The organism is Treponema sp. Marseille-Q4130 (assembly GCF_014334325.1).
Classification (GTDB): domain Bacteria; phylum Spirochaetota; class Spirochaetia; order Treponematales; family Treponemataceae; genus Treponema_D.
The window spans coordinates 57,672-254,907 of the sequence record NZ_JACSET010000004.1 but is presented as its reverse complement, the minus strand read 5'-3'; the positions used below and the strand labels follow the sequence as shown (position 1 = coordinate 254,907).

At 49.1% G+C, this 197,236-nt stretch carries 171 protein-coding genes, 4 tRNA genes, 2 rRNA genes and 3 pseudogenes; 87 read left to right on the top strand and 93 right to left on the bottom strand.

Features of this window, described 5'->3' with window-relative positions:
- The first annotated feature begins 155 nt into the window (after positions 1 to 155).
- The 3 genes from H9I36_RS06330 to rrf all read left to right on the top strand — a co-directional run bounded on the left by H9I36_RS06330 (position 156) and on the right by rrf (position 3,556).
- Positions 156 to 229: transfer RNA gene (locus H9I36_RS06330), tRNA-Ile, on the top strand.
- 145 nt (positions 230 to 374) lie between these two features.
- Positions 375 to 3,316: ribosomal RNA gene (locus H9I36_RS06325) — 23S ribosomal RNA — on the top strand.
- A 128-nt stretch (positions 3,317 to 3,444) separates the two neighbouring features.
- Positions 3,445 to 3,556, top strand: a 5S ribosomal RNA gene (rrf, locus tag H9I36_RS06320).
- Between the two features lie 116 nt (positions 3,557 to 3,672).
- On the opposite strand, the gene H9I36_RS13055 is transcribed toward rrf, so the two are convergent.
- Positions 3,673 to 3,750 carry a DUF1963 domain-containing protein gene (locus H9I36_RS13055; protein ID WP_187384535.1) on the bottom strand — a complete coding sequence of 26 codons (78 nt, stop codon included), beginning with the start codon at positions 3,748 to 3,750 and terminating at the stop codon, positions 3,673 to 3,675.
- 32 nt (positions 3,751 to 3,782) lie between these two features.
- Here H9I36_RS13055 and H9I36_RS06310 point away from each other — a divergent pair, with 32 nt between their 5' ends.
- Entirely contained in the window at positions 3,783 to 4,259 is a 477-nt protein-coding gene (locus H9I36_RS06310) for an L-2-amino-thiazoline-4-carboxylic acid hydrolase (protein WP_255422681.1), read from the top strand.
- On the opposite strand, the gene H9I36_RS06305 is transcribed toward H9I36_RS06310, so the two are convergent.
- The 4 genes from H9I36_RS06305 to uvrC all read right to left on the bottom strand — a co-directional run bounded on the left by H9I36_RS06305 (position 4,233) and on the right by uvrC (position 8,283).
- On the bottom strand, positions 4,233 to 4,943 hold the full coding sequence (locus H9I36_RS06305) for a hypothetical protein (RefSeq protein ID WP_187384524.1): 711 nt from the start codon (positions 4,941 to 4,943) through the stop codon (positions 4,233 to 4,235). The two genes, H9I36_RS06310 and H9I36_RS06305, sit on opposite strands and share 27 nt — an antisense overlap.
- A 39-nt stretch (positions 4,944 to 4,982) precedes the next feature.
- A complete protein-coding gene (locus tag H9I36_RS06300; RefSeq protein ID WP_187384523.1) occupies positions 4,983 to 5,528 on the bottom strand; it encodes a hypothetical protein in 546 nt (181 codons plus the stop codon).
- 222 nt (positions 5,529 to 5,750) lie between these two features.
- The gene (locus H9I36_RS06295) at positions 5,751 to 6,053 is read right to left on the bottom strand and encodes a 4-fold beta flower protein (protein WP_187384522.1); all 303 of its coding nucleotides are present in this window, start codon (positions 6,051 to 6,053) and stop codon (positions 5,751 to 5,753) included.
- Positions 6,054 to 6,210: 157 nt separating this feature from the next.
- On the bottom strand, positions 6,211 to 8,283 hold the full coding sequence (gene uvrC, locus H9I36_RS06290; RefSeq protein WP_187384521.1) for an excinuclease ABC subunit UvrC: 2,073 nt from the start codon (positions 8,281 to 8,283) through the stop codon (positions 6,211 to 6,213).
- Between the two features lie 7 nt (positions 8,284 to 8,290).
- Between uvrC and H9I36_RS06285 the strand changes: the two genes are divergently transcribed.
- Entirely contained in the window at positions 8,291 to 9,985 is a 1,695-nt protein-coding gene (locus H9I36_RS06285; RefSeq protein WP_187384520.1) for a fibronectin type III domain-containing protein, read from the top strand.
- On the top strand, positions 9,975 to 12,995 hold the full coding sequence (locus H9I36_RS06280; RefSeq protein WP_187384519.1) for a tetratricopeptide repeat protein: 3,021 nt from the start codon (positions 9,975 to 9,977) through the stop codon (positions 12,993 to 12,995). The genes H9I36_RS06285 and H9I36_RS06280 overlap by 11 nt, the downstream gene beginning before the upstream one ends.
- Before the next feature lie 34 nt (positions 12,996 to 13,029).
- Here the strand turns inward: H9I36_RS06280 and H9I36_RS06275 are convergent, their stop codons facing one another.
- Positions 13,030 to 14,175: a M24 family metallopeptidase gene (locus H9I36_RS06275; protein ID WP_187384518.1), complete on the bottom strand. Its 1,146-nt coding sequence runs from the start codon at positions 14,173 to 14,175 to the stop codon at positions 13,030 to 13,032.
- Between the two features lie 148 nt (positions 14,176 to 14,323).
- Here H9I36_RS06275 and H9I36_RS06270 point away from each other — a divergent pair.
- The 4 genes from H9I36_RS06270 to H9I36_RS06255 all read left to right on the top strand — a co-directional run bounded on the left by H9I36_RS06270 (position 14,324) and on the right by H9I36_RS06255 (position 18,070).
- A tRNA-Leu gene (locus H9I36_RS06270) sits at positions 14,324 to 14,405 on the top strand.
- 193 nt (positions 14,406 to 14,598) lie between these two features.
- Positions 14,599 to 16,542: an IdeS/Mac family cysteine endopeptidase gene (locus H9I36_RS06265; RefSeq protein WP_187384517.1), complete on the top strand. Its 1,944-nt coding sequence runs from the start codon at positions 14,599 to 14,601 to the stop codon at positions 16,540 to 16,542.
- 48 nt (positions 16,543 to 16,590) lie between these two features.
- Positions 16,591 to 17,718, top strand: a complete 1,128-nt coding sequence (locus H9I36_RS06260; RefSeq protein WP_187384516.1) for a lipoprotein 17-related variable surface protein — start codon at positions 16,591 to 16,593, stop codon at positions 17,716 to 17,718.
- 19 nt (positions 17,719 to 17,737) lie between these two features.
- Positions 17,738 to 18,070 carry a hypothetical protein gene (locus H9I36_RS06255; RefSeq protein ID WP_187384515.1) on the top strand — a complete coding sequence of 111 codons (333 nt, stop codon included), beginning with the start codon at positions 17,738 to 17,740 and terminating at the stop codon, positions 18,068 to 18,070.
- Between the two features lie 153 nt (positions 18,071 to 18,223).
- On the opposite strand, the gene H9I36_RS06250 is transcribed toward H9I36_RS06255, so the two are convergent.
- Both H9I36_RS06250 and H9I36_RS06245 read right to left on the bottom strand, forming a co-directional pair.
- Positions 18,224 to 19,465: a galactokinase gene (locus H9I36_RS06250; protein ID WP_187384514.1), complete on the bottom strand. Its 1,242-nt coding sequence runs from the start codon at positions 19,463 to 19,465 to the stop codon at positions 18,224 to 18,226.
- Positions 19,466 to 19,577: 112 nt separating this feature from the next.
- Positions 19,578 to 20,432: an Rpn family recombination-promoting nuclease/putative transposase gene (locus tag H9I36_RS06245; protein ID WP_187384513.1), complete on the bottom strand. Its 855-nt coding sequence runs from the start codon at positions 20,430 to 20,432 to the stop codon at positions 19,578 to 19,580.
- Between the two features lie 605 nt (positions 20,433 to 21,037).
- Here H9I36_RS06245 and H9I36_RS06240 point away from each other — a divergent pair.
- The 4 genes from H9I36_RS06240 to H9I36_RS06225 all read left to right on the top strand — a co-directional run bounded on the left by H9I36_RS06240 (position 21,038) and on the right by H9I36_RS06225 (position 26,111).
- Positions 21,038 to 22,693, top strand: a complete 1,656-nt coding sequence (locus tag H9I36_RS06240; protein ID WP_187384512.1) for a putative manganese-dependent inorganic diphosphatase — start codon at positions 21,038 to 21,040, stop codon at positions 22,691 to 22,693.
- 283 nt (positions 22,694 to 22,976) lie between these two features.
- The gene (lysS, locus tag H9I36_RS06235; RefSeq protein WP_187384511.1) at positions 22,977 to 24,572 is read left to right on the top strand and encodes a lysine--tRNA ligase; all 1,596 of its coding nucleotides are present in this window, start codon (positions 22,977 to 22,979) and stop codon (positions 24,570 to 24,572) included.
- 100 nt (positions 24,573 to 24,672) lie between these two features.
- On the top strand, positions 24,673 to 25,092 hold the full coding sequence (locus H9I36_RS06230; RefSeq protein ID WP_187384510.1) for a hypothetical protein: 420 nt from the start codon (positions 24,673 to 24,675) through the stop codon (positions 25,090 to 25,092).
- Positions 25,077 to 26,111: an SAM-dependent methyltransferase gene (locus H9I36_RS06225; RefSeq protein ID WP_187384509.1), complete on the top strand. Its 1,035-nt coding sequence runs from the start codon at positions 25,077 to 25,079 to the stop codon at positions 26,109 to 26,111. The genes H9I36_RS06230 and H9I36_RS06225 overlap by 16 nt, the downstream gene beginning before the upstream one ends.
- Here the strand turns inward: H9I36_RS06225 and prmC are convergent.
- Together prmC and prfA are read right to left on the bottom strand one after the other, a co-directional pair.
- Positions 26,069 to 27,109: a peptide chain release factor N(5)-glutamine methyltransferase gene (gene prmC, locus H9I36_RS06220; RefSeq protein WP_187384508.1), complete on the bottom strand. Its 1,041-nt coding sequence runs from the start codon at positions 27,107 to 27,109 to the stop codon at positions 26,069 to 26,071. The genes H9I36_RS06225 and prmC overlap by 43 nt on opposite strands.
- 32 nt (positions 27,110 to 27,141) lie before the next feature.
- On the bottom strand, positions 27,142 to 28,233 hold the full coding sequence (gene prfA, locus H9I36_RS06215; protein WP_187384507.1) for a peptide chain release factor 1: 1,092 nt from the start codon (positions 28,231 to 28,233) through the stop codon (positions 27,142 to 27,144).
- Between the two features lie 184 nt (positions 28,234 to 28,417).
- Between prfA and H9I36_RS06210 the strand changes: the two genes are divergently transcribed.
- Positions 28,418 to 29,848: a prolyl oligopeptidase family serine peptidase gene (locus H9I36_RS06210; RefSeq protein ID WP_187384506.1), complete on the top strand. Its 1,431-nt coding sequence runs from the start codon at positions 28,418 to 28,420 to the stop codon at positions 29,846 to 29,848.
- A gap of 21 nt (positions 29,849 to 29,869) precedes the next feature.
- On the opposite strand, the gene H9I36_RS06205 is transcribed toward H9I36_RS06210, so the two are convergent.
- The gene (locus tag H9I36_RS06205) at positions 29,870 to 30,826 is read right to left on the bottom strand and encodes a helix-turn-helix transcriptional regulator (protein WP_187384505.1); all 957 of its coding nucleotides are present in this window, start codon (positions 30,824 to 30,826) and stop codon (positions 29,870 to 29,872) included.
- A 102-nt stretch (positions 30,827 to 30,928) separates the two neighbouring features.
- On the opposite strand from H9I36_RS06205, the gene H9I36_RS06200 reads away from it, so the two are divergent.
- Complete coding sequence (locus tag H9I36_RS06200) at positions 30,929 to 31,552, top strand: peptidase E (protein ID WP_187384504.1); 624 nt, start codon at positions 30,929 to 30,931, stop codon at positions 31,550 to 31,552.
- A 20-nt stretch (positions 31,553 to 31,572) separates the two neighbouring features.
- On the opposite strand, the gene mgtE is transcribed toward H9I36_RS06200, so the two are convergent.
- Complete coding sequence (gene mgtE / locus H9I36_RS06195) at positions 31,573 to 32,952, bottom strand: magnesium transporter (protein ID WP_187384503.1); 1,380 nt, start codon at positions 32,950 to 32,952, stop codon at positions 31,573 to 31,575.
- Positions 32,953 to 33,388: 436 nt separating this feature from the next.
- On the opposite strand from mgtE, the gene H9I36_RS06190 reads away from it, so the two are divergent.
- The 12 genes from H9I36_RS06190 (at position 33,389) to H9I36_RS06135 (ending at position 46,997) form a co-directional block, all read left to right on the top strand.
- A complete protein-coding gene (locus tag H9I36_RS06190; protein ID WP_187384502.1) occupies positions 33,389 to 34,279 on the top strand; it encodes an Rpn family recombination-promoting nuclease/putative transposase in 891 nt (296 codons plus the stop codon).
- Between the two features lie 134 nt (positions 34,280 to 34,413).
- Positions 34,414 to 34,623 (top strand): hypothetical protein, encoded by a 210-nt coding sequence (locus H9I36_RS13050; protein WP_370586953.1) that lies wholly within the window; start codon positions 34,414 to 34,416, stop codon positions 34,621 to 34,623.
- 515 nt (positions 34,624 to 35,138) lie between these two features.
- Entirely contained in the window at positions 35,139 to 35,849 is a 711-nt protein-coding gene (locus H9I36_RS06180) for a DNA-binding domain-containing protein (protein ID WP_187384501.1), read from the top strand.
- A gap of 117 nt (positions 35,850 to 35,966) precedes the next feature.
- Complete coding sequence (locus H9I36_RS12905) at positions 35,967 to 39,158, top strand: fibronectin type III domain-containing protein (RefSeq protein ID WP_255422679.1); 3,192 nt, start codon at positions 35,967 to 35,969, stop codon at positions 39,156 to 39,158.
- Positions 39,159 to 39,243: 85 nt separating this feature from the next.
- The gene (locus H9I36_RS06170; protein ID WP_187384500.1) at positions 39,244 to 39,579 is read left to right on the top strand and encodes a hypothetical protein; all 336 of its coding nucleotides are present in this window, start codon (positions 39,244 to 39,246) and stop codon (positions 39,577 to 39,579) included.
- A gap of 6 nt (positions 39,580 to 39,585) precedes the next feature.
- Positions 39,586 to 39,753 (top strand): four helix bundle protein, encoded by a 168-nt coding sequence (locus H9I36_RS06165; RefSeq protein ID WP_187384499.1) that lies wholly within the window; start codon positions 39,586 to 39,588, stop codon positions 39,751 to 39,753.
- Positions 39,754 to 39,937: 184 nt separating this feature from the next.
- The gene (locus H9I36_RS06160; protein ID WP_187384498.1) at positions 39,938 to 41,263 is read left to right on the top strand and encodes an aspartate kinase; all 1,326 of its coding nucleotides are present in this window, start codon (positions 39,938 to 39,940) and stop codon (positions 41,261 to 41,263) included.
- Between the two features lie 63 nt (positions 41,264 to 41,326).
- Positions 41,327 to 42,100, top strand: coding sequence for a 4-hydroxy-tetrahydrodipicolinate reductase (gene dapB, locus H9I36_RS06155; RefSeq protein ID WP_187384497.1), 774 nt, complete (start codon positions 41,327 to 41,329; stop codon positions 42,098 to 42,100).
- Between the two features lie 148 nt (positions 42,101 to 42,248).
- Positions 42,249 to 42,482: an OadG family protein gene (locus H9I36_RS06150; protein WP_187384496.1), complete on the top strand. Its 234-nt coding sequence runs from the start codon at positions 42,249 to 42,251 to the stop codon at positions 42,480 to 42,482.
- Positions 42,483 to 42,500: 18 nt separating this feature from the next.
- The gene (gene oadA, locus H9I36_RS06145; protein WP_187384495.1) at positions 42,501 to 44,579 is read left to right on the top strand and encodes a sodium-extruding oxaloacetate decarboxylase subunit alpha; all 2,079 of its coding nucleotides are present in this window, start codon (positions 42,501 to 42,503) and stop codon (positions 44,577 to 44,579) included.
- An 11-nt stretch (positions 44,580 to 44,590) separates the two neighbouring features.
- Entirely contained in the window at positions 44,591 to 46,021 is a 1,431-nt protein-coding gene (locus H9I36_RS06140; RefSeq protein ID WP_187384494.1) for a sodium ion-translocating decarboxylase subunit beta, read from the top strand.
- A gap of 151 nt (positions 46,022 to 46,172) precedes the next feature.
- Positions 46,173 to 46,997, top strand: a complete 825-nt coding sequence (locus H9I36_RS06135) for an ankyrin repeat domain-containing protein (protein WP_187384493.1) — start codon at positions 46,173 to 46,175, stop codon at positions 46,995 to 46,997.
- 292 nt (positions 46,998 to 47,289) lie between these two features.
- On the opposite strand, the gene H9I36_RS06130 is transcribed toward H9I36_RS06135, so the two are convergent.
- The 7 genes from H9I36_RS06130 to H9I36_RS06100 are packed head-to-tail and all read right to left on the bottom strand — an operon-like array spanning position 47,290 to position 55,281.
- On the bottom strand, positions 47,290 to 48,654 hold the full coding sequence (locus H9I36_RS06130) for a transglutaminase-like domain-containing protein (protein ID WP_187384492.1): 1,365 nt from the start codon (positions 48,652 to 48,654) through the stop codon (positions 47,290 to 47,292).
- 57 nt (positions 48,655 to 48,711) lie between these two features.
- Positions 48,712 to 49,785 (bottom strand): mandelate racemase/muconate lactonizing enzyme family protein, encoded by a 1,074-nt coding sequence (locus H9I36_RS06125; RefSeq protein WP_187384491.1) that lies wholly within the window; start codon positions 49,783 to 49,785, stop codon positions 48,712 to 48,714.
- Positions 49,786 to 49,836: 51 nt separating this feature from the next.
- Complete coding sequence (locus H9I36_RS06120) at positions 49,837 to 50,820, bottom strand: ABC transporter ATP-binding protein (protein ID WP_187384490.1); 984 nt, start codon at positions 50,818 to 50,820, stop codon at positions 49,837 to 49,839.
- The gene (locus H9I36_RS06115; protein WP_187384489.1) at positions 50,810 to 51,805 is read right to left on the bottom strand and encodes an ABC transporter ATP-binding protein; all 996 of its coding nucleotides are present in this window, start codon (positions 51,803 to 51,805) and stop codon (positions 50,810 to 50,812) included. The genes H9I36_RS06120 and H9I36_RS06115 overlap by 11 nt, the downstream gene beginning before the upstream one ends.
- 9 nt (positions 51,806 to 51,814) lie before the next feature.
- The gene (locus tag H9I36_RS06110) at positions 51,815 to 52,729 is read right to left on the bottom strand and encodes an ABC transporter permease (protein ID WP_187384488.1); all 915 of its coding nucleotides are present in this window, start codon (positions 52,727 to 52,729) and stop codon (positions 51,815 to 51,817) included.
- On the bottom strand, positions 52,729 to 53,661 hold the full coding sequence (locus H9I36_RS06105) for an ABC transporter permease (RefSeq protein WP_187384487.1): 933 nt from the start codon (positions 53,659 to 53,661) through the stop codon (positions 52,729 to 52,731). The genes H9I36_RS06110 and H9I36_RS06105 overlap by 1 nt, the downstream gene beginning before the upstream one ends.
- A gap of 54 nt (positions 53,662 to 53,715) precedes the next feature.
- Positions 53,716 to 55,281: an ABC transporter substrate-binding protein gene (locus H9I36_RS06100; RefSeq protein WP_187384486.1), complete on the bottom strand. Its 1,566-nt coding sequence runs from the start codon at positions 55,279 to 55,281 to the stop codon at positions 53,716 to 53,718.
- 204 nt (positions 55,282 to 55,485) lie between these two features.
- Between H9I36_RS06100 and H9I36_RS06095 the strand changes: the two genes are divergently transcribed.
- Complete coding sequence (locus tag H9I36_RS06095) at positions 55,486 to 56,442, top strand: alpha/beta hydrolase (RefSeq protein WP_187384485.1); 957 nt, start codon at positions 55,486 to 55,488, stop codon at positions 56,440 to 56,442.
- Positions 56,439 to 56,993 carry a TIGR01440 family protein gene (locus H9I36_RS06090; RefSeq protein ID WP_370586955.1) on the top strand — a complete coding sequence of 185 codons (555 nt, stop codon included), beginning with the start codon at positions 56,439 to 56,441 and terminating at the stop codon, positions 56,991 to 56,993. The genes H9I36_RS06095 and H9I36_RS06090 overlap by 4 nt, the downstream gene beginning before the upstream one ends.
- Positions 56,994 to 57,012: 19 nt before the next feature.
- Here H9I36_RS06090 and rd read toward each other — a convergent pair whose 3' ends face one another.
- From rd to H9I36_RS06060, 6 genes are all read right to left on the bottom strand, one after another.
- The gene (gene rd / locus H9I36_RS06085) at positions 57,013 to 57,171 is read right to left on the bottom strand and encodes a rubredoxin (RefSeq protein ID WP_021330089.1); all 159 of its coding nucleotides are present in this window, start codon (positions 57,169 to 57,171) and stop codon (positions 57,013 to 57,015) included.
- 260 nt (positions 57,172 to 57,431) lie between these two features.
- Positions 57,432 to 57,505: transfer RNA gene (locus H9I36_RS06080), tRNA-Pro, on the bottom strand.
- 302 nt (positions 57,506 to 57,807) lie between these two features.
- On the bottom strand, positions 57,808 to 59,178 hold the full coding sequence (locus H9I36_RS06075; RefSeq protein WP_187384483.1) for a GntP family permease: 1,371 nt from the start codon (positions 59,176 to 59,178) through the stop codon (positions 57,808 to 57,810).
- Between the two features lie 52 nt (positions 59,179 to 59,230).
- Positions 59,231 to 60,232: a 4-hydroxythreonine-4-phosphate dehydrogenase PdxA gene (gene pdxA / locus H9I36_RS06070; RefSeq protein ID WP_187384482.1), complete on the bottom strand. Its 1,002-nt coding sequence runs from the start codon at positions 60,230 to 60,232 to the stop codon at positions 59,231 to 59,233.
- Between the two features lie 111 nt (positions 60,233 to 60,343).
- Positions 60,344 to 61,639, bottom strand: a complete 1,296-nt coding sequence (locus H9I36_RS06065) for a four-carbon acid sugar kinase family protein (protein ID WP_187384481.1) — start codon at positions 61,637 to 61,639, stop codon at positions 60,344 to 60,346.
- A 152-nt stretch (positions 61,640 to 61,791) separates the two neighbouring features.
- Complete coding sequence (locus H9I36_RS06060; protein WP_187384480.1) at positions 61,792 to 62,547, bottom strand: DeoR/GlpR family DNA-binding transcription regulator; 756 nt, start codon at positions 62,545 to 62,547, stop codon at positions 61,792 to 61,794.
- Between the two features lie 225 nt (positions 62,548 to 62,772).
- On the opposite strand from H9I36_RS06060, the gene H9I36_RS06055 reads away from it, so the two are divergent.
- Both H9I36_RS06055 and H9I36_RS06050 read left to right on the top strand, forming a co-directional pair.
- Positions 62,773 to 63,024: a GlsB/YeaQ/YmgE family stress response membrane protein gene (locus H9I36_RS06055; protein ID WP_187384479.1), complete on the top strand. Its 252-nt coding sequence runs from the start codon at positions 62,773 to 62,775 to the stop codon at positions 63,022 to 63,024.
- 90 nt (positions 63,025 to 63,114) lie between these two features.
- Positions 63,115 to 64,101, top strand: a complete 987-nt coding sequence (locus H9I36_RS06050; protein ID WP_222864650.1) for a Gfo/Idh/MocA family protein — start codon at positions 63,115 to 63,117, stop codon at positions 64,099 to 64,101.
- 16 nt (positions 64,102 to 64,117) lie between these two features.
- On the opposite strand, the gene H9I36_RS06045 is transcribed toward H9I36_RS06050, so the two are convergent.
- Positions 64,118 to 64,191, bottom strand: a tRNA-Val gene (locus H9I36_RS06045).
- 380 nt (positions 64,192 to 64,571) lie between these two features.
- Between H9I36_RS06045 and H9I36_RS06040 the strand changes: the two genes are divergently transcribed.
- The gene (locus H9I36_RS06040) at positions 64,572 to 64,964 is read left to right on the top strand and encodes a hypothetical protein (RefSeq protein ID WP_187384478.1); all 393 of its coding nucleotides are present in this window, start codon (positions 64,572 to 64,574) and stop codon (positions 64,962 to 64,964) included.
- Positions 64,965 to 65,393: 429 nt separating this feature from the next.
- Here H9I36_RS06040 and dinB read toward each other — a convergent pair whose 3' ends face one another.
- Complete coding sequence (dinB, locus tag H9I36_RS06035) at positions 65,394 to 66,596, bottom strand: DNA polymerase IV (RefSeq protein WP_187384477.1); 1,203 nt, start codon at positions 66,594 to 66,596, stop codon at positions 65,394 to 65,396.
- Complete coding sequence (locus tag H9I36_RS06030) at positions 66,593 to 68,584, bottom strand: hypothetical protein (protein WP_187384476.1); 1,992 nt, start codon at positions 68,582 to 68,584, stop codon at positions 66,593 to 66,595. Before H9I36_RS06030 ends, dinB begins: the two co-directional genes overlap by 4 nt.
- Before the next feature lie 91 nt (positions 68,585 to 68,675).
- On the opposite strand from H9I36_RS06030, the gene H9I36_RS06025 reads away from it, so the two are divergent.
- The 5 genes from H9I36_RS06025 (at position 68,676) to H9I36_RS06005 (ending at position 73,828) form a co-directional block, all read left to right on the top strand.
- Positions 68,676 to 69,842: a DUF8084 family protein gene (locus H9I36_RS06025; protein WP_187384475.1), complete on the top strand. Its 1,167-nt coding sequence runs from the start codon at positions 68,676 to 68,678 to the stop codon at positions 69,840 to 69,842.
- Positions 69,843 to 69,919: 77 nt separating this feature from the next.
- A complete protein-coding gene (locus H9I36_RS06020) occupies positions 69,920 to 70,498 on the top strand; it encodes a hypothetical protein (protein ID WP_187384474.1) in 579 nt (192 codons plus the stop codon).
- 5 nt (positions 70,499 to 70,503) lie between these two features.
- Positions 70,504 to 71,205 carry a tRNA (guanosine(46)-N7)-methyltransferase TrmB gene (gene trmB / locus H9I36_RS06015; RefSeq protein ID WP_187384473.1) on the top strand — a complete coding sequence of 234 codons (702 nt, stop codon included), beginning with the start codon at positions 70,504 to 70,506 and terminating at the stop codon, positions 71,203 to 71,205.
- Positions 71,206 to 71,221: 16 nt separating this feature from the next.
- Positions 71,222 to 73,192: an NAD-dependent DNA ligase LigA gene (ligA, locus tag H9I36_RS06010; RefSeq protein ID WP_187384472.1), complete on the top strand. Its 1,971-nt coding sequence runs from the start codon at positions 71,222 to 71,224 to the stop codon at positions 73,190 to 73,192.
- Positions 73,193 to 73,204: 12 nt separating this feature from the next.
- Positions 73,205 to 73,828 carry a hypothetical protein gene (locus H9I36_RS06005; protein WP_187384471.1) on the top strand — a complete coding sequence of 208 codons (624 nt, stop codon included), beginning with the start codon at positions 73,205 to 73,207 and terminating at the stop codon, positions 73,826 to 73,828.
- A 28-nt stretch (positions 73,829 to 73,856) separates the two neighbouring features.
- Here H9I36_RS06005 and H9I36_RS06000 read toward each other — a convergent pair whose 3' ends face one another.
- From H9I36_RS06000 to H9I36_RS13045, 22 genes and pseudogenes are all read right to left on the bottom strand, one after another.
- Entirely contained in the window at positions 73,857 to 74,879 is a 1,023-nt protein-coding gene (locus tag H9I36_RS06000; protein WP_187384470.1) for a M23 family metallopeptidase, read from the bottom strand.
- A complete protein-coding gene (recJ, locus tag H9I36_RS05995; RefSeq protein WP_370586952.1) occupies positions 74,872 to 77,025 on the bottom strand; it encodes a single-stranded-DNA-specific exonuclease RecJ in 2,154 nt (717 codons plus the stop codon). Before recJ ends, H9I36_RS06000 begins: the two co-directional genes overlap by 8 nt.
- A gap of 18 nt (positions 77,026 to 77,043) precedes the next feature.
- Positions 77,044 to 78,396 (bottom strand): thymidine phosphorylase, encoded by a 1,353-nt coding sequence (locus H9I36_RS05990; RefSeq protein ID WP_187384469.1) that lies wholly within the window; start codon positions 78,394 to 78,396, stop codon positions 77,044 to 77,046.
- A complete protein-coding gene (recO, locus tag H9I36_RS05985; RefSeq protein ID WP_187384468.1) occupies positions 78,393 to 79,172 on the bottom strand; it encodes a DNA repair protein RecO in 780 nt (259 codons plus the stop codon). The genes H9I36_RS05990 and recO overlap by 4 nt, the downstream gene beginning before the upstream one ends.
- Before the next feature lie 106 nt (positions 79,173 to 79,278).
- Positions 79,279 to 79,695: a hypothetical protein gene (locus H9I36_RS05980; RefSeq protein WP_187384467.1), complete on the bottom strand. Its 417-nt coding sequence runs from the start codon at positions 79,693 to 79,695 to the stop codon at positions 79,279 to 79,281.
- 411 nt (positions 79,696 to 80,106) lie between these two features.
- Complete coding sequence (locus H9I36_RS12900) at positions 80,107 to 80,313, bottom strand: HepT-like ribonuclease domain-containing protein (protein WP_255422678.1); 207 nt, start codon at positions 80,311 to 80,313, stop codon at positions 80,107 to 80,109.
- Positions 80,314 to 80,427: 114 nt separating this feature from the next.
- Entirely contained in the window at positions 80,428 to 80,754 is a 327-nt protein-coding gene (locus H9I36_RS05970; protein ID WP_187384466.1) for a nucleotidyltransferase family protein, read from the bottom strand.
- A 95-nt stretch (positions 80,755 to 80,849) separates the two neighbouring features.
- Complete coding sequence (locus tag H9I36_RS05965; RefSeq protein ID WP_187384465.1) at positions 80,850 to 81,503, bottom strand: YARHG domain-containing protein; 654 nt, start codon at positions 81,501 to 81,503, stop codon at positions 80,850 to 80,852.
- A gap of 50 nt (positions 81,504 to 81,553) precedes the next feature.
- The gene (locus H9I36_RS05960) at positions 81,554 to 82,060 is read right to left on the bottom strand and encodes a hypothetical protein (protein WP_187384464.1); all 507 of its coding nucleotides are present in this window, start codon (positions 82,058 to 82,060) and stop codon (positions 81,554 to 81,556) included.
- A gap of 10 nt (positions 82,061 to 82,070) precedes the next feature.
- Positions 82,071 to 84,851: an ankyrin repeat domain-containing protein gene (locus H9I36_RS05955; protein ID WP_187384463.1), complete on the bottom strand. Its 2,781-nt coding sequence runs from the start codon at positions 84,849 to 84,851 to the stop codon at positions 82,071 to 82,073.
- A gap of 70 nt (positions 84,852 to 84,921) precedes the next feature.
- A complete protein-coding gene (locus tag H9I36_RS05950) occupies positions 84,922 to 85,347 on the bottom strand; it encodes a Fur family transcriptional regulator (protein ID WP_187384462.1) in 426 nt (141 codons plus the stop codon).
- Positions 85,348 to 85,844: 497 nt separating this feature from the next.
- Entirely contained in the window at positions 85,845 to 86,492 is a 648-nt protein-coding gene (locus H9I36_RS05945) for a Vat family streptogramin A O-acetyltransferase (protein WP_187384461.1), read from the bottom strand.
- A 310-nt stretch (positions 86,493 to 86,802) separates the two neighbouring features.
- Positions 86,803 to 87,207, bottom strand: coding sequence for a type II toxin-antitoxin system HicB family antitoxin (locus H9I36_RS05940; protein WP_187384460.1), 405 nt, complete (start codon positions 87,205 to 87,207; stop codon positions 86,803 to 86,805).
- 20 nt (positions 87,208 to 87,227) lie between these two features.
- A pseudogene (locus H9I36_RS05935) lies at positions 87,228 to 87,338 on the bottom strand (type II toxin-antitoxin system HicA family toxin); the annotation flags it as partial.
- A gap of 225 nt (positions 87,339 to 87,563) precedes the next feature.
- Positions 87,564 to 87,989: a hypothetical protein gene (locus H9I36_RS05930; protein ID WP_187384459.1), complete on the bottom strand. Its 426-nt coding sequence runs from the start codon at positions 87,987 to 87,989 to the stop codon at positions 87,564 to 87,566.
- A 107-nt stretch (positions 87,990 to 88,096) separates the two neighbouring features.
- On the bottom strand, positions 88,097 to 89,008 hold the full coding sequence (locus tag H9I36_RS05925) for a Bpu10I family restriction endonuclease (protein WP_187384458.1): 912 nt from the start codon (positions 89,006 to 89,008) through the stop codon (positions 88,097 to 88,099).
- Entirely contained in the window at positions 89,001 to 90,158 is a 1,158-nt protein-coding gene (locus H9I36_RS05920) for a DNA methyltransferase (RefSeq protein WP_187384457.1), read from the bottom strand. The genes H9I36_RS05925 and H9I36_RS05920 overlap by 8 nt, the downstream gene beginning before the upstream one ends.
- Positions 90,159 to 90,260: 102 nt before the next feature.
- Positions 90,261 to 90,995: a coiled-coil domain-containing protein gene (locus H9I36_RS05915; RefSeq protein ID WP_187384456.1), complete on the bottom strand. Its 735-nt coding sequence runs from the start codon at positions 90,993 to 90,995 to the stop codon at positions 90,261 to 90,263.
- A 177-nt stretch (positions 90,996 to 91,172) separates the two neighbouring features.
- A complete protein-coding gene (locus H9I36_RS05910) occupies positions 91,173 to 91,655 on the bottom strand; it encodes a hypothetical protein (RefSeq protein WP_187384455.1) in 483 nt (160 codons plus the stop codon).
- Positions 91,652 to 91,912: a hypothetical protein gene (locus tag H9I36_RS05905; protein ID WP_187384454.1), complete on the bottom strand. Its 261-nt coding sequence runs from the start codon at positions 91,910 to 91,912 to the stop codon at positions 91,652 to 91,654. Before H9I36_RS05905 ends, H9I36_RS05910 begins: the two co-directional genes overlap by 4 nt.
- A 286-nt stretch (positions 91,913 to 92,198) precedes the next feature.
- On the bottom strand, positions 92,199 to 92,576 hold the full coding sequence (locus H9I36_RS05900) for a hypothetical protein (protein ID WP_187384453.1): 378 nt from the start codon (positions 92,574 to 92,576) through the stop codon (positions 92,199 to 92,201).
- A 227-nt stretch (positions 92,577 to 92,803) separates the two neighbouring features.
- A pseudogene (locus H9I36_RS13045) lies at positions 92,804 to 94,070 on the bottom strand (integron integrase).
- Positions 94,071 to 94,321: 251 nt separating this feature from the next.
- On the opposite strand from H9I36_RS13045, the gene thrA reads away from it, so the two are divergent.
- The 7 genes from thrA to queA are packed head-to-tail and all read left to right on the top strand — an operon-like array spanning position 94,322 to position 102,622.
- On the top strand, positions 94,322 to 96,817 hold the full coding sequence (thrA, locus tag H9I36_RS05890; RefSeq protein ID WP_187384452.1) for a bifunctional aspartate kinase/homoserine dehydrogenase I: 2,496 nt from the start codon (positions 94,322 to 94,324) through the stop codon (positions 96,815 to 96,817).
- A 33-nt stretch (positions 96,818 to 96,850) separates the two neighbouring features.
- Positions 96,851 to 98,824, top strand: coding sequence for a 3-deoxy-7-phosphoheptulonate synthase (gene aroF, locus H9I36_RS05885; RefSeq protein ID WP_187384451.1), 1,974 nt, complete (start codon positions 96,851 to 96,853; stop codon positions 98,822 to 98,824).
- Positions 98,825 to 98,843: 19 nt separating this feature from the next.
- The gene (gene ilvN / locus H9I36_RS05880) at positions 98,844 to 99,335 is read left to right on the top strand and encodes an acetolactate synthase small subunit (RefSeq protein ID WP_187384450.1); all 492 of its coding nucleotides are present in this window, start codon (positions 98,844 to 98,846) and stop codon (positions 99,333 to 99,335) included.
- Positions 99,336 to 99,337: 2 nt separating this feature from the next.
- On the top strand, positions 99,338 to 99,880 hold the full coding sequence (ruvC, locus tag H9I36_RS05875; protein ID WP_187384449.1) for a crossover junction endodeoxyribonuclease RuvC: 543 nt from the start codon (positions 99,338 to 99,340) through the stop codon (positions 99,878 to 99,880).
- Positions 99,881 to 99,892: 12 nt separating this feature from the next.
- A complete protein-coding gene (ruvA, locus tag H9I36_RS05870) occupies positions 99,893 to 100,507 on the top strand; it encodes a Holliday junction branch migration protein RuvA (RefSeq protein WP_187384448.1) in 615 nt (204 codons plus the stop codon).
- 32 nt (positions 100,508 to 100,539) lie between these two features.
- A complete protein-coding gene (gene ruvB, locus H9I36_RS05865; RefSeq protein WP_187384530.1) occupies positions 100,540 to 101,613 on the top strand; it encodes a Holliday junction branch migration DNA helicase RuvB in 1,074 nt (357 codons plus the stop codon).
- On the top strand, positions 101,588 to 102,622 hold the full coding sequence (gene queA, locus H9I36_RS05860; RefSeq protein ID WP_187384447.1) for a tRNA preQ1(34) S-adenosylmethionine ribosyltransferase-isomerase QueA: 1,035 nt from the start codon (positions 101,588 to 101,590) through the stop codon (positions 102,620 to 102,622). The genes ruvB and queA overlap by 26 nt, the downstream gene beginning before the upstream one ends.
- Positions 102,623 to 102,626: 4 nt before the next feature.
- Here queA and H9I36_RS05855 read toward each other — a convergent pair whose 3' ends face one another.
- The 6 genes from H9I36_RS05855 to H9I36_RS05830 form a co-directional block, all read right to left on the bottom strand.
- A complete protein-coding gene (locus H9I36_RS05855; RefSeq protein WP_187384446.1) occupies positions 102,627 to 102,977 on the bottom strand; it encodes a DUF1622 domain-containing protein in 351 nt (116 codons plus the stop codon).
- A 120-nt stretch (positions 102,978 to 103,097) separates the two neighbouring features.
- Positions 103,098 to 103,904, bottom strand: a complete 807-nt coding sequence (locus H9I36_RS05850) for an FAD binding domain-containing protein (protein WP_187384445.1) — start codon at positions 103,902 to 103,904, stop codon at positions 103,098 to 103,100.
- Positions 103,894 to 104,382 (bottom strand): (2Fe-2S)-binding protein, encoded by a 489-nt coding sequence (locus H9I36_RS05845; RefSeq protein WP_187384444.1) that lies wholly within the window; start codon positions 104,380 to 104,382, stop codon positions 103,894 to 103,896. The genes H9I36_RS05850 and H9I36_RS05845 overlap by 11 nt, the downstream gene beginning before the upstream one ends.
- Positions 104,379 to 106,703: a xanthine dehydrogenase family protein molybdopterin-binding subunit gene (locus tag H9I36_RS05840; RefSeq protein WP_187384443.1), complete on the bottom strand. Its 2,325-nt coding sequence runs from the start codon at positions 106,701 to 106,703 to the stop codon at positions 104,379 to 104,381. Before H9I36_RS05840 ends, H9I36_RS05845 begins: the two co-directional genes overlap by 4 nt.
- Complete coding sequence (locus H9I36_RS05835; RefSeq protein WP_187384442.1) at positions 106,696 to 107,922, bottom strand: DegT/DnrJ/EryC1/StrS family aminotransferase; 1,227 nt, start codon at positions 107,920 to 107,922, stop codon at positions 106,696 to 106,698. Before H9I36_RS05835 ends, H9I36_RS05840 begins: the two co-directional genes overlap by 8 nt.
- Positions 107,915 to 109,402 (bottom strand): polysaccharide biosynthesis protein, encoded by a 1,488-nt coding sequence (locus H9I36_RS05830; RefSeq protein ID WP_187384441.1) that lies wholly within the window; start codon positions 109,400 to 109,402, stop codon positions 107,915 to 107,917. The genes H9I36_RS05835 and H9I36_RS05830 overlap by 8 nt, the downstream gene beginning before the upstream one ends.
- 293 nt (positions 109,403 to 109,695) lie before the next feature.
- Here H9I36_RS05830 and H9I36_RS05825 point away from each other — a divergent pair, with 293 nt between their 5' ends.
- From H9I36_RS05825 to H9I36_RS05815, 3 genes are all read left to right on the top strand, one after another.
- Complete coding sequence (locus H9I36_RS05825; RefSeq protein ID WP_187384440.1) at positions 109,696 to 110,223, top strand: hypothetical protein; 528 nt, start codon at positions 109,696 to 109,698, stop codon at positions 110,221 to 110,223.
- A gap of 20 nt (positions 110,224 to 110,243) precedes the next feature.
- Complete coding sequence (locus H9I36_RS05820) at positions 110,244 to 111,866, top strand: SPOR domain-containing protein (RefSeq protein ID WP_187384439.1); 1,623 nt, start codon at positions 110,244 to 110,246, stop codon at positions 111,864 to 111,866.
- Positions 111,867 to 112,120: 254 nt separating this feature from the next.
- Entirely contained in the window at positions 112,121 to 113,239 is a 1,119-nt protein-coding gene (locus H9I36_RS05815; RefSeq protein WP_187384438.1) for an N-acetylneuraminate synthase family protein, read from the top strand.
- Positions 113,240 to 113,306: 67 nt separating this feature from the next.
- Here the strand turns inward: H9I36_RS05815 and H9I36_RS05810 are convergent, their stop codons facing one another.
- A complete protein-coding gene (locus tag H9I36_RS05810) occupies positions 113,307 to 113,516 on the bottom strand; it encodes a hypothetical protein (protein WP_187384437.1) in 210 nt (69 codons plus the stop codon).
- 162 nt (positions 113,517 to 113,678) lie between these two features.
- On the bottom strand, positions 113,679 to 116,489 hold the full coding sequence (secA, locus tag H9I36_RS05805; RefSeq protein WP_187384436.1) for a preprotein translocase subunit SecA: 2,811 nt from the start codon (positions 116,487 to 116,489) through the stop codon (positions 113,679 to 113,681).
- A 65-nt stretch (positions 116,490 to 116,554) separates the two neighbouring features.
- Here secA and H9I36_RS05800 point away from each other — a divergent pair, with 65 nt between their 5' ends.
- From H9I36_RS05800 to H9I36_RS05785, 4 genes are all read left to right on the top strand, one after another.
- Complete coding sequence (locus tag H9I36_RS05800; protein ID WP_187384435.1) at positions 116,555 to 117,763, top strand: LIC_12708 family protein; 1,209 nt, start codon at positions 116,555 to 116,557, stop codon at positions 117,761 to 117,763.
- Positions 117,764 to 117,820: 57 nt separating this feature from the next.
- Complete coding sequence (locus tag H9I36_RS05795; RefSeq protein ID WP_187384434.1) at positions 117,821 to 118,384, top strand: hypothetical protein; 564 nt, start codon at positions 117,821 to 117,823, stop codon at positions 118,382 to 118,384.
- A 154-nt stretch (positions 118,385 to 118,538) separates the two neighbouring features.
- Positions 118,539 to 118,970, top strand: a complete 432-nt coding sequence (locus tag H9I36_RS05790; RefSeq protein WP_187384433.1) for a hypothetical protein — start codon at positions 118,539 to 118,541, stop codon at positions 118,968 to 118,970.
- 8 nt (positions 118,971 to 118,978) lie between these two features.
- Complete coding sequence (locus H9I36_RS05785) at positions 118,979 to 119,332, top strand: hypothetical protein (RefSeq protein WP_187384432.1); 354 nt, start codon at positions 118,979 to 118,981, stop codon at positions 119,330 to 119,332.
- 17 nt (positions 119,333 to 119,349) lie between these two features.
- On the opposite strand, the gene hisS is transcribed toward H9I36_RS05785, so the two are convergent.
- Positions 119,350 to 120,657, bottom strand: a complete 1,308-nt coding sequence (gene hisS / locus H9I36_RS05780) for a histidine--tRNA ligase (protein ID WP_187384431.1) — start codon at positions 120,655 to 120,657, stop codon at positions 119,350 to 119,352.
- 34 nt (positions 120,658 to 120,691) lie between these two features.
- Between hisS and H9I36_RS05775 the strand changes: the two genes are divergently transcribed.
- On the top strand, positions 120,692 to 121,486 hold the full coding sequence (locus H9I36_RS05775; protein WP_187384430.1) for a type III pantothenate kinase: 795 nt from the start codon (positions 120,692 to 120,694) through the stop codon (positions 121,484 to 121,486).
- Positions 121,487 to 121,602: 116 nt separating this feature from the next.
- On the opposite strand, the gene lepB is transcribed toward H9I36_RS05775, so the two are convergent.
- Complete coding sequence (gene lepB, locus H9I36_RS05770) at positions 121,603 to 123,348, bottom strand: signal peptidase I (RefSeq protein WP_187384429.1); 1,746 nt, start codon at positions 123,346 to 123,348, stop codon at positions 121,603 to 121,605.
- A 469-nt stretch (positions 123,349 to 123,817) separates the two neighbouring features.
- Between lepB and H9I36_RS05765 the strand changes: the two genes are divergently transcribed.
- Positions 123,818 to 124,168: an Hpt domain-containing protein gene (locus H9I36_RS05765; protein WP_187384428.1), complete on the top strand. Its 351-nt coding sequence runs from the start codon at positions 123,818 to 123,820 to the stop codon at positions 124,166 to 124,168.
- Here H9I36_RS05765 and H9I36_RS05760 read toward each other — a convergent pair.
- Positions 124,143 to 124,946, bottom strand: a complete 804-nt coding sequence (locus tag H9I36_RS05760; protein WP_187384427.1) for a TatD family hydrolase — start codon at positions 124,944 to 124,946, stop codon at positions 124,143 to 124,145. The genes H9I36_RS05765 and H9I36_RS05760 overlap by 26 nt on opposite strands.
- 55 nt (positions 124,947 to 125,001) lie before the next feature.
- Between H9I36_RS05760 and H9I36_RS05755 the strand changes: the two genes are divergently transcribed.
- Positions 125,002 to 125,220, top strand: a complete 219-nt coding sequence (locus H9I36_RS05755; protein WP_021331480.1) for a hypothetical protein — start codon at positions 125,002 to 125,004, stop codon at positions 125,218 to 125,220.
- Between the two features lie 71 nt (positions 125,221 to 125,291).
- Here H9I36_RS05755 and miaA read toward each other — a convergent pair whose 3' ends face one another.
- The 3 genes from miaA to H9I36_RS05740 all read right to left on the bottom strand — a co-directional run bounded on the left by miaA (position 125,292) and on the right by H9I36_RS05740 (position 128,681).
- A complete protein-coding gene (miaA, locus tag H9I36_RS05750; protein WP_187384426.1) occupies positions 125,292 to 126,269 on the bottom strand; it encodes a tRNA (adenosine(37)-N6)-dimethylallyltransferase MiaA in 978 nt (325 codons plus the stop codon).
- Positions 126,270 to 127,526, bottom strand: a complete 1,257-nt coding sequence (locus H9I36_RS05745) for a class I SAM-dependent rRNA methyltransferase (protein ID WP_187384425.1) — start codon at positions 127,524 to 127,526, stop codon at positions 126,270 to 126,272. It lies immediately after the preceding gene.
- A gap of 528 nt (positions 127,527 to 128,054) precedes the next feature.
- The gene (locus tag H9I36_RS05740; protein WP_187384424.1) at positions 128,055 to 128,681 is read right to left on the bottom strand and encodes an HAD-IA family hydrolase; all 627 of its coding nucleotides are present in this window, start codon (positions 128,679 to 128,681) and stop codon (positions 128,055 to 128,057) included.
- A 195-nt stretch (positions 128,682 to 128,876) separates the two neighbouring features.
- Here H9I36_RS05740 and H9I36_RS05735 point away from each other — a divergent pair, with 195 nt between their 5' ends.
- The 17 genes from H9I36_RS05735 to H9I36_RS05655 all read left to right on the top strand — a co-directional run bounded on the left by H9I36_RS05735 (position 128,877) and on the right by H9I36_RS05655 (position 148,845).
- Positions 128,877 to 129,335 carry an LSm family protein gene (locus H9I36_RS05735; protein WP_187384423.1) on the top strand — a complete coding sequence of 153 codons (459 nt, stop codon included), beginning with the start codon at positions 128,877 to 128,879 and terminating at the stop codon, positions 129,333 to 129,335.
- 59 nt (positions 129,336 to 129,394) lie between these two features.
- Complete coding sequence (gene nusA, locus H9I36_RS05730; protein ID WP_187384422.1) at positions 129,395 to 130,867, top strand: transcription termination factor NusA; 1,473 nt, start codon at positions 129,395 to 129,397, stop codon at positions 130,865 to 130,867.
- Positions 130,868 to 130,875: 8 nt separating this feature from the next.
- Positions 130,876 to 133,506 (top strand): translation initiation factor IF-2, encoded by a 2,631-nt coding sequence (gene infB / locus H9I36_RS05725; protein ID WP_187384421.1) that lies wholly within the window; start codon positions 130,876 to 130,878, stop codon positions 133,504 to 133,506.
- Positions 133,503 to 133,889 (top strand): 30S ribosome-binding factor RbfA, encoded by a 387-nt coding sequence (gene rbfA, locus H9I36_RS05720; protein WP_187384420.1) that lies wholly within the window; start codon positions 133,503 to 133,505, stop codon positions 133,887 to 133,889. Before infB ends, rbfA begins: the two co-directional genes overlap by 4 nt.
- A 62-nt stretch (positions 133,890 to 133,951) precedes the next feature.
- Positions 133,952 to 134,278, top strand: a complete 327-nt coding sequence (locus tag H9I36_RS05715; protein WP_187384419.1) for a DUF6922 domain-containing protein — start codon at positions 133,952 to 133,954, stop codon at positions 134,276 to 134,278.
- Positions 134,230 to 134,883 carry a nucleotidyl transferase AbiEii/AbiGii toxin family protein gene (locus tag H9I36_RS05710; RefSeq protein ID WP_187384418.1) on the top strand — a complete coding sequence of 218 codons (654 nt, stop codon included), beginning with the start codon at positions 134,230 to 134,232 and terminating at the stop codon, positions 134,881 to 134,883. Before H9I36_RS05715 ends, H9I36_RS05710 begins: the two co-directional genes overlap by 49 nt.
- A gap of 27 nt (positions 134,884 to 134,910) precedes the next feature.
- On the top strand, positions 134,911 to 136,026 hold the full coding sequence (truB, locus tag H9I36_RS05705; RefSeq protein WP_187384417.1) for a tRNA pseudouridine(55) synthase TruB: 1,116 nt from the start codon (positions 134,911 to 134,913) through the stop codon (positions 136,024 to 136,026).
- 112 nt (positions 136,027 to 136,138) lie between these two features.
- A complete protein-coding gene (locus tag H9I36_RS05700; protein ID WP_187384416.1) occupies positions 136,139 to 136,621 on the top strand; it encodes a divergent PAP2 family protein in 483 nt (160 codons plus the stop codon).
- A 5-nt stretch (positions 136,622 to 136,626) separates the two neighbouring features.
- Positions 136,627 to 138,024, top strand: a complete 1,398-nt coding sequence (locus H9I36_RS05695; protein WP_187384415.1) for a hypothetical protein — start codon at positions 136,627 to 136,629, stop codon at positions 138,022 to 138,024.
- The gene (locus H9I36_RS05690) at positions 138,021 to 139,427 is read left to right on the top strand and encodes a 4Fe-4S dicluster domain-containing protein (protein ID WP_187384414.1); all 1,407 of its coding nucleotides are present in this window, start codon (positions 138,021 to 138,023) and stop codon (positions 139,425 to 139,427) included. The genes H9I36_RS05695 and H9I36_RS05690 overlap by 4 nt, the downstream gene beginning before the upstream one ends.
- Positions 139,424 to 140,500, top strand: coding sequence for an RnfABCDGE type electron transport complex subunit D (locus H9I36_RS05685; protein WP_187384413.1), 1,077 nt, complete (start codon positions 139,424 to 139,426; stop codon positions 140,498 to 140,500). Before H9I36_RS05690 ends, H9I36_RS05685 begins: the two co-directional genes overlap by 4 nt.
- Entirely contained in the window at positions 140,497 to 140,964 is a 468-nt protein-coding gene (locus H9I36_RS05680; protein ID WP_187384412.1) for a hypothetical protein, read from the top strand. The genes H9I36_RS05685 and H9I36_RS05680 overlap by 4 nt, the downstream gene beginning before the upstream one ends.
- Positions 140,964 to 141,581 carry a hypothetical protein gene (locus H9I36_RS05675; RefSeq protein ID WP_187384411.1) on the top strand — a complete coding sequence of 206 codons (618 nt, stop codon included), beginning with the start codon at positions 140,964 to 140,966 and terminating at the stop codon, positions 141,579 to 141,581. The genes H9I36_RS05680 and H9I36_RS05675 overlap by 1 nt, the downstream gene beginning before the upstream one ends.
- Positions 141,574 to 142,137 (top strand): hypothetical protein, encoded by a 564-nt coding sequence (locus tag H9I36_RS05670; RefSeq protein ID WP_187384410.1) that lies wholly within the window; start codon positions 141,574 to 141,576, stop codon positions 142,135 to 142,137. The genes H9I36_RS05675 and H9I36_RS05670 overlap by 8 nt, the downstream gene beginning before the upstream one ends.
- Before the next feature lie 145 nt (positions 142,138 to 142,282).
- Positions 142,283 to 144,304, top strand: a complete 2,022-nt coding sequence (locus H9I36_RS05665; RefSeq protein WP_187384409.1) for an alpha-amylase/4-alpha-glucanotransferase domain-containing protein — start codon at positions 142,283 to 142,285, stop codon at positions 144,302 to 144,304.
- 269 nt (positions 144,305 to 144,573) lie between these two features.
- Positions 144,574 to 146,706 (top strand): methyl-accepting chemotaxis protein, encoded by a 2,133-nt coding sequence (locus tag H9I36_RS05660; RefSeq protein ID WP_187384408.1) that lies wholly within the window; start codon positions 144,574 to 144,576, stop codon positions 146,704 to 146,706.
- Between the two features lie 144 nt (positions 146,707 to 146,850).
- Complete coding sequence (locus H9I36_RS05655; RefSeq protein WP_187384407.1) at positions 146,851 to 148,845, top strand: AMP-dependent synthetase/ligase; 1,995 nt, start codon at positions 146,851 to 146,853, stop codon at positions 148,843 to 148,845.
- A gap of 12 nt (positions 148,846 to 148,857) precedes the next feature.
- On the opposite strand, the gene H9I36_RS05650 is transcribed toward H9I36_RS05655, so the two are convergent.
- Complete coding sequence (locus H9I36_RS05650) at positions 148,858 to 149,781, bottom strand: AraC family transcriptional regulator (protein ID WP_187384406.1); 924 nt, start codon at positions 149,779 to 149,781, stop codon at positions 148,858 to 148,860.
- A gap of 193 nt (positions 149,782 to 149,974) precedes the next feature.
- Here H9I36_RS05650 and H9I36_RS05645 point away from each other — a divergent pair, with 193 nt between their 5' ends.
- The 5 genes from H9I36_RS05645 (at position 149,975) to H9I36_RS05625 (ending at position 156,596) form a co-directional block, all read left to right on the top strand.
- Positions 149,975 to 151,213: an ABC transporter substrate-binding protein gene (locus tag H9I36_RS05645; RefSeq protein ID WP_187384405.1), complete on the top strand. Its 1,239-nt coding sequence runs from the start codon at positions 149,975 to 149,977 to the stop codon at positions 151,211 to 151,213.
- A gap of 95 nt (positions 151,214 to 151,308) precedes the next feature.
- The gene (locus H9I36_RS05640; protein WP_370586951.1) at positions 151,309 to 152,328 is read left to right on the top strand and encodes a carbohydrate ABC transporter permease; all 1,020 of its coding nucleotides are present in this window, start codon (positions 151,309 to 151,311) and stop codon (positions 152,326 to 152,328) included.
- Positions 152,329 to 152,341: 13 nt separating this feature from the next.
- Positions 152,342 to 153,214: a carbohydrate ABC transporter permease gene (locus H9I36_RS05635; protein WP_187384404.1), complete on the top strand. Its 873-nt coding sequence runs from the start codon at positions 152,342 to 152,344 to the stop codon at positions 153,212 to 153,214.
- A gap of 14 nt (positions 153,215 to 153,228) precedes the next feature.
- On the top strand, positions 153,229 to 155,262 hold the full coding sequence (locus H9I36_RS05630) for a DUF5107 domain-containing protein (protein WP_187384403.1): 2,034 nt from the start codon (positions 153,229 to 153,231) through the stop codon (positions 155,260 to 155,262).
- A gap of 212 nt (positions 155,263 to 155,474) precedes the next feature.
- Positions 155,475 to 156,596, top strand: a complete 1,122-nt coding sequence (locus H9I36_RS05625) for a phosphotransferase enzyme family protein (RefSeq protein ID WP_187384402.1) — start codon at positions 155,475 to 155,477, stop codon at positions 156,594 to 156,596.
- On the opposite strand, the gene H9I36_RS05620 is transcribed toward H9I36_RS05625, so the two are convergent.
- The gene (locus H9I36_RS05620; RefSeq protein WP_187384401.1) at positions 156,597 to 157,847 is read right to left on the bottom strand and encodes a CDP-glycerol glycerophosphotransferase family protein; all 1,251 of its coding nucleotides are present in this window, start codon (positions 157,845 to 157,847) and stop codon (positions 156,597 to 156,599) included.
- Positions 157,848 to 157,985: 138 nt separating this feature from the next.
- Here H9I36_RS05620 and H9I36_RS05615 point away from each other — a divergent pair, with 138 nt between their 5' ends.
- Both H9I36_RS05615 and H9I36_RS05610 read left to right on the top strand, forming a co-directional pair.
- The gene (locus H9I36_RS05615; protein WP_187384400.1) at positions 157,986 to 159,485 is read left to right on the top strand and encodes a DUF3943 domain-containing protein; all 1,500 of its coding nucleotides are present in this window, start codon (positions 157,986 to 157,988) and stop codon (positions 159,483 to 159,485) included.
- A 112-nt stretch (positions 159,486 to 159,597) separates the two neighbouring features.
- Positions 159,598 to 161,364, top strand: a complete 1,767-nt coding sequence (locus H9I36_RS05610; RefSeq protein WP_187384399.1) for a hypothetical protein — start codon at positions 159,598 to 159,600, stop codon at positions 161,362 to 161,364.
- A 28-nt stretch (positions 161,365 to 161,392) separates the two neighbouring features.
- On the opposite strand, the gene H9I36_RS05605 is transcribed toward H9I36_RS05610, so the two are convergent.
- The 3 genes from H9I36_RS05605 to H9I36_RS05595 form a co-directional block, all read right to left on the bottom strand.
- On the bottom strand, positions 161,393 to 164,098 hold the full coding sequence (locus tag H9I36_RS05605) for a YidC/Oxa1 family membrane protein insertase (RefSeq protein WP_187384398.1): 2,706 nt from the start codon (positions 164,096 to 164,098) through the stop codon (positions 161,393 to 161,395).
- A 122-nt stretch (positions 164,099 to 164,220) separates the two neighbouring features.
- Complete coding sequence (locus H9I36_RS05600; protein ID WP_187384397.1) at positions 164,221 to 165,285, bottom strand: glycosyltransferase family 4 protein; 1,065 nt, start codon at positions 165,283 to 165,285, stop codon at positions 164,221 to 164,223.
- Between the two features lie 52 nt (positions 165,286 to 165,337).
- Positions 165,338 to 166,375, bottom strand: a complete 1,038-nt coding sequence (locus H9I36_RS05595) for an MraY family glycosyltransferase (protein ID WP_187384396.1) — start codon at positions 166,373 to 166,375, stop codon at positions 165,338 to 165,340.
- Between the two features lie 294 nt (positions 166,376 to 166,669).
- Here H9I36_RS05595 and H9I36_RS05590 point away from each other — a divergent pair, with 294 nt between their 5' ends.
- The gene (locus tag H9I36_RS05590; RefSeq protein WP_187384395.1) at positions 166,670 to 168,103 is read left to right on the top strand and encodes an LTA synthase family protein; all 1,434 of its coding nucleotides are present in this window, start codon (positions 166,670 to 166,672) and stop codon (positions 168,101 to 168,103) included.
- 88 nt (positions 168,104 to 168,191) lie between these two features.
- On the opposite strand, the gene H9I36_RS05585 is transcribed toward H9I36_RS05590, so the two are convergent.
- From H9I36_RS05585 to H9I36_RS13040, 5 genes are all read right to left on the bottom strand, one after another.
- Complete coding sequence (locus H9I36_RS05585) at positions 168,192 to 169,073, bottom strand: carbohydrate ABC transporter permease (protein WP_187384394.1); 882 nt, start codon at positions 169,071 to 169,073, stop codon at positions 168,192 to 168,194.
- Positions 169,074 to 169,097: 24 nt separating this feature from the next.
- The gene (locus H9I36_RS05580; protein ID WP_187384393.1) at positions 169,098 to 170,024 is read right to left on the bottom strand and encodes a carbohydrate ABC transporter permease; all 927 of its coding nucleotides are present in this window, start codon (positions 170,022 to 170,024) and stop codon (positions 169,098 to 169,100) included.
- A gap of 96 nt (positions 170,025 to 170,120) precedes the next feature.
- On the bottom strand, positions 170,121 to 170,948 hold the full coding sequence (locus H9I36_RS05575) for a PHP domain-containing protein (RefSeq protein ID WP_187384392.1): 828 nt from the start codon (positions 170,946 to 170,948) through the stop codon (positions 170,121 to 170,123).
- Between the two features lie 192 nt (positions 170,949 to 171,140).
- The gene (locus H9I36_RS05570; protein ID WP_187384391.1) at positions 171,141 to 172,421 is read right to left on the bottom strand and encodes an extracellular solute-binding protein; all 1,281 of its coding nucleotides are present in this window, start codon (positions 172,419 to 172,421) and stop codon (positions 171,141 to 171,143) included.
- A 217-nt stretch (positions 172,422 to 172,638) separates the two neighbouring features.
- The gene (locus tag H9I36_RS13040) at positions 172,639 to 173,802 is read right to left on the bottom strand and encodes a GGDEF domain-containing protein (RefSeq protein ID WP_187384390.1); all 1,164 of its coding nucleotides are present in this window, start codon (positions 173,800 to 173,802) and stop codon (positions 172,639 to 172,641) included.
- 289 nt (positions 173,803 to 174,091) lie between these two features.
- On the opposite strand from H9I36_RS13040, the gene H9I36_RS05560 reads away from it, so the two are divergent.
- The gene (locus H9I36_RS05560) at positions 174,092 to 174,469 is read left to right on the top strand and encodes a magnesium and cobalt transport protein CorA (RefSeq protein WP_187384389.1); all 378 of its coding nucleotides are present in this window, start codon (positions 174,092 to 174,094) and stop codon (positions 174,467 to 174,469) included.
- A gap of 132 nt (positions 174,470 to 174,601) precedes the next feature.
- Here H9I36_RS05560 and H9I36_RS05555 read toward each other — a convergent pair whose 3' ends face one another.
- The 4 genes from H9I36_RS05555 to H9I36_RS05540 all read right to left on the bottom strand — a co-directional run bounded on the left by H9I36_RS05555 (position 174,602) and on the right by H9I36_RS05540 (position 180,149).
- Complete coding sequence (locus tag H9I36_RS05555) at positions 174,602 to 176,737, bottom strand: methyl-accepting chemotaxis protein (protein WP_187384388.1); 2,136 nt, start codon at positions 176,735 to 176,737, stop codon at positions 174,602 to 174,604.
- A gap of 124 nt (positions 176,738 to 176,861) precedes the next feature.
- A complete protein-coding gene (locus H9I36_RS05550) occupies positions 176,862 to 178,181 on the bottom strand; it encodes an ABC transporter substrate-binding protein (RefSeq protein WP_187384387.1) in 1,320 nt (439 codons plus the stop codon).
- A 255-nt stretch (positions 178,182 to 178,436) separates the two neighbouring features.
- A complete protein-coding gene (locus H9I36_RS05545; RefSeq protein WP_187384386.1) occupies positions 178,437 to 179,552 on the bottom strand; it encodes a hypothetical protein in 1,116 nt (371 codons plus the stop codon).
- A 9-nt stretch (positions 179,553 to 179,561) separates the two neighbouring features.
- Positions 179,562 to 180,149 carry a TP0733 family outer membrane beta-barrel protein gene (locus H9I36_RS05540; RefSeq protein ID WP_187384385.1) on the bottom strand — a complete coding sequence of 196 codons (588 nt, stop codon included), beginning with the start codon at positions 180,147 to 180,149 and terminating at the stop codon, positions 179,562 to 179,564.
- Between the two features lie 112 nt (positions 180,150 to 180,261).
- Here H9I36_RS05540 and folD point away from each other — a divergent pair, with 112 nt between their 5' ends.
- The 5 genes from folD to H9I36_RS05515 all read left to right on the top strand — a co-directional run bounded on the left by folD (position 180,262) and on the right by H9I36_RS05515 (position 185,170).
- Positions 180,262 to 181,140, top strand: a complete 879-nt coding sequence (folD, locus tag H9I36_RS05535) for a bifunctional methylenetetrahydrofolate dehydrogenase/methenyltetrahydrofolate cyclohydrolase FolD (RefSeq protein ID WP_187384384.1) — start codon at positions 180,262 to 180,264, stop codon at positions 181,138 to 181,140.
- Positions 181,130 to 181,963 carry a GTP cyclohydrolase FolE2 gene (gene folE2 / locus H9I36_RS05530; protein WP_486389539.1) on the top strand — a complete coding sequence of 278 codons (834 nt, stop codon included), beginning with the start codon at positions 181,130 to 181,132 and terminating at the stop codon, positions 181,961 to 181,963. Before folD ends, folE2 begins: the two co-directional genes overlap by 11 nt.
- 249 nt (positions 181,964 to 182,212) lie before the next feature.
- Positions 182,213 to 183,583 (top strand): tRNA (N6-isopentenyl adenosine(37)-C2)-methylthiotransferase MiaB, encoded by a 1,371-nt coding sequence (gene miaB, locus H9I36_RS05525; protein WP_187384383.1) that lies wholly within the window; start codon positions 182,213 to 182,215, stop codon positions 183,581 to 183,583.
- Between the two features lie 139 nt (positions 183,584 to 183,722).
- On the top strand, positions 183,723 to 184,034 hold the full coding sequence (locus H9I36_RS05520) for a LapA family protein (protein ID WP_187384382.1): 312 nt from the start codon (positions 183,723 to 183,725) through the stop codon (positions 184,032 to 184,034).
- A complete protein-coding gene (locus H9I36_RS05515; RefSeq protein ID WP_187384381.1) occupies positions 184,031 to 185,170 on the top strand; it encodes an SPOR domain-containing protein in 1,140 nt (379 codons plus the stop codon). The genes H9I36_RS05520 and H9I36_RS05515 overlap by 4 nt, the downstream gene beginning before the upstream one ends.
- Before the next feature lie 13 nt (positions 185,171 to 185,183).
- Here the strand turns inward: H9I36_RS05515 and H9I36_RS05510 are convergent, their stop codons facing one another.
- The 8 genes and pseudogenes from H9I36_RS05510 to H9I36_RS05480 all read right to left on the bottom strand — a co-directional run bounded on the left by H9I36_RS05510 (position 185,184) and on the right by H9I36_RS05480 (position 188,922).
- Complete coding sequence (locus H9I36_RS05510) at positions 185,184 to 185,648, bottom strand: hypothetical protein (RefSeq protein WP_187384380.1); 465 nt, start codon at positions 185,646 to 185,648, stop codon at positions 185,184 to 185,186.
- Positions 185,632 to 186,282 (bottom strand): sister chromatid cohesion protein PDS5, encoded by a 651-nt coding sequence (locus H9I36_RS05505; protein WP_187384379.1) that lies wholly within the window; start codon positions 186,280 to 186,282, stop codon positions 185,632 to 185,634. The genes H9I36_RS05510 and H9I36_RS05505 overlap by 17 nt, the downstream gene beginning before the upstream one ends.
- Before the next feature lie 88 nt (positions 186,283 to 186,370).
- Positions 186,371 to 186,583: a hypothetical protein gene (locus tag H9I36_RS05500; RefSeq protein ID WP_187384378.1), complete on the bottom strand. Its 213-nt coding sequence runs from the start codon at positions 186,581 to 186,583 to the stop codon at positions 186,371 to 186,373.
- Between the two features lie 67 nt (positions 186,584 to 186,650).
- Positions 186,651 to 186,950 (bottom strand): hypothetical protein, encoded by a 300-nt coding sequence (locus H9I36_RS05495; RefSeq protein ID WP_187384377.1) that lies wholly within the window; start codon positions 186,948 to 186,950, stop codon positions 186,651 to 186,653.
- Between the two features lie 5 nt (positions 186,951 to 186,955).
- Positions 186,956 to 187,735, bottom strand: coding sequence for an SDR family NAD(P)-dependent oxidoreductase (locus H9I36_RS05490; RefSeq protein WP_187384376.1), 780 nt, complete (start codon positions 187,733 to 187,735; stop codon positions 186,956 to 186,958).
- A 4-nt stretch (positions 187,736 to 187,739) separates the two neighbouring features.
- On the bottom strand, positions 187,740 to 187,961 hold the full coding sequence (locus H9I36_RS12880) for a MerR family DNA-binding protein (protein ID WP_255422683.1): 222 nt from the start codon (positions 187,959 to 187,961) through the stop codon (positions 187,740 to 187,742).
- Positions 187,962 to 188,099: pseudogene (locus tag H9I36_RS12875) on the bottom strand (MerR family DNA-binding transcriptional regulator); the annotation flags it as partial.
- The gene (locus H9I36_RS05480; RefSeq protein WP_187384375.1) at positions 188,089 to 188,922 is read right to left on the bottom strand and encodes a hypothetical protein; all 834 of its coding nucleotides are present in this window, start codon (positions 188,920 to 188,922) and stop codon (positions 188,089 to 188,091) included. The pseudogene H9I36_RS12875 and the gene H9I36_RS05480, both read right to left, overlap by 11 nt.
- 1,051 nt (positions 188,923 to 189,973) lie before the next feature.
- Between H9I36_RS05480 and tyrS the strand changes: the two genes are divergently transcribed.
- Positions 189,974 to 191,218 (top strand): tyrosine--tRNA ligase, encoded by a 1,245-nt coding sequence (gene tyrS, locus H9I36_RS05475; protein ID WP_187384374.1) that lies wholly within the window; start codon positions 189,974 to 189,976, stop codon positions 191,216 to 191,218.
- A gap of 37 nt (positions 191,219 to 191,255) precedes the next feature.
- Here the strand turns inward: tyrS and H9I36_RS05470 are convergent, their stop codons facing one another.
- From H9I36_RS05470 to H9I36_RS05440, 7 genes are all read right to left on the bottom strand, one after another.
- Positions 191,256 to 192,125: an SPL family radical SAM protein gene (locus H9I36_RS05470; protein ID WP_187384373.1), complete on the bottom strand. Its 870-nt coding sequence runs from the start codon at positions 192,123 to 192,125 to the stop codon at positions 191,256 to 191,258.
- 33 nt (positions 192,126 to 192,158) lie between these two features.
- On the bottom strand, positions 192,159 to 192,671 hold the full coding sequence (locus tag H9I36_RS05465) for a ClbS/DfsB family four-helix bundle protein (protein WP_187384372.1): 513 nt from the start codon (positions 192,669 to 192,671) through the stop codon (positions 192,159 to 192,161).
- Between the two features lie 3 nt (positions 192,672 to 192,674).
- On the bottom strand, positions 192,675 to 192,980 hold the full coding sequence (locus tag H9I36_RS05460) for a hypothetical protein (RefSeq protein WP_187384371.1): 306 nt from the start codon (positions 192,978 to 192,980) through the stop codon (positions 192,675 to 192,677).
- A gap of 18 nt (positions 192,981 to 192,998) precedes the next feature.
- The gene (locus H9I36_RS05455; RefSeq protein ID WP_187384370.1) at positions 192,999 to 195,266 is read right to left on the bottom strand and encodes an AAA family ATPase; all 2,268 of its coding nucleotides are present in this window, start codon (positions 195,264 to 195,266) and stop codon (positions 192,999 to 193,001) included.
- Positions 195,267 to 195,465: 199 nt separating this feature from the next.
- Positions 195,466 to 195,561 carry an HTH domain-containing protein gene (locus tag H9I36_RS12870; protein WP_370586950.1) on the bottom strand — a complete coding sequence of 32 codons (96 nt, stop codon included), beginning with the start codon at positions 195,559 to 195,561 and terminating at the stop codon, positions 195,466 to 195,468.
- Positions 195,562 to 195,699: 138 nt separating this feature from the next.
- Complete coding sequence (locus H9I36_RS05445; RefSeq protein ID WP_187384369.1) at positions 195,700 to 196,338, bottom strand: GNAT family N-acetyltransferase; 639 nt, start codon at positions 196,336 to 196,338, stop codon at positions 195,700 to 195,702.
- Between the two features lie 38 nt (positions 196,339 to 196,376).
- Positions 196,377 to 197,165 carry an SDR family NAD(P)-dependent oxidoreductase gene (locus tag H9I36_RS05440; protein WP_187384368.1) on the bottom strand — a complete coding sequence of 263 codons (789 nt, stop codon included), beginning with the start codon at positions 197,163 to 197,165 and terminating at the stop codon, positions 196,377 to 196,379.
- Positions 197,166 to 197,236: the final 71 nt, after the last annotated feature.

Below are 197,236 nucleotides of genomic sequence, written 5' to 3'. Positions count from 1 at the left end.
CTGGATCACCTCCTTTTCCAAGGGAAGAGGGACGCGCAGTGTACGCGCGTAAACCGTATGCGTCGGAGGATGCTGTCCGCACGAGCGTGTGTTCAGACGGCCTCCGCTTTCTTTCTTTCCCTGTGCCCTCGGGCAGTGCGGCTATTATCAAATACGGGACAGTAGCTCAGTTGGTTAGAGCACCGCTCTGATAAGGCGGGGGTCAATAGTTCAACTCTATTCTGTCCCAGATTCAAAAAAAGGACAGAAGTGAGGGGGCTGTTTCAAAAGTCGGTTACTTTTTCGACAGCCTCATGTTCTTTGAAAATATAGGGAAGGGAAGAAGGTTTGAGCGCATGAGCGGTTGGAAGCTTAGAGCGCGGGAAAGAGAATATGGTCAAGCAAGTATAGGTTTGCGGCGGATGCCTAGGAGCTGTCCGGCGAAGAAGGCCGCGGTAAGCTGCGAAAAGCTGCGGGGAGGAGCAAACATCCTTAGATCCGCAGATAGCCGAATGGGGTAACCCGTATGTCGCAAGGCATACACCGCGCGCGGGAAGAAGATACTGCGGCGGAGCGATACTGCGTGAAGTGAACCATCTAAGTAACGCGGGAAGAGAAATCAACAGAGATTGCGCAAGTAGCGGCGAGCGAACGCGCAGGAGCCTAAACCCTTATATAGGGTGTTGCAGGGCCGCACGGGGATGACCCGTGGAGTTTGGAAAAAACCGATTTTTAGCGGAAGCGTCTGGAAAGGCGCGCGAGACAGCGTGAAAGCCGCGTAGGCGAAAAGGATCGGACTCCATGGTGCGGTACCTAAGTAGAGCGGGGCACGAGAAACCCTGTTTGAATCCGGGTCGACCACGATCCAAGGCTAAATACGAGACAGCTACCGACAGCGAAGAGTACCGTGAGGGAAAGGCGAAAAGAACCCCGGTGAGGGGAGTGAAAGAGAACCTGAAACCACAGACCGACAAGATGTCACGGCGCGAGAGCGTTGTGGCGTGTCTTTTGTAGAATAAACCTGCGAGTTGCGATGCGCGGCGAGGCTAAGGGTTGGGAGATCCGGAGCCGGAGCGAAAGCGAGTGTGAAAAGTGCGAAAAGTCGCGTGTCGCAGACCCGAAGCCAAGGTGATCTAATTATGGGCAGGCTGAAGGCAGGGTGAAACCTGTTGGAGGGCCGAACAGTAATCTGTTAAAAAAGGTAGTGATGACCTGTGATTAGGAGTGAAAGGCTAAACAAACCTGGAAATAGCTGGCTCTCCCCGAAATGCCTTTAGGGACAGCCTCATGCAAAGCGGAAGGAGGTAAAGCACCGGATGGGATAGGGGGCGTCACAGTCTACCGACACCAATCGAACTCAGAATGCCATCCGCCAACGCATGGGAGTGAGACTGTGTGCTCCAAGGTTCATAGTCGAGAGGGAAACAGCCCGGACCGCCGGCAAAGGTCCCAAAATAACGCTCAGTGTGAAATGAGGTGCGTTTGCACAGACAGCCAGGAGGTTGGCTCAGAAGCAGCCATTCCTTAAAAGAGTGCGTAACAGCTCACTGGTCGAGCAGGCGTGCGCAGACAATGTAACGGGGCTAAGCGTTATACCGAAGCCGCGGGTCCGCATCTTGTGATGCGGGCGGTAGGGGAGCATTGCGCTAACCGAAGAAGGCGTACCTGCGAGGGGCGCTGGAGGAAGCGGAAGAGAGAATGCAGGCACAAGTAACGAAAAGACGGGTGAGATTCCCGTCCGCCGAAAGCCTGAGGATTCCCGGGTAAAGGCAATCTGCCCGGGGTAAGTCGGCCCCTAAGGCGAGGACGAAAGTCGTAGTCGATGGGAAATCGGTTCACAATCCGATACCCGATTCGGTTTTGAAGGCAGGACGCATGAGGTGAAATCCGGCAGAAGAACGGTAGTTTCTGTCCAAGCGGTAAGGTGTTGAGAGGGCGGTTAAAAGAGCCCTTGAGCTGAGCCGTTACGGGGAGCGGAGCGCAGGCGAAGCGAAGCGGACGTAATCAGGGTGCCGGGAAATACTGTCTAAAGATAGGCTGAGTTGGACCGTACCGGAAACGGACACACGCAGGCAGGATGAGTAATCTAAGGCGCACGAGCGACCCCGCGTTAAGGAACTCGGCAAAAAGCACACGTAACTTCGGAAGAAGTGTGGCTCACGCTGATAAGGATGTGAGCGGCAGAAAGCAGGCCCAGGCGACTGTTTATCAAAAACACAGCCATCTGCGAACCAGTAATGGGACGTATAGGTGGTGACACCTGCCCGGTACCGGAAGGTTAAGGGGAGGGGTTAGCAGCAATGCGAAGCTCCGAACCGAAGCCCCGGCAAACGGCGGCCGTAACTATAACGGTCCTAAGGTAGCGAAATTCCTTGTCGGGTAAGTTCCGACCCGCACGAATGGTGTAACGATTCTGGGCGCTGTCTCAACGCGGGACTCGGTGAAACTTATATTCCGGTAAAGAAGCCGGATACCCGTAATTAGACGGAAAGACCCCGTGAACCTTCACCGCAGCTTATCACTGGGATTCTATCCGCCATGTGTAGGATAGCCGGGAGGCGAAGAAGCGTGCGCGTCAGCGTGCGTGGAGCCGATGGTGAAATACCGGCCCTGGCGGATGGGATTTCTAACTCCGGTCCGTGAAGCCGGAAGGGGGACAGTGATTGGCGGGCGGTTTGACTGGGGCGGTCGCCTCCTAAAGGGTAACGGAGGCGCGCGAAGGTCTCCTCGCGGTGGTTGGAAATCATCGTACGAGTGTAAAGGCACAAGGAGGCTTGACTGCGAGTGAGACATCACGAGCAGGTGCGAAAGCAGGTCTTAGTGATCTGGCGGTTGCAAGTGGAAGCGCCGTCACTTAACGGACAAAAGGTACTCCGGGGATAACAGGCTGATTTTCCCCAAGAGTTCACATCGACGGGAAAGTTTGGCACCTCGATGTCGGCTCATCGCATCCTGGGGCTGGAGCAGGTCCCAAGGGTTTGGCTGTTCGCCAATTAAAGCGGTACGTGAGCTGGGTTCAGAACGTCGCGAGACAGTTCGGTCCCTATCTGTTACGGGCGGAGGATGTTTGAGAGGAGCTGCTTTTAGTACGAGAGGACCGAAGCGGACGAACCTCTGGTATACCGGTTATCCTGCCAAGGGTAAGTGCCGGGTGGCTACGTTCGGAAGGGATAACCGCTGAAAGCATCTAAGCGGGAAGCCCGCCTCAAGATGAGACATCCCTGAGGGTATAACCCTCCTAAAGACCCCGGAGACACTATCCGGTTGATAGGCTGCAGGTGCAGGCACGGCGACGTGCACAGCCGAGCAGTACTAATAGGTCGTGAGGCTTGACCATATTATCGTTCCCGTGCTATAGCGCGAGACACTACGTATACGAGCTTTTATGTGCTTGTATGAAATGACGGCAGGCGCTTTATTGTATATCTGCCCCTTCTTCCTTTTCTTTTTGTACGGCAATTATTGCCCGGTGGCCATAGCGGGGAGGAAATACCCGTTCCCATTCCGAACACGGAAGTCAAGCTCCCTTGCGCCGATGATACTGCTCTAAATGCGGGAAAGTAGGCAGCTGCCGGGCTTTTTTTTCTTTATGATAATTGCGGCGCATATACGGTGAGTTTGCAAAGCAAACTCGGTAGCGAGGCTAAGCCGAGAGCACAGCGTTATAGGTTGATACTTTCTAAACTCGACCTATTAATAACAATCCCAAGTATACAGGACATTTGAAAAATCTCTGTTTTTCAATGCATTGGAATTGATTAAAATCCGCAATACTTCCGCCCGTTGCTATAAGGAGACCTACCATGAAATCCCAATCCGTCTTCCCCATCCCCGAAATGTCCGACGACTGGATCAAAAACGAACTGCATAAAAAATTTCCGCCTGACAAAGCCGAAAAAATGTATTGCCGCGTTATCGCGACATACGAAAAATTTGTGCGCGATGCGCCGATCATCGGCGGAAAAGCCAATCCAATGGCGAAGAACTTTTACGGTGCGCTATCTGTCTTTGCGTACTACGAATGTATGAAGCGCGCTATGCCGCCGGAAGATATTACCGCTATGTGTTACGGCATGATGCTGGGTGATAAAAAGGGCGGCGAGCTTTCACGATTCGATCTCAACAACAAGCTGGTGCAAAAAATTTTTCACGGACTCTTCGCGCCCCGAGCACGCAAACTGAACAAGCACAAAAAAGACGGCTCTTGGAACAATACGCGGGGTATGAAAGTAAACGGCATTCCCGATAATTTTTTATTTTTCATATCCCGACAAAGTTAATAATTGAGACAGATATTTCCAATAATTATCAGCGCTTTTTTTATACTTTGCTATATTTTTTTTCGATAAATCGAATGTATACGATTTGTTAAAAATCAAATAATTGAAAAACTTATATATTAATTTATCCGTTTCATTCAGATTTGCATAGTTTATTTTTTCGATTTCGGTTTTATCTTCCAAAAATATATACGATTGAATACCCCTGTCCAAATCCATGATGTAGTAGTAAAATCTTTCATCAAAACTTGTCGGATCTTCTCTCGTATTACCCCAAACCAACCAAGGCCATATATCGACTTTAAATTTATTTATAGGTTCGCTGTATGAACCGTAATTAAACGAGCCTTTATTCCAATCATTTGTAACAAGGTTTCCTTCTTTATCGAACACGGCTTCTTCGCCGCTTTCCTTTGTATACACCTTATTGTCTTCTTCTCCTCGCATTTTATGAATATTGTTTTCGTAGGTATGTTTTAAAATATAATGTATAGCGGAAAGATTTTCTTCCGGAATTTCTTCATCTAAGTTTACTTCGAGTTTTATCAATCCGTTTTTTAAACACGACGATAAATCGGTTTCTTTTTTTGAATCTTGAAAAATGGATACAATATTTTCATGCGCATAAACGGATACAATAAAAAATATCGTCAAAATACAAATTGAAAAGCGCTTTTTATTCATTTTTTCCTGCCTTAATAACCTGTGTGTCTGCCCTATGCATTAGTGCGTGAGCGCGGTTCTTTGTTTGCCTGCCTTTCCTTTCATATGTCTTTTATCGATTGTCAGGCTGCGTAAATCCGTTATCCGCAATACTATTCTAAAATATTCCCGTAATAACGTAAATATATCTTGCCCGTTTTCTCCCGTATTTGCATGAATATCGTCAAAATATTCCACTATATACTCATACGGTTTTAATGCATCCAGTGTATCGATAGTGATTTTAGAATTATACATAAAGCCTTTTTCATCCAAAAATGTTTTAATTTCGAAAAGCTCTTTGTGTACGGTATCATCATTTGTCGATGATGATATCCAATATATAAAAATTCCGTTTGTTTTCCTTTTCAGCGTTATCGTTTCATTTTTGCCTTTTCCGCATATATGGATTTGTGATTCATTTTTAGAGAGCAGCAATTCACGGATCGCGTTTTGAATGATTATGTCTGGATTTTCTTTGCATTTTACGATTTTCTTTTTTCTTGTAAAAGATTGAAAGAGTATTATTAAAATTAAAATAAAAATATTAATTATTAATTTAATCACTTTTATTGTCCAAGCGCAAGTTTTTGAACTTACATTCGATTAATATCTCCGTTACTTTTTTCTGATTATAGCATAAAACAACAGACCTTGCATTATGAGTTGTCACAGCTGAGTATTTCAAAATCAAAGAAAACTTATATTCTTCCAATCTTTTATCACATACTTGAATTTACCGCTTCATAATGCGCGAACGCTATCTTACGGATGCCGTCGGACGTCGCCTTACAGTCCATCGTCAAATAATCTTTCCCACGCGTCTTCGAATACGGTGCGCACCGGAGGTCGCGGAGAGTGTGACATGGGATGCATACCCTTTCCCGGATTTTCGGCATAGCCTGCGTTTCCGAGGTTGCCTTTGTGCATATCCAAAATCATGCCGTCTTTGAGTTCTCCGACATAGCCTCCGCTCAGTTTATGGACGTGTTCGCCCTTGAGCTGTCCGACGGGATTTCCTTCCATGTCGCGGATGTATGCGCCTTGTACGACGCCGAGCGGGTTTCCCTCTTTATCGAAAATGTATTCCATGTGTGATTTCCTTAATAATTTTTATGCGACCGTATACATTATAGGGAAAATCGCATTTTCTACAATCGGGCGGTACGGCAAGGGCGGCTGAAATTATATTTGCGGAAAACAATGCGTACTGTAAAAAATCGGCTGCACTTTCGGCGATAGCCTGCCTTTATTCGGTATCGCTTCCGTCGAGGGCGGCGCGGGCAAGGCTGTCGATGTAGTGCGCTGCTGCGGCTTTTTGCGCGGTCGTACCGGAGCTTTCGAGCGATTCGATTTGTTTCGCTTTTTTTTCTTTCCGTGTATCGTTGAGCTTTTTCGCTTCCCGCGCAATGTTTTCCGCTTCGTCCGTACTCATGCCGAGCACTTTTGCGACGCTTTCCGTATCCGCGCCTGCGAGGTTTTCGAGCGTCGTAAAGGTTTTTATCAATGTGCGTGCCCGCTTTTCGCCGACGCCGGGAAGTTCGAGAAAGATGCTTACGGTATTTTCTTTGGTGCGGAGGCGCTGGTTTTTGCTCGTCGCAAAGCGGTGCGTTTCATCTCTTACGCGCTGGAGCAGGCGGAGCGCGTCGCTTCTGCGCGGGAGCACGATGGGCGCACTGTTGCCGGGCCGGTAGATTTCTTCGTTTTTTTCGGCAAGTCCCGCGATCGGGATGTCGATGCCGAGCGATGTGAGTACGCTCTGCACTGCGTTCACCTGTCCGATGCCGCCGTCTATGAGCAGGAGATCGGGCAGCTCCCGTCCTTCGTTCAAAAGTCTCGTATAGCGTCTGCTCGTCGCTTCCCGCATGGATGCGAAGTCGTCGATGATGCCGTCGGTCGTTTTGAGACGGAAATAACGGTAGTTTTTTTTGTCGGGGTTGCCGTTGTAAAAGCTGATTAAACTTGCGACGGGGAATTTTCCGCCGATATGCGCGATGTCGAATCCTTCGATGCGCACGGGAAGCGTGTCGAGGGCGAGGAGCGTTTTGAGTTCTTCGAGCGCGGGTATGTCACCCCGTTCGCGCAGGCGCCGCACGATATCTTCATGCGCGTTTTGCTTTGCCATATTGATGGCTGCCGTGTGGTATTTTGCGTTTTCGCCTGCGTCGGAAAGGGGAACGACTTCGGTTTCGGCGCCGAGCGTTTCGGAAAACCACCTTGCAAGCTCATCCGGCGAGAGAAAAGCGACGCTTCGATCGGGGAGTTGCGGGGTGCCCCCGCTGGAGGGGGAGCGAGCAACCGTGTGCGAGCGCGGGGGAGAGCTCTTCCCCGTATCGGTATGAGAATTTTCAATGTCGGATAAATTATTAATTAATAAATCCGGTACGTAGATGTGCGGGGGTACTTCGGCTTTGTCGGTGTAGTATGCGTTGAAAAATTCTCCGATGAGTTCCGCGTCTTCGTTCAAGCTTACGGTGCGGTAGTTGCCGCGTCCTTCGATTTTTCCTCCGCGGAGTTTCAAGACGGTAAAACTTACGAGTTCTCCTTCCCTCCAATAGGCGATATAGTCGCGGTCGTCTCCGTCGAAAGTTTGGACGATGTTCTGTTTTTGCATGATCGAAAGAGCTGAAAGTCCGTCTCTCAGTCGCGCGGCTTTTTCGAAGTTGAGATTTTCCGATGCCTTTTGCATTTCCGCCTTTATTTTTTTTAGGGTGTCGTCTCCTTTTCCCTCAAGAAGGCTTGCGATTTCGCCGATGTATTCGGTATAGGCGTCGTGCGAAATTTTTTTGCAGCAGGGAGCCTCGCATCGGCCGATGTGGTAGTAGAGGCAGGGGGCATCGCGTTTTTTGAGCGTTTTGCACCGACGCACGGGGTAGATGCGATAGAGCGTGTCGATAAACGTGTCGAGTGCGCCCGCATCGGGGTAGGGGCCGAAATAGGTCGATCCGTCTTCGAGGACGCGCCGCGTTTTGATGACGCGCGGAAATTCTTCGTTCGTGATCCGCAGAACGGGATAGGATTTGCCGTCTTTCAAATCGATGTTGTAGCGCGGATTGTGTTTTTTAATAAGATTGTTTTCGAGCAGAAAGGCTTCGTATTCGTTTGCCGTTGTGATATACTCGATCGAATCGGCGTGCGCGACGAGCAGTTTCGTTTTGATGTCTTTGCTGCCGGAAAAATACGAGGTGAGGCGGTTTTTCAGATTTTTCGCTTTGCCGACATAGATGACATCTCCCTGCCGGTTCCGCCACAGGTAGACGCCGCTTGAAGAGGGGGCTTGTAATGCCGTTTCGTGTAGTATTTCCCGTACCGCTTTTGCCATAGTGCCTATGTGTATTCCGTATAATAAAAAAATAACGATTTTATCCGCGCTTCGTCCAGTACGTGCATTTGCCGCTTTCGTTCTTCGTCCGGTGCGCACGCTTGCCGCTTCGCGGGCGCTTCATACGGTGCGCGCTTTCGCTTTATCGGGCGCTCTTCGTCCGGCGTATGCATTTGCCTTTTCGAGGACGCTTCGCTTGCGCGCGTGCGTTTTATTGTACGCGCTTTCGGCTTCTTTGTGTATCCGTTCCGCTTTTGCCGATTCGATGACGATCGGCGGAAGCGAAGGCTGGTCGAAGCTTTCGGTACGCAGAGGTGTCGCGGAGGGGACCGGGCGCTTCGGTTATCCGTGTATCGAGCTTGCCACCGACAGCCGTGTTCAGGACGCGATGACGGACACTCTTTTTGATTTCGATGCTCTGCCGTTTTCGGATAGGACGGGACATTACACTGTGAGCAAAAACGCGCTTTTGCTTTCGGGAAAATCGGCTATGGGCAAGGGAGCGGCTCTCGCTCGCGGTACGGGCGGCATATCGATTCGCGGAAATGCGGGCTCGCTTTTCGGTACGGAAGGACCCGCTCCGTCGTTTTACATAGAGTTTTGGCTTTTGCCCTCAGTCGCGGAAAACGGTGAAGTCGTCTTTAATTGGAGATCATCGCGCAGCATCGGGCGGAACGTCGTATACCAGATGATTACGGCATCTTTTTATCAAAATCATCTTTCGTGGACGTTTTCGAATCTCTTCGACGGATACGATAAAGGAGATGTAACGCTTTCGGGTATTACGACGCTGATCCCCGGAACCTGGGCGCACCACTCGATCGCTTTCGATGAAGAAAGCGGACACATCGAATACCGCGTGAACGGCATGCTCGAAGCGATCGCCTACGTTACGTCGACCGGCCGCGCATCGGGTTCGGTGTATCCGGCGTATTTCGGAGTGCCTGCGGATATCGAACTGTGCCGAAAGTTTACGGGAAGCATCGACGACTTTCGCATACAAAAGGGAACTTACGACGAGGCGATGCGGCAAAAATCGGAAAACGCGTCGGCCCTCGGATATACGAAGTACCGCGTATCGGGGGGGCGGATAGAAACGCAGCCGCTTTTGACGTCGGTCGGCTCTTCCCTCAATTCCGTGACGGCGGTGACGAGCGAGCCCGAGCAAACGGCAGTTCGTCTCTATGTGCGAAGCGGCGACAATATTTTCGGCTGGACGGATTCGTATCCCGCGTGGCGTCCCGTGCAAAGCGGAGAAGCGATTTCGGACGTAAACGGTTTGTATTTTCAAATAGCCGCAGATCTTTATCCCGACGGAAACGGATCCCGCACGCCGTCGCTTACGCAGATCGATATCGATTATACGGTGCCTCCTTCGCCGCTTCCTCCTTTTACCGTAAAAGCGGCTTCCGGTGACGGGAGCGTAACGCTTTCGTGGTCGCATTCCGTCGATGAAAGCGCAGGAGGTTATTACGTCTACTACGGCACGAGGCCCGGCGAATACCTCGGACGCATCGCCCGGGAAGGCGCATCTCCGGTCGATGCGGGATTTATGAAATCGATGACCCTCACGAATCTCAAAAACGGAACGATTTATTATTTTGCGGTCGCATCTTATTCGAAAATCGATAAGCGGATAGTCGGTACGCTTTCGCGCGAAACGTATGCGCGGCCGGAATCGGGCGGCGGTTATGGCAAGTGAACGAGGCGAGGAAAATAAACTCGTTTTGCGCCGTGCGGCGGCCGCTCTCGCTTCCCGCGATTTCGACCTTGCCGTGCGCTTGTATAAGGGATTGTTAAAGGACGACCCCGAAAACCGCGACGTGCTTTTTGCGCTCGGCGATGTATATGTCAAATCGGGCGAGGATAAAAACGCGCTCGTTTATTACGAAAAAATTAATAAAATCGATCCGAACGATGCGGCCTCTCTCAACGTGACCGGCGGCATTTACCGCAGACTCGGACGCTATGAGGATGCCCTTCGCGTTCTTCACGCTTCTCTTTCACTCGGCGGAAAAAAAGCCGATGTGAATTATAATTTGGGATTTACGTATCGATCGATGGGAGATTACGACAAGGCGATCGAGTGTTTCGAATCCGTTATCGCTTCGGATCCCGGCGATACCCTTGCGTACAATCATTTGGGCGTCATCTATGCGCTTCGTAAAGAATATCAGAAAGCGGCGACGGCGTATAAGCGCGGTTTGCAAGTCGATCCGAATCATCCGGTGCTGCAGCTGAACCTTGCCGAAACGTATGAAGCGCTACACTCGGACGGAGAAGCGGAGACCGCATACGAAGCCGCTCTTCGCGCAAAACCGGGCTGGATGGAAGCCGTGCGGAAGTATACGGCGCTTTTGCTGCGCCGCCGCAAAACGACAGCTGCCGCATCCGTCGTTCAAAAAGCGATCGCGCTCCATCCCTCCGATGCGCATCTTTTTGCGCTGCTCGGCCGCGTGGAGTTTAAGCGCTTCGATTATGAAGCTGCACTTCGGGCGTTCAAAAAATCTTTGATGCTCGATCCGAAAAACACGAGCGTTATCTCGTGCCTTGCCGACGCGTATGAAAAAAAAGGTGCGCTTGAAAGAGGCGCCGCGCTCATGCGTCAGGCGGAAAAAGATTTTCCGTCGGATGCCGCCGTCGGGGCGCAGTATGTGCGCACTCTTCTTTCGGCTCGAGATTATGTCCCTGCGCTTGCAAAGCTGAAAGCGCTTTATGCGAAAAATCAAAACGACATAGAAATTCTCGACCTCTACGCGCAGTATTGCATTTGCAGGGGAGAGGATGAAAAGGCCGCCTCCTGTTATAAAAAAGTAAATTCGATCGACGCGCAGTATTTTGCCTATGAAAAATCCGCAGCGCTCCGTTTCATGCAAGCCGGACGATCCGATAAGGCCCGGAATTTTATCGCACGGTATCTTTCAAAATATCCGCACGACGAAGAAGCCCTTGTGCTCTCGGCACAGCTCGATACGTCCGAAAAGAAATTCTCGTCCGCACTCGATACCTACCGAGCAGTTCTCGCTCTGAACGACGGCAATGTTTTGGCAAAACGCGAAGTAAAGCGCATCGCGGAATTGCTCGTCGAAGCGGAAGGTGCGAAAGCCGATCTCACTGCGGACGGAAACGATGAGACGGCCGGTGCGGAAATCGTTATGGATTCTCCTGAAACGAAGGCGCTCGAAGCCGGCGTGTACGAAGTGCCCCCGTCACAAGAGGAGCCGTTCGACTTCGATTTGATGGGCGAAAGTCTTTTAAAAGCCGACGATGAAATCGATCCGTTTACGATAGAGGATAGAGAAGACGAAGAAGAGGATCCTGAAGCGGATGGATTGGATCTGCTCGTGCCGTTCGATCGGCCGATCGACAGAGAAGAAAATGCCCGTTCCTTAAAGGATGACGATCTCTTGGACGGGCGAACGGGACCTGCTGCGGGGATCGATGAAAGTCTTCCCGGAAATATCGACGACGGCTTCAGCACGGGAGCCGTCGATGTGGGATTTGAAACGCCTGTCGTTTTGCCGCGAAGCAGTCCCAAACGTATGAATTATGAAGGCGAACCCATTTCGATAACCGAAGACGCGCCGGCTGCCCGCCGTTTTTCCGACGCGTTGTCTCCTTTGTCCGAATCGCTGTCAAAGGTGCCGTCCTCTTTGCCGAAAGCTGCCGAAAAAGAAGTGCGCGAGGAACCTGCGATCGCGTCGAGAGAGCGGGCGATGTCGGGAGAGCCGTCTCGTGCGGAGGATGCGGGCGGCGGCGCGCGTGTGTTGCCGGAGTCTTTTTCCCGCGGATACGATGCTGATGCCGTGAATGCCGAACGAGCGAACGAACTTGCCGCTTTGCGCCGTTCCTGTGATGAAGCGCACCGGACGAGCAAAGCCGCGCGAGATGCTGCCGAGGACGCGATGCGCATTATCGGTACGGTAAAGCAAAGCGCCGAACGGATACGGACGGATGCCGCCCTCGCGGAGACGAGCGTAAAAGATGCGGTTGACGCGGCGATGAAAAAAATACGGGAAGCGGCCGAAAGAGCGATTTCCGAAGTGGACGGAAAAAGCGGCGAACTCATCGAGCATGCGGCGCAGAAAAAATATTTGCTCAGGGAAAACGCGATCGTGCGAAATAAACCGACGGTGCGAAAAGAAGCAAGCGGAAGCGGAAATGTTTCGGAGCGTGCCGACGACGAAAGAGGCGGCATACAAGTGCCGCAAAAAGAATCGGTTCCCGTTTTCGGCGGAATCGGACGGAACAATGCACGGGCGGCAGCCGAGTTGACCGCCGCGCTCGAAAAAGCCGCGCGTGCGCTTCCCGACATAGCCGCCGCTTTGCAGAATAAAAAAAGCGCGGATCAATTTGCGATCGAGTTGAAACTGTTTAAAAAGCTCCGCTCGATGTGCGACTTTTTGCCTTCGCTGCAAAAGGAAAAGTTTATGGCGAGCAGGACGCGGCTTTTGCTCGATTACGTGATCGCGCGTCTTTCCGGAAAGCCGGGATTGCTTGCGACGGCTGAAGTGCTCAGGAAAATAAAACTGCCGGCAGGACTTCTTGAAACAAACGGTACATCGCCGTTCACTTCGCTCACCGATGAGCAGCTTGTGCCGCTTGTCATCCACGATATGCGCACAAAACTTACCGATTTACCCGACGCGTCCCTTGCGGCCGCACTTGACGCTGCCGCATCGGAAGCTCTCGAAAACGCGCGCGGGCGGTAAGTCCGGCAGTCCGCAATGGGAATCCGCAAATCGATTATAATTTAATAATTCTCGAATGCGTTATAACTTCGTTGCCGCTTTCGGTGATGAGTACGTCGTTTTCAAGGCGGCAGCCGCCGAGCTCTTCGTCGTAGAGTCCCGGTTCAAGCGTTACGATCATGCCCGGTTTAAAAACGAGGGTTTCGGATGCTTTGAGATTGACGCGAGGAGGCTCGTGTATTTCAAGACCGATCGCGTGTCCGAGACCGTGAGGCATTTTCCGTTTTCCCGCCGCAAACACTTCGTCCGCTTTGAGCGCCGCATCTCTGATTGAAAGACCCGGCTTATAAAGTTTGAGACATTCGTCGTACGCTTTTTGTACGAGATCGACGAGCTTTTCCTGCGCGGCAGAAAGTTTGCCGCGTGCAATCGTGACCGTCGTATCGCTCGTATAGCCGTTGACGACGACACCGAAATCGAGGATCGACAGTCCCGCGTTTGCCCATTTTCCCGCAGTGTAATTCGGAAAACAGTGAATGCCCCAGCTGCGATCCGGTCCCGCGGCAAGCGTGTCGAAGCCCGTACGTTCGCAGCCGTGTGCGCGGCACTCCTTTTCGATAAGCAATGCGACATCCGTTTCGGTTGCGATCTTTTTCGATTTGATGCCTTCTTCGACCGTATCGATTATCAAATCGCCGATGCGTGCGGCTTCTTTCGTACACGCGATTTCGTAGGCGTCTTTTATCATGCGGAGTTCTGTGACATAGTGGTGCACGCTGTTTTCGCGGCAGTGGACGTCGCAGCCTTCGAGCGCGTCGATATATTTTAAAAATTCGGGATATGTCGTCGTCGGCGGCAATTCGACTTTTTTCGTTTTAAAGTGATCGCTTTCTCTCAGCACCGCTTTTACCGCATCGATCGCGGTATTTTTGTATTTCGTGTAGGGCACGACCTTATCCGCGTATGCGTATCGCTTTGCCATGATTTCATCCCACGGAACCAGAACGGAATACGCGTCGTCGAATACGATCAAAACCGCATCGCTTATGTGTCCCGAAAGGTAGCGCACGGCACTTTCGCGTTTTTCTTCGCTGTCGATAAACACTGCCGCTCCGATACCGTTTTGTTTCATAAACCGTGCGACGCGCGAACGTCGCTCCGCATACATTTTTTTACATTCATCCGCTGTCGGCATTTTCATATACGTCCTCACTGCTGAAATTACTCTACGATGCAATTTTGCTGATGCTTTCAAAATTCATCAGTCGATTTATACAATATAGCGATTTTTTATCGTTTCGAAAAGCGCTTGACATGCTTAGCCTCTTGTGATAATCTTCTCTTTACACGCGGGGATGGTGGAATTGGTAGACACGCTAGCTTGAGGTGCTAGTGGCGCGAGCCGTGCCTGTTCAAGTCAGGTTCTCCGCAATAAGGATTATCGGTTTTCCGGTAATCCTTTTTTTATGCCCGAATGTCTGTATGTGACTTTAAGGAATATTTTTACCGCAATATTTTTTACGGCGATATCACGATATTGACGGTTGTTTGACTTATTAGAGTTATTTAATTTATTTGATTTATTGGCTTGAAAAGAAATAAAAAAAATTGTATAATATACAGTATGATATACAACATAAAATATTTATTTAAAAACAAGAATAAAACGATTTTGTTTGCGGCGATCATTGCTTTGCTGTTTTTATCTTGTGCGAACGATTTATCGAAGCCTGATACGGCAGCACATATACCCGTTACAGGTATTTCGCTTGAACCCGATGAAAGCACTCTTTCGATGGTAAATGGCAATACGCGACAAATCAATGCCCAAGTTCAACCGGAAAATGCAACGGATAAAAAGCTTACCTATACTTCGGATAATGAAGGGGTTGCATCCGTAACTGCCGGAGGACTGATTACGGCAAAAGCGGTTGGAAGTGCAAACATTACGATAAAAGCTTCAAACGGTATTTCAAAGACAATCAATGTTACCGTTACGGCAGCGCATATTCCTGTTACTTCTATTATATTCAATCCGCCGCTTTCTGCACAGCCGATCGAGTTGGTTATCGGTCAAGTATATAAGTTCGGTGCAAAAGCAATGCCTGAGGAAGCTACCAATAAAAAGCTGACATTCATCACATCCAATAGCTCAATAGCATGGCTATGCGGTGAAGGGAACAGTGAAGTAAAAGCTGCCGGACTTGGAGAAGCGACAGTAACCATAACCTCCGATGATAATCCCTCTGTTCGCGAAACGGTTCATTTTAAGATGAAGCCAAAACCTGAAATTAAAATAAAAACAAGCCCTGCAGAATGTGGAAGTAATGGCGGAGAGGCAACGTTTACGATAGAAACACTCAACGGAAAACTTGACTATACGCCTGAAGTCGTAGAAGGAGGCGCAAAATGGCTGAGCGTAGCCGGTAAAGATCACACAGATGAAAGTACAGATACGGTACGCTTAACTGTTCAGACAAACAAAACCGTATGGGATAGAACTGCATGTATCAGATTTAAGGATAATATTACGAATGAATACATCAAAATTTCAAGTAAAAAATATTTGGAAGTGAAGCTTACTCAAAAAAAGAATGAGAATCCGAACGTAACGGTACGGTGGGTACATGGAATAACGCCGCCTAAAGAAGAAAAGGAAAAAATTGAGGTTATCAAGAATAAGATTCCTACCGGGACATACTATGATACCAATTACGTTTTTTACTGGCCGGAAACACAGACTACCACATTTTTTAATACGCGGAAAGTCGATTATCTACATACCCCGAATAGTGGCGATACCGACAGTAACCAATGTTGGGCTAAAACCAATTCTAATATGCTGCACTGGTGGTTTGAACAGAACAAAGAAAATGTAAAAAAATACATAGAAAAGAAACATATAACCGGCGAAGCTGCAAAAGCGTATGAACCTTTTTATAAACGCGGACTTGAAGATAATCAGGAGGAGCAAAAAAGTTCCATCGCAAATCTCTTTCGCGAAAAGTGCATCAATAAGGGGGGGGATCCTGCTAACGGACTACAGTGGTATCTCTTCGGATTAAATGGTTTTCAAAATGCAAAAAATAAAAGCTATTCTCCGGCATTATTTCCGGATGTCTTTAATAAAGGGAATACTCCTATCGAGAGAGCAGCCATTTATACAAAAAAAGAGTTCGAGGCTACGCTTAAAGCTGCACTTGAATCTCAAAAAGCGGTTGGGCTGAATAGATATGGGGCTGACGGTTCCCAACATGCTATAACGCTGTGGGGCGCTGCCTTTGATGAGGACGATAATATCATCGCCATATATGTTGGTGATAATAACGATGTATCCAATAAAATAGTCCCTTACGGTATATGGTATAAAAATAAAGTAGATATCTATGCCGAAACTGAGCCTGAACCAGACCCAGATGATCCGCACTATAATGATTCGCACTATTTTAATCCGTATTTCTTTAATTATAGTAATAATAGTTACAACGATAATCATTATATCGGTCAAATAATTACCCTAGATAAAGGAGAAGCACAGTGGCAAGCATGGCTTGATAAAAATAAATAAACCGAAAATAAATATTTTTAGGAAATAGTATCTATAAAAAAGACATATATGTTTATACTTTTACCGGCGCTGCTTTTTGCGCTGTTGATAACCGGCTGCCGGCATGCAAGCTCATCTTCCGATGTGGAAAATCCGGGGACAAATCCTGCCGTTCCGCAAAATCCGTATGAATTGACCGAAGCGGACGTGCTTGCGGCGTTCGGTTTACAACGAGGAAACATTACCGCTTCGGCAGCGGCTAAAAAGATTGCAAACGGCATGCCGGCGGGAAGCGGAATTACGTTTACCGAAAGAAACTTTGTAGCCTATGACGACGAAGCGGGAACGTTTACCGTAAAAGTAAAAGGCACGAATAAAGGTAAAAATTTTTCTCAAAAGATTTCCGTAGCAGGCTTTACGCACCCGCTTGCAGGCAAAACGATACAATCGCTTGCCGACTGCGAGCTTAATTTGGACGACGCGATAGAACACAATTATTCGCTTACAAAATATATTGAGGAAGTAAATAAAGATCCGAGCGGCGCAAAGCTTGTAAAAAAATTGTCGTTTTTGCTGAGTGATTTTGTAACAACGATAGAATTAGGTGAACACGATACTTATACCCTTGCGGCAAAGGCTCAAGCAGCAGGTACGCAAGTATGGGTACGGCCGAGCGTCGTGTTCCGAAAACTTGCTGAAGGCGGAACGGAGGAACTTGTCAACAATACAGCATTTTCATTTACTCATTTAACGACACTACTGAAAAAGGACTGTTTTAAAGCAAAGGATGTATTCCAATATATTTTGAATAAAACCGCCGATAGCGCTATAAAAGTTGATTCAACCGAATTTGCTTCATCCTTTTATGCCACTGCAAAAAGTACAGGACAAGCGCCGATAAATCTTTTTACCGATACATTTAAAACGAAAATTCAAGCCTATGCCGATCTTTATCGTACTAAAGATACGGATGAACACATTGCTCTTGATATTTCGTACGGTGCCGTTCAGCCTAAAAACGGCGGAATCGATGCCGACGATTACGCGGGTACGGTTAAAATAAATTTTTGTATTGCGACCAATCAAGAGATTGTAAATCAGAGCGGTATTACGGCGATTAAAAACATAGAAAAATCGGGATTTGCAAAGATTCCCAATGATGCGGCACTTGCGGAAAAAAAAACACCTATTCTTTAATCTTATACCGAAAATTCCGTTGACCGATGAGTTAAAAACGCAGTGGGAACAAAAAACTTTCATCGTTTCACCCTATCCTTTACTGCGTGTAGATGAAAATGGGGCTGCTGCAGTAAACAATCCTTTTGTTGCAACGGATATTCCGTTTCACCTGTGTGTAAACAGTGAAAATACCGATCCTTCAGCACATTTAGGCTGTGCGATTTTCGGAGCGTCAAAAATCAGAAACGAAAAGATAATCTTTATTGAAAATATACAGCTTAAAAAAGAGACCGGTTCAAAGATTATGGAAGTTCAAGTGAAGCTCAAAGGTTCCGGTGCCGTGTTAAAGGTTACAAGCGTACCGTATTGATCGCACAAGGTCGATCCGGGCTATTGATAAAACAAAGAGCCGCGGCTGCTCGTCGGTTTAAGCCCGCGTTCGTTTGAATGCGGGCTGCCGCATTGCGCTGTGCCGCATATCATCGCACACACAGCATTTTGCCGCTCCGGTATTTTGTCCGTCTTATCGCCGCACCGTTTCGATTTCCCGTACTCCGTCCGCAGTCGAGCATGTAAAAAAAGCCGCTTCGTAACCGATCGCTTTTACGTATGCGCGTTGTACGTTGTCGATAAATTCTTCCGTGCCGTCGTTTTTTACGAGCGCGATCGCGCAGCCTCCGAAGCCCGCTCCCGTCATTCGAGCTCCGATGCACGAGCGCTCGGCATTTGCCGCGTCTGCGAGCGTATCGAGTTCGATGCCGGTCACTTCGTAATCGTCTTTGAGCGACGCATGCGATTCTCTTAATAATGTTCCGAGTGATGAAAGGTTTCCGGCTTTGAGAGCGCAGGCGGCTTTTGCAACGCGTTCGTTTTCGGTGACGCAGTGGCGGGCGCGTCTGAAAATCGTTTCGTCCGAGAAAACGTTTTTACACTCGTCGAGCTGATTCTGCGTCAAGGCGCACAGGTCGGGAATATCTTTTGTATTCGTATATCTACCGGCGGATGTGAGCTGAATTTTTGCCGCTTGTAAAATTGCGAGCGCCTGTTCGCACTCGGCTCTCCGTTCGTTGTACTTCGAATCGGCGAGTCGGCGTTTTTTTTGCGTGTTCATAACGACGAAACGGCAGCCGTCGAGCGCAAGCGGCACATATTCGTGATCGAGCGTTGCGCAGTCGAGCAGTTCCGCCGTATCTTTTTTTGCCGTCGCGATGATGAATTGATCCATGATGCCGCAGTTGACGTTCATGAATTCGTGTTCGCTTTGCTGCCCTGCGAGCGCGATATCTTTGCGCGAAATGCCGAAGCCGAAAACTTCCGAAAGCGCGTACGCGAAACCGCATTCGAGTGCGGACGACGATGAAATGCCGCCTGCGGGCGGGATATCGCTTGCGATGAGTGCGTCGAAGCCGCCTGAAAAGACGCAGCCTCTTCGTTTTAAAATCGTTACGATGCCGTTGAGATAATTTGCGTAGCCGTTTTCTTTTTTGTATGCGAACTCGCCGCGTATGTCGAAGTCGTAGACGCCCGGAAATTTCAGGTCGCGGTACGTGATGCGCGAATCGTCCCGCTTTCTGACGGCGGCGTAGAGGTAGCGGTCGATTGCCGCGGGAAACACTTTTCCGCCGTTATAGTCGATGTGCTCGCCGATGATATTGATGCGTGCGGGAGACGCGAAAACGCGCACGGCGTCTTTGCCGCTTCCGTAGATTTTATTAAATTCGTCGGAAAGTTTTTCCGGTGCGATTAAATTTGAAAGGGTATCCATAGCGGAGATTTTAACACGAAAAAGGATGGACGGCAATCGAATCCGACGGTTTGTAGACGGAAATCAATTTTTACCTAAAAAGGCCGGATGTCGAGCTTTACAGCAAATACCGTTACAGTTTTTCGATTTCCGCTTCCGAGAGACCGGTCATCCGCTGTATAAAATCGACAGAACAGCTTTCTCGCTGCATCAGCTTTGCCGTTTCCCGTGCTTTTTGATACGATCCCGCGGCAATACCGTCGCGTCGACCTCTGCGTATTCCCGCAGCAACGCCCCGCTCAAAGCCGATCTTTTCACCCAGCTGTGAACCCTCTCTTAGTAAATCATCTTTCCAAATATTCAACGACATATACCAGCTCCTGAACTTTTCGTTCCGTTTCGCTTTTTCGACAAGCTCATCGATGTGCTGTGTAAAACCGCTCGTCGCCCGCCTTTCGCAAAGATACTCCAACAGAGCGCTCAATTCAGGTTCATCTTCTTTACCGTAGGCACCCACATTATAAAATACTTTATACGATTTGTCATCAAGAAAAAGAGTACCATCTTCACTGCATACGTTGCGGAATGTATAAACGGGTAACCCCTTGCCGAAGGGATCCTGCGTACAGATAAAGATGACGTAGCTCTCTTTCAATTCCGCGTAACTTTGACCGCACAAGAGATTATCGACATCCATAAGGCTTTGGTAATAACGCGTGCGTTTGGGAAGAGAGGGCGGGATCGACGTTTGTATTTCTATATCGAAAATACGCTCGGGGTCTGAGACATAGACGTCGAGACGGATGCCCTTGCTTTCGTAAAAGGGTGCTATCGTTTTTTGCAGGGAGGGATATTCTATTTTACCGACTTTGATATGCAAAAGCCGTTCGATGACACCCTTGCAGATCATTTTATTTTTCATGACCGTGCCGAACATAAAGTCGTCGGTAAAGGTGAGTTCGTCGACGGGTTTATGGGTATATTCCATAGGGATATCCTTGATTATTGAGATAGTGCGACAAGGAAGCCGCTGATCTATATATCGCCGATAAAGTGATAAATTACGCGGTTTTTTGTAAAAATCAACACCCCCCGACGCAAGCGTCGGGATATGTTGTTCTCATAAGGTGGTTGCAGTCGGCTTTAATACCCTTTGTTACGACGCAAGCGTCAGGGTATTAAACCCTCCGCACGAATAAACGGGAACATCGTTTCCTGCGCGGGGAACTTCGCACTTCGCGCTCGTTGCAAGGTTGCGCGGGGAACTTCGCACTTCGTGCTCGTTGCAAGTGGCGCGGGGGACTTCGCGCTTACGCGCTCGTTGCAAGGTTGCGCGGGGAACTTCGCTCAATGTACGGCACATGCCGTATCCTGTTTCCGTATGAAATGGAAAAATCAATACCGCTTCATTACCGAAATTATCCATTACACATTAACAATTACCCATTACATTACACATTAACAATTACTCATTAGAAAATACCCATTACCCATTAAAAATGGATTTCCGTGACGCTTGTATCCGACGCTTGATGGATTTCCGTCCCGTTATAATTATTTGACAAAGGGCGCGATTTGCACGAAAATATTGTTATGAAAGAGAAAACCGTTTACATTATCGGACATAAAAATCCCGACACCGACTGTGGCGTTGCGGCGGTTGCGTATGCGCGCTTAAAAGAGCTGCTCGGTCAAAAAAATTATGTTGCGTGCCGTGCCGGGCATTTTTCTCCGCAGACGGAATACGTGTTCAATCGCTTCAAAGTGCCCTATCCGAAATATATCCCCAATGTCGTTCCGAAAGTCGCCTACTTTATGAGCGGTTCGTGCGATGCCGTCGGGGAAGACGAATCGGTGTGGGATGCCATCAGCGCAATGGACAGGCTCGAAAGCCGCGTGCTGCCGGTCGTCGATGAAAACGGCGCGTATATGGCGATGCTGCATTACAATATATTTGCGCAAAACGTGCTCGCCGTTTTGAATCCCGAACACAAAACGGCATTTCCGGCGAGCATCGCACTCATCGCGCGTACGATACATGCGCAGCCTGTCATCGCCAAAAACGAAAACGATGTGTTTAAAGCGTCGGTGATCGTCGGTGCTGGATCGCTTGAAACCTTTACCGAAACGCTTTCGGAGCACAACAGCGAAAACGCCGTCGTCATTACCGGAGACCGTGAAGACATACAGAGCGCGGCGATCGACGCGGGAGTCAAGCTCCTCATCATCACGCTCGGAAATCCGCTGACAAAAGAACTGCGCGAAAAGGCCGAAGAGCGGGGAGTGTCGGTTATCATCAGTCCCTATGCGACGTCTGCGACGGCGATGCTTATCCCCTATGCGACTCCCGTTTCGGTGATGGCGGACGTCGACGTTCCGGCCGTGCATCCGGAAGATACGGTAGCGAAGATACGTCCGCTCATTCAGGAATCTCCGTGCCGCTGCCTCCCTGTCATCGACGACGACAAAAAACTCGTCGGTCTCATTTCCGAACACGATCTCTTGCAGGAGCCGGGCATCGAATTGATATTGGTGGATCACAACGAAGCTTCTCAGGCGGTCGACGGTATCGAACACTACCGCATACGCGAAGTGATCGATCATCATCGGCTCGGCACGCTTTCGACCGATTATCCGATTACGTTTATTTCAAAGCCGATCGGATCGACATCGACTCTGATAACGAATCTCTACCGCGAAAACAAAGTACCGATCCCGCGCGAAATCGCGAGCATTTTGTTGTGCGGCATTCTCTCCGATACGCTTATACTGCAGTCAGCGACGGCGACGGACGAAGATCGGGAAACGGCAGCATACCTTTCTGACATCACCGGTCTCGACGTCAAGCAGCTCGGCAAAGACGTGATCGCCGCCGGCAGCCGCATCAAAGGGCGGAGCACGCACGACCTCGTCGCTCAGGATATGAAAGAGTATGTGCAGGGTAAAGTGAATTATACGGTGAGTCAAATCGAAGTCGACGATACGAAAGAAATTTTCGACCGCAAAAAAGAATTCATCGAAGAGCTTGAAATCGAGCAGCGTTCGCGAAAAGCGCTTTTTTCGGCGCTCCTTGTTACGGACATCACGCAGTTGTCGAGTATGCTGTTTTTGGTCGGGGATGAAAAATTTTTATCCCTCGTCACCTTTCCGCGCCTCGAAGAGCATATCTACTATTTGAAAGACGTCGTTTCGCGCAAAAAGCAGCTCATCCCGCTTATGACGGAGCAGCTGCACGCATACGAAGCGTGACGAGAGATTTGGCGCGAGAGGCTTGCTTAGACTCTGTGCGACAGCTTCGTGTGTGCGATAAGCTTCGTGCGGGCGGTTGTTTTTCTTCCGGTCACGTGCTATTATAACAAAATATCCGTGCCGTCGATCGGTCGGAATAGTAATTAATCAACAACCCCGACGCGAGCGTCGGGGTATGTTGCTCTCATAAGGTGGTTGCAGTCGGCTTTAATACCCTTTGTTACGACGCAGAGCGTCGGGGTATTAAAGCCTCAGCACGAATATTTTTTAATAAGGAAATGTTATGAGCGTCGATAAAAAACTTTTGTGCCATTGGGCGGACCGCGTCGCGGACAATATCGTTTCGGAGCGAGGCGAGCGCGATTTGTATACCTGCGCTTCGGGTATAACGCCGTCGGGTACCGTGCATATCGGGAACTTCCGTGAAATCATCACGGTCGATTTGGTTGTGCGTGCGCTGCGCGACCGCGGTAAAAACGTGCGATTTATCTATTCGTGGGACGATTACGATGTATTCCGCAAAGTGCCCGCGAACATGCCGAATCAGGACGAACTGAAAAAATACCTTCGCTTTCCGATTACGATGGTGCCCGATACGACAGGGCGCGATGAAAACTACGCGCGCCATCACGAAGTCGATATCGAGCGGGAGCTCCCGAGAGTCGGCATTCATCCCGAATTTTTATATCAGGCTCAACGCTACCGCGAAAATCGCTACGCCGAAGGCATGAAAAAGGCGATGCAAAATCGCGAGCTTATTAAATCGTGTCTGAACGAATATCGCGACGACGCGCACAAGATGAAAGCCGACGAAGCGTATTGGCCTGTTTCGGTGTTCTGTTCGAAGTGCAATCGCGACACGACGGAGATCACCGGTTACGACGGCGAATACGGCGTATCGTACAAGTGCGAATGCGGACACGAAGCGGCGGAAGATCTCCGTACGTCGAAGGGCTTTAAGCTCGGCTGGAGAGTCGACTGGCCGATGAGATGGAACGAAGAAAAGGTGGTGTTCGAGCCGGGCGGAAAAGATCACGTGAGTCCCGGCGGTTCTTACGATACGGCAAAACTCGTTTCGAAAAAAGTGTACGGCTGGGATGCGCCCGTTACGATGAAGTACGATTTTGTCGGCTTAAAGGGGATCCCCGGAAAGATGTCGTCGTCGAAGGGTAAAGTCATCGCGCTCCCCGACGCGCTTTGCGTGTACCAGCCGGAAGTGCTGCGCTATATTTTTGCCGTCAACAAAGTCGATCACGAATTTGCGATCAGCTTCGACCTCGACGTCATCACGGTGTACGAAGCTTACGACCGCACCGAGCGCATCGCGTGGGGGCTCGAACAGGCGAAAAACGACGATGTCGCAAATCACGAAAAGCGCGTCTATTTGCTTGCTCAAGTGGAGCCCGAGCTGCCGCGTGTCATGCCCTATCAAATCGGCTTCAGAATGCTCACGACGCTTTTACAGACGTATTCCGGCGACATCGACGCGGTCATCGCATCTTTGGGCGACGTGCGGGACGAACAAAAAGAATGCCTCAAGAGGAGATGCGAGTGCGCGTGGTATTGGGTTACCGAATGCGCGCCGGAAGATTTTAAATTTGCGCTACGGCTCGGAAGCGGGGCGGTCGCGTTAAGCGACGTGGAAAAAGCGGTCGTCGAAAAGATGAAAAGCGATGTGCTGCCCTTTGTCGAAGAAAGCGGAGAGCAGGAGCTTTCGCAAAAGATCTACGACGCGGCCGTCGGATGCGGCATTAAGCCGAAAGAGCTTTTCGGCATTATGTATCGCGTGCTCATCGGTAAAGAGCAGGGACCGCGCCTTGCAAGCTTTATGAAGATCATCGGAAAAGAAAAGCTCGAAAGGATATTCGCGGAATATTGAGCGGAAGCGAGGTTTGCGATTTCACCGCGCGGAACTTCGCGCTTCGTGCTCGTTGCAAGTCGCGCGGGGAATTTCGCGCTTCGATGAGCGTGTTGACTATATGCAAAAAAACGGACATACTGTCCTTATGTGTGCCGCCGCTCGAAAATCGATTCGATACGACGATATCGGCAGAATAGACGCTCCGCAAATCTGCGCCCTGCCCGGCGTGCTCGACAACATAAGCAGGGAAGGCTGCAAAGTGCATTATCCTTTTCCCGTCGTCATAGACCTCGACAGCGATTATGAGATAAGGGTGATGCCCTCGCACATTTCGGGCGAAATGCACAAAACCGCTTTTACGCTGCTCTGTCATCCGCGCTGGGTAAAAGAAGACAGAGGCGCGACGGAAATCGGCTTCAGTATTCTCCGCTCTCCCGATTCCGTATACCTTTCCGAATATGTCGCAGGCCTTTCCGACGCTGCCGATGAACAAAGGGTCGAAAATCAAATCGTCGGCTCCGTATGCCAAGTAGTGTAAAAAAATTACCGGGCGCCGCATTTTTATCGTTTCCCGATATGTACGATATGCTCGTCTCCGAACTTCGCGAACGTTTTTTTTGCGATTTACGCGATTCCGTGCGATACGGAGATTTGCTCTATGTTCCGCATATCGATAATTTATTAATTAATAATTTTAAAGGCGATGCGAAAGAAAACGGAAATACGCTTTCGGAAAACGGCGATTCGAGTCTTTGCACGCCGTATTGGTGCCGCACGGCTATGCTTTCGCCTCTTGTGATCGGTTTCGATTCGATAGGGGATGCGGCGCACGCTCTTACCGATATGCAGCGCTCTTGGGCTCCGTATCAGTATCGTTTTTTTAGGCGCGCTTCGCTTATTCAGGAAAAACTTCCGTATGTCAATCTCAAAGAGCGCACCTTTCCCGCACGCATACCCGCGTCTCCCATCGGGTTGTATACGCTCATCGGAGAACATGAGATGCTTGCATCGGAAGCGACGACGAGTTTTTTGCCTGCCGGTGCGATCCGGTTTGCGGAAAATCACGAAGATCCGCCGAGCCGCGCATATTTGAAACTCTATGAAGCGTTGACGTTTATGCGGATTTTTTTCGGCTGTGAAGCGCCGTGTGCCGGAGAGCGCTGTTTCGATGCGGGTGCAAGCCCCGGCGGTTGGACGTGGGTGCTTGCAGGTTTAGACTGCACGGTGTTTTCGGTAGACCGCGCGGAGTTGGCGCCGGGTCTTATGACGCATCCCCGCGTCGAATTTTTAAAGCACGATGCCTTTACGCTCAAGCCCGAGGATGTCGGAGCGTGCGATTGGGTTTTCAGCGATGTGATATGCTATCCTTCGAGGCTTTACGATTGGATCGGCACATGGCTTTCAAGCGGGCTTTGCCGGAATATGATCTGTACGATAAAAATGCAGGGCGATATCGATTGGCAGCTTGTAGAAAAATTTGCAGTCATTCCCGACAGCCGTGTCATACATTTGAATTATAATAAGCACGAACTCACGTGGCTGCACTGCGGCAAATAAACGATGCCGCTTCGGCGGCCTGTCGTTGCGCGCGGCCTGCCCGACAGATCGCAGTGCGTTTCGACGCGGACGAAACCGGCTTTTTTCATCAGGTGAGCGGCTTCTTTTGCATTGTATTCGCCGCTTTCGAGAAAAAACACACCGCCTTGTGCGAGGCGCTCATACGCTTGCACTACGAGGCGCCTCGTGATCGCAAGACCGTCCGAGCTTTGCCTTCTTTCGCGCGTGCCGTCTGCGTCTCCGTCGAGGGCGAGAGCCGGATCGCCTCTTCCGTCTTTTAATAATTCCGTCACTTCATCGGACGGCACGTAAGGCGGATTTGCGAGTATCGCGTCGAAGAGGGAGAAGGGCGAAAGTGCATTCAGCAGATCGCCTGAGACGAATGCCGTGCGTTCGAACTGATCTTTTGTTAAAAGCCGTTCCGCGTTTTGCTTTGCGATTTCAAGAGCGTGGGAAGAAATGTCGGTAAGCGTAAGATCGCAAAAGATTCCGCACTCGTTCAATTCACGAGCTGCCGCGATACCGACGCAGCCGCTTCCCGTGCATATATCGGCGATGCGAAGCGTACCGTCGGTTTGCCTCCCTTCGTTTTGTTTCGTCGTTTCGGCGTTCTTTTTCGGCGCTTCGGCAGTCCATACCGCTTTGTCGGTACTCGTCATTTTATTTCGTACAAGCTCTTTGATGCTTTCGACCGCTTTTTCCACGAGCGTTTCAGTGTCCGGCTTCGGAACGAGTACGTCTTGTGTGACGATAAAATCGAGTTTATAAAATTCTTTGTGTCCCGTGATATAGGCGACTGCGAGTCCCGTTTTGCGAAGCGCGATTGCGGACATAAATGCGCCGTACTGCGCATCCGTCAAATCGTCATTCCGATGTGCGAGTAAAAAAGATTTCGAACACTTGATCGTATGCGATAAAAGAACGTCCGCATCGAGCGGAGCCGTCGGAGAATTTATTAATTTTTTTATCGCTTCGTCTCTTGCGTTTTTGATGGTCACGCTTTTGTTCCGCCGCTGTGCGTCCTTATCCGCTAATCGTGTGCGAGTTCGCTTACGTCCGCTTTCAGCTGCTCTTCTTTTGCGTACACGTTGAGTGCGTCGAGCATTTCGTCCATATAGCCGAGCATAAACTGGTCGAGCTTGTACAGCGTCAAATTGATGCGGTGATCGGTCACTCTGTTTTGCGGAAAATTGTACGTGCGGATGCGTTCGCTTCTGTCACCGCTCCCGACCATCGATTTACGCGCCGCATCCCGCTCCGCCCGTTTTTTGCTCTCTTCCAAATCGAACAAGCGCGCGCGCAAAACGCGGAATGCTTTCGCTTTGTTTTTGATTTGGCTTTTTTCGTCCTGCTGGATGACGACGAGCCCCGTCGGAATATGCGTGAGGCGTACTGCGGAATCCGTCGTGTTGACGCACTGTCCGCCCGGCCCGCCTGCCCTCATCACGTCGATACGCACGTCTTCCGGCTTGATGACGATATCGGTTTCGCTCGCTTCGGGAAGGACTGCGACCGTTACCGTGCTCGTGTGGATTCTCCCCTGCGCTTCCGTTGCGGGAACGCGCTGTACGCGATGTACGCCGCCTTCCCATCTGAGCGTGCCGTATACGAATTTTCCGGAAAGCGAAAACGAAATCTCTTTATAGCCGCCCACTTCCGTCGGCGTCGAATTCATAATTTCGTATTTCCAGCCTTTCATCTCCGCAAAGCGCGCGTACATTTCGTAGAGGTCGGCGACGAACAGCGACGCTTCGTCTCCTCCGACGCCGTTTCGTATTTCGACGATGATGTTTTTTTCGTCGAGCGGATCCGGCGGAATGAGTTTTAATTTTATTTTTTCTTCGAGCAGCGGCTTTTGTTCTTCGAGCGATTTCAGCTCTTCCCTTGCCATCTCTTTCAGATCGTGATCGTCTTCGTTTGTGATCAGTTCGGTATCGCTTTCAATGCCGTCGAGCATTTTTTTGTATTCGCCGTATAATTCCATGAGTTCGGAGAGATGACCGTGTTCGCGCATAACGTCTTTGTATTTTTCGACGTCTTTAACAAGATCGCCATCCATAACGCGCGCGCTTAATTCGTCGAAGCGTTTTTTGCAGTCTTCGAGTTTTTTCAGTAAATCCATAGCGTTCTATTGTATAGTTTCCGAACGATTTTTGCAATGAAACGAAAAAAACATGAAATGAAAAAATATCGAAAAAATTATTGATGAAAAATGTTTTCCGCCCCCTTGTTGTTTTTTACATACATCATCTCCGTCGCGGAGTTCGCTGTAGCGATACGTATGAGAATAGTATATACTTGATTTTATGAGCAAAGCTGATAAGATTTTTTTTGCGATATGTTTATTGCATTTTTGTCTCTTGCCGTTTGCTGCGGAAGAAGCGGACACGGTTACGGTTTTGACAGAAGCTGCGGAGCCTGCAAAAAATCGATACGTGCTTGTCGTCGGTGCCTACGATTGGGGGCCCGTCGCCGACACGGTGATAATGAATATCGACAAAACTTTTTCAGCCGATGCCGTCAGAGCGAAAGATTTTGAAGTTACGAAAATTTTCGCGCCGGAAGAGCAGGCGCGGCGCGGTTCCGGTTTTTCAAAAGGCGAGCGCGATGTTGTCGACGCGTATCTTTCCGACTCGCGTGGCAATAAAATCGAGGGCGAAGGAAATCATATAACGCTGAAACTTTCCGTTGAACCGGAGGAATCTTCCGGAAATCCTTTTATAAAAGCCGTCTTCTATACAGGGACGCTCTACGGTTTAAAAATTGAAAACGAAAAACTCGGCTTTACGATAAAAAAACGGAGTGCCGCCGTATGTCCTGAGGCTGCGCGCTTTACGATGTTCGATTTTACATCCGGCGATACGGATATGCAGTATGCGTTTTGGACGCCGACAAATTCCGATCAAAGCGATAAAAAAATTCCGTTGATCGTTTGGTTTCACGGTATAGCCGAAGGCGGCAATAATCCGTATATGCCGATTTTGGGCACGAAGGCGGTGAACCTCGCGGGGCAAAAAATTCAGTCGTATTTCGAAAACGGTGCGGCAGTCCTCGTTCCGCAAGCTCCGACGGCGTGGCTCGAATCGACAAGCAAGGGTGTTGGGGGAAAGCGGCTTTGGGTTCCCGTCGATATTGAAGGAACGGCAAAAAACATATTGAAGCCCTTTCTCAAAACAGCCAATGCTATTTTTAAAACCGATTTGAAAATCAAATCCGATAAAAAAAATCCCGTGGCAAGCGTTTCATATTACAGCGAGGCGGTAAAAAGATTGATCGACGAATGTATTGCAGAGCATCCGTACATCGACCCTGATCGCATATATGTCGGCGGCTGTTCGGCCGGCGGTTATATGACGCTCAATATGCTTTTGCAATATCCCGATTTTTTTGCGGCGGCTTTTCCCGTGTGCGAAGCGTATCCCGATAAAAAAATTACGGACAGCCAGCTCGGCGAACTTGCGAAAGTTCCGCTGTGGTTTACGCGGGCAAAAGACGACGACACAATTAAGATGGAAAAGTACGACGGCGCGACCGTATCGCGTCTGCGAGAATTGCATCCCGAAGATTTGCATTACGTCGTTTACGACAACGTCCTCGATCTAAGCGGCGCCTATAAAGACAAAAAAGGCAATCCGTATCGCTTTGACGGACATGCGTCGTGGATATACGTTTTGAACGACGATGTCGAAGATGGGGGCATAAAGCTGTTCGCGTGGCTCGCTTCACAGCGCCGCTGATACGTGTGCCGTAGCGACGCATTATGTCGGCGCTTTCTTTTCCGCTGTATACCGACGTGATAGTTTTTTCAGCCGTGCGGCAATGAGTTTTTTCAATGCCGCCGGTTTCACCGACAAAACGTTTTCTCCGTAACCGATAAAATACTGCGCGATAAACGCTTCTTCGCCCTTGTTATAAAAGCCTTTGACAATATAGCCGCCGTGTTCCGTATACAGCTGCATCGACGGATAGTGTTCTTTGTAAAAGAGATCGGCTCCCTTTTCCGAGACGGCGGCTTCGAATTCGACGGCGCCCTGAGTTTTGTACAGCGCATCGGTGCTTTTAATAAATTGTGAAAGAGGCTTCGCTTTTCGGCGATCGTTCTGTGTGAGCGACATAATTTTATCGCAGCGAAACACGCGAGGTTTTTTCGTTTCGAAATCGTAACCGGTCGCATACCACTGACCGTACGAAGCCGATATGTCGAAAAATTGAACGACGTATACGGTTTTTATGCCATTTTTCGCGTAGCTGACGGAACACACCCGCTCTTCGACGGCGGATCGTAAAACCTCGCGCAAAAAACGGCAGCGATGATTGTGGCGCACGGCGTCGAATGTAAAAACTTTTTCCATGCGGTGCAGCATCCGTATCTTTTCGGGCGCAAGACATCTTTCGAATTTTTCTTTCAGCTTATCGACGCTCAGATGAAAGGGCGTCGTTTCGTATGCTCGAAGCGTGCACATGGAAAAATAGAGGGCGAGCACTTCATCGAGCGTAAAAAGAATCGGAGACAAGAGCTTGTTTTGCAGTATGCGGTAAGCACCGTTTCTGCCGTGTTCGGCATATATCGGCATGCCGATGCGTTCGAGAGAGGCTATGTCGCGGAGCGCCGTGCTTTTCGATATGTCGTAGTGACGCATTATGTCGGCGAGTTTAAACGAATTTTTATCATTTAAAAAGAACATCATATCCTGCAAGCGTTCCGATTTGTTCACGATGCACTTCCCTGTAATAAGATTTTAAAGGTGTCGTAATATGACACCTTTTTTCAGTATACTGCGATCGTATGATAAAATACAGAGGAGTGTGATCATCGTATGAAAAAATTATTTTTATCTTCATCTTTTGTCGACGTTGCAGGACTGTTGCCGCTCTTTGAAAAAGAACTTACGGGAAAAACGGTATCGTTTATACCGACCGCGAGTACTGTGGAAAAAGTTACGTTTTACGTACAAGCGGGAAAAGAAGCGCTTGAAAGTTTAGGTATGATCGTCGATGTTTTGGACCTGTCGTCGGAAAATCCCGATGAGATCCGCCGCAGGATCGCTGTAAACGATTGCATGTACGTTTCCGGCGGCAATACGTTTTTTTTATTGCAGGAATTGAAACGGACGGGAGCCGATGCCGTCATCGTTCGAGCGGTACAAGACGGAAAGCTTTACATCGGAGAATCGGCAGGCTCGATCGTCGCGGCAAAAAACATCGAATACGCAAAAGCGATGGACTCAAGTGCAAAAGCGCCCGAATTGACGAATTTCGATGCGCTGGGTTTGACGGATTTTTATACGGTACCGCACGTCCGGAATTTTCCCTTTAAAAAATCGGCGAAAAAAATAATCGACGAATATTCGGCTTCGCTCAATTTGCTTGCGATCGCCAACGATGAAGCGATATTGGTCGAAGACGATGCTCTACGCGTCGAGCACAGGGCGCGAACGTGATCGGAACATAGGTGTTCACGCTATATGCCGAGCATTGCTTTGGTAATGCCGAAGTAAATCAAAAGCCCCGTGATATCGACGATCGTCGTGAGCGCGGGACTTGCGACGAGTGCGGGGTCGACTTTGAACGCGGCGGAAATAAGCGGAAGCGCCGCACCGATGATCGTTGCGGAGATAACCTGTACGGCGAGCGCGAACGCAATGGCAACTCCTATCTGTACGAGGGTGAGAGAGGCGGGGATGGTCGTACCGCCGCTCATAAGATTGACGCGCAAAAACGCGATCGCTCCGAGTACGAGGCCGAGCATAAGCGAAATGCGGAGCTCTTTCCATACGACGCGCAGTATATCGCTCTTGTCGATTTCTTTGAGCGCGAGAGCTCGAACGATAACCGTGGCGGCTTGGCTTCCGGTATTGCCTCCCATATCGGTGAGCATGGGAATGTAAAACGTGAGGAGCATAAGGTGTGCGATCGTGTTTTCGTATGTCTGCAGTACTGCGCCCGAAAAAAAATCGAATATTGCAAGTATGACCAGCCAGATGACGCGCCGTGAAAAATGCGCCCACGCGGACGTGTTCAAGTACGACGTTTCCTGATGTTTTCCGGTGATCGCCATAAAGCGTTCCATATCTTCCGTACGCTCTTCTTCGACGACATCCATCGCGTCGTCGTGCGTGATGATGCCGATGAGGAGCCCTGAGCTGTCGACGACGGGGAGAACGAGAAGGCCGTATTTCGTTATCGTAAACGACGCTTCTTCCTGATCGGCGTCCGCAGTGATTTCTCCTGCCGGCTCTTTTTTTATCGAAGCCAGGGTCGCTGTAGGTTTTGCCAAAATCAAATCGGTGAGTGTTACATAGCCGCACAGTTTTCTTTCTTCGGTAAGTACGAATATGATCGATACCGCTTCCCTTTGCGCGCCTTCAAGCCGTATGCGGTTGATCGCTTCCTGTACCGTAAACGATTCGGGGAACGCGACGTAATCGGTCGTCATAACCGATCCTGCCGTTCCTTCGGGGTAAGACGAAAGCTGTTTGATTTCGTCGCGCTCTTTTTGCGCGAGGAGCGGGAGCACTTCGTCGAGCCGGTCTTCCGAAATCGATTTTGCGAGGTCTGCGCGTTCATCCGGCGGCAGGATTTTGAGCAGCCGTGTGAGTTCTCCGTCGCTCAAAAGCTCTGCGGTTTCCGATTGGAGCGTATCGGGAAGTTCGCGGAAAATATCGATCGCCGTACGCGGATCGAGCTTTTTGAACAGGTGATATATCTCTTCAGGCTCCAAACCTTCGATGAGTTCGGCATCTTCCGTCGGGTGACGGGTACTCAAAAAGCGTGCGACATCGGCATACCGTTCTTCTTTGACGAGGGTTTCGATGTCGGGCGAAAGCAATTCTGTCTGCATGTGAGGCCTCCGAAGCTATGAGATTGAACCTATGATAAACGGTTTGCGCGTCGTATTATAGCATAAAACGTATAAAAAGAAAAATATTGTACGATAGAAAAAGCAGGGCTTTATCCGTAAAATAGATTTTAAAGGGGAAAGCCTTCCCCTCGCGCGCACTCCGTTGCGCGCTGCCCCTTCCGGCGGGGACACCCCGCAACGCCCCGTCCTCCGCACAGCTTGCCGCGCAGGAATCTTTTTCAAAAAAACTCCGAAATCGCAATATCTTAGCGATATATAGTAGGGAGGTCGATAAAAAGCATCGGCTGAAATAGCGCCTCCGCTTTTTATCTCGAGTTTGCGTTGCAAACTCGCCGATTGAACGTGTGCGCTCGCGCGCACAGAAAAAACTTTTTCGGAAGTTACAACTTCCTGCAAAAGTTTTTTGAGAGGTCTTATGGCAAAGCATAATCGGCGGTATAAGGATTCGGTCTTCGTCGATTTTTTCGGCGAAGATAAAAACGCAAAGAGCAATTTTCTCTCGCTCTACAATGCGCTCCACGGGATTCACCTCGACATATCTGCCGAGCTTGAGCCGCTCCGTCTCGAACAGGTGATGTATATGGCTTTCCGCAATGACGTCGCCTATCTCATAGATGACAAAATCATCGCTCTCGTAGAACATCAAGCTACTGTAAATGCTAATATGCCGCTGCGATTTTTACAGTATGCCGCCCGCCTGTACGAGCAAATCCAAAATCCGCGAGACCGCTATCTCAAGCACCTGAAAAAGATTCCGACACCTGAGTTTTACGTATTTTACAACGGGAAAGAGGATTACCCCGAAAGCACGACGCTCCGTCTTTCCGATGCCTTTATGACTATACCCGAAAAGCCTGCTCTCGAACTTGTTGTCAGCGTGACAAATATCAATTATAATAAAGGCAGTAAGATATTGCATACATGTAAACCGCTTGAAGAATACACGCTGTTCATCGAAGCCGTGAGGCGACATACCAAGCTCGACAGTGAAAACGGCTTTAAGAATGCGATCAAAGAGTGCATACAAAACGATATCCTGCGGGAGTATTTACAACGGAAGTCAAAGGAGGTGATGAACATGTTAATTGCCGAATACGATTACGATGTCGATATCGCCGTACAGAAAGAAGAAGCGCTACAGGAAGGCGAAGCGAAAGGTTTTTCTCTTGGGGTTACACAGGGCATTTCCGAAGGCTCATATCAGGCGAAACTTGAAACGGCGAAGCTTATGCGAATGCACAACTATCCGATTGCCGAAATCTGCACGATGACAGGCCTCACCCAAGCGGAAGTTGAAGCTCTTTAAAGTAACCGCTGTTCATCGAAGCCGTACGCAAGCATACGAAGCTCGACAGTGAAAACGGCTTTAAGAATGCGATCAAAGAGTGCATACAAAACGACATCCTGCGGGAGTATTTACAAAGAAAGTCAAAGGAGGTGATGAACATGCTCATAGCCGAATACGATTACGATGTCGATATCGCCGTGCAGCGGGAAGAAGAACGGGAAATTGCATTGAAAGAAGGCGAAGCGAAAGGCTCATATCAAAAAGCGATTGAAACGGCGAAGCTCATGCGAACGCATAACTATCCGATTGCCGAAATCTGCACGATGACCGGCCTCACCCAAGCTGAAATCGAAAAGCTGTAACCGCAGTCTCATACGGTGCCGGCTCGGCGCACATCGTGTTTTCCGCAGTTGTAGCGTATATGGTCGCATTGCCGCGAGACCGTCCCGCATTCCATCATTACCGCTTGCCCATCAATTATCCATTACCCATTACAAATTATCAATTATTAATGCCTTTACTTTTCCGCGCATACGGCATATACTGTAAGCGATGAAAAACGTATTTGCAGCGTATAAGTCGTACGGGGTACTTGACACGCATAGGCACATCGCGCAAAATTCACGGCTTCACGGCTTCACGGCTTCACGGCTTCACGGCTTCACGGCTTCACGGCTTCACGGCTTCACGGCTTCACGGCTTCACGGCTTCACGGCTTCACGGCGAACTCTCTTTAAATAAAATCAGACAGCTTTATCTCATATTCTGCGCGCGGAGCGGAAATACTTTCTCCGCGCGTTTTGCCGTTTCCCCTTCATTGTTTGTATGCCGCTTTCCGTTCGCGGAAGCGGATGGTTTCATACAAGAGGAGGTTGGTATGTTGAAGTATGCATTGCGCGAAAACCTGCTGACGCCGGCGCCTGATAAGTATATGGCGCAGACAGCGGATGTGAGATCGTACACGCTTGACGAAATCATCAGCTTGATGATGGAAAAGGGTTCGTCGGTAACCCGAGCGGATGCGGCGGCGGTACTGCAAGTGTACGGGGAAGTGTGCGCCCTGGTCATAGCCAACGGCAGCGCGCTCAATACGCCGCTTTTCAACACGAGTATGAGTATTTCGGGCGTCTTCGACGGAGCGAACGACGCTTTCGACAAAAAGCGTCACGCGGTAAACCTCAATATGACGGCGGGAACCCTCCTTCGCGATGCCCTGCAGGAAGTGAAGTGCGAAAAAACGCAAATTGCAAGCACCGATCCGTACATCACCGAAGTAAAGGACGTCGTATCGGACACGGTAAATACGGTACTGACGAAGGGCGGTATCGTGCAGATAACGGGGAGCCGCCTGAAATTCGACGCGAAAGACGAGTCTCAGGGTATCTTTTTCGTGCCGGAAACGGGAGAAGCCGTGCGCTGTTCAGTCATCGCCGAAAATAAGCCCGCCCGCCTTACGGCGCTGATACCGAACTCGCTTTCGGCGGGAACGTATTATGTGGAAGTAAGGACAAAACTTGCCGAAGGCGGAAAACCGCTTAAAGCGATGAAAGCCGGACGTTTTGCAAAGCCGCTTACCGTTACGGCATAAGTGTAGGCATCCTGCACGCATAGGTGTAGGGTGCTTACACACATAGGTGTGGACACCTTACACGCACAAGTGTAGGCAGCCTACACGTATAGGTGTAGGTAATATTTAGGAGACAATATGAAGACGAATCGAAAAAAACGTTTTGCGTTTTTCCGTCAGGTTGCGGCGGCTTTTATCGCGCTTGCCGCAGTATTTTTGCTTGCAGGCTGTCAGCAAAATGCCGAAACGCCGGCACAGCCGCCGAAGGATACGAGAGCACCTGCCGAAGTTGCAAACTTTACGGCGACGCCCGGAAGTGCAAGCGTCGTCAATTTGAGCTGGAAAAACCCTGCCGACGACGACCTTTACCTGGTCGAAATCACAGCAAACCCCGCTCACGGCTCGCTTAAAACTGCCATATACCTTGCGGCGGAAAAGGGGAAAGACGTAAGCTATAGTGCGGACGCTTTGAGCGCCGACACGGAATACACTTTTACGGTAAAGACCGTTGATAAATCGCTCAACAAAAGCGCAGGCGTAAGTAAAACGGCACGTACGCAAAGCGCATCCGTACCGGGCGCCCCTATGACGATTACGCTTACGCAAAGCCCCGCGACCCCTACAAACGGAAGTGTTACGGTAACGGTTACATCGAGTACGTCGATACAGAGCGCCAAATGGTCGCCGGGCATAAAAACCGTAGATGAAGTTTTGGCAAACGGTACCGCTATCTCGGGCGGAAGCTTTACGGTAAGCGATAACGGTACCTATACGGTCGCCGTAGTCGATAACGACGGAAGACGTGAGATAAAGACGATCACGATCGGCAATATAGACAAAACTCCGCCTGCCGAAGTTGCAAACTTTACGGCGACGCCCGGAAGTGCAAGCGTCGTCAATTTGAGCTGGAAAAACCCTGCCGACGACGACCTTTACCTGGTCGAAATCACGGCAAACCCCGCTCACGGCTCGCTTAAATATGCCGTTTGTCTTGCAGCTGAAAAAGGCAAGGATGTAACTTATACCGCAGAAAGTTTAAACGCCGACACGGAATACACGTTTACGATAAAGACGATAGACAAGTTGCTCAACAAAAGCGCAGGGGTAAGCAAAACGGCACGTACGCAAAGCGCATCCGTACCGGGCGCCCCTATGACGATTACGCTTACGCAAAGCCCCGCGACCCCCACAAACGGAAGTGTTACGGTAACGCTTACATCGAGTACGTCGATACAGAGCGCCAAATGGTTGCAGGGCGTCAAAACCGTAGATGAAGTTTTGGCAAATGGTACCGCTATCTCGGGCGGAAGTTTTACGGTAAGCGATAACGGCACCTATACGGTCGCCGTAGTCGATAACGACGGGAGGCGCGAGATAAAGACGATCACCGTTTCGAATATAGACAAAACGCCTCCTTCGAAAGTGAAAAACCTTTCGGCAGCCTACGCTTCGGGAAGCGGGAAGATCACCGTAACGTGGACGAACCCCGCGGACGCCGACTTTGCAGGATGCGTTTTGCGCTGGAAAAAAGGTGCGGGAAGCGAAACGGAAGTGCCGATCGCAAAACCCGACACAAGCTATGAAATGACGGGCATACTTTCCGACGGCAGTGTGTATGAGATTTCCGTCGCCGCAAAGGATGCGGTCGGAAACGAAAGCGAAGAACTTACCGCTACCGTTACCGCTTCGGTGAGACCTTCTTTAAGCACCGTTTCGTTGAGCCGTACGCACCTTGCCTATAACGATACCGACCGTACGATAACGGCAGTTCTTACCGGAAGCAACTTCGGCCTTATCGGAAGCCAAAGCGACCCGACGGTAAAGGCGGGCGTCTTCGACGGCACTACGCTCATAGGCGGTCTTCAAAACGCTGCTGTAGATGCCGCACACAACAAGGCGACGGTAACGCTTACCGCTCCGGCTCTTTCTGGAAGTCAGGCGACTGCAGAGGGGAAAACATATACCGTAAAGGTAAAACTCTGCGGAAGTTATGAAAGCGTTACCGAAGCCTTTGTCGTCTCCAACGAAGCGCGTCTTACCGCCAATCCCGAATTGAGCGTAACGCAGATAGCGTCGAGCGCGGTAACGCCTTCGACAAAAACGAAAATCACGATACAGGGGGTAAATCTCGATATTGCAGGCGGTATCAAAGTCCGGCTCTACGACAGTACCGGAGCCGCTTACGGAAGCGCCGTACCGATCGATACGACGCATACGGGCAGCACGCTTACAACGCTGACGGCGGACATCCCCGTTCCGTCGGACGAAGATTTTTTTACGGCGAAAGTGTTTTTCGGCGAAACCGTTCAAACGTCACACGATGGGAGTGTCTGGGGTCTCTGGAATCCGGTGATTCGAGTGTACGGCAGTCCTAAATTCACATCGTTTAGGATTCCGAATGCGGGAACTTCCAAAGAAGATTCTCTTTTAACGGCGACCGTAAAGGGTGTGAACTTCACAGCGCCCGGAATCAGCGCATCGAGTTTTTCGGTAAGTTGTGCAACGTCTTCGATCACAAACGGTGCAGTCTTTACCGTTATTAACGACCGCACACTGAAAGTAAGCCTTACCATACCGGGTGCCGCGGGAAGCTACACGGTTACGGTAAGCTCCGGAAGCGCAAGCAAAACGGGCACCTTTACCGTAAAAGACTATAGTCTCTGGACGCCCGGAAAAATCGTCCTTGCGGATAATACGGCAGTCGATAAAGACGGCTTTACGGCAGTAGATCCGGGCAATCCGCCCGTTGCGGTCGTCTGTGGGAAAAACGTATATGGTGCTGCGATCGGCGTCGCGCTGCACAAGGGCGGTCCTTTGCGGTGGGCAAAAAGCGGTACGACGGGTTACGGAACGTACTTCAGAGGGATCGTCTGCACGCCGAGCGTATATAACCAAAGCGGAGCGGCCGCTATGACGGCTTTTACGGGAGATGAGGACGGAAGCGACAACTGGGACTATATATGTTCGGCCGACCCCGAAGGAACGGCAAATGCTGCCGTGAATTACCCTGCCTTCGATTGGGTACTGAAGTACAATACGGCGTATGAGGCGCAGCTCGGATCGGCACGGCCCGCGTGGTATATGCCGAGCATAGCAGAACTTTGCCAAGTGTATAAAAATAAGGAGGCGGTAAATGAAAGTCTTTTAAAAATCAGCGGTTCGGCTTCTTCCTATGCGGATGCAAGTCTCGGGACGGGGTGGTACTGGTCGTCGTCGCAGTATTCCTACAGCGATAAGGATGCGTGGCTTGCGGATTTCGGCAGCGGCTACCTTAGCGGCTACTACAGCAAGTACGGCAATAACGATGTGTGGTGTATAGCCGGCTTTTAACGTGAGCGGAGCGAACGTTAACTATTTAACTGTTTAAGCAAACCGGCACCGCCGGTTTGCTCGGAGAAAAATTTGGAGGAAAACTATGAATGAAATTTTTAAGATGGATAACGATCTCTCAATACGTGGAGATGTTCTTAATGATGGTATGGAAACAAAGTATGATTTTGCTTTTTGTGATAAAGAAAGCAAGCAGTTTGGGAAAGTTACTATACGATGTGAAAATTTTCAGAGTATTGATGAAAATAGTGATAGAAAAATAAAGGCTGCTGCTGAACTATGTAATGATAATCTTGCCGATTGGTGGAAGGTCTATAAGGCGTATGCTGATTTAGAAAATCGCAAAGAATGGGAGTCATTACTTCCTTTGGCAATTTCCACTTTTTATGATATGCAAAAGAGCAAGAACATAAATACTTGAATTAGTATGGCACTGTATTACGAACTTCCGATCTTTAAAGACGTCTATAAGATGACCCTGCGTATCTTTGAGCTTACGGCACATTTTTGCCGTGAATACAAATTTACATTGGGGCAGGACTTAAAGCGCGATTGCATACTGCCGGTGCGGAACATCTGCGGTGCAAATAAGTGATGGACTTTCATATACCGGTCGGATGCCTGAACCTGCAGTGCCAAGGTGCTGCAGGTCTATGTTGCCATCGACGAGCTTAAAGTAAAAACAAAAACCTCTGAATTATCTCTGTACCAAATTAAACAGTAAAAGCAGTGCCGTCCGCAAACTTGCAAAAGACTGCGCGCATTGTTATAGTACAGCTATGATAGTTATGAAATTCGGCGGCTCGTCAGTCGCAAATGCGGAGCGCATCCGGCATGTCGCATCCATTATTAAAGCGTATCAAAAACGCAGGCCGGTCGTCGTGCTCTCCGCGATGGGCGATACGACCGATCATCTCCTCGAAGCGGCCGATAAAGCGCTCGGCGGAGTCGTAAGCATGGAACAGATCGCTTCTCTTCATTTTGAAACTTTGCGCGAACTCGGATTGCCGAGCGGCACGATTGAAGATTTAATAAACGAATTGACGCAGCTTTTGACCGGCATTTCGATGATAAAAGAATTGACAAAACGCACGCGCGATTATCTCGTGTCCTTCGGAGAGCGCATGTCGGTGCGTATCGCCTCTGCTTATTTGACGAAAGAAGGGATTCCCGCTTTACCTTACGATGCATGGGATATCGGCATCGTAAGCGACGGCAATTTTATGTCGGCGGAACTCCTTGATGAAGTGTGGCAATCGATACCGGAGCATTTGCATGCATACGCCTCCGGAAAAGACGAGCGCATTCCGGTCGTGACGGGTTTTATCGCAAAAGACAAAAGCGGCAATATTACGACGCTCGGGCGGGGCGGAAGCGATTTGACTGCGACGATCATAGGGGCTGCGGCGGGTGCGGAAGAGATTCAAACGTGGAAAGACGTCGACGGCATCATGACGACCGATCCCCGCATCTGTCCCGACGCCAAGCCGGTACGCGAAGTAACGTACGAAGAAGCGCAGGAACTTGCATTTTTCGGCGCGCAAGTGCTGCATCCGCGTTCGATGCTCCCGTGCCGCCGCACTGCAACTCCCGTCCGCGTAAAGAATTCGTACAATATCGAAAGCCCGGGTTCGATCATCGTCGAAACGCATAACGGAAAAGCTTCTCCCGTCTGCGCGATCACGGGCGTCAAACACGTAACGCTCATCGATATCGCTTCGACGCGCATGCTCGGCGCGGTCGGCTTTCTTGCGCACATATTCAATCAGTTTTTAAAATGGAATATCAGCATCGACGTGATTGCGACGAGCGAAGTATCCGTTTCGCTGACGGTAAATACTAAGACCGATCTTTCGGGTTTGATCCGCGATTTGAGCGACGTCGCCGAAGTGCGGACACGGAGCGGAAAAGCGATCGTGTCGATCATCTGCGACGCGCTGCATTCTTCGGCGATCCTCGCGGCGGGATTTAAAGCCTTGTCGGATGAAAATATCAACGTGCAGATGATCAGTCAGGGTGCGAGCAAAGTGAATATCAGCATGATCGTCGACGACGAAGAAGCCGATAAAACCGTGCGCGTACTGCACAAAGCGTATTTCGCTTGACCTTCGGCGTTTCGAACCCGAAGGTTGATCCGTAAATTAATAATTAATAATATTGGAGTATGTATGAATATTGCGATCGTCGGCTACGGAAAGATGGGGCACATGATTAAAAATGCTGCGGAGCGGCTCGGCCACCGCATCGTTCTTACCGCAGATCCCGCAGCTTCCGATGCGGATGTAAAACCCGCTTCGGCGGAAGATACGGCTCGTGCGGTAAAATCCTCCGGAGCCGAAGGCGTCATCGAGTTCAGCCGGCCGTCGGTTGCCGTCGAAAATATGCACTCGCTCCTTCCGCTTTCGATCCCGCTCGTCGTCGGAACGACGGGTTGGACGGAGAGTCTTCGGGCTGTGGAAAAACGCGCCGCAGATACGGGCGGCGCTTTACTCTATTCGTCGAATTTTTCCATCGGCGTCAATATGTTTTACAAAATCGTCTCCGAAGCCGCCCGCCTTATGAAAAACTGTTCCGACTACGACGTTGCGGTGTGGGAAGCGCACCACAATCAAAAAGCCGACAGCCCGTCCGGTACGGCGCTTGAAATCGCACGGCGCATTATGGCCGAATATACGGCGAAAACGAAAATCGTCTCCGACTCTTTTCACCGAAAACCCGAAGAAAACGAACTGAGCCTTGCCAGTACGAGATGCGGTTCGAATCCCGGAGAGCATACCGTGTTTTTTGACGGACTGGCCGACACGATCGAACTTACGCACCGCGCTCGAAGCCGAGAGGGATTTGCTTTCGGCGCCGTCCGTTCTCTCGAACGATTTTCTTCCGCGTTGAAAACCGGAACGCTGCAAAAAGGCCGCGTATATACCATGCAGGATATGTTTTAGCTGCGGCTCCCGAAGACCGGATACCCTGCTATCGGTACAACGCGACACACCGGCCGGCTTGAAAAAAAGGACGCTTTACTCTAAAATCGTAATAATCGTTTTTTAAAATCAATAGGTATTGCGAGTGCAATACCGCGTTGGAGGAAATATGACAATAGCTGAAATGCTTCAGCAGAGCGGCATACTGACGCTGCTCGGAATGGGCGTTGTATTCTCTTTTCTTATTATCATGATTTTGTGCATGCATTTGCTTCACGTCGCACTTCATGCGCTCAAACTCGATAAAGAAGAAAAAAAAGAAGCCGCGCAATCTCCCGCACCCGCACCGGCGAGGCACGACGACGCAGTTATTGCTGCGATCGCTGCCGCCGTTCACAAATAAATCATCGAGGAAAACACTATGGCAAAGAAAGTCCAAATCACGGAACTCGTTTTACGCGACGCACATCAGTCGCTGCTCGCAACTCGTATGACGACTGCGGATATGCTTCCCGCATGTCCGATGATCGATAAAATCGGCTACTATTCCGCCGAAGCATGGGGAGGCGCGACCTACGATTCGTGCATCCGCTTTTTAAATGAAGATCCGTGGGAACGCCTGCGCAAACTTCACGCGGCGATGCCCAACACGAAGATCATGATGCTGTTGCGCGGTCAAAACCTTTTGGGATACCGCCACTATGCCGACGATGTCGTCGATAAGTTCGTCGAAGCCGCCGCAAAAAACGGTATCGGCATTTTCCGCATTTTCGATGCGTGCAACGATCCGCGTAACCTCGAACGTTCGGCGAAAGCCGCAAAAAAAACCGGCAAACACGTGCAGATGGCGATTTCCTACGCGACGACGCCGTATCACACAAAAGAAGTGTATGCCGATCTGGCCAAGCGCTATGCCGAATTCGGTGCCGATTCGATTTGTATCAAAGATATGTCGGGTTTGTTAAAACCCTTTGAAGCCTACGACCTCGTTAAGGCGATCAAAGCGAAAGTCGATATGCCGATCGAAATTCACTCGCACTCGACGACGGGCTTAAGCGTTGCGACGCTTTTGAAAGCGTCGGAAGCGGGAGCCGATGTCCTCGATACGGCTATCTCTTCCATGGCGATGGGAACGTCCCACAGCCCGACGGAAACCGTCGTCGAAATGCTCAAAGGTTCCGAATACGATACGGGACTCGACACGAAAGCGCTCCTCGAAATCGCGGCGTATTTCCGCGACGTGCGCGAACACTATGCGTCCCTCGAATCGAAATTCCACGGAGCCGATACGCGTATCCTCGTTTCGCAGGTCCCGGGCGGCATGCTTTCGAACCTCGAAAAGCAGCTGAAAGAGCAGGGCGCGGCGGATAAAATCGACGACGTATTGAAAGAGATCCCGATCGTGCAAAAAGACGTGGGCTATGTGCCGCTCGTAACTCCGACAAGCCAAATCGTCGGTACGCAGGCGGTGTTCAACGTGCTTTTCGGACGCTATGCACGCCTTACGCAGGAATTCCGCGATCTCCTCACCGGAAGATACGGAGCGACGCCTGCTGCGGTCAACGGCGATTTGCAAAAAGAAGCGCTCAAGCAAAACAATATGGACTCAGTCGTTACGTGCCGCCCCGCCGACCTCATCGCAAACGAATGGGATAAATGTGTCGAAGATGCAAAAAAAGCGGGCGGCGACGGAAGCGACGAAGACGTTTTGACTTACGCGATGTTCCCGAAAGTCGCCGAAAAGTTTTTCAAAGAGAGGTCAAAGGGACCGGTCGATGCGCAAAAAACTTTCGGCGCAAAACCCGCTTCCGAAAGCGCTCCTGCAAGTGCGCCGAAATCGGGATCCTACACGGTAAGCGTAAACGGCACTCCCTACTCGGTTACCACGAGCGCGGGAAGCGATACCATCATTGTAAACGGTACGTCGTATAACGTTTCGTTCGGCGATGCCGCCGCATCTTCGGCGCCCGCGGCCGCACCCGTCGTTACGGGCGGCGCCGATATCAAAGCTCCGGTTGCCGGAACGCTTTTGCGCTATGTGGCGCAAAACGGCGCCGAAGTAAAAAAAGGCGACACCGTTTTGATGATCGAATCGATGAAGATGGAACTCGAAGTAAAAGCTCCGTCCGACGGAAAAATAAACTTTATCGCACAGCCGGGCGCTCAGATTGCGGCGGGACAAGTTATCGCAAGTCTCGGAGGCACCGTCGCGGCGGCCCCGGCTCCGAAGCCCGCAGCAGCTGCTCCCGTACCGAAAGCTGCTCCCGTTTCTCCTGCCTCTCCGACGGGCGGAAAACCCGTGAACGCGCCGGTTGCCGGAACGCTTTTGCGCTATGAAGCGGCTGAAGGCGCTCAGGTGAAAGCCGATACGACGGTTATCATGATCGAGTCGATGAAGATGGAATTGGAAATCAAAGCGGGTGCGGCCGGAACCGTTCACTTCCTCGTTCAGCCGGGCTCTCAGATTACGGCGGGTCAGGCGCTCGCTGAAATCAAATAAGGGAAGGCAGTATGAATACGACAAAACCAAGCACTCGTCATATCCTTATTACGCTGTTTTTGATGCTCGGCATCGCATCGGTCTTTGCCCTTGTGCGTCCCGCGGCGTTCGCTCAAAACACACACGAAGAGCGCGCGTCGTTCCGCACGATAAATACCGCAAAGATTAAAAATTCCGAGGGAATCAAAAATATCGATGTCGGAACTTTTATCGAAAACATTTGGGAAAATACCGGCATCTATCAGATGATCCACACGAAAACCGTCGCGGAAAGGGCAGCGGAACAGGCTGCCGCAGCTGCATCCGCGGCAAAGCAGGCGCACGATCCCTTTGCGGGAGCGCAGGTTCCCGCGTGGTACAGCCTCATCATGATCGCGATCGGATTTTTAATAATCTATCTCGGAGCCGCGCGCGGCTTTGAACCGCTTCTTTTGATTCCGATCGGTTTCGGCACCGTCTTTGCGAACATCCTCGGAGCGGGCATGATAGAAGCGCCTCACGGTATGCTGCACATCATCTATACGGCGGGCGTCGGAAACGAATTTTTCCCGATGCTCATCTTTATGGGAATCGGCGCCATGACGGACTTCGGCCCGCTCATCGCAAATCCGAAAACCGCGCTTCTCGGAGGAGCTGCCCAGCTCGGCGTCTTTGCGACGATGTTCGGTGTCGCCCTTTTCAATTTGATTCCCGGCGTCGATTACAATATGCTTCAGGCCTGTGCCATTTCGATTATCGGAGGGGCTGACGGTCCGACGACGATCTACGTCGCAGGAAAGCTTGCCCCCGAAATGATGGCCGTCGTCGCCGTCGCCGCGTATTCGTATATGGCGCTCGTGCCGCTCATCCAGCCGCCCATCATGAAACTGCTGACGACGCACCACGAGCGGCGCATCACGATGCCCCAGCTTCGCCCCGTTTCGCGCACCGAAAAGATCATGTTTCCGATCGTGCTTCTCATCCTGACGATTTTGCTTTTGCCGCCTGCGGCACCGCTCATCGGCATGCTCGCCTTCGGAAATTTTATTAAAGAAGTCGGCGTCGTCGAACGCCTTTCAAAGACGGTGCAGAACGAATTGATGAACATCGTTTCCATTTTGCTGTCGCTCGGCGTCGGCGCTCAGATGACTCCCGAAAAGATCATCAATCCGAGTTCTCTCGGCATCATCGCGCTCGGCCTCATCGCATTTATCATCGCGACGATCGGCGGTCTTTTGATGGCGAAGCTGATGAACGTCTTTTTGCCGAAAGATAAAAAGATCAATCCGCTTATCGGATCGGCAGGCGTTTCCGCCGTTCCGATGGCTGCGCGTGTTTCGAATAAAGTCGGTATGGAATTCGATCCGTCGAACTTCCTGCTCATGAACGCGATGGGACCGAACGTTTCAGGCGTTATCGGAACCGCAATCGCGGCCGGCGTCTTTATCGCAACGTACGGTTAAGACCGTGCGCGATGCGCACTGTAGAAATTAATAATCAATAACATCGGTTTTTGCCGATCGAAGGGCTGTCGAAAAAGAAGGGACTTTTTGGGCAGCCCTTTTGCTTTTGGGAAAAGCTTCAAAGGCGTGCAGTTTGTATGCGGGGGCTCTCATGATAGTGTCATATTTGTTTTTTGCATTTGTTATTTTATGCGCTATATGCGGTACGGTTATCCTCTTGGGAATCATGCTTTTTCGAAAAAACCGTATTGCCGGTATTATTACGATGATTCCGGGGATAACGCTTGCGATTTGTATGTTATGTTTTACGGGAGAATTTATTTCCGACATCATAAAAGAAGTAAAACCCGGAATTTGGCCGATGACGGACGATGACAGATTTTATGAAGCGGTAACGGATTCTTCTACGGAAAAAATGGCGGATATGCTTGCAAGAGGACATAATCCGAACAAAATGTCGCGAAACGACGGATATAATCCATGGCCATATCATAATCCGCTCTGGATAGTAATTCAAGAAAAGGATACCGACACTGCGTATGAAAAAGCCGAATTGTTGATTAAATACGGAGCCAATTTGAAAACGCGGCCTTTTGTCGCGCATGTCCTCTTTTCGTCGAGGATACAATCGGAAAAATTTCCGAATCTGCATTCTTCCCGTGCTTATTCGGGAATCGAAGAGAAGAAATTGATCCCTTGGTTGAAATTGCTTTTGGATAACGGCGCGGATATCGACGCGCGAGTGTATGGATGCGATATCGCTCTGTGGGATTGGAATTACAGGCGGCAGGCCAAAAGAAACGGATATACGGCATTGAATATTGCGATACGGGAAAATGCATTCGTCGTAGCGGATTTTCTTATAACGCACGGTGCTGTTTTTGATGAAAAAACGGATGAGTGTGTAGAAGCTGCGACAAAGCTCAGCGGCTCGAATGCGATGGAGCAATATATTTCCGGCTTGTTGCATAAATGATATCGTATATCTTTTTCCGAAGATCGAAAAATCGTATGGATGTCCGGATTTCCGATACTTTTGTCCATGGTGCCAGAAACGGAGCTGATGTATGATACGATGTTTATTGAAAAATCAATGTACCGGACTATACGTATGTTTTTTATCGCTTTGAATGCCTGTGCGGCTTTGTTCGCCTTGCCAAGTCCGTTCGTATACGCCTTGCTTTCCTTCCGATAGTTTTACACGTAAAAAAACGCTCGTTTGCATGATAGGCAAACGAGCGCCGTATTTTCGAAAAGTCTTTCGCGTCTTATCGCTTTTGAATCGCGACGGCTTCCGCTTTTGCATCGAATTCGTCGCCGAATAAATTTTTCCCGTTTACCGCAGCTTCGCCCGTTTGGTTGTCGTAGGGATCGTTTCTGAGGTTTCCGGCGGAAAGCGCAAATTCATGCTGAAAGTCGGATGCGAGCGGGATCCGGTACGGATCGATATTGCCGAAATAATAATTCCAGCGGTTCATATCTTTGTGACGGTACGCCGATCCTCCGAAAGAACAATCCGCAAAAAGCCAGCCGTACGGTGCGATATAAAACTGCGCCCAGTCGTGATTTCCGACGCGGAGCGGCGTCGCGTACAATCCCGCTTGCCAACGCGCCGGAATGCCCGCGTATCTGCAGAGCGTGATAAACAGCAGCGCTTGAATACCGCAGTCGCCTTTTAATCCCGATGCGACGTATTCGGATATGGCGTCGATCGTGATATAGCTTCGCACAAACGAATACATGACGTGCGTCGTAATGTAATCGTATATTTTCCGCGCTTTGACAAGCGGATTCGTTTCTTCCCCGATGATTTCCGTCGCGAGCGTCTTTATGTACGGCGTAAAGCGTATGTGCGGCGCCTGCTCTTCCGTATAGAACGTCGGTTGTGCGTCCGATACGTTTTCCGCCGAGAGTTCCCTATACTCGATGTGATTTTCGAATTCGTATTCGACTGAAAACTTTTTGCACTCCGATGCGGGAGAAGTAAAGCAGACGGTGCGCTGCGGGTAATCGCTTGCGGCGATGTAATCGGGTTTCGGAGACGTGCCGAGCAGTTTAAAATTTTTTACCTGTGCGTATTCGACGGGAACGGGTATGTGAACGCACAGCGCATCGGAAGCTGCGACGGATGACGATGGCACTTCAAGCGTACTTTTGATGCGGAAATAATACGTCAGCCGTCCTTCTTTTTTTATCTCGTCGATCGCCGTATTTAAAAGCGCAAAGTTTGCCGCCGAATCGTCGAAATTTTCGGGATGAATACAGCGCGAGGCGAAGTCCTGCCGCGTCTTTACCAAGTTGTCGATAAAGAGTTTGTGCAGGTACACGATACCGTCCCGGTAAATCCATTCGACGGCGTTTTCCAGCCACAGGCGGCGGAATTCGCTTTCCGTAAAATCTTTAAAAGTATCCTTTAACAACGCAAGCGCTTTTTCCTTCGGATACGGATATTGCTGCGGAATGCGCCGGACGATCTCCCGCTCGAGTTCAAGGCGTTTTCGAAGCGCGTGCGGAATATCCTTTTGCAGTTTGTGTGCGATGCATTCATCGAGCGCTGCAAAATCGCCGTGCCATTTTAATTTTTGTACGTCTTCGGGAAGCGGTACTTCCAAATATTTCAAATCGGAATACATAAGTCCTATATCTCCTCGTGCTGCGGCAGTATCGATTCTGCTCGAATCCCGCAGCGCTTATTTTTCCAAACCTTTAAAACCGAATCCGGGCTCTTCGGCAAGCGTTATACGGTTCGCGTTTTCTACGTGCATGCCGCCTTTAAAGGGCAGTGCGCTTAAAGAAAAGGTTGCATCGAGATCCGCACGCGTAATATTTTTTACCGCCGCTCCGAGACTTGCGGCTGCGGTAACGCCGACGTTCGTCTCTTCGACCATGCAGCCGAGCATACATTCGACGCCGGCCGCTTCGCATATCGCGTTGATTTTAAGCGCTTCTCTGATGCCCCCGCATTTCATAAGCTTTATGTTCAGCACATCGATCGCTCTGCGCTCTATGAGGTGCAGCGCATCGTGCGACGTAAAACAGCTTTCGTCGGACATGATGAGTACGTCCGTGTGCTTGGTGACGTATTCAAGACCGGCGATATCGTAGTAGGGGACGGGCTGTTCGACGAGTTCCAAATCGTATTCGTTTAAGTGTTCGATGATCCTGACGGCGTCTTTTGCAGACCAGCCTTGATTTGCATCGACTCGTATTTTGACCTGCGGACCGACGGCACAGCGGATCGCTTTGACGCGCGCGACGTCGTCTTCCAAATTCGTGCCGACCTTCGTCTTTATCGTCGTAAAGCCCTTTGCAACCCAATCTTTCGCTTTTGCAGCCATCGTTTCCGGCGTATCTATGCCGACGGTGATATCGGTTTCGATGTAATTGTTTAAGCCGCCGAGCAGCTTGTACACGGGCATACCGGCCGATTTTCCGAGTATGTCGTAACAGGCGATATCGACTGCGGCTTTTGCGCTCGGCGCGTGCGCTTGCGATTTTCCCATCGCCCGGTAGATCGATTCCAAATCGCGCGGATCGAGCCCGATCAGATCGCTTTTCATGATTTCAATACCGGCGACCGTCCCCGGAAGGTTTTCTCCCGTTATTAAAATTCCCGGAGCGCCTTCGCCGTATCCGACGACGCCTTCATCCGTTTCGACGGTGACGATCGCGCTCTTCGCATGCGTTATAACGCCGAGCGAAATGCGGAACGGCTCTTTGAGCGGTACTTCCACCGCCTGAACTTTGATATCGGTGATTTTCATATTTCCTCCATAAAAACTTTTGCAGGATATTTTGATACAGGATGTTTCGACTTATTTACAAAAGTGGCAGGCGCAAAAATGGCCGCCGCCCAAATCCTTGTTTTCCGGTTTTACTTCGCTGCAGATTTTCTGCGCCATATAACACCTCGTATGAAATACGCAGCCCGACGGCGGATCGGCGGGACTCGGCAAATCGCCTTCGAGAATGATTTTTTCTTTTTTGCCTTCTTCGATAACGGGAATGGCCGACAGGAGCGCTTTCGTATAGGGATGTGCAGGATTTTCGTAGATGTCTTTTTTCGCCGCCGTTTCGACGATGTGTCCCAAATACATGATGATGATGCGGTCGGAAACGTGTTTAATGACGCTGAGGTCGTGCGAAATAAAGATATACGCGATCCCCATTTTTTCCTGCAGTTCCTGCAACAGGTTTATAACCTGCGCTTGGATGGAAACGTCGAGCGCCGAAACCGGCTCGTCGCAGACGATCACTTCCGGCCGGAGAATGATGGCTCTCGCGATGCCGATGCGCTGCCTCTGTCCGCCGGAAAATTCATGCGGATAGCGGTTGTAGTATTTTGCGTTTAAACCGACGATTTGCATCGTTTCGAGGACGCGCTTCCGTTTTTCTTCGACGCCGATCCGAAGCTGTATGTCGAGCGGCTCGGCGATGATTTCTCCGACCGTCATACGCGGATTCAGCGATGCGTAGGGATCCTGAAAGATGATCTGCATCGCGCTCCTCGTTTTATGCAGTTCTTTGCCGCGCATCTTTATTAAATCGTTTTCTTTGAAAATGACGGATCCGCTTGTCGGTTCTATGAGCCGGAGAACCGTTCGTCCCATCGTCGATTTTCCGCATCCCGATTCTCCGACGACGCCGAGCGTTTCGCCTTTTTCGAGATCGAAGCTCACGTCGTCGACGGCTTTGATGTAAGATCTGCCGAAGGTAAAAAGCGATTTTTTCATCGGAAACCATTTTTTGAGGTGACGCACTTGCAGCAGCGGAGCGTGTTGCGTATTATTATCGTTCATCGGCGTCCTCCTTTTTGCCTGCGTAGCGGTGACATCGTACCGTCCGATTGCCGCAATCCGTGAGCGGGGGTTTTTTCTCTTTACAGATCGCCTCCGCGAACGGGCATCTCGGCCAAAAGGTACAGCCGGCCGGCATATCGTCGAAAGACGGAACCGTTCCTTCGATCGTCTGAAGTCTGTCGGAATCGCGGCCGAGTTTCGGAACGCACGCGATCAAACCCTGCGTATACGGATGAAGCGGATTTTTAAAGAGCTGCGCTTTCGGCGCGTATTCGACGATTTCGCCCGCGTACATGATGAGCACTTCGTCCGTGATTTCGGAAATGACGCCGAGATCGTGCGTGATCATTATGACGGACGTTCCCGTTTTTTCTTTGAGTTCGTCGATGAGGGCGAGTATCTGCGCTTGTATCGTTACGTCGAGCGCCGTAGTCGGCTCGTCGCAGATTAAAAGTTCGGGACTGCATGCGAGGGCTATCGCGATCATGACGCGCTGTCTCATACCGCCGGAGAGCTGGTGCGGATATTCGTCGAATCGTTTTTCCGGCAGCGGAATTCTGACTAAGCGGAGCATTTCAAGCGCTCGGCGCTTCGCTTCTTTTTTCGTCATCGATTCGTGAATTAAAAGCGCTTCCTCTATTTGACGGCCGACGGTGTATACGGGATTTAAAGAGGTCATCGGTTCTTGAAAGATCATTGCGATCCGTTTACCTCGTACTCGCCGCATCTCTTCTTCGCTTTTTGCCAAGAGATCTTCGCCTTTAAATACGATTTTTCCGCCGACGATCTTTCCGGGGGGAGAGTCGACGAGGCGCATGACGGAAAGAGAGGTGATGCTTTTTCCGCAGCCCGATTCTCCGACGATACCGAGCGTGTGCCCTTTGTTCAGCGAAAACGATACATCGTTGACGGCTTTGACAATCCCGTCGTCCGTATAAAACCATGTGCTCAGGTTATCGACTTTCAGCAGCATTTCTTCGATCATAATCGCACCTCAAACACGGAGCTTCGGATCGAGCGCGTCTCGCAGTCCGTCCCCGAAAATATTAAACGTTATGACGGTTATGATGATCGCCACGCCGGGCATAATGCTGTATATCGGCAAAAAACCGATAACCGACTGCGCCGCGCTTATCATATTGCCCCAGCTCGGTGTGGGCGGCTGGATGCCGAGACCGAGAAAACTCAACGACGCTTCGTACATGATAGCGTGCGGGATGCCGAGCGTTACGAGTACGATGATCGTTGAAAGGCAGTTCGGAATCAAGTGTTTGACGATGATCCGAAACGACCTGCCGCCGCTTGCACGGCTGGCTTCCACGTATTCTTTTTCTTTCAGCTGTATGACTGCTCCTCTGATCATGCGCGCGGTTCTGACCCATGTCAAAAAACCGAGTGCGATATAGAGATTCAAAATACCCTGTCCCAAAAACGTCATAATCGCCATAGCGAAGATGAGGTCGGGGAACGCGGAAAATATTTCCATGATACGGGAGATGACCGCGTCTACGATGCCTCCGAAATAGCCTGCGAGGGAGCCGAGTGTTATGCCGATGAGCGAAGCGAGAAGCTGCGCGAGAATGCCGATGCTCAGCGAAATCCTCGTGCCGTATATGATGCGCGACAGGATATCGCGTCCGTATTCGTCCGCACCGAGCAAATGTTTCGCATTCGGTTGAGCGAGTACCGATTGATAATCCTGATGGCTCGGATCGTAGGGAGCGATGAGAGGTGCGAAGATCGCGACGGCGATGAGCAGCAAAATGATTGCGAGGCAGGTCATCGCGGCTTTGTTTTTTCGAAAGCGTTTGAAGCTGTCTTTATAATAGCTCGAATATTCTATGTCGCCGTTTACAATGCCGTCGGCAAAACGCTTTTGTTTGTTAAAAAAAGAAAAAAACGCTTTCATCATGATTCTCCTTTGCCGTAGCGTATCCGCGGATCGATGAGGACATAGGAAACGTCGACGAGCAAATTGACGACGACAAAAACGAATGCGATATACATGACGGTTCCTTCGAGCAGCGGCAAGTCGCGGTTCGTCATGGAATCGACGGCAAGTTTTCCGATGCCCGGAATGGAAAACACTTTTTCGATCAACATGGATCCGGTGAGCATATTTCCGAGCTCGGTTCCGACGAGCGTTACGATCGGAATCATCGCGTTTTTAAGCGCATGGTGTATGATGAGGGCGCTCCGTGTTACGCCTTTTGCGCGCGCCGTACGGATATAATCCTGTTTGATGACATCGAGCATACTTGTCCGCGTTATGCGTGCAATGCTTCCGGCATACCGCGTTCCGAGTGCGATGCTCGGTAAAATATAGGCGACCGGTGAATCGAATCCGGAAATGGGAAAGAGATTTAATTTTAAACCGAATACGATCTGCAAAATGATGGCGATCCAAAACGAAGGCGCCGACACGCCGAATACCGACAGTGCCATAAAAGCCGAATCGATCCACGTTCCGCGGTTCAACGCGGCCGCAAGTCCGCAGCCGATACCGAGCGCGACGGCGAATAAAAACGAAATCATCGCCAGTTTGAGTGTTACGCGGAACGCGCGGGAGAGGGCGAGGATAACGGGTTCTTTTGAAAAATATGAAACGCCGAAATCCATACGGACGACACCTGAGATAAAATTTACATACTGCCGCGAAAGAGGTATATCGAGACCGAGCTGGTGACGGACGGCAGCAATCGTTTCGGGCGTTGCTCTCCGTTCGAGCATCATCGCTACGGGATCTCCGGGTACGACTTGCAGCAGGATAAAGGTGATCAGCGTGATGCCGAATATGACGATAACGGTTTGCAGCAATCTCTTTGCTATATATGCGGCCATCGTATTTCCTTATAATAGCGTGCGCCGCGCGTTCCGCGCGGCGCACGGTTGTCGTTATTGAATGTTGGCTTTTCTGCAATCAATGCGATTTGCCGAATCGATTGTAAAATCGGTTACTTTCGGATTCAGCAGATAAAAATTCACTTCGTTGATAAGGGGGAGCGCCGCGAAATCTTCGCGCGTTAAAATGTGCTCGGCTTGTTCGTATATCTTTTGGCGGGCGGCCGTATCGTCGGTGAGCACTCCGTCGTCCATCAATTTTTCAAAGCGCGGATCATGCCAAAACGACGATGAGAGATCGACTCTGCCCGCGCTGACGGGGTAGAGCATGCTGTCGGGGTCGCTGTAGTCGACGTACCAGTTGCTTACGCTGCAGTCGATGCCGCCGTTCCGCTTCATATCCGTCCATGCCGAGCGGTCTACCTGTTCGATCTGAACGTTGATGCCTGCAGGTTTCGCTTCTTCTTGAAACGCGGTTGCGATTTGCAAACCCAAGCTGTTCGAAGAAATGACCGTAACGCGCAGATCGTATCCGTTTGCAAAACCCGCTTCGGCAAGCAGTGCCTTTGCGCGATCGGGGGCGTATTCGAAAGGCAAAGCGTTTTTATCGTGACCGATAAGCGCCGGCGGGATAAAAGAACTCGGAACGGATGCCGTGCCGTGCAGTACGCTTTCGCAGATCGCCTTTCTGTCGACCGCAAGCGAAAGAGCTTCGCGCACTTTTGCGTCGGGAATCACTTTTACGTTCGGGAGAAAATAATATCCGCCGGGCTGCTGATAGCTGTGGATTTGGTCTTTCAACTGCGGATTGTTCGCATACACCGGGTACAGCGAATTTTTCAAACCGACAAAATCGACATTGCCCTTTTGATATTCGAGCACTTGCGTATTCGCATCGGGAACGAATTTGTAGCTGATTTTATCGAGGATCGCCGCACCTCCGTGATACTCTGCGAATTTCGACATTTCCGCACCGACGTCGGGTGTATAGCTGTCCAGCTTAAACGGTCCCGTTCCGATGAGCGTCTTCGTACCCCAGGTATCGCCGGCTTCTTCGCATGCGTCCGCCGGATAGATCGCCGTATAGGGCGTCGAAAGCGCTGCGAGAAACGGCGTATAGATGCGGGACAGCGTGATCGTAAAATGCGTGTCGTCGATCACTTTGATGCCTGCCAATTCGGCTGCGGCGCCGCTTTGCAACTCGCGGTATCCGACGACCGTTTCGAGAAGGCTCGCCATGCTCTGTTTTTTTACGACGCGCTCGAGAGAATATTTTACGTCACGGCTTGTCAGCATCTTACCGTTGTGAAATTGTACACCCGATTTAATCGTAAAAGAATACGTCAGCGTTTCTGACGAAAAAGAAGGCATCGCTTCGATAAGGACAGGGGCGATGGAACCGTCTTCGCGCGATATGAAAAGGGATTCCGTGACATTGTCGGTGAGGCGCATGATATCGGAATACGTGTTTAAATGCATATCGAGCGGGACCTGCGGATCGACGACGGCGAGGCGGAATACTTTTTCACCCGCCGCTTTTCCTGTTTTCGATTTTCCGCCGCAGCCGAAAAACAGACAGGCCGTCAAACAAATGCATAAAAGCATACCTAATTTTTTCATAGTACATCCTCCTCATAAACACGGCAGCGCCGGGAATTCGATTTCGACCGTACCGTACATGTGTTGTATCAAACCGATATTTTGAAATGATAATATGTATTAGTCATACTGTCTAGTGATCGTATCGGGGCTGTAGAAAAAGACGGTTATCTTTTTCGGCATATCCATAGTGCGATGATTGCGTAAAAGCGGTATACTTGCAATATGCGTATGGTCTTTATCGCGTTCGGCGTCCTTGCCTCTTTGTTCGCCGTTGTGACGCTGCTCGTATACATATTGTTCTTTCGTCCGACGATTTCGCGCCGAAAACAAAAAACGCCGGATGTCTTTGAAGGAGAACCGAAGCTCGAAGCCTATCTTCCCGAACTTCATGCTGCAGTCGATGCTTTTTACCGCATGGAAAAAGAAAAAATGTATATCACATCGATCGACGGCATCAAACTTGCGGCATGGTACGTGCGTGCGGAAGATGCACAGGGAACCGTTGTGTGTATGCACGGCTATCACGCAAACCCTATGGCAAATTTTTCGCTTGCCGTGCAATTTTTTCATGAGCGGGGATGGAATGTTTTGCTTCCGTACGAAAGAGCTCACGGGGAGAGCGGGGGCAAATACCTCACGTTCGGTATAAAAGAGCGATTCGATTGCCGCGATTGGGTAGCGGCTGTCGATAAAAAAAACGGCGGAAAGCTTCCGATCATTCTCTACGGCGTGTCGATGGGAGCCGCAACGGTACTCATGGCGTCCGGTACAAAGCTTTCCGAAAACGTTGCATTCATCATCGCCGATTGCGGCTATACTTCTGCGCGCGATGAAATAGAGCACGTTCTGAAAACGTCGTACCGCGTGCCCTGCTTTCCCATACTTGCGATTTCCGATATGCTTACCCGTACGATTGCAGGTTTCGGCTTGAGCGAATATTCGACGCTCGATGCGCTCTCCGAAAATACGATCCCTGTGCTTTTTATTCACGGCGATGCGGATACTTTTGTGCCGCCGTATATGTCGGAGCAAAATTACGAAGCGTGCGCGTCTCCGAAAGAACTGCTCATCGTGTCCGGCGCGCCCCACGCGGCCAATTATGTGCTCGGCCGAAAAGCGTACGAACGGAAGATAATCGAATATATCGACAGATATGTCGCAGCAGCTGCCGAAGGATAAAAAAAATGAATATGAATCGCATTGTCGAAGATGTAAAAAACGCCGTCAATGAATTGCTTGTACAGGCGGAACTGAAGGAAGGAAATATCCTCGTCGTCGGATGTTCTTCGAGCGAAATACTCGGAAATAAAATCGGAACGACTTCAAGCGAAGAGGCGGGAAGGGCAGTTTTTACGGCGATATACGATATCGTGCGACCGCGCGGCATATTCCTTGCTGCTCAGTGCTGCGAACATTTGAACCGAGCGCTCGTCATCGAAGAAGCTTGCCTTGAAAAATACGCTTATGAGAGGGTTTCCGTCGTTCCGTGGATTCACGCAGGCGGCTCTTTCGCGTCGGCGGCGTACCGATTGTTCGAAAAACCCGCCGTTACGGAGCATATAAAAGCCGATGCCGGGATCGATATCGGCGATACGCTTATCGGCATGCATTTGCGCGATGTGGCCGTTCCCGTCCGCATCGAACAAAAATGCATCGGAGCGGCGCACGTCGTATGCGCGCGTACTCGTCCGCGCCTTATCGGCGGAGAACGCGCACGTTATACGCTGTAGCGGCGGTTTTCAGATCGATTTACTGTTTTTGAAACGAATCTTTTCCGACGCCGCACAGCGGGCATACCCAATCGTCGGGGATGTCTTCCCATTTTGTGCCCGGCGCTATGCCGCCGTCCGGATCGCCTTTTTCGGGATCGTACACGTATCCACACACGGTACATTCGTATTTGTCCATAGCTACACTCCTTAGACTGCGTTGTATCGCATCTTTATATTTTGCAGATAGCTCTGCCCTATGCTTATACTATATCGGTATATTTTAAAATCGTCAAATGAAATCGATGCTGCCCTCGGCAGGGGCAGCGGGTAGTATAAAAAATAACGCCGCATGGCGAATGCCTGTTGCCGGATGCGTACCCACAGTCGGAATGTCTGATTTGGCTGAATTATCGAAGTACAAAAAAAATCCGCAGGATCGATTTCCTGCGGATCGTGTCGGGCTACCGGAATTCGAATCCGGGACCCCAAGTCCCCCAGACTTGTACGCTAACCAGCTGCGCTATAGCCCGAAATGTGCCGACGAAAAATCGCCGATACGATTATTCACTATATCGAAAAAAAGCGTGTCGGTCAACTCGTCGAATTGAGTTCTATCGACTTGAGTTATCGTCGAGTTGCATCTGTAGTCACGTCGCGCTTGTAAGGCTAATCGTTGCGAGTTGACACTCATCGCTTATTCCTTATCGTGCGAATATGAAACGGAGCGGTGTAGGGGGAAAGACTGTCTCAAAAGTCGCCCGCTCTTGAGACAATCTGCCGACTGTAAACGTAAGTCTTTGTATCGTACTGACTTTTCCGCTCCGTATTAAAATCACATAAAGATATCGAGTATGAGCAGGGCGGCAAAGCCGACTGCCCATGCGATCGTCGTCGATATCGACCACACGCGGATCTGCTCTTTCGTGTCGGTGATACCGCTCAAGCGGTTTACAACCCAATAGAAGCTGTCATTGAAATACGAAAAGAAGAGCGAACCGACCGTCGCCGCGAGCGCGCCGAGCACCATATTGCCTCCTGCGGCCGCAACGATCGGAGCGGTGATTCCCGCCGCGGTAATCATAGCGACGGTACCCGAGCCCTGTACGAAACGTACGAGCGTCGCGATGATAAAGGGCAAAAGGATGACGGGGATGTGCGTCGCAGCGATTCCTTGTGCGATGTAATTTCCGACACCTGCATCTTTGATGACCTGTCCGAGCGCGCCGCCTCCGCCGGTCACGAGTATGATGATGCCTGCGCTTTTGATGCTCGTCTCAAGCGTATTGATAACGGACGCTTTGCTTTGTCCTCTCGTCAGCGTAAAGATCGCAATCAGCGTTCCGATGAGCACCGCAAAAATCGGCGTACCGACGACGAAAAAGAATGTCGCGATCGGCCCTGTCGCCTTGAGTGCGGAAAGAACCGTATTTAATAAAATAAGCACAACCGGCAGAACGATCGGCATAAACGAAACGAATGCGTTCGGCAGTTTTTTTGTATGTGCGTCGTCGCCCGTATCATATTGGGGTTTTTGATAAGGAGGACGCTGCCATTCGCCTTCTTTATCGCCCGGAATTTGATAAATTTTTTTGCCGAGCCACTTGCCGTAAAACATGACCGCGAGTGTCATCGGGATGGACACGACGAGACCGAGCAGCAAAAAATTGCCGATGTCGATGCCGAATGTTCCTGCGACGCCGAGCGGACCGGGCGTCGGCGGTACGAGCGAGTGCGTGATGACAAGGCCTCCCGCGAGTGCGACGCTCAGCGACACGATCGATTTTTTCGTTTCCTTTGAAAGCGCGCGGGCGAGCGGCGAGAGGATGACGAATCCCGAATCGCAAAAGATCGCGATCGAAACAATGTAGCCGGTGACGGCCATCGCAAATTCTTCCCGCCCCTTGCCGAAGAGTTTGAGGAAAACCCTTGCCATGCGTTCCGCAGCTCCCGACTCTTCGAATATCTGCCCCATCATGACACCCAAGCCGATGATGATACCGATGCTTCCGAGCGTTCCGCCGAAGCCCTTCGTGATCGTACCGGCGATAGACGTCGGCGCCATACCGCCTGCAAGTCCGATAATACACGATGCGATAATCAGCGCGATAAACACGTGAACCTTCGTCTTGAGAATGAGCAAAATCAGCACTAAAAGGCCGATCCCTAGTCCCAAGAGCATCTGCGCTCCTGAAATGTCTCCCATAAATGCCTCCTATAAAAACCCTGTTTATTTTATGCGGCACTCATCCGCATAATCATCCGTTAATAAAATTCGGCGAATACTTTACTGCAAGGCGGATTGCTTCTATCATGCTCACCGCGCTCGCTTGTCCCGTGCCGGCTATGTCCATCGCAGTGCCGTGATCGACGGACGTGCGGAGAATAGGCATACCGCCGGTAACCGAAATCGTGCGTTCGAAGTCGAGCGTTTTCGTTGCGATGTGTCCCTGATCGTGGTAGAGCGAGAGGACGCTGTTGAATTTACCGATGAGGGCGAGGTGGAAAACGGAATCCGCTCCGATGGGTCCCACGACGGGATAGCCCTCATTTCGGAGCGCTTCGACCGCCGGAGTTACGTCCGTCACTTCTTCGGTTCCGAACAGTCCGTGTTCGCCCGAATGCGGATTCAAACCCGCGACGGCCATCGTACCTTCGGTGACGCCGAGTTTTTTAAGCGCGTCGAGGCAGCGCTTTACGTAATCGACGATGCGTTCTTTTTTTACCATCTTGCACGCTTCCATAAGTGATACGTGCCGTGTCAAAAAGAAAACGCGCAGGCCGCGCACTTCGAACATCGTCAGCGGATCGCTCGTGTGCGTCAGCGCTCCGAAGATTTCCGTGTGACCGATAAAGGGTACGCCCCCTGCTTTGAGCGCTTCTTTGTTGATCGGAGTCGTAGCGACGGCCGCGACTTTATGCTCCATCGCGAGCGAAATGCTTTTTTCGATATAATCGTATGCGGCTTTTCCGCACATACCGTCGATCGTACCGATTTTAAACCTTGCCATATCGATATTGCCGAGGTCGATGAGGTTGAGTACGTTTTCGCGGTAGTCGCCGTCTTCGGGATTTTCGATGCAGCGTATCGAAAGCGGTACCTTTGTAATCCGTATCGCACCCTCCATGATTTTTTTGTCGCCGATGACGACGCATTTTGCCGCAGCGCACGTGTCTTTGTCCGCAACGGCTTTAGCAACGATTTCCGGCCCGATGCCTGCGGGGTCTCCGATCGGAATCGCAATAAAAGGTCTTGTCATAGTATTTCTCCCATAAAATTGTTTTCAAATTAATAATTTTTATACGAACGGCCGACGTGCATTTTCTCAAAGGTGCGCCGTTTAAGCCGAATGCGCTCACCCTGCGCCCGTTTAAATATGCGTATTCAAATATGCGATGCAGTCTTTGAGCGCATATTTGTCGCCCGCCATGCCGCCCTTTGTAATCACTTTCAATCCGTCGAATTCTCCCCCGCACAACTCTCCGTACGCGGCGAGCGGCAGCACTTCCGTGTGCAGCTTGATGCTCGATACGCCGAGCGTATCGTAGACGGCAAGCGTTATATCGCCTCCGCTCGTGTAGAGCGCTTTGATGTCGTTTTGCCGCCGTAAAATTTCTGCAGCCATGGCCGCAAACGACGAGTTGACGATATCAGACAGTTCGTCAGAAGAACGATTCGTCGCCTTTTCGTATTTTTTAAAATCTATACGTTTGTCGGGATCTATGCCTTCACCGATGAGCGCGTAGATGCGGAATTGCTCTGCGGCAGATGCAACCGATTGTACATTGCGCCGTATTTCGGCTTGCCGCGATTCGTCGCTTTTGATAAGCTCTTCGATCTTGATGAGCGATACGAAGATATCGCGCGACGGAAGCACTTCGTCGATCTGCATTTTTGCGACGCCGTTTACGCTTCCGATCACGAGCAGTACGGCACCGTCATCGTTTTTTGTACGGGGGACGATGGTGCTTTTGACAAGCGCCGCTGTAAACGGTCCGGGACCGACGCTTATAAACGGAATATCCGATGCGATTCCCGCTTCAGCGATAAGCTCCAAATCGTCATCGGTGATGCAGTCGAAGAGAATCGTGCGTACACCTTCTTTTACGAGCGCCGTTATGCGTCCTGCGACGTATGTTTTTCCTTTGCGCAGTTCTTCCAAATCGACGGACGCGACGGGATACTTCGACTGCCTGCGGAATATGTCTTCGACGCGGGACGTATCGATAGGATTTTTCGGATCGACGGCTGCACTCGTTTTATGGAGGGGCACCGAATTGACGAGCATATATCCGCCGCAGACGATGCGTCCGGACGACGGAAAACTCGGAGCAACGAGGGCGGTGTAGTTTTCCCCGAGTGCGTCGAGCATCGCATCCGTTTCCTGTCCGAGATTTCCCCTGAGCGTGCTGTCGATGCGTTTGGCGTATACTTTCGTATCTCCGCTTTTTAATTTTTTGGTCGCTTCATATACGCGCCGGTACGCTTCTTCGCTCGTGCGGCTTCTGCTGTTTGTCGGATACAAGAGGCAGTCACATTCCCCCCGTATGTTTTTCGCCCCGTCGAGTTCCAAAACGGTGTATGCGCTGTATCCCGCTTTATGAAGCAGAACTCCCGTTGCGTTCGCTCCCGTCAAATCGTCTGCTATGATCAAACACTGCGGCATAATTTCCTACCTTGAAGTGCGGCATTGCAGGAAGTGTCAACTTCCGAAAATGCCGCAGCGGTGCGCGAGAGCGCACACGTATATGAGCGAGTTTTCGAAAGAAAACTCGAAGTTAAACGAGACGCGCTATTTCAGCGGCTCGTTTAAACCTTTTACACGGCGATCACGTTGATGCGTTTTTTGCGCAGCGCGGTCAGCTCCTTTTCCGTGAATTTTTTATCGGTGATGACACCGGTATAGTCGGCAAGCGTATTGATTTTTATCGTCGCCCGTTTATCGAATTTTTCTGTGTCTGCGACGAGATACGAGCGGTCGCTGTTTTCGACGATCTTTCGCTTCAGCGCGACTTTTTCGAGAGTCGGCGTGCGCACGGTAAAATCTTCATCGATTGCAGCCGTTCCGATAAACGCCGCGTCGATGAGAAAGTTTTCGATTATCTGTTCGGCAAACATACCCATCACGCAGCCGGTCGTCTTTTGGATATAGCCGCCGCAGACGTATACGTTTGTCCTGCTCTGCGACAGCATCATTGCGATCTGCAAGTCGTCGGTGATGACTGTTACGTCTTCTCTGTCGGCGATGAGCTGCGCGATTTGATACGTCGTCGTTCCTGCATCGAGGAAGACGGTATCGTTCGAATTAATAAATTTTATCGCCGCGTTTGCAATCCTGCATTTTTCGGCGGCGTTGGAAACTTTTTTGTTGTAATACGGCGTTTCCTGTTTGATGATCGCCCCTCCGTGACAACGGTTGATGAGACCGCGCGTTTTTAAACTCGTCAAATCCCTGCGGATCGTCATCGCGCTTACGTCGAGTTCTTTTGCGAGAGCATCCACTTGAACTGATCCCGCGGTTTTGATTTTGTCCAAGATATAGCGTTCTCGTTCTATTTCCAGTGTTTTTTCCATATTTTTTTTCATCATTTTTATATGTTGCTTAATGTTCGATTATGTTCGAACTTGTTTGATTATAAACCCGCCGCCGAAACCTGTCAAGAATTATTTTTTTGTTGTTTATGTGGTCATCTGAGCGGATTGCGTTCCGTCCGCGCGAATTGCGTAGACCCGTATCGATTCTTGCGGTGAAATAGCCGAAAATCCAATCCTATGTTATACTGTGTGCGAGGTATTGTTATGGTAATGATAATTATTTTTACAATTGTAATCGGCGCGCTCATCGGATGGCTTGCCGGAATTTTTATGAAAAGCAAACACGGTTTTTGGACAAACTGCCTGATCGGTATCATCGGTTCAATCGTGGGTTCCGCCATCGCGAATGCGCTTAATATCGGCGGAGGGGGATTCGCTTCTTCGATAATCATCGGCGTTGCGGGCTCATGCATCTTTATCGCAGCCGTCCGCGCGATCATGGGGAAAAAATTTTAAACGAGGATGTACGTGTGCGCTTTCGCGCACTAATGCGGCATTTTCGGAAGTTGATATTTCCTGCAATGCCGCATTTTAAGGAGTGTTTTGATGATACGCATGGGAATTATCGGTGCGGGGCGTATCGCTGCCGTCATCGCAAAGACGATCCGTATGATGCGCGAGCGCGGTATCCATCGCGTCGAACTGTACGGCGTCGCATCTCGCAGCGCGGAAAAAGGGCGCGCTTTTGCCGCCGAATACGGCGCGGAAAAATCGTTCGCATCGTATGAAGCGCTCGTCTCCGATCCCTCAGTCGATCTCGTGTATATCGCGACGCCGCATTCGCATCACGCCCGGCACATACGGCTCTGCCTTGAAGGCGGAAAGCACGTCCTCTGCGAAAAAGCGTTTACCGTAAACGCCGCCGAAGCGAAACTTGTCGTCGACCTTGCGCGCGAAAAAAAACTTTTGCTTGCCGAAGCGATTTGGACGCGCTACCAGCCGATGCGAAACATCATCGCAGAGGCGGTTGCGTCGAAGATCGCGGGAGAAGCGAAAATGCTTACGGCGAATTTGAGCTACAGTATCCTGCACAAAGAGCGCATCGTTCGCCCCGAACTCGCAGGCGGTGCGCTCCTTGATGTCGGCATCTATGCGCTCAATTTTGCCGAAATGATTTTCGGCCGTTCGGACGGAGTGCAGGCTGTTTGCCAAAAGAATGCGGCAGGGGTGGACATACACGACAGCATCACGCTTACGTATGAAAACGACGGCCGGACCGCGATCCTTGCCGCAGGAGCAGACGCGGTCTCCGACCGCTACGGGATGATTTACTGCACGGACGGATTTATACAAATCGAAAACATCAACAATCCGCAGAAGATAAGCGTTTTTAATAAAGAGCGCACATTGGTAAAAGAGGAAGCGTGTCCCGCGCAGCTGACAGGCTATGAATATGAACTCATTGAAGCGGCGGACGCGATAGAAGTGGGCAAAATCGAATGCCCTTCGATGCCGCTTTCCGAAACGTTGCACATGATGGAATTGATGGATGAAATCAGGCGGATCTTCGGCGTGCGCTATCCGTTCGAATAAAAACACCGCTTCCCGATGCGCGATACTAGAATCGAACTAGTGACCCCAAGCGTGTCATGCTTGTACTCTAACCAACTGAGCTAATCGCGCACCCGAAAGCGGTGTAGTAATTACTCTATCGGATATCGTGCGTTTCGTCAAGATAGCGATATTTTTTTTGTTATACCTTATTATTACCGAACCGTATACCGATGCCGTGCAGGATTCGCGTTTATATAATTTATCATTTATGCGTGATCCGACAAAATTATTTTATAATTGGAATAAAAACTGATGATTGCATTTACGAATGACGTTTTTTGGCTGTATTGAATATGTATGAATATTGATATTTTACTTACTATAAAATTTCTATCGCAAGAGAGATAACCAATGGAAAATCGGATTGCAAAAATTAACAGAGTTTGCTAAAAAGGTAGAAGCTAAAATTGAATCTCTCAAATAACGATGTTCATATTATTATTGAAAAGATGGAATTTTACCGAACAGAGGTCGATTCTTGTGGAAATATAAAAAAAACAAATAAAGCTTTCGATTTTTCCATAAAAAAAATTTGTGAACTGATTTATTGCAAGAGATTTGATTTGTTTGTGAAACTTCTTAAAAATAAAAAACCTGTAATTGTTTATACGATGGCATTGTTTCTGTTGCCGATTTCGGAAATAAAAACATTCAAATGGTTGCTAAAACTTTTTATTTTAAAAGGTTATTCTGTTAATTCACAAACTTTGTGGGCTGAATATAAATCCGGGCGTTTAAAATTTCCAAAATTAATAAACGGTAAGGTTATTTATGTTTTTAAGGAAGAGTATTTAGAGCAATTTACACAAGAGGAAAAAAAGCAAATTCTTTCTTCTGTATAATTTACAGTACTCACAATTCCCCGTACCTCAATCCGAAGCATAAGAGCCCGACAAAAAAGTACGCGGCGAGGGATAGGATAAACACTATATTGTACGGAAAAAGCTTGTTCTTTTTCAAAGATAAAAATACGGGTGCGGCAATTCCCGTAAGAATACATAATCCTATCAACACGACTATAATCGTGTCCTTAAAAAAAAGTAATGTCGTTGTGATTTCCGGAAAAAAGGCAGCCAACGGAAAAACGGTAATGTATTTGAGAAAACCTTCCCGTATGAGATATATCGGACTCGGCTTTTCGACGGACGTGATATATTCAAGTAAAAAACAGCCTGCGAATAAAATAAAAAACGCGGATATATAAAAAATTATTATCTTTTTCTTTTTCATAATGTTCAATCGTTTCGTAATATTCGCCCTTATAATTATTTTTATTTCTTCAGCGTTTCCGCGCGTGCGGTTTTTTCTCCTGCGAGGAGGCGCGCTTTATGCACTTTGACGTCGGGGTGTTTTTTTGCCAAATCGAGGATCGCGTTTTCGACGGCTTCTTTTTTCTTTTCTCCGAAATCGAAGAGCTCTTCCTGGTGCGGCTCCGATGCGCCGCTTATGTGATCGGCGCCGATTCCGATGAGGCGTATGCCGCGTCCCGATTCGTATTTTTTTTCAAACAGAGCGCACGCTCGCGTATAGAGGTCGTCGATCGACGTTATCTTTGACGTTGAAGTTTCGCGGGCGGAAACGGTTGTAAAATCTTCGTAGCGTATTTTTATAAAAACGGTTTTGCTCGTATAAGCTTCTCGCCGCATGCGAAACATGACGGTGTGCGAGAGTTCCATGATTGCGGTTTTTATCGCGTATGTGTCGGTGAGGTCGTATGCGAAAGTTTTTTCGGAACTCAGCGAATGGGAAGCGGCGTCTCTCATAAAAGTGTCGGGTTCTCTTCCGCGCACGACGTTGTATAAAAAATTGCCTGCGGCTTTTCCGAACAGTACGCAAAGCAGTTCTTCGCTTTTTTCCCGAAGATCGCGCGCGGTAAAGATGCCCGCTTGATTGATGCGCGAAAGCGTTTTGTGTCCGATGCCCCATATTTTTTTTAGCGGCAGCGAAAGCATAAAGCGCTCTTCGTCTCCCGGTTTGACTTCAAAAAATCCATCGGGCTTCGACATTTCGGATGCGAGCTTTGCGATGTATTTCGTACTTGCAAGTCCTATCGACACGGTGAGTCCCGTCGTATCGCGTACTTCTTTTTTCAAGCGGAGCGCGGTTTGTTCGGGATCTCCGAAAAGAAGCTCGGTGCCCGTCAAATCGATAAAAGCTTCGTCGATGGAAATCTGCTCGACGTCGGGAGAATATTCGCAGAATATATCCATGATCCGAGCGGAGACTTCGTGATAGCGCTCATGTCTTCCGTGCAGGTAGATGCCCGAAGGGCAGAGCCGGTACGCTTCGGCGACGGGCATTGCCGAATGGACGCCGTATACGCGCGCTTCGTAGGATGCTGTCGAAACGACAGCCCGCCGTTCGCCGGGCAGCCCTCCGACGATCACGGGTTTTCCGCGGAGAGCGGGGTTGTCGAGCTGTTCGACTGAAGCGAAAAAGGCGTCGATGTCGACGTGGAGAAAGCGCTTTGTCATGAAAAGCCGCCGCTTTTTTGAGAAGGAATATCGAAAGTGTACGTGCTTTTGACGTATGCGTTTTTTTTGCCTGCTTCGTAGAGCGCACTCACTTTTACCGTCGTCGAAGCCGAAGTATCGGCGGTATATACAAAGACGAGCGTTTCGGGCGGGTACGGCGGGATCGCAAAAGTATCGGTGTTCGTGCCCGTATCGGAAACGTATTCGGAGTCGGAGTAGAGTACGGGATTTCGCGATGCGCCTTCAAGCGTGACGGAGCACAGGACGGCATTTTTTCCGATCCGCACGACGATGCGGCGCGATGTGTCGCCGAAAAAAGTTCTGTCGCTTACGCTGCACGAAATGCGGTTTTCATCCGCCTCTCGTATATCGCTTCTAAACGTGAATCGTCTTTTGTCTCCGGTATCGAAACGGTCGGGAATATAGGTGATCGCCGTAAAAATCAAAGTCGTGATTATTGCAATAGCCGTGAGGGATAGGACAGCATTGCGTATGCGCATACCGACAACGGTGAGTGATGTGTTTTGCCACCTTTCGTTCATGCGCGCTATGATGCGGAACCACTGTATTAAAAACGGAAGAAAGAGAAAGGCGAGGAGTACATTTATCGGAAACGGACTGTACGCGACGGTGCGGAATGCGTTTGCGCGGCCGAAATTAATTATCTGCACGACGTAGGGCAAAAAGGGGATCCCCATCAGAAAAAAAAGCGCGATAAGGGAACCGGTACGCTTGAACGGCCGCGACAAATACGTAACAACGTATTCCATCGTAAAGAGAAAAAAAAGCGATATGTCAACGGCGGCAAAGATAAAAATATTGACGACGGAAGCGAGCGTGAGGACATAGGCGTAGGCTTGTTTTTTGAGTATGCCTTGCCGGCGTATTTGAAAAAGGTAGAGAATGGTCACGATGATAAAGGCTGCGGCGACTTTTAGGATGAACTGCACGAGTGTACCGATGCCGAATACATTCGACAAAAAATGTGTAAATATTTGACTTGCCTGAAACGAAAGAGACGCGATAAGGGCGGTGAGCGGGATTATGTACCACAGATGCACTACGTCGCGTCGTATGTTTTTTCTGTTTTTTTTGTCGGCGATAAACGAAAATTCGCAAAGAATAAAAAGACTTACGAATGCGATACCCATAAAACACAGCACGATAAATCGCTCATCGAAGTCGACGATCGACGTGCCCGTCGGAATGAGTATATAGTGCCTGTCCCAGCTTTCCGTTCCTGCCGCCGTGTACGCAGAAACGAAGGATATCAAAAGCGGAATTGCATTTTCGCTGTCGGGAGAAAGCGAAATCGATACGCACGGGATTTCGCGCGTAAGAAAAAAAGACGAGCGCTCATCGCTTTCGAGGAGGGAGAGGCGGAAGAGCGAATTGAGTCCGCCGCCGCGGAGGACATAGGGGATGGCGTTTTCATCGCACGCGCGGATGAGGCGCAGCACGAGCCAATCGGGGGAAACAGTGCCTTCGCCTCCCGGTTCGATTGCCGCTTTTTTTCGGGCGTCGAAATCGACGCACACGGCCGCATAATCGTCCGGCGTTTCGATGTTTTTCGCGAAAGCGTCGGTACCTTTTATCTGTGGTATGCCTGCATCGATCTTTTCGTCTCCGTAAGAAAAAAGCAGGATGATATCCGAGTCGCTTTTGATTTCTTTTACGCTCTGCAAAAACGGCGTAAAAAAATCGCGGTGGACGTACGCGTCTTCCATCGTAAAGGCGAGGATGAGTCTTTTGCGTCCGTTTGAAACGGTAGTCTTTTCGGATGCGGGAATGCGGACGTAGACGTTGTACGGAAAATCGTTTTGTCCGCCCGATACGAGGGCATCGCTTACTGTACGTAAACCGAACGAAGACAGAAAAGAAGCCGTTTCGCGGCAGAGTTCGCGTCCGTGCACTTCGTTTTGCGCGCACAGGGATACGGAAGCGAAAATACCGATAAAAAAACACAGTGCGAAGCGCTTCGTTTTCATGCCGTCAGTGTATTGTATAACGTGTTTACAATGCAAGTCCTATTGTATATAATACTGCACATTGGCAAATGTAAACGATTGGAAAAAAACTATGAGTACGACTGAAAAAAAAATTATGTTCGGTTTACCGCTGAAAATCATATTGACGGAGGACGGTGCTTCTTATTTTATAAGCCGCAAAAAAAAGCTCCTTCGTTTCAGACTTGCGGACAATGCCGACGAATACGGTATCTTTTTTAATAAATTTTATCCTCAGTCCGTCCAACATTTGATTTTACTCGACTACATTTCAAAAATCGAAATATCGACGACCGAATTCGTTTCGGTGCGGCAGGAAGTCATGGATCTTGCGAAGATCATCGTCTATTCGCTGCTTTACAAACAGTTCGATCGGGAAGTGTATTCCGCCCTCATTAAGTGCGCCTGCGTTCGAAAATACAATCGATCGAATCCCGCACATCTCATCGACGAAGAGACATCGATAAGCGAGCGCCAGCTCAAGCTCATGCTTTTAAATAAAGATGCGATCATCGCGCAGACGCGGAAGCAGATACTCGATCCGATTTGGCAGAGCATCGTCGACAACAAGGGCTACTCTGCGGAAGAAAAAAACATTTACCTTTTGATGAGTGAAAAATTTTTGAACCGCTTGGGCCTCATGAATTGGTATATCATTACACTCTTCTGCAAAAACCAAGGTTTCCCCGAAATCCTCCTTACGCTGCGCAATAAGCTTGTCGCGTATATGGAAAAATCGCGGGTCGCCGAATATATTTCCGTCATGATCATGGAGCTTGCGCTCAACAGCGAAAGCTTGAATATCCGCAAAGAGGCGCGCAATATGTATCAGGGCGTCGACAATATCGATGCGCTCATCCTGGATCCCGTCATCCGCGAAAAAATTATTAAAGAGTTGCAGCGCAAGCGCGAACTCGTGTTTTTGTCGTGGAAGCTCGGCGGCGGGGCTTCGTCGATCGGCAGGCAGGGCAGACTGCAGATTACGCTCTACAACAAAGACGACGCGTTTCAGGAAATGAAAGAGACGATCGAAGCGAAAAAGACCGCGGACACGAGCAAAAAGACCCTCATCGATTTTTACCGCGAGCTTCCCGAAGGCCAGGAGGGCGTCGACTTGGGTTTGTACTACCTCTCCTATCTCGACGATGCGTGCAAAAAAGTCGGTGTCAAATTCGAATCGCTTGTGAGTCAGTTTACCGCAAGCGATTTGACCGTCATCAATCTGATATTCAATTTTTAGCTATGAAATCGTCCGTGCCGCTTTTTGCGCTTTCCGGCTTTCTGCTTTTTTTTTCCTGCTCGCTTTCGGCGCCGGATGTGAAAGGGGTGAAGGCGGCAGCGGTATTCGAGTATGCGGACAATGATTCCGATCCGCGTATGCGTCTCGCAGTCTTTGCCGAAGCGGCAAGCGATGTGCGGAGAGCCGAAAGCATCCGCATCGCATCGAAGGAGACAGGCTGGGAGTGGAAAGCGGAGGACGTGGAGATTTTTTCTTCGGATGCGAGGCAGTGGGCAGGCTATACGAATTTCGTTTCGCCCGGAAGCGGGGCGATCCCGCAGGGGGCGTACACGTTCTTTTATAGGGATGCGCTCGGCGATGACGCGGAAAGCTCTTTTTTCGTTTTTTATCCCGCATCTCTTTTGAAAGCGCGCGCGGGCGAGGCGAAGGAAAAACTCGGAACGGGGATGAGGGAACGGATTGCGCTTTACGATGAAAAAGACGTTCTCATCTACTTCGATACGCGCAAAGCAGGGTGGAGAGAAGACGATGATGTATGGCGGGAAATGGAAAACGCGTCCCGTATGCGTCTTTGCTTTTTAAATGCGGATGCATCGGTGCTGTGCTTTATGCCCTTTATCGATCGACCTGAAATATCGCCGACGAGTGAGGAGTGAGCGATTTGAACGAGGCTGATGCAGTCGAAAAAAAGCAGCCTTTCCGTGACGTAAAAACTTACGTCGTGAGGGCGTCGCGCATGACCTCGGCGCAAAAGCGCAATTACGCGGAGCTTAGTCCGCTGTGGTGCGTGCCGTATCGGGAATCGCTTATCGATTACGCATCTCTTTTCGGAAACGATAATCCCGTTACGATCGAAATCGGTTTCGGCATGGGGAGCGCGACGGCGGAAATCGCTTCGAACAATCCCGACAAAAATTATATCGGTATCGAAGTGCATAGGCCCGGTATCGGAAAGCTGCTCGGCGAAATCCGATCGCGCAATTTGGAAAATCTCCGCATCATCGAAGGCGATGCATCCGCCGTACTTTCGAACATGATCGCCGACGCTTCGGTTTCCGCCTTTCACGTATTTTTTCCCGATCCGTGGCCGAAAAAGCGCCATCACAAACGGCGTCTCGTGCAGCGCTCGCGAACCGATCTCTTTGCATCGAAGCTCGAAGAAGGCGGCTATTTTTACATGGTAACCGATTGGAGCGAATATGCGGATTTTGCGCTTTCGGAACTTGCCGCAACGGAAGGATTTGTCAACGCGTATGAGGGCTTTGCCGAAAAAAAAGCGTGGCGGCCCGAAACGAAATTCGAAGTGCGCGGAATACGTGCCGCTCGGGAAATTCGCGAATTGTATTTTATTAGATCCAATTAAACGACGATGAGGGTGTATGGACGAACTGTTTGCTTCCGATACGGCGGAAGCGCAAAACCGCGAATCGGAAACGGAACAAAAAAAGCGCATTGCCGAACTTCAAAAATCGATACGGCGCTATCAAAAATCCTATTATAACGGCGAAGGTGAAATAAGCGATGAAGCCTTCGACGCGCTGTGGGATGAGCTTAAGTCTCTCAATCCTTCCGATCCGCTCTTAAAAAAAATCGGGCAGGATTCGGGCAATTTCGAAAAAGTCCGACACATCATGCCGATGGGAAGCCAGGAAAAAGTTGCAAATCCCGAACAGTTTTTAGGCTGGGCGCAAAAGCACGACTACGGCGAATACCTCGTCGAATACAAACTCGACGGCGCTTCTCTCGAACTGCAATACGAAAAAGGAAATCTCGTGCGCGCCGTCACGCGAGGCGACGGTACGATCGGAGACGACATTACGGCAAACGCAAAAAAGATGAAAGGCGTCATCATGACGCTTTCGTGTGCGGAAGACTTTACCGGAGCCGTGCGAGGCGAAGTGATTATGACGCACGGTGTTCACCGCGCGAAATACGGCGATAAAGCGAACTGCCGAAACGCTGCGAACGGCATCATGAAGCGGAAAGACGGCACGGGAAGCGAAGACTTGGAGATGATCGCATACGACGCGTGGGCGGCAGAAAGCGAGGCTCCGTTTCGGGACGAAGAGGAAAAAATCTCGTGGCTTTCATCGTGCGGTTTTGCCGTCGTACCTCTTGCAATCTGCAAAACAGCCGATGAAGTGGTCGCATATCGTGCGGGCGTCATGGAAAAGAGAAAATCGCTCGACTACGACATAGACGGTCTTGTCGTCAAAGAGCGGACGATCCGCAGGGACGATGCGGCGAGAGCGCGCCCCGAACGGCAGATCGCTTTCAAATTCAGTCTCGAAGAAGCGGTGTCCGTCGTCCGCAGCATCGAATGGAGTAAAAACGGCGGAACCTATACTCCCGTTGCGATTTTCGATCCCGTGGAACTTGCCGGTACGACCGTACAGCGTGCAAGCCTTGCAAACCCCGATACGATGCGTTCCCTCGGTGTTGCAGTCGGTTCCTCCGTCGTCGTCGTAAAGCGGGGAGAAATCATCCCGAAAATCGAAAGCGTCGTTCCGAACGAAAATGCGACTTTTCCCGTCGTCTTTCCGAAAACCTGCGAAACTTGCGGTACTTCTCTCGTCGATGAAGGCTCGCGTCTTTTTTGTCCGAACAAGTCATGTCCGAAGCGCGTGCTGCACCAGCTTTTGAAATGGGTGCAAATCGTCGATATCCGCGATTTGGGAGAAACGCTCGTCACTTCTCTTTTTAATGCGGGAAAGCTCTCTTCGATCACCGATATCTATTCCCTTAGCGTCGATGCGCTCACGCCGTTTTTTTTGAACGAAGAAAGCATCGCCGCGGAAAAAGAATCGCTCGGAGCGGCGAAGGTTGTCGCGTCGATCGAAAACAGGAGACGCATGAGTCTTTCGGCTTTTGTCGCGGGATTCGACATCGAAGGGATAGGGGAAACGATGGCGGAAAAACTCGTCGCCTCAGGCTTCGACACGCTCGAAAAACTTTTGCAGGCATCCGAAGCGGACATAGCCTGTGTATACGGTTTTGCCGAAAAGACGGCGAAAATTGCGGTCGAAGGGCTTTCCGAAAACGCGCTCGAAATGCGCTCCCTCGTTTCGTCCGGGACGATAGTGATCATCGAGCAAAAAGCCGGAGTCTTTGCGGGAAAATCTTTTTGCTTTACCGGAGAGCTTTCGACGATGAAGAGAGCCGATGCGGAGAGCCTCGTCAAAGAGCGGGGCGGCATCTGCAAATCGTCGGTGACGAAAGATTTGTCCTACCTCGTCACAAACGATAAAGAAAGCGGTTCGTCGAAAAATGCAAAGGCCGCGAAATTCGGCATACCCGTTATCGACGAAAAAGAATTTATTAAAATGGTACATGTTGAAACAGCGCGTTAAGACGAGGCGGATATGGCGCGGGAAAGAACGGCAGGCTATTTTATTTTCAATGCGGTCTTTGCGTCGCTCCTCATTTTATTTATCGTGTTCGCCGTTCGCTTTGCAAACTGTTTCGGAGCCGCCGAAAGGCTTCCCGCTATCGAGCGCTATGAAATCATGAGAATTTTAATATATGGGACGAGCGTCGGCGCAGATGGAGAAACAGTGAGCGCTTCCGTTTCCATCCTCGATACGAGCGGCAACGAATGTGCGCGGATCGAACGTTCGTGGCGCGGTTCGGTTCTCGCCGTCGATTTTAAAAGCGCGGAATTTTCAGGCAAGCGTTTTTATTTTCCGTGCGAACTCTACGGCAGGGAAATCGTATCGGCTTCTTCTCCTTTTTTTCGCCGGCGCGGTACCGAACTCTTCCGTTATTACAATGAAAACAAACAGTGCATGCTTTTAGGTTCGCCTTCCACGTTCGAAAACAGGCACGATCTCTACGCGCTCGCCCGTTTTGCTTTTACACCTTTTTCAGTTTTCGCTGCTGGTTTTTCGAGGGACTATTCGGCGGATCTTGCACAGTGCAGGCCGGGCGTTTATTACAGCGTTATCGTCGGCACGGACGGAACACTCGCAATCAAAACGACGTATTGACGGCTTTTTCGCGCGCGCTTTGAATCGCTTACTGCTGCTTTGTGTACGCGTAATCGCCGGTAAAAAAATCCGGAGAGACGGCGCACATATTGAGCCGCACTTCCCAGTGCAGGTGAGGACCGGTCGCAAGTCCCGTTTTGCCCGAAAGTCCGAGCGCATCGCCTTGTTTGACGCTCTGTCCCTCTTTGACGTTCAAGGCGCTCAAGTGGTAGTAGAGGCTGTATAAGCCCGGCGCATGGGCGATGACGACGCTGAAGCCCGTCGTTATGCGGTTTTCCGCCATGACGACTTTTCCGTCAGCGCAGGCGGCGACGTTCGTGCCTTCGGGCACTCCGTAGTCGATACCGTAGTGAGCGGATGCGGCCGATTTTCCGTCGGTATAGCGGAAAGTTCTCCGATCTCCGAAAAGCGATGTCCTCCTCGTGTCCTGTGCGACGGGCGGCACAAAGGGCTTTATCGTGTAAACGTCGGAAAGGATGACCGTCCTCAAAAGCGCGTTCAGCTTTTCGCTTTGTGCTATGCGCTCGGGACTCGTATTCGTTCTGATTCCCGTGTTCCGCGCATCGAGCGCTATCGTTTCGCTTGCAAAGTCTTTTTTAATAACGGTGAGAGGAAGCGTAAACTCTTCGGCTTCCGCACCGAATGCGCTGTAGATGACTTTGATCGTATACGCTCCGTCGGAAACCCACATCGAAACCGGTACGTATGCCAAAAGCTCCTGTACGTTTTGCCTTTTCGCTTTTTGATTGATATAAAAAAATTGCGCCGAATCGATTTTTTTCGTTTCGGTGCGGAGTTCCGCCCGGGCGATCGTGTCCTTGACGGCTCGCTTTCGCTCTTTTCCCCGAAGCGTCATCCGAACGACGATCGCGTCTCCCGGCTCGGCTTTGGAATTGTACTCGACGCCGATCGTGCACGCGCTTCCATCGAACGAAGCCGTATCCGCTGATGTATACGACGACGCGCAGAGAAGCGCAAAAATCGCAATACGGAAAAATTTGGAAAAAATTGCACGAAGCGATTTTTCCGAGATGCTCTTAAACTTATGCATGTCCGTGTTCTCCCGAGCGAACCAAATCGGTGATTATCATCTGCGGCGTTACCGCTCCGTTGAAAGTATTTCTGTTCATCGAATACAAAACGTCGAGCGCATCGCCTTTGTTGAAGTCGCGTCCGAGCCGATCCCCTTCGCCCCAAAAGAGCGCGGGGAATTTATATTTTCCGCAGTCGAACGTGATTTTCAAATGTCGCCGTTCGCTTTTGCCGACGAGAGATGCATCGAATACGGGAAGCGCTTTCGATAAAAAAACGATTTCGCGGTTGCCTTCCCCGAAGGGCTCGAACGCGTCGACAACCGAGAGGATTGCGGGCGAAAGGTAATTTGCAGGAAGTTCCGCATCCACATCGAGTGCATCCGATTCGGAATCGAGTGCGATGCGCGAAACCGCGTTTTTAAGCTTTTCGCTAAAGAGAGAAAGCTTTTCTTTCGGAAACGAAAAGCCCGCCGCGCAGTTGTGCCCGCCGTAGCTTATAAAGATATCGCCGAGGGAAGCGAGGAAGTCCGTCGCATTGAGGCCGCGGCAGCTCCGCATCGAGCCCACGGCAGTGTCTCTGTCGATAAAGGTGATGACGAGCGCAGGCACTTTGTATTTTGTCATAAGGCGCGAAGCGAGTATGCCCGTAACGCCTTTATTGATCCGCTCGTCGACGACGACGCAGAGTTTTTTTCCGCAGCGCTCAAAGCTCTCTTCCGCCTGGTTTTCCGTCACATAGGCCGCATCTCCGACAAAGGCTTTGCGCTTTTCATTGAGCGCGATGATCTCTTCGGCTCTTTTTTCCCTAACGGCGGCATCGGGCGAAATGAGCATTTCGAGGGCGGCATTCGACTCGCCCATGCGGCCCGCAGCGTTGAGAGCAGGGATAACCGTCCACGACAGATCGGTTGAGCTTATCTTTTTTCCCGCGACGGAAAGACGCGAAAATAATTCGGCAAGACCCGGCCGCACCTTTCCTCCGTTTATTGCATCCAGTCCCGCCCTCACGAGAATTCTGTTTTCGTCTTTGAGCGGCATGATATCGGCGATCGCGGCGATGGCGACGAGTTCGAGATCGTTTTGCCGGTCGGCAAGCTTTTGCTTCGTTTCCATTTTCTTTTCGGCAAAACTTACGAATATATTGTAAAAACCGTCGATTTCGCTTATCGGCTGCGAGCTGTATTTTGCGATGCGGGAAGCGTCCTTCGCTTCGAGGAGGCTCATGCGCGAAAGAGAGGGAATGAGTTTTGAAACTTCGGGACGGAGGTCTGCCGTATTGAATTCGACGCCGTGTCCGAATACGGCGGCAAGCTGTTTTTTTACGGCGTCTTCGTTCCACGTAAAAATCTGCGCGCCTTTCAAAAATTCGGGAAGTTTCGTCTGTGCTATCGATATGCTCCCGCCCCTTATATGCTCCGAAAGGGATGCCGTACGGACGAGGTTTTGCACTTTTACGCAGTCGATGTATACGCCTTCCGTTTCGGCGGGCCTCACGTTCAAAAGCGCGATCTCCGCTTTGTACAATTCCGATTCGCTGAAGCGGAGCGCTTCGACGAGTTTGTACGAAACCGCCGCCCCTGAAATATCGGCAAAGGGATAGCCCGAATCTTTTACTTTCGGGTCGAGAATCGCAGAGGCATCGGGAAGCGTTTCGGGAGGATTGTGGTGATCTGTGACGATAACGTCGATGCCGAGCTCTCTCGCGTGCTCGATTTCCGCCGCGTTTGAAATGCCGCAGTCGACCGTTATGATGAGCGAACCGTAGTCTTTCGCAAAGTCGTCGACCGCCTGCATCGAAAGACCGTAAGCGTCGTCTCCGACGGGAAGCCGCCACGAAACGTCATAGCCGCTCCTTTGCAAATACGTGTAGAGGATGGCCGTCGCGCTTACGCCGTCGACATCGCGGTCACCGAAAATCAATATCTTTTCGCCCTCTTCTTTTGCGCTCGTAATGCGGTCGACCGCGTCTTCCATATTTGAAAACAAAAAAGGGCTGTGCAAAAAACGCAGGTCGCTTTCTTTAAAATAGAGCACGTCGTTCGCCTGCGTAATGCCGCGCCGCACCATAATCGAAGCGGTGAGCGCATCGACTCCGTACAGACCGCACAGCGCTTTTACCGCTTCCCTCGATACCTCTTTTTTACGCCATTCTTTCAAAATCACAATCCTTGATTAATTTTTTTACTGCCGTATCGTTTTCAGAATAAGCGGTTTTTTATCGGGAGCCGTGTCGGAGCAGGCTAGTGTGTCTTCGATTTTTCGCTTCGCACTCGTAAGACAGGCTTCGTCTTTTCCGTATATGTCGAGGATGCGATCTCCCTTGTGCACGAAGTCTCCCGTTTTCGCATGCACGATAAAGCCCGCATCGGGGCATACGGCATCGCTCGTTTTGTTTCGCCCGACGCCCAAATCGATCCCCGCAAGACCGACTGAAAGAGGGTCGAGCGTGAGAAAGCCGCTTGTTTGAGCTTCGAGTACCGTATGATGGGGCGACCGCCTCTTTCCGATTTCCGAAAGAAGCTTTGCAGGATTCCCGCCCTGGTCTTCGACGTTTTGTAAAAACTTTTCGCGGGCAGCTCCCGATTCTACTGCATGCTTGCATTGAGAACGCGCGTCTTCTTCCGTCTTTGCTTTGCCTCCCAGCAAAAGCATTTCACTGCAAAGCGTGTATGTTTCTTCCATAACGTCTTCAGGCCCGCGCCCTTCGAGACATTCGATCGTCTCTTCGATTTCGAGAAAGTTTCCGACTTTTTTTCCGAGCGGCGTGTCCATGCCGGTGATGAAAGCGGACGCTTTTTTGCCCATAGCGGACGCCGTTTTTACGAGCGAGAGAGCGAGGGATTCCGCATCGTACATCGATTTCATAAATGCGCCCGAACCGCACTTTACGTCGAAAACGAGCGCATCGCTTCCTTCCGCAACCTTTTTCGATAATATGCTCGACGTGATGAGAGACACCGATTCTACGGTTCCCGTCACATCTCGGAGCGCGTACAAAAGCCTGTCGGCGGGGACGATTTTTTTCGTTTGCCCCGTCATCGCAAAGCCGGTCTTAGCGATAAGTTTTGCAAAGGTTTCAGGGGTGAGATCGGTGCGGTAGCCTTCGATCGATTCGAGTTTGTCGAGCGTACCTCCCGTATAACCGAGGGCACGCCCGCTCATCATGGGAACCTGTACGCCGCAGCACGCCGCGATCGGCGCAAGCGGGAGCGAAATCTTGTCTCCGACGCCGCCGGTCGAATGTTTATCGACGAAGGGGCCGGAAAGACGGGCCGCTCTCAAGTCGATGACATCGCCCGAGCGGAGCATGACGTCGGTGAGCATGCCCGTTTCTTCGAATGTCATGCCGTTGAAATAGATTGCCATAAGCCACGAAGCGATTTGATAATCGGGGATCGTCCCTTCGACATAGCCCGAAACCATAAATGCGATCTCTTCGCGTGTGAGAGTGGTGCTTTGTGCGATCTTTTGCGTTCCGTCTTCGCCGCGGACAAAGGTGCCGCGCTTTTTTGCAATGATATCCGTCGCTTTCATAATATACCCATCCCTGTCGCAAGCGATTGTAATTTGGTACCGGCCGCCTGTTCCGAAAGAAAAAAGACGAGCCGCTTGAGTTCTCCCAGCGCTTCGTCCGATACTTCGAATGCGCGTACTTCCTGCGGACTCAAATGCGAAACCGCGTCGAGATAGCGCACGGCGCCGAGCGAAAGCGTAAAGCGGTGAGCGCTTTCGTTACGAGTCGCGCACGCGGGGCAAAAAAAACCGTTTTCAGCCGCATTGTATACTACCGCATCGCCCGTCAAATTTCCAGTGTCAAAACTGCGAGCGCACGACGCGCACGATGAAGCGTCGCTTTGAATGCCGAGCAGTTCCATATAGCGCCATAAAAAGCGGACGAGACCCCGCTCGCATTGACTGCCTTGTGCGATTTCAAGACCGTCGAAAAATCCCGACGCGAGGCGCCAGCACGATTCGAAACTGCCGGCGCACTTCGTTTTGATGACGAGTTCCGCCGCGAGAGAGGCCGCATAGGATTTGTAGAGGTTTTCGCGGAACGAAAGGTGATAGCGCTTTACATCGAAGTCCGATATCTTTACGTTGCGTTCGAAATTGTCCGCTTCTTTGCAGTAAAAATACGCCGTACCCGCGTTCCACACGGAAACGAGGGAGCGCAGTTTGCTCTTTGCCCCTCCGTAGAGCGTCGCGTAGATCGTACCGTGTTCCTTTGTCAAAAAGCAAACCGAGCTGTTAAGTTCTCCGAGCGGCTTTACCGAAAAAACGATCGCCTCCGTAACGTAATTTCGCGGCATGGTCCAATAATACTTCGAATATCGCATTTTGTACATTGTCCGCATCAGCGTATCGGCTCATCAAATAGCGCTGCGCTTTTGTACACTAAGCTAAGGAAAATGTTTTTTAAAATCGTATAAGAAATACTATAAGCAATACAGACAGCGTAACTGCGAGGATAAAGCGAAGTCTTGCATTTTTGTGATTAATAAATTTCAACCTTGATTGTTCAGGATGAGTTTTGATATATTCCACTTTTACATTTTCTTTCGGAAGCGGATTGCGTTTTTGTTCAAAGAAAAACCCTTCCGTGTCGTTACCTGAATAAAGATTGCCGTTGACAGTATACGTATAATCATATTCATTGATATATGCAAGAAAATTTATTCGACGTATATTAACGGATATGAGTGTTCCGTCCGTTTCATTTACATTTTCATCCTTTGAAAATGCACTTCTTTTATTAAAAAGTCTTGTTACGACTACAATTCCGACTGAAAACGCAATTATTAATATTAACGGTGAAACGAGAATGACGGGCATAAAAAACTCCCATAAAAACTTTTGCAGGAAATTAGAGCCTTCGGTTCGTTCTGCAAAGAACTGATTCTACGTGTCCGCTTTCGCGGACTTCGAATCAATTTCCGAAAAAGTTTTTAGCCGTGCGCGTACGCGCACATGTTCAATAGTCGAGTTTGCAAAATAAAGCGTATCGTATTCATGCGATTTTTATCAAAACGCCATGTATACACGTCTTCTGCAAACATCCGCGCAAACTCGAGATAAGAACGCTGCGATTTCGAGCAATGCACAGAAATCGCGAGTGTCTCCCATAAAAGAAAAACGCTTTGGCGTTTTTCGGCTTTAGACTCCAGCGACGGCGATATTTCAGACGGCGCTTTTTATCGTACCTCCTTTTTCTTGGGCAGCTCAATAACCCTGTTTCCGCAGGTACTAGATGAAATTTTTCGATTTTATTTGATATAATAACTTAGGAATTGATTCCGACGCAATAAGCCAAATTCGATCTGTTAATATTTCCCCGTAATCATGAACGATTTTGTTTCTTAATCCAATAATTTTTGTCCAAGGAATATCTTGGTTCTCTTTCATAAAATCTTTGGAAAGATGATTTGCGGCTTCTCCACTTATTTGTATCAATCTTTCAGTCGCTAATCTTTTTATACGATTATTTACAAAACTGTTATGATTTTCAAAATATCAACTATTTCTTGTGAATACTTTAATATATCGTAAATATAGCTTGTATCACGCTCATTCTCCAACATAAAGAGGTTCCTTGGAATTCATTATTGCTTCTTTTCTATAGGGGTTTACTAAACCGGCGGGTTCTACAATGTCAACATTTCTTTTTGTAATATTTTGAAGATAGTCTTGTATATCCAGTATATCAAAAAGTGATATTTCTTCGGAATTTCTAAAATCTATAAGAAAATCGACATCGCTTTCGCTTGTAAAATCATTTCGTATTGAAGAACCGAATACGGATATTTCTTTAACATTATATTTGGAAATTATATATTCCAAATCTTTGTGCGTTAAATCGATTCCATTGTTCGAAAGTTTTTCAAAAACTGTCATATTTTTTCTCTTTCAATAATACTTTGTATTTATCAAAATCGCAAGAGTAATCTACTTTCAGTGTAAGCTACTTTCAGTTGGATATTAAATCACATTCATTTTTCCAAGAGCTTAATAATTTCAAGAAAGCAATCATCCAAATGACTGAAGGAGCTTTCATTAAAATATTCTTTCGGCGTATACCATTCGGTTTTTGAAAAAATATCATTTAAATCTTTCGATTTGAAAGTGTAGCCGTATTTTGCGTAGATCGTATTCCGCAAAATACGTAAATCTTCTTTTGAAAATACTTTCATGGTACCGCAGATAAAATCTTCCAAACAATCAAAATCGGAGCTGAATGCTTCTTTCTTTAAATACCATCTGTAGAACTCATTTGCCAAAATACGATAAAAGTCGTTTTTGTCATATAAAATTTCTTCGGTTTTTTTACTCAACCTTTCAGGCGGATCTCCGACTCCGTAAACTGCTCCCGAAAATATTCCGCCGCCGAGATATTTCGGGTAAGATTCTCCGAACGAATGATAATCCTCATCGTCTTCATCTTTATAAAACAAAATATATTTTCTGCCTGCAAAATTAAGAGGATGAATGACAAAGTTTTCTATAAAATAAAATTCATTTGTATAAACTCCGCCATTATATTCGGGATAGGTATACGTTTCTTTTACGCATTTTATTTTTTCTCCCGCAAAAGAAGATACGCTTGCAAAAATCAAAACAGCAAAAACAAAAAAATTTTTTTTCATATCTTAATCCTGTATGCGATATCCGTTCGCTTAAGCTGTAACAGGCTTTGTCATCCTATTTTTATAATATCAAAACTGAACAAATAAATAATGAATGCACAACCGATATTTGTTATTGCATTTACTATCAGAGAAATGAAAAAGGTTTGTTTGGGATGTATCCCGAGTTTCCGGAACAATAGTATATTTACCGGTATTTCTATCAATAAAGTTATCGCGAATATAATGAAGAAATATAAAATAAAAAACGGACTCATAAACTGTATTTCGTGGGAACCTACCCACGGAAACCAAAAAACACCCAGCCAACCCCCGTTTAAGAACAATGACAATACAAATCCCGATATTCCGCTCACTAAGTTTGAAATCGCTAATCGCCAAAATAATTTTTTAAATTCATATTCGCGTTTTAGAAAAAAATAAAAGAGAGCGACTTCAAGCGATAGTATTGCCGCAATGACAGCCCATCCCTGCGGCATCAGAATAAGAATTGCCATTGAAACATTCAATGTCGTCGCAGACAATTTTGTTATAAAATCGTGCAATTCTTTTTTCATCTTTACTTTCCTATCGCTTTGCGTTTTCCGCAGCTTTCAGCACTTCCGCCGCATCGTTTCGCTTCCAGCGGAGAGCCGTCATATACGGTGTTTCACCTGAAATGTTTTTTGCGTTTGCGTCGAGTCCGTATGCGAGGAGTTTTCGTATCGTGTCGATCGATGCCGTTCGCGCCGCATAGTGCAGAAGCGTATTGCCTTGGATGTCCGATTTCGTTCCGGCGTATTTGACGATGTCGGATAGCACTTTGCCGTCTCCGTTTGAAAGCGCGATCGTCGCGGCATTCCGCCCTTTTTTGTCGATCGATGAAAAAGGATTTGCGCCGTTTTGCAGCAAAATGCGCGCATAGTTTTCATTGTTGTTTTCGACTGCATAGCCGAGCGGCGTGATGCCTTCTGCGTTCCGCGTGTCGGAGGGGTAGCCGAGAGAGGCAAGCAGGGAAAGAATTCGTACGGGTCCCTTTGCCTGAACGATTATGTGAAAAGGCGTATTGCCGTCGCTGTCGGTTATCGTCCTGTCGGTGCCGAGCACGGTTTTTACGATGTCATCGCTTTTATCGAAAGCGAGCGAAAAGGGCGTGTTGGCGTTTTTGTCGCGGGAGAGCGCTTTGCCTCCTGCATTCCGTAGCATCGCGATAACATCAGGGTTTACGGTCAGCACCGCTTCGTGATACGCGTTTCGTCCGTTGATTTCCTGGATCTGCGGATTGGCTTTATTTGAAAGCAGCATTGCGATGACGCCCGTGTTTTGTCCTTTGATCGCATCCATGAGGATCGTTCGTCCCGTGTTGTCGCTTGCGTTTATATCGGCTCCGGAATCGATCAATACTTTCGCCGTCGAAAGTTTTCCCGCGAGTACGGCTTCCGAAAGAGCGGATTTTCCGGCGACGTTTTGCGCATTTACGTCAATGCCGAGTCGTATGAGTTCCCGCACGGAGGCATCCGCATCCCGGCGGACTGCCGCGTGAAGCGGGCTGCTGCCGAAATGGTCGCGGGCTTTTATCGACGAGCCCCCCTTGACGACGAGGGCGATCATAGCGGGATCGTTCGTTTTTACTGCGCTGAAAAGCGGGGTTTCTCCGTTTGCGTTTTCAGCCTGAGGATTTGCGCCCTTTTCGATGAGCGACACGACCGCCGCCTGCAGTCCCCATTCGACTGCGTAGTGGAGCGCCGTGTTGCCGCTTCCGTCCGTCGCAGTGATCGTACGCGACGTGACGAGCCAATCTTGCGTGTCACCTCCTTTTTTCAGCGCAAGATGAAGCGGCGAATCGTTGGCGTTGTTTGTTGAAAATATGTCCGCGTTTTTTGCAAGCAGGAGCTCGCCGATCGCTTTGTTGTTCCTTTCGACTGCGAGGTAGAGCGCGTTGTTGCCGTCGCTGTTCCGCGCATTGACGTCGCCTGAGAGGCTTACGAGATAACGGATCTGCTCGATCGATGCATTATCGATGATCGCAGTGTGGAGCGGCGTATTGCCGTTCGAATCGTGTGAAAGTGCGTTCGTTCGATTGACGAGCATTTCGAGCATCGTCTGTCCGTCTTTGAGCGCGAGCGACAGGGGAGTGTCTCCCGCTTTATCGGCCGAATTGATGTCGGCGCCGCGATCGGCATAGAATTTGACGTGGTCGAAATTGCGTTTTTGCACGGCTATCAAAAGCGGCGACACGCCGTCTTTGTTTCGTGCGTTTACATCGGCTCCTCCTGCAACAAGAAGATCGAGGACGGCGGGGGAGAGTGATGCCATCGTTGCCGTGTGCAGCACTGTATCGCCGTATGCATCTTTTTTTGCGACGTCGGCTTTGTATGCGATGAGGAGGCGGTACATCGCATCCTGTTCCCGATCCGGTATGATGAGCATGACGGGCGTTTTTCCGAGATTGTCTTCCGCGTTTGCATCGGCACCGTTTTCAAGCAGTGCCTTTGCGATGTCGATATCGCCGTAGCGGACGGCTTCGTGAAGCGGTGTGGCACCTGTTATGTCCTGTACCGATGTGCGGGCTCCGTTTGCGAGGAGATAGCGTGCGATGCTTTTGTGATGTTGTATCGCAGCTATGTGGAGCGGCGTTTGTCCGTCGCCGAAGCGGTAATCGAAGTTCCGCTCCGAAACTGCCGTTTGAAAATAGGAAAATTGCGTATCGTTCGTTTCGGCGCCCGCCATTATCAAATCCGCTGCGATTGCGACGGATTTTTCGTCGCCGGAATTTTCGAGTGCGATGTCGAGCGGTGTTTTTCCCGCATTGTTTTGTGTGGAGATGCCGATACCTTTTTTGACGCATTCGCGAACTGCGCCTTCGTTTTTCATCCCCACGCAGTAATGGACGATCGTGTTTCCGTCCGTATCGCGCTCGCTTCCCGTTTTTTGCGTGATGAACGCCGCGGCGTAGGCATTGCTTTTTTCCAATCCTTCTTCGAATGCCGTTTTTCCGTCCGCATTGCGCACGAAGACAGCGCTTCCGTTTTCCGCAAAAACGCGGGCTGTGCCGAAGCTGTCGTTTTTGATTGCGGCATGCAGCGGAGTATCTCCTTCGAAATTGACTCTTGTGTCGTCGGCACCTTTTATCAATAAAAAGAGCGCCAAATCCGCGTCGTCAATGATCGCGGCGGCGTGGAGCGGCGTATTCCCCGAAGCGTCGGTTTCGTTTATATCGTACTTTGATTGGAAAAGACTTTTCGCTTCGTCGCTTTTACCGTTCAAAATCAATGAGACGGCGGATGTTTCTTTCGGAGTCGACGCGCATCCGAATATGAAAAAGCAGAGGACGAAGGCCGCCGTGTATGCGAGTGTTTTTTTGATCATCGTATTTTCTCCCGATAGATTTCTTTTTAGAATATCGGGAAAAAACGACGGACGATTGAGCGAAATCGATTCAGCGCTTTGCGCAGTCGCGGCAGATGCCCCACATATTCGTCTGCATCTTTGTCATGACAAAACCCTCCGGAAGGGCGTTCGTGCTTTTGAGCATATAGTCGGTGATATTCGCGTCGTCGAAGACGTCGAACACTTTGCCGCATTTTTCGCATTTAAAATGGAGGTGCGGTCGTATGTCTGCGTCGTAGCGGAGTTTGTCGTCTTCGATTTTGAGAGAATGCACGAGTTTTTTTTCTTCGAATAATTTCAGCGTATTGTATATGGTCGTCTTCGACAGCGTCGGATATTCGGGCGACAGGGAAGCGTAGAGCGTTTCCACAGTCGGATGTACGGGATGTTCGCACAGATAGGAGTAAACCGCGACGCGCTGTACCGAGGGTCTGACACCGGCTTCGCTGAGTGTTGTGTGGTAATTATGTTTCATAATTGAACCTCTTCCTGTTTTATATCCGGTTGATTTCTATATCCGTTCGATTACTATAGCTGTTTTCAAAAAGAATGTACAGTCCCCCGATTGTAAATATGGATTATCTGTAAATCGGTAATTTGTATAATTCGGGAATATAAGAAAATTTATTGCCGGACTTTACTTATTGCCGATAAGAGACACGGTGTCGGTGTTCGCCTGGTAATCGCTTATTATGTATGAATACATAAGATATTGATGGAAGTGTATGTTATGCTTTTATAATTTCTAAGGATGTTAAATCTTTTTCTCTGCCATTTTGAAAAGCAAAGATCTGCGTTGCTTGAATTTTATCATCCACTTCAAATGTAGTGACAACTGCGTTATCCAATGTATCCTTTATTTTAATAAGATTTTCCGCTGTTTGCTCATTCCTTTTTGTGCCCGAAGGGTCAATATAACTACCGCTTAACCTGCATTTGCAGCTTGTCCATAATGTCAGGTTGAAGCGGGGGTCAGGTGATTTTCATATCACTAATTTCTCGTAATTTACTTACATCATTTGAGGTAAGTATCTCGAGATTTGTCGTTACTTTTTCTATTGGCCAATCCCACCATTTTATACTTTCTAAAAGATCAATAATTTCATTATCAAATCTTTTTCCTATTAATTTTGCAGGATTTCCTCCAACGATTGAATATGGTTCTACATCTTTTATTACAACAGAATTTGATGCAATTATTGAACTATTACCTATCTTTATTCCGGGCATTATTAAAGAATTATAACCAATCCACACATCATTCTGAATTACCGTATCACCTTTAATCGGTAAATCTTCCATTTCCGGTGTTACTTTTTCCCATCCATTTCTAAATATTGAAAATGGATATGTTGTGAAACAATTCATTTTATGATTTGCACCATTCATTATAAACTTAACATCTCGGGCAATGGCACAAAAGTTTCCAATAATTAATTTGTCTCCAATGAATGGATAATGATACAGAACATTATTTTCAAAGTTTTCCGAATTTACCGGATCATCGTAATACGAATAATCACCAACGATTATATTTGGATTAGTAATTATATTCTTAATAAAACATACTTGATCAAAGCCCTTCATGGGGTGTATTTCATTGGGTTGAGGACCGAACATATAAAACTCCTATAATTATTATGGTGAAGATAATTTATATAAATCTTATATGTTCATTTCCGGCCTTTTCTCCTCTCGATTATTACAGATATATATTTACCACATTTATCTTTAATGTGTAAATAATCTTCTTTCTTGCCCGCCGAAAGGCGTGCACCTAATTAGCGTTTTAAACCGTAAAAACGTTTTTGCGCAACGCGCAAAGTTGGCGCGAAAGTTGCACAAAAAAGGGAGCTGCGCTAGCAACGACCGCCCCCAGCAACTTTCGTGACAAAACAAATGTCAGCGTTGAAGCGGGTGTTAGATGTTTTTACATAGCACCTACATATTTTTCTACTATCGTATTTTGTAATAATTGTGAAAAATTCACATTATTTTTTTCTGCAAGCGTATTCACCCATTTGGGGAGTGTTATATTTTTTCTCACGCATTTACTTGAATATTTTTCACTGTACGAATCCATATCCAAAATAAGCATATTTATAAAACTTTTATCATCAGGCAGTTTTATTTTTCTAGGCTCACTTGCTTTAGGCACAGTATTCCCTTCCTCAATTTCCGTTAATATCCATCCTGATGCCGCATCTATTCCCATCTCTATCGCTTCGATAAGAGAAAATCCTCCGGAAACACAGCCTTTCAAGTCGGGAAATTCTATACTATAACTATTATCTTCTTCACAATATGTTATAATTGCCGGATATGCTAATTTCATTTTATTTCCTCCATATATTCTTATTTCAATCCTGCCTGCTTTAGAATTGCTTTCACGGTTCCGATTGGTATATCTCCTTTATGGTTCGGTACCGTAACTTTTCCGGGTTTTACAGTATGTTTGTATTGATTCGTGCGGAGGGTTTCATACCCCGGCGCTCTGCGCCGTAATAAAGGGTATGAAAGCCGACTGCAACGACCTTATGAGAACAACAACCCCGATGCTCTGCGTCGGGGTTGTTGATTATCAGAACCTTTTGATGCTACAAAATACCAACCATCCGCTTTTAGTATTTTTTCTATTTCTTTTACTGTTATTCTATATCTAATCTTATTATACACATTATGCGTATAATTTCAAGTACTTAATACTTTTTGTTTTTCCAATTCTTTAATCAAATCCGAAATGTATTTTTTCTGCATATTTTTTAAATTCATACATATATATGAAAATATTTCCATAATAGGATTTTTTATATTCAAGATTTCTGTGAACAAGATTTTTGTTTCTTTTTCTGAAAGTTCCTGAAAACACCCAATCCAATGTCCTCTAAAATATTTATTTTCCATATCAAATTCATACAAACTATACGGTTTTATCGCTGTTATTGTAAAAACTGTTTGTATGCCATTTTTTGATACTTCTATAAATTTATGATGAGGCTCAATAATTTTTATTTCCGAAATATCACTCCGCCACGAATAATGTTCATTATCGGTTATTATTTTCCAAATATTTTTTATGTTACTCTGGATTATGGTTTCAAATATTGATTTTCTCATACCTCAGCACCAATGTTGACGGCATTGCCGTCAATCCATCTAACTACCGCTTAACCTGCATTTGCGGCTCGTCCGCAATGTCAGGTTGAAGCGGGTGTTAGGCGTTTTTAGAAATATCCTCGTTCTAAAATCTCACTTTCAGAATTCTCAATTATTATTTCTTCAATATGTTCTATAAAGCGTTCAAAAGCAGATAAATGATATGGATGTTTCAACAAAAAATCTTTATACGAATCAAAATACTGTTTACGTTTTTCGTAAACTGCAAAATGTTGTCTATCCGATGATGATATTCTTTTTGCTTTTCTGAGAATTATTATTTCATCGATTGCTGTGGTACTTGTACTTATTGGGGTCATATCCAACCAATCACACAGTAGTAAATACTTTGAACATGGAACTGTTTCCTTTAAGTCTAATGCCGTTGCCGATGCTTCTTGAAACATTGTTTTATCGAGGTTGGTTTTACATTCACAGGCTAGAAAAGCTAAATTTGTTGCTTTTTGTTCATACTTATCAAAGTTGTTGTCGAAACTTGTTTTTATAAATAGCTTTTTAGAAATTGCAAAATCTTGGTCTTTCTGTCTAAGTTCAATATCTCCTCCAATAGATTTTGATGAAATCGAACCATCAAATCTTATTCCGGAAATACATGTTGTAGGACCTAATGACAATCCTTGTGCTTTTATCTTTTCAGTAAATATACTGTAAACAAACAGAGGTAAAAATTCTTCCATTACGGTATTATCTAATTTGAGTTGCCCTTTTTGTCTGTATAAAAAATTTTCTGTACTTTTAAATATAAGGTCATACTCTATAAAATTCATATACCTATTAAGAGTATCAACACAAATTTTAATTTTATCATCTTTTGAGCCATATGCATTGAGAATATCTACTCTCCATGATTTATAACGTTTAATTGCCTCATTTACATTTGCTTTATCAACATCAGGAAGTTTTTTATTGTCTAATAAAGCCATTAGTTTATCGCCATGTGGCGAAGGTAAATTATGCATTGATAACCTCCAAATTTACTGTTTTAAATATCGGAATCTTATAAATCTTTGTTTTACAACTATCAAGTGCCATTCTTAAATATACTTTTTTATCCTCTGGAGCATAATCGAATGATTCTAACAGTAAATTTAATACAAAATTTTTAAGATAGTCTATATTCTCATTAATTTTTGATGAAGAGAAGTGTAGAATATCTTCATAAATCTGAGTACCAAATTTATTTTTAAAATTTCGTTCTTGTCGAAACAAAGGTTTTAAGCCACAAACTCCGCAAGCCAATTCTGTAATAATTTTTCCATTATAAAAAGGAGTTTTCATAACGGCAGACTCTCTTCCAACAACAAAGATAATGTGAGAGTCCTTTTTACAGACTCTGTTAATTTCAGAAAAAACATTAACCATATCTTCACAATATTGCACAACTGTAAGATATCTATTTCCTCTGTTCTTTCTGTTAGAGCCTATTTCTGCTTGTGCTGCTGGTAATACGCTACCATTTAAAAATTCGACAGAAGCACGATATTGTTGATGATAGTTAAAAACATTTATATATGGCGGTGAAGTTAATACAAAAGTGCAAGTGTCAGTATTAATATCTAACGACCGAGCATCATTTCGCATAACTTCTATTTTGTTTTTTGAAAATGGCAATGCTAAAACAGTTTCTTTTACCTTGTTCCACTTTGATGAAAGCCATTTTGCAGAGAAATTATCTTTGTAAAAATCAGTTAAAACTACCAAAGCTGAAAATAGTTTCTGTTCATAATCTGTTGTTATGTTCTTTGATATTGTATAAAAAAAGTCTTTTGATTTATCTTCTGTTAAGTTTAATTTTTTTTCAAGGTTTGACAAGATCAATACTCGATCTGAAAATTCAATATTAATAAAAGTATAAAGATTTGCAAGACAAATAGCCCCATAATTAATCTCTGTTCCATATGCTTTGAGGTTAAATTCTCCTGCTTCTAAAAGTGTTGTACCACTACCCAAAAATGGATCAAAAACAATATCATTTCTATTACAATAAGATGACATTAAAGTTTCGACTAACTGAGGAGAAAATTGTCCATTCCATGGTAAAGGGTTACTTTTCTGTTTATTAACGATATTTAAATCATTACGCGGAACTGTTTTATCATCAAAAATCATGGAATTATAATATGGATAAATGTTGCTCATATTTTAAGCCTACCATTTTTTCTGATTTTTTTCTATACAAACACTAGCATCCTTGTGTGGGGGTAGGTGCTTTCATGATTTCACAATGGAATATTCATCTTTTAATTTACTGAGAAATGAAGAATTTATAACCATCTTATTTTTGTACAATATATAATGTCCATCAATTCCCCATTGAGCTCTTACTGGTATATTTTCTTTATGAATATGAAGTTCTTTTAATATTTCATTAACTATTCTTTCATCATCATTTATTTCAACATCAAATCCAAGTTTATTAATAAATTCTTCGAGGGTTTGTGTTTCAACGATGTACTTAACAGAATTTTCAATTTGCAATTTATTAAATTCACAGATATCTTTTAAAGACAAATAACTATCACCTCCGATTCTTTGTTTATATTGCATCATAAGTTTTTTTAAAATTTTTAAATGTTTTTCTATTTCTGATTTCGGATTTTTTGAAGCTTCAATCGTCTCTTCTGCTTTTTTCAATTTTTCTTTTATAGTTTCATTTTCTTCTTTTAATTCAATGATAGTGCTATCCTTTGTTTTAGAAATAAAAGCACGATAATTATCGATATCTTTAGGCATATTTTCTATCAAGCTTTTGTATATTCCTCCGACTTTTTCAGTTTCTATAATTCTTTTTTCCATTACTTCAATTGTTTTTCCTTGTTGACTAATTGTAGCTTGAAGTGTATTAATTTTTGTCTTTAAGCCATTTATTATATAAAATGTCAAAAATCCTATTGCACCCGTTTCAATAACACCTGTAATTATTGTAACTATATTTTCTACTGACATTTTTATCTCCTAGTTATTCGTAAACCTTTTTGCTGCCCGAAGGGCAGTCCACATAACATTCGCTTAACCTGTATTTTCGTGCCTGTAGGGCTTGGCGCATTTTGTGCGTCAGGAGCGAAGCGACAGCACAAAATGCGCCAAAGAAAATATCAGGTTGAAGCAGTTGTTAGGCATTTTCTATGAAGTTTGCCACTCTTGGTTGATTTTTAGCAAATTTTTATATGGAGATGCTGCATTAAAATCGTCTGGGTAATCATCAATCGTATCTTTTAGTAAATTGCGATATTCTGCTCGCCAATCTTTATCTTCTATATATTTTCGATCAATACAATAACATAAACGATCCATTGAATTAAAATAGCTTTCTTTTACAGAATTGAAGTAATCTTCCAATATTTCCATAACTTCATCTGATGCATTTACAGCCTGTGATTCACGAACTTGTTTTGAAGCTTTATCAAACTCTAATTTTCTTGAATTCATTTGTGTTTCAATTTCCAAAACAATTTTTAAAGATTCAACTTTTTGATTTGAAACAGCAATTTTAATTTGATCATTTATGCTCTTTAGCTGATCGCGCGCGATAACCAAACCTATTACTGCAGCCACTGCAGTTCCTAATGCAGCAATCATACCACCAATTTCAATTATTTCATTCATTTTTGTTTCCTTCGAAGAAGTATTTGGGCTGCTTTTTTTGAATTAATTAACGTTGCTTTATTTGTTTGCTCCTCTAGGGAAAGAACATTGCTTCTTACATAGTCTAATTCATCACTAGATAATTCAAATGAATTCATAATTGAATCAAGATGCCTTGCAACTACTACGAAATCTTCTTCTGTGCTAAACTTTTGTGCTTCTGATTCATAGAATAACCGCAAATCCTCAAGTGTACGTACTTCTCGTAAAATCATCATGTTTATCTCCTTTTAAAACAAACGAGTTACCAAATATTAATTAACATACTTAAATATTTATTCATTCCGAATATTAGTGCGCGCCGCCGCAGGCGTGTGCCTAACATTCGCTTAACCTGCATTTGCGGCTCGTCCGCAATGTCAGGTTGAAGCGGGTGTTAGGCGTTTTTCTATTTTTTTAACCCAATCTGCATCCATTTTGATTAATCTATTTTTTTTAAGATTTTCCTTAACTATATGAATTTTCCGATCGCTTCTTAGTCTGAAACCTAAAATTAAAATATTCTCACTTTAAAATATAATATACTATGTTGCCTGTTCGACTTGCTATAAATCCATGGTCAATAGTTGTTAACCAAGCAGACTCTTGATTAGCTTCTGAATTACCAAAGCCTCGACCGATAAACCAATCCTGTATTTGACTCTTTGTCCAATAATGACGACCTTCGCTAGTAATAGAACTAGCAATCTGTTTCCATTGAGAAGATGTAAATTCTAACCGAACATACATTCCGTCATTTAGAGTTGTACCGAAATTTGTTTGAAAATAAGAATATGTACTTTGGTCTGTCCAAACAGTATATTCTGTTTCTGTCGATGTTAAATTGTTACAACCTACGAATATAAACATCACTGCAAGAAATACAATAATTTTCTTTTTCATAAAGACCTCCATTTTATGTAAACTTTGTACTTGCAAAATAAGCGGATCTAGTAGAGCCGTCCGCCTAACATCCTTTCGACCTTTCCTTATAATATCACAAAAACCTATGCTTTTCCATCTAAATTGCTGCGGATCAAAAAATCAGATCTTTCTACCATAACTGTTCACAAGAATAAATCAACAATCGGCTGATTAGGCCTATCTTCCCTAAACGGAGCAAAGAAAAATTACATCCTGTCTATAGGGCTTTGAATGCCTAGACCGCCGCGATTTAGGACATGGGTGTAAACCATAGTAGTTTTAACATCGCTGTGGCCGAGAAGCTCTTGGATAGTGCGGATATCGTAGCCGGCTTCAAGCAGGTGCGTTGCAAATGAGTGGCGGAAAGTGTGACAGCCGATTGGTTTTGGGATGTTGGACTTTAAAACAGCTTCATGCAGAGTACGCTGAATAACCGAAGGATCGATATGGTGGCGCCCTTGCTCGCCGGTTTCTTTGTTACGCCATCGGCGTGCTTGAGGAAACACCCACTGCCATACCCAAGTTTTGCCGGCATTGGGATATTTTTTTGCAAGAGCAAATGGAAGCGGCACCGAACCGAAACCGTCCTTGCAGTCTGCCTCATGAATACGCCGGACATTTTCCAAATGTTTTTGAAGCGGAAATTTAAGCGAAACAGGCAGTACGGTTTTACGGTCTTTCGCACCTTTTCCGCAGTGTACCGTAATTTCGTTTTTCCCAAAATCAATATCCTGAATTCTTAACCGCAAGGCTTCCATAAGCCGCATTCCGGTTCCGTAAAGCAAACGGATAAGAAGCCCGTAATCGTTTTCAGGCAAAAGAGAGAATATCTTTGCAGTTTCCTCACGGGTCATTACGGCAGGCAGCTTTTTAGACTTTTTAGCACGGACTATATTTTCAGGAGTCTTTATAGTTAAGCCTAATATGTTTTTATCATAGAAACAAAAGAGCCGCAAGAGCCTGATTTTGGCTTGAAGCGGCAGCCTTTTCCTTCACTGCAAGACAGCTCACAAAGGAATTTATTTCCGTATCAGAAAGAGTTTTAAGATTTTTATCTTCATGTTCTCGGATAAAGCGGCTTATCCAATAGCTGTAAGCCTCCATTGTACGCTTACTGTAGTGTTTGGCAGTAATAACTTCTTCCAACTTATTTAAAATACACTGAACATCGCTTGCAGTATCATTATTCCTTTCTCCCATAATTTCGGTATTCAAAGACTCAGTATTATTAAGTTCAGAATTTTTAAAATCAAAGCAGGAATCAGCCCTGAAAAGACCTTCATTATAGAGGTTGTTTAATAAAATATCGCAAGAATTACGGTCGGCAGGTATAATCCAGAAACATCCGGCCGGAATCCAAGCCCTATTAGGTACTTTTTTTATTGATTGCAGAATTTTAGCAAAATCTTCGCCCCTTGCTTTAAAATGTACCGATAAGTACTCTTTTTCATAAGGTCGAATTTCAACAAACATAAAAAACCTCCTTTCATATGTCATTACCTCTATTAAATATAACAAACTATTGACAGGCTTCCACTATAGTTTGATTATATCACATCAAAGGATCTGTCCGCGATCGTAAAAGGGAATCTTCGTATAAAGTACCTTTTGCGGAAAGCAGAAAATTCCCGCACACAATACAATAAATTTCCTATGTTAAATCCCCGTATTGAGTACGCACGTCCTTTTTGTTATCATATACAATATCTTTTAAGAGGAAAATTATGATTACTTTAAAATTCGGCGGCACGTCGATGGAAAGCGCACGCCGCATCCTTTCATCCGCGGACATTATTATCTCTCGCGCGGAAGCAGGGCGCGTAAGCGTCGTCGTTTCCGCCGTCGCGGGTGTTTCGAATAAATTGCAGGAAAGCATCGACGCGTGCGTAAAAGGCATGCATGCAGAAAATTTCGTTCACGAACTGAAGGCGGTGCATTCTGATATCTGTTCGGAACTCCAGTCAAAGCTTCCGTCTTTCGATGCCGCATCCGTTTTAAAAGAGCTCGAGCCGATTTTCGAAGAATACGAAAAATTATTAACCGGCTGCGTGTCTTTCGGCGAATGCCCGGGTACCGTTCACTGCCGCATCATGGGCATGGGAGAGCTTTTAAGCGCGCCGATCATGAAAGCGGTTTTGCTCGCAAAAGGGCAGAGCGTCATTTTGCTCGATTCGCGGAAATTCATCTTTACGACGGGCAATCACAGAGAAGGGGATCCCGATTACGCAAAGTGTGCCGAAGCGATGCTGCCGTACCGCGACGGAGAAAATCAATCACAGACACGCATTTTATTGTTTCCGGGCTTTATCTGCTCGTGGATACGCGGTACCGGCTGCGCTCCCGTTCCGGGACTGCTCGGCAGAAACGGTTCCGATTTTTCCGCTTCGATTATCGCCGCATCGCTCGGTTCTTCGAAAGTGGAATTTTGGACGGACGTCGACGGCATCTATACGGCCGATCCGCGCGTCGTAAAAGACGCGATCCTCGTCGATGACATGAGCTACGAAGAAGCGCTCGAACTCGCGTTTTTCGGAAGCAAAGTGCTTCACCCGAAAACGATCGCGCCGCTTGCGGCAAAAGATATCGAAGCGTGGAGCAAAAACAGTCACCGTCCCGATGCCCGCGGTACGAGGATCGGACGCGGCCCTTTTGAAAGCGAAAAAAAAGTCGGAGATGTTCGCGGCATTTCGTGTTTGAAAAATACGGCGATGCTGAGCGTGAGCGGAACGAATATGCGCGGAAGAACCGGTATGGCAAGCAGAATCTTTGCCGCCGTTTCCCGCGCATCGATTTCGATTTTGCTCATTACGCAGTCGTCGTCGGAGTATACGATTTCGTTTTGTATCCGCGATACGGAAGCCGACCGCGCCCTCGATGCGTTGAAAGCGGAATTCGAACTCGAAATAAGTGACGGCGTCATCAATCCGATAGAGGTGGAAAAAAACTGCGCAATCGTTTCGATCGTCGGCGATAATATGATTCAAAAGCGCGGAGTGGCATCCCGATTTTTTTCCGCGCTCGCTTCTCAAGACGTCAATATCATTGCGATCGCGCAAGGATCGTCTGAGCGCTGTACGTCCTGCGTCGTGCTCGGCGAATACGGGGATACCGCCGTTCGCGCCGCTCACCGCTTCTTTTTCAACACGGCGCAGACTATCGAAGTGTTTGTGTTCGGTGCCGGAACGATCGGCGGCGCGCTCATCGACCAAATCCGCGACCAGAGGGAAAAGCTGCTTTCGGAAAACGTCGATATCCGCGTTATGGCGATTTCGACTGTCGACGGAATGTTTGTCGAAGCCGACGGTATAGACCTTGCGTCGTGGCGCGAAAAGATAAAGACGCCGCCGCAAAAGCCGAGCGTCGATGAAATTATTAAATTCGTAAAAGAGACGAAACCGCTTAATCCCGTGTTCGTCGACTGTACTGCTTCCTACGATTTGCCGGAACGCTATGTCGATCTTTTTAAAGCGGGGCTTTCGGTCGTAACGCCGAACAAGCGGGCGAACTCGATGAAGATCGATTATTATCGCGAGCTGCGGAAAATCGCAAACGGTATGAGGCGCCGTTTTCTCTACGAAGCGAACGTCGGCGCGGGGCTTCCCATTATCGACACGCTGCAGAATTTATTTAAAAGCGGAGATAAGCTTACGGGCTTTACGGGCATCATGTCGGGATCTCTTTCGTATATTTTCGGACGGCTCGACGAAGACGTGCCGTTCAGCAAAGCGGTACAAGAAGCGAAAGAGCTCCGCTTTACCGAGCCCGATCCGCGCGACGATTTGAACGGCATGGACGTCGCACGAAAAGCGCTCATCATCGCGCGAGAGGCGGGGGCTGCGATCGAACTCGACGACGTCAAAATCAACAAAGTGTTTCCCGATTCTTTCGATTCGTCGGGTACGGTCGAAGAGTTTATGAAAAAGCTCGAAGAAGTCGACGACTATTTTCATAAAAAGATCGCCGATCTTCGAAAAGAAGGCAAAGTGCTCCGTATGGGCGCGTCGATTAAAGACGGCTCCTATACCGTCGGTATGCTCGAAGTCGGTAAAGACGATCCGCTTTACGGCGTAAAGGGCGGGGAAAACGCTTTTGTATTTCACACCGAACGCTATCAGCCCATTCCGCTCACCGTGCGCGGTTACGGAGCGGGTGCGGGCGTGACGGCGGCGGGCGTTTTCGGAGATATTTTGCGCACGGTAAGTTTTAATCCCGAAAAGTAGAGAGGGCTGTCTCAAAATCGGCGGAGGCGCGCTATGGTTATCGTTTTAAAAAAGAATATTTCCGAAGACGACAGAAAAAAGCTCTCGCTCTTTCTCGCCCAAAACGATTTTAAAACGAATGAAATCGTCGGAGAAGAAGCGACGATCATCGCCGCCGTCGGCAAACTCAAAGTCGATCCGCGTGAAGTCGAAATACTTTCCGGCGTCGAGCGCGTCATCCCGATTTCAAAACCGTACAAGATGGCGAGCCGCGAGTTTAAGCCCGAAAACACCGTCGTCGAAATCCTTTCGAACCGCGGTCAAGTTGTCAAAGTCGGCGGCATGCGCATTACGGCGATCGCAGGTCCCTGTGCCGTCGAATCGCGGGAGCAGATGATGTGCGCGGCCGAAAGCGTTGCAAAAAGCGGAGCGGCCATGCTGCGGGGCGGCGCCTATAAACCGCGCACTTCTCCGTATTCGTTTCAAGGCTTGGGTGAAGAAGGCTTAAAATTATTAAAAGAAGCAGGCGATGCGTACGGTATGCCGGTCGTTACCGAAGTCGTCGCGTCGGAGTACATTCCCGTTATGGAAGCTCACGGCGTCGACGTGTACCAAGTCGGTGCGCGCAATATGCAAAACTTCGAATTGTTAAAGCGTCTCGGAAAAATCGATAAGCCGGTGATTTTAAAGCGCGGGCTTTCAGCGACGATCGAAGAGTGGCTTATGTCCGCGGAATACCTCCTTTCGTCGGGCTGCAAAAACGTGATTTTGTGCGAACGCGGTATCCGTACGTACGAGCGGGCGACGCGCAATACGCTCGATCTTTCGGCGATCCCCATTTTGCGGAGTATGACGCATCTTCCGATCATCGTCGATCCGAGTCATGCACTCGGCATCCGCGATAAAGTGTCACCCATGGCACTCGCAGCCGTCGCCGCAGGAGCCGACGGTATCATCGTGGAAGTGCACTGCAATCCCGATAAAGCGCTTTCCGACGGAGCGCAGTCGCTCTATCCCGAACAGTTCGATAAACTCATGCGCGACATAGAAGCGCTTTCGCCCGTCGTCGGAAAATCTCTCGTGCGTTTAAGGAACGCGGAAAAAAAACGCGAAGAGTCCGGACAAAAAAAAGCGAGGGAAGGTCTCGTCTGCGCGTTCAGCGGAAAGCGGGGCGCCTATGCGGAGCAGGCGATATCGCGTTATTTCGACGGGGAAGCGGCTTCTCTTTCGGTCGATTCGTTCCGTGAAATTTTTCAAAAGGTCGCAAGTGGAGAAGCGGATTACGGCATGGTGCCGATCGAAAACACGCTTGCGGGCTCGGTGTACGAAAACTACGATAACTTGACGCAGTTTGAAGATGTGAGCATCGTCGGTGCGGTGCTGCTTCGCATTCAGCATTCGCTGCTCGGCGTCAAAGGCGCGTCGCTCGATTCGATAAAAACGGTGTATTCGCATCCGCAGGCGCTCAGTCAGTGTTCGAAATTTCTTCGTCGTTATAATTGGAGTAAAATCGAATGCGTTTCTACGGCGACGGCTGCAAGCGAAGTCGCCGAGTTCGCGTCGAAAGAAAACGCCGCGATCGCAAGCGCCGTCAACGCCGATTATTATAATCTTGAAGTGCTCAAAGATTCTATCGAAGACGACGCGGCAAATTATACGCGCTTTGTCGTCATTGCTCCGAATCACTTTGTCGATTCGAACGGCGGGAAGCGGCCGGCCGATAAAAATTATAAAGCATTGGGTGCAACGCCGAATACCGCGTCGTTTATGTTCTGCGTAAAAAACGAACCGGGCGCGCTGTGTTCGTGCCTCGGCGTGTTTCAGTCGTCCCGTCTCAATTTGACGCGGCTAGAATCGCGTCCGATTCACGGAGAGCCGTGGCGTTACCGCTTTTACGCGGACGCGGAGCTTCCTGAAAACGAGCGCGACGCCGCTTCGTACGTCGACGGCGTGATGACCGCGCTCAAAGCGGAAGCCGAAGACGTGCGGCTCCTCGGCATTTATGCCGAAAGCCGAAAAAAGATATAGGCGCGGCAATGAGGTTTGTATGAAAAATTACGTGATATCGATTCTCGTTGAAAATCATGCGGGCGTTTTGAGCCGCGTGTCGGGACTTTTTTCCAGGCGCGGTTACAACATCGATTCTCTTACCGTGTGTGCGACCGAAAACCCCGAACAGTCGCGCATGACGATCGTCGTAAGGGGCGACGAATACATCCTCGATCAAATCGAAAAGCAGCTTGCAAAGCTCGTCGAAGTGATTTCGATCCAGCACTGCGATCCTGCGAAAACCTGCGAACGCGAAATGGCGCTCATCAAAGTAAAGGCCGGTGCGGAAAGCAGGGCGGCGATCATCGGAACCTGCGATATCTTTCGCGCGCACATCGTCGACGTAAGCACGGGATCCGTGATTATCGAAGCGACCGGCAGCGAAGAAAAAATCGCGAGCCTCATCGCCCTCCTCGAACCTTACGGCATCCTCGAATTTGCCAAAACGGGATTGAACGCGATGGGGCGCGGCGAGGACGTTTTAAAATAATCATGCACGGCTTCGAACCGCTTCCGGGAACGGAAAATGCCTGCGCAAAAAAATCCGGCAGAAAGATCCGGCGAGTGCTCGGCATCGATCCGGGACTTGCATCGACGGGATTCGGCGTGGTCGATTATAAAGACGGCCGCTACCGCATGGTAAGCTACGGCGTCATAGAAACCGCTGCCCGTACTCCGCACGGCGAACGCCTTTTGGCGCTTTACGCACGGCTCTGTTCGATCATCGAAGAATTCTCTCCCGGAGAAGCGGCGATGGAAAAACTGTATTTTGCGCGCAATACGTCTTCCGCGATGGGTGTTGCCGAAGCGCGGGGGGTCGTAACGCTGTGCATCGCTCAACACGGTATCTCTCTCGGAGAATATACGCCCAATCAAATCAAACAGGCGGTGACGGGGACGGCCGCAGCGGACAAGGCTCTCGTCGAAAAATACGTAAAACTCCTTCTCGCTCTCGAAACCGAACCGAAGCCCGATCACGCGGCCGACGCGCTCGCGGGTGCGCTCACGCATTTGCACTATGCAAATGTTTTGTGATATAGTGGTCTCATGTTCAACAGCCTTACCGGCACGATTACCGGAAAATCTCAAAATACGGTTTCGATCGATACGCACGGCATCGAGTGGATGCTCACCGTACCCGGCTCTTCGCTCGATGCGCTTCCCCGCGTCGGAGAAGAGGGCAGGATATTTACCTATCTCGTGCACAGCCAAGATATCATGTCGCTCTACGGTTTTGCGTCTGACGAAGAGCGCTCTCTTTTTTTCGATCTTTTAAAAGTCGACGGCATCGGCCCGAAGGCTGCGGTAAAAATACTGACGAATATCGCGGGAAGCGATCTCGTTTCGGCTCTCGACAAAGGAGACGTTTCCGTGCTCGAGCGGATTCCGGGTATCGGAAAAAAAACCGCGGCGAAAATGCTGCTCGCGCTCAAAGGCAAACTGACCATTCCGGGCGCCCCCGATACCCGCCGCGTAAGTGCGAATCCCTTTGAAGCGGTCGTCGCATCTCTCGTATCTATGGGCTATGAACGAAAGATATGCGAAGGTGCGGTCGCATCTTCGGCTTCGAGTCTTTCAAAGACGGACGGCTGGGACGCGAAAAAACAAACCGAAAAAGAGGATGCGGTGTTCCGCCGCGCCCTCACGGAGCTTGCACAATGAGCGGAAAACGCAAAATACGCACCGACGCTGAAATGCACGATGAAGATGCCGCACTTGACTCATCTCTTTCCGCTCCAGAGAATTTTTCCCGCATCGTCCGCGCAGACTTTTCAGGTGAAGATGACGCGCAGGAAAACAAACTCCGCCCTCAGCTTTTAAACGAATTTCTCGGACAGGAAACGACGAAAAAAAATCTTTCGGTTTTTATCGCTGCGGCGCGGAACCGGGAAGAAGCGCTCGATCACCTCTTTTTGATAGGGCCGCCGGGACTCGGCAAAACGACGCTTGCTCAGATCACCGCACACGAACTCGGAGCGGATTTTAAGATAACGTCGGCCCCCGCGCTCGATAAACCCAAAGACCTCGTCGGCATCCTTTCGACGATTACGCCGCGGACGGTGTTTTTTATCGATGAGATCCATCGGCTTAAGCCCGCGATCGAAGAGATGCTCTACATCGCGATGGAAGACTTCGAACTCGACTGGGTGATCGGTCAGGGAGCGGCAGCCCGCACGGTGCGCATTCCGATTCCGCCGTTTACGCTTGTCGGAGCGACGACGCGGGCGGGCAGCGTGTCGACGCCTCTTGTCAGCCGCTTCGGTATCATCGAACACTTGAATTATTATACGGGCGAAGAGCTCGCTTCGATCATTCACCGTTCAGCGAAGCTGCTTTCCGTTTCGGTCGACGACGATGCGGCCTTTCTCATCGCATCGTGTTCGCGCGGAACCCCCCGCGTCGCAAACCGCGTGCTCAAGCGTATGCGCGATTTTGCGCAAGTGGACGGCCGCGGCAGGATCACAAAGGATATCGTCGAAGCCGGTCTTTCGCGCCTCGAAATCGACAGTCTCGGCCTTGAGCGTTACGACAGGACGATTTTGCGTTCGGTTATCGAAAACTTCGGCGGCGGGCCGGTCGGAGCGGAAACGCTTGCGATATCCGTCGGAGAATCGCTCGACACCCTCGTCGATTACTATGAACCCTATCTCATTCAATGCGGACTTTTGCAGCGGACAAACAGGGGCCGCCTTGCGACTGAAAAAGCGTACAAACATCTCGGCATCGAAGGAGCGATTCGTCATGAAAACGACGGACTTTTATTTTGATCTGCCGGAAGAGCTTGTCGCGCAGCACCCGTCGGGTATACGGGGCGAAGATAAACTCATGCTCCTCGATAAGAAGAGCGGCAGCGTTTCGCACTTCGATATGCGCGATCTTCCCGACTTGCTTGAGCCCGGCACTCTTGCCATCTTTAACGATTCCCGAGTCCGCCGCGCGCGTGTGTTCGGTGTAAAAGAGACGACCGGCCGCGAATGCGAGTTTATGTTTTTACATCAAATCGATGAAAAAGGCTCTCTGTGGCGCACGATGGTAAAGGGCGCAAAAAAACAAAAGCGCGGCATGCGTTACGCGTTTCCGGACGGCTTCTTCGGCGTTATTGAGGGAGAAGATGCCGGAACGGAATTTCGAAATCTCCGTTTTGACGATCCGATTTCCGAAAGCTGGTTTGAAAAAAACGGTCACATACCGCTTCCCCCTTACATCAAGCGAGGCGATACGGCTTCCGATGCGGAGCGCTATCAAAACGTGTATGCAAAGACGACCGGGAGTGCAGCCTGTCCGACTGCCGGCCTTCACTTTACCGAAGACATGCTTTCGCGACTGAAAGAGAAGGGGATCGATATCGCGTGGGTGACGCTCCACGTCGGGCTCGGAACTTTTTTGCCCGTGCGCGAAAGCGAAATCGAAAAGCATAAAATGCACGAAGAAGCGTACACGGTTCCCGACATTACCGCGCAAAAGATCAACGATGCAAAACGGAGCGGGAGACGAGTGCTTGCCGTCGGAACGACGTCCGTGCGAACGCTCGAATCTTCATGCGACGAAAACGGCTTTGTAAAAGCGGGGTCGGGGAGTACGCATATTTTTATGTATCCCGGTTTTCGATTTAAAGTCGCGGACGAACTCTTTACGAATTTTCACACGCCCGAATCGACGCTCATCATGCTTGTGAGCGCTTTTGCCGGGCGTGAACATATTTTAAATGCGTATAAAATCGCCGTAGAAAAACGCTACCGTTTTTTCAGCTACGGAGACGCGATGCTGATCCGCTGACGCCTCACTCGCTGAGCTCTTTTAAGCCTTTCATTTCGCGTTCGAGGAAGACCGATAATATCGTTCGTAAAAGCACGATGCCGCCGAGCGTCAAAAGTTCGATGAGTGCGGGGTTTAAAATCGTCTTTATGATATCGGCTGCGATGAGGAGTTCGAGACCGAGCAAAAGATAGACGCCCAAATCCGAACGGATGACCATGATCGTGCGAAGCTTTTCTTTGCCGCTGAAATGTATCACTTCTCCTTTGATAAATTGCACGACGGCGATGAGCGCACCGTAGATGACGACGGCGATGCTTATGACGCTTATAACAAATTCGATGTGTTCGAGAATCGGATACAGAATCTCTTTCATGGCAATCTCCTTTTAATTTTGCAAAATATTTCGACAGGCAAAAGCATCGGTGCGTTCCGCCCTTGCTTTTTAGCATGTCTTTTATTATTTTTTTTTCTGCTGCATCCGCTTCGTTAAGGCTTATGTCAGCTGTTCGAGCGAATAGCGCGTCAAATTGACAAACTGCGTCCGTAAAATCGGATTGTACGGAACGTCTTTTGCCGCTTCGTCGAATTGCAAAGCGGCTGTGTCCGTAAAGAGCGAGATGTCTTTTGTCGCAAGCGGCAAGCGCGTTCCGATGAGACGGTTTTCGAGTTCGATACAGCGAAACGTCACCGCCCCCGAAAACGCGAGTTTGATATTCGTTATCATGTTTTTTTCGTTGTCTGCAAGAAACGCAAACGAAGCGCTTGTCTCGGTGATTTTGCGGTCTGCTCCGAGACGGCGAAACACCGTTACGTCCCAATCGCCGAGGGGTATGCGGATATTCGATAAAATCGAGCCGTGCGGTATGCCGGTAAAATTGACGAGCGGCACATAGACGGTGTCGAGCGCGCTTTTCAATTCGAGCCGGGCATCGAGGGCGAGGAGGGGGGCGTACAACGATCTCCGTATTCCTCCTGCACAGATATTGCCGCCGAGTGTCGCGATGTTCCGCACAAAGGGGTTTGCGATACTTTTGACCGCTTCGGTAAGCGCTTCGGGAACCCGCGCACTTGCGAGGGAGAGGATATCCGAGAGTACGACGGCAGGTCCGCAGTCGAGATAGCGTTCGTGCATCTCTACGGAAGCAAGCTCGGAGATGCCGTGAACGGAAATCGCTTTTTGGGGCGTACGCTCAAGGGATGTGCAGCCGCCGACAACTTCGAGACCCGATACCGATGTGAGCTGGTAAAACAATTCGCTTATCGTTTTTGCAAAGAAAAACGTGTGGTCGCTATTTTGCATTTTTTTGCGCTCCCATACGCTGCACTTTAAAATCGAAGGCGTAGAGGATACCGTCGACGAGCATATCGGTGTTCGTGCAGCACGGCGAAAGCTGCGAAACCTGTTCCGCGATCATCCTTCTTGCAGGTTTCACGGCGGTGTTCAAAACAGTCCGCGCCGCAAATATCTTTCCCGCGTTGCAATAGCCGCACAGCCTGATGCCCGCTTTATTGAATCCCTTTGCGATATCCTCGTAATCTTCGGTTTTTGAAAAGGCATCGAGCGTTACGATGTCGGCATCCCGCGCGAGGGCGGCGGGAACGATGCAGCTCGGAACGGCTTTACCGTCGAGGCAGACGGTACACGCGCCGCAGACGCCCTCTTCGCAGCCGCACTTTGCCGAAAGGCGGCCGTTTCTCCTCAGCACGTTTATCAATTTTTCGTAGGGAAATGCTTCGAGTACGGTTTTTTCGCCGTCGAGCGTTACGGGTATTTTCATGCGCTTTCTCCGGAAAGATTTTGTGTTTTGGAATGCATCGTTTCGGCGCTGCACGGCAGTTCGCGTATGCAAAAGCCGATCGCCTGTGAAAGAGCTGCCGAAAAGGCTGCGGGAACAATGCTGTGCACGAGGTTTCCGATTTGAGAGGGGGGAGCGTCGGACTGTACGAACGAAATATGCACGCTGTCGCACGAGATCGTCTCTCCTTTGACGAGCTGTACGAGTTCCTGTTGGATCGCGATGCGTATCGTGTTTTCGGCGGCGCGCAATTCGAACACGTGTCCGCAGTCGATCGTTATCCATATTCCTTTGATGCGCTCTTTGTAGGTATAGGGGTCGAGTTCGATTTCGACGACGGCGCATCCGAACGAACTTGCGTAAAAGGGTACGCCGCAAAAATTTTCTTTGTTCCACAGCTTTTTGATCGAGGGAGGCAAACCTTTTTTTACGGTGATCGGGAGAGACGCTTTTGCCGCTTTCTTTTTTTCGAGTTCGGTGCAGCACCGGTGTAAAAGCTGCGTCGTAATGCTCAAGCTGCCGTAGATGCTGTTCGGCGTCGGTAAATCGCTTCCTCCCTGTTCGTCAGGCGATATCGTTACGGCCGACGGCGGCACTTTGAGCAGGGATGAGACGAGCTTTGTCCAAATATCCGAAATCGTCGAAGAGGGGACGGGGGAGTGAATCGTCACCGTTCCGTCTTCTTCGAGCGTCACCGATACCTTTTGTTTTTCCGTAACGAGATCGTTGTTCAGATAGCCCGAACCGCCGAACGCGCAAGCCATACCGATGCCGCGTATGGGGAGTGCGAAAAACGTATCGAGCGAACGGGACTTTTCGGCCGTGTCGATTTTAAATGCGGCGTATTTGCGGTTGTAATCGCTCATTTTGATTACGCTCGCGATTGCCGTCCCCGCTTTTCCCGTGCGGAATATAAAGGGCATCGCCCTTTCTTTGGGATTTTCGCGCATATTTTTTATGCGGAGCTCCGGCGCGAGCATATTGACCCGTTCGGCTATTTGCTGGATGTGATTTTCGATCGCAAAAAACGCCTGCGCGTCGATGATATCGGCGAATACGGATGTCGGAGAAGAAGGAGATGTCCGGGCTTTCGCGCTTATAAAAATGTTGGGGATATCGTATACGCCGCACGAAGCGATCGCGAGGCGGTCGACGATTTCCTGTGCGAAGGGATTACAGTATCCGACGTCGGTTTCGATCGAAATCTTTGTCGCAAGTATGTCGCCTTCTTTTGAAACGGCGCTCTCGCACGTGATGGAAGCGGCGACTCCGGGCTTCATAAAAGTTTTGTGTTCTTCGCGGGAGAGCGAAAGTTTTACCGGCTTTCCCGTCAAATACGACGCAAGAGCCGCCTGAATGACGAGCGTCGCGTTCCTCCACATACCGTTCGCGTCGTGACCCGCCGTGTTCGTCCCCTTTATGACGATGCGGTCTTCCGCAATTTTGAGAGAAGCGGAAACTGCGCTTTTGAGATAGAGCGGCCACTGCGTCGGCGCAAAGATTGTGAGTGTGCCGTTTTCCATAAAGCAAAACGCGCCGTTCGTTTCGGGCCATGACGGCTGTACGGTGTTTTGCACCCACGTACCCGATACGGTATAATCGGCATTTTTGAACAATGCTTCCGCTTTGTCTTCAGAGAGAAAACATCCCGTTTTCACCGTACGCTCGGCAACGATTTCGCTTGTCTTTACCGTACTTTCTTCGGCAGGGGGGGCGCTCTCTCCTTCGCTTGTCTTCGCCGTAGGCTCCGTGACGGTTTCTTCCGTTTTTTCGCTCGTATCGGAGTTGCTCTGTGTGTGCGCAAGGGGGCTGTCTCCCGGCGCATCGATGTGCATCGCGTGGGCGATTTTTAAAAGCTTTTTCGATTCGCTCTTTTCTTTCGGCATCACCACCGAAGGCAGCGCATAGCCCTTTGCGACCGATCTCAGCGCCGACTCGACCGTCGCGCTGTCGAAGGCTATTTCGATTTTACTCGTGAGCTCGTACACGGTCTCTTCGTCCGGCCCGACGATGATACCGACGGGTTCTCCGAAATACGAAACACGCTCGGTACAGAATATGGGCGTGTCCGATGCGAGCGTGCGCATCGCATTTTTTCCGGGAATGTCGCGCGCGGTAAAAAACGCATAACCTTCGGGAAGAGCGGGAACGGATATGCCGACGATCGTGCCGGACGACACGGGGCCTCTCACGAGCGCGCCGTAAAGCATGTCGGGTTTCGTGCAGTCGGTATAGTATTCGTGGACGACGAGCGGCTCTTTTTTCCCTTTTTTGTCGCTTTTCTTTTTCACTTTTTCAGGCATGGTGTGCCGCTCCTATGGATCCGACCGTTTCGATCACGCTGTCCGTCATATCGCTTGTCATACCGGGCCACAGCGGAAGCGAAATCGTCGATGCGAAACGTTTTTGCGCATTCGGAAAATATTCCGCACGGAATTCGGGATACAATTTTTTCCAATACGTAAAATGAAAGAGGGGTATAAAATGCACCGAAACGCCGATGCCGCGCGACTGCAGCTCTTTTGCAAAGTCGTCGCGGGTTATCGTGAGCGCATCCGGTTTTATGCGCATGAGGTAGAGGTGCCATGCGTTTCCCTCTCCGTCGGGCGGGACTTCGATAAAGTCGAGCTTTGAAAACGCATCGTTGTATTTTTTTACAACAGCTTTCCGCGCTTCCGAAAACGCGCGGGCTTTTTTCAACTGTTCGATGCCGAGCGCGGCGAGGATGTCGGGCAAATTGAATTTGTAACCGCATTCGGCGATGTCGTATTCCCACGAAGCGCGGGGGGACGTATAGCGATCCCATGCGGCTCTGTCCATGCCGTGCATACGCATGAGCGCGATGCGCTTTGCAAGCTTTTCATCGCGTACGCACACCATACCGCCTTCGCCCGTCGTTATGGTCTTTGTCGCATAAAACGAAAATACGCCCGCATCTCCGATCGTTCCCGCGTAACCGAGCTTTGTCGGAGAAGGGAAGGAGTGAGCCGCATCTTCTATGACGCGGACATCGTACGCTTTTGCAAGGGCGCATATTTTTTCCATGCGGCATACGTTTCCGGCGATGTGTACCGGCACGATCGCTTTTACTCGCTTTCCGTTTTCGCTCTGCAATATGGCTTCGATTTTTTGTACGTCGATATTGTACGAATCTTTTTCGATGTCGGCAAAAAATACGTCCGCTCCCAAATGCCGCGCGCATGCGGCGGTCGATACGAACGTATAGGGCGTCGTGATAACGGCGCTTCCCTTTGTAACGCCGCATGCATCCATCGCGAGGATCATGCCGCTCGTATTGCTGTTTACGGCAAAGCTTTGCACGTTTTGCACATCGAGCGAAAGCGCTTCTCTTGCACTCCTGACGTCGCTTTCCACAGCATTCATCATGTCGGAAAAATCGCTTTCAAAACGCAGCGCGTATTTTCCCGTTGTAAGCCAGCCGCTTTTGATCACTTCGAGCACCGCCCGCTCTTCTTCGATGCCTATAGCGGGGCGGGAAAAGGGTACTTGTATGTCAGCCACGGTTTGCCTCCGCGTAAAAGGCTTTGAGAGAAGGGACGTCTTCGGAAAGAATGGACACGAGATATTGTTTGTTGCGGTATTTCTCTTCTTCGCCCGAAGTGCGGAAACACACGGGATGGAGTTTTTCAAGGAGAGAGCGCAAGTGCGCTTCGGCGTACGGCGTGTTTTTCAATCGCATGATTTTTTTGTACGAAGTTTTTTGCGCTTCTTCTTCGGGAAGCCGTAAGGGTTCGATCGCCCGCTCTCCTTTTCTCGCTCCGGTAAATACGATGTCGATGTCTTTGTACGGTTCGAAACCGCTGAAACGGATGATCTGTTCGGCCAGCTCCGTTATCTTTACGGGCTGCCCCATATCGAGGAGGTAGGACGAACCGTTTTCGCCGACGCCGCCCGTACGCAAGACGAGGGAGCACGCTTCGGGTATCGTCATAAAATAGCGCTCCATCGCTTTGTCGGTGACGGTAACGGGGCCTCCGTTTTTGATTTGTTCCATAAAGAGCGGTAAAATGGAACCGCGCGAGCCGAGCACGTTGCCGAAGCGGACGAACATAAACGATGTTCCGTCCCGCGCTTTATTCGCATAGGAGAGTACGAGTTTTTCGCACAACATTTTCGACACGCCGTAGACGGAAACGGGACTGACGGCTTTGTCGGTCGAAACGAGTACGAAGCGGCGGACGCCGTGAGCGATGCACGCGTCGAGAAGATTTTTCGTACCGAATACGTTGTTTTCGATGGCGGCGACGGGATTTTCTTCCATAAGCGGAACGTGTTTATAAGCCGCACAGTGAAAGACGACGTCGCATTTCGTGTGTGAAACGATGTAGTCGACATAGTCTTTATCTTTCATGTCGCCGATGATAGGCACGACCGTCGCTTTTTCGCCGACGCCTTCTTTTTGCAAAAGGTGCAGTTCGCGGTCTATTTGATAGATGGAATTTTCGCCGTGCCCGAAAAGGTACAAACGTTCGGCTCCTCCCGACAGAAGCTGCCGTGAAAGTTCCGAGCCGATCGAACCTCCGGCTCCCGTGATGCACACGCGCTTTCCGCGCAAATACGAAAGGCTTTCTTTCAGTGAAATGGTTACGGGCGTGCGTCCGAGTATATCCAGAGGATCGATGTCGCGCGCCTGTACCAAATGCGCCGTACCGTTTACGATCTGGCTCACGCTCGGAAGAATTTTGATATGCTTAAAGCCGCCCGATTTGAGCGTTTCGTAAATTTCTTTTATCCGTTCGACGCTTGCGCTCGGGATCGCGATGATCGCTTCGTCGCTGTCGGTGCAACGTAAAATTTTTGCGATGTCGGCGACGGGACCGAACACCGGAATGCCGTCGAACTCCTGCCCGATGAGCGATTTGTCATCGTCGAGAAAGGCTGCGACTTTGCCGAATATTTTTTTGCGCTTGATGTCCGAAGCGATGGAAATGCCTGCAAATCCTGCGCCGATTATGTACAAATGCTTGTCGGATCTGTTCACGGTTTTTCATTATAGCACAGCCGCCCGTGTTTTACAATTCGATAACCGCGCCTTTCAAGACCGCCGGTCTGTCAAGTTTAAGATCAAGCTTGCGCGTCCGTGAGTCCGCTTGTGCGCGGGAGAGGGGGTAGCGGACGACCGCATGAACGGAGCGAGCGGAAAACGATAGTTTTACGTTCGTGGAGTGAAAAGGGCGGGAGCGAGGGGGAGGCTTCCCCCTCCTGTAAAAAAATCTAAACACGCTCTTATTTTATTCCGATGATAGAAGTGTGGATATATACAGGGAGGCATCCGTGAAAAAATTATCGATAGCGCTGTGTTCGGCGTTTTTGTGCGGCGTCTGCTCGTGGGCGACCGATATTGCATTTCAAGTCGTCCAGCATAACGATGTGATCGATACGGTATGCGAACAGACGCTCGTCATCGAAGATCAGATACTCGATTACTTTTTCAATTTCGGCGATATCGTTACGAACGAACCTGCCGTTGCGATCGTTCCGGAAGATGCGGAAAACCTGTGGAGGACGGCATATGCGTTTGCCGTAACGGGGGGAGCCGACTATTTTGTAGAGCTGCGTCTTTTTTACAGCGGCAAAGCTTCCCGCGATCCCGCTCACATATCGCTCAACGATCTTGAACGCGTGCAGTGGACGATTGCCGACGTAAAAACCGGAAAAAAAATCGCGGAGGCGAAAGCGAAAGTCCGAAAACCGGCATCGGGAAAAACGGATGCTTCAGGTGTAAAAGAATTCGCTGCTTCGATCGCAGACGCAATGCGGAAAGCGATACGCAAGAATATCGATAAAAAATCGAAACGCTGACAAGCGATAAGGATAGAGCCATGGTTAAAAAGATCAATCTGTTTTTTTTATTGATCGGCTGTCTGCTGTTTGCATCGTTCAGCCCTTCCCTCGACGGACGCGCCGTCGTCGCCGATCCGGGCACTTTGCCCGAGGGGTATTTTGCAAAGACGGTCGGCTATCTTCCGGGCGACAGCATTATGGTGTCGAACCTTGCATCGCAAAAGACGCTCGATATCCTCGTCGTCGGCTCTCTCGATCAATCCGAAGGAGTTGCGATCCTTTTATCGCCCGAAGCTGCTGCCGAACTCGGCATCGTAAAAGATTCGAACGTCATCGTAAAGATCACAAAACGCAGCGGCGAGCTTGATGAAGCGGTTTCGGGTACGGCCGTTATCGCGCAAGGGGAGACGTCGCTTTCATCCGGTATGGAACCGAAGCCCGCCGTCGAAGATGCGCGTGAAGAGATTGCGGATGAAAACACCGTCGAAGACAACACCGAGCAAGCGGATGCGAATGAAACCGATAATGAAGAGAGTGGGGATAAAACGGATGTCGATGAATTGATTTCCGAAGCTGAAGACGATACGGAACGGGCGGAAGCCGATCTTGAAAGCGCCGAATCGGAACTCGATAAGGCGGAAGATGACATTGCGACAGCGGAGGCGATTTCCGATGAGCGCGTGAGCGAGGAACCCGTTGTGACCGAAGCGGGCGATGGAGAGAGCGAACGCATCGCCGAGGAAACGGCAGCCCATGAGGATGCTGCAGCTGATGAAAGCGAAGCGGTGCCCGAAACGATAGCTGCGACCGAAGAAGAAGTTTTGCCCGATGAAAAAATCATTGCAGAAGATGTGCCCGAAGATGTGCGGGAAACGTCGGAAGCGGTAGCGGAAGACATACCGGCGGAATCGGCGGACGACGAAAGCCGAGTGACCGACGAACCTGTCGTGACGGAAGCCGAAACGGATGAAACGCCCGCGGCGGTTGAAGATGCCGCACTTGCCGAAAGCGCGCCGCCTGCCGAAGCAGCCGATGAAAAGATCGCCGCCGATATTCCGCCTGAAGAAGTGCAGGAGATCGCAGGCGATACGCTGCCTGAAAGCGACGAAGCTCAAGGGGTGGAGAAGGGAAGGGAGGAAGAACTCATTGCCGAATCGGTCGAAAGCGCTCCCCCATCTGACGGCGCTTCCTATCAAGCGATCGTGCTTACGCCGGAGGATGGTTCGGAGGTCAAAACGGAAAGTACGGCGAATGCTGTAGCAGAAACCCGAGCGGCTGAAAACGTACGAGCCGAATCCGTCGTCGAGAGCGCGGCGATTGCCGCCGAAAGCACGGTTCCGGTTCCTTCACCGCGCGATGCGGGAGGAGTTTCGACTGCCGCTTCGCTCGCGCGCGAATACGGCGCACGCACGGCGGAAAATCTTTCGTCGCTCGATAAAGGTACCTATTACGTGCAGATAGCTTCTCTTTCGAATCCGTCGAATATACGCGAAACGCTCGGCAAGTACGGCCGCGATTATCCGGTAACGCTCGTGCCGCTCGCATCGAAAGCGTCGACACAGATTATGATCGGTCCGCTTTCCGTCGACGAATATGCGGTCGTTTTGGAGCGGTTCAAATCGTACGGTTACAAGGATGCCTTCGTTAGGAAAATACGCTGAATCCGTTTGTTAATTAATAATTATTAAAAAAGTCCGCCTTGTTTCGAGGCGGCTTTTTTTATGAAGTTCGATTTTTCTTTCGTTTTGCGGTATCTGAACGGTGAGTTTCCGAAGCAAAGTCGCGAGTGAAGCGAAGCCGAACGGCGTGAACTTGCGAACGGAGTTCTTGCCGAACGCACGGCTTTATGTTGTGCGAAGGAGTTTAATTTTTTTTCATTCTCGACATCCGCTTCGATAAGCGCTATAGTTTCGGTATGATCATCGCGGAAATAGGAACGGCTCACGAAGGCTCGCTTGCAAAAGCGAGAAAGCTCATCGACGCGGCTTTTTTTGCAGGAGCCGATGCCGTAAAATTTCAATGGGTGTATGCGGATGAAATCCTGCACCCCGATACGGGAACGGTCGATTTGCCGGGCGGAAAAATAAAGCTCTACGATCGGTTTAAAGCGCTCGAAGTGCCGAGCGATTTTTTTAAATCGGCGATGGCGTACGCGCACAAAAAAAATCTCCTCTTTGTCTGCTCTCCTTTCGGACTCAAAAGCCTCCGTGAACTGCTTGCTCTTAAACCCGACGCCGTAAAAATCGCATCTCCCGAATTGAATCACATCCCGCTTTTGAGAGCTTTGTCGGATTTCCGTACGGTGCAAAAAGCGCTCGGGGATGCCGTCATCCCCGTCATCCTTTCAAGCGGCGTTTCAAAGCTCGCCGACATCGAACGCTCTCTCGACATCGTCGGAAAAGAAAACGTCACGCTGCTACACTGCATCACAAGCTACCCCGCTCCCGAAACCGAATACAATGTGCGCCTCGTTTCCACGCTGCACGACATGTTCGGCGTACCCTGCGGCATCAGCGATCACTCGCTCGATCCCGTCCTCGTTCCCGTCCTCGCCGCCTCATGCGGAAGCGTTATGACCGAAAAGCACATCACGCTGAGCAAAAAGACTGACGGACTCGACGATCCCGTCGCGCTTGAGGGTGAACAGTTCGGACAAATGGTACGTTCTCTCCGCCAGTGTGAAGCGGCAAAACGACGCTACGGCGAAAAACGCGGAGCGGCGCGCATACTCAAAGAGATGCGCGAACAATACGGCAGAAAAAAAGTGCGCGAAGTTCTCGGCACGGGAATCAAAACGCTTGCGCCGTCGGAAATCGAAAACTACGGAAGGACGAACCGCTCGCTCCATTTTATGCACGCGATGAAAGCGGGCGACGTCGTCGAAGAAAACGATATCGCAGTCCTCCGTACCGAAAAAACGCTCACGCCCGGCATTTCGCCGGAATACTTTGAAACGATTGTAAACGCGCGTCTTTCACGGGACGTCCGTGCGGGGGCGGGCGTCGATTGGGAAGACATCGTGTATCGCCGGTGAGCGTGGAAATAAGCGCCGTACAACGATGGTTTTTGAAAAACACCGGAAAAATCCGCAAAGCGATTTTTTATCGCGGAACGGATATTTTTAAATTTTCGCTATCAGCTTTTTCCGTTTCCGCCCATTCGGGATGAATTGTATACCACGGCTTGAATTCCAAGAGTTCATCTCGTGTCAGCTTGGGACAATCGGAAAAATCTTTATTTTTAAAATCTTCCATTTCTTTTTTTCTCTTTTCCGACAAAGGAGGCAACTTTTTTATCTCATCTAAAGTCATAGTTACACTGTCACGGATTTTGCTATCCGTTTCTTCCGTGCAAGGGAGATGCGCTGTCGCGCATCATATACGAAAATTGCCCCGTCCTTTTACTATCCGTTCCGTCCGTGCAAGGGAGATGCGCTGCCGCGCATCGATCGACGAGAACTGTCACGGATTTTGCTATCCGTTTCTTCCGTGACAGTTCTTATACTTCTTCCCGGAGCCGCAGGGACAGGGATCGTTTCGGCCGATTTTCGGCATCGTGCGGCGGACGGTTACCGATTGCCCCTGCGTATGCTTTTGCATCGCTCCTCCTGCGGCTGCCCTCCGCGCGGCATCTCCGCTCATCTGCATGGAAGCTTCCCGTTGCGCTTCGCCCGACGCGCCTCCTGCAAAAGACGCGGCTTCGGAATGCTGCGCGCTCATATCGCGAGAGCTCATCCTCCTCCGCGCTTCTGCTGCAGCCGGCGAAAGCTGGATACGCACTTTGAACACGCGCGACATAACGGTCGTCCGGATCGAATCCATCATTTCGTCGAAAATATTAAAACCGTCGATCTTATATTCGGTAAGCGGATTCTTACTGCCGTAGGAGCGCAAGTGTACCGCATCGCGCAGGCTTTCGAGCTCTTCAAGTTGGTCGAGCCATTTTTTGTCGATCGTCTGCACGTACTGGTAGCGGATAAACATATTGAGGTTTTCTTTGCCGGCAAGCGTTTCCTTTTCCGTCAAATCATTTTGCAGCATCGATTCGAGCGTTTCGCGCGAAAGCTGTTCGGGTGCCAGCTGTATGCCGAACATATTTCTGATGCGATCGTTGAGCTCCGCCAAAGCGGCATCCTTTTGTTTTTTCGTGTGCAGTTCGTATTCGTCGAAAATATCGTTTACGACGTCTTTTGCGTTGTTCATAACGCGCACGGAAAGATTTTCGTCGGCGAGAATGCTGTCCCGCTGTTTGTAGACGACGCCGCGCTGTTCGTTTAAAACGTCGTCGTAGTCGAGCAGGTTTTTGCGGATTTCAAAGTTTCTGTCTTCGACTTTTTCCTGCGCTTTTTTAATGCCGCGGTTCAGCCACGGGTGATCGATCGGCTCTCCGGGCTTCATGCCGATCCTGCTCATCATCACTTTCATGCGTTCGCCGCCGAACAATCGCATGAGATCGTCGTCCATCGAAATAAAGAATTTACTGCGACCGGGGTCTCCCTGTCGACCTGAACGACCGCGCAGCTGATTGTCGATACGCCGGCTTTCGTGACGTTCGGAGCCGATGACGTACAGTCCGCCCGAAGCTTTTACGTCTTCGTAATCTTTTTTCCACTGCTCTTTTTCGATTTTGTAAGCGGCATCGTATTGTTCGGGCGTTGCATTCGTTCCGGCTCTTTTTTGCGCGCGGAATTCGGGATTGCCTCCGAGCTTGATATCGGTACCGCGGCCGGCCATATTCGTTGCGATCGTCACCGCGCCTTTTGCACCCGCTTCGGCTATGATGAGCGCTTCGCGCGCGTGATTTTTCGCATTCAGCACTTCGTGGCGGACTCCCTTGCGCGTGAGCATCGCCGAAAGGTGTTCCGATTTTTCTACGGAAACGGTACCTACGAGTACGGGCTGTCCCTTTGCGTGAGCCGCGGCGATTTCGTCGCAGATCGCCGTCCACTTGTCGCTTTCGTTGAGGTAGACTTCATCGTTTTCGTCTTTTCGGATAACCGGCTTATTCGTCGGGATGGAAACGACATCGAGTTTGTAAATTTTATTAAATTCGACCGCTTCCGTTGCCGCCGTTCCGGTCATGCCGGAAAGCTTGTCGTACATGCGGAAAAAATTCTGAAAGGTGATCGTCGCAAGCGTTCGGTTCCGCTGTGCGATGCGCAAATGCTCTTTCGCTTCGATCGCCTGATGCAGCCCGTCGCCGTAACGCCTGCCTTCGAGGATGCGGCCGGTAAACTCGTCGACGATCTGCACTTGTCCGTCTTTGACAAGGTAATCGACGTCGTTTTTGTACAAAGTGTGAGCCCGCACCGCCTGCGTAAAATAGTGCACGTATTCGAAATTGTTTTCATCGAAGACGGTTCCCGTTATCAAATTGTGCTGATGGAGAATTGCATCGATGTGGTTCATACCCGCGTCGGTAAACGACACGCGCTTCGATTTTTCATCGAGCGTATAATCGCCTTTGATATTTTTCCGCTGTTCGGGATCCATGTTCACTTCGTCGGGATAAAGCCCCGTCACGGGATCCTTTTCCACTTCAACAAGCTGCCCGACATATTTATCGACTTCGTGATACTTGTACGTGTCGTCTTCACCCTGCCCGCTGATGATAAGCGGAGTACGCGCTTCGTCGATCAAAATCGAGTCGATTTCGTCGACGATGCAAAAGCTGAATCCGCGCTGTACTTTTTGCGAAAGCTCTATCTGCATATTGTCGCGGAGATAATCGAAACCGAGTTCGTTGTTCGTCCCGTAGGTGATGTCGCAGTCGTACGCCGCTTTCCTTGCAGCGTTGTCCATATCCGAAAGGATCGTACCGACGGTTTGCCCCATGTACGCGTACACGGGCCGCATCCATTCGGCATCGCGCCCGGCAAGATAGTCGTTTACCGTGACGATGTGCACGCCCTTTCCCGAAAGGCTGTTCAAATAAGCGGCAGCGACGCACATAAGCGTTTTGCCTTCGCCCGTTTTCATCTCCGAAATGCGTCCCGAATGCAGCACGAGCGCGCCCATAATCTGCACGTCGTAGGGACGTTCGCCCAATACGCGGAACGACGCTTCGCGCGCGAGCGCAAAAGCTTCGGGAAGTATGTCGTCGAGCGTTTCGCCTTTTGCGAGACGCTCTTTAAAAATCGCGGTCTGTTTCGGAAAATCTTCCGCCGAAAGGGATTTCGCCCAGCTCTCTTTTTCGTTTACCTTTGCGAGGATCGGAGCGAGCGCTTTGACGTCGCGTTCGTTTTGGGAGCCGAAGAAAAATGTAAGAATCTTATCAATAAACATACCTATAAATATACGATATTTTGCAGTGCATTGACAAGACGAAAATCAATGTTTATGCTGAACGCATGATGAAAAAAATCACCGCGTGTATGATTCTTTTTTCCGTCTGCTTTTTTTCGTGCAAAAACTCGCCGTCGGTCGAATCGGTAAAAGAAGACGAACTCTTTTCGCTTTCATACGGGCGCTTCGAAGACCAGCTCAATATGTTCGATTTGGCCGATATCGGAAACGTACATACGAGCATGACGATGCGCGACGGTTTTTTTTACATCGCAAACGGTGAAGCCGAAAAGATCATGGAGCTCAATTCGTACGGCGATCTTTTAACGCTGTACTACAACGAAACGGAAGACGCATCCGAAACCCGAACTCACGAAAGCGCGGCGAGCAAACGCAAAGCGATAGTCTATCCCTTCAGCAATCCGGGAGCTGTCGCCGTTGATTCGAGAAAACGCATGTATGTCGTCAGCACTATGCCGAAAGAGCGGCAGGAAGAAAACGAAGACGGAACGCTTTTGTACAGCCAAATCATCCTGCGCTTTGCAAGCGACGGTACGTCCGAAGATTATATCGGACAGCAGGGCATCGGCGGTACGCCCTTTCCGTTTATAAAAAATATCTATACGACGTCGAGCGACGAACTCGTCGTCGTCTGCATTACGACGGAAGGAACGATCGTCTATTGGTTTTCCGAAGCGGGATTTCTCATGTATCAAATTCCGATTTTAACAAAAGACGCGCCGAAAATGCCCGACGCCAAAGCGGGCGCAAATGCGATTTCCGTTTTGCAAGACGTCATACCCGACTGCACGTCGAGGAGGCTCTTTGTCAAAGTCGATTATTACGAGCCGCGCATCGATGAAGATTCCAAAACCGAAGCGGGCATCGATTTTGTAAAGACCTATGTATTTCCGCTCGCCGTAGAAAGCGGCAAATACGGCACACCCGTCGCAGTCCCTCCCTATGAAGAGACGGTTTCCGCCGATTACAGCAAACTCGTGTTCCGTCTGCCCTACGATTTTCTCGGCGTGTCGAACAGCGGATGGCTCTTTTTTATCATTTCGACGGATACGGGCTTCGGTATCGAAATGGTGCAGTCTTCGGGACAAAAGGTCATCAAGCGGCATTTCGACGTACCGCACGACGACATCCTCTATTACGTGCTTTCTCTGTCGGACAGCGGCATCATCTCAGCGCTGTTTATTGAAAAAGAAAAAGCGCGCGTTGTATGGTGGCGGACGGATTCGCTTACGGCCGCGATCGTACGATCGTAAAGGCGCCCTCCGCGTAAACGATGCCGTCGGCGCACAAAGCAAAAGAAGGATCTGACAATGGATTTCAGCAATATGGACGAGGGGCACGAAGACGGAAAAGAAGCGCTGCATTATTATTTCAATCACGAAGAACGCATAAAGCGGGCGCCGAAAATCGTGCAGGATTATTACAACGGTGAGGGAATCCAAAGCCCGAAGGGTATTTTAAAATCGCTTGTCGCGACGAGGGCAAACCGCTTCGGTCTTTTCGGCATCGTGATCTTTTGCGCATTCATCTACGTCTATTCGCTTGTCGGCGAAAAGCCCTACCGCAAAATCGTCGGAGGAGTCGAAGCGACGCTTACTTCTTTTTCGTATGCGGACGAAATTTACGCAAGCCTCACCGTCCGTCCAGGAAGCGACACGGAAAAAGCGATGAAGAGCGGCACGATTACCGTACGCTTTTCGTCGATCGACGTGCAAAAGGCTGTCGTCGGCGAGTTCGAAGATGTGCAAAGTTATACGGGAGAAGAGCTTACGGTGCGGACAAAGTTTCCCGATTATGATATAGTAGCGGTGCGCGCGGAAGTGCGATTCCGAGGAGAAACGAAAACGCTCTCTTCTCGCGTCGTGCGCGAGTAAAAAGTTAAAAGCGCCGCTGAAATGGCGCGCCGCTTTTAACTTCGAGTTTTCTTTTGAAAACTCGCCCATATACCTGTGCGCGCTCGCTCACTGATGCGGCATTTTCGAAAATTGACATTTTCTGCAATGCCGCATTTTTAAGGAAGGATATGTTATGCTGCAGTTTTATTTTTTATCGATTTTATTAAACCTCGTTACGGGGATCATCCTCGTGTACGGCAAAAACCTCATCACCGGTGAAAGTCCCGAAAGCAAGGCTCGGGGTATCCTCGGCGAAAACGCATTTTTCGACGACAAAACGTTCCGCCTCGTACTCGGCATTTTGACCGTCTTCGTCGGCATTATGAAATTGCTTTCGGTCGTGCGTACCGATGTGCCGGTTGTCGGCGATTTGATTCCTGCGGCAGCAGGATTGTTCGGAGGTTTTTGCCTCCTCGTCGAATTCTACAAAACGAATTCCGCATCCGAACTCACCCTTTCTCATTGGATCGATTTGTGCTTTATCGAAAACCGAAAGTATATCGGCTATGCGTGCGTCGCGGCCGCCGTCCTCCACTTCAGTTTCCCAGACGTGCTTTTGTTCTAGGTGTACCGATGCGCGCTCTATATGCGGCGCTGCTTTTTGCGGCCATCGCCTCTTTTGTTTCGTGTACGAAAAAATCCTCGGAAGCGATTCCGCTCGACACATCCGAGCCGCTTGCGCTCGCGCCGGACATCAGCTGGGCTGTCGTGCTCGATCCCTATGCCGCATACCGTCCGATACCGTCGTGGGATAGTGCCGCCGCGGGCTATTGCCGAAAAGGCGACATTTTGCAAGTGACGGGAAAAGCCGCCGTAAAAGAAAGCGGCGTGTGGTATAAATTCAAAGACGGCTGGCTTTCCGAATCCGCCGTCACGATCTACGCAAACCGCTACCGTGCCGAAAGCGCCGCCGTAAAGCTGAAATAAACGCCGCAGATCGCTTTCTATTTTGCAGCCTTGATCATCTTCGCCGCTTCGCTCACCGTAATGCCCGCAGACATCTCCCTCGTCGAAAGATTTTTGAGCTCGAACGTGCCGTCTTTTTCGTAAGTTTTTCCGACAAAGATTCCCCACAGGATTTTTTTCGCATCGGCAAGCGCGTACTGCTGAGCGATTTTTTTTGCGTCGGGAAACACTTCGACGGCAAGCCCCTGTGCGCGCAAAGATGCGGCGGCTTTTTGATAGAGGAGCGCATCATTTGCATCGAGGCAGAAAATTTCCGCGTCGACGTAGCTTGCGCGGCTTGAAACGATGCCGAGCTCGGACATGGCTGCAATGAGGCGGTCGAGTCCTATCGAAGTTCCTACTCCGGGAAGCTTTTCTTTCATATACAAGCCTGCAAGGTTATCGTAGCGGCCGCCCGAACACACGGAGCCTATCGCAGGCAAATCGTTTAAAAACGTTTCGTAGACGACGCCCGTATAATAATCCAGGCCGCGCGTGATGCTCGGATCGAGAGTATAATTTTTTTCGATGCCGGCCGCCTCGAGCATTTCGTATATGGCGCGCATACGCTCGCTGTCGCTATCTTTTCCGCCCGCCATCTCTTCGATTTTTTTTAATGTCGCACCGAAGTCGCCCGCCCCCTCGGTGTAGGAAAGGATTTCCGCCGCACGATCTTTGCTTCCGGTAATTTCCGAAAGCTCTTTTTCCGTTTCGTCCCTGCCGATTTTTGCAAGCTTGTCGACCGTGCGCAAAATATCGTCGCTTTTTTCATTTACGCCGAGCTTTGTCAAAAAGCGGTTGAAAATCCCGCGGTGATTGACGCGCACGGTGATTCCCGGAACGCCGATCGAGGCAAAGGCTTTTTGTATGACAAGCAGTATTTCGAAATCGCTTGCCGCGCTGTCGCTTCCGACCGTATCGACGTCGCACTGAACGAATTCACGGTAGCGACCCGCCTGCGGTTTTTCGCCGCGCCACACTTTTGCGATGTGGTAACGCTTAAACGGAAAATACAGTTCGCTTTTGTGTTCCGCCGTAAAACGCGCAAACGGAACGGTTAAATCGAAACGCATCGCGACATCGCGCCCGCCGTTATCTTCAAAGCGGAACACTTGTTTTTCCGTTTCGCCGTTACTTTTGCGAAGCAGTATCTCGGTATATTCGAGCACCGGCGTATCGATCGGAACGAATCCGAAAGATCGGTACACCCAAGTTATTTTTTCAATTAAATCCGCACGCGCGATTTCCGAAGCGGGCAAAAAATCGCGGAAACCTTTGAGCACGCGCGGTTGAATGATCGATTCCATAGCGCTATACTAACTCAAACGGGGGAAAATTACAATGATGCTCTGTTTCGACATCGGAAACACGAACTGCAAAACCGCACTCTTCGACGGAGAAAAACTCGTCCACGTGTGGCGGATCAGCTCCGACGTAAAACGCACCGGCGACGAATACTTTTCGACGATACGGACGCTCATCCGAGACGCTTCCGTCTCCCTTTCCGACATCGATTCGGCAGTCATAAGTTCCGTCGTGCCGAATTTAACTGGCCCCTTCGTAAACGTCACGCAGCACATCATTGGCAAAAAGCCGCTCATCATCGGACCCGATATGTACGCATCTCTCCCCGTAAAAATCCCCGAAAGCGCCGTCCACGAAATCGGAACGGATCTTTTGTGCGATGCGCTCGAAGCGTGGGAGCGCAACAAGTGCGCGTGCATCGTTTCGGATTTCGGCACCGCCCTCTCTTTCGTCGTCGTCGACGCAAACGCGAATATCGCAGGGGTTGCGATAGCGCCGGGCATCGGCACCGCGTTCAAATCGCTCTTTACGAATACCGCGCAGCTTCCGTCGGTACCACTCGAAATTCCTGCGACGAGCCTCGGCACGAACACGACGGTCGCGATTCAGTCGGGCATCATGCTCGGCTACAAAAGCCTTACCGAAGGACTCATCGAGAGGATGAAGCGCGATTTGGAAAAATCGACGGGTGTCGCGCAGGCCGATATAAAAACGATCGCAACGGGCGGTCTCAACAGCATGATAAAACCGATCACCGACGTCTTCGACGAAGCGGACAAAGAGCTTACGCTCTCAGGCATCCGCCGCGCCGCATTGTACGCGGGACTCTGACGTAAAAACGGGCGACATAAATTAATAACGCGCCGATAAGTCATTACAATGCAAAAACTTAATTTTAAACTCGAGGAGCGGTCGAGAAAATAAGCGACTTTTGAGACAGCTCCGTTTTATCGGCGTTTTCCTATTGCGCCGATCCGGGAAAGCGGCCAAAAGCGGAAGAGCGTCGTGCCGAGTATGTATTTTTTTCCGACGTACTGCGGACTCATATTCGATTCGTAAGTTACAGAATACGCGTCGAGTTTTGAAAGCGGGGTGAGCGTCTTCGTATACGAATGGCGCATATCGGCGGAATTGAAGCGGTTGTCTCCCATCATAAAATAAGCGCCCTCGGGAATATACTGCGCTTCGCCGTTTTTGTTTTCGGGAAAGACCGGCATATTGCGCTGATCGAGGATCATCACGTACAGGTTGAGCATTTCGGCCCTTTCCATGAGCGAGCGGATTTCATCGTCGCTTCTGCGCGCATCGGAAGAAGAGGCCGCTTTTATCAATTCGGCATTCCGGACGACGAGACTTCCGACGCATTCCTTTATCATGATATTGAGCCTGTAATTCGCATCGCTGTAGATATCGCCTCCTGCATAGCTTCCCGCCTCCGGCTTCGACGCGATCCAATCGGTCATAAAGGACGAAAACCACGCAGTCCCTCCGTCCGCGCTCATGAGACGCTGCGTGAGGGCATCGAAATTGACAAAGAGATTGTATTCGTGCATCGAAGAGGCATCCATCGTAAAGGTTCCGCTGCGATCGGGAACTGCGCGTCTGAAGCGTTCGGCGAGAGCGCGGCACGAAAGGGCGGCCGCATCGATATCGTATTCGCGGCGCTTTTTTTCACACTCGATCATGAGATCGTATTCGCTTTGTGAAAGCGGAAAGTCCCGTATACCGCGTTTCGCTTTTGCCGCAACATCGTTTAAATTCCACGCGGCAAAGCGCGCATCTTTTTCGACCGGTTTGAAATCGTCCCCGTCTTTCGTGCGCGCATAGAGGACTCCGTCCTGCATCACCAGCTGCTCTCCCGGCACGCCCGCGACGCGCTTTACGAGCGGATCGGGTTTCGGCATACCGTTCGCATCTTTATTGAGATTTACCGCCATAAAGGTGAGAAGGTAGACGAGCTGGCTCGTAACGGTTTTCACTTCCGATTTTCTGTCCATGCTGTAATGAGGATTTCGGAACACGACGATGTCGCCCCGCTCGTAGGTTTTAAGAGAGGGGATGCCGACGTCGGAGAGCGGAAATTTCGGGCCGCTTGAGGTTTTAAAAACGACGACACGGTCGCCGACGAGAAATTCGGGTACCATCGATTCCGACGGAATCATATACAACTGCACGATAAAAATTTGAATGAGCAAAACCATAAAGATAGCCTGCACGAGCGCATCCGCCCAATCGAGGGCTTCGAAGGCGGCGCGCGCAAAGCCGTGCGGTTTTACGGAAGGATTTTTTTCGCGGTATTTTTTCCATTCGGGAGACAGAGCATACACGCGCTTTTCGTTCAGAAAATACAGTGCCGCAAGCGACGAAACGAAGATGATGCACCACAGAGAAACCGTTGCGATATCGTACCAAAACGGCGTTCCGTTTTTGCCCGCCCTTCGAAGCACAAAGGATGCGAGGAGCACGTACGGGAGATACTGCATCATCTTCCGCACGGCGGGGATAACGGAAGCATCTCCTTTCTTGAGCCGTATCGATTTGTAAAAGACGATAGCCGTAAACGCGAACGAAATCGGAAAAGCTAAAATCGATATGTCGGCGGAAAGGGGAATGCAAAAAAGCGCAAAGAGAAAAGAAGCGGCAAGAGAAGCGAAAAGGGAAATAAACAATGTTTCGGTTTTTAATTCTGTCATAACGCCAGTATAGCAAAAATACAACCCTTGGTGTATACTGCGAACACTAAGATTGGGGCAATGATACCGGAAATGTGTATACGGAAAAGAAGTGTATAATAAAATAAAAAAAGCGGAACGCGAGGCAGCGGAACTGCCGCCGAGCCGCTCAGACCGAGGTTAAACGGAACGCTAAAATAGCGCGTCCCGTTTAACTGCAAGTTTGCGAGGCAAACTTGTGTATATACGTGTGCGTTTTCGCACACGAGTACGGCATTTTCGAAAATTGACATTTTCTGCAATGCCGTACTATAAGGAATGGCAAGCAAACTTTTTAATAAAAAGTTTGCGCAGTCCGATTCCAATCACGGTCTGCCGCGGCGAACGGCAGGGCTGCTGCCGGGAGTGCAGCCGATTTTTATGATACACGCTGTTTTTTAGAGAATACAGTTTCCGGTGACCTTGCCCTAAAATTAAGGTAGGTAACGTCATGCCGCGTTCGATTTTAAATACGGTTTCCGGTCTCGATATGGTTTCGGGCGATACGGAACTGTACGAAACGCTCGTCGATTCTTTTTTAGAAGAAAATGTAAACGACAAAGCGCATTTTGCATCTCTTGCGGAAAACGCAGCTCAAGACAAGGGCTTCGTTTCTTTCGTGCACAAAACAAAGGGATCTGCCGGACAAATCGGCTGCGAAGCGCTTTACGATGCCGCCCTCGCGCTCGAGAGCGTACTGCGCGGAAAAGAAGCGGGAGACGAAGCGGCGCTGACACGGGAGTTTTTTAAAACATACGACGAAACGCTTTCCGCCCTTAGGCAATACCGTAAACGGATTTAAAATTATTAAAAACCGTATCGGAGAACATTTGCGTTTTTTCCTTTGCCAAGCTTTCCTCCCCGTATCGAAGAGAAAATGCCCTCTCATATACGCGAGCGATCGCGCTCATTTTCGTTTCGGTCTCTCCCCGCATCGTCTGGTACGGCGCATCCGTTTCCATGAGGAGCCGCTCGACGTCGAGTTTTTGCACGCAGCCGATCGCACTTTTATCGCCGAAAATAAGCGGATTTCCGAAACTGAAATACGCGTTCACGCCGCGCTTTAAAAGAGAAGACGCATCCTGTACGCTTCCCGTAAACGAATGAAACACGACGGCCGGAATTTTCGAAAGCGCTTTCGAGTCGCGGAACATTTTATCGAGCGCTTTGCGGCAGTGGACGACGAGCGGAACGCCGTACAGAGCTGCAAGCTCGCACGAAATGCGCCACGCCTCTTCCTGCCGCGCGATATCGGATTTGAACTCCTTTGTAAATAAATCGAATCCCGCCTCTCCGATCGCGCCGATGCGTCGCTCTTTGAGAAGCTTTTCCATAAAGCCTGTGTTTTCGACAAGCGGAAGCTGAGGGTGCATGCCGAAGGCGCACAGGACCTGCGTGTTTTCGTTTTCGTTGAGCTTTGCCGAAAGCGATTCCTGTTTTAAAAACTCGTCCCTGTCGTGAGCGCAGGAAACACCGTAATAGGATAGGGATTCAAGTCCGCGAAACGAATCTTCAAGCGATTTTTCAGCGCAGCGGGCGAGATGAAAATGTGCATCGGTCAATACAGAAAACGCTAACATCCGCATTGCATTGTACCGAAAATAAAAAAGCAATGCAAACATCGGGAGGTTGCAATTGAAAAGCTACACTTTAAAAAGCATCGGAAACTCATCGGACTATATGACGGTCGTGCGTGAAATGGAAGACGGATACGTCGTGCGTATCGTTCGCGACAGAGACGGATACGAAGAAGTGAAAACCGATTATATCGGCAAAGAACTCTTCGAAACCTGCATCCGCACGGGCTATCTCGTCGAAATCGCGGAACCGGTAAAAATCGCCGTCAACGCATAGCGCGGAAAATAAACGCGCCGCTTTTTTGCTTTCAAGCAAATTTCACGCGGCACGCATCGGTCGATGTAAATTCAACGCACGTTAACGTACGCATCGACTAACGAAAGCGCGGCTCCGACGCGCACATCGATATCGGAAACGCAGGGCAGCCAATGAATCGAGCTTCCCTGCGCTTTCATTTTACGCTCCATACCGCGAAACCACGTTTCCTGCCGCTTCGCAAATCTCCGTATGGCAACAACGAGTTTTTCGTAAAGCTCGCCGCGGGAGACGATTTTCCCCTGTAAATATTCGGCGACGAATCCGTACTCAAGACCGAGCGTTTCAAGCCGCTCCCATGATGCACCGCCCCTGTGCAAATTTTCCACTTCTTCTATCATGCCCGAATCGAGGCGGGATTTGAGACGCTTTGCAATGCGCTCCCGCAGCTCTTCCCGCAAAAGCGTCGTACCGATGACAAGCGGACAGATGTCGGGACGGCTCGTCATCGTCTTTCGCATGAGAGCGGCTTCGGGACTTTTCATATACTCCGCTATCTCTATAGCGCGTATGCAGCGCACTTTATCGCGGAGGTCTTCGCGCGTATGGAGATCGGGTTTCAGCGAAAGCAAAAGGCGCGAAAGCTCTTCGATCGACATCGCTTCGAGTTCGGCACGCCTCTTTTCGTTTTCGGGCACTTCAACCAAATCGTAATTTCTGATAACCGCATCGAGGTACATGCCCGTACCGCCGACGACGACGGGCAATTTTTTCCGACCGACGATATCCTGAAAGACGCGGTAAAAATCTTTTTGATACTGAAATACATTGTATTCGCTTTTGAGGTCGGTTATGTCGATGAGGTGATAGGAAACGGGACTTCCGCCCGAAACGTATTCGTCCAAGTCTTTTCCCGAACCGATGTCGAGACCCTTGTACACTTGCCGCGAATCCGCCGAAACGATTTCACCGTTTCGCTCCCGCGCGATCGCAACTCCTATCGCCGTTTTGCCGCAGGCGGTCGGTCCCAAAAGGATGACGCAGTTGCAGCTCTTTTCGTTTTCCGCCACTCACAGCACCCGCGCAATCGCGCATTTCAAATATTCCGAGCGCTCATAACCGAGAAGCAGCGGATGATCTTCTCCCGCTCCCCGCTTTTCCAATATCTGTACTCGGCGGCCGCTTGAGGCGGCTGCGTGCATGAGCATATCGTAAAACGTATTCGCGTCGAAAAATGCGGAGCACGAACAGCTTATTAAAATGCCTCCTTTGCGGAGCAGGCGCATCGCACGCAAATTGATTTCTTTATAACCGCCGTACGCTTTTTGAATATTTTTCGCGCTCTTCGTAAAGGCCGGAGGATCGAGGACGATCACGTCGAAAGTTTCGCCCGATCCTTCATATTTTTTTAATAAATCAAAAACGTCGGCGAGCACGGGTTTGACTATATCCTCTTTTTTATTGAGCGCGACGTTTTTTTCGATCATCGAAACAGCGTCTTCGGAGATTTCCGCGGCGACCACTTCACGCGCACCGGCAAAAGCTGCCGCGAGCGCAAATGCTCCCGTATGCGAAAATGCGTCGAGCACACGCTTTCCGTGACAAAACGGCATGATCGCTTTACGGTTATCCTTTTGATCGAGAAAAAAACCGGTCTTTTGGCCTTTTGCGATATCGACATAAAAGGGGATACCGTTTTCGTTTATCGTGATCACATCGCCGCCGCTTCCGTATATCCAGCCCGTCCTTTCTTCGAGCCCTTCCTTTTCACGGACGGAGGCATCGCTCCTCTCGTATATGCCCTGAGGATCGCACGTTTTAATAAGAGCTGCCGTAATCTCTTTACGGAAAACTTCGCACACGAGCGCAAGAAACTGTACGACAAGATACACGGAACCGTCGACGGATGCAAAGCGTTCGACGATGAGACCGGGAAGCAAATCGGCTTCGGCAAAAACGAGACGGTATGAATCGCGCTCTCCGTAACGGATGCGCCGCATATTCGCGGCATCGCGGATGCGCGCATCGATAAACGCTTTCGTATTTTCAAACACTTTGTCCGCATGAGTCGAAGAGAGCATACGCACACATATCTTCGATTTTCGATTGATAATGCCCGTACCGATAAATCCGCCTGCAGCCGTAAACACTTCGCACGCGCTCCCGTCGGCACATTCGCATTCGGAAAGAGGCGCATCTTTACGTCCGCTCCCGTCGGATGCAAAGTATTTTACATGAGAGATTTCGTTGTCGAATATCCACGGAAAGCCCTGTACGACTTCCCTTTCTTCTTTCGGTTTTAAAAAGATACGAAGCGCGTCATTCATAGCAAAAGCATACTAGTGCGAATGCCGGGTTTTGTAAATGACCCCATATACGCCTGCCAGGACTTATGCATAAGAATCTATATTCCAAGAAAATAACAGTTACCGTAAAAAATCGGCTGCACTCCCGGCAGCAGCCCTGCCGTTTGCGCGGGGAACTTCGCGCTCCGCGCTCGTTGCAAGTGCCGCGGCAGACCGTGATTGGAATCGGACTGCGCAAAATTTCTTCGAAATTTTGCTTGCCATTCCTTATAGTACGGCATTACAGAAAATGTCAATTTTCGAAAATGCCGTACTCGTGTGCGAAAGCGCACACGTATATACACAAGTTTGCCTCGCAAACTTGCAGTTAAACGGGACGCGCTATTTTAGCGTTCCGTTTAACCTCGGTCTGAGCGGCTCGGCGGCATTGCCGCTGCCTTGCGTTCCGCCTTTTTTATTTTATATTTTTCTGTGTATATATATTTTTCATGCATAATCCCTGATGCGCCTGCCGTCAATTCGAAAAATTTCCGCTCCCGTGAGGATGTATCAGAGCCAAGGACGCACTTCGTTTCGAAGATCGTCCGCGTTTGTAAAACGGAAGGTACGGATGCCGAGCGATGAAGAAGCCTCACAGTTCGCTTCGTTGTCGTCGGTAAAAAAGATGTCCTCCGGCGCAACGTCTTCTGCGAGCATGATACGCTTCCAAAATTCGACGTCGGGCTTCGACGCGCCGATCATATTCGACGCATAGGTTTTTTCGAAGAGCGCATAATCGCTTCTCGCAAGGTGAATATCGTAATGGCTCTGAATCGTGTTCGTCCCGCACACGACGCGGTATTTTTTTCGAAGCGCTTTGACTGTCTCGACCACGCCGTCATCGAGTACCGGATTAAAAAAGAGACCGAGGTACTCCATCGGCACACGCACTCCCGTTCGCCGCGTAAACTCGCTCCAAAACTCTTCGGTCGTCACTTCGCCGTTCGAAAGCATCGTCATGATATCGGCGTCCTTTATATCGATTTTTTTATCGACAGTTTTTCCGCGAGCCGCCCTGTCGTATTTGCAGACTTCATAGAATTCCTTTTCGCTCATGCCGATGGCTTTTGCGACGGCACCTTCAACCGCAACGTTATGGGCGACGACATTGCCCATGTCAAATATAAAAAGCTTCATGGAAAACGAGTATAACATATTCGGAAAAAAGAAACAAATGCGCGAGGAACTTCTCACTCGCTGCAAGTCGCGGATTGCTCGAATTGCTCCGCTTGACAAAACATAAAAAAAAACATACTATACCTTTGTACATTTTAATTATCCTTTAAGATGGACTCGTGACACACGGGTCTTTTTTTTTGATGCAAGGTGACGATGGAGTATATTGCATTTGACGCTGTTCCGCACTATTCGGAATGCGCTCCGCTCGTAGAAGGGCTGGGCTATCATCTTATCGAATTGAAAATCGTTCCGGCAAAGACGGTGACGAAAATCCTTGCGGTCATCGCACCGAAAGATCCGGATCGGAACATAAGCGTAAACGACTGCTCCCGCGTTCACCATGCTCTGCTTCCCCGCCTTGAAGCGCTGCTCGGCACCGACAATACATCGATGGAACTTACTTCACCCGGTATCGACCGCAATATAAAAAACGCTGCGGAGTTTTCTCTGTTCATAGGAAGATCCGTGCGCGTGTGGAACAAAAAAGAAAACGATTGGATAGGCGGAAAAATCGTAAGTGCCGATGACACGGCTCTTACGATGGAAACTGAAAAAGGAGAGGCGGTTACGGTGCCTTATGGGGAGATAGCGAAAGCGAAGTTCGTGCAGTAACGGCTTGTATTTATTTTATTAATTATTAATTTTGTTGGGACAGCATTAGGAGGTTTTCCATGTCGGAAATGGCAGAGGCGATCCGTCAGTTGATACAGGAAAAAGGATATTCCGAAGATTCGGTAAAAACGATCATCGAAAACGCGCTCAAAGCCGCATATAAACGCACCTACGGAACAGCCGATAACGCGATCGTCAAATTCAACGACGATATGTCGGACGTATCCATCTATTCTCGAAAAACGGTCGTCGACGGCGTATACGATCCGGTGACGGAAATCGAACTCGAAGACGCGAAAAAACTCAGCGATGAAGTGGAGCTCGGCGACGAAATCGATATTCTCGAAGATCCGAAAACCTTCGACCGTTCCGCCGTTACGACGGGAAAACAAACCGCTCATCAGGAACTCAACGAAAGCTACCGCGATACATTGTATAACGAATATAAAAATAAAATCGGCGAAATCGTCGTGTGCTATTATCAATACGAACGAAACGGCGACATCTACGTCGATCTCGGAAATGCGGGAAAGCTCGAAGGCGTGCTCCCGTTTAAATTCCAATCGCCGAGGGAACACTATGAAAAAGACGACCGCATCAAAGCGCTCATCGTCAACCTCAGGCGCATATCGACGGGGCTGCAGGTTATCCTTTCGAGGAGCGATCCCGAACTCGTGCGTTCGATAATCGAAATGGAAGTGCCCGAAATCGCCGACGGTACGATCGAAATCGTCAAAATTGTGCGCGATGCGGGACACCGCACGAAGATCGCCGTATCTTCAAACCGCGAAGACGTCGATCCCGTAGGTGCCTGCGTCGGCTTAAAAGGTGTGCGCATCCAAAACGTTATACGGGAGCTGCTCGGCGAAAAAATCGATGTTTTGAAATTCGATCCCGACCCTGCAGTGTTTATTAAAAATGCGCTTTCACCCGCTCAAGTCGAGCGCGTGTTTATCCTCGATCAGGAAAAACGTCAAGCGCTCGCGATCGTCGAAGACAGCCAGTTTTCGCTTGCGATCGGAAAACAGGGACAAAACGTACGCCTTGCAAACAAGCTGTGCGACTGGAGCATTGACGTTAAAACTCAAGAGCAGGCGGCGGAAATGGATCTGTCCGAATCTGTTACGATGCAGACGGCGCAAAATCTTTTCAGCGACGATACGAGCGACGACGATTACGACGAAATTAAAACCGTCGCCGAACTGCCCGGCGTGGACGCACGTGTTGCCGAAATTCTTAAAAATGCCGGCATAGAGGATATCGAACAGTTTGTCGAAGCTTACGACAACGGCGGCTTAAAGCATATCGAAGGATTGACGGAAAGCGATATCGACGGCGTCGATGCGATTATTAAAAATACCGTCGAATTTGTAGAAGAAGAAAGTGCTCCTGAAAGCGATGCGGAAAAAACCGGCGGTGATGAAGATGAAGAAGTATACCACTGTCCGGAATGCGGCGCGGTGATTACACTCGATATGACACATTGTCCAAAGTGCGGTGTCGAGTTTGAATTTAAAGAGGACGAGGAATAAAAACATTTATGGCGGATGAAGTAGAAAAAAAGCCCGAATTCGTAATTCATCACAAAAAGCAGCCGGCGGCCGATAAAGCTCCCGCGTCTCCTGCGGAAAAAAAACAAAAGCGCGTCGTCATCGTTAAGCGCGCTTCCAAAGCGGCCGATGTTGCAAAACCGGAAAAACCGCGCATTGTCGTAAAGACGGATTCGCAGGTTCCGCCCGTGCAAAAGCTGTCCGAACCCGCAGAACCGGCAGCCGTCGAAAAAAAGACGCCACCCGTTTCGTACGCGAACGTAGTGCAGCCGGCGGGCGATGTTTCCGCGAAACCGATAAAAAGCGCTGCCGCAGCGCCGGTAAAAAAAGCCTTCGATTTCAACGCCGTCCGTCCCAATGTCAAAGCGGGTAATCTTTCCGACAGAAGCCGTTCGTCTTACCGCGCTTCTTCGCCTCGTCCCCAAGGGACGGGATACGGCACTCGTCCGTACCGCGACAGCACGGGCTTTACCGGAGCGCAGGCGCGCGCAGGGTATCAAAACAGAGAACGTGAAAACCAACAGGGCGGATATCCCCAGGGAAGGGGAGCTCGTCCCGGATTTACAGGTCCGCGGACGGGGGGCTTTCAGGGCAGAAGCGCTCGTCCCGGTTTTCAAAACGCGCGACCGGGATTCGGCGGAGGAGCGAGGCCGGGAGGATACGGTTCTCCCGCTGCAGTTCCGCCTCCGAAGGGACCTGCAAAAAAATCGTTCAAAGGCAAAAAACAGGTTTACCGCAAAACCGACGAACAGCTCGAAGACGATAAATTTTTCGCGCAAAAGAAAAAAACCGAAACGATTGCGAATGCAGTACCGAAATCGATCGATATCATGGAATCGATTTCCGTTTCCGATCTCGCGCGCAAGATGAATTTAAAGGCGTCCGATATCATTCAAAAGCTCATGTCGCAGGGCATGATGGTTACGATCAACCAATCGATAGATTCCGATACGGCGACGCTCGTCGCATCCGAATACGGCTGCGAAGTTCACCTCGTCAGTTTGTACGATGAAACCGTCATCGAAAGCGAAAAAGACAATGCGGAAACGGTAAAGCCGCGTCCGCCCATCGTCACCGTTATGGGACATGTCGATCACGGCAAAACGAAAACGCTCGACGCGATCCGCCATTCGCATGTCGCCGATGGAGAGTTCGGCGGCATTACCCAGTCGATCGGCGCGTATTCGGTGTCGACGCCCAAGGGTACGATCACTTTCCTCGATACGCCCGGTCACGAAGCGTTTACGATGATGAGGGCGCGCGGCGCGCAGGTAACCGATATCGTCGTTCTCGTCGTCGCGGCAGACGACGGAGTGATGCCTCAGACGCTTGAAGCGATCAATCATGCAAAAGACGCAAAGGTTCCGATCATCGTCGCGGTCAATAAAATCGATAAGCCGGAAGCGAATCCCGACCGCGTGCGCACGCAGCTTTCCGAGCGCGGGCTTACGCCTGAGGATTGGGGCGGCGATACGCAGTATGTCAATATCAGCGCGCTCAAAGGCGAAGGCATAGACGATCTTCTCGATGCGGTTTTGCTGCAGGCGGAAATGCTTGAATTGAAAGCCGACTACAACTGCCGCGCCGAAGGAAAGATCCTCGAATCGAGGGTCGATCAGGGGCGCGGTATCGTCGCGACGGTCGTCGTGCAGCGCGGTACGCTTCATCAAGGCGATCCTTTTGTCGCAGGTATTTACTCAGGTCACGTGCGGGCTATGTTCAACGATCGCGGAAAACGCATTCAGGAAGCCTCTCCGTCCATGCCCGTCGAAGTGCTCGGTATTGAAAGTATGCCGAATGCGGGCGATCCGTTCCAAGTGACGGAAAGCGAAAAAGACGCGCGCGAAGTTTCGGTAAAACGGCAGGAATTGAAACGCTTCGAAGAAGCGCGCGCGGTCAAAAAAGTTACGCTCGAAAATCTTTACCAGACGATCGACGCGAGCAACGTCAAAGAATTCCGTGTCATCATCAAAGCGGACTTGCAGGGTTCGGCCGAAGCGCTCAAAACCGCGCTCGAAAAACTTTCGACAAAGGATATCCGTCTCGTCGTCATCCATTCGTCGGCGGGAGCCATCAACGAAAGCGACGTTACGCTTGCGAGCGCCGACCGCAATGCGATCATTATCGGATTCAATGTGCGTCCGACGGCGAAAGCAAAACTGCTGGCCGATCAGGAGCGTGTCGAAATCAGAAAATATTCGATCATCTACAAAGCCGTCGAAGAAGTGCAGGCGGCGATGGAAGGTATGCTCACGCCCGATACGAAAGAAGAAGTTACCGGTACGCTTGAAGTGCGCAATACGTTCAAAGTACCGCGCATCGGTGTCATCGCAGGCTGCTATGTTACCGACGGTATCATCAAGCGGAGCGGCAGCGTTCACCTCATACGCGACGGGATCGTCAAATTCACCGGAAAGATTTCATCGCTCAAGCGCTTTAAAGACGATGCGAAAGAAGTCGCTGCGGGTTACGAGTGCGGCGTCGGCATCGAAGATTGGCAGGATATCCAAGTCGGCGATACGCTCGAAGCGTTCGAACTCATCAAAGTGGCGAGAAAGCTCGGCGATTCGCTTGCCGAAGAAGCCGCTGCCGCCGATGCGGGCGAGGGCGAAAAAGAGTGAAGCAGTACCGCATGCAGCGACTCGGCGATCAGCTGCGCGATGAAATCTCAAAGCTCATTATCACCGAGCAGGTAAAAGATCCGCGAGTGTCGACGTTTTTGACGGTAAACCGCGTCGACGTGTCGAACGATCTGTGCTACGGAAAAGTTTACGTTTCGAGTTTTCTTCCCGACGCGCAGGTAAAGACGGGCGTCGAAGGTTTAAACAGCGCCGCGGGCTTTATCCAGTCGGCGATTGCAAAAAAGCTCCGTATCCGCCAGTTTCCGCATTTGACCTTTTACGTCGATACGGCGATGAAAGAAGGTTTTGAAATGGTGCAAAAGCTGAACGAGCTTGAAAGGGAAGAGCGGGACGCGGATTCGGAAACGGCCGGCACAGAGTAGGCTTCAGAGGCGCAGGAGACGGAACGATAAAACTCCGGTGATAATTTTTACAGGAAATTCGTATGTTTTTCGATGACTGGCACATACATAAAAAAGAAACCGTTTCAAATACAATTTTATGGGAATACGATACTACTGCTCCTGCGTGGGATTGGCAGCGTATGAAATCTGTTGTCGTAGAACGCGTGCTGGAATACGGTATGGAGTCCGATTATTATGCTATGTATCAATTGTACGGCGGATATGAAGGAGTTAGAAAAATTGTAAAAGAATTGCCGTATCTTGAAGCGCGCGAGGCGGCATGGGCATGTGCGTTGTTTAATTTGGATAAGGAGGATCTGTGGAGCTACAGGCGGATGTCGTTGCGCCGAAAACACTTGAACTCTTAAAAGCACTCATGTCCGATTCTCTGTTTACCGATTTCTTTTTGGTGGGCGGTACATCGATCGCATTACGGCTGGGGCATAGAAAAAGCGTTGACTTGGACTTGTTTAGTCCGTGTGACATTTCCGTTGAAGATTTATATAAACATCTGAAAACGCGATATGACTTTATAGAACGATACCGTGCAAAAAATACATTAAAGGGAGAATCGCGCGGTATATTTATCGATTGTATCGGTTATAACTATCCGCTGGTAAAACCGTTGGAAGTAAAAGACGGAATACGTTTTGCAAGTTTTGAAGATATCGCAGCGATGAAACTTTCGGCAATTGTCCGTAACGGCACGCGCCTCAAAGATTTTGTCGATATAGCGTATTTATCTTCAAAAATCGATTTAAACGCTATGTTAAGCGCTTATCGGCAAAAATTCGATGAAACGAATGTTTTTATTCCTCTTAAAGCGCTTGTGTATTTTGATGAAATAGATTTTACCGGTGAGCCCATTGAATTGACGGACGGAATATTTGATTGGGATGCCGTCGTCATACGTTTGCAGGAAATGATACGTTCGCCTCAGAGAGTATTTGATTTTGCTCCGCTGTCGTCTTGAAATATGACGATATATAATTAATTTTCTATGACAAATATACCACATCAGAGCGGCATCGTTCTTTTTGCAAAGAGGCCGGGTCTGACAAGTTTTTCATCTCTCTTTTCGATCAAGCGCGCGCTCGATACGAAAAAAGTCGGACATACGGGAACGCTTGACAGCTTCGCCTCCGGTCTCCTCGTCGTGTGTACCGGCTCTCTCACGCGCATTGCCTCATACATCACTTCTTTTAATAAAATCTACGACGCCGTTATCGAATTCGGTGTCGAAACCGATACGCTCGAATACACCGGAAAAATTGCTAAAACCGCGCCTCTTCCGAAAAAAGATGATGTCCTTTCCGCAATCAAGCATTATACGGGAGGTATACTGCAGACGCCTCCGCTTTTTTCCGCGCTGCACATAAACGGCGAGCGGGCAAGCGATATTGCGCGGAGCGGACGCAGCGCCGAAATGCCCTCTCGTCCCGTTACCGTATATGCTTCCGAAGCGAAAGAGTTTTTATTCGAAGCGGGCGATCGCGTAAAAGCCGTCCGTGTCCGCTTTTCGGTTTCAAAAGGGACATACATCAGAAGCCTTGCCCGCGATATCGGATCGTGTTGTAAAAGTGCAGCCCACCTTGCGGGTTTGAGGCGGCTTTCGGTCGGAAGCTTTCGCCTCGAAGACGCTGCAGGCTTTTCATCGCTTGCGCCGTTTACGATTCAGTCGGTGTATCAAACGATTTCCGATATGCAAAAAACACAATCCGCTTTATGTAAGGCGGACGCGTCGGAACATACCCCGCATTCGGGAGAAGACGTACAAAGCGAAGTACGCGAAAAGATACAGACGATGACCGCTCTCCTTGCAGCCGAATGCGGCTTCGGTACGGCGCACATCTTTCCCGAATACGAAGACGATTTCAAACACGGGCGTCCGCTTGCTTCGTCGATGTTTGAAAAAGCGGGAGGCGTCTGCGCGCCAAACGGTACGGATGCGGTGAGCGATATGAGTTTCGTGTACAGCGCAGATACACTGAACAATTTCTGTGCGGCGGGCGGTGGCAAATCGATTGCGGTTTTCGGAAAGCACGGTAATTTTTTGGGAATGATTTCGCGGAACGGCGAAAACGCGTATTCATATGAGTTCGTGATTCCCGATTGAGGGACGAAATATGACCCGGGTGCGCCGCGCGAGCAGGTACGCGATACGTGTGTGCGTGCAATGCGGCGCGTGAGTGTTGTAAAAAAGCCGCTGTCGTGGTACAATAAAAGATATGTTGCTGTCGGTAAAAGAACAACTGAAACTCTTTTTAGCGAACCCCATTTTTTTGGCGTGCATCTGCAGCTGGTTTTGTTCACAGTTTTTAAAAACGATCATTGCTTTGCTGTCTCATAAAATCCGCAGCTTGTCCGTACTCTTTGAAATGATGGTGTGGCGGACGGGGAGTCTTCCGTCGAGCCATTCCGCGATCGTTTCGGCTCTGACGACGTCTATCGGTTTTCACTCGGGGATTCACTCCGATGTATTCATATTGTCTCTGTGTTTTTTGCTCGTCACGGTGCGCGATGCGCTCGGCGTGAGACGGGCAAGCGGTATTCAGGCCAAGCGCTTGAACGAAATCGGAAAAGAACTCGACCGGCAAAAGATCATCGCGTATACGCCGATAAAGGAAGTGCAGGGGCACACGCCGCTCGAAGTGATCGTCGGTCTTTTGATCGGTTTTTCAATCGGATTTGCATTTGCGCTGCTGCAGTAGAAACTATGACCGCAGTAAAAAAAATGTTAATTTTTTGCAGCATCGCTTTGGTCTCTCTTTCCCTTCTTTTCATTTTTCGGACGGTGCCGACGGGAAATCTGTGGGAGCGTTACCGTATCGTGTATGTCGACGACGCTTCTGATGACGATTATGCGGTCGACGTTTTAAAGCGTGCCGGATGTGAAAACGTCATAAGCCTTTCTTCTCAGCGGCTTCCGCTTACGCTTCCGATGCATTCTCCCGAAGTGTCTCTCGCGCTCGCTTTTGCCGATGCGGACGGCTATCTTGCAAAACGCAAGGCGTATTTTTTCGACAGAGGTGCACAGTATCGGCTCTACTATATCGAAGACCGGTATGCGCCGCTTGCCGAAGATGCCGTACGAGAATTCCGCGCGGCGGGCATAGCGGCGGGCATCGATACGCAGGGCGTCTATCCGTTTATCGTGCCGCTCATCTGTACTGTCTTTGCGCTTCTCTTGTGTTTTTTATCTCCGCACCGTGCGGTCTTTTTTGCTGCTGCGCTTTTTCCTGTTTTGTTTGCCTCATGTGTACCCTTGTATGCTGTTGCGGCATCGGCTTGCCTCTTTTTGTATGCGCTTTTTATCGCGCTGAGATTGTGGGGAAGGCGGGGCGCATTTTCGGCACTCAAAACGAATCCTGCACTTATCGCCTTTTTTGCCGTATCTTTCATTATCGCATGTGCGTCCTCGCTTAGAAGCGCCCTGCTTTTTGTGCCGCTTGCCGCCGGTACCCTATCCGCGCTTGCCGCGTTTTCGACGGGCGAGCGATTGTACGAAGCGCGTTACCGGTTTACGCTTGTTCCTATCCTGCCCGCTCGGGCGATTCCGTTTTTTACGAAAACGACGTTTCGCGGAACGGCCGCCTGCGCTTCAAGCATCGCTTCTCTTTTCGTCGCGTCTCTTTTGTCCGCGTTTTCGGTCGGCTTTGCCGCTTCTCCTTTTCCCCGCGCATCCGAGCTCGCATTTCCTTCCGCCCGTGCGCAATCGTCGGCGGGGAATTTTCCGACGCTCGACGAATACGTTGCGTGGTGCTGGAATACGAAAACCGCTCCGTACCGTTCGGTAAATGCACAAAGCGCGCATGAAAAGCATCCGAAGACGGGTGACAGCGTCGTCTTTCCGCGTTTTTCCGACGGCGAGGCGGGAATTTCGGAGACGAGCGTCTCTATGGTATTCGATAAAAATTTTTACGATGCGGCACTCGGCGATATCGATGCGCTGCCCTATCCCGCAGTTGAAAAATTAATAAAAGCACAGGGCTCTCGTATACATACGGGATATGCGTTTTCGGCTTCGGGCGGCGGAGGGCTTTTGCACACGCTGCTCCTCGCTTTTGCGCTCTGTATGCCGGCGATCCTCTTAGTACGGAGTAAAATGCGATGAAGATGATTCCCGCCATATACACGAGCGAAGGAAACCTCGTCAAAGGTGCCGTAAACGGTTTTTTGCAGCCGGTCGTGACGATTCCGCTGTCTCACGAAGCTCACGGCGCTTCCGTCTGTCTCGTCCGTCGGGGTGACCGCGTGCAGGAAGGCGATGTCATAGCCGCTCCTTCTTTGAATGCGGGCGAGCGTTACGGTGCAAAGCTCCATGCAAGCGTACCCGGTATCGTCGAAGATATCGTTCCGTGCGTCAGCCCGAACGGGTGCGAAGAGAGCGCGGTAAAAATCCGCCTGTCGGGGAGATTTTCCTATCTCGGAAAAAAGCGCTCTTTCGAAAATTGGAGAGCGCTCCCCGCATCGGTAATCGTTCAGAGGATCGCGGATGCGGGCGTCATCAATACTTTCGATACGACCGAACCCGTATCCCTCGCGTCTCAAATCGACGAAACCGGAATAAAAGACCGCCGCGTACTCGTCGTGCGCCTCTATGACGACGATCCCAAGCGCGTTACCGATTCCGTTTTATCGAAAGCGTTTTTCAAAGATATACAAACGGGAGCCTTTATCACTTCCCGTGCGCTCGGAGACGCCGCTATAGTCTTCGCATACGATGCTGCGGAAATGCAAAAGGGACAAGCTGAGCGCCGGGAGCGGACGGCAAACACGGCGCACGAAGCGAAAGCTCGCGTCACGCCGTCGTCGATGCAGTCGGCATTGCAGGCGTTCGGCTTCGATCGCGTCAAAGATGCTCCCGTCCCCGTATGCTTCGTTCCCGTCGACATCACCGAATACCCGGCCGGTTTCCGCAATGAAATAATCGATGCGGTAAAAAAATCGGTGAAAGAAAAGCCGTTCGGCGACATTTCTCCGGAATGCGTTTTTGCCGATGCGTCTTCGATGATAGCGGTGCACAATGCGGTTCGCTGCGGTGTGCCCTGCGTCGAACAATATGTGTACGTTTCGGGTGAATGTGTACCGGCGGCGGGTCTTATGAAAGTCCGCATAGGAACGACGATGCGCTTCCTTGCCGAACAATGCGGCGGATTGAAGCGCCATCCCGCCGCCGTCATCATAAACGGCCTCATGCTCGGAAGCTTTGCCGCGAGTCTCGACGCTCCGGTGACGAAATACGTCAAATCTGTTTCGTTTTTGCCGATGCACCGTATCCCCGATCAGAGAGAATTGCCTTGTGTGCGCTGCGGTGAATGCCGCGTCGTCTGTCCCCGTCATCTGTCGCCCGATATATTGTATCGGCATGCATCGGGCGGAGCCGAAGCGTCGAAAGAATACATCGAATCGGCAGTTCTGTGTTCGGGCTGCGGACTGTGCAATTCGGTATGTCCTTCAAGACTGTCGATAAGCCAAGCGATAAAGCGCATACGATATTCAGGAGAACCGACATGAACGATACGACGGCCGCGCTTTTGCGGACAAAAAAAATCGAACGTCCTTTTTTATACTTGTCCCCGTCGACGAAAAACGTTTTACTTGTCACGGCGCTTTTGCTGGCTCTGCAAGTGCTCATGCTTGCGGCGACGAAAAGTTACGGTGCGCTCCTCGTCATCGCTTCGTCGCTTGCCGGCTTTTTTGCCGCCGACTTGTTGTATGCAAAGCGTATCGAGCGCTGCCGCCTCTCGCCGCTTTCCGATATCGTGCAGGGAATCGTCGCGGGGATGCTGCTTCCGTCGACCTTTTCTCCCGTAACGGTTTTTTGCATCGCGTTTTGTACGGTGCTTTTGTTAAAATACCTTTCGGGACCCTTTGCGGGAGACTGGGCGAACAGCGCCGTCCTCATCGCCGCCGTCGCATGGATGATCGGCATGAGCGCTTTTCCCGAAAGCGATTTAACGCGCGATATGCTGCAGATTAAAAATCCTTCGTTCGTGTTGATTCAAAACGGCATATTTCCGATTACGGGCATCGACCGAGCGATAACGGAAACGCTCAACAATACGGTATTCGGTTTTGCCAATATTTCGATCCCGGACGGTTATATTTCGCTTTTGTGGGATACGCATTCGGTCATCCCCGCCTTTCGATTCAATGCGCTGACGCTTTTATCGTCGATCGTTTTGTTTGCATGGGGTATGCAGGGGCTGCTCGTTCCGAGCTGCTTTGTGATCGCGTATGCGCTCCTTGTGCGCTTTGCCGGTCCCGCGATTGCGGGGGGCGTCGCAGAGCAGGGCGATATGATTTTAGCGCTGTGTACCGGAGGAACGCTCTTTTATACGGTGTTCGTCGTGCAGCAGTACGGCACGCTGCCGCTCTCGAAGTACGGAAAAATACTCTACGGTATGCTTGCAGGCATTTTCGCATTTTTGATCGCCGGCTGCGGTATGTCGCCGGCAGGAATGATCTTTACGCTTTTGTGTGCGAACGTCGTTTCGCCGCTCATTCAAGCCGCTGAAGACAAGCGGGATGCGGCGCGGCTGCGTGCCGCACTTGCGGAAAACCGTAAAGGAAGGGCAGGGCGATGACGGAGCGATTTTCAAAAGAAGCATTGCAGGAGTACGGCATTTTCGCAGGCTGCATCGTATTGCTCGCCGTCGTGTTGTCCGTCGCGGCGATTTTTACGAAGGGCGCCGGGCAGGCGGGAATTAAAACCGAAATAGCGCGCGTGCTCGAAGAAGCCGAGCCGGGAGTGTGGCATATCGGAGACTTTGTCGATTTCGATGCTCCCGTATCGTCGAGTGCGGCGTGTTTCAGCGTAAAAGGCGGAAGCGTGAGCGGCTATGCGTGCATCGTACGTATGGAAACGATGTACGGACCTCTTCCTGCGGTTTTTATCTCGGACGGAAGGCATACCGCACGCTTTGTAGGCATAGCGGGATTGCACGGCCGTGTATATGCTGCGATCGAAAGCGGCGGAGCGAAAAGCCAGATCCGATATTGGGCGGAGCGCATTCCCCGTCTCATACGCATCGAGGAGGAAAGACCGTGATGCGCAAAAGATTCGTTCCGCTGTATTTTTCGGCGTCCCTTGCCTGTATGATTCCGTTTCCCGGCCGCTTTGCGTACGGTCTCATCCTCGTTGCCGAAGTTTTTATGCTCGTTTTCGCCGCGACGCTGTTGCGTGACGCGATCCGCAAGCTCGAATTCGTTCGGATCGGAAATCTGCTTTTTATGTCGTTCATCGTCTCTCTTACGATGCTTTTTCGACAGATCCTTACGGCGCTTCTTCCGCTTGCAGCCCTTACACTCGGCTTTGCACTCTACGTGCCGGCAGTTTCCGCATTCGTTGCGGGCTTTGTTCCGAGTGACGAAACGATGGGTGTAAAATCGATTTTAAAACGGAATATGAGCGCTGCAGCGCTTTTTTCCTGTTTCGCGCTTGCATTTTTTTTGCTGCGCGATATTGTCGGTTTCGGAACGATCACGTATATCGGGCCTCGCGGTATTGCGGAAAAAGTGCTGTTCGATTCGGGGCGCATCGCATCCGTGTCGTTTTTCGCAACGATCCCCGGCGCTCTTATCGCTCTGGCGCTCATCCTCGCCGTTTCCGTGTTTATCGCAGCGAAATCTGCGCCTGCCGAAAAAGCGGAGACGAGCCATGATTGATATCGTTTTGTATTATGCGTTTTACGCTTCGGCCGTCCTATTTTACGGTATCGGACTCGAACGCACCGCAGCTTTAAGCGTCGCTTTCGATAAAAGCGTTTTTCGTCCCGCTCTTCAATGCGGCGTTTCCGCCCTTGCGGCGACATTTTTCACGGAACTCATCGCCGTACATTTTCTCTCTCCGCTCGGCGTTTCGGAACTCTATCCTCTTGCCGCGCTCCTCGTATTTACGGCGCTTTTGTCGGGAATAGGGTTCTTCATGAAAACTCCGTCGGTAATGCAGACAGGGGAATGCGCCGCTTCATACCTCATCGTGCTCCTTTCTCTTTCCGAAAGCGCAAGTCCCGTCGACGCCCTCATTATCGCGGCGAGCTGTATGCTCTCTTTCGTGTTCGTACTGCCCGTTCTCTCATCGCTTCGTTACAGAATAGATATCGCTCGGGCGAAAAACGAGGGTCTGAACCGGCACGTACTCGTCATGATCCTTTTGGCGATCCTCGTCATCGCGTGCGCGGTGTGGAACGTTTCGTGGCTCAGCGATTATCCTGTACGGTGATTTTTTAAGGGTATACCAAAAATCGCGTCGCAGCAGGAGCGAAAAATTCCGAAATTGACGACAAAAAAATCGATAAAAATGGAAAAACACCTTTAAAATATGGCGAAGATAGTGTAGAATAGCCGGAAGGAGTTTTTAAGCCAAAGTGAAGGCGCTATGTATCTGTTTCGGCCTCGAGTCAACACCGGCCGGCAAAACGGTTTCCGACAGCGAAAAAGATTATCTGGAGGTCTACAAACCGGCGGCAAAATTTTTATACGCCAACCCCTGTTTTTGTATGGCTTTTTCGTTTAACGGAAACGAATTGCAGTTTTTCAAAAAAAAGCATCCCGAATTTCTTGCGATATTGCAGCAACTCATCTCCCGCAGGCAGATAGAAGTGTTCGGAGGGGGATTTTACAATCCCGTCTTTCCGCTTTTGTATCCGAAAGACCGCACCGATCAAATCGAATTGCTTTCCGCCGAAATACGGCAGACGCTCGGAAAGCGTCCGCGCGGCATGACGCTGTGTGCTTCGAGCTGGGACGCGTCCCTCGTGACGAGCTTTCAAACCTGCGGTATGGAATACGTCGTGCTCGACAGCTCGCTTATTCCTCCTGCAAAACAGTCGTACCTTCCCGTCATCATGTTCGACCGCGGTAAATCCGTAACGATAATCCCCGTTTACCGAAAACATAAACCGTCTCTCGACGTTCCCGCCGAAGAGTATTTGGCCTCTCTTTTTGCTGCGGTAAAAAAAAGCGTGAGGGGCGATGCGTACGATGCCGCCTCTTCGGAACGCTTTGTCGATATACAGCTGACGCATGCGGAATTTCAAAAGCTTTTGCAATCGGGGTACTTGCAAAAACTTGCCGACAGCGCTTCTGCTCAATTCTCGGGTACGTTGCGCTTTTCGTATCCCGGTGCTTACTTGAAGACGGCCGGCGCCCGCGTTCCCGCTTTTATCACAGCCGGTATCGATGCGGAAATCGCGCAGTGGGCGAAAGTGCCGTATACGGCGGTTTCGAAAAGCGACGGCTATCCCGTTACGATCTACGATTTTTTGCAAACCTATCCCGAAAGCCAGGCGCTGTGCAACCGCATGCTGTACGTGAGTATGCTTGCCAATCAATGTCACGGCGATAAAGCGCGCAAAAAAGTCGCGCGCGAAAAACTCTGGGCAGCCCAAAGCGGGGAAGGCTTTGTGAGCACTGCAAGCTCTCCGCTCGTGCGCGCAGCCTATCGCAGGATCGCTTTTAAAAACCTTTCCGAAGCGGAAAAGATCATCCGCGAGTGCAGCGAATTCGAAGAGGCCGCATCCCGTTTCGATTACAACGCCGACGGCATCGACGAATATATGTTCCGCATGACGGGCTTTACGGCATGCATAACGAGGACGGCAGGGGCAATCTCCGAACTCGACGTCATGCAGAGCGCGGGCAATTACGCCGACAATTTGAGCCGCATGGAAGCCTTCGACGGCTGTACCGACGATTACGTCCGTTCGCTCTTTATCGATTATATCCTCTCCGATACCGACGTCAAAGGCTATGTGCAAGGCAAATGTGAAAATCGGGAGACGTTTTTACGAGCGCAATATACCGAACAAAAATTTTCTCCGCAGCACAAAGAAGTGCAGCTTTTATTTTCCGGCGAATTCGGCGAGAAAAAACAGGCGTTATCCGTACGAAAAAAATACGCGGCGAATTCGAACGGCTTTACGCTGCAGTACATCGTAAAAAACGAAAGTGCCGAAGCGCTTCGTGCCGATTTCGTCGTCGAATCGAATTTCGCACAAGCCAATTACGATCCCGTCGATTTTACTCCGTATACGATCGAAATCGCATCGGGGGATACGCGCTTTGAAAGCGATTCGGCACAATCGTCCGCCGCACTCTCTCCGTCGGGCATTATTTCGGATGTGTCGGCCGTTCAGCTTTCCGATGCCGAAAATTCGCTTTCGTTTATGTGTGAGCCGAACGAAAGCTGCGCCCTTTCTTTTATGCCGATCACGTTCCGGCGTCCCGAATCGGCAGTCGGAAAAATCGTTCCCGCGGCGATGACGCTGTGCGCCGCAATGCATTGGCCGATCGATCTTGCTCCCGGCATGGAAACGGAAAAGACGATAAACTTCAGCATAATCGCGATGAAGCGTAAGCGCACAAAAGCCGAAAAACGCGGCAAGTAAAGCGGCATAGCAAATAAGCGGAAACTTCTAAAAGCAGCAGTCGTTAGAGACGCATGTAGTGTTTCGTTTCAAACGCTATATTAATAAATTTTCTTTTCGGCGTCGGCAGCCTTTCCCCTCCTTTTGTCGACAGTCTCGTGCTCTGTCAAAGCTCTGTCGCTTGCTTGAAGATAAATAAAAAATAATATAAAATAATCACAGCTGTGTAAAATAATAAAATCCTATGTCCGGAACAGAAAGATGATGTGCAACGAGAGGATTACATTACGATGAAAAAAGCTCCTTCAATTACATTTCGGTTTTTACGTGCGGTTACTATAACGATCATTTCGATCGTTTCGTTTATATGTGCGGTTGTCGGTTTTCAGCTGTACGAAAAAAGACACGATACATTCGATGAAGTTACCGCACAGCAATTTTCCAATATAAAAAAATCCGTCGATATATTTATACGAAACGGTAAAAATGTCGTTGATATGCTTGCCGACTCTCCGGTCGTACGGAATGCCGATGAAACGATTTACAATTATACTGAGGAAGCCGGGCAAAGCGGCAGGACGTACAGCCACGGCGGCGAAGTCGAGCAGGCCATCAACGCCGAGTTCCGGCAATTTAAAAAGCATTACAGCGAATTCGAAGAAATCTATATGGGAACGAAATGGGGCGGTTTGGCGGGGCTTACGGATACCCAAGTGCCGAAAGGTTTCGATCCTCGCGGACGTATGTGGTATAAAAATGCCGCTCTGGCGGACGGTAAGACTGTCGTAACCGAAGCGTACCCTTCGGGAGACGGCGTACTCCTGTTTTCCATCGTTCGAAGCGTAAAAAATACATCCGGCGATTTTATCGGCTGCATAGGACTCGATATCGCTCTTTCCGATTTGACTTCATTTATAGGCGACGTCCGCGTCGGAAATACGGGCTATTGTATGCTTTTGCAAAACGACGGACTCATTTTGGCCGATCCGATGCATCCTCAATTCAATTTTAAAAACGTAAGCGAAACGCAAGTCCCCGCTTATACGGAAATAGAAGCGCTCGAAGACGGTTCCGTCCTTGTCGATCTCGACGGGAAAAAGCGTCAAGCATACGTGTTCCCGCTTTCGGAACTCGGTTGGAAACTCGTTGTCGTCGTGGAGCAAAATGAAATCTTTTCAATTTTTTATACACTTATCCGGAGCATGATTGTAATCGGCCTTTTGATGTTCGTCGTCTATTTTACGCTCGCCATTCTCTTTGCCCGCCATTTGAAACGCTTTTTCAAACGACTCGAAACCGTACTCGGAAAAATCGCTTCAGGCGATTTGACCGACAGAGTCGAAGTAAAACGCAACGACGAAATCGGAAGCCTTATGACACACCTCAATACGGCTATAGGACACAGTAATGCAATGATATGCGTACTTCGCGATGAGGCCGACAAGATGCGTGCTATCGGTTCCGATTTATCGGGCAATATGGAAGAGACGGCGGCAAGCATCAGACAGATCGGCGCGAATGTTATGTCCGTAAAAGAAAAATCTCTTGTGCAAGCGGCTGCCGTTACCGAAACCGTTTCCGCCGTTGAACAGATCAACGGAAATCTGAACCGGCTCGTATCGAGTATTGACTTGCAGGCCGAACACATTAAGCAGTCTTCAGTCCTTATAACGCATACGGCGGAAAGCACTGCCCGCATCAACGACACGCTCATGCAAAACAACGACTTGATCAAAGAAGTGTACGGTAAAACGAAAGTCGGAAAAGACGGAGCGAAGACGGCGAACGAAGTCGTCAAGCAGATTGCCGAACGATCGGAATCGCTTCTCGAAGCGAGTGAAATTATCCAAAATATTGCAAACCAAACGAACCTCCTGGCAATGAATGCGGCCATCGAAGCCGCTCACGCAGGCGAATCGGGGAAAGGTTTTGCCGTCGTCGCCGATGAAATTCGAAAGCTTGCCGAACAATCCAACACGCAGGGAAAACAGATCGGTGCCGTTATTCAAGAATCGACCGAAATCATTGGCCGTCTCATCGAAGCGGGTATGCAGGCGGAAAAAACGTTTATCGATGTATATGAATCGGTACACATGATATCCGACAAAGAAGATTCGATCATCGAAACCATCGCCGAACAGAGCGCGGACAGCCGCCGTGTGCGCGATGCGATAACGCAAATTAACAAGGTGACCGACGAAGTGAAAGCGGGAGCGGCGGAAATGCTCGTCGGCGGCCGACAGATCGGCAGCGAAATGCAAAAGCTTTCCGACATAACGCGGGAAACCACCGACAGTATGAACGAAATCGCGAGCGGCGCGGAACAGATATCGAATGCGGTGGAAGAAGTAAACGAAATAACGCAGAAAAATAAAACGAGCATCGACAATTTGGCACTGGAAGTCGCCAAATTTAAAATATAAGGTGATCCGACAGACTGTTGTTTCTATCTTGACATAATCCCCTGTTTTTGTCAAAATAAATAATCACATGAATGCGCTTTTTACGGACCTTAGATCCGGTCGGCGCAGTGATTATTTTATGAGAGCTTTTATGGGAGAAGCCCGATGAACACGAGTAAAACGATTGAAAAAATCAAATCGCTTTTTGAAAAAGATGCGGCGGAAAAGCTGCCGCATAACATACCGCTTTTGCTTCGCGCCCGAGCCGAAGCCTATCCCGACTATACGCTGCAGATCGTAAAAAACGAAGTCGGCGAATACGAGCACTACAGCTACAAGCGCGTTTATAACCGCGTCGTCGAAACGGCGTGCGCGCTGCAAAAGATCGGCGTAACGCGCGGAGCTTTTATCGGCCTCATGTGCGACAACCGACGCGAATGGTTTATACTCGACCACGCGATTTTGTCGCTCGGCGCAACCGATATTCCCCGAGGGCTCGATTCGACGGGCACCGAAATGGCGTTCATTTTGAATTTCGTCAAATGCGAAATCTGTATTTTTGAAAATCAAAAGCAGCTGCAAAAGCTCTTCGACTGCGGAACGGACGTGCCGACTCTGAAAACCGTTATCCTCATCGATTCGCCTACGGACGATGAGATAAAAAAACAGGCGAAAGCCCGCGAAATCAAAATTTGGAAATACATCGATCTTGAGGACAAAGGACGCCACGCTTCCGAAAAAGAGCGAAAAGCGGTTGAAGCTGAAATGGATAAAACGGGCGCCGATGAAACGGCGACGATCATCTTTACGTCGGGAACGACAGGAACTCCCAAAGGCGTTATGCTTACGCACGACAACTATATCGCGCAGTGCGAAGCGGTAAAGCTTGCCCTTCCGACGACGAAGGACGAAGACATTTGGCTGTCGGTGCTTCCCGTATGGCACAGTTTCGAGCGCGCGTTCCAGTATTTTATCGTCGCGCTCAAAAGCAGCATCGCGTATTCGAAACCGTCGGCCGCTATCATGCTTTCCGATATGGCAAAAGTTCATCCGACGTGGATGTGCGGCGTCCCCCGCCTGTGGGAATCGCTTGCAAACGGCATTTTCCGCCAGATGAAAAAAGAAAACAGCGTGACGCAGTTTTCGTTCAACCTTGCGATCAAAATCGGAAAAGCGTTTTCGTGGGCGAGCGACCGTGTGAGGGGCCGCGTGTGCCGCTACAGAAACGGCACGCGCATCTTCGACGTTTTGTACGGCATCGTTCCGTTTATACTTCTCGCCCCGTGGTACGGCATCTGCAAAGTCGTCGTCTTTAAAAAGATCCGCGCAGTGCTCGGCGGTCACATGGTCGCGGCGATTTCCGGAGGTGGAGCGCTGCAAAGCGATATCGATTCGTTCTATCACGCGATCGGTTTCAATCTCCTCGAAGGCTACGGCATTACCGAAGCGGCTCCCGTTCTTTCGGTGCGCAATCCTTTAAAGCCTCGCTCGGGCTGCGTCGGCGTCGTATTCCCTGCGGCCGAAGTGCGCGTCGTTTCGCTCAACGAAGACGGCTCGCTCGGTACCGAAGCGCTTCCGCCCGGCAAAAAAGGCATCGTCGAAGCGAGAGGTCGCCAAATCATGAAAGGCTACTACGAGCGTCCCGATTTGACGGCTCAGGTTATCGATAAAGACGGCTGGCTCAACACGGGCGACATCGGCATGATGACGCAGGACAATGAAATCAAAATCACCGGCCGCGCGAAGGATACGATCGTATTGCTCGGCGGAGAAAATATCGAACCCGCGGTTATCGAAGCCGCTCTTTTGAACAGCCCCTATATCGAACGCGTTATGATCGTCGGGCAGGATAAAAAATATATCGCAGCCCTCATCGTTCCGGCAAAAGACGTGCTCACCGAATGGGCGAACACCTCTCTTGTCATGTACAGTTCGTGGGAGAGCCTGCTTGAATCGAACGAAGTGCAGATGTTTTTCCGCGAAGAGATCGAACGCCGCGTGAACGAAAAGACGGGCTTCCGCACCTGTGAGCGGATCAACCGCTTCGTACTGCTTCCGAACAGTTTCGAAGCCGGAAAAGAAGTCAACGCAAAAGGCGAAATGATGCGCTATAAGATCACGAAGATCTACGCAAAAGAGATCAAATCCCTTTTTGCGTAATACGAAGTGCGTTCAGCCGAATTTCTTTTCCGTTTTCGCTTTAATCGATGTCGCATACTCAGTCGGCGACATGCCGGTTTCATTTTTAAACTGGCGCGAAAAATAATGGATCGACGAATAGCCGAAATGGGATGCGAGTTCCGAAACGTTCATAACCGAATTGCGTATGAGCGTTTTTATTTCGTCGATGCGCATGCGTGCAAAGTATTTCATCGGACCGCAGCCGAATCGTTTTGAAAAGATGCTTTTGAGAAGATCGTAGCTGACGTGCACGTTTTCGCAGATTTCGTCGGAACGGAGCATCCGAAACAGATTTTTATTGAAATAATCGAGCGCCGCTTTGACGATTGCATCTTCATACGATAAGCGCGCGTAAGAGCTTACATGTGTCTGTTTGGTATGCTCCCCTTCGGTATGTGTGCGATACAGCGACAGCAAAAGCAGTTCAAGATTGGAGACGATGAGCTGCGCTTCCCACGGAGGAGCCGAAGTTCGCGCTTCCATTTTCGTCAGGTAGGGATCATCGAGCGGAGTGGCGAACAGGTTCCGCGCGTGCGCGATGATTTCGGCGAGCAGCGACTGTTCGCTTTGCGTATACGAAAAGGTTTTGTCTCTGAAAAAATCGATTGCGCGAGATGTGCAGATAAATGAAACGACGATGACGTTCGGGGAAACGATGCCGTTCGCTTTGAGTGCGTGAAATTCGTTCGGTTTGTGAAATCTCATCTGCCCGCGGCGAAGGCGCGACCATGCCTTTCCGTCGTATATTTCGATTTCGCCCTTGTCGACGCACACGAGTTCCCAAAAATCGTGACGTTCTCCTGCAAAAGAAAACCTGCTTCGGTATTCGAAATAGTGAACGGTTACGATCGCATCGACGGAAATCAATTTTTGCGGATAAAACGGCGTATACTGTGCAGTGCTGTCGATATCCATAGCTCCGAGTATACATCGATTTTTCGAAAATGACAAATTTTACACCGTATCGTGCAAATACAACTGAAAATTCACATGATACACTTTTATCGATACGGCATCTTTGAAACGACATCTTCGAAAATTGACGTTTTCTGCTGTGCGGAAGCCGTTGAGTGCGATACGGGTTTTAGGATTTTCAATAGGGGGATGTATGAAAAAATCGATTCGGGCGGTATGTGCGGTCTTTATGTGCGCTGCGCTTTTTATAAGCTGCGGCGGCAAAAAAAGTGAAAAAATTGTGTATTGGAGTATGTGGAACGAAGCCGAGCCGCAGGGGCAGGTTATCGCCGAAGCGGTACGGGAATTCGAAAAAGAAACCGGTATCAAAATCGACGTCAATTTCAACGGCAGGGAAATCAGAAAAACGCTCCAGCCGGCGCTCGATGCCGGAGAGTCCATCGACCTCTTCGATGAAGATATCGAACGCGTTGTCAATGCGTGGGGAAAGTATCTTTTGCCTCTCGATTCGTTTATCGAAAAGACATATCCGACGACAGGCGGTAAAGCGTATAAAGATATCGTAAACAATTCGCTTCTTTCCATCGTGCGCGATTTGGCGGGCGGCACGGTAAAAAATATTCCGTATCAGCCTTCGGCTTTCGTCACGATGTACAATAAAGACCTCTTCGTAAAAGCCGGCATCGCTTCCGTGCCCGCAACATGGGATGAAATGCTCGATGCGTGCGCAAAGCTCAAAGCGATCGGCGTGTACGGCATCACCGTCGACGACGCATATATGGCGGCTCTATTCGGCTATTGTATGGACAGGCTCGTCGGTAAAGATGCCGCGCTTGACATGGTAAAAAACAACGATTTTACCGGTCCGCAAGTGCTTGAGTTCGGAAAGATTTGGGAAAATATGGCGAAAAACGGATACATCATTCCGAAAGCGGCGGCGAATATTTATCCTGCGGGACAGGTTGAAGATATAGCAACGGGGAAGGCGGCGATGTATCTCAACGGTACATGGCTTCCGAATGAAATCAAAGGGAATGCACCCGATATGAACTGGGGAGCATTTGCGTGGCCGGCGATTTCGCCTGCAGGCGACGGTACGGAAGCGAACAATTTCGGAGCTCAGAGTTTCGGCATCAATAAGAATTCCAAGCACGCCGAAGAAGCGTTCCGCTTTATCGTCTATATGACTACGGGTAAATGGGACGAGCGGCTTGCATCCGAAAGCATCGGCATTCCGGTCGCAAACGATTCGTCGTGGCCTCCTCAGCTTGCCGATGCGAAAGTGATCGTCGATTCGACGACGAAGCGTTTTCCGTATGCCTGCGGCATGGAAGACAGTCCCGATGTAAACGCAAAGATAAAAGAAAATTTCGCAAAACTCATCGTCGGTACACATACGGCAAAGTCGTTTGCGGATGCAATGACAAAATAACAAAACGGACATCGATTTCAAAAAGTGTCATTAGAAAAAGGGTCATTTAAAAAACAAGCTCTGAAAGCTGCGGTTTTCGGAGGCAGCCGAGAGACATGCGGGGCGCACTGTCGTGCGCCCCGCAATTTCCGGACGGCTCCGATCGTCTCCGGAGCGAAGAAGTCGACCGTGTTCTTTTCATTACTCAGGACGGTTTTGCCATGCTCAAAAAAAATAAAATGATGATTGTCGTCTTTTTGACGCCCGCTCTTATATGCTATGCGCTGTTCTTTTTGTATCCGACAGTCAGAACCTTCGTCATGAGTTTTTTCCGTATCGAAAGTATTTCCGAGCCCGTTGCAGGCTGGAAATTTTTCGGTTTCGGCAATTATAAAAAATTATTTTCAACGCCGATTTTTTTGCAGTCGATGTTCAATATCGCGCGCATTTGGTTTACGGGCGGACTCGGCACGATGTTCGTGAGTTTGCTTTTCGCCGTCATCCTGTCGAGCGGCATCCGCGCAAAAGCGTTTTTCAGAAGCGCCATCTATCTTCCGAACGTCGTGAGCGCCGTCGCTATGGGAACGATGTGGATCAATTACATCTACAATCCCGACTACGGTTTGCTCCACGGCGTGCTCCATAGCATGGGCATCCTTCGGGGAGCGGAAAAGATATTGTGGACGGGACCGGGCAATCTCTTTTGGAGCATGCTCGTCGCATATTGTTTCGGTATGGTCGGTTATCACATGCTTATCTTTATGAGCGGCATCGAGCAGATTCCGCGCGATTATTACGAAGCGGCGCTGCTTGACGGATGCAACGGTTGGCAGCGCTTTATACATATAACCGTTCCGTTTTTGCGCGGTGTCGCGCGCACGAACCTCGTTATGTGGACGGTATATACCGTCGGTTTTTTCGTGTGGGGGCAGCTGTTCAGTCCGGTAAATCTTTCGAACGATACCGTCGCACCGATGAATTATATGTACGAACTCGTGTTCGGCTCTTCATCTGCGGCGAATACGGCACGCGATACCGGTGCCGGAGCCGCAATCGGTATTATCATGATGCTCATCGTTGTCGTCGTGTTTTTGTTGACAAGCCGGATCGTGAAAAACGACGACACGGAAGTGTGACGGGAGGCATACGATGTCCGAATTTAATAAAATGTATAGAGGCAAATCGAATACGAGTCGAAACTGTTTCGGTATTGCAAAGTATACGCTTGTGAGTCTGTGGGTTTTGTTTACGTTTATCCTCATCGGCTGGGTAGTGTTCGCTTCTTTTTCAACGTCCCAGGAAATTTTTTCCGACCACATGTTCAAATTCGAAAGCGGCTTTCACTTGGACAATTACATAAAAGCGTGGAATACGCAAAAGGTTTCGGTGTTTTTTATGAACTCACTTTTGTACACGCTCGCATCCTGTACGGCGATCGTCGTCATTTCCGCACCCGCAGCCTACGTGCTTTCCCGTTTTAAATTCAAAGGAAACGCGCTGCTGCAAAATATGTTCGCTGCGGGGCTCGGCATACCGCTTATAATGGTTATCATGCCTCTGTTCGGTCTTGTGTCGCAGCTGCATTTGACGAACAATCGCGCCCTTATTATCTTTCTGTATACGGCGATGAACATTCCCTTCGGCGTATTTTACCTTTCCGCATTTTTCAGAAATTTGAGCCCGTCGTACGAAGAAGCTGCGGCTATAGACGGCTGTCATCCTATAATGACGTTTTGGATTATCATCTTTCCGCTCGCACAGCCCGGTATCGTAACGATGAGCATTTTCAATTTTATCACCGTGTGGAACGAATATTTTATGTCGCTCATATTCGCAAACAGAACTTCCGTACGTCCTGTCGCCGTCGGACTCTACAATATGATTCAGTCGATGCGCTACACGGGCGACTGGGGCGGTATGTTTGCGAGCGTCGTCATCGTGTTTTTGCCGACGTTTATCTTGTATCTTTTTCTTTCGGAAAAAGTCATCACCGGAGTGACGAGCGGAGCGATCAAGGGCTGAGAGGATTTTATCGTATGATATATGCTTCGACCGAAAAAATATCCGCCGCACTTTTGCAGGGGGAAAACCCGCTGCCGCATTTCCGCTCTCGCGAACACGATATGCGCGTCGAGTTTTGCAAAGGAACGCCGCCCTTTTGTTTGAGCGGAGCGGGTTTTTCATGCGGTTATCGGATTTTGCCGTATACGGTGCAGGACAGATACGACCGTAACAGAAAGGAATGCGATATCCGCACGATCGTCATGGAAAACGATTTTATCAAAGCGGAATTTCTTCCCGATTGGGGAGGGCGGCTTTGGTCGCTCGTCGACAAAACGGAGGGGCGCGAGCTTTTGTACAAAAACGGAGTGCTCCAGCCGGCAAATCTCGCCATACGCAATGCGTGGTTTTCAGGCGGCATTGAATGGAATGTGGGACAGTACGGGCACGCGTTTACAACCTGTTCGACCGTCGGCTTTGCGTCGGTGCGCGCATCGGACGGTGAAGAATTTCTGCGCATGTATTCGTATGAGCGGTGCAAAGATTTTTTTTGGCAAATCGATTTTCATCTTCCCTCATCCTCGCATTTTTTGTACGCGCATCCGGTCATCTTCAATATAAACGACGAGCCGCTTTCCGTTTATTATTGGACGAATATCGCAGTGCCGCAGACGGACTCGTCCCGCGTGTTCGCTTCTTCCCGTCATGCCCTGTATAAAACGCCGGATGATCAAAACGGCAGACCGACTTTCGGTTACGGCCGTATGCCGTTTTTTCCCATAGCTCCCGACATCGACCTGTCCTATCCTGCGCGCATACCTTTTTCGAGCGAATACTTTTTTAACTGTACCGACGAATCCCATCCGTGGGAAGCAGCCCTCGAAAAAGACGGCGCGGGTTTGTTCGACGTTTCGACCGGAGAGCTTTCATACCGTAAAATGTTTTGCTGGGGAAACTGCCGCGGCGGGAGGCATTGGGGGAGTTTTCTCGCAGGGGAAGCCGAAACGTCGCTTGGCGCACGCGAAGGGGAAGAGGAAAGTGCCGACTGCCGCTACTTTGAAATACAGGCGGGGCTTTCGCAAACGCAGCTCCACGGCGTCAGTATGCCCCCGCGTGACAGGTGGGAGTGGACGCAGGCTTTCGGACTTCTTTGCGTATCGGTAAGCGATGCCGCATCGAACGATTGGAATCTCGCCGCGAGCGCCGTCGAGCGCCGCGTACGCGATTCGATCGACACGTCAAAGCTCGATTTGCTCGACGCATCCTATGCGGCTGAAGCCGATCTTCCGATTTCAAAAACGCTTTCCGATGCGGGGGAGTGGGGCGCGCTCGAAAAAGAGCGGCGGATGATGCAGGGCGAAAGCGATATACCGCCGTCTGCGGCCTTTTGTTTTTCGGACGAGCAAAACCAGTGGCGGCTTTTGCTTACGGAAGGAAGCTTTCCGTATCGCGCCCCCGAAGACGGTCCGGGGCAATTTATGACAGGGAGAAAATGGCAGGAACTGCTTGAAGCATACATAGCCGCTTCGAAAGAGATGCCCCCGTGGAATGCATTCTATCACTTGGGCCTTATGAAAATGGAAAACGGCGATGAAGAAGGTGCCGCATCGTGTTGGTTCAATGCCGAAAAAGCGTGCAGCACCGCGTGGACGCAGAGAAATCTCGCGCAGCTTGCGCTTTTCAAAAACGATATTGCCGGAGCGCTTTCGCATTATGAGTGCGCTTCCCGGGCTGCAGGATTTTATGCGGACGTCTCCGTTGCCGAAGAATACGCAGCCCTCCTCGTACAAACGGAACGCTATGAAAAAGCGATCGAACTCTATAGCTCGCTTCCCGATGCGTGGAAAAACAGCGATTCCCTTGCCGTCGCGTACGGCAGGGCATGCGCATCGCTCGGAAAAAAAGATGAAGCGTACAAAACGCTTTCCCGCAACTTTGCGAATATCCGCGAAAGCGAATCTCCGCTTGCCGATATTTGGAGCAGAATGCACGCTTCGCCGCCGCCCTTTTGCCTCGATTTCAGCATGAAGTCTTCCGGCGGATTGAGCGGTCGAAAGGAGGTACGATAAAAAGCGCCGTCTGAAATATCGCCGTCGCTTTTTATCTCGAGTTTGCACGGATGTTTGCAGAAGAAGTGTATGTGTATCGTTTTGATAAAAACAGAATAGATATGATATACCGTATTTCGCAAACTCGACTATTCAACGTGTGCGCTTACGCGCACGGCTAAAAACTTTTTCGGATGTCGAAACATCCTGCAAAAGTTTTTATGGGAGTCCTTATGATCGGCGAAGAGCGAAACGCGGAAATACGCGATATCCTCTCATCCTATCCGTTTTCCGGAGTCTGCCGCTCGTGCGTCCGCTTCGGAAGCGGCCACATAAACGACACTTTTTTTGCAACCTATGACGACGGCGGAAAAGAAAACCGTTATATCGTACAGCGTATCAATACCGACGTATTCAAAGACGTTGACGCGCTCATGGACAATATCTGGCGCGTTACTTCGTTCCTTGCAGAAAAAATTATTAAAAACGGAGGAGACGCGTCGCGTGAAGCGATGACCTTTATTAAAAATAAAGAGGGTGCTCTCTATACCCGAAGCAAAAAAGGCGCGTGCTGGAGGGCGTATCGTTTTATCGAAGACGCGCTGAGTATAGACGCCGCGCAAAGCGAAACCGATTTTTACAACGCCTCTTATGCGTTCGGCACATTTCAATATCTTCTCTCCGATTTTCCGGCATCTTCTCTGCATGAAACGATTCCCGCTTTTCACGATACGCCGAAGCGCTACCGCGATTTTATCGATACGGTAAAGCGCGACGCGTGCGGCAGAGCGGCATCCGTTCGGGACGAAATCGATTTTTATATCTCACACGAACGCGATATGCGCGTATACGCCGACGCATACAGCGAGGGCGTCCTTCCCCTCCGCGTGACGCACAACGATGCGAAGCTCAATAACGTGCTCCTCGACAAGGAGACGCGCAAAGGTTTATGCGTTATCGATTTGGATACGGTGATGCCGGGTTTTGCGGGTTTCGATTTCGGAGATGCGATACGCTTCGGCGCGAGCACGGGTGCCGAAGACGAAAGGGATCTGTCGAAGGTGTGCCTTGACGAAAAATTATTCCGCGCCGGTGCGGAGGGATATATCGCAGGCTCGCGCGGTACGCTCACCGAAAGCGAGCTTCGCCTGCTTCCTGTAGGAGCAAAGATTATGACGCTCGAATGCGGCATGCGCTTTCTCGCCGACTATATCGAAGGCGACCGCTATTTTAAGACAGACCGTGAATCTCACAACCTCGACCGCGCCCGCACACAGATAAAACTCGTCCGCGAATTCGAAACGCGGAAGGATTCGCTCGAAGCGATTGTGCGCTCCGTAGCCTGCATCTGCTGATTATACGGCGGCTTTAAGCGCGTTTACGGTTTCGATCATAAAGTCGACGATATTCGCGCCGGCTTTGCCTTCGTACATCCACGCGGCCGCTTTCGCTTCTTTCCGTCCGGCGGCGAGGGCAGGGCTGTCGCTCGCGTTCTGAATGACGTCTTTGATCGACGAAAAATCCGCTTCATCGAGTTTGATGCCGATCTTTTTCAACATTGCAAACTGCCATAACTCTTTTTGCAGATCGTAGGCGTCATAGGGGCGCAGATCCATGTCGGCGTTGACGTACATGACCGGTTTATCGCATAAAAATGCATAATCGAATATGATACCGGAAAAATCGGAAATCATTATATCCGCTTTTTTCATCGCGTAGATATTGTCGCGATTGTAATCCCATTCGACGTTTTTGCTGTCTTTGTAACGCTTTTCAAGACGGTCGAGCATATCGGCTTCAGACTTTTTCGATTGCGGGTGCGGACGCACAATAATACGCCATCCCGTCGCGGCAAGCGGATCGAGGAGGCGTTCGCCGTATTTTTTTAAAACGCCGACATCTCCCCACGACGGAGAGACGAGCACCGTAAAGACGTGATGTTCTTCTTCGGGAATCGCTTTGATCTTTTGCGCAAGCACATCGAGATAGGTACAGCCGACGGTGACGAGCTCTTTTTTCGCGATGCCGCGCTGAGCTTCGAGCGCACGGATATCCGCTTTTTGATAATCGCCGGTGAGCAGCACGGAATCGAAGTAGTCGAGGCCGAAGAGGCGGTACGTTGTCGCGTCGTTCGGCATGTGGAGCACATGCGAATAGTGACCTACGTTTTTGCTGCGCTTGAGCTGATACACGTTGAGACCGGGCGTCGTCATCAAAACGATGCCCGCGCTTAAAAGGTTGAGGCGTGCAAATGCGGCGTTTCCTTCGCCGATATATTCCGCTTTAACAAATTGATACTGCTGTTCGAAAATAGGATCGTCTTCGGCCGATGTGTAGTAGATGAGTGGAAGCCGCCGTTTTTCGAATTCGTCCGCGACGGGTTTAAAGACGTTCCAATATTGTTTTCCTTCGCAATAGACGACGTACTGTTTATACGACGCGTCGGCGGCTTGAGCTCCCTTGCCGCGTTTTCCCGAAAAAAACAATTTCAGTTTTAAAAGCGCCGCTTTGCCGAGAAAAAAAAGCGTCGCAGCCGCTCCGATGAGGATCGAAAAGAGCATACTGCCCGTTCCCGGATCTATGTATAAAAATAACGCCGTCTGCATAAAAACTCCTGTCTGTTCATATACGCGCCATTTTATCACGGATCGCCGTTTCAATCAACAAAACATAAAACAGTAAAATGCGTACCGTTTACAGGCGACATTTTTTATGGTACAGTACCGCTGTATAAAGGCGGCTCTATGAAAAAAAATATACGGCTGTCGGCTTGTATGCTTTTGTTGTGCGTTTGTACCGCTGTTTACGCACAACAAAATGCGGGCGATATTGCCGAAACCCAAGCGATCGATTTTACTGAAAAGGCTGATAGCGTTTTCGGTAAAGAGGGTACGGACGACGGCGCTGAAAAGGCTGAACGCGATTTCGAAGAAGCGGAATTTACGAAAGCGGATTTCCGGCACGGTGCAATCGCCGCGGGCGAAGTCTTTTCGTTCAATATTTTTATAACGACGTTTAACCGAGTTGTCACGCGATCGGAATTCGCCGACATTTCCCTTTCGACGATGGCTCACAATATCACGCATCCGTGGGTGTGGGATCAGGACGAATTCGAAGTAAACCAAATCGGTCATCCGTATCAGGGGTCGGTGTACTTTGCGGCGGGCAGGGCGAACGGTTTTAATTTTTGGCAATCCTTTGCGTTTGCGGCTTTCGGATCGCTGATGTGGGAATATACGATGGAAAACGAGCCGCCTTCGTTTAACGACGTCATCCATACGCCGATCGGCGGAAGTTTTTTGGGCGAAATGTTTCACCGTATCTACCTTTCTCTCGACGACAAGTATCCCTATCTTTCATGGATCGCAAGCCCGCAGGCCGCATTAAACCGGTTCCTCACCGGAGAAAAAGCGCCGCGGGAAAAAGACCGGATCGAAGAGTTTTCGATTCGCTTGTCGGCCGATCACATCGATACCGCCTTCGATTTTTCCGACAAAGCTTATAAAGACGACGGTTACCGAAATGCCGTCTCAGGCGGCATCGGTTTCGACCTCGTATACGGAAGCCCGTACGTGCGCGACGTACAAAAGCCCTTCGAACAGTTTACGCTTTCGACCGACGCGGGCTTTGACGGAAATTATTACGACATAAAAATATTTGCAAACGGATTGCTGCGCTCGTGGGTTTTCGATGCGAGCGATACGCTTGCGACGACGCTTGCCCTCGATCTGTCGTATGATTTTATCATGGCGACGGATGTGAATTATCAAAACAATTCGTTCGGTTTTTCGGTTCGTCAAAAGCACGAGCTCGCCCACGCGTGGACGCTCGAGTGGAAAAGCGGCATCGGAGCTACATACTTGGGCGCGTCGGATTATTATTTTAATCTCAAAGCGAACAAGCGAAAATCGATATACGACGGAAGCGAACAGCGTCTCTACGATTTGGGCATCGGCGGGAACGCAAAGGCGGGCTTTAGAGCGGCGAACCTTCGCGCGGGAACTTTTGTTCTCGACGGAGCGTTCAGCGCGTTTTACACGATACCCGGTTCCGCTCCTCCCGAAGGTTCTTCGGGGTACAACCTCATCTGGTACGGAAACGCAGCCTACGAACACTGCGTGTATAAAAATTATTATGCGGGGCTGTCGTTTTTTTTGTATCAAAAATTCGGCTTTTATAACAAGGGTTCCGACGTCTTTCAAACGACAAGCGATTGGAAACTGTACGTGAAGCGCTGTTTTTAAAATCCTGCATACGCATGTGCAGAAAAGATACGCCCGCACTTTACGGCGAACGCTTGATCCCACGAACGAATAAAATCTCGACATTCTGCTCGAATATCATTATCATAACGATATGACAAACGTAAAAAAAATCTGCACGCTGTGCGTTCTCTTATCGATTTCGCATTTTTGCTTTGCGCAAATTCACAGTTCTCAGCAGCTTATTCCGTCGGGGCATTGGATATACGACGCCCTGTATATGCTCAACTCCGAATCGGGAAGAACGTCCCTTGCGGACAATGCGCCGCTTTCCGTTTCGGAAATCAAAATGTATATAGCCGATATCGATTACGATCTGCTGTCGGCTTCGGGCAAAATGCTCTATGAAAAAGCGCAAGCGTTTTTGAAGCGCGATGCGTTTTCTCTGAAATACGGAGATGTGGCGTTCGGCTTCAATGTGCTTGCAAAGCCTTCTCTTATGTACAAAAGCTCGGGCGATATCGATTGGACGTTTGCGACCGATTATACGGGACACGCGGGACGGAAAACTTACGGAGCGGCATCGTCGTTTATCGGAAGCGAAGCGTCAGACCCCTTTATCACCGTTCCGATTTATCTTACGTTCGGAGACGCCTTTGTTATCCAAACGGATCCGTGCTTTGCAAAGAGCTTTTGGGGAATGTCGGAAGACGGAAACGTTACGAATCTGCCCTACGATTTTAACGATTTCGATTTTTTGTGGCCGCGTAATGCTTACGGAAGCGTCGGAGCGTATTTTAACAAATGGGGCGTCAATGTCAATGTTGCACACGAGGGAATGCGCATCGGAAAGACGCAGACAGGCAGCATCATTTATAATTCGACCTTCGAAACGGACGCATACGTACAGTTCAATCTCTATTCGCCGCACATCAGGTACGGCATGAACGTCGTCGAAATCGCACGGGATAAATTTTTATATACACACAGAATCGAAGCTTCGCCTTTTAAATGGATACGCGCGGGTGTTATCGAAGGGACGCTCGTCTCCCGTCCGTTCGAACTTCGCTTTTTAAATCCGCTCATGATCATGCATTCGTTCGGCGCTTGGACGGAATATATCGGCAAAGAGGAAGAACCCTATTACGGCGAAGCGTACGTCTGCGCGTATATGGGTATCGATTTCGATATCGTGCCGTGTAAAAACGTCCGCATATACGGATTGTATGCGCAAAACGAAATACAGTCGGCAAACGAACTGAAATCGCAAACGGGAAGAACATTTCCCGACAGTTTTGGCGCGCAGCTCGGCGTAGAGCTGACCTTTCCCGAAAGCAGGGGCGGCTATTGGATTGCGACGACAGAAGCCGTCTATACGACGCCGTTTTGCTATGTCAAGCAGGGTGCCGAATGGTCGCTGTACCGCGAACGTTTTAATATGCAGAGCAAGGGCAGTACGCCGATCTGTTCGTGGATCGGCACTCCCTTCGGTCCTGACTGCATCGGAGCACAGGCGAGAGTCGGCTACGTGCAGCCGCGCAAATGGTCGGCGGATTTCGAATACCTCTTTGTCGCGCACGGCACGAACTCGTTCGGTCTTTTCGGCAACCAAATCGAGATAAACGGCAAAAAATATTACAGCTATTATCCTTCCGTACTGTATAAAATATATAAAGAGCATGGCGGCGCACAGGGGGGGCTTTCCGCTTCGGATGCAGAAGCTCTTGCGCGCACTTATCGCCTTACGGGAATTGTGCAGTATACGAACTGCATTACGCTGAAAGGAAACTATATTTTAAATAAGCATTTTCAATTCGGTGCGCAAACTTCGTATGCCTTTGTTTTTAACAATAAAAACGTGAGCGGCTCCTTTGCACACGGCGTTGAGCTCTCTCTTTCGTGCACTTATACGATGTTGTAACTCGCGGTATACAGCGAAGTTTTTTCGATCAGTGAACGCCCTGCTGCCAGTTTGCAGCGTCGAACATATCCTTTGAAATCGTGTACCAGTCCGCATCGGGCACGCGAAATTTATTAATCAAATTTGCGCCCGGCTGCCAGTTATGCGTCAGCACGACGCCCGACGCTTTTTTTTCGCTCGGCGGAATCGGGGCGATCGGTTTTTCGGTAAACGGATTGACAGGATTTTTTACGATATCTTTCAGCGTGATCGACGGTACATCGGCGTTTGTCATAAAATCGTGATTGATCGTCAGAGTTCCCGAAGCGTTGAAATCCTTTACGAGCAAAAGCGGGTGCAGGTGATCGGGATTGTATGCCATCGGCCAGTCATCGGGAAAGTCGAGTTTTTTGCCGTCCGACGTTCCGATACCGTGATCGGCTGCGAGGATGATGCGCGTATTGTCGTAGCAGCCGTTCGCTTTCAAATAGTCGAACCACTTTCCGAGCAGTTTGAAAGCTGCGACGTTTCCGCCTATGCCGCCGAAATCCGCGATGGCTTCAGGGCCTCTGTCGGTTACCTTTGCCGCAGGCGTAAAGTCCGGTGCCTGCAGCGTTTGATTGGAATGCGTCGTTTCGTTTACGATCATGCAGTACATATTCGTGTCGGCGGTAAAATCGGTGAGCTCGGGCAAAAACGCGAGAGCCGAATAGTAGTCGATGAATTCCGTATTGTCGTTTGTCCGGCTGTCCGACGACCACCACGATCCGTCGTCGTACACGCTGTCTCTCATGACGACGGGAACCATTTTAAACAAGCTGAACCACACGAGATTGCGTTTGAGGGCGGTACTCGTGATATTCGGTTTTACTTTGTCGGAATTTTGTTTTATCCAAAGGCTCGTGTATTTCCGCTCGGTATTGACGCCGGTGATCTTTTCGTACGGATCGCAGATGCTCATGTCGGGGATCCAGCTGTAGTTCGCCCAGCTCAAATCGGAAACCGTTGCCAGAAAATCGGCCTGTTCGGTAAGGATGCGCGGCACGGTGAGCAGCGCTTCATTGTGTTTGTCGACGAGTTTTTCGTCGGCACGCTTGTTCATTTCGTAGGGCGTGTATTCGTAGCCGCCGTAAAGCGGGGGCGCGCCGAGCAGCGTTCCCTGATTATAGGACACCGTGTTTTTATACAGGGTAAAACCTTCGAACTGATCGTACAATTCGGGATACGCGTCGAATATCGGTTTGACGTAGGCGTTTTCCGCTCTGTCGAGCATAAAGGTGACGACGTTTAATTTGTCTTTCGACAAGTGAAATACCGGAGTAACCGAAGACGCTTCTTCAATCGAATGCGCAATATCTTTTTTATACGAGCGGTATGCGCTCTGTATCGAAAAAGCGTGAAAGGCGGTTACGGCGCATTCTGCGATGAGGACGACGGATACGATGCCTTGTAAAATCTTCTGCCGCCGGAGCGCGACGACGACGATCGGAAAAGCGATGACCGCAAGCATGGTAAGGATATTGATAATTATTATTAATATCGGCGGCCGCGCAATCGATGTCGAAAAAGTGATGAGGCGCGAAAGTGTTCCGTAATCGCCCGAAAAGCAAAAAGTGTTGACCATGCCCGCTATGAGCGTCGTTGTCAAAAAAAGCGTGATGAGCGTTTGTATGCGGACACTGAATAAAAAGTAAATGCACACCGGCCAAAAGATGCAGAGACCGAGCATCTGGGTCGTTGACTCGAGCAAAAAGGCGATCGGGCTTCCGTAGCCGTCGACGTCGGCGAATTCCACGGCGGAAGAATTGATAACGTAGGAAGGGATCACAAAGCCTGCGAGCAGGCACAGCGAGACGGCCGAAGCGATAAAAAGCGCAAAGCGCAGCTTTTTATCTTCGACGAGCGGGGAAAGGGCTGTGTCGAGCAGGCGCTGCAAAAGCTTTACGGCGAGCGGTACGAGAAGCAGCAGCGAAATGACGGAGACGAGCAAAAGCCGTTTGTGCAAAAGACCACCGTGTTTGAAGAGCAAAAAATAATCGGCTCCTAAAATGCAGGTGCACAGTATGACATACAGGACAAGAAGCGGTCGTTTTATTTTGTAGAAAATGTTTTTTACGAGCGAAAAGACGTTGTTCATCGTCCAGTAGAGGACGAGTCCCGCAGGCGATTTGTACAGGAGGACGAGAAACACGAGCGCCATACCGTAAATCTGCAGTTTGTCTTTAAGCTTAAAGCCTTTCGTATAGACGGCGCCTGCGACGATATTGATAAGCGTCATCGCGATCGGAAGCACGTTTACGGGAAAGTTTCCGATGCGGAAGAGAGCGTCTTCGGCTCCCATGTCGCGGATAAACAAAAAGTGTTCGCCTCTCAGCGCGGACAGATTTGAAAGAAAAACGTAGGCTGCGATAAAAAACGGAATTTGAATTAAAAGGCCGAACGAAGAGCGGAGCGCCATGAGCGGGTGATAGCGGTGCTGTCGGTAATACGTCGAAAGCATCATGTATTGTTCGTCACCTGAAAAAACCGATTTGATGCGCTTTACGCCGCCTTCAAGCGCTTTTTGCGTATCGCGTTCGATCTGCTGCCACCGTTCGGCGACGATATACAGAGGCAGGCAGAGTATCGAAACGGACATGCTGACGCCGATGACGGAGATACCGGTATCTTTGAAAACATCGCCGAAAAATTTAAATGCGAATTCTATGATTTGATAGAGCGGATAGATGATAAGAGTATAGAGAAAATGAGTCATAATTGAAAAGTATAGCGCAAGGGAAAATATTTTTCAATGAAACGTGAAAGCGATCTCGAGTATACGTAAAAGCGAATTTCGTATTCGGCTTTTATCGACTTGCAGCAGTCCTGCCGATAAGACTACAAGCTGTTGAGCGCGGCGTATAATTTTTTCGCGGCGTTTTCATACGTGTAGGCAGCGAGGATTTCATCGGGAGCGGTCACAGGCTGTGCAAGCAGGGATGGAAGGTCGACGGCAGAATTTTTCGGATCGATATAGTGCACGCAGTTTCGATAGATTTCCGGCAGACTCGCCGAGTTTGCGCAGATGACGCGTGTGCCGCACGAAAGCGCTTCGAGCGGCGGTATGCCGAAGCCTTCATAATACGACGGAAAGATAAAGGCTTTGCATGCTTCCATGAGCGCTTTTACTTCTCCGTCCGATACGTAACCCAAAAGCACGACATTTGAAAGTTTTTTCAGCGATTCGAGTTCGCGCGGCACGAGAGCGCTGATCGCTTTTCCGCTGACGGCAAAAAGCTCGTTTGCATACCGAGCCGCATGAGATGCTATCCATGCGAGATTTTTCCGTTTGCTCAAACTGCCGAGCGTAAAATAATAATTGTTATTTTTTAATTTAGGAAAACGCACAAAGACGCCCGCATCGGATTGCACTTCATTAAAATGCTCCCAGCCGTTTTCGATGACGGCAATGCGGCTTTCCGGAACGCCGTAGACGCTCGCAATTCTCTCTTTGCTGAAATGCGACACGGTGCAGACGAGGCGCGCGTTTTTGCAGATATTCCGGTAATGGAAGCGGCAATAGGCGGCGACGAGCTTGTCGCGGAAGGACGTGAAATCGTTCGGAAAGTCTTTTGCGTATATGTCGTGGATAAACGCTACGCCGCAGGTTTTTCCGAGCGGCGCCGTATTTGAAAAGTCGAGCGCAATTGCGCCGTGAGTGCGGCATGCTTTTGCGAATACGACTGTATCCCAAAGCGGAAAGCTCTTGAGCGCCGTATCCGATTTAATAATTTTGATATGAGCGTATTCGGGAACACGCTTTGCGTTTACCGGAACGAAAATCGATACGTCGTCGGATGAAGCGAGGAGCGCATCGAACCGCGCACAGATTTCCCATGCAAAGCGCTCGATGCCGGTGAGATTCCGGCACAAAAAATTTCCGTTGATAAGAAGCTTCGTCATCGACTCCTCGAAAATATATCGCAATACGCCGCGTGTACGGTTTTTACCGGCATCAGTTTAATTCCGTTTCCGCGCTCTTTCTCTTATTGACAGCCCTGTTTATAAAATGAATTATCGAAAAAAAGAAAATCATAAAAGCGTATGTGATGGAAAGCAAAACGGTACTCTGTGTTCTGTTCAAGCATATCGTAAAACAAACCGCACTGCACAGAATCGCTTGAATGGCAACAAGCGTAATCATTGCCTGTTTGGCAGTAAAGCCGATATTGAGCAATTTATGGTGCAAGTGCGAGCGGTCGGGACTCATGATGGGACGATGATCGCGAAGGCGGCGCCAAATGGCGGCGAGCGTGTCCAGCATCGGAATCGACATGAGTACGCACATCATCAGCAGTTTATTAAATTCGAATGACTGCGAAGCAAGGCACAGCGGCGCCGTCGCTATGATAAAACCTAAAAATTGACTTCCGCCGTCGCCCATAAAAATTTTTGCAGGCGGTTCGTTAAACAAAAGAAAACCGAATACGGAAGCCGCAATCAGTAAAAACGCTTGTGCGATCGGATTTGCGATCGTATGAAAAAGGATAAAAAGCGTAAGCGCCGTAAGGAGGACAAGTCCGCCGCATAAACCGTCGAGACCGTCGATAAGATTATACGCGTTGATTATGCTGATGATCCAAAGGACCGTCAACGGTACGCTTATCCAGCGCGGCAGGATGATACCGAATATTTGCCGGTATTCGAAGCCTCCGTATATGACGATGCATGCGGCGATAATCTGTGCGATGAGTTTATATACCGGCCGCATGGCACGCAGATCGTCCAATACGCCGAACGCAAAGATAATGAGACCGGAAATAAAAATCGGAAGAAGGATCAAGAGGGAAAGCCTTTTTAAAACAAGCGAATAGACGCACAGGCTCACGTAATATGCACCGACGATACCGATGCCGCCCAAGCGGGGGATATTGCCGGAGTGGATTTTTCTCGCGCTTACGGGATCGTAGAGCTGATAGCGTTTGCAGAGTGCTATGATAAAGGGGAAAGAGCAAGCGCTCAATGCAAATGAGAGAACGGTTGAAATCCACATATTGATTATATATGATACCGTATAGAAGCGCCTTTTGCAACATCTCGCTCGTTCATGTGCACGCTCGCTTTTGCTTTTATTCGTGCGGAGGGTTTAATAATCCTGCGATTTGCTTCGGGGTTGTGATTCGGTTGCGCCGTACGTATTGTACAGATTATACTTTTTTGTTACAGTAGCGCAACGGATTTGTGATTCATGCGTAGAATATCAATTAAATTAATCATCGCCCATTTTTTATGCGTTCTTGCCGTCGCTCTCTTATTTGCGCTTCGCTGGTCTCTAATAGAGTATCCGATGGACAATGCCTATGCGGTGTTTTTCGTCGTCGGCGCAAATATGAAGGGGCACGATTCGGGAACGTTTTTATCGTATTGTAAAGGCGTCATCCTGCCGGCAGCAAGCATATACGCCCTCGTTCTGCTGTGCAATTTCGCCCTCGCAAAAGCGTATAAAAAAATCACGGGGCGGAAATTCCATTCGGTTTTGGCGGATGCGGACAAGTGTTTCGTATTCGGCATTTCGTATCTGATTTTGGGCGCCGCGATAACCGTCGTTATGCTCCGTGCGTGGAAATATCCTGCGATTTTATACGAAGTGCACAAAACTCCGGTGCATTCCGATTTTTACGATGCGCACTATGTCGATCCCGCCTTGACCCGTATTACCTTCCCCGAAAAAAAGCGAAACCTCGTCGTCATCTTTATGGAGTCGGTCGAATCTTCGTTTACGTCGATCGAAGAGGGCGGCCTCCTTCGTGAAAACCTCATGCCCGGTATCACGTCGCTCGCAAAGGCGAACGTCAATTTCAGCCAAAACGAAAAACTCGGAGGAGGAGAAAACCTTGACGGTACGTCGTGGACGGCTGCGGGCATCATTTCGAAATTCAGCGGACTGCCGTATTTTTCTCCCTTTGCAAAAAATGAAGACGGAAAACTCAGCTGTCTGCAAGGCGCCGTCGCGCTGACCGATATTTTAAGCGAAAACGGCTACCGCTGCCGCTTTTCGTTCGGGAGCGACAAACAGTTTGAAAACCGCGACATCTTTCTCGAAAACCACGGTGTCGAAATTCACGACATTCATTGGTACAAAGCGCAGGGTTTGATTCCGATGAACTATCAAGTGTTTTGGGGATTCGAGGATCAAAAGCTCTATCCGCTCGCCCGTCGCGAACTCGAAGAATTGGGAAAGGGCGATGAACCGTTTTTTTTCGGCATGCTTACCGTCGACACGCATTTTCCGGACGGCTACAAGTGTCCGCTCTGCCCCGATACGGATAAGCGCCAAGTTATGAACGTTATTCGCTGCGCCGACAAACAGGTGAGCGAACTCATCGGCTGGATGAAAGGCGAGCCGTGGTGGGATAATACGACCGTCGTCATCATGGGCGATCACAATTTTCTCGTCGCGCCGCACAATAATTTTATCGTCGATGAAAGTCCCGTTCACGGTGCGAACGCCGAACGGCGCTGGCTCGACCTCATCGTCAATTCCGCTTTGACACCTCCGCAATCCGTGCAAAAGAACAGGCGATTTGCACCCTACGATATGTTTCCGACGATGCTCGAAAGCATCGGCTGCACGATCGAAGGCCGCGCTCTCGGATTCGGTCGCTCGCTCTATTCGGGCGATAAAACGCTCGTCGAAGAGTACGGCGCCGAAAAAGTGAACGCCGAACTCATGAAGCGGACGCAGCAGTACGAAGCGCTGAAAGAGCGTCGCCGATTTTGAAGCGGCTTCAGTGCTATCCGAAGCCGCCTGCCGAATTCGAAAAAAACGTCCGAGTTTTTACATTTTCGGACAGACCGTCAAAAGTGTTTCAGCCTTTTCTCGATTCGTAGACTTCCGCTCCTCCGATAAAGTATTTCGACAGGGCGCCGAAGAGTATGAACATCGGAATCGATGCAAGGAGCGCGCACGCCATCATAGCGCCTTCATCGGTTTGTTTTTCTTCGCTGAATTTCGTGATGTACAGCGGGATCGTTTTCATCTTTTCGCTCTGCGCGACGAGGAGCGGCCACAAAAGGTTGTCCCACTGATTTCTGAACGAAAGGATGCCGAGTGTGGCTATGACCGGTCCGCAGTTCGGCAAAACGATGCGGCTGTAGATGTTGAATTCGTTGTAGCCGTCGACGCGCGCCGCATCGAGGTATTCGGTCGGGAAAGTCAAAAGATACTGTCTCATTTGAAAGACGCCGAAAGCCGATACGAGGAAGGGGATGATGAGTCCCTGGTAGGTGTTTATCATGTGCATGCTCGTTGCGACCATGTACAGCGGGATCATAATCGCTTCGAACGGTATCATCATCGTTGCCATGATCGACATAAAGATAAGATTCCGCGATTTGAATTTGAATTTCGCAAGTCCGTAACCGCAAAGAGAGGCGAGCAAAACCGTCGTTGCCGCACACGTGAGTGCGACGATGAGCGAGTTTGCGATATTGCGCATATATACCGGATTTTGATTGTTGCCGAAAATCGCTTTAATAAAATTTGTTAAAAACGTTCTGTTTTTGCTCGTAAAGTACGCGCGGGAGGGGATCCAGCGGAATGGCATTGCGAGAATTTGGCGCGCATCCATAAACGACGCGACGAACATAAAGAGGATCGGCGTTATCGTAAAAAAGAATACGATAAAAAGCGCTATCCACGCGACGATCTCTCCGATACCCACTCTTCCGACATATTTATTTGTATTCATAGCAACTCCAATAAAATGCGCTTATTAATATTCCACATCGTCGGTTTTCGACAGCGTGAACTGCAGATAGGTGAACAGCAGCATTATTAAAAATAATATGATCGACATGGCGCTCGCTCTGCCGAGCTGACCGTTTCTGATACCCGTAAAGTAGATATTCATCGTGATGACGTCGATGGGATGCCGCGCCGCACCTCCCTGCGCGAACATATACTGCGTGCTGAAGGTTTTCAAACACTGGAGCATCGCCATGATGGACACGAGCACGATCGTCGGTTTTAAGAGCGGCAGCGTGATATGAAAAAACGCATGCCACTTGTTCGACCCGTCTACCGTCGCGGCTTCGTAGATGGAAGGCGGGATCGAAGCGAGCCCCGTGATAAAGAGGATGACGAAATAGCCGATGTATTTCCAAAAGTATACGATCATCGTGGAAATCTGCAGCATCGTATTGTCGGTGAGCCACTGGTAATCTTTTCCTTTCGTAAGTAAAATCGCATTTGACAGCTGATTGAAAAGCCCGCGCGGATCGAAGAGAATCATCCAAATTGCGGCGGCGACGACGGATGAAAGAACGGCGGGCATGTAGAACGAAATTTGAAAAAAGCCTTTTTGCGACGAACGGCGCAGCTGCATGAGCAGTACCGCAAGGATGAGCGCGAGGATGACCATCGGAACAAAGGTGCCGAAGGTAAAAGTGATAGTCGCCCGCATGGAGTTTAAAAGCGAAAAGCCGCCGTTGTCGCGCGTAAAGAGATACACGTAATTGTGCAAACCGACGAATTTCGACGTCCGCGAAATCGCCTGTTTGTTTGTAAGACTCGTGATACATGCGTTGATGATCGGATAAAAACTGAATACGGCAAAGAAGACAAGGCTCGGCAGGGTAAACGCAAATCCCCACCGCGCCTGCTGTTTTTCGATGCTGTAGTGTTTTACTGTTTTAGCCATTTTTAATTTCCTCCATAAAAAAGCGATGACGATATTTCAGACGATGCTTTGTATCATTCCTCCATACGATAATGGCGCTCCGGCAAAGCACACTTTTCAGCGTATGACGATCTTTCGGTTTTCGTCGATCGCATATCGCGCAAACGTGAGATTCGCTTTTGCAGCGATTTCTTTGCACGCTTTCCTCGACGAGAGCATATCTTCCGGTTTGTGGCAGTCGGCCGCAGTGACGACAGAGACGTCGTATTCGGCGGCGAGATTCCAAAATTCCTGAATCGGATAACGGTAACGCTCGCCGCTCGACGATACGACTTTTTTTGCGCGGATGCCCTGACCGTTTATCTCTATCGGCATGTGCACGGCTTCTGCGCATGCGAGGATATCGCGCGAACAGGCTTTCGCTTCCTCGTCCCATTCGAGATAGGATGCGGCAAAGAGGTCGGGGTGTACCGCATACAAAAATAATCCCGACTGCATACCTTCGATAAGCGTTTTCGTATACGTGTGCAGCACGGCTTTATCGTTTATCGGACAGTCGGGGATCATGATATCGCTTCCGTCAGGCGCATAATAATTGTGGACGGCCAGCAGGAGATAGTCGAAGCCCCGTTCGCCGAGCAGTTCGTCGCGATAATATGAAACGTAATCTTTGTGGTAGTCGGTTTCGAATCCGCGGAAGATGTGCATATCACCTGCATTGCGTATCGCGTTTTCACAGTCCCTTTGGTAATCGTCGATTTCGGAATAAAACATACGGGCGCTGTGCCACCTGTCGTCAGGCACGGGACAGTGATCGCTCATGCCGAGCAATCTGATTCCGTCTTTTCGAGCTTCGTCGACATAGTCGCTCACATCCCCGACGGCATGTCTACAGTATTTGCAATGCGTATGAAGATTCACTTCGTCCTGCGTAAAAAAATCCACCTGCTGCTCCGAATGATCCGATACGTTAAAGTATAAAACCTGTTTATCGGTGATAGGATAATCGGCATAAAAAAGCTGTCCAAAAACAAGAGTTTTCGGACAGCCCCTTTTGTTATTACAGTGAGAAAACCGTCCTGTAACTGTGAGTTGTATCCCACTGCAGTATCGCGAATTACAACTCACATTTTCAAATTACTGTTCGATCAATTCCTGAACGGTCTTTTTGAGCGTGTTGTAAGCGGTTTCGGGCGATACGTTTTGCAGCATAACGCTCTCAACCGCCGTTCCGATCGCGCTCTGGATCGCGGTTGAACTTGATCCGTAGTACACGATGTGTCCGCGTTCGAGGTCACCTGCGAATACGCTGGAATACGGCATCTTTTTGAACGTGTCGCTATTTAAAAGCGCCGTCGTCGGTTGGATGATATTGACCTCGGAAAGGTACTCTTCGCCGTGGCTGAGCATATAGGAGATGAGCTGCCATGCCGCTTCCTGCTGAGCTTTCGTTGCATCGGCGTTGACCATGTAATAGTGGCCGTAATAGCATGCTGCGACGTCTTTGACGGCGTTTTCGAATTTCGGATACGGAACGACCATCCATTCGCCCGATTCGTAGAAAGAGGGGTTGTCATGCCGTATGCGTGCTTCCTGATATAAACCGGTCGAGCACATTGCGAGGTCGTTGTTGTCCGCATTGAACACAGAGCGTCCCGCTTTGTATGTCGGAGAGCCGAGATTCAAACCGTTCGGACCCCATTGCTGCATATACGTGAGGAACGCGACCCATGCGTCCTTTCCGACGATCGCTTCTTTTCCGTCGTCGCTGATAAGCTTCCCGCCGAGCTGTTCCACCATCGGGACGTTGTTTTCAAGATAATATTTGTAGCGGAAGTCGTAGCCGCGCCGCGTAATGATGTCGCCGTTTCTGATAACGATCTTTTGGGAAATTTTTACCATGTCTTCCCACGTTTTCGGATAATCTTTTTCGGGATCGAGACCTGCCGAACGGAATACTTTTTTATTGATATAGATGCACCAGTTCGTCAATTCGAGCGGGAGTCCATATACCTGTCCGTTTACCGTAACGGGGTCGAGCATTTTCGGCGCATACGCATTGATGACTTCCGAAGCGTCTTTATAGCCTGCCGCTTTGTAGTTCATCGCAGCGACGCGGCCTGCCGTAATATAGGGGTATTCATCGTTTATGGAAAGGTTGAACATCGTCGGACCGCTTCCGGCGGCAAAAGCCGTCTGAACGAGCTCGATGAGCTTTGCGGCACCCTGTCGCGTTACGTTTACCGTGACGTTCGGGTGAGCTGCAGTAAATTCCTGAATGTAGCGGTCTTCAAGCTTTTGGCGGTTAGCATCTTCATGCGTCCAAAACTCGATGGTGACGGCTTCGGGCTTTTTGTTGCACGAAGTCACCATGAGCGCTGCGGCGGCGATCGCGCACAGCATCATCATTTTTTTCATATTCTTTTTCCTCCATACTTTGGAAAAGCTATATCCGAATAAGTATACTACAAGAACGAAAAACGCGCAAGAAAAAATTAAAAATAAAAATTAAATGTAAATTAAATTATACGGCTTTTGCGGTATCACACAAGTACATTAAAGAAATAAGGCTGTCTCAAAAGTCTGGTGCTTTTCGGACAGCCGCATCGGAACTTCTTAAAGACCCGCCCTGCGTTTATCTTCTGATGTGTTTTCCTGTACGGTAATACCTGTTTTTATCCTCATACAGCATATTGTCCGCACGGCCGATGAAAGATGCCGGAGATTCGTCGGCTGCGGTACATATCGCATAGCCGATGCTGAGCGTCAGTTCGTACGGAAGTTCTCTCTTTTGCAATTTTTCGATAAGCATATCCCGTATCGTTTGCATGAACGATTCCGGCTCCGGTATGTGTTGGGCTTCGGCGATTATGATAAATTCATCTCCGCCCCAGCGTGCGATAAAACTGTGATACAGCCGTCCGATATCCTGAAATGTTTCCGCGACGGTTTTGATCGCGTTATCGCCTTCCAAATGTCCGTACGTATCGTTGATGTGTTTAAAACTGTTTATATCGGTGATAAAAAAATAGAGCGGGCGAAGCGGGGAAACCGACGGGAGCTTATTCGAAAGCCATTCGTCGGCGAGCCGCCTGTTGTTCAATCCTGTGAGCGCGTCGCTGTAAATCTGCGATTCTTGAAGATTTGCAAAAACGATAAAGATTGCAAACAGCATCGCCGTTTCCACGATCGGCAAGTTCGGGATTATCGCATCGATGACACCGGCGGCGAAGGGGCAAAACAAAAACGCGATGAGCGTAAAGTATTCTTTTTTCTTTGCAGCGATTTTTGTACGCTTGGAAACGATGACGGCATGAACGGATGCGAATGCAAGATAGAAAATATCGAGTACGAGCTGAAGAGTGTAGAGCGGACCGTGTACATACTTGCCCTCGGCCGTGTAATAAAAAAGCCATCCCGTAAAAGAAGATGAAAGAGCGAGCAACGCGATGATGCACATCGGTATGGGGTAGATATAGCGAAATACTTTCGATTGCCACAGCGTCGACTGCAGTTTCAATTCCGTGTATTGGAACCAAAAGAATGCGCACAAGCCCAGTGCGATTATATTCATGCTGCTCAGCAGATAGCCCCATGAAGCGGGAAGGTAGCCGTAATTGCACCATACCCATACCGCGTTCGTTATTAAAAAAACGGCGTATGCGGAAATGACGCCTTTGAATGCGCGCATTTCCAATTCGCTTCCGACATCGCGTGTGAGCTTTGTTCCGATGACAACGGCAATAGCGAAACAGACGACGGCTACGGAAAAATAGGCGACGACATACGTGAATACCACAAGAACCCTCCCTCCTGTCTATACCTCAGACGATAGGTAAACAACCCTTTTATTATAATATAAAACAAAAAAATGTACTATCGGGAACCTCTAAAAATTGCAGTTTTTAGAGGTAACTTTGAAAATGCGATGTTGTAGCTCGCGATACTACAGCGACTTACAACTCGTCAGTATCGCGAAAAAATCGCTAAAGGTCAGTTTTTCGAGATGCCCTATCTTTTTTGTACGATTTCCGATACAGTATATCAAATAAAACGACGGTCGGCATTCTGCGATTTTCGAGGCATACATGAGCGATTTTATCAAAACGGCGTATCCGAATATACCCGGAATTCAAAAAGCGGCGATTTTGCTCGGCGAATTGGGGAGCGATGCGAGCGAAGCCGTTTTCCGGTATCTGCATCTTTCAGACAGCGAACGGAGTTCGCTTACTGCCACGATCCGAAGGCTCGGAAAGTATGATCCCCGCGATGAACGGCAGGTGTTGCGCGAACTCGCCGTTTTGCAGGAAGCGATCGACTACGGCACGGCAAGGGGCATCTTCACCGCTCCGCGAAAGCAGACGGGGCAGGGGACTTCCGTTCGAAATCCGACCGATATCGCACGCATGGCAAAAACGAATCCCGATGCCGTCGCCCGCATATTGAAAAGCTGGCTTGAAAAATAAAATTCAATAAACCCTCGCGGGCGCGCTCCGATTTTTCCGCCGCCGATGCGGCAACGGTGCTGTTTTTTCGGCAGCGGTCTCTCTCGTCCAAGACGGATGAGATCATCCGGTAAAAATCGGAAGGCTATGCGCTTACATATCCGTCGTCTGCGTTTTGAATTTACCGACTTCGGCGACGAGACCGTCGATGGATTCTTTGTTTTTTATCGCGATTTCCATCGATTCCTGTGTCGCCGAATTGATAAGATCGACTTGCGATTCGATCGAATCCATCGTTTTGCGTAAAACGCGGGTGAGTTCGTCAAGCTGCGTCGCCTGCGTTAAGATATTTTCACTGCTCGCGAGCATTTCTGCGGAATTGTATTTTACCCCGCTCGTCGTCGTACCGATATTTTTTATCATATCGCGTATGCTCGTGCTGTTTTCTTCCTGTTTGTCCATCACTTTGACGACGCTTTGGATGGCGTTATATACTTCGTTCGAATAGCTTGAAATATAATTGAATTTTTCGACTGCACCCGACGCGGACGATGCGAGCTGTTCGATTTCATCGATGATGTTTTTGAGCGTCGTCGTGATTTTTTGACCTTGTGCGCTCGAGCTTTCCGCGAGCTTTCTGATTTCCGAAGCGACGACGGCGAATCCCTTGCCCGCTTTACCTGCGTGAGCCGCTTCGATGGCTGCGTTCATTGCCAAGAGGTTTGTCTGGTTTGCTATATTCTGAATGACGGCACTCGCTTCGATCAAACTGCCCGACGCTTCGGATATCCGCTGCGATATATTGTTTGCCCGTGTGAGCGTTTCGCGTCCGGAGTCCGTCGCCGATGTGAGGTTTTGCATCGTGTTTTGCGCGCCCTTTATATTTTCTTCGACGGAACTTACGAACTTCGTCATACCGTCCAACGACACCGTCGATTTTTCGACGACGTTCAGCTGGCGGTCTATATCTTCGTGGAGTGCGCGGATCGCTTTAATGACTTCTTCGATCGCGGATGCCGTTTCCGAAACGCTTTTTTCCTGTTCCGTAAAATGACCCCTCAATTCTTCGATGCTGTCCGTGATCGCTTTTACAAATTCGCTTACGGACACCATATTGCTTTCGAGATCGGATCCGACGGTTTTCATTTCGAATGAACCGGTGCTGACGTTTTTGATCGAGTTCCGGAGTTTTGTGATGGTTTCGTTGAAGTAAGTCGAGAGGATGCCCGTTTCATCCCTGCCGACGACCGGCAGTTCGATGGTGAGATCGCCTTCTCCTTGCGAAATATTGTGCAGGGCATCGATCATCAAATTGAGCGGCTTGACGATATGGCGGGCGATAAAGAATCCGATGATGATCGCGATGACGAGCTGCAAAACGGCGATGAAAATAAACGTTTTAATAAGCGTCGTTATATTTTCCGCGACGAATTCCGAAACGGGCGCCATGAGCAGCAGCGTCCAGCCGGAGTAGCGCATCGAAGATGTTGCCGCGATATATCGCGTATTATTTATTTTTGAAATACTCACGTTAGATTTTCCCGAACTCAACGCGCTTCGGAGAAAACCTTGAAATTCTTTGCTTTCGCGTTCGAACACTTCGGTAAAGATATTTTTATACAATATTTCCGGCTGACGGTTTCCGAGTATGATGCCGTCGGGGCTGATCAGATATGCGGCTCCCGTTTTTCCGACCGTCATATCGCTTACGAGATTCGACAGCGAACCGCCCAAAAGTGTTGCACTGAGAACACCGGTGATCTTGCCCTGTAAATCGCGCAGCGGGATCGCAATCGTGGATACGTACATCCGTTCCGTGGAAGAAAAAACCGGCTCCGTGATGGCGTACTTACCCGTCATCGCTCGTCGAAACCAATCTTCCGTCGAAACATTTTCGGTTTTATTGTCGGTGCGGTAGAGTATGCCGTTTTTTCCGCCGATACCGAAATTGAGCCAACCGCGCTGTCGCTGCAGTTGAATTTCATTTTTTAATAATTCGATTTTTGCACGGTACGACAGCGTATCTTCCTGGATATCGGGGATATTGGAAAAGGCTTCCAGTTTTTCGAACATCGCCTTCGAGCGTTCGTCGAGCGCTTTTGAAGAGCTGAACACCAATTCGTTGAGGAAGTATCGCGTATTGCTTACGAGTGAAAAAGAGGCGAGCGCTATCGATACCATACATGAAATGAGTACGATCGAAAGCGAAAAAAACGCAAACGCCGTTATCATTTTGTTTTTTATTGAAAATATTTTATGTTTCTTTCCGTCCGAAAAAACGTATTTCATATCCCTTCCTTAAAAAGCGCGGCATTGCAGAAAATATTGATTTTCGAAAATGCCGCAGCCGTGCGCGAGCGCGCACGTATATAATCTTAACAAAATACCGCACCGTTCGAGCACGTTTTGCATTTTATTTATTGAGCGATTCATCAGAACTTTTAACAAAAATATTCAGTACGCCCTGTATGTTTCTTCCGGCTGCGGCGTTCTTCAGGGCCGTATTCCAATAGCCGCGCATTTCCGGAAAACCGGTTATATTGTTGTAGTATTGGCCGAAGAATTTCTGCAGTACGGAATTATACAATATCTCCGGATCGTCGGTTTCGATTTCGATCTTTGAAGTTACAGGGAAACCGCCGGTCGCGGCGACGAGCTTCGGCGCCCATACTTCATCCGTCGCCATAAAGTGCAGGAATCGTTTCGCCGCTTCTATTTTATTTTGATTTTTGTTTTTAAACACACAGGCGCCGCCGACGATGAATTCGAGGGACGGAGCGCCCGAATCGTTCGGAAAAGGCATGTATATCGGAGTAAAATCTTTGCCGCGATATTTGCGTTTTCCGTCATACATTTTGTTCAGCTGCGGCGAATAGAGAATCGTGTGTGCCGCATCGGATGCAACGAACATAGCAATAGCGTCATTCGATGTAAGGTTTGCGCCGTCGAGCAGCAAGCCTTCTTTCATCGCGTCCATCGTCCACGCGACGTTTTTTATCGCTTGGGGCGTGTTGAACGTATAGCGCGAATAATCGTTATTCAAAAGCGATACATTGCCGAAGAGGTTGACCAAAAACGCACGAGTGCCCTGATCGCCGCCCTGCGTTTTATAGTAGAATACGCCGGGTGTTTTGCCTTTCGGCAATTTCGATTTGAGCGCGCGTAAAAGATTTTCATACTCCGCGACAGTCCACTGCCGGTCGCGCCGAGTGTACGGCAAAAGGGAAAGAAGCCCCAAATCTTCGAGCATCTCTTTATTGAATGCCATCGAAAAAGGACCTTCGTGCATCGGATACATATACGTGCGTAAATCTTTACCTGCGGAAACCGCAAGCATACCCGTCATGATATACGGCTTTTCCGTTGCGAGTACGTCGTCGAGAGGTTCGAGCAAGCCCTTGTCAGCCCATGCGATGATACGACCGGGCGCGTCGTATATGATATCGGGAGCTTTGCCTGAAGCGATCGCCTGTTCGATTTTGTCCGCTCCGTCGGTAAAACTAATCGATGTAAAGCGCACGTTGATGGACGGATTCGCTTTTTCGAATGCGGCGATAAGCTCTTTTTCAAAATCACCCTGCACACCCGTTTCCGAAGTAAAGTTGGGAAACGACCAAAAATCGATATCCGCTGCGACGGAAGCGGTTTTTTGATTCATACAGCCCGCTAAAAACGCTGCACATAGGATGATTGCACCGTGCCTCAGCAAAAGTCCCCACCTGCTATTGTTCATAAACACTCCTGACTTGCGCACTGTTTTTTTGTCTATAATAATGTATATGCGTATAGGTTCAATAATAGTAGCGAGTAAAAGAGCCTGTGTCAATCTTTAGGAAAAGTAAATTAAATTCGGTGCATTTTTTTCAAGAGATTCTTTATAACTTTATCTCGAAAAAAACGCTAAAGATGAGTTTTTCGAGATTACCTTGATATATTTGAGATTATAATTGACTTTCCAAGTTCCGGACGCGGGATTTTCTTAAACCGCCTATTCTCTGTTCCAGTTGCCGCGTGACGGATAATACGACCAGAGACCGATATCTTTGTAGTTGCCTCCGCTCGAATTCGATTTTCGTCTGAAGTCCGCGGATGCATAGAGTGTTGCGCCTGTTTCCGTAGCGGCGGAATCGACGCAGAGCAGTGCGGGGATGATGTACGGGGAGCCGAGCGCCGAATCCGCGTTTGTCGAAAAGCTCGTGAGCGATGAGCCGGGGACGCCGCTCGTATTTGTCGTCTTTTCGAGACCGCGTCCGTTCGTTCCCAAAATGATCGCATCGTTCGTTGCGGCTATGGAAGTGATATTTGCAGAACAGCTTACCGCGTTCGCTCCGGCTGAAGCGGCGGTTCCTGCCGCAACGTATTTTAAAGTGGAACCGCTCGCCCAATAGACGTACGTTGCGGGACTCGACGTTTCATTTGTTGCGGAACACGAATTGAAAAAATAAACGCCGCCTGCATAGACGACAGAGACGGTGGATTCGCCGGGCGTGTCTCCCAATACGGACGTCGCGGTACTTTGAATATACGAACTGCTCGAAGGAGAATTTTTCAATTCGCTTACCGTTCCGTTCATGCGGATATACGCTGTCCGATTTGCCGCGGCGATCGTATTTGTGCAAAATATCGTCGTCGTACCCGAAGAACCGGTAACCGCTCCATCGCATTGTGTCCACGTGCTTCCGTTGAGGTAATACAGATAACGACTGCCGGCGATGTTTTCGCCTTCTTCAGTATTTTCATAAATCTCGGCGCCGAGCGCGTAGAGCGTATTTTGAGTCACGGCGAGCTGGTAGATGTAAATGCCGTCGAATTTTTTATTGTAATAGTCGTAGGAAAGTTTCGGCAGACCGTCCGACATCAAGTTCCAGTCGCCGTGCGATGCGGAACTTGCAGGCTTTCCGTATACTCTGCCGTTCGGAATAAAAAGATATTCTTGACCGTTAAATGTACAGCGGACAATCGCATTGACGCGGCCGATTATCGTCGCGTCTTCGAGTTCGACCTCCCCCATGATTTTGGCAAAGATGACGTCCTGGCAGCCGGTAAAAAAAACGGCGCACGCGAGTGCGGAAAAAATTATTAAAACGGAAAATATACGCCTCATACAAAATCCTTAAAAATGATACCGTGCCGAAACGGATGCCGTCAAAAAGAGGCCGTCGAAATTATAGCTCGGATCTTTGTACCACTGCGGCATCCACAAAAAGACGCTTCCGATTCCGAACGACCAGCTTTCCGACATGCGGTAAAATACGCCGACTTCGGGTCGCAGCACAAAGCCCGGAAAATATCTCCTGCTCTGATAGGTTTCGAATGCGATACCCGCTCCGATCGAAAGAGGAAATTCGAAGCGCCACACGGACGGCTGAAACGTGACGCTTGCCGTTACCGGCCAAAAGTTGAAGATATTGCTGCCGAGCGTCGGATGGTAGCCGACGATGATATTGCCGCCGACGGCAAACAATCCTGTGATAAATCGCCGGTAGCCGAGATCCGCAGCGCCTCCGACATACATCTTGCCTTTGAAGTTGAGCGGAAAACTCGGCATAACCGAAATTTGGATATATTGATCGCCGGAGCCGTTCATCTTATAGCGGAATTGCGTACCGTCATCGTATTCGTCGCCTTGAGATTTGCCGGCGGCAAAAAAAGCGGCGGCGCAAAAAAATAATATACAGCATAGCGCTACGGTGCGTTTCATCTTTCCTCACATAGATAGCATATTTTTATAAAAAAAGATATATTGTTCAGTATATCTTTTTCAAGCGGTTTTATCAATCATAAAACGATGCGGAAGCGGGGCAGGTTACACGATGAGTGCGGTGATTATCGACGGAAAAAAAACGGCGGCGGATATCAGAGGACGTATTGCCTCTCGGACGGCGGAACTGAAATCGGAGGGCGTTGAGCCGAGCCTCGCCGTCATCCTCGTCGGGAACGACCCCGCAAGCCTTTCATACGTGCGAGCCAAACGGAACGCGCTTTCGGAAGCGGGTATGAACGACCGTTCCGTCGAGCTGCCCGAAAACACAAGCGAAGCGGAACTCCTTTCGCTTATCGGAGAACTCAATCGCGACGAGAGCGTTCACGGCATTCTCGTGCAGCTGCCGCTTCCCAAACACATCGACGAACGTAAAATACTCTTTGCGATTTCGCCCGAAAAAGACGTCGACGGCTTTCATCCTGTCAATATCGGAAAGCTCGTCATAGGCTGTGATGCGCCGCTTCCGTGTACGCCGCACGGCATCGTCGTGCTCCTCAAATCGATGCGCATCGAAACCTCCGGTGCGCGCGCGGTCGTCGTCGGTCGATCGAATATCGTCGGAAAACCGCTCGCCCTCCTTTTGTCGCGCAGAGACTGCAATGCCACCGTGACGCTCTGTCATACGGGAACGAAAGATTTGAAAACGATCACAAAGGATGCCGATATCGTCATTTCGGCGGCGGGTATGCCGAATACGATCCGCGCGGATATGGTAAAAGAAGGTGCTGCCGTCATCGATGTCGGTGTGAACCGCATTCCCGATGCGGCGAAAAAGAGCGGATTCCGTTTGACGGGCGACGTCGATTTCGATGCGGTAAAAGAAATCGCATCGTATATTACTCCCGTGCCGGGAGGGGTCGGTCCCATGACGATTGCGATGCTCATGCAAAATACGCTTGAAGCTGCGGAGAGAGGCCGTGAGCGCTGACGAAAAAATATCCCGTGCTGCGATGCGCGATATACAAAGCGAAAATGATACGCGGGGTGTGCCGCTGCAAAAAGTCGGCGTAAAGGGCTTACACTATCCCGTGACGGTGCTCGATAAAATCAATAAAACGCAAAACACGACGGCGACGGTAGATCTCTTTGTCGATTTGCCGGCCGACTGCAAAGGTACGCACATGAGCCGTTTTATCGAAGTCTTTCACAAATATCGCTTCGATATTTCGATGCATCGCTTTTTCGATATGCTCGATGAGATCCGCTCAACGCTTTGTGCCGCACGCGCCTACGGAACCGTTTCGTTCCCGTTTTTTATCGAAAAAAGCGCACCGGTCTCCGGCACGAAAAGCATGATGAGTTATATGTGCGCGTATGAGGGAAGCGTCGGAAAAACCGAACGCGATTTTTTTATTTCTGTTTCGGTGCCGGTTGCAACGCTGTGTCCGTGTTCGAAAGCGATCAGCGATTACGGCGCGCACAATCAGCGCGGTACGGTGCGCGTAAAATTGCTGTATTCGGATTTTTTTTGGATCGAAGACGTCATCGCCGTCATCGAAAACGCTTCATCGGGCGGTCTCTATGCCGCGCTTAAACGGAGGGACGAAAAATGGGTGACCGAACACGCGTATGACAACCCGCGCTTTGCCGAAGACATCGTGCGCGAAACCTATCTTGCGCTGCGCTCTTTTCCGATTTCAAAACCGTTTGCATGGTTTTCCGTCGAGGCGGAAAATTACGAAAGCATCCACAATCACAATGCGTATGCGTATGCCGAATACGGAGCGCAAACGGAATGCAAAAAAAATTAAAGTGGAATGTAAATGACGTATTATTTTGAAACATACGGTTGCCAAATGATGAGGCGAAGCAGGTGCGTACGCCGATTCCCGCGTAACGAAGTGGAGCGGCCGCAGGCAAGATCGTTGTGAAAAAACGTCGTGTTTTTTCACAACACGAGAATTCTCTTCGAAGCGAAAGAGAGGGTGCGAATTCTCGCTCGGCAAAATCCGCGCATCCGTGCGCGGTACTATTTTTGAAAAATGTAAGTGGAATGAAATATGACGTACTTTTTTGAAACATACGGTTGCCAAATGAATATCGCCGAGTCCGCATCGATCGAACGGCTGTTTATCGCGCGCGGATGGCAAAAAGCCGAAGACGCGCAAGTCGCCGACGTCGCGGTTATCAATACCTGTTCGGTGCGTGCGACGGCCGAAAACCGCATATTCGGCAGACTCGGCTGGTACGCGGGATTGAAAGCCCTGCGCCAAAAGACGCCCGGCGCAAAATCGAAAACGCTCGAAAAGGCCGAGGCTTTTGTCCGCGACGGCGCAAAGCCGCTTACGCTTGTGGTTACCGGCTGTATGGCCGAACGCCTTCTTACATCGCTCAAAGAAGACTATCCGTGTATCGATTACGTCGTCGGAACTTTTGCAAAAAAATATTTCGGCGATATCATCGAAGCTGCGGAAAAGGGGGTGAGGGCGGCTCCTCTCGACGATTCGCCGTCGTATACCTTCGCACCGATTTCCGCCGAGCCGGGAGCTTTTTCGACCTTTGTGCCCATCATGCACGGTTGCAATAATTTTTGTACGTACTGCATCGTGCCCTATGTGCGGGGGAGGGAAGTGTCGCGCCCCGTTGGAGAAGTGCTTTCGGAACTCGACGCGCTTTCATCGTACGGCGTAAAAGAAGTGACGCTGCTCGGGCAGAACGTCAATTCGTATTGCGACGCCGATGCCGACTTTGCAAAATTATTAATTATTATTTCCGATCATCTTAAAAAAAACAATTCGCCGATAGAATGGGTGCGCTTCGTTTCGAGTCATCCGAAAGATTTGAGCGATGCCCTTATCGATGCGATCAAGCACAACGATGTACTGTGCCGCCACATTCACCTGCCGGTGCAGCACGGTTCGACGAAGATATTGCAGGCGATGAACAGACGCTATACGCGCGAGCATTATCTTTCGCTCGTCGACCGCATAAGAGCCGCGCTTCCCGACGTATCGCTTACGACGGATGTTATGCTCGGTTTTCCGGGAGAGACGGACGAAGATTTCGAAGAAACGCTCGATCTTATGAAGACGGTGCGCTACGAAAATGCGTTTATGTACTATTATAATCCGAGAGAAGGAACGCCTGCGGCAAAGATGCCGAATCAAATTCCGCTCGAAGTAAAAAAAGCGCGCCTCCAAAAAATCATCGATATGCAGCTTAAAATTACGGCGGAAGAGATGCAAAAGCGAGTCGGTTCGACGGTAAAAGCTCTCGTCGAATCGGTGAGCCGCGACGACGAAGCGGAGCTCCTTGCAAAAACGGAACGGGACGAGCGAGTCGCATTTAAAGCGGAAAAATCGCTTATCGGAAAATTCGTCGAGCTCCGTTTGACCGAGCTTTCGGGGCAGACGTTTAAAGGACAGCTGTGAAAACTCGGTCGGATTTTTAGAGGTGCAGGACTCCGGCTGTAGAGAAGCGATTCGCACGCGGCAATGCGGCGAATTGCACAAGCGGCTTTTTTAAAGTACAATCTCTACTAAGCTTTTTAAACTCGATTGCGAGGTGATTATGATCGGTCTTATAATTTTTATAGTGATTGCGGTATTGATCGCGGTGTTTACGGGATTTAATATCCGAAATGTCTGTGACGTCAACGTGATCTTTCACACGTTTCACAACGTACCCGTGTTTATCACGATCATCGTATCCTTTGTTGCGGGTATCGTTGTCGCGCTGCCGTTTTCCTTCGGCAAGGGTAAAAGCATCGCGGCAAAAAAAATCGATAAGATAAAAGCGAAAGCGGCAAAGGACGCGCTGAAAAATGCGGAAAGCGTTGACAAAAAAGATACTGCCGAAAATCGGATGACGGGAAGAAAATGAAGCGCCGAGGCAGTTCGTTTGCCGTTTTATTATTATTAATTTTTCTTTTACCCCTTGCGGCGGATGAAGCGCGTCCGCTTACGGCCCGCGCCGTTGCCGATGCCGCGGCGGCAAAGCCGAACGTCGACGCGTCGATTGCGTATATCGCGGAAAACTTACCGAAAGTTTCCGACCCGAAAGAAAAACGCGCGCTCTATGCGTTTTTCGGCTCTCTTCAGGAACAGCTTGCGCGTTTCGACGATGCGCGCGCTTCTTATGCCGAAGCCGCCGCTATCAGCGCAGGCGATGCCGACCGCATGCCGAAAAAATCGTCGGAGCAGCTCGTCCTTGATGCGGTGCGCTGTGCGCTCAGCTCAGGCGATTATACGACGGCGGAGCGCTATCTCAACTCCGCAGTGCGCAATTCGAACGATGAAGCGATTCAGGCGCGGATCAAACTCTATGCGCTTTGGGCAGAGTTGTGCCGTGCGAATGTGAGCGCCGATTTGGATGAGAGCGTCACCATGCTGAAAGCGTATATGTCGTTCAAGTCGATGGCAAGCGTAAAACCCGCAGTCCTTTTGACGCTGTGGTACCTTACAGGGGAGTCATCCTATGCTGCGGCGTTGAAAAAAGAATTCCCCGCATCGCTTGAAACGGGAATCGTAAAAGGCGGCGTGCAGCTCCTTCCGGCGCCGTTTTGGTATTTTTTGCCGCGGAAAGAAGCGGCTCTTCCCGAAATCGATTCCGGCGGGGCGGAAAAAATTGCAAGTACCGAAAAAGATGCGGGCGCGGCTGCGGTACAAAAAACGGAATCGAAAAAAAATAGCGGTCAATCGCAGTCCGTACAAAACGTTGCCGTCGGATCCGAATCATCCGGCGCGTCGAAAACGGGAACGGGCGACGAACAAGGGCAAAGCGCGGCGGCCGCACAGGGTGGCGGCAGTTCGCTTCGCAGATTGCAGCTCGGCTTGTTCCGCGAAAAAGCCAACGCCGACAGGCTTGTCGCCGCTCTGAAAGATAAAGGCTTTACCGCCGCCGTGACGACGGAAACGAGAGCGAGCGGAACGACGTATTATATTGTAGCGGTTGACGAAACTGACGGCAGCATCGGCGATAAGCTCAGAACGGCGGGATTTGAATTTTATCCTCTGTGATCGATGTACCGTTTTAAAAAACTGCTATTTCTCCCGCGTATTCAAGTGCTTTTTGTATCAATGCACCTTTTGCGCCTAAAGTAAATGCGATGTCGCTGCTTCGGATCGCCAATAATTTGTCTCCGGCTTTTATATCCAGCGTCCGCATCAATGACGGCGTAAGTCGAACTCCGTTATCTTTTAGGGGAAGCCAACCGTATTTTCTTCCCTTGTATGAAATCAATTCTCCCTCTTTTACGTTCCTTTCCGCAAGGTTCGGATTTTCTTTCAGGATGTGATTCAGCTTTGAGCGGGAAAGCAGCGGTTCGCTCATTACGCAAAATCCGCCCGTCTGTTTGCTGCCGGAAACGATGTAAATGTACCGTTCTTTTTGTAATTTATATTCTTCTACTGCCGATGTCGGAAAAATTATTTTTCCGTTTTCCCGTATGACCGACCAGCCGAAAATATATTTTCCGCCCTTACTCATCTGCGGCATGCTTGCTTTTCTCCAATGCTTTTTTCGTTATGCGGATTGCACCGCTCGTGTGAATACGGACAACGGGATGCGAATCATGTTCGGCAAACCGTTCCAATTTTTTCAAATACGGCTCTACGGAATGCGGTAGCCGTTTTCCCATCACTCGAAACATTTCAGGTGCTTCGATTCGTACTCGCTCTCCCTTATCCGATATCAACGCATAAAATAAATCCAATTTGTCGCAAAAAAACTCCGGCGCATTCGTTGCAATATTTTCACAAGCCCACACAAACGCAAGCCGTACCGCCTCCTCTGTGTCGCAGCGCATATCCATCAATGTATCAAAATAGGGAAGTATTAAAGCTTTGTCCGCTCTGCCTATTCGTCCCAATGCGTTTACCGATCGTTCCCTCAGTTTCGGATTGTCGTCTCTCAGATAATCGGCTATTTGTTTAATATACGGTTGTATGTGTGAAGGATAATGCAATCCCATTTCACCGAGAAGCCACAAGGCTTTTGCTTTTACATCTTCCGAATATTGTTTACCGAGTTTTGGTGCGACATCATCGATTGCCGTTTGCCAATTTGCCTTATCTTTTGTTATCGCTCTTAATTCTTTAAGGATCGTTCTATCGGCTGTTTGATTCGGCACTGCTTATTATTCTCCGTACATATTCTTTGTAAGTATATAACGCCAAACTGCGGTTTGCGTCAAGAAATGGCTGTATGATAGGAAACGCTCATAAATTTTCGATTTCCGCTTCCGAGAGACCGGTCATCCGCTGTATAAAATCGACAGAACAGCTTTCTCGCTGCATCAGCTTTGCCGTTTCCCGTTTTGCTTGATATGATCCCGCAGTAATACCATCGCGTCGACCTTTGCGTATTCCCCGTTCAAAACCGATCTTTTCACCTGCCATGCGTAAATCATCTTCCCGTATATTCAACGACATATACGTACTCCTATAAAAACTTTTGCAGGATGCTAGAGCCTCCGGCTCGTTCTGCAAAGAACCGATTCTACGTGTCCGCTTTCGCGGACTTCGAATCAACATCCGAAAAAGTTTTTAGCCGTGCGCGGGAGCGCACACGTTCAATAATCGTACTCCTAAACTTTTCGTTCCGTTTCGCTTTTTCGACAAGCGCATCGATGTGCTGTGTAAAACCGCTCGTCGCCCGCCTCTCGCAAAGATACTGCAACAATGCGCTCAATTCAGGCTCATCTTCTTTACCGTAGGCACCCACATTATAAAACACCTTATACGATTTGTCATCAAGAAAAAGCGTACCGTCGGCGGTACAGATATTGCGAAACCTCATCACTCCTACACCTTTTGTAAGGTTTGCGGTTTTTGGACATAAGGAAAGCGGTAATCGGATAGGCTGAACTCAAAGGTTTCTCTGTTTACTATGCCGAGCGGTTTATCGCTGTCGTACAGCTGCATGAGAAAGTCTACAGCCTGTTTGCATGAATGATACTTTCCGAATGCCTTGTCGTAATCGTAGTTTGTGATGTCATTGGCGATATTGCCGAAATTTGTTTTTGTGGCGGCAGGGGCAAAAACCTTTGCTTTCATTTTTGCTCCCGCTGCGGATAACTCGCGGCTTAAGCCTTCGGTAAAAGAGGCGACGAAAAACTTTGTTGCGCGATAGGTAACCGCTGTCGGAACAATCGTGTACCCGCCGACGGAAGACACATTGATAAGTTGCGTATGTTCTTTGTCTGCAAAGTCCCGCACATACAAAGCTGAAAAAAGCGCAACGGCTTCTATATTGAGGCTCAGCATATCTTCCATTTTTGCAAGGTTTTGATTTCCCACACTGCAATAATCGCCGAAGCCCGCATTGTTTATCCATGCTTCAATATCCAAGTCTTTTACGGAATTGTATACGGCATAGATATTTTCTTTTTGGGTAAGGTCGTACGTTTTGATGATGACCTCCACAGGCGGATTAACCATGCCGGTAATTTCGGCTTTTAGCTTTGCGAGCTTTTCTTCATTTCGTGCAACCGCAACGATATTTTTCCCGCGCTGTGCAAACCGCTTTGCCGCTTCGTATCCGATGCCTGAACTTGCACCTGTGATAACTACGTATTTTTTCATCTTTTTACCTCCTCATTGCTAATTTTTTATAGTATTCGATTTTTTCGCGGATTTTTGCTAAGCTGTGTGTTTTGTTTTCAAGTTCCGCTAAAAGCCGTTTTTCGTGTTCTTGAAGCATTTTGAGCCGCTCGGGTGCGGTGGTGTTTCCCTTTTCGCGAAGTTCGGCAAACTCGACTATTTGAGCTATCGGCATACCGGTTGCTTTTAAGCGGAAAACAAATTCCATCCATGCGATGTCCGTTTCCGTAAATTCCCGATACCCGTTTTTTCTTCTGCGGATGGGCTTTAATACTCCCTTTCTTTCATAGTAGCGTAGCGCCGAATCGCTTACGCCGAGTTTAAAAGCAAATTCTTTAATCGTCATGGTGGCTCCTTTGTAGTGTAATTTTATAGAGCGAATTATCTCCCCATGCTGCGATGTACAGTTCCTTTGAACCGGTGTCGGCAATAAGCCCAACAGGAGAAATAGGTTTATCGGTAAGCTGCTCGGTTTTTCCGTCCGTAAGCGAAATGCGGTAGAGCCCCGTGCCGCCGTAATCGACGGTCAAAACGGAATCAGGCTGAAACGGATCGAGAATGAGCCCCGCTGCGGGAGCATTGAGTGTTTTGCTTAAAACGGTGAACTTGGCATTTTTTGCTTGGTAGAGATAGATTGTTCCGGTGATGTCGTTAATGACATACCGGTCTTTACCCGTCTGAATAGCTGCAACAGGGGTGGTCAAGCCCTTGTCGGCAAGTACCGAAATTTTTCCCTCAGGCGATACGGAAAGAACTCTGCTTTTGCCCCGCTCGGCGACAAGCAGGTTTCCGTTATCATCAAAGGCTATGCCTGCAACAACACTGAGCCCTGAAATAAAATTGCTTTTTTTACCGTTTTGCACTTTGTAGATTACACCCCCGCTGTAAGTTGCAACATATAAGGTATCTTTGCTGTCGATTGCAAAACATGAGGGCGAGGGAATGTCTTTTATAACCGTTTCGATTTTTCCCGAACGGTAACGGTCAATTCGCCTTGCACTCCAGTTTGCAATGTACAGATAGCCTTTGCTGTCAAAAGCCATTCCGACAGGGGATGAAAGCGATGAAGCTAATTTTTTTATTTCGAGATGCTCTTTTGTAAAAAGATTACAGTTTGCCAAAACCGCCGTACCGATTAAAAAAATACTTGTGATGTGAATTTTATTCATATAAGTTCTCCTAATTTATGTATCTTTTAATAATATAAACCTTGAAGTTAGGTTCAAGGCAAGAGGTTTTGGGAAAAAATGCAATTCCTTATGAGGACACACAGTGCGACGTTTACGGCGCGCTGTGTGATAGGAGACGCGAAAAAAATCCTGCGCGGGGAACTTCGCGCTCGTTGCAAGTTGCGCGGGGAACTTCGCTTTATTCAATGCACGGCACGGATGCCGTGTCGCAGCTTTGCAGACTGATCGCGTATTTTTGCGCAACAAAAATACGGTAGTGAGCGGGCTGTCTCAAAAGTCGGTTACTTTTTCGACAGCCTGTCGAGTTTAAAATTAAGTCTTTATATCGCAATGACTTAATTTTAAACATCACATAGTGTAAATCAAGGAAACTTTCCAAAAACTGAAGTTTTTGGAAAGCCGCGAACGGCCACTGCTCGGAATTATTTTTTAAGTCGAGAGTTGAAAAACGGCCGAACCGTTTTTCTTTTATCCGTGCGGAGGCTTTTATACCTCATCCTTTCGGATGTAATAAAAGGTATGAAAGCCGACTGCAATTCCTTATGAGGACACACACAGTGCGACGTTTACGGCGCGCTGTGTGATAGGAGACGCGAAAAAAATCCTGCGCGGGGAACTTCGCGCTCGTTGCAAGTTGCGCACTGCTCGGATTTGCTCGATGAAGTCGAGAGGCGAAAAACGGCCAAGCCGTTTTTCTTTTATTAACACGCTCGCGATTTCTCCGCACTGCTCGAAATTATTTTTTTAAGTCCGAAGGTGAAAAACGGCTGAACCGTTTTTCTTTTATAGGAGACGCGCATAATTCCTCCGCACTGCTCGGAATTATTTTTTAAGTCGAGAGTTGAAAAACGCTTGGCGCGTTTTTCTTTTATGGGAGACGCGAAAAAATCCTGCGCGGGGAACTTCGCACTTCGTGCTCGTTGCAAGTCGCGCACTGCTCGGATTTTTTCGCTCTTGTCTTAACCCCCTCAATCATATAAAATCGAAAACGTATTTTTGAAAATGTGATTTTAATAATTAAGGATGACGTATGAACAGCACGCTTGCCGAATTGAAAGCGCGGGGATTTTATTCTCAATGTACCGATATCGATTCTCTTTCTTCCCGCATGGACTCGGGTCCCATTACTTTTTACGTCGGCTGCGATCCGACGGGGCCGAGTCTCCACATCGGGCACATGGTTCCGTTTTTTGCGCTGCGGTATTTGCGTTCTGCGGGGAATGTCGGCATCGCGCTCATCGGCGGCGGGACTGCGCGCATAGGGGATCCGAGCGGCAAAACGGAAATGCGTAAAATGCTTTCGTATGAAGAGCTCGACAAAAACGTCGCGCGCATAGAAAAACAGCTCGACGCCTTTATCGGTTTCGACGGCAAGACGGCGTTTTCGGACAACAATAAAAATTGGCTTGCGGATTTGAACTATATCGATTTTTTACGCGATATCGGTTCCTGTTTTTCCGTCAACAAAATGCTGTCGTTCGAAGCGTACAAAATGCGGCTCGAGCGGGGGCTTTCGTTCATCGAATTCAATTACCAGCTTTTGCAGAGTTACGATTTTCTCATGCTGCACAAACGGCACGGCTGTATTTTGCAGATCGGAGGCGACGACCAGTGGGGCAATATCACTGCGGGCGTCGATTTGATCCGGAGAAAGCTCGGCGGCACGACGGAAAAAAATATCGAACACGAATGCTTCGGTTTGACCTTTCCGCTCATCATGCGCGCGGACGGACAAAAGATGGGCAAGAGCGAACACGGCGCGGTTTTCCTAGACGCTTCGCTCACGAGCGTGTACGATTTTTTCCAATATTGGCGGAATGTCGCCGATGCGGACGTGCGCAAATTCCTTTTGCTGTTTACGTTTTTGAGTATCGAAGAAATCGATAAAATCTGCGGCGGCAATATCAACGAAGCGAAAGAGCGGCTTGCATACGAAGCGACCGCCGTAATTCACGGCAAAGCCGAAGCCGACAAAGCGCTTTCGGGCGCAAAGGCCGCATTCGGCGGAGAAGGTGACAAAGCGCACATGCCGACGGCGGAAATCGCAAAGCAGGCGATCGAAGAGGGGATCGGAGTAGTCGATCTCTTTGCAATTGCACAGCCCGGTACGTCGAAGAGCGACAACCGCCGCCTCATCGAGCAGGGGGGCGCGCAGGTAAACGGACGAGTCGTAAAAGACATTCACGCGCTCATCACGATAAAAGAAGCGGATGAGGACGGCGAGTTTATTTTGAAAGCGGGCAAAAAGAGGATCATCCGCGTTATCGTAAAATAAAGTGGCGGGGAGCGGATCACGGGAACACCGCGCGATGTTAAAACAGCATCAACTGCGCGCCAGTTTGTTTATCTTCAAAAGCCGACAAATACGAAAATATTTTATCGGTATTCGTTTCGATACCGTTTTCTTTACACCGTGTGCGGAATAAATTCATAAGGCACGCATTGTGCGCACTCATAAGGGAATAGCTGTTGCCGTAGCATCGGATATATTTTTCTTTTAAGCCGGGAAAAAAATTATCGAGGTTTTTGTAAAAATATTCGCGGTTTCCGTCTCTCAGCGTTACGCCCATGCCGAAGCAGATCACGCCGATCACTTTTGCTTCGATGCAATAGCGCAAAATACCTTCGATGTTTTCCGCCGTATCATTGATAAACGGAAGAATCGGCGTGAGCCACACAACAGTGGGAATGCCCGCATCGCGCAGGGTTTTAAGCGCCGCAAATCGTTCGCTTGTAACGGCGACATTCGGTTCGAGTATTTTGCACAAAGCGTCATCGTATGTTGTCAGCGTCATCTGCACGACGCATTTCGCCCTTTCGTGTAGGGCCTTCAAAAGATCGAGGTCTCGCAGTACCCGCGGAGATTTTGTTATGAGGGTAAAACCGAAACCGCGGCGGTATACGGTTTCCATCGCTTTCCGCGTCATGCCGATTTTTTCTTCAAGCGGCATATACGGGTCGGTCATAGAACCCGTACCGATCATGCACTTATTGCGTTTCCGGCTCAAAGCGTCTTCGAGCAAATCTATCGCGTTTTCCTTTATTTCTATGTCTTCAAAATCGTGCGCAAACCGATAGCATTCGCTTCGCGAGTCGCAATAAATACACCCGTGCGTACAGCCGCGGTATAAGTTCATGCCGTTTTTACCCGATAAAATTCCTTTTACTTGAACAAAGTGCATTTGTTATTCCTGAAAGTCCGGTTGCAGGATATTTCATTTTTCCCTGTATTTTTTCAACGCCTTTTTCAAGCATTTGATTGCCCAATCGTAATGGCTCGACATTGCCGAAACGCAGTAACTGCCGAGCGTCGTCGTGCCCGTCCAATCGAAAGCGCCTTTGGAAAAAAGTTCTTCGTCGGAAAACGTTTCGATAAGCGCCATAACCTCTTTGTGCGTTTTTTTCAGCATGCTCTCGGCGACGGCATACGACGTTTCCCGGTGCTTTTTCCAAAATCCGACGTTCATTGCAGGATAGGTTTTCCAATTATAGGGCTCAGGCAAAAAGGCGGCGGGTTTTCCTTTTGTATTTGACCGTATCCAATTCAGCAAAAGACAGTGCCATTCGTACAAGTGAACCAAAACGTCGCGCACGTTTTTATCGCGTTCGTTCGGAAAGATATCGGCGGCTTTTTCTTTGTCGGTCATTCCGTCGATTAAAGTCCGCAGCTTTGCAAATTGTTCGTTTGAAGCTTGAATTAAATCGGCCTTTGTCGCAGGTCTGGGCATTGGTTATTCCTCTTGTTTTTTTGTGCCTGCACGGAGGCTTTTCCTTACATAATCGAATTTGTGCATGAATGTAGGATTATTTCGTAGTTGTCTTAGAATATAGCGCTCCTGACATCTTGGATGATATACATTCCAAAAACTTTTACATACAAGGTTTTGAGTTTCGCGGTATTCTTCTTTTCTTCCTAAATGAATAATATAAGCGTTTTTATTCATTGGTGTTTTCTTATGATGAGTTAATAAGTGGGAGGATGCCAAAAGTGGCTCCGGAAGTATCTTTACTTGTTCAATAACCGTTTCGTAAGACATAATGGGGCTCCGTGTTGATTATAACTTATTGGTTTCCATCATCCTATCGTAATGCTCTTTCCCAATAGTATTAAAGATTGATTCAAACACTTCAAATAACTTCGATGGATTAGCATTATGAATCTTCTGAAAATAAAAATTATCAAAGGGTGAGACCTTGTGACTTTCATCATTGATCATTGAAATAAAAGCAACTTTCAAATAATGATCGATAGTATCTTTATTATCATCTACTAAAACAGTTGCCCAAGCATCCGTACCAAGCCCTATAAAGTTGGCATAGCTTTCTAAAATACGTCTAAATAAATTTGCGAGCAAAATATTTTGTTCCTTGTTAGCATCAGGTAATTTCCCTTTTGCTTCTTTTATTGTTTGCCACATCAATGCATAGTCATCGCATTCTTTATATTCACGTTGTTTTATATATGTTTCATTGATCTCACTTTTTTCGACTAAATAATGCTGTTGGGATTTACATATCGGTCGTTTTTGCATTGCAACTTCTTTATAAAAGTAATAATTATGAGTTAATATGAAAACTTGTTCAAAATTGCCATTTAAGAACACTTGCTTTTCTGTTTTTCCTTTGTATTCTATCAACCTATTTATTAATGTTGAAACGATAAACAGTACTTGGCTATCCATACTTGAAACAGGGTCGTCAATAACAATTATTTTCTTTTTTTCAGAACTCCCCTGAATATCCGTGGTACCTAAACAAAGTTGGTAGAAATATAAGAACGAAATAAAATTGCTTTCTCCTTCACTCAAACTATTAAATATATTCTCCTCAAGAACTTCTGAATTTCTTGATAAATAATACCGGGAGATATTATTTTCTTTATTTTGTTCATTGATTTCAAAGCCCATAAAACCGGAGTTTTTTAAAATTTGATTTATATTATAAACAGCTTCTGTAGTATTAACAGTTTTTCCTCTTAGAGCAGTATTTTCTTGTTGTAATTGTTGCATTTCCGTTAGCAGTTTCTCAATTTCAGCTTTATTTTTAGTGATAATTCCATTAGTCTCTTCAACATCCTTTTGAGATTTCAAAATATCGTCTTTGCAGTCAAGAGCAATGTAATCCCATATTTGTTTTCCTAAAGACTTTTTTTGAGTATCAAGAGAGCTGACAAGATTATTATTATTTTCTATTTCCTTATTAATTTTTAATAGTATATCTTTAAATGATTCTGTTATATCACCAAGTGTTTTCCTTTCATTCGGTGCATTGATTTTATCACTTATTATTTTTAAGTTAGTATCATAAATAGTTTTTAAGCTCATTTGTAGATTTGAAACAATGTTTTTCACATTGTATTTTTCATATACGGCTTGAATATTTTGCAAAACCCTTTTGAATGTATTCTCATAAATAATTTTTTCACTTTTTATTTTATCTATCTTTTGTTTTGATGATTCATCAAAAATATCATTTAATTGTGAAATAAAATCGTCGTCTATCGTTTCTTTTTGACAAAATGGACATACGACTTTTGTCTTCTCGAGAAATACTTTGCCCTGTGCAACCCAAGATTTTAAACCAAATTCATTTATCAATTTTGCTAACTGTACATCTTCTTTACCTACAATAACTTCTTGTAATAATACTGATAGTTCATTATGTTTTTGCAATAGCTCATCAAACAACTGTATATCAAGTGAAATATCAATGTTGCTTAAATTATCCTCATAAAGTTTTTTATATAAATCATTTAGAGTCCTAAACTCTGGTTTTACAATACTATTGTTCTGAATAATAGTTTCAAGTTTTTCTAAATTATTTTTCGCACTTCCCTTGTGATCGAGCTGTATTCTTAAAAAGGAACTAAAAATCTTTCTTTTGCCAAAGCATTTATCAGTCAATTCTTTTCTATGTTGTATTTTTTGCTTGTCAAGAATGTCATTTCTTTCTTCAAGTTCATTTTTTGTTTTAAGTTTATTAGTAATAGCTTCTTCGTTTACTTTTATCTGCTTATCAATTTCAGCATTCTTTTGATTTAATGAAAAAACACCTTTTAGAGTTTGGCTCTGCCTAAAATTTCTCTCGACAAAATCTTGGTTAAACACAAGGATTTCTTCCTGCATAGGGTTATAGTTGTCTTTTAGACATGATGAGTATTTGTTTTCCGGATCATCAATTACAAGCGATTGCAAATATTTTGCTATTGTAGATTTTCCGGAACCGTTGTTTCCAAAAAAATAATTGAGCCGTTTTAAGCCCTCAATTTTAACACCAACCTGATTATAAGTCGCGACGTTTTTCATCGTAATTTCAGTAATCATCTATCTCCCCTTCCATAATTTTCCCCTCATCCTTCCTCGTTCCGTATGCTCCATATACAACAGTATTTATCTACTTATCCAAATTGTCAATGCACCGCTGCAAAAATCGTTTGTTAGAATCGGAAGACAAGTATTAGCTGCTTTTTTTGCGCACCAAGTATCTTGTCAAGCGTAGCACTTAACCGCATCTGCCGTATCCTTATCGTTTTCTGCCGCCCGTACCCTGCATCGTATAAAGCGGAATACCGGCACAGCTTAAAATATCTATATCGCGGTAAACAGTACGCAGCGACACTGCAAATTTTTTGCGAGTTCATGAGCTGTCGTTCGTTTTTTGTTAAGGAAAATAAAGAGAATTTCAAAAAGCCGTTCCGAGCGCATATCGGTAAAAGTAAAGCATAAAAACCAGACGGGTTCCTATAAATAAATAATTTTAATCGAAAATCTGTCCGGAAAGCTTTCGTTTTTCTTTGTCCGGAAAGCCCGCCTCGTATACTGCAAATTCATTCGGATACTCGTCGCAGGCTGAGTATCCTTTCGGTGCGGTATATTCTCCGGTAATATCGGACAGATAACCCGGAATCAATTCTTTGCAAAGGAAAAAGGACGCATCCGCTCCCTCCGGTAATCCGTGATATCTGATGCCGTATGCACTCGCATAAGAAAAACCGCTCTTACCGTAAAAATCGATAGTGCCTTCAAAGCACACGGCTCCGTAGCCGAGTTCTTTCGCCTTTTCAAGGGAATAGTCAAGCAGAATCTTTCCGTAACCTTTTCGCTGTAACGCCGGCGTAATGCAGATCGGACCCATCGTCATAATCGGAATGTCATTCCCGTTGTCGGCTTTAATCATTGCTCTGACGAAGATATTTTGCCCGATGAGTTTGCCGTCCTTTTTCATCACAAAATCAAGCTCGTGAACGAATGCGGGATCATTCCGCAGCTGTTGTAGAATATAGTGCTCTTGACATCCCGGACGATATACATTCCAAAAACTTTCGCGTACAAGGTTTTCAACTTTTCGGTATTCCTCTTTCTTTTCCAAACGAATGATACAGTCGTTTTTATTCATTGATGTTTCCTTATCGTTTTCCGCCGCCCGTACCCATCCTATTTCCTATACGGGCGTTTCCAATGTTTGTACGTAAAGCGTGCGACTGCATAGCGGTCGAGCAATCGGCTCGCTGCGGCGAAAAGTTTCCACTTCCATGTCATGAGCGCGGTTTTCTTTCCGCGTTCCGCGCGTTTTAAACAGTGTGCGACCGTTTTGTCGGCCGCGACGCCGTGCAGCACTTCTTTACGCGCTCCGTTCGACGCGACTTCCGCGAATTCGGTGCTCACGGATCCGGGGCAGAGCGCACACACCCGTATGCCGCGATCCCTCACTTCGGCTGCGAGTGCAAGCGTAAAGCTCAGCACGTAGGCTTTCGTCGCGGCGTAGACGGCAAAATTTCCGAGCGGCGAAAAAGAGGCGAGGCTTGCCGTGTTGATGAGGATGGATCCCTCTGTCATGTACGGGAGCGATACGCTGCAAAGGCCGGTGAGCGCCGTGCAGTTCAAGTCTATCATATCGAGTTCACGCATGACGTCGGTTTCCGAAAAGGGACCGTAGGTGCCGAAACCCGCGTTGTTGACGAGTATGCCGATTGTAAAATCGCCCCCCTCTTTTTCAAACAGCTTTGCAAAACGTTCGACGCCTTCGCGCCCGCTTATGTCCATGCAGACGGGGCGGGGGACGACGCTTTTTTCCGCTTCGATTTTTTTGCACAGCGCATCGAGCCGTTCTTTTCTTCTCGCGATGAGCCAGACTTCGTCGCACTTTTTTTGCCGTGCGATCTCGAGCGCGAATTCTTCTCCCATGCCGGAACTCGCTCCGGTGACGATGCCGATTTTTTTCATGCGTTCAGTATAAACGATAAGCGTTTTCCGGGCAATTACGATTCCGAATACGCGCCGAAATTTAATAAGGG

Bases quoted from the DNA above. Each gene is read 5' to 3' on its own strand.
- H9I36_RS05980 (WP_187384467.1), bottom strand. From the start codon at position 79,695: ATGCCCGTCATTCTCGTTTCACCGTTAATATTAATAATTGCGTTTTCA.
- H9I36_RS05910 (WP_187384455.1), bottom strand. From the start codon at position 91,655: ATGAATGAAATAATTGAAATTGGTGGTATGATTGCTGCATTAGGAACT.
- H9I36_RS06200 (WP_187384504.1), top strand. From the start codon at position 30,929: ATGAAAAAATTATTTTTATCTTCATCTTTTGTCGACGTTGCAGGACTG.
- H9I36_RS06065 (WP_187384481.1), bottom strand. From the start codon at position 61,639: ATGCCGCAGTGTTTGATCATAGCAGACGATTTGACGGGAGCGAACGCA.
- H9I36_RS06160 (WP_187384498.1), top strand. From the start codon at position 39,938: ATGATAGTTATGAAATTCGGCGGCTCGTCAGTCGCAAATGCGGAGCGC.
- H9I36_RS05610 (WP_187384399.1), top strand. From the start codon at position 159,598: ATGACAAACGTAAAAAAAATCTGCACGCTGTGCGTTCTCTTATCGATT.
- H9I36_RS06260 (WP_187384516.1), top strand. From the start codon at position 16,591: ATGTTTATACTTTTACCGGCGCTGCTTTTTGCGCTGTTGATAACCGGC.
- tyrS (WP_187384374.1), top strand. From the start codon at position 189,974: ATGAACAGCACGCTTGCCGAATTGAAAGCGCGGGGATTTTATTCTCAA.
- H9I36_RS05690 (WP_187384414.1), top strand. From the start codon at position 138,021: ATGAAGATGATTCCCGCCATATACACGAGCGAAGGAAACCTCGTCAAA.
- H9I36_RS06245 (WP_187384513.1), bottom strand. From the start codon at position 20,432: ATGGAATATACCCATAAACCCGTCGACGAACTCACCTTTACCGACGAC.
- H9I36_RS06150 (WP_187384496.1), top strand. From the start codon at position 42,249: ATGACAATAGCTGAAATGCTTCAGCAGAGCGGCATACTGACGCTGCTC.
- H9I36_RS06310 (WP_255422681.1), top strand. From the start codon at position 3,783: ATGAAATCCCAATCCGTCTTCCCCATCCCCGAAATGTCCGACGACTGG.
- ruvC (WP_187384449.1), top strand. From the start codon at position 99,338: ATGCACGGCTTCGAACCGCTTCCGGGAACGGAAAATGCCTGCGCAAAA.
- H9I36_RS05765 (WP_187384428.1), top strand. From the start codon at position 123,818: ATGCCGCGTTCGATTTTAAATACGGTTTCCGGTCTCGATATGGTTTCG.
- lepB (WP_187384429.1), bottom strand. From the start codon at position 123,348: ATGACAGAATTAAAAACCGAAACATTGTTTATTTCCCTTTTCGCTTCT.
- ruvA (WP_187384448.1), top strand. From the start codon at position 99,893: ATGTTCAACAGCCTTACCGGCACGATTACCGGAAAATCTCAAAATACG.
- hisS (WP_187384431.1), bottom strand. From the start codon at position 120,657: ATGGAATCGATCATTCAACCGCGCGTGCTCAAAGGTTTCCGCGATTTT.
- H9I36_RS05600 (WP_187384397.1), bottom strand. From the start codon at position 165,285: ATGACGAAGCTTCTTATCAACGGAAATTTTTTGTGCCGGAATCTCACC.
- H9I36_RS06225 (WP_187384509.1), top strand. From the start codon at position 25,077: ATGCCAAGTAGTGTAAAAAAATTACCGGGCGCCGCATTTTTATCGTTT.
- H9I36_RS05555 (WP_187384388.1), bottom strand. From the start codon at position 176,737: ATGAAATACGTTTTTTCGGACGGAAAGAAACATAAAATATTTTCAATA.
- H9I36_RS05700 (WP_187384416.1), top strand. From the start codon at position 136,139: ATGTTGCTGTCGGTAAAAGAACAACTGAAACTCTTTTTAGCGAACCCC.
- ruvB (WP_187384530.1), top strand. From the start codon at position 100,540: ATGCACGATGAAGATGCCGCACTTGACTCATCTCTTTCCGCTCCAGAG.
- oadA (WP_187384495.1), top strand. From the start codon at position 42,501: ATGGCAAAGAAAGTCCAAATCACGGAACTCGTTTTACGCGACGCACAT.
- H9I36_RS06105 (WP_187384487.1), bottom strand. From the start codon at position 53,661: ATGGCCGCATATATAGCAAAGAGATTGCTGCAAACCGTTATCGTCATA.
- nusA (WP_187384422.1), top strand. From the start codon at position 129,395: ATGTCGGAAATGGCAGAGGCGATCCGTCAGTTGATACAGGAAAAAGGA.
- H9I36_RS05855 (WP_187384446.1), bottom strand. From the start codon at position 102,977: ATGAAAGAGATTCTGTATCCGATTCTCGAACACATCGAATTTGTTATA.
- lysS (WP_187384511.1), top strand. From the start codon at position 22,977: ATGAGCGTCGATAAAAAACTTTTGTGCCATTGGGCGGACCGCGTCGCG.
- H9I36_RS06000 (WP_187384470.1), bottom strand. From the start codon at position 74,879: ATGCATAAGTTTAAGAGCATCTCGGAAAAATCGCTTCGTGCAATTTTT.
- H9I36_RS06055 (WP_187384479.1), top strand. From the start codon at position 62,773: ATGGTAATGATAATTATTTTTACAATTGTAATCGGCGCGCTCATCGGA.
- rd (WP_021330089.1), bottom strand. From the start codon at position 57,171: ATGGACAAATACGAATGTACCGTGTGTGGATACGTGTACGATCCCGAA.
- H9I36_RS05495 (WP_187384377.1), bottom strand. From the start codon at position 186,950: ATGAGGTTTCGCAATATCTGTACCGCCGACGGTACGCTTTTTCTTGAT.
- queA (WP_187384447.1), top strand. From the start codon at position 101,588: ATGAAAACGACGGACTTTTATTTTGATCTGCCGGAAGAGCTTGTCGCG.
- H9I36_RS05900 (WP_187384453.1), bottom strand. From the start codon at position 92,576: ATGAAAAAGAAAATTATTGTATTTCTTGCAGTGATGTTTATATTCGTA.
- dapB (WP_187384497.1), top strand. From the start codon at position 41,327: ATGAATATTGCGATCGTCGGCTACGGAAAGATGGGGCACATGATTAAA.
- H9I36_RS05590 (WP_187384395.1), top strand. From the start codon at position 166,670: ATGGACAATGCCTATGCGGTGTTTTTCGTCGTCGGCGCAAATATGAAG.
- H9I36_RS05655 (WP_187384407.1), top strand. From the start codon at position 146,851: ATGAACACGAGTAAAACGATTGAAAAAATCAAATCGCTTTTTGAAAAA.
- aroF (WP_187384451.1), top strand. From the start codon at position 96,851: ATGGTTATCGTTTTAAAAAAGAATATTTCCGAAGACGACAGAAAAAAG.
- H9I36_RS05745 (WP_187384425.1), bottom strand. From the start codon at position 127,526: ATGAATGACGCGCTTCGTATCTTTTTAAAACCGAAAGAAGAAAGGGAA.
- H9I36_RS05820 (WP_187384439.1), top strand. From the start codon at position 110,244: ATGGTTAAAAAGATCAATCTGTTTTTTTTATTGATCGGCTGTCTGCTG.
- H9I36_RS05580 (WP_187384393.1), bottom strand. From the start codon at position 170,024: ATGGCTAAAACAGTAAAACACTACAGCATCGAAAAACAGCAGGCGCGG.
- H9I36_RS06040 (WP_187384478.1), top strand. From the start codon at position 64,572: ATGGAATTTTACCGAACAGAGGTCGATTCTTGTGGAAATATAAAAAAA.
- H9I36_RS05800 (WP_187384435.1), top strand. From the start codon at position 116,555: ATGATGAAAAAAATCACCGCGTGTATGATTCTTTTTTCCGTCTGCTTT.
- H9I36_RS12880 (WP_255422683.1), bottom strand. From the start codon at position 187,961: ATGGAATTTGTTTTCCGCTTAAAAGCAACCGGTATGCCGATAGCTCAA.
- H9I36_RS05620 (WP_187384401.1), bottom strand. From the start codon at position 157,847: ATGCAGACGGCGTTATTTTTATACATAGATCCGGGAACGGGCAGTATG.
- H9I36_RS06125 (WP_187384491.1), bottom strand. From the start codon at position 49,785: ATGAAAATCACCGATATCAAAGTTCAGGCGGTGGAAGTACCGCTCAAA.
- H9I36_RS06230 (WP_187384510.1), top strand. From the start codon at position 24,673: ATGCAAAAAAACGGACATACTGTCCTTATGTGTGCCGCCGCTCGAAAA.
- thrA (WP_187384452.1), top strand. From the start codon at position 94,322: ATGATTACTTTAAAATTCGGCGGCACGTCGATGGAAAGCGCACGCCGC.
- H9I36_RS06305 (WP_187384524.1), bottom strand. From the start codon at position 4,943: ATGAATAAAAAGCGCTTTTCAATTTGTATTTTGACGATATTTTTTATT.
- H9I36_RS06210 (WP_187384506.1), top strand. From the start codon at position 28,418: ATGAGCAAAGCTGATAAGATTTTTTTTGCGATATGTTTATTGCATTTT.
- secA (WP_187384436.1), bottom strand. From the start codon at position 116,489: ATGTTTATTGATAAGATTCTTACATTTTTCTTCGGCTCCCAAAACGAA.
- H9I36_RS05615 (WP_187384400.1), top strand. From the start codon at position 157,986: ATGAAAAAAAATATACGGCTGTCGGCTTGTATGCTTTTGTTGTGCGTT.
- H9I36_RS05630 (WP_187384403.1), top strand. From the start codon at position 153,229: ATGATATATGCTTCGACCGAAAAAATATCCGCCGCACTTTTGCAGGGG.
- H9I36_RS06115 (WP_187384489.1), bottom strand. From the start codon at position 51,805: ATGATCGAAGAAATGCTGCTGAAAGTCGATAACCTGAGCACATGGTTT.
- H9I36_RS05735 (WP_187384423.1), top strand. From the start codon at position 128,877: ATGGAGTATATTGCATTTGACGCTGTTCCGCACTATTCGGAATGCGCT.
- H9I36_RS06050 (WP_222864650.1), top strand. From the start codon at position 63,115: ATGATACGCATGGGAATTATCGGTGCGGGGCGTATCGCTGCCGTCATC.
- H9I36_RS06110 (WP_187384488.1), bottom strand. From the start codon at position 52,729: ATGAAAGCGTTTTTTTCTTTTTTTAACAAACAAAAGCGTTTTGCCGAC.
- H9I36_RS05695 (WP_187384415.1), top strand. From the start codon at position 136,627: ATGACCGCAGTAAAAAAAATGTTAATTTTTTGCAGCATCGCTTTGGTC.
- H9I36_RS05680 (WP_187384412.1), top strand. From the start codon at position 140,497: ATGACGGAGCGATTTTCAAAAGAAGCATTGCAGGAGTACGGCATTTTC.
- H9I36_RS05670 (WP_187384410.1), top strand. From the start codon at position 141,574: ATGATTGATATCGTTTTGTATTATGCGTTTTACGCTTCGGCCGTCCTA.
- recO (WP_187384468.1), bottom strand. From the start codon at position 79,172: ATGCCGCGAAATTACGTTACGGAGGCGATCGTTTTTTCGGTAAAGCCG.
- mgtE (WP_187384503.1), bottom strand. From the start codon at position 32,952: ATGCAGACAGAATTGCTTTCGCCCGACATCGAAACCCTCGTCAAAGAA.
- H9I36_RS05715 (WP_187384419.1), top strand. From the start codon at position 133,952: ATGTTTTTCGATGACTGGCACATACATAAAAAAGAAACCGTTTCAAAT.
- H9I36_RS05540 (WP_187384385.1), bottom strand. From the start codon at position 180,149: ATGAAACGCACCGTAGCGCTATGCTGTATATTATTTTTTTGCGCCGCC.
- H9I36_RS05500 (WP_187384378.1), bottom strand. From the start codon at position 186,583: ATGTCGTTGAATATACGGGAAGATGATTTACGCATGGCAGGTGAAAAG.
- H9I36_RS05930 (WP_187384459.1), bottom strand. From the start codon at position 87,989: ATGAGAAAATCAATATTTGAAACCATAATCCAGAGTAACATAAAAAAT.
- H9I36_RS05490 (WP_187384376.1), bottom strand. From the start codon at position 187,735: ATGAAAAAATACGTAGTTATCACAGGTGCAAGTTCAGGCATCGGATAC.
- H9I36_RS05790 (WP_187384433.1), top strand. From the start codon at position 118,539: ATGCTGCAGTTTTATTTTTTATCGATTTTATTAAACCTCGTTACGGGG.
- H9I36_RS05465 (WP_187384372.1), bottom strand. From the start codon at position 192,671: ATGCCCAGACCTGCGACAAAGGCCGATTTAATTCAAGCTTCAAACGAA.
- H9I36_RS06100 (WP_187384486.1), bottom strand. From the start codon at position 55,281: ATGAAAAAATTAGGTATGCTTTTATGCATTTGTTTGACGGCCTGTCTG.
- H9I36_RS05945 (WP_187384461.1), bottom strand. From the start codon at position 86,492: ATGTTCGGTCCTCAACCCAATGAAATACACCCCATGAAGGGCTTTGAT.
- H9I36_RS05920 (WP_187384457.1), bottom strand. From the start codon at position 90,158: ATGATTTTTGATGATAAAACAGTTCCGCGTAATGATTTAAATATCGTT.
- H9I36_RS05965 (WP_187384465.1), bottom strand. From the start codon at position 81,503: ATGAAAAAAAATTTTTTTGTTTTTGCTGTTTTGATTTTTGCAAGCGTA.
- H9I36_RS05480 (WP_187384375.1), bottom strand. From the start codon at position 188,922: ATGAATAAAATTCACATCACAAGTATTTTTTTAATCGGTACGGCGGTT.
- H9I36_RS05675 (WP_187384411.1), top strand. From the start codon at position 140,964: ATGCGCAAAAGATTCGTTCCGCTGTATTTTTCGGCGTCCCTTGCCTGT.
- H9I36_RS05625 (WP_187384402.1), top strand. From the start codon at position 155,475: ATGATCGGCGAAGAGCGAAACGCGGAAATACGCGATATCCTCTCATCC.
- H9I36_RS06180 (WP_187384501.1), top strand. From the start codon at position 35,139: ATGTTGAAGTATGCATTGCGCGAAAACCTGCTGACGCCGGCGCCTGAT.
- H9I36_RS13050 (WP_370586953.1), top strand. From the start codon at position 34,414: ATGAACATGCTCATAGCCGAATACGATTACGATGTCGATATCGCCGTG.
- H9I36_RS05815 (WP_187384438.1), top strand. From the start codon at position 112,121: ATGATCATCGCGGAAATAGGAACGGCTCACGAAGGCTCGCTTGCAAAA.
- H9I36_RS06130 (WP_187384492.1), bottom strand. From the start codon at position 48,654: ATGTATTCCGATTTGAAATATTTGGAAGTACCGCTTCCCGAAGACGTA.
- H9I36_RS05545 (WP_187384386.1), bottom strand. From the start codon at position 179,552: ATGAGGCGTATATTTTCCGTTTTAATAATTTTTTCCGCACTCGCGTGC.
- H9I36_RS05970 (WP_187384466.1), bottom strand. From the start codon at position 80,754: ATGACAGTTTTTGAAAAACTTTCGAACAATGGAATCGATTTAACGCAC.
- H9I36_RS06295 (WP_187384522.1), bottom strand. From the start codon at position 6,053: ATGGAATACATTTTCGATAAAGAGGGAAACCCGCTCGGCGTCGTACAA.
- H9I36_RS06165 (WP_187384499.1), top strand. From the start codon at position 39,586: ATGGCACTGTATTACGAACTTCCGATCTTTAAAGACGTCTATAAGATG.
- H9I36_RS05640 (WP_370586951.1), top strand. From the start codon at position 151,309: ATGCGGGGCGCACTGTCGTGCGCCCCGCAATTTCCGGACGGCTCCGAT.
- H9I36_RS05950 (WP_187384462.1), bottom strand. From the start codon at position 85,347: ATGAAACATAATTACCACACAACACTCAGCGAAGCCGGTGTCAGACCC.
- H9I36_RS06190 (WP_187384502.1), top strand. From the start codon at position 33,389: ATGGCAAAGCATAATCGGCGGTATAAGGATTCGGTCTTCGTCGATTTT.
- H9I36_RS05455 (WP_187384370.1), bottom strand. From the start codon at position 195,266: ATGATTACTGAAATTACGATGAAAAACGTCGCGACTTATAATCAGGTT.
- H9I36_RS05585 (WP_187384394.1), bottom strand. From the start codon at position 169,073: ATGAATACAAATAAATATGTCGGAAGAGTGGGTATCGGAGAGATCGTC.
- H9I36_RS05440 (WP_187384368.1), bottom strand. From the start codon at position 197,165: ATGAAAAAAATCGGCATCGTCACCGGAGCGAGTTCCGGCATGGGAGAA.
- H9I36_RS12905 (WP_255422679.1), top strand. From the start codon at position 35,967: ATGAAGACGAATCGAAAAAAACGTTTTGCGTTTTTCCGTCAGGTTGCG.
- infB (WP_187384421.1), top strand. From the start codon at position 130,876: ATGGCGGATGAAGTAGAAAAAAAGCCCGAATTCGTAATTCATCACAAA.
- H9I36_RS05940 (WP_187384460.1), bottom strand. From the start codon at position 87,207: ATGAAATTAGCATATCCGGCAATTATAACATATTGTGAAGAAGATAAT.
- H9I36_RS06265 (WP_187384517.1), top strand. From the start codon at position 14,599: ATGATATACAACATAAAATATTTATTTAAAAACAAGAATAAAACGATT.
- H9I36_RS06120 (WP_187384490.1), bottom strand. From the start codon at position 50,820: ATGAACGATAATAATACGCAACACGCTCCGCTGCTGCAAGTGCGTCAC.
- H9I36_RS05605 (WP_187384398.1), bottom strand. From the start codon at position 164,098: ATGACTCATTTTCTCTATACTCTTATCATCTATCCGCTCTATCAAATC.
- pdxA (WP_187384482.1), bottom strand. From the start codon at position 60,232: ATGACAAGACCTTTTATTGCGATTCCGATCGGAGACCCCGCAGGCATC.
- H9I36_RS05990 (WP_187384469.1), bottom strand. From the start codon at position 78,396: ATGAAAGCGACGGATATCATTGCAAAAAAGCGCGGCACCTTTGTCCGC.
- H9I36_RS05510 (WP_187384380.1), bottom strand. From the start codon at position 185,648: ATGCCGCAGATGAGTAAGGGCGGAAAATATATTTTCGGCTGGTCGGTC.
- H9I36_RS05550 (WP_187384387.1), bottom strand. From the start codon at position 178,181: ATGAACAATAGCAGGTGGGGACTTTTGCTGAGGCACGGTGCAATCATC.
- truB (WP_187384417.1), top strand. From the start codon at position 134,911: ATGACAAATATACCACATCAGAGCGGCATCGTTCTTTTTGCAAAGAGG.
- H9I36_RS06140 (WP_187384494.1), top strand. From the start codon at position 44,591: ATGAATACGACAAAACCAAGCACTCGTCATATCCTTATTACGCTGTTT.
- H9I36_RS05905 (WP_187384454.1), bottom strand. From the start codon at position 91,912: ATGATGATTTTACGAGAAGTACGTACACTTGAGGATTTGCGGTTATTC.
- H9I36_RS05445 (WP_187384369.1), bottom strand. From the start codon at position 196,338: ATGAATAAAAACGACTGTATCATTCGTTTGGAAAAGAAAGAGGAATAC.
- H9I36_RS05460 (WP_187384371.1), bottom strand. From the start codon at position 192,980: ATGTCTTACGAAACGGTTATTGAACAAGTAAAGATACTTCCGGAGCCA.
- H9I36_RS06075 (WP_187384483.1), bottom strand. From the start codon at position 59,178: ATGGGAGACATTTCAGGAGCGCAGATGCTCTTGGGACTAGGGATCGGC.
- H9I36_RS05515 (WP_187384381.1), top strand. From the start codon at position 184,031: ATGAAGCGCCGAGGCAGTTCGTTTGCCGTTTTATTATTATTAATTTTT.
- H9I36_RS06240 (WP_187384512.1), top strand. From the start codon at position 21,038: ATGAAAGAGAAAACCGTTTACATTATCGGACATAAAAATCCCGACACC.
- H9I36_RS06025 (WP_187384475.1), top strand. From the start codon at position 68,676: ATGAGTACGACTGAAAAAAAAATTATGTTCGGTTTACCGCTGAAAATC.
- H9I36_RS05660 (WP_187384408.1), top strand. From the start codon at position 144,574: ATGAAAAAAGCTCCTTCAATTACATTTCGGTTTTTACGTGCGGTTACT.
- H9I36_RS06060 (WP_187384480.1), bottom strand. From the start codon at position 62,547: ATGGAAAAAACACTGGAAATAGAACGAGAACGCTATATCTTGGACAAA.
- miaB (WP_187384383.1), top strand. From the start codon at position 182,213: ATGACGTACTTTTTTGAAACATACGGTTGCCAAATGAATATCGCCGAG.
- H9I36_RS06285 (WP_187384520.1), top strand. From the start codon at position 8,291: ATGTGTATTCCGTATAATAAAAAAATAACGATTTTATCCGCGCTTCGT.
- prfA (WP_187384507.1), bottom strand. From the start codon at position 28,233: ATGGATTTACTGAAAAAACTCGAAGACTGCAAAAAACGCTTCGACGAA.
- H9I36_RS06280 (WP_187384519.1), top strand. From the start codon at position 9,975: ATGGCAAGTGAACGAGGCGAGGAAAATAAACTCGTTTTGCGCCGTGCG.
- H9I36_RS05960 (WP_187384464.1), bottom strand. From the start codon at position 82,060: ATGAAAAAAGAATTGCACGATTTTATAACAAAATTGTCTGCGACGACA.
- H9I36_RS06095 (WP_187384485.1), top strand. From the start codon at position 55,486: ATGCGTATGGTCTTTATCGCGTTCGGCGTCCTTGCCTCTTTGTTCGCC.
- ligA (WP_187384472.1), top strand. From the start codon at position 71,222: ATGGACGAACTGTTTGCTTCCGATACGGCGGAAGCGCAAAACCGCGAA.
- H9I36_RS06005 (WP_187384471.1), top strand. From the start codon at position 73,205: ATGGCGCGGGAAAGAACGGCAGGCTATTTTATTTTCAATGCGGTCTTT.
- H9I36_RS05595 (WP_187384396.1), bottom strand. From the start codon at position 166,375: ATGTGGATTTCAACCGTTCTCTCATTTGCATTGAGCGCTTGCTCTTTC.
- H9I36_RS05915 (WP_187384456.1), bottom strand. From the start codon at position 90,995: ATGTCAGTAGAAAATATAGTTACAATAATTACAGGTGTTATTGAAACG.
- H9I36_RS05635 (WP_187384404.1), top strand. From the start codon at position 152,342: ATGTCCGAATTTAATAAAATGTATAGAGGCAAATCGAATACGAGTCGA.
- H9I36_RS05775 (WP_187384430.1), top strand. From the start codon at position 120,692: ATGATGCTCTGTTTCGACATCGGAAACACGAACTGCAAAACCGCACTC.
- H9I36_RS05955 (WP_187384463.1), bottom strand. From the start codon at position 84,851: ATGATCAAAAAAACACTCGCATACACGGCGGCCTTCGTCCTCTGCTTT.
- dinB (WP_187384477.1), bottom strand. From the start codon at position 66,596: ATGACAAAGCGCTTTCTCCACGTCGACATCGACGCCTTTTTCGCTTCA.
- H9I36_RS05470 (WP_187384373.1), bottom strand. From the start codon at position 192,125: ATGCACTTTGTTCAAGTAAAAGGAATTTTATCGGGTAAAAACGGCATG.
- H9I36_RS05645 (WP_187384405.1), top strand. From the start codon at position 149,975: ATGAAAAAATCGATTCGGGCGGTATGTGCGGTCTTTATGTGCGCTGCG.
- H9I36_RS05795 (WP_187384434.1), top strand. From the start codon at position 117,821: ATGGATTTCAGCAATATGGACGAGGGGCACGAAGACGGAAAAGAAGCG.
- H9I36_RS05650 (WP_187384406.1), bottom strand. From the start codon at position 149,781: ATGGATATCGACAGCACTGCACAGTATACGCCGTTTTATCCGCAAAAA.
- H9I36_RS06135 (WP_187384493.1), top strand. From the start codon at position 46,173: ATGATAGTGTCATATTTGTTTTTTGCATTTGTTATTTTATGCGCTATA.
- H9I36_RS05810 (WP_187384437.1), bottom strand. From the start codon at position 113,516: ATGACTTTAGATGAGATAAAAAAGTTGCCTCCTTTGTCGGAAAAGAGA.
- H9I36_RS06170 (WP_187384500.1), top strand. From the start codon at position 39,244: ATGAATGAAATTTTTAAGATGGATAACGATCTCTCAATACGTGGAGAT.
- H9I36_RS05845 (WP_187384444.1), bottom strand. From the start codon at position 104,382: ATGAAAATACCCGTAACGCTCGACGGCGAAAAAACCGTACTCGAAGCA.
- H9I36_RS05570 (WP_187384391.1), bottom strand. From the start codon at position 172,421: ATGAAAAAAATGATGATGCTGTGCGCGATCGCCGCCGCAGCGCTCATG.
- H9I36_RS06030 (WP_187384476.1), bottom strand. From the start codon at position 68,584: ATGAAAACGAAGCGCTTCGCACTGTGTTTTTTTATCGGTATTTTCGCT.
- folD (WP_187384384.1), top strand. From the start codon at position 180,262: ATGAGTGCGGTGATTATCGACGGAAAAAAAACGGCGGCGGATATCAGA.
- H9I36_RS05520 (WP_187384382.1), top strand. From the start codon at position 183,723: ATGATCGGTCTTATAATTTTTATAGTGATTGCGGTATTGATCGCGGTG.
- H9I36_RS05760 (WP_187384427.1), bottom strand. From the start codon at position 124,946: ATGTTAGCGTTTTCTGTATTGACCGATGCACATTTTCATCTCGCCCGC.
- ilvN (WP_187384450.1), top strand. From the start codon at position 98,844: ATGAAAAATTACGTGATATCGATTCTCGTTGAAAATCATGCGGGCGTT.
- H9I36_RS05850 (WP_187384445.1), bottom strand. From the start codon at position 103,904: ATGCAAAATAGCGACCACACGTTTTTCTTTGCAAAAACGATAAGCGAA.
- uvrC (WP_187384521.1), bottom strand. From the start codon at position 8,283: ATGGCAAAAGCGGTACGGGAAATACTACACGAAACGGCATTACAAGCC.
- H9I36_RS05740 (WP_187384424.1), bottom strand. From the start codon at position 128,681: ATGAAGCTTTTTATATTTGACATGGGCAATGTCGTCGCCCATAACGTT.
- H9I36_RS06250 (WP_187384514.1), bottom strand. From the start codon at position 19,465: ATGGATACCCTTTCAAATTTAATCGCACCGGAAAAACTTTCCGACGAA.
- H9I36_RS05785 (WP_187384432.1), top strand. From the start codon at position 118,979: ATGCGCGCTCTATATGCGGCGCTGCTTTTTGCGGCCATCGCCTCTTTT.
- H9I36_RS05840 (WP_187384443.1), bottom strand. From the start codon at position 106,703: ATGCCTGAAAAAGTGAAAAAGAAAAGCGACAAAAAAGGGAAAAAAGAG.
- H9I36_RS05925 (WP_187384458.1), bottom strand. From the start codon at position 89,008: ATGCATAATTTACCTTCGCCACATGGCGATAAACTAATGGCTTTATTA.
- H9I36_RS06275 (WP_187384518.1), bottom strand. From the start codon at position 14,175: ATGAAAATGCCGACAGCGGATGAATGTAAAAAAATGTATGCGGAGCGA.
- H9I36_RS05685 (WP_187384413.1), top strand. From the start codon at position 139,424: ATGAACGATACGACGGCCGCGCTTTTGCGGACAAAAAAAATCGAACGT.
- H9I36_RS05560 (WP_187384389.1), top strand. From the start codon at position 174,092: ATGAGCGATTTTATCAAAACGGCGTATCCGAATATACCCGGAATTCAA.